Origin of the sequence: Agrobacterium sp. OT33, from assembly GCF_017313365.1 — a bacterium.
Lineage (GTDB): Bacteria > Pseudomonadota > Alphaproteobacteria > Rhizobiales > Rhizobiaceae > Agrobacterium > Agrobacterium rhizogenes_A.
Genome location: NZ_JAFLMZ010000003.1, coordinates 450,691 through 631,434, shown reverse-complemented (window position 1 = coordinate 631,434; position 180,744 = coordinate 450,691). Strand labels below are relative to the sequence as shown.

Here is a 180,744-nt window from a genome sequence, read left to right as displayed (position 1 = left end):
AACCAAAGTTTACCGGAATATCAAGACTTTGTCGGCCTCCCAACGGGAGGCCGAAGTCGTTTCTACCCCTAGCACAACGCTTGCACAGAATCCGGTGTCAAAATGATGTGCCTGGACGATGACGGCCTGAAACCTCGTGTCGAATTTGTCATTCAATCGCATTGCTATCTCATCAGATTGGGAGATAGCAATGGCCGCAAACGCACTTGTCCAAACATGTGTTGATGCCGAGATTCGGGATCGTGCCTATGAAGCCCATTGAGCATAATTCCGGACGGCCAGTGATTGCAGTACGAAGACTCTCGGTCTGTCCGACATTCGAAAACACAGGGTGTGCCCGCCTACCGGAAGAAAACTTTATCGCAGGGTCATGGCGCCAGCCGCACGATGATCGTGGCCTCAGAAGACGACAATTGCCGCTCGACCATTTCGGCTTGCGATGAATCAAGGCCATTGATGGTGACGTTGCCACCCGTAATTGGCTCTCTCACCACCGGCTCGAAGATGACGTCTCCATTGACCAGCAACTGGGTCTTTTTCCCGAGAGCTGCGCGTGTGAAATCCTCGAAGGCCTTGGCGCTTTCCGGTGTCAATGCAATTTCCACCGCAGGTCCGGTAGCGGCATCGACCGAGGTTTTTACCTTTGCGACCCTGAGCGAAATCGGTGGGATGTCCCCGCCGCCGTCGGCAGCGGTTTTGCCGCCATCATTCTGGTTGGGGGAGGACGCGGTATCGGCTTTGCTCTTCGGGCGGTACTGGTCCAGATCGATCGAAGCCTGCGTATTGTTTTCGGGTAACGGCTCGACGCGTTGGCCAGACAGGGTCTCGGCGGTCCATGCATGCGGCGCAGGCAGGACCGGTTGCTGATCCTCCCGCCAGATATGCACAGCCATGGTGACCTTCATGCCGCCGACACTTGCGACCGTGTTTTCCAGCACCTCGATTGTCGAGCCGTCGCGTGTTGAGTTCACATAGGTCACAGTCCGCGATTTGCCGGCGCTTCTGGCCTGCGCCAGCTGGGCGTCGGCCAGTTGTTTCGCCCGGTCCGCGAAGCTTGCGATCATGCCATCGATAGAGGATTGCTGGGATTGCAGCAGGGCAGCCGGATCGTAGGTTACCTTCGCGCTGAAGGTGGCTGTTTGCCTGATCTTGTCGGCGGCTTCGAGTTTCCAGACGGTGCTTGTCGGAACGAGTACCCCTTTCAGCTCTTCGTTCCCCGCAACCGTCCATTCCCGCCCGATATCTGTCGTGAAAGCTTCAGAGGACTGCCCAAGCGCAAGGATCATGCTTTCCGGCGCAAGCACGTCTATGACCACAAGGGGATTGCCTTTAACGGTCTGGAGCATGCGGGAGGCCGTATTATCGGGCGCGGAGGTGGACAGAAGCATTTCCATATTGGCAACGATCTGATCGGCGCCGAGAAGCGTCATCGGAGCACCGCTCGGATCTGCGTCGAATTGCAGCTCCTTAACACCATAAGCGGCGAGCGAATTGCGAAACATGGCATTCATCGCATAGGAATCCGCAGCGCCTGCCGCATCCGGGGGAATGTCGGCGGACAGCCTCCATTTCACCCGCATTCCCTCGTCGTTTCGCGACAGGACCGTTGCTGACTGACGGAAATCGCCCCGCATGACAGCGGACGATGCTTCCGGCCTGTCGAACCAAAGCGACATGTCGGTCTCGGTCGTCTTTTGAACGCGATAATGAAGCTCAGCTCCTACCGCAGGCTCATATGGTGGAACGGTCACGCTCTCCGTTGCGTGCGCCGGACCGACTGCCATGGTTGCCTGGAATATCAGCCCGGCAGCGAGAAAGAGGGGAGAGACCAGACGGATATTACGGCGCGTTATGTTCGTGCGAATTTGCATGCTCCTCCGATTACGGCTTTCCAACACCTGACACGTCGATTTCATACTGTCTATCCCGCGTTCAATGCCGCGAGGCTCCTATAAGCCGCGACCTTTAATCTCCATGAGGAACCCGATGTAATTTCGGATGGTGACAATATGCCGGGAGGTGGCGTGTCGGAGCGACGCTTCTTCAGATCCGGTTTGCGATGGCGTGTCATGGCGAGCGGTCCGCTAGTTGAGGCGTTGATTGGTTCCGGCATCGAACAGGTGGATCGATGCCAGATCCGGCTGAATCTGGATGGTCGCGCCCGGCTGCGCCTGTACACGCTCGCGGAAAACACCGATGACCTGGTGATTGCCGAGCATCATCGTAACCTGCGTTTCCGATCCCATTGGCTCCACCAGCAAAACCGTTGCGGTGAGGCCTTGGTTGACCAGTTCGAAATGTTCCGGGCGGATGCCGTATATCGCTTCGCCTGTGGCAGAACCGGGCGGGAGGGGCAAAATGACGCCGTCAGCCTCGAAGCCATTGGCCGTAAGTTGCCCCTTGATGAAATTCATCGCCGGCGAACCGATGAAGCCGGCGACGAAGGGATTGGCGGGCCGGTCATAAAGCTCGAGCGGCGCCCCGCATTGCTCGACCCGTCCGGCATTCATCACCACGATCTTGTCGGCCATGGTCATGGCTTCCACCTGGTCATGCGTGACATAAACGGTGGTGACCCCCAGACGCTGGTGCAGCCCCTTGATTTCACCGCGCATCACCACGCGCAACTTGGCATCGAGATTGCTGAGCGGTTCGTCGAACAGAAAAACCTGAGGATTGCGGATGATTGCGCGGCCCATGGCGACACGCTGCCGTTGGCCGCCGGAAAGCTGGCGGGGGAACCGTTCGAGCAATGGCGTCAGCCCCAGTATGTCAGCTGCCCAGCTCACCCGCTCGGCGATCTCGGTCTTGCTGCCGCCGCGATGCTCGAGCGAGAAGGCCATGTTCCTAGCGACGCTCATATGCGGATAAAGCGCGTAATTCTGAAAGACCATGGCGATGTCGCGGTCTTTCGGTTCGATCTCGTTGACGACACGGCTGCTGATCGAGATATCGCCGCTAGTGACTGTTTCGAGGCCTGCGATCATCCGCAGCAGGGTGGATTTGCCGCAGCCCGAAGGGCCGACGAGGACAACGAATTCGCCATCGGCAATATCGATGTCGACACCATGGATGGTGGCGAGTGCGCCATAGCTTTTCTTGACGGATCTAAGGGTAACGGGTGCCATGGGTCAGCCTTTCGATTAGCCTTTAAGCCCGGTATGGGCGAGGCCTTCGACGAATTGTTTCTGCGCAACGATGAAGACGATGAGTACGGGGATGGCGGTCATCGTTGCGGCGGCAAGCTGGATGTTCCACATCGGTCCGCCATAGGCGTCGGTAAATTGTGTCAGTGCCTGGGGCAGGGTGAACTTGTCGGGGCTGGAGAGAAAGACGATGGGTTCGAGATAGAGGTTCCAGCTGCCGAGAAATGTGAAGATCGCAACGGCAGCCAGGGCCGGACGGGCAAGCGGCAGGGCGATGGTCCAGAATATCTTGAACCGGCCGAGACCATCGACCCGGGCTGCTTCCTCCAGTTCCACGGGTAAGGAGATGAAGAACTGGCGCATGATGAAGGTGGCGAAGACCGCCGGCGCGCCGAAGATCGGCACCAGGATCAGCGGCCAGTGTGTGTTGATCATGCCCCATTTGAGAAACATCCGGAACAGCGGAACCAGCGTCACTTCTGACGGGATGAGCAACCCCACCAGCACCACCATGAAGATGGCGTTGGCGAAGGGGAACCTGATGCGTGCAAAGGCATATCCGGCCATCGACGCCACTGCCATGGTGCCGATGGTGACGATTGCGGCGATATAGGCGGAGTTCCAGTATTGCAGCGCGAAGGGCTGTATTCTGAAAACGTCGGAATAGGAGGAAAAATCAAAGGCGCGCGGCCAGATATCCGGCGGAAAGGCAAATATCTGGCTGACGGGTTTGACCGACGACGTGACCATCCACCAGGTCGGAAAAACGAAGGGGATAAGCAGCACGCAGAGTATGAAATAGATCAGCGTCTGCGCGCGTGGGCTGAGTTCAGTTTTCATAGAATACGAACTTTCTGCGCAGGTGCCATTGGATGAAGGTGAGCGCGCCGACAATGACCAGCAGGATGATGGAGAGCGTCGAGCCATAACCGAAGAGGTAGAACTGGAAGGCCTGCTGGTAGAGGTAATAAACGAGAACCGTCGTGGAAAAGCCCGGCCCGCCCTGCGTGAGGATCATGATCTGCGCAAAGACCTGCAACGCGCCGACGATGGTGACGATGGAGGCGAGCAGGATCGTCGGGCTGATCATCGGCAGGGTGATGCGATAAAATTGCTTGAAGCGCGGCACACCGTCGACGCGAGCGGCTTCAAAAAGTTCCCGCGGCACGCCCTGTAGTGCGGCAAGAAACAGGATCATGTTGAGACCAAGGTTCTTGAGCGCCTGCACCACGATGACCGAGATCATCGCCGTCGTGGGGTGGCGCAGCCAGTTGGGCCCCTCGACGCCGATCATTTGCAGGAGGCCGTTGATACCGCCATTGTTCTGCAGCAGGAAGCTCCACACAATCGTCCAGGCGACCAGCGACACCACCACAGGCGAAAAGAACAGCGTGCGGAACACGGTCATGAAGGCCAACTTCTGGTTCAGGAGCAACGCAAGCCCCAGCGCCAGGCTCATATTGAGCAGGGCAAGCCCGGCCGAGAACACGGCGGTCACGGCCAGTACTTCGCCTATGGCCGGGTCGCTGAGCAGCTTCTGGTAATTGGCGACACCGGTGAACCGGAACGATCCCGCCAGCACGTTCCACTCATGCAGTGAATACCAGAAGACCAGCACCAGCGGCACGAGCACGAAGACAACGATACCGATGAGTTGCGGCGCTATGAACAGATAACCGGTGGCGGCGTCACGGCGCGCCATGGTCCAGAAACCGCGCCGGGCCTGTGTCTGCGCTGTCTGGAGGGCAAGCGTCATGGCTTTTCTTCCTTCTGCTTTTCGCATCCACGGAAAATCGGATGACTACCAGCGTCAATTGGCCGCCAGCAACGGATCGAGACGGCCGCAAAGCGCTTGCAGGACAGCCGCGACATCGGCGTCGGGACGCCAGAGACCGTCAAGGCCAGCGCGAACGGTCTGTTGCAGCCGGGCAAAATTGCGGACCTGCTGCGTTGATTGACCGGTGGCGACGCCACGAATGACCACGGCCTCTATCTGTTTACGCGACAGCAATGGGTTGGCGGTCGCGAGGACATCGGCGGTGAGCAGGCTCTGCCGTGCCGGCGGGAAAAACCGCGCGAGCTTGGCCACATTAGGCTTGGAGGAGAAAAACGCCAGGAATTCCGCCGCAAGCTTCGGGTTTTTGCCGCTGGCCATGACGCCAATGCCTGCCCGACCTGTTACGGCATAGTCACCTGCGGGTCCTTTAGGCAACGGCACGAGATCCCAGTCGAAGCCCTTGTCGCCTTTCGGCAGCAGCGCTGCGCGGCTGATCTGGGTGGTCGTCATCGCCGCATCCCCGGCAAAAAAATCGGCCGAAACACCGGGGCCGGGCATGGCTTTTTTCACGAAGATCGCATCGTGGATGAAGCGCATGGCATCAACCATCTCCGGGCTGGCAAAAGCGCAGGACTTGGTGTCTTTCGACCAGGGATAGGCATTCCAGCCGGTATAGACTTCGGCAAGGTTCTCCCAGGCCTTGTATTCGAAATCACGAATGATCAATCCCTGTTTGCCGGTGGCCGCAACTTTCGCGGCTGTCGCAATGGCATTGTCCCAGTTCCATTCGCCGGCAGCGATCATCTCGGCGGGTGTCTTTGCGCCTGCCGCCCGGATCATGTCGTTGTTGACGAAAACGCCGAAGGGCGATGTCGAGAAGGGATAGAGATATTGTACCCCTTCATACGACCAGGCGGTGAGTGTTGCCGGAGGGAAGTCGTCCATGTCGTAACCTTCGGTATTGGCAAAGGTTTCGGTAAGGGGATAAAGCGCCCCGGCCGCCATGAAGTCAGGCGCAGTGGTGTCGAACAGCCAGGCCAGATCGGGGGGATTGCCGCCGGCGATCTGGGTGGTCAGGGTGGTGGCATAGCCTTCGTAGGCAAGCGAATCGTAGGTGATCTTGACGCCGGGATGGCTGGCCTCGAACTCCTCGGCGATCTCGTTGAAGAGGGCGAGATGGGCTTCGTTGGCGCTCCAGATGGCCATTCGCAATTCCTGCGACAAAGCCGGCGAAACCAGCCCGGATGTGACCAGAAAACCGGTCAAAGCAATTTTGACTAAACTCCTGCGCATGAATAATCCTCCCAGATTATACGTTTTGGCTAGTAGCCGCGAATATCAGGCCAGTGGCGCTCCACCCCTTGGCGTTCGATGTGGGTGTGGAACTGCGCCAGCCGCTTTTCGTCGGTATGCACGCCATGCGGGGTCTCGCCCCTGTCAAGGCAATAGGCGGCCAGCATGCCGGCCACTTCGCCGATGTTCCATTCGACCGGATGCAGCCTGTAACAACCATTGGTGATATGCGTCGTGCCGATATTCTTGGATGCCGCCAGCAGGTTCGTTTTGTGGCGGGGAATAAGGGCACCCAGCGGGATTTCGAAAGGGCAGGCGCCGACATCGATATAATTATCGCCGCCCGTCGAGGGGTGCAGGTCGATGCGGTACATGCCGATACCGATACTATCAGGGTAATGCACCGCGCCGCGATCGCCGCGCACGGCAAGCGACAGATCCTGTTCCACCACCGTGGTCAGGGCACGAATGCGACGGCTTTCACGGATATAGGGCGCCATGGCCAGGCCATGCTCCGTGCCGGTAATGTCGCCGCGCAGGCGCAGGCCCGGGAAACCCTGACCACCATCCGGGCGGGGCGCCTCGGTCTGCATCCAATAGAACATGGAATAGGACAGGCTTGCCGCATCGGCCAGCCGCTCGGCATATTGTTCGGGAGTGACGTCGATGATCGGTGCCTCGAAATAATCGATCATCGGCCAGTTCACGAGGCAGATATCGCTGGCATAGGCGCCGGGCCGAAATGTATGGCGGGCGGCAATGCGGCGGAATATCCACAGGCTCATATCGCCGGCGCTGTGGCGCTGGTCGGCAACGTCACGTGTTGCGTTGTCAACCGGGTTGGGATCGAAGAACCGGCGGCTGCGCTCCAGTGTCCGCGGATTGGGCGAGTCCCAGCTCAATAGCGGGCCGCCCCAGAATTCGGGGGCAACCTGACGCCAATGGTCATACCGGGCGGGTTTGTCGATGACATGATTGCCGTCAACCTGATCGACGGCGAAGCAGATCGAGACGGCCTGCTGATTATGCGGTTGCGCTTCCGCCGGGGCACTCGGCTCGCCGGTTTCGGATTGGGCTTCGAAACCAGTGACATAGTCGGTTGCGGTCAGCGGCAGCAGATCGCCCAGTTCGGTGGCGTCGATGATATAGCGGGCCGAACAGGAAATGAGATCACCGGTATTGCAATGGCGCAGCGTCACGGCCTGCACGGTATCGCCACCGACTTCCGCTGATATCGGGTCATAGGGCTTGAGGATGGTCAGCTTGCCGCCCGCCGCGTAAGGGGCGAGCATTGCTTCCATCACCGCCAGCGAAACGCGTGGTTCATGGCACAGGCGAGATACGTTGCCGTCTCCGGGGTTGAGCGTCAGATCCGCGCGGGCGGTGTCGGTGAGCGGATAGTGGTCGCGGTAATATTGCCGCACACCCGTGCGCAGGGCGCGATAGCTGGCGGTGATCCCGAACTGTTCGACCCAGCTGTGCTCGTCGGGCGGTACGGCCTGGCTGGTCAGCTGGCCGCCAATCCACTCGAATGCTTCGGTCAGGATAACGCTGCGGCCGTTGCGCAGGGCCCCGAGCGCCGCCGCCACGCCGCCAAGTCCGCCGCCAACCACAAGAATATCTGCATTGTATTCTCTCACGTCAGGTTCTCTTTCCTTGAGTTGGGCCTTGAGTTGGGGAGGCAAGCGTTTCGCCCGCCACGATATCGCAGCCCAGCAATATCTGCTTTACGGGGCCGGGGGGGCTGGTGAGGGTCTCGACCAGCATGGAAGTCGCCTGCCTGCCCATTTCTTCGCGGGGGATGGCGTAGGAGGTGAAGATGCGTTGCAAGCGGAGCGTATGCGTGCGCGTGCCGCTGCCCAGCACCACGATGGAAAGATCGCCGGGGACGCTCACCCCTTCCGCACGGGCATGATTGTCGAAGATCACCGCCTCGGCCGCCTCGGCAAAAAAAACGACGCTTGCTCCGCTGGCGCGAACAGCGGCCAGCTGCTCGGCCGGATCGCCATTTTCACTTTCGTGGGAATAGACCAGCTCCGCCGCGCCCTCGATTGCGGCGAGAAAACCACGCCAGCGGTCGCTGATGGATTCCGCCGGACCCGTCGCGCCGATAAAGGCGAAACGGCGATGGCCGGCGGCAAGTGCTTCGCGGACAAGAGCATGCGTGGCAGTCACATAATCCGCGCCAACATAACGCACCGGTCCGCCGGCATCGTCACGGCGACCGACTGCGACATAGGGGTAGTCACCGGCAACCAGTCGGGCCAGCTCATCGCGGTCGAACTGGCTGCCCAGAATGAGGCATCCGTCGGCTAGTCGAAGCCGACCCGTTTCCCCGAAGATACGCTTGCGGCCGTTATCGTCGCGCGTCGCCGCCGTCATCAGCAGGAGGTCGTAGCCCAGCTTCTCCGCTTCCTCCTCTATCCCCATCAGAAATGGCGTGTAGAAATCCGCCTGCGCGATCGGGAAAGCCGGCTGATAGGTGAATACGCCCAGAATCCGGTTGGCGCCCTTGACCATGCTGCGTGCGACGGGATCCGCCACATAACCGGTGTCGCGAATGGCCTTCAGCACGCGCTCTCGCGTTTCAGGCGGGATACGACCCTCAGCGGATTTCGCCTCGTTGAGCACGAGCGAAACCGTTGCCTGGCTGACTCCCGCGAAGATCGCAATGTCACGTTGCGTCAAGCGCCTAACCATCGAAACCCCATTTCCCGCATCTGCTAATTCGTATTAGCTGCTTATGCGTATAAACAAGGTTTGCGAGAGGATGTCAAGAGTGAGACGGTCCACGCTGATGTGTCAGAGCGGACCGTTCCATTTGCGGGGTCTATCAGACATTACCCAGCCATAGACTTGGCGCCGCCAGCAGCACCGTGTTGTTTTGAAAGCGTTTTCTTTTGATGGATTCGAGTTCGAATCTCATCAAGACCACAGAAGGAGTGTGAAGAGCTTTGAGAAATCTTCGGCATCCACCAGGCCGCCGCCAGCAGTCATTTCGTGAGTAATGCCACTCCGCTATTGGTTGCCAGGCAGATCAGACCGGAGCCGATAGTGGTGTATTCTTTATCACCGTGGGGCCAGCCTGCTCCAACCTCTTCCATCATCTTTTTCCAATAGGCCTGGTATGCGGACCACATGGCGGGGTCTGCAGGATCGGCCTCAAATGACTTCATGATAAGAAAGCGATCGAAGTCGCGCATGTTTCCGATGGAAAATCCACCACCAAGAAGAGGATCAAGGACATCGCGGGCGATCCGGGTATGAGGCGGCCTTCACGATCAACCAACGCGTCAGTCAGAATAGGAGCAACCTTAGCTGGCAACCCGTCGTTTTTGCCTGCCCCACGATGAAGCATCCCGCGATGCACTGTCGGCCACTGAGGCGCGCCAGTATTTCAGAACGGATGGATTGGCTTTCATGTGTTGCCTCAAGAAGGTGCATATTGTTCACGCCGGAGCCCGGCCGTCTAGTGCGCACCTTTGCAATTTATGCGTTAACGCTTTGTGTCGCGCTCGCGGAAAACTAGTTGTCCAGGCTGGCAATGTGCCGCCGACGGTTCCTATTTCACCGGGAATTTTGCGCTCAATGTTGCCGAACTCTCAAGGGAATATTCTGTCCGCGGTGATGTTTGGGCCGCTCAGTGCCCGTCATCCGGCTGTAAGGAGTCAACCAGCCGAGCCTCAATAAAGACCATTTAGTGGATAGGGCACAGCGGCATGTTCGCGCCTTCTTTGCGGTCGTTGGCACTTCGTTTGCTTAGCGGCACAGGGTCGCATTCACCGCTTGGCGCGGCGGCAACCGGAATTGGCGTCATCGATGCGCGATATCAGAAGCCCATCTCAAACGGCGTTCGGGGAGATACCTGACTGAGTAAGGTGCCGTGATACTTCGCGCCACCCGATGCTAGGCATCAAAAGGGATCACGACCCGAAGGTGTTCCAGCACTTCGGCGCACATATGGCTGGTTTCCGAAAGCTTCAAAACCTCAATCGCATCCGTGATTGGAAATAGTTTCCGTTCCCGCATCCCTTGCTCAGGGTATTGGTCAACGATCCGGTCTTGCACAAGAACGTGAACCGCCAGTCGGTACCGATCGACGTTACCGTGTTTTGTATAATCGAAGTGTCCGACGGGTGACGATTCCGCGACACCGATGACTCCGGCCTCTTCAAAAGCCTCACGTTCCGCGGCCTTCCGGCTTGGTTCTCCCGGCTCTATCTCGCCCTTCGGAAGCCCCCACTGACCTGTCCGCCTGCTACGCACAAGCATCACCTGAGGGTCATTGCCCTCGCGGATGGCCAAGCAAATGGCAGCCGCTTGGGGAACTACTCTACTGGTGATCAACAATTGATCCTCGGCACGGCGCCTTTGGTGCAACATGTCGGTTGTTCCTGTTGGGACGTAGAACCGCGCACTTCGAGGGGCGTTATGTCACAAAACTGTCATAAAGAGAAGGGCCTCAAGTGGCGCCCCGATAGCCTGGTTCAGTACCAGCCCAGCAAGATATGCAATGCTGCGGCGCCTGGATTGCAGAGGAAAAATCCACATACTAACCTGTATTCATTGGATATTTCAGTGATTGCGATGGTGAGGTGCGGTTCTCTTTTTCGGCGTTCCCGGGTACGGTGCCGCAGTTTCCGCTCTAAAAATAGCTGCCGGCCGAGTTGTGTGAGAGTGCAATCAATGGAACGAAAAGGATCTTCGGAAAAGCGGGCGGAACTGAAATCACCCATTGAAACGGTGCGCGATACTTCCGGAAAATGGACAGATATAATGCACATAAGGAATTTCAGGGCGATGATTATGGGGAGAATATATCGAAGCAGATTGATGGCGGCCGTTGGCGCATTGCTACTCTCTGCCCTGGTTTTTTCTGATGCGGCCATCGCCCGGAACTATTCGGCGGAGCGAGTTTTTGCGACCATTAACGAGGTCTCGGGCAATTTTTCCCGAAAGAGGGTCAAGCTTGGAAATACGGGTTTCAGCTTCTCGACCATCCTGCAGAACGGCATGAATATCTGGGCAGAGGCCAATCCCGACGGAAAGGAAGGCGTAATCGCTCGCATTTACGAGCCTGAAAACCGCGACAAGCTGATGATTGAGGTTCATCATATCCGCTTCCCGTCATTTGCGGAGGCGCCGACAGCGGGACACGGGTTCCTTGCTCTCAACAACTACAATCGGATCATCACGGATCGCCAGAAATCAAATAGCGTTTTTGGTTTTCTTGCTGGTGGCGAGTTCCAGGACGGGAGGGGTTACGGCCGGATGGCGCGCATCGCCGCTATCAGTCACGGGCGTGACGTTCTCATTATCCACGCGGCGTTCGATTACGATGATTACCCCAAATACGAGAATGCTCTTGCACGTTTCTTCGGCGGGCTGGAGATGGAGAATGAGAGCGACGCGCTTAAAAGCTTGAACGAAGAAACAGCAAAAGGGGGCGAAGTCTTCCTCTATCCGCAGGGTTGGGAAGTAAAGGAGGCGGACACGGGCGACAAGCCGCGAGGGACGTCCGACTACAATCTGTCCTTGGAAGGTGAGGAATATCCCAATCTTGTTGTCCATATCCGCCCGGTCGATCTCGCCAAGGGACGGGAAGTGGCCGCTGGTATGATATCTGCTTTCACCAAGCAGATCAGCGAGAGCCCCAAGGCGTCTTTCCCCGGTGAGGCCGAAATGGAAACGGTCAGGAGTTCGTCAGGCGAGAATTTGGCATATTCCTATGCGCGCGGCTGGGATACGATGCAGGGCGGTCGTTTTGTTACCGAGATTTATGTCCAAAAAAACGCGGCATTATCATCAATTTCCATTCTCGGGTTGAACACCTACGATGTCCGGAGAAATATCGGCTCCTTCGACAAGGATGCCCAGCACATCGTCTTCAAAGGCTGGGTGACTGGCGTATCTGCTTATTTGCTGGCTCAGAACTCGCTGGCGCAGGACAGGAATGACGTAGTGCGGAATTTCGATTTGAAAGAGATTGCCCGCTGATCCTTACCGGTTCAGATTGCTGGACGGGAAGCAGGCAGCGTTCGCAGGTCTCGTGGGAAGCGGCAAATGTGACCGGAGGATTGCTCGGTACACGCGATGGGAAATCGGAGAATCGTCTAATGCGGTCGGGTCCGATGCGACCTTTCCCGAAAAGATATTTCCGTTGCGGAGTGTAGCATGTCCGACCATGTGAAAGAGATATTGAGACAACCTTCCGAAGCTCTTCCGCTCTACCTCAGTTCTTTCCGTCTTGAGATTGTCTATAATGACGGTGCAGCCCCCGATGCGGAGCGCCGTCAGGTGCTGGAGGCCGCTTTTGCTGAGCTGAAGGATGCTTTGCGCCTCGGTTTTTTCTGTGGTGAACGGTTTTCTGCGCGTGCGACGACCGACATCGGCATCAGCTGGAGCGACCGGGGCGATATGTCAGTCACCGTGTCCGCCGATGGCATTCATTACAACGCACTTGTCGCAGCCGTTCGGATCGCCGTCCGGCTGCATCATACGAGTCGTGAAGGATATGAGGCGATGAGAGCGATCCTGGGGGATGACGCCGATGTTCTTTCTCCGCCGGTGAGTTTAAGGGAGAATATAGCCAATCTTGCCATCGTTGATGTAATGGGCACTGGACGGGATGGGGTCGCCACGACGGATGTCCTGAATTATACCTCCGAGGGCATGGGGCTGCCAGCCTACACTCCGCTTCAGGGTGATATCGCAGAGAATTATGAGGGAGGCAGACTGGTCATCACGTCGCGTGCCAGCGGCGCCTTTCGGGCAGGTGATCTTGACGACATCGAGGATTGTTTCCTGCGTCTGTTTGGCAGCGGTGTTTTTACGTCCCTCGATGATCTCGATTGTGAGGTGTCTGACGATGAAGCGGAAATCTTCACACGCGGTAGCGATGGCCGCGTCGAGCTTCTATTTGGCAATTATCGCGACCAGAAATACGGAATGATTGAATTCCTCAACGTCGTTTCTGCCGGGAACATGATGAGCCTCACAATCCGTCGCGAATAGCGGTCTCGAATGTCCCTTGTACGATACAAGCCGTTTTCCTCATCTTTCATCTGGACGTCTGGTCGGTTTTGGAGCGCGGTCGGATGGTGGGTTTCCCTGCCAAACGGTTCCCATCGTGTCGACGTGCAGGCAATCGTCAGATCGCGCCCCGGCGCCATGGTGGTTGAAACATTCAGGACATTGGTCATGAAGGTGATCCGGACAGCGCAGTAAAAAAGCCGACAGCATTCGAAGAAGAACGTTTCGCCGTTTGGCCGCGCGGCCATGGGATGATCGCGCGGGTTCGCTGGCGGATGTCGTCCGGTGATTATGCAAGCTTGAGGATCAGCACATCGCGGGCCGGAACGACGACGCTCGTGCCGCTGTCTTGAACATGGCCGATGGGCCAGATCGCCGGTCCCGCCGCAAGTCCGCCAAGTCCCTCGGCAATCGACACCTCGATGGTCTGTGGTGTGCGTGAAGGGTTGACTAGCCACAGGAAGCAGCCGCTTTCACCCTTGTGTACGCGGGCGAACACCGCCCTGTTCGAGAGGGTTACATGCGGCGTGGCCCCGCTCCATTTCAGGAGTTCGGCAAAGAACCTGCCATTCGCCTTGCCATCGGTCTGGTGATAGGCAACGGAGGGGTTGGTGCCTATCAGGAGGGTGCGGCCCCTGCCGAAGCTGTTTTCTACCACGGCCAGACGTCCGTCCGAAAAGTCGCCGCGGCCGTTGCCGCCATTCAGGGCATAGGATTGCAGATAGCCGCCACCATCCACCGCCATGTCGCCGAACCTGAATTTGATGCGATCGCCGATATCGGGCATGAATTCGACATCGGCCTGACGAACGCCGAAAAGCGTATCCAGCCCCATATTCGGCTGCACCTGTCCAACATGGCCGCGGTCGCCAAAATAACCGGGGCAGGCCTCGGCAATGAGTGTGCCGCCTTTTTCCACCCAGGCCTTGATGCGTGCCGCCTGCTCGGCGGTGAACATGATTGGATAAGGGAAGTACAGGATGTCATAGGCATCTATGTCATCAATATGCACCCAGTCCGGCTGGACACTGTTGTCGAGGAAGCCACGGAAGGCTCCCCACATCGCGTCGCGATAAGGTTTCTCGTCGCGATCGAAATTAAGAAGATAGTCCCAGTCCTGTGTTTCGGGGATGAGCAGGATGCCGATCTCTCCGCGTATTGGCCTGGCGGCCCATAGATCGGCCTGGGCCGGATCGTTCGCCCATTTGGCCATCAGGCTCTGCATCTCGGAACGGGGCGTGCGCGAGCCGTCCATGTCATAGGCACCGAAGGCGCCGAAAAGCGGGCCATCGAGCAGCGGTCTCCAGCGCAGATTGAGAATACCGCGTGCGCCGCCGGCAAACGATGTCATGCTCCAGATGCGGATATCCTCCGGCTCTGCGACGCGGCCATCCTCCTTGTCGCGGCCGATTACCTGTGGCTGCAACCATAACGGTCCGCCTTGGCGTTCGGCGTGCCAGAAGGGCTTGCCGCGCGCAGCACCGCGATTGATATCCACTCCGTACCAGGTCTTCCAGGGTTCCGTCCCTTTGCGTGCCTGAATCCAGGTGAAGCCGTAAAGCTCGACCTTTGATGCTGCCAGCCAGTCATCGCAGCCATGCTTGGCCATATATGGAATCGAGCCGGAAATGCCGTGCGCGGCAATGAGATTGGTCTTGTCCACGGCGCGGATCGTGTCGATGCGCCACTGCATCTGTTCGTAAAAATTATCACGCTTGAAGCGCAACCAGTCGAGGCATTCCGGGTAGGCGGCCATCTGCACTGGCGGCTGGATATCGTCCCATTCTGCGTAGCTGTAGCGGTACCATGCCTTGGCCAAAGCCTTCAGACTTCCATACTTGTCTTTCAGCCAGTTGCGGAAAGCGGCCTTGGAATAGTCGCTGTAATCCACGTCCTCGGCATAATTGCATTCGTTCCAGATATCGTAGCCGTAAATGGCTGGATGATCCCTGTAGCGTTCGGCGAGTGCCGTCAGGAAGTTACCGGCGGCCTCGCGCACCTCAGGGCAATTCAGCGTCAGCGTGCCGCCGCCATTCTTGCCGAAGCCGCCCGTGGCCGTGGACACACCCATGTTGAGCGTCATCTTGCGACCTTCCGCGGTTAATTGCACGGCCTGCGGATATTTGCGCAGCGCCCAGTCGGGCATTGATTGCACCATCTCGGCGATAATCGTCTTTATGCCGTTTTTGGCGGCAAGGTCGAGCTGGCGGTCATATTCCTCCCAGTCATAGACGCCGGGTGCCACCTCGATCGCGCTCCACATGAACCAGTGGCGGAAGATATTCATGCCGTCTTCGCGGGCGACGCCATAGTCCCGCTCCCAGTGCTCCTGCGGTGGATTGGATTTTCTGAAGTAAACGGCTCCGGTTGGGAACTGAATATCGTTTCTGGGCATGATGTTGTCCTTCGGTTTTTGGACACGGCTTCGCCGGTCCGGATCGTGTTCCGGTTGGAAAATTAACTGTCGGGATGATGGTGGGCTTGGCGGACTTACATTCGTCCGCCCCCTGCAATCCGTTCAAGCGTGCGGATCAGGGCGGAATGGTCCTGGTCCCCATCGCCGCCGGCAATCGCGGCGTTCATCAACTGCTGTACTATCGCCGTATTCGGCAGTGCCAGATCAAGCGCCCTTGCGGCGTCAACGGCAAGCGTCATGTCCTTTCGATGCAGCCTCATGCGGAAGCCCGGATCGAAGGTTTCCCTGACCATGCGCTCGCCATGCACCTCAAGAACCCGCGACGCGGCGAAACCGCCCATCAGTGCTGACCGCACTTTGGCCGGGTCTGCTCCGGCGCGTTTGGCAAAGAGCAGGGCTTCGGAGACGGCCTCTATGGTCAGTCCGACAATGATCTGATTGGCGACCTTGGCGGTCTGCCCGTCGCCCACGCCGCCGACGAGCGTAATGTTCTTGCCCATCGCCTCAAACAGGGGCCTGGCACGATCGAAGGCGGCCTGTCTGCCGCCGATCATGATCGTCAGCGAGGCCGATCTAGCGCCGACCTCACCGCCTGAAACGGGCGCATCGAGATAGTCGCATCCGAGCGCCTCGATACGGGCAGCGAAATCCTTGGTGGCAACCGGTGAGATCGAGCTCATGTCGATAACCAGCTTGCCTTTCGACAGGCCTTCGGCAACGCCATCCTTGCCAAACAGCACCGCTTCGACATCCGGCGTGTCGGGTAGCATGAGGATGACGATGTCGGCGGACTGCGCCACCGCCCGCGGGGTGTCCGCGGCCTTGCCACCCTTGTCCAGGAGATGCTGTGAGAGCGGTTTGATGCGGTTGAGAACGAGCGCGTGTCCGGCATCGATGAGGTTTTCCGCCATCGGGCGTCCCATGACGCCAAGCCCGATAAATCCGATATTCATGATGCTTCACCTCACTTCTGCAATGATTTCATCCAGCCAAGGCCTTCGCTGGTGCCGGCCCTTGGCCTGTATTCGCAACCCACCCAGCCGTCGTAACCAAGGCGATCGAGTTCAGAGAAAATGAAGCCGTAAGCGATCTCGCCGGTGCCCGGTTCGTTTCTGCCGGGATTGTCAGCGATCTGGACATGGGCGATCTTCTCCCGAAGCCGCAGGAAGGTTGGTATCAGGTCGCCCTGCATGATTTGCATGTGGTAGAAATCATACTGGATAAAGAGATTGTCTGAGCCGACCTTGCCGAGGATGCGCTCGGCGTGATCCGTGGTGGACAGGAAGAAGCCGGGCATATCGCGCAGGTTGATCGGTTCGATCAGCAGCCTGACGCCGGCTTCGGCGCAACGCGCTGCGGCATACTTCAGATTGTCCACCAAAACGGCTTCCAGCGTCCCCGTATCGACGCCCGCAGGCACGAGGCCAGCAATGACATTGACCTGAGGGCATTGCAGCGCGGCGGCGTAGTCGAGAGCGAGGCCGACACCTTCGCGAAACTCGTCTATCCGGTCTGGAAGGCAGGCGATCCCGCGTTCACCTCCAGCCCAGTCGCCGGACGGCACATTGAACAAGGCCTGCTGTAATCCGCTTTCGGAAAGTGCGGCCGATACCCTTTCCTTCGGGTCGGAATAAGGGCCCAGATATTCGACGGCGCTGAAGCCATCCCTGGCAGCGGCGGCAAAGCGCTCCAGGAATGGCAGGTCCTGATAGAGAAAGGACAGGTTGGCTGAAAATCTTGGCATCATATCTTCCTTGCTATTCGTTGACGGGTGCGACGAAGCGATGCCGGAGCAGCAGGCGCTTGTCGCGCGGGTCGGGATTGGGAACGGCTGAAATCAGGCTCTTGGTGTAGGCCTCGCGCGGGGCGGTGCAGATCTGCTCGGCCTCGCCAAGTTCGACGATCTTGCCGCGATGCATGACGGCAACGCGATCGCAGAAATATCGCACCACTGAAATATCGTGGGAGATGAAGATGAAACTGAGATTGAGCCGCTGGCGAATGTCGAGCAGGAGATCGAGAATCTGGCTGCGGATCGACACGTCAAGCGCTGCAGTCGCCTCGTCAGCGATGATGATCTTCGGGTCGAGTGCCAGGGCCCGCGCGATACAGATACGTTGCCGCTGGCCACCCGAAAAGGCATGCGGATAACGCTCCATGCTCATCGGGTCGAGACCGACTAGCCGCATGAGTTCAGCGACACGCTCGTCAAGCGACCGACCTTTGGCCAGCCCGTTGACGATCAGCGGGTCGCCAATCACCTCCTTGACCGTCATGCGCGGATTGAGCGAGGAGAAGGGGTCCTGGAAGACGAGCCGGACATCGCGATGGAAGCCGCGCAATTGCTTCTTGTCGAGACGCGCGACATCGGTTTCGCCGCCGCGGCCATCGCGGTAAATGACGGACCCATTGCTCGGTTCGATGATCCTGAGGATCAGCCGGCCGAGCGTCGTCTTGCCGGAACCGCTCTCGCCGACAATGCCGAGATTTTCGCCCGGATACAGATCGAAGCTGGCATCATCGACCGCGCGCAGCGCCGCCGGGTTCGACGGCGTACCGAAGATCTTGCTGAGATTGCGCACGGAAAGGACCGGGGCAGGGGCATCGGCGGAAAAGGTCTGCGCCGCGCGCGCCTTCGCATGCCGGGTGAGCTTCACCGTCGATGCAAGCAACTGGCGGGTATAGGCATGCTCAGCGTGATGGAAGATCTTGTCCACGGTGCCGCTTTCGACGATGCGGCCGTAGCGCATGACTGCGACGTCATCGGCGACTTCGGCAACGACGCCCATGTCATGGGTGATTAGCAACATGGACATGCCACGCTCCACTTGCAGTCGCTTGATCAGGTCGAGGATTTCCGCCTGCGTCGTCACGTCCAGAGCCGTGGTCGGTTCGTCGGCGATCAGGATGTCGGGATTGCCGGCAAGCGCCATGGCGATCATGGCGCGCTGGCGCATGCCGCCGGAAAACTCGAACGTGTAGCGGTCGCCCATTGTCTCAGGATTGGGAATTTCGACCTGCCGCAACAGTTCGATCATGCGGGCGCGGGCAGCCTTCTTGTCGAGGTCGCTATGCAGACGGATCGCTTCGACGATCTGCGAACCGATCGTATGGACGGGTGACAACGAACTCATCGGCTCCTGGAAAATCAGGCCGATACGCCGGCCGCGGATGGCCCGCATCTCGCGGCTGCCGGGTGCGAGTGCGGTGATGTCGACGGTCTGGCTGCCGGCATTCAAGAGGATGCTGCCGCCGACGATACGGCCGGGACGGTCAACGATTTGCAAGAGCGATCGCGCCGTGACGCTCTTGCCGGAACCACTTTCACCGACGAGGCAGAGCGTCTTGCCCCGCTCCAGCTCGAAACTCACCTTCTCCACGGCATGCAGGATATGCGTTCTGAGCGGGAAGTCGATTGACAGGTTCTGCACCGAAAGAACGGTTTTCTCGGACATGGTCAGCTCCTCAGTTCTCGTAGGGATCGGCAGCATCGCGCAAGCCATCACCGAAAAAGTTGAAGGACAGAACGGCGAGCACCACCGCCAGCGAGGGCCATATCAACAGCCACGGTGCGGTTGCCACGGTGCGGATATTCTGGGCGTCCTGGAGCAGCACGCCCCAGCTGACAACGGGGGGCTTCAAACCGATGCCGAGGAAGGAGAGCGAGGTCTCCGCGACGATCATTGTCGGCACTGCGAGCGTCACCACCGCCAGGATGTGGCTGGTGAGCGACGGCAGGATATGGCGGAAGATCAGCCGCATTTCGCTGGAGCCGTCAAGCTTGGCGGCCGTGACGAAATCTTCCCCCCGCAGGGACAGGAACCTGCCTCGAACCTCGCGGGCGAGACTGGTCCAGCCAAGCAGCGAAACGATCACGGTAATCACCAGATAGACGTTGACCGGCGACCAGGTGAGCGGGACCGCGGCCGCCAACCCGAGCCAGAGCGGGATTGTCGGCATAGCGCTGATAACCTCGATGATGCGCTGAATGAAGGTATCGACGCGGCCGCCGTAAAAGCCGGAAATCGAACCGATGACCACACCGAGCACCAGCGAAATGGCGACGCCGATCAGGCCGATCGACATCGATACGCGCGTGCCATAAACGAGACGCGAGAACACATCGCGACCGAGGCGATCGGCACCAAGCAGATACATCGGGTCGTTCGGATTGATCGGGCCGATCAGGTGGCGCTCCATCGGGATGATACCCCAGAGCTTGTAGGCCGGGCCTTTGACGAAGAGACCGATCGGTACGGTCTTGGTGTCATCCACGACGAAGGTGCGGCGTAACGCTACCTTGTCGATCTCCACCTTGTAGCCTTTGACATGCAGCTGGAATTTCGAGCCCCCGTCGGGCGTCGGTGCGAAGAGGCTGATGCCCTGAGGCGGTGCATAAGTATATTGCGACTTGGCGGTCATTGGCAGGGCAGGCGCCAGAAATTCGGCGAACAGGCCGACGAGATAAAGGAATATGATAACGCCGCCAGCGGTCATCGCCACTTTCTGGCGGACCAGCTTGCCGAAGATCAGCCGCCACGGACCGACCGCAGCGTTTGAAACAGCCTTGCCCTGTTTGAGCGGGCTGATCGACGGACCATCGGCCAATGCCGACGTCGTTCCGGTGAGGTTCTTGTTTACGGTCATGGGCTTCTCCTCAGTTGAACCGGATGCGCGGGTCGAGCAGCGCAAGCAGCAGGTCGGAGAGCAGGACGCCTATAAGCGTCAATGCGGAAAGCAGCAGAATGAAACTGCCGGCGAGATACATGTCCTGCGAGACCAGAGCCCGAAAGAGCAACGGCCCGGCCGTTGGCAGGTTGAGCACGATGGCGATAATCGTGACACCGGAAACGAGATGCGGCAGAACCCAGCCGATTGCCGATACGAACGGATTGAGTGCGATGCGTACCGGATATTTGAGGATGACCTTGTATTCCGGCAGGCCCTTTGCGCGCGCCGTGATCACATAGGGCTTGTGCAATTCGTCGGTGAGGTTTGCGCGCAGGATGCGGATCAGTGCGGCGGTGCCGGAGGCGCCGATGATGATGACGGGAATCCAGACATGCTTCAGGAAATCCCAGACCTTGGCAGTGCTCCATGGCGCTTCTGCGAAGGCCTGCGAGTTAAGGCCACCGACACTCTGCCCGAGATAGCGGTAAGCGACATACATCAGAGTCAGCGCCAGAATGAAGTTTGGCACGGCGAGACCGATGAAACCGAGAAAGGTGAAAACGTGGTCGCCGACGGAATGGCGGCGCACAGCCGAATAAATACCGATCGGAAGAGCCACGATCCAGACGAACAGCAGGCTGAGCAGCGAGATTACCAGCGTTGAACCCATGCGCGCCCAGATCAGCCCGGATACGGGTTGGTTCCACTCGAAAGACCAGCCGAAATCGCCGCGGCTGAGGATTCCCCACATCCACTTCATATACTGAATGTAGAACGGGTCATCGAAGCCATAGATTTCCTTCAGGCGCTCGATCTGGGCCGGATCGACCGGCTGGCCGTTTTCGCTCATTGTCGCGATCATCGAGGTCAGGTAGTCGCCGGGCGGCAGCTGGATGATCAGGAATGCAATCAGCGACATGCCGAGCAGGGTCGGGACCATGTAGAGTACGCGCTTGCAGATATAGCCAAGCATCGGTTGTTTTCCTCCCATTCCGATGCGCCGGAGCGCAAGGCCAATATGCGATCCGCTACGGTCTCCTCCAGCCGCAGCGGATGCTTCATGTCAAACTAGCTCCAGTTCAGATGGAGCACCTCCAGCCGCTCGATTTCGGGAACCGTGATGATCGCCCGCCCATTCTCGATCGACAATTCCGCAGCGCGATCGGCCACCACCAGCCATGCCCGATGCAACGTCTTGCCGTTCGGAATTTCGACGGCGACCTTTTGTTTCGACAGCGGAATATTGTCCCTGACCGGTCCTTTCATCATCATCGGATTGGTAAGGTTGAGCAGGCTGATCGCAAGTCCGTCTTCACTTTCGCGCACGGCTATATCAACCACGCCCGGCCCTTCGACCTCGACGCGCTGCGCCTTGCCGAGCGCCCAGCGCACCGCATTTGAAACCAGTCGGCCATGATCGGCCGCCAGCACTTCCCAGAAAATCTCCCCGATATTCCATGGAATATAAACGGTGCGTCCGCCTTTGCCAGTCTCGCGGGCGATGACGGCAGCGCCATCCGCCTGCTTGCGGGGATAGACCTCCTCCATCGGAAGATCGGGGAAATCCGGAACGTAGAGGAACGGTGTGGAGGTCCCGGCCGCTGGCTTGACATCAATGAGACGTGTACCGCCCATGATCCGCTCGGCGCCGTCATAGCCGTCATTGATCGGGTGATCGCCGGAGATTTCCACATAGGTGTTCTTGACGATGCCGCGCGGGCCGGAGACGAGATTGACGCCCAGCACGTCGGCAAGGCCGAAGTCGGATCGGAGTATGCCGTTCTCGTCCCTGAGTGAGGTTTCATAGGCGGCAACGACGCTGCCGCCTCGATCGGCATAGGCGCGTATCGCCACGATCTGTTCGTCCGACAGGCAGCAGGCGTTGGCGAGCACGATCACCTTGAAGCGATCCAGATGATCCGCCGTCAGCACCTGGTCGGAGACCAGTTCGAAGGGGATGCGTGCTTCCACCAGCGCATGATAGAGGCCAAGATCATGGCGCTCCGCCATGCTGCGTTCTTCCGGTGCCCAGTGGCGCAGCGTGGTGGAGGGATCGACGACGGCAACTTCCGCGGTTGGCGTCATGGTGTTGATCACGGGTTCCACCGCCGCCTGTAGCAGGAAGGAATCGACCACCGGCTCGACCCAGCGCTTGTCGGGTACGACACCGTTGAATTTGGTGAACCACGCATAGAGGCCGTGCGCCGTGCCGTTATTCATCCAGAGCTGCATTTCCTCCGGCGTCGTCACGGCATCTTTCCAGCGATATTCCTCTTCAGGACCGATCGAGGTGATCAGCACGACGGGACGATCCGGGAAAGTCGCTCGAATGCGCTTGCCGTTGCGCCCGGCGGACCAGCCGATCTCCACCCCGCGCCGTCCCTGGTGGTCGACGACCAGGAACGGGCAATGCTTGCGGATGACTGACAGATCGAATTCCATGAGAGAGGAACCGGACATGTTGGGGATGAAGCTTGCATGCGGACGGATCGCCTTCACCGCGTCATCCCACTGGACAATGATATCGGTCAGCACATGGCGGCGCCATTGCAGCCAGGCGCGCCAGGCAGGATCTTCCGCATCGGGTTTCAGGGGCAGATCATAGCCGGACATGTCCTTGAAACGCCGGGCACTATCCTCGCTGTAATCGACACCATGGCCCTGCCATCGGTTGGCGAAGACCGCATCGATATCGTAATCGCGGACGATTTCCTTCACTACTTCCGGCATGAATTCGGTGTTGTAGGAGCCATAGGCATTGGTGATCCAGATGCCGGGGTAGGCCCAATGTTCGCGGGGCGTGCCGTCGGCATTGATCATCACCCATTCCGGATGGGCCTTGGCGGCATCGTCATGGATGGCATGGGGGTCGACACGCGCCATGACATGCATGTCCAGCCTGCGCGCTGCATCGACAAGAGCGCCGAAGATGTCGCGATCACCCAGCACGTTGCTGACATAATGATAGGGAATCCTGCTCGGATAAAAGGCGATGTAGCCGCCGGCGCTGAGGCAGACCGCGTTCGACCTGGTGCGCTTGAAGACATCGATCCAGAAGGCCGGATCGTATTTCTCCGGGTCGTTTTCCACGAAGGTCAGCTGGGTCCAGCGTGTCGCGGACCTGAACCATTCGGGCGTGCGGAGAGTGTCGATATTCTGTTGTCTCGCGTCGAGCATTCTTCGGTCCTATCTTCAGACAATGAGGGAGCGTTCGGTGCCGGCACGTGGCCGGCACCGCAGACATTCGTATGAGGCGCGTGGGCTCAGACCTTGTAGAACTGTTCCGGCATGGTTGGGGCAGGGGTTGGCCAGCCGAAGGAGTTCGGCATCGTCTTCAGGATGTTACGCATGTTGTTCTTGACGATGCCGTAGCCATCGGACGGCAGCGAGATGCCGAAGACGTAGAAATTATCGGCGGCCCCCTGCAGGATCTGCTTCATCACGTCCTGCTGGCTGGCCGCGTCGGGTTTGGCCTTGAGGTCATCATAAAGAGCAAGCTGCCGTTTGGTTTCTTCTGGCGGCTCTTCGGCACTCGGATTGTTCGGGTCGACATACCAGAGAGACCATGCGGGGCCATAAACGGCATTGTTGTCCGTCGGCGCATAATAACGCGGATCAAGCATTGCCGCGACGCCGCCATTGGCGCCGAACTGATGCGCGGTGGCATCGAAACTGCGGCCACGGCGTACGCGCGTTTCCCACAGCGAGCGATCCATGGTGCGCAGCTGTGCGTCGATGCCGACCGCCTGGAACATGGGTATCGCAAGCTGAAAGAAATCCAGGAAGATCGGACGAGCCTGATCGATCTCGAAGATGATCGAGACGCGCCGGCCGGCCTCGTCCAGTCGAAAGTTCTGATCATCGCGTTTGGGGATGATGACGTCGAGCAGAGCATTGGCCTTGTCGATGTCATACTCGGTAAACTGACCAGCGAGCTGTTCGTTGTAAAGCGGATCATCCGGCTTGATCGAAGGCTGGGCCGGAGCCCCCTGACTGACCAGCACGGCGTCGATCAATGTCTGCCTGTCGAGAGACATGGAAAGCGCGGCACGAAAATCCCTGTTGCGGAAGAGTTTGCGCTTCGTCTCGTCACTATGGTTGAGGTTGAGGATGAAATTCATCACATTGGCCTCCGTCGAGGTCAGCGTGTAGAAATCATAGTCGCCCTGCGCGCGGGCGTCATAAAGCACCGCCTTGTTGGTCGGTGTCCCGATATACTGGTCCATCATGTCGATTTCGCCCTGCATGGCCTTCAGCAGAAGAACCTGCGGGTCGGCGACCATCTGATAGACGATGCGCTCCATGTAGGGGAGCTGGTTGCCCTCGGTATCGACTTTCCAATAGTACGGATTGCGTTCCGCGACTGCGCGTTCGGTGTTTTCGCCCGGTGCAATCGTAAACATCCAGGCATTCAGGCAAGGCTTCTTCGATGAATTGAGGAAGAAGGAATTGTCGTCCTGAAAGCCGGCGATTGCCTGGAAAGCGGCGATCCAGCCTTCAAAACCTCTCTGCTTGGCAGCCTCGTCCGCTTTCGGATTATAGTCGATGTGGAACTGCTGGAGATAATGTTTCGGGCAGCGCGTGGTCTGGTCCAGATTCGACCATGCGACCTGCAATGGAAAGAGACCGTTAGGCTCGGCGAAGATAACCCGGAAGGTCTGCTCGTCGACCACTTCAAGCCTGGCGGGTTCGCCGTTGCTTCGCCAGTGGCCTTGCCCGGCAAACGCGACACGATCGTCTGTCAGAACCGTATCATACCAGAATTTGATATCGGCGGTGGTATAGGGATGCCCATCCGACCATTTCATGCCCTTGCGCAGCCGTATCGTATACTGCGTTGCGTCTTCGTTGGCATCGAAGGCTTCCGCGACATTCAGCGTTACGCCGGACCAGTCGGGTGAATAGCGCACAAGCGGCTCGTAGGCCTGGAACCGAAAGATATGTGAGAGAGAGCCGCCGCCAACCAGCGCCAGATTCCATGTGCCGCCATAAGTGCCGACACTTTCATGAGGCTTGATCACCAGCGGCTTTTCCGGCAGCCGTTGATCCAGTGCGGGCAATTCGCCAGCGTCCACCTTCGCCTTGAGGCTTTCTGCCTCCCGGAACTTTGCTGCGACGACCGGCAATGCCGGCAGGATTAGGGCGGCCGAGGTCCCGGCCAGAAACGCTCGGCGTTTCAGCTCAAACATGGGTTTTTCCTCCTCAAAAATCCGATCTGCTTTTCTCTTTTCGGATAACAAAAGAGATTCCATGTGAATTTTGTTAGGTAAAGCGTTATGTTACTGATTGCTAATTTTATTGCGACGCAATATGTATTGTTAGGTAATTGCGAGGGATAAGATGAGAGCAAAAAACCGGGTTACGCTACAGGCGATCGCGGATGAGGTCGGACTTTCAAAATATGCCGTCTCCCGGTCACTGGCAGGAAAGTCAGGCGTGAGCGAGGAGACGCGCCAGCTTATTCTCGGCGCTGCCGAACGCCTCGGATATACCAAGCAGGCAAGTCGTCATGACACGCTGGAGCTCGGTTTGGTGTTCCATGACGTCGATCTGGTCAACAGCGAGCTCAATCAAGAAGTTCAGGCGGGTGCGCAGCGCGAAGCCGAGCGGCTTGGTGTCAATCTTCGCGTTCGATGGGCGCATGGCGACGACATTCTTGCGCAGCACGCGAAGTCATTTTCCGGCCTTATCCTGGCTGGGCCTCACTCGCGCGATGCGATAGCCAGAGCAGAAGCAGTCGGACGGCCGATCATTCGCATGGGCTGGACGGAGCCCCTTGAGCAGGTTGACTATGTTGGCGGGACGGACCATGAGGGTGGGCAGGCAGTCGTCAAGTTTTTGCTTGGACTGGGCCACAAGACAATCGCCTATGTTTATGGATCGACGGTCTATCGGGGGCGGAACGAACGCTATTACGGCGCGCGCGAGGTCATTGAGCAGGCAGGTGATGCGGAACTTCACCTCATGAAGTTTGATGAGACCCTGGGCTTTGCCGGCGCTCTTGGGAAACTTGAGTCGAACGGGATTTACCCGACGGCATATTTTTGCGCCCACGATGGTCTGGCGCTCACCGTTGTATCCGAATTGCTCGGTCGGGGCTATCGGATACCGGATGACGTATCAGTCGTTGGATTTGGCGATTATTCTGCGGCCACCCAGATTTCACCACCGCTAACGACAGTTCGCGTGTTTGGTCGCGAAGCTGGAGCCGCCGCGCTTGCCTTGCTGCTAGAGCGGATTGACCGGCCGCGAAACCAGGATCAGCCGCCCCGTAGCATAAGGATCGTGTCGCGCCTGATCGAGCGGAAGTCCACTGCGCAGGCGAAGCTCTTGCACACGTAGTCGTACAAATCGCTGAAGCAAGGAGCCATGAATACTTCCTGATGGCTCTACTGAGTAAACCGCCGGAGCGGGAAAACAGCTTCCGGGGCGGCTACGTTGCGCATCAGATCGGCAACTCCATGGGTACGGCGCCCTCATCGCCATAGCCGCGATCGGTTCGCTTGACGAAAATGCCAGCAGCTTCTTCGATCATCGTGATCCGGCAATGGTGCAGTGACCTTACACGCGCAAGTTCTGATTTAAGACTGCCGGGTATGGTGCCTCGCCGGATTCCAGGTGTTGAACCAGTGCCTTCGCGTTTCGCTCGACTTCGACGATGACCTGTTGCAGCCGTTGTCGACAGTGCCGGACCTGACGCCGGCAGCCATCGGGATAATCGCGGACGATGATCTTCTGACGGGCGAACCACTTTGCAATAGCACCGTGCGCACGTCCTGCGGCGCACGGCTTCATCGCGGTATGGGAACGGTGAATGTCGTTCGGATTGCCCGGTTATTTGCAAGGCCGTGAATTCAAATCCGCAATCAACTCAGGTGTATAGGCGTTGGCTTCGATCGTAAGCCGCTGTCACCTGTGCGAGGATTGAACCTGGGAAAGAGGATATCTATCCTGAAGCTACCGACGATATGATCTTTCTTCATGGAACGGCGGGGTTTGATGGGAGCATTCATTGCTCTTGCTCTCTTCGAGAATGGTTCAGGCGGGACTGTACCCGCCCGATTGTTGAGGCTCAAAGCGCTGGATAGTCAGTGTAGCCTTTCTCGGCACCGCCGAAGAACGTCATGCGGTCGGCTTCGTTGAAGGCGGCGCCCGTCTTCATGCGCTGGACGAAATCCGGGTTTGCCAGAATCATCGCACCATAGGCTTCCATGTCGGCGAGACCCGACGCGACATCGGCACCGATCTGGTCACGAGGTCGCCCCGGCCGATTGACGATCAGTGTACCGGTACGCAGCTTGCGGATGTCGGTCAGCAATTCCTCATTGCCCTGGTGCATGATGTGGACATAAGCAGGGTTCAGCTTGTCGAGTACACCGACCAGATGGCGATAAAGCTCGGGGCCTTCCGGACCCTCGTCGATGCCCCACATCGCCGTACCGGGCGAAAGACGGATCGCGGTCTTGTCGGCGCCGATTTCCTCGGTGACCGCTCTGGCAACTTCAATTGCAAAACGGGCCCGGTTCTGGATTGATCCACCGTATTCATCCGTGCGCACATTGGCGCTCGGCGCCAGGAACTGTTGGATCAGATAGGCATTCGCACCGTGGATCTCAACGCCGTCAGCACCCGCCTCGATCGCGCGCTTGGCCGCATAGGCAAAGTCCCTTACCGTCTGGCGCACTTCCTCGGTGGTCAGCGCGCGTGGGGTCGGAATATCCTGCATGCCGGTCGCCGTGAACATGCCGGCACCCGGTGCGATCGCCGACGGTGCCACGCCCTGACGATGATGCGGCGTGTTGTCGGGATGTGACATGCGGCCGGCATGCATGAGCTGAATATAGATATGGCCGCCTTTTGCATGCACCGCATCGGTAACCTTCTTCCAGCCGGCGACATGGGCGTCGGTGTAGATGCCCGGCGTGGTAAGATACCCCTGTCCATCGTCGGAAGGCTGAGTTCCTTCGCTGACGATCAGGCCGACGCTGGCGCGTTGCGCATAATATTCAGCGGCGAGGGGGCCAGGCGTGCCATCAGGGTTGGCGCGTGAGCGGGTCATCGGGGCCATGACGAAACGGTTGGGAAACTCGGTGTTGCCGAGCGTGATAGGCTGCCAGATGTCGGTCATTGTCAAATATCTCCGGTTCGCACTGATACTGCGGATGCTGTGTTTGTCTCGGGAAATCCGTCGAGACAGGATGCCAACCTAGATATGGGATAAGCTTAATCCGGGATAAATCCGGTAAACAGGAAATCATTGATCCATAAATGGAGCAATAATTGTGGTGTACGATCCGGCTCATGCTTGCTTCAGATGCTCGCGCAGGAATTCGATGAAACGCTGGGTTTTTGCCGGCAACAACCGTGTCTCGGTAAGCGCATAGACCGGCAAGGGCGTCCCCTGCCACTCGGGAAGGATACGACGCAGCCGACCATCGGGGAGATACTCTGCGACAACCTCCGGCGGGATGAGGGTGATGCCGAGATCAAGTGTTGCAAGGCGGCAGATCATGCCTCGGCTATTGAGGTGGAACCGGCTGCCGACTGGAATTTCGACAGAATGACTTCCATTGTTCAACTTCCAGTGTGCCGCCTTCGGAAAGTCGAGGCATTCGTGCCGTGAGAGATCCGAAGGCTGGGTCGGTTCACCGAACCGTTCAAGGTATTTGGGCGAAGCATAAAGGTAAGGCGTTAGCTTGGCCAAGGGGCGCGCTATAAGAGCGGAATCCGATTGCGATCCCATACGGATCGCAACGTCGAACGGTTCCGCGACCAGATCTACGTTTCGCGGCGTAAGATCGAATTCGAAGCTGATGCCCGGATAGCAAACAGAGAACTTGGCGATCAGCGGTGCAAGATATGTCGTTGCAAAGTCGACCGGCAGTGAAGCGCGCAAGATGCCGCTCGGTTGCTCCAGCATCTCGCCAAGTTGCTCATGCGCAAGCCGCGCCTCATCGACAATGCGCTTGCAGCGTTCGAAATAAATCTGCCCCGCCTCAGTCAGTTCGATCTTCCGGGTGGTCCGATGAAGGAGCCTCAAACCGATGCTCTTCTCCAGCCCGCTAATCCGGCGAGACAGCGTGGAGTTTGGCATACTGAGGCTATCGGCCGCCCGGCGGAAGCTCTTCATTTTTACGACCTCAACGAACAGGGCCATGTCGTCGAGATGCATCATTTCTATTGCTCCGCAGATGGATCAGTTTTTCAAGGCTAGCCTATTTATCCCAAAATCTGAGCGGGTAACAATGCGCTTGCCCGGTCTGTGGGGCCTCGGGGTGAAGCATGCTTGAGGCTGCAATAATGCCCTGTCCCAGAATATGTACCCCCTGGGCACCTTCGGCAAACGTCGCTCACCGCTCCAGCCGTTGTCAGTGGTTATGCTGCTCGATATCTCTTTGCAGGCACATACCTTGCTGAGAGTGCCTTTGGCATATCGGTTTTTGATGCGGTGGAAATTGGCGGCCAGGTTTTTGACCGGGAATACCTGACGCTCCCATCTTTTCCGGCACAAAAAATACATGCCATTGTCCTGAAGGCCAAGAAAGTGTCTGGCAGGTTGACGCCGCCATTTCGCAAGCTGGGTAGTCGAACTCTCCGATGAAGAATCGCTATTGGTTCAGGAATAAATTATAGCGAAACCGCCAACGCTGTTTTTGAGGATCGATAGTTGCCAAACAACACGCCCCGCATCCAGCATTTGAACTGGAACCTGCTGCGGACTTTTCTGGTCATCGTTGAGGAAGGCAGCATCACACGGGCGGCCAACCGGCTTTTCGTGCGCCAGCCTTCCGTAACTGCGGCCCTGCAAAAGCTGGAGGAAACGCTGGGGTGCCAGTTGATTCAGCGCGACAGCCGCCGTTTCGTGCTGACGGTCCAGGGTGAAATGCTTCGCCAAGAATGTGCCGAAATTTTCCTGCGTGTCGAGCGTATCGGCGAAAAACTGTCGACCGAGGCGGATGATCTGACGGGTCAGGTGCGTGTCCTCATTGTCACCAATCTCGTGCTTCCACAGCTCGATCAGGCTCTTCGTCAATTGCGGCGGCGCCATCCATCCGTCACCATCCGCATCGATGTCGCCAATACGCAGGATATCGTTCGTGCCATCGGCCAAAAACAGGCTACCTTCGGGATTTGCCTGCTGCCGAAACCGCTCGCCGGAATGGACTGCAAATTTCTGCTCAGGGAAACATTCGGGATTTATTGCGGTGCTTCCCATCCCTTTTACGGCCGTGGCGACATCACCATGGAGGAATTGCGGCAGGAAGCCTTCGTGGCCTTCGCCTGCAGCCAGGAAGGCGGCGCGCTGGAGCCGATGATCGCCCTCCGCGACGGCGTGGGGCTCGGCAAATGGACCGTCGGCTCCAGCCCGCATATGGAAGAAGTCCGGCGAATGATCATCGCCGGCATCGGCGTGGGCATTCTGCCACTGGATGCGGCGCGCGGTTTTGAGGAAGACGAGCTTTGGCAGATCCCGCTGCTTCAGGATTCGCTGGGAGCCGACGCCTATTTCCTCCGCAACCCCGATATGGAACTCGGCGGCGCCGAGCAGGCGTTCCTGACGATTTTCGAAAACGAGCTTTTCGATGCCCAGGCTGCGGCCGCCCTTGTGGAACCGGGTGGAGAATAGGAAAACGGCGAAAAGTGATCACACCGTTCGCCGTTCCATTCAAAGTATTTTCCAGCGAAACCGGACCCGGCATTGCCGGTCGGGAATACGCTAAAACAGGGTATTGGAGCCCTTTCGCGCTTCATAGAAAAGCGAAAGCGCTCCAGCTCAGTCCGCCCGGTTTGCGCGTTCCAGCACGGCCTGAACGAGAACGTTCACACCGGGTTCGATGTCAGCAACCGTGACATTTTCCGCCTCGTTGTGGGAAAGACCGCCCTCGCACGGTGTGAAGATCATCGCTGTCGGCAGATATTCGGCGACATGCATGGCGTCATGCCCTGCCTCGGTGAGAAGGTCCATCGAGGAATAACCGAAAGCACCCGTGGCATTGCGGATGAGTTCGATGCAGCCGGCGTCAAAATGCATGCCGCCATAGGCCCAGCCTTCCTTGACGACGATCCTGCAACGGGACCGCTCTTCCAGCTCGGGAAGTCTCGCCTTGAAGGCATCAAACATGGTGCTGACCACCGCATCATCGGGGTGGCGCATGTCGCAGGTCATTTCCACGAAATTCGGCAGCGCGCCAAGGAGATTGGGTTCCGCCCTGATGCGCATCGTCGTGGACTTGCCGCCGGTCTCGTGATTAGCCCAGCCGATCTCGTTGATTGCCAGCGTCACCTCAGCCGCGCCCACCAGCGCGTTCTTGCGCGCCGGCATCGGCGTTGGGCCGACATGGCCGGTTTCGCCGTGTACTTCCACCACGAAACCACGCACGCCGAAGGCGCCGGTGACGATACCGAGTTGCTTGCTCGCTGCCTCCAGACGCGGCCCCTGTTCGATATGCAGCTCGAACAGACTGTCGAAAGCCTCCGCCGAAATCGCGTCTTTACCCTTGAAACCGATGCGCTCCAACTCGCCGCCAAGCGTAAAGCCATCGCGATCCTTGCGGGAATAGGCGAATTCCGCCGCCTTGGCGCCGGTAAAAACCGCCGAACCGATCATCGGCGGCTCGAAACGCGCGCCTTCCTCGTTGGTCCAGTTCACAAGGGTGATCGGCCGGCGTGTGGCAATGGCATGGTCATTCAGTGTGCGCACGAGTTCCAGCCCGGCCAGCACGCCAAGAATACCGTCGAAGCGGCCGCCATGAACCTGCGTGTCGAGGTGGCTGCCGACCAGTACGGGCTTGGCATCCGCATCGGCTCCTGCCCGTTCGGCGAAGATATTGCCGACGGCGTCGATCCTGACCGTCAGGCCCGCCTCCTCGCACCAGTGAATGAACTGGTGACGCATCGCCGCATCCTCGTCGGAAAGCGCCAGCCGCTTCAGGCCGCCCTTTTCGGTCGCGCCGATTTCGGCGGAACGCATCAGCGTTGCCCAAAGGCGTGACATGTCTGGCCGGATATTGCTCAATCTCTTCATTTCGGTCCCCTGTTATGGTCTCGCTGCTGCAATGCCCCGGCGTAACCGGCAGCCCGCAGGCGACCTCTTTTCAGTCCATGGAGTGACAAAGGGGATAAGACCAAACCGGAAAATTCAAAAATAGATAGATTCGATACTTAGAATAAGAGTGGCGTTTTTTCCGGTCGAAAAAGAAATTTCAGCCGGTCAAAAGACAGGCAGGGGCTGCGCAGCCGAGCGGCAAAGAAAAACAGTGCCTACGATATTTCTCTGATTTTATTATCTATTTCAAAATTTATATTCGGCGCCGAGATGCCCGAAAATGCTCAGGATTTGGTCTATAGCGCCGCCCTATGGAAGAAATCTGCATTATCTATTTGTCGGGAGCCTCCCGCTTTCCCATCATTGCGCAAAACAGGGGAACATCGCAGCATGTCGGACTGACGGAGAGAACCGAAAAACGGTTGCTCCGCCGGAAATGGCTATCGGCATCTCATGCCTTCGGCATGCGGCCGCTCCGCTTCGTCGTTTCCCCGTTTTCCTTCACGGCAACATAAAGGGGAATGTTCATGCAAGGGGAAACCGCACTCGTGGGCTCCGTCGAAAAACAGCCGGTCGGCGTTCGGCGGATCGCCGTCGCAAGCGTCATCGGCACCACCGTCGAATGGTACGATCTTTTCGTCTTCGCCACCGCTTCGGCACTGGTCTTCAACAAGGTCTTCTTTCCAAGCTTCGACGCAATCGTCGGCACGCTTCTGGCTTTCGGCACCTTCGCCTCGGCCTACCTCGCCCGCATCGTCGGGGCAGCGCTTTTCGGCCATTTCGGTGACAGGATCGGCCGCAAGTCGATGCTGCTTGTTTCCCTGATCATGATGGGTGTTGCGACCTTCGCCATCGGCCTTCTGCCGAACTACGAACAGATCGGCGTCTGGGCGCCCATCCTGCTTCTGGCGCTGCGCGTCGTGCAGGGTCTTGCGCTCGGCGGCGAATGGGGCGGGGCGGTGCTGATGGCGGTCGAGCACGCGCCGCAGAACCGGCGCGGCCTTTATGGCTCCTGGGTGCAGATCGGTGTTCCGGCCGGCACATTGATCGCCAACCTCGCTTTCCTTGCCATTGGTTTCACGATGGCGCCCGAGGACCTGATTTCCTGGGGCTGGCGCATTCCGTTCCTCGTCAGCATTCTTCTGGTCGCTGTCGGTGCCTATGTTCGGCTCAACACCGCCGAAACGCCGTCCTTCGCCAAGGTGAAGACCGAAGAGGCGACCGTGCGCGTGCCCTTCTTCGAACTGCTTTCCAAATCCTGGAAGACGGTTCTTCTTGGCGGCATTGCCACCATGTCCACCGGATCGTCCTTCAACCTTATCGTCGCCTTCGGTCTGAGCTATGGTACGCAGGCGCTCAACATCTCCCGCAACGAAATGCTGGTGATCGTGCTGATTTCCTGCATGGCGTGTATTTTCCTGCTGCCGCTCTTCGGCCTGCTTTCCGACAAGATCGGCCGCCGGCCGGTCATTCTCGGCGGCATTCTGGCCGAAGCGCTCGTCGCTTTCCCGATGTTCTGGCTGATGGATACCGCCACCTTTGCCGGCGCACTTGCGGGCTACCTGCTGATGATGACGGCCTTTGCCGCCAATTACGGCCCGATCGCCACCTTCCTCGCCGAACTTTTCGGCACCAAGGTTCGCTATTCGGGCCTGTCCATCGCTTATATGCTCTCGGGGGTTCTGGGCAGCGCGCTTACTCCCGTCATCACCACCTGGCTGCTTTCCGCAACCGGTAGCGGCGCATCCGTTGCGTGGTACATGATCGGCTCCGCGCTGCTCTCTGCCGTCGCCCTGCTGGCGCTGACCGAGACCGTGAAACGCGATCTGGCCAAGACCAACTGATCCATATTGCCATATCACGGACGCCGGCCCCACGCCGGCGTCTTTCTTTTGGAGAAGTCAATGGAAAGTCCCGACACAATCAATGAGGCGCTCGAACTGCTCCGGAGCGTCGAGACGGCGACGATCGGTCATTTCAGATCGGATGGATTTATGGATCCGGCGATGCAATGCGTCATCGATGGCGTTCGCATCGCCGGTCGCGCGCTGACCGTCAGCCTGCCGGGAGATGACGGAACGGCGCTTCCGCATGCCCTTTCCCGCGCCATGCCCGGCGATATCCTCGTTATCGAGCGACTGAGCGACGATCGGCACGCCTGTTGGGGCGCGGTCATGACCGCCGCAGCGCTCGCGCGTGGTGTCACCGCCATCATCCTCGATGGTTATGTCACGGATATTGGTTCGATCCGCAGCGCCGGCTTGCCGGTCTGGTGCCGGGGGCGCTCGCCCATCACCACCAAGCTCAGAGGTCGGGGAAATGTCGCGGGGCCGGTTGTCTGCGGCGGGGTCAAGGTTCAGAACGGCGATATCGTGCTGGCCGATGAAAACGGCGTGTGCATTTTGCCACCCGAGGAAGCATTGGCAACGGCACGGCATGCTCTCGCCATTCAGGAAAAGGAGCCCGGCATCGTTGCAAGGCTCGAAAAGGGGGAAGATATCGTGGCGGTTTATGGACTTTCACCGCTGGAGCAGTCCACGTAAAGCCGACCTGCAATCTTGCGCCCCGGGAAATGCTTGTGGGCGCGTCAGCCGATCCGGCCGACGCACCCTTTTTTCATGCCCACCTGACCTCAGAGGACAGCGAGGCACTCGATTTCGATATCGAAGGGCAAGGACCAGGGTTTGATGGTTGCCGAGGTGCGCGCCGGGAACCCGGCTGCGAAATATTCGCGGTATATGTCGTTCACTGTGCCCATTAATGCTGCATCGGTGACATAGATGGTGGTCTTGATCACATCTTCGAAGGTGGCGCCCGCTGCAGCCAGTGTCACCCGCAGGGCTTCCAGCGAGGCCCGGGTCTGGGCGGCGATATCGCCCCTGACGATGTCGCCCGTTTCAAGATCGACGGGCGGCATGCCGCAGGTGGCGATGATGTTGCCGGAGCGGACAAGCGCCGAGGTCGGCGCTCCCAGCCGGCGGATCGCCTCTGAAACCACCGGCACTTCAAGGATTTCGCGTTTGGCCATGTCTGTCATCCTTTTCCGTTCAGCGTCGCGGCCTCATAGACCATGGTGGCCGCCGCAAGATCGGCAAGTGCGGTTCCGACAGCCTTATAGAGCGTGATCTCATCATCACCACTGCGCGCAAACCGGTCTGCCCTGCAAAGTCCGGCAAGTGTGGATCTGACGCTCTCCTCAGAAAACAGGCCCGCTTCGATCGGTTGAACGAGATCGCCCGCTTCGTGCAGCGCTTCCTCCGTATCGATAAAGACCGAGGCACGGCTTATGGCCTCGTCATCCGCCTCGCGCATGCCGGGCGTGAAGCCACCGATGAGATCGACATGCGTGCCGGGGCGCAGCCACGCGCCCCGGATGAGCGGCGTGGTGGCGAGCGTCGCGGCGCTGACGATATCGGCCTCGGCAACCGCCCTCTCCAGATCATCGACCACCGTGGCCGCAAGCCCCGACGCTTCGATGGTTTGCGCCAGCCGTTCGGCATTGCCACGATCGATATCCCAGACGGCCACCTGCTCAAGTGGTCTGATGGCCCGGTAGGCGTCGGGAATGAGGCTCGCGATGCGGCCGGCGCCCAGCACCAAAAGCCGGCTGGCATTCTTGCGCGCCAGATAATCCGCTGCAAGCGCCGACGCCGCAACAGTCCGGCGGCCGGTAATGACATTGCCGTCCAGCGTGGCCAGTTGGATGCCGGTCTGTGCGTCGTAAAGCATATAGGTCGATGTCAGTCCCGGCAGGTTTCTGTTAGCATTTCCAGGAAAAACGGTGACGATCTTGATCCCCAGATAACGAGAGGACCGCTGGGAGCCATGCCAGGCGGGCATCAACAGCAGTGTCGCGGCGGCCTCATCTGGCACATCGATCGTGTGATGGTGCCGGACTGGCATCTCGCAACCTTCCGCGAAGGCGGAAGCAAGCGCTTTGATGAGCCCGTCAAACGGCAAAAGACCGGCTGTTTCCTGTGAATTGATCATGAGCATGTGCGCCTCCCTTCAGCTTTCTGGCGGAGGTCAAAATGGCGCAAGTCAGTGCGTTTTATAACGTCGAATCTCGCTATTCTATTTATAGCCTATATGAAGGCAACATAAACGCATGCCGCAAAGGCGGAATGTCACGTTCCCCGGGTTTGAACGATGCCTGGGAGATTGCGGATGGGATCGATGGCGATGAGCGAGCGCGATTTGCGGCGGATCGAAATTTTATCAAAAGTGATCACCGGTCGGATGACCATGGTGTCAGCGACACACGTGCTTGACCTGAACACGCTCCAGGTGCGTTGGGTGCTGGAGCGGATACGAATTGGCGGCGCGGCGTCGATCCGGCGCAAGGCGATCGGCCGGCCATCGAACAATCTGATCAGCGACGGGGTTCGGGATTATGCGATGACGCTGGTTTGCGAACGTTATGCGGATTTCGGGCCGACCTTGGCGACGGAGAAGTTGACTGCGCGAGACGGTGCGCGGCCGGATGTCAGAGGCCGGACCATGGCTGTCACGCAGGCAGCGCCGGAGATTTTATCAGCCGCGGTTGTGACGCGAAGCCTATGGCGCGCTGGTGCAGATCGACGGGTTGGAGCATCGCTGGTTTGAGGATCGCGGATCATACTCAAAACAAGCCTGTCGCCTGCTCCACCGCCCGATAACCGTGTAGGCAGCAAGCGGCCGTTGCCCGAGCGAAGCGCAAGTTGCCAAAATGGAGTCGGAAACAGTTGGCAAGGGCACAGCATGCCTAGCGACAGCTTATCGATGCCTGACCTCCGAAATCAGACTGTCTGGAGATGGCCCCGCATCGGATACCATTCCACATGGAGCGCCTGGTTTCTTTCAGTGCGAGTCGGAGGAGAAAATGATTTCTGCCAATGCCGGACCTATCGAGCTGCATTTACAAGTCTCCGTGCAGTCAGGCTCCTGCAACCAGATCAAGAAACAAGACAGACAAGAAAGCCGTCCAACATCGCCGCCTCCGGATACCTCACATAGCTCCCGCAGCGCCGGGCCAGTAATGGGACGCAGAAAGCAGCCGTCGGCCGAAAACTGCCTGGCCAACCCGGATGATCGTCGCTCCCTCTTCAATCGCCCATTCAAAATCTCCCGACATCCCCATCGACAGTTCCGTCAGCGCAGGTCCTTGCGGTGCATCGCAAAGTGCACGGTCGCGGATGTCGCGTAGAACACGGAAGCAACGGCGTACCTCCGTTTCTTCCGGCGTGAAGGTTGCCAGCGTCATGAAGCCCCTTGGGCGCAATGCGTCAAATGCGGTGAGCTCCTTGAGGAAAGGGGCCACGGCATCGGGCGTCAGGCCGAACTTGCTGGCTTCGCCGGATGTATTGACCTGCACCAGCACGTCCAGACCGCGCCCCAGAAACTGCAGGCGCTTTTCAAGCGCTGTCGCCAATGACAGGCGGTCGAGCGACTGTACTTCAGAGGCGAAGCGCAGGACATCCTTGACCTTGTTGGACTGAAGATGGCCGATCATCGACCATTGCGCCGGTTCGCCGGAAAGCGCTTCGGCCTTGCTGCGCCCTTCCTGCACCTTGTTTTCACCGAGATCGCCTGCGCCGAGCCGGATGGCCTCGCGGACGCGCTCGGCCTCGATCGTTTTCGTGACCAGCACGAAGCGGACCGTTTCGGCTGGCCGGCCGGCGCGCGACGCGGCGGCGGCGATCCGCGCCGTGACGCTGGAAAGGTTGGTGGCAAGAGTGTTCGTCTTTTCGGGAGTGCAGGTCATGTGTGAGCCAGCCTGTGCGTGTTGTAGTGGCCCATTTCGTTTTCAAGATCGAGGTCCTGCAGCCATTCGGCGAACATCCTGCGGGCGGCTTCGCGCAGCGCTGGTCCGTGACGCAGGGCATCCCTGCGCATGGTGCGCGGATCGATCCCCGCATTCGCCAGTTCAGCGGCATGGCCGACGAGCCATTTTTCAAGGCCGGAACCCGCATCAACCTCGGGGTGGAACTGAAGCGCCAGGACGTTGCGATCAATCGCGAAGCCCTGCGTTGCGCAAAGAGGCGTTGTTGCCAGATTGGTCGCTTCCCTCGGGGTTTCGAAGGTATCGCCATGCCAATGCAGCATGGCGACGCCCTCAAGATGCCGCAGCGGCCCCAGCCGTCCCGCATCGGTCAGCGTCAGTTCCGAAAAGCCGATTTCCTGGTAGCCCATCGGCTCGACATTGGCGCCGAGTGTAGCAGCGATCTGTTGCGCGCCGAGGCAGATGCCGAGGATCGGCCGCCCCGTGTAAAGTCGATGGCGGATCAAGGCCCGTTCCTCGACAAGAAAGGGATAGGCCTCGGTTTCGTAAACGCCGACCGGACCGCCCAGTATGATGAGCAGATCCGGTTCCGTCGGCTTGAAGGTTGCAAGATCCACCTCACCCAGATCGCAATAACGCAGGTCGTAACCGGCTTCGAAAAGCACGCTTTCGAAACTGCCCAGATCTTCGAAATGAACGTGGCGAATGGCTGTTGCAGTCTTCGGCATCATCCTGCTCCCGGCATCAGCGAAGGGCTGCAAGATCGGCGCCGTGGTTTATATGATAGACGGTGCCTTCGATAACGAAAGCCGGCACGGACTTGACGCCCGCCCGCTCGGCTTCCGCGAGGCGAAGCTTGTTTTCTCCCAGATGAACGATCTCGACGTCGAATTTGCTTTTGTCGAGGGCGGCTGCGAAGCGCTGCTCCGCATCGACGCAGACCGGGCATCCGGCATGATAGAATATTGCTTTCTCGGCCATCGTATTTTCCTTTCGGCTTCATCGGAGCGACGGGGTTGTCGCGCCGGTATCTGCCATGCAATAAATCCTATCCGGCCTAGTGTGATGAGCCGGATTTGAGAAAATGGATATGCCGGATGGGCAAGGGCGCGACACTTGTGATCGAATGGCGGCAGAAGGAGGGGGAGCCTGTCTTTCTTGCCATAGCGCAGGCGATCATTGCGGAGATCGAACGCGGGCGGCTGAAACCCGGTGATCCCCTGCCGGGTACCCGCGCACTTTCGAAAAACCTCGGTGTGAACAGGAATACGGTGGATGCGGCCTATCATGAGCTGCTGATGCAGGGTTGGCTGGTGGCCGAGGCATCGCGGGGCACATTCGTTGCAGGAGACTTGCCGGACTTTGCACAACACCGGCCCATACAGGAGCCCGACGGTGCGAGGAAGGCCAGTGCCGCATCTGGCTTGCAGCCGGTGCTGAACCTCTCCGATGGCGCGCCTGATTCTCGCTTGGCGCCGACCGTGCCGCTGGCGCAGGCATTTCGCCGTGCACTGAATTCGCCCGTATTCAGCGCCGATCATGGTTATGGCGATCCACGCGGCAGCGCCCATCTGCGAAGTACGCTGTCTGACTACCTCAAGGACGAGCGTGGGCTTGCGGCGGATGCCGGCGATATCATGGTGACACGCGGCAGCCAGATGGCGCTTTTCCTCGCCGCCGCAACCTGTGTCGAGCCTGGCTCGGCCATCGCGGTTGAAAATCCGGGTTATCCGCTGGCCTGGGCGGCATTCCGCGCGGCAGGAGCCCGGACTGTCGGGGTGCCGGTGGATGCCGGCGGGATCGATATTGATGCGCTGGAACAGCTCGCGGCACGGGACGCAACGCTCAGAGCCATTTATGTCACGCCGCACCATCAATATCCCACCACTGCCACCCTCAGCGTCTCCCGGCGATTGCGTTTGCTCGATCTGGCGCGCCGTCACCGTCTGACGATCATCGAGGACGATTATGATCATGAATATCGCTTCGATGGGCGTCCGGTCCTGCCGCTTGCTGCCAGAGCGGAGGCGGAAACGCCTGTTATTTATATCGGGTCGCTTTCCAAGCTCATCGCACCGGGGATCCGTATCGGCTACGCGGTTGCACCGCCGATCCTGCTGCGCCGGATGGCCGATCTGCGCGAAGCGGTTGACCGGCAGGGTGACCTGCCACTGGAACATGCCCTTGGTGAGTTGATCCTCGATGGCACGCTCAAGCGTCATGCACGCAAGGCACGGCGGATCTATCATGCGCGCCGGGGTCATGCCGCCGCCCTGCTTGCCGAGCATTTTTCCGAAGTGGCGGATTTCACGCTGCCCGCCGGTGGGCTGGCCATCTGGCTGCGCATACGTCCGGGGGTGAGTGCTGAAAGCTGGGCGCTGAACGCTGGCCGGCTTGGCCTTGGCATTCTTCCCGGGCTTCGCTTCGCGCTTGATCCCGCGCATCCGCCGGAAGCTTTCAGGTTCGGCTTTGCCAGCCTCAGGGAAGCGGAGCTTGAGCGGGCGGTGAGAATATTGAAACAGGCGGGACCGTAATGGCAGGCCTGCGATCCGCGGGAATGTGCTTTGCGAAGACAGGAAACGCCGGGCTTTTGGCCCGGCGCCGTCCAACAAGGGGGCAAACCCTTCTTATATGGTCTCGATGCAGGTTCAGCGTGTTCGCCTGCTGCCGCGACGGTTTATTTTCTGGATGTCAGCGTGCTGTAGCTGGTCATCAGGTTGCGGTAGTCGGGAATGTGGTTCGCGAAAAGCGCGCCCAGCCCTTCAATATCGTTACGCCAGTCCCGATGCAGTTCGCAGGCAACGCCGAACCAGCTCATCAGCTGCACGCCGGCCGCACTCATGCGGTCCCATGCCGAATGGCGGGTGACCTCGTTGAAGGTGCCTGATGCGTCGGTGACGACAAATACGTCGAAACCGGCCTCGATGGCTGACAATGCGGGGAAGGCCACGCAGACTTCGGTCACGACGCCAGCGATCAGCAGCTGCTTCTTGCCGGTCGCCTTCACCGCCTTGACGAAGTCCTCGTTGTCCCAGGCATTGATCTGGCCGGGGCGGGCGATGTAAGGCGCGTCAGGGAACAGTTCCTTCAGTTCCGGCACCAGCGGCCCGTTCGGCCCGTCTTCGAAGCTGGTGGTGAGAACGGTCGGAAGTTTGAAATATTTTGCAAGATCGCCCAGTGCAAGAACGTTGTTCTTGAACTTGTCCGGATCGAAATCCCGTACCAGCGACAGCAGGCCGGTCTGATGGTCGACGAGAAGAACGGCAACATCGTCCTTGTTGAGACGTACATATGGCTTGGTCATTGACGTGTCCTTTCATGAGCCGAGGTTGGATCGCCGCCCGTATGATTGGTCTTGCGGTCGGCGTCTGTGGAATGAATTAAAGCTATATCAGCAACAAAATCGGGAAAAGGTTGTCATAATCGACGCTGCGTTCTATCAGTGAGACGATGGATGATTTGAATGATCTTTATTATTTCGTGCAGGTGGTGGACCACGGCGGTTTTGCCGCGGCCGGCCGCGCCATCGGCCTGCAGAAATCCAAGCTCAGCCGCCGTATCATGCTGCTGGAGGCACGGCTGGGCGTTCGCCTGATCCAGCGTTCCTCACGCCGTTTCTCCGTTACCGATATCGGGCAGGAATATTATCGTCGCTGCCTGGCTGTTCTGGTCGAGGCGGAGGCCGCGAATGCGTTGATTGCGCAGCATCACGACGAACCCCGGGGCCTTTTGCGGGTAAGCTGCCCCACTGCGCTGATCTCATTCCAGTTTGGCGCCCTGTTCGCCAAATTTCTCACCGCCTATCCCAAGGTTGACCTGCATCTGGAGAGCACCAATCGCCGGGTGGATGTGATCGGTGAACGGTTCGACGTTTCCATTCGCGTGCGTTTTCCGCCGCTGGAACAGGCCGATCTGATGATGCGGAAACTGGACGACAGTTCGCAATATCTCGTCGCGCGACCGGGGCTCCTTAAAACACCCGTCACGACGCCCGCCGATCTGGCCGGGTTGCCGAGCCTTGCATGGACATCCGCTTCGCAAAATTACGAATGGCGGCTGGAAAGCGAGAATGGTGAACGGGTGGTCATCCCGCATCGCCCCCGTCTCCTCACGGATGACATGGCCGCCCTGCGCGATGCGGCGCTTGACGGTGCCGGGATCGTGCAGTTGCCGACGATGATGATCTGGCAGGACCTTTCCGCCGGCACATTGGTTCCTGTCCTGTCAGGATGGCGCCCTGCATCGGGCATCGTGCACGCCGTTTTTCCTTCACGGCGCGGTCTGCTGCCATCGGTGCGCACGCTGATCGATTTTCTGGCGCGGGAATGTGCCGCGCAACGACAGGCAATCGATGAGAGTCTTTTCCTGCGGAAAACGGGCGCGATGTAACAGAGGCCGCGTGGGCAGGTTCCGGCTGATGCGCCGCAGCGGTCATTTATTGGTAACGGCCGCTGTTTTCTCCTCGGCCGAAATCATCGCATATTCATCCGCCAGAAAATCCAGCAGCGCACGCACGGATGGCAGCAGGCCGCGGCGGGACGGGAAGGCGGCATGGATAATGCCGCTTCGTGGCGCCCAGTCCGGCAGGAGGTCGATCAGCCGCCCCGCCGCCACATCCTCCCTGACGACCATGGTGGGAAACTGGCAGACGCCAATGCCCTGGAGCGTTGCAAGCCGCAGGGCCACCATGTCATCGGTGATCAGCAGCGGCTGATAGGGAATGGCCGCCGAGGCTCCGTTGGGACCAAGCAGGTTCCACTCGAAACTGCTGTGGGATGAACCCCAGGCGAGGCCGGGCATATTGACGAGATCGGCCGGAACAGTGATGCCTGATTTGACGATTTTCGGACTTGCGACCAGCCGCTGCTCACTTTCCGCCAGCTTGCGGATGACGAGATCGCTGTCTTCGAGCGGTGGAAACCGCACCCGGATGGCAAGGTCGAAACCTTCGCGAATGACGTCCACCCGGCGGTTGGTGCTTTCCAGATGGACTTTCACCTTGGGATATCTGGCCATGAAGCGGGCGATCATTTCTCCAACCTGAAAATAGATCACCGATGCGGGGCAGCTGACCCGCACCGTGCCCTGCGGTTCTGCCCGCATGCGATCGATCACTTCCAGCGCGGCGTCGGCCTCCACCACCATCGCCAGACAATGGCGGTAGAACTCCTGGCCGATCTCGGTAATGGCAAACTGCCGGGTCGTGCGCTGCACCAGCCTCACGCCAAGATCCTCCTCCAGCAGGCCGATGCGGCGGCTCAGCCGTGAGCGGGGTACGTCCAGTTTCCTGGCGGCGGCCGAAAACCCGCCTTGTTCCACAACGTCGACGAAGAGGCGCAGATCGTTCAGATCGGTCATGATGGTGGCCTTTCATTGTCCTGTTTTCAGGACGGTATATCCTGATCTTCGATCTACCGGCCAGTTTGTTCCAGAACTATTTTGCTCTCACACGATCACCAGTGACCCTTCGCAAGAAAGAAGGGCATCCAGGAGACTATGATGAGACAGGTTCTTGGTATTTACAGCAGCACATCGCCGCATTGGGTGGGGGACGGATTTCCGGTTCGTTCCATGCTTTCGTACATGACCCAGGGCGAACATATCAGCCCCTTCCTGCATCTTGACTATGCCGGGCCGGAACGGTTTGCGCCGGGCAAGACGCCACGGGGCGTCGGCGCTCACCCGCATCGCGGGTTCGAAACGGTGACCATCGTCTATCAGGGCGAGGTGGAGCATCGCGACTCGACCGGCAGTGGCGGTCTGATCGGTCCGGGCGATGTTCAATGGATGACGGCCGCTGCCGGCATCCTGCATGAGGAACGCCATTCGCAGGCCTTTACGAAACAGGGCGGTACGCTGGAAATGGTGCAGCTCTGGGTGAACCTGCCGGCCAGGGACAAGTCCGCGCCGCCCGCCTATCAGACCGTGCTCGACGGCGATATTCCCGCCGTGGCGCTGCCGGACAATGCCGGAACCGTGCGTGTCATCGCCGGCGACTATGCCGGGCACAAGGGGCCGGCGCGCACCTTCACGCCGATCAATGTGTGGGATTTGCGCCTGACGCAGGGAGGGCGCACGATATTCGATCTGCCGGAAGGGCATAGCGCCGGTCTTGCCGTTCTCCGCGGAACCATCACGGTCAACGGGACGCGATCGGCACGGGACGTCCAGTTCGTCATGCTTGATCGCGAGGGAGGCAGTTTCGAGATCACCGCCGACAGCGACGCAACGGTGCTTCTGCTGAGCGGTGCGCCGCTTGGCGAGCCGGTTGCCATGCAGGGGCCGTTCGTCATGAACACGCCTGAAGAATTGCAGGAAGCCTTCATGGATTTCCGAGCCGGAAAATTCGGCGGCATTCCTGCCTGAGCCATTCCCGTGGCTTTGCAAGGAGCCACGGGCCTCACCGGGCGGAAGTGATTTCGGCCCACAAGTCCATGCCTACCAACCAAGGAGACTTACAATGAGTACACCTGCCAATTTTAACGGCCAGCGGCCTGTCATCGATCCCGATGATGCGGTGATGCTTTTGATCGACCACCAGAGTGGTCTGTTCCAGACGGTGGCGGACATGCCGATGCCTGTTCTGCGCAACCACGCCACAGCGCTTGCCAGAATGGCAACGCTGACAAAGATGCCCGTTATCACCACGGCATCGGTACCGCAGGGGCCCAATGGTCCGCTGATCCCGGAAATCCATGAAAATGCACCGCATGCGCAATATGTGGCGCGTCGTGGCGAGATCAATGCCTGGGACAATCCGGAGTTCGTCGCCGCCGTCAAGGCGACTGGCCGCAAGACGCTGATCATTGCCGGCACCATTACCAGCGTATGCATGGCCTTCCCGGCGATTGCAGCGGTTCAGGATGGCTACCGGGTGTTTGCGGTTGTTGATGCTTCCGGCACCTATTCCAAGATGGCGCAGGAAATCACCCTCGCACGGGTGGTTCAGGCCGGCGTGGTGCCGATGGACACGGCTGCGGTTGCCTCGGAACTGCAGAAGACATGGCATCGCGACGATGCCCAGGAATGGGCGGCAGTCTACACCAAGATCTTCCCTCCCTACCAGCTTCTGATCGAAAGCTACATGAAGGCGCAGGCGGTCGAGAAGAACCACGAACAGCTCGATTCACAGCGCGGCTGATCGCAAGAGGCAAAAGGGCGGCGCAGCTTGCGCCGCCCCTGTGGTTTATTTTCAGGAGGTTTCGGGACCATGAGGCAAGCTTTAGGTAAAACGGCTTTTCTGGCGGCGGGCTGGTTTCTTTTGGCCGGTACGGCCCTTGCCGGAAGCCCGGATTTGATCCTCTATAACGGTGCCATCGTAACGATGGATGACAGCAGACCGCGCGCCAGCGCACTGGCGATTGCTGGTGACCGCATTTCCGCCATTGGTGATGACGAGACGGTCAGGGCGTTGAAAACGGACGCCACGCGACTGGTGGATCTTGAAGGAAGAACCGTCATTCCGGGTCTGGTGGATACCCACATCCATGCCATTCGGGGTGGCCAGACCTACAAGTTCGAGACCTACTGGTATGACATGTCTTCGCTTGCAGAAGCGCTGGACCGTCTTGCGCAGGCGGCAAGAGCACGGCCAAGAGACGCATGGGTTGCCGTTGGCGGCTCATGGATTCCCGAGCAGTTCGATGAAAAGCGGCCGCCCGCCGTCGAGGAACTGGATCGTGCGGTGCCCGATCATCCCGCATATGTGCAATATCTCTACGACTATGCCCTGCTGAACACCAAAGGTATGGAAAGACTGAAGCTCGACAGTCCCGAACCCGCCGTTCCCCCTGGTATCAGGATCGAACGTGATGAAAAAGGCGTCGCCACCGGCAAGCTCTACGGCCATATCGGTGCGTTCAACGCCCTGTTCGCCGCAATCGACCGGACCGGCGAAGAGGCGAAGACAGCCAGTCTGGTGGCCTTTTTCGAGCGGCTGAACCAGGTGGGCGTGACCGGCCTCGTTGACCCATCCGCCGGTCCGGCGGAGGCCTATGAACCGGTCTTCGCGTTGCAGCGGCAAGGCAAACTGACGCTGCGCGTGGGTTATCGCATACCCGCGCTGCAACCGGGCAATGAAGCCGCCTGGTTCACCGATGTCATGGCCTTCCGGCCCGCGGTGCAACCGGAGGGAATGGTCAATTTCCTTGGCATGGGTGAAAATCTGGTGTTCGGCATGAATGACGGTGTGCTTATGGGGTCCGGGTTCAATCCGCCTCAAGCCTCCCGTCTTGAACTCGCGCGGGTCGCCACTTTTGCGGCAAAACGGAAAATTCCGCTGGAGATCCATGCCTATACCGACGATGCGGCGAGCGCGATCCTGGACGTGTTCGAAGTGGTCGATCAGACCTATCCGCTCAAAGGCCTTCGCTGGGCAATGGCGCATCTGAATACCGGTTCCCTGCGGACGCTCGATCGGATGAAGCGGCTCGATATTGCGTTCAGCGTGCAGATGGGTCCCTATTTCGAAGGCCCGTCCATTCTGCGGGCGAATTCGCGCAAGATCGTCGAGATGTCGCCGCCGACGCGGCAGGCGCTGGACCGGGGCATAATGGTTGCGGGCGGGACGGATTCGACCCGGATCGGTGTTTTCGGTGTTTGGCAGGCCATAGAATATCACGTGACGGGACGTTCGCTCGGCAATGCCATCCGGAAGCCGGAGGATCAGCTGCTGACCCGCGAGGAAGCATTGCGGCTTTATACCAAAAACGCCGCGTGGATCAGTTTTGCCGAAGAAAGCCGCGGCACGCTGACAGAAGGCAAGCTCGCCGATCTGGCGGTCCTCGATAGATCCTATCTCACCATTCCCGCCGAAGAGATCGACCGAATCCGTTCGGTTCTCACCATCGTCAATGGCAATGTCGTGCACGACCAGATGGCCGTGTCCGGGGTGTCGCGTTAAGGGCGGATAAACGCTGTCACGCTCAACTAGGACCGAAGCGCCTGATCCGTGACGCCCCTCTCAAGGGCGCATTCCTGTGCGAGAAAGTCGAGCAGCGCGCGAACCGATGGCAGCAGCCCACGCCGCGAGGCGAATACGGCGTGTACGATGGCGGATCGTGGTCGCCAGTTCGGCAGCAGGTGGATCAGACGTCCGGCCTTGACGTCCTGCCAGACGAGGGATGTCGGAAGTTGAACGACGCCCAGCCCATCCATCGCCGCCAGATGCAGGGTCGTCAGGTCGTCGGTGACGATACGGGGATTGTGGGACACTCTGACGGTTTGCCCTTCATGGTTTTCCAGTTCCCATTGGTAGGCCGGCCGCGACTGGCCCTGTTCGAGGCTCGGAAGGCTGTGAAGATCGGCGGGTGTGTTGACTTCGCCGGAGATGAGGCGAGGGCTGGCGACGAGGCACTGGTGGCTGTCATCGAGCTTGCGCATGACGAGACCGGTATCGTTGAGCGGCGGAAAGCTTGCGCGGATTGCCAGATCGAAACCCTCGGCGATAACGTCGACCGGCCGGTTGAAGCTCTTGAGATGCACCTCGACGGCGGGATGCGCCCGGGCAAAACGGGCGACTATCGCCCCGAACTGGAATTGCAGCAGGCCAACCGGACAAGCCATGCGGACGACGCCGCGCGGCTCGGCATGAAATTCGGCAACGGCCTGTTCGGCGGCATCGGCCTGGGTGAGCATGGCGACGCAATGGCGGTAATATTCCTGGCCGACTTCAGTGACCGAGAAGCGGCGTGACGAGCGGTTGAGCAAGCGGACGCCCAGCCGATCCTCGAGAACGCAGAGCCGTCTGCTCAATTTGGACTTCTGCAATCCAACCGCGCGTGCGGCCGGCGCAAAGCCTCCGTGGTCGACGATCTGAACGAAGTAATAAAGGTCATTCAAATTTCGCATCGTTTCCCAGTTAGAACGATGCGTCCGAAAAAGCAACCTATCGAGCTGAAATTGGAACACTCATACTCTTTCAATGGCTGCTCCCAAAAGCCTCCGGCCTTGCTGTCCGGTATTCGTATGAGCCTGAATTAAAAAGGCTTTTTATCGAAAATGCCACCAGTCGGTGGCGTGCCCTCCAAATGAAAAGGAAGATCCGCGAATAAAACAGCCAATTTTGAAGGTCTGCGTCCTGTTATCGATCCCGATGACGCGGTGACGTATCGAGTGGCTACCAGACATGCACACGACAAGTTGTTCAGGTCGTTACTGTCGCTCTCCCAATCGTCAATTTCAGAGGTGCGCGGCGATGATAGATTTGCCGAAAGCACCGAAGCAAGATTCACCAGGAACCTCCCATGACTGCAAAGATAAACGATGCGATAATCCTTCTGGCGCGCCTTTCCATCAGCGCCCTCTTCCTGCAGGCCGGTGTCGGCAAGCTTTTCGAAATTTCCGGTTTTGCCGGGTCTCTGGCTGCAAAGGGCGTGCCTTTTGCCGGCCTTGTCGTATACCTCGTGATCTTGGTGGAAATCCTCGGCGCCGCTGCCTTGATATTCGGAGTAAGGGCCAGAGAGACAAGTGTGATACTGCTGGCTTTCACCTGTGTCGCGACCTTGCTCAGCCATGCGTTCTGGTCGTTTCCGGAAGAGGCGCGTTCTGCCCAGCAGGGGCAGTTCTTCAAGAACCTGGCCATCGTCGGGGGCCTGTTCTTGTATTTTGTCACCGGACCCGGCAGGTACCGCCTGGGGCAGGATGCGAAGTAACGCAGGCCGCTGCGGCACAAGGGCAATCCGGTGGTGTCGATACGTTACCGGATTTTCCTGCCGCTGCCGTGAAACGAGGCGCGATAGTCGCGCGGTGTCATGCCGCGCAGACGCAGGAACTGGCGATTGAAATTAGCCAGCGAGGCATAACCGACATCGGCAGCGATATGCCGGATCGGCTGGGTGGTGCCTGAAAGCCGGGCGCAGGCTTCGCCGACCCGGAGGCCGATCAGATAATCGGACATGCTGACCTGCGTATGTTTCCTGAACATGCGGTGCAGGCCGGATTCGCTGAGAGCGGCTATTGCGGCAATCTGCTCCATGCGGAGCGGCTCATGGTAGTGGCGGTGCAGATGGATCAGGACACGGTCAATCCGCGAGCGATCCCCTTCCACCTGCTGCGGCACGACGGTTGACAGGGGCGCGCCATTGTCCTCTGCCGCCAGCCGCGCCAGAATATCCAGAAGTCCGGTCAGCTGCCCGACTGGCGGACGGGAAAATATCGCTTCAAAATCATCCGCCAGAGCCCGGCCAAGCGCGGGATCGAACGCCAGTCCAGTTGCGGCGTTCTGGATGAGACGCCTGACGGGCGCCAGTTCCACCGATCCGCCGGCCAGTCCTTCGATCCATTCTTTCCTGAACCAGAAGACGAGGGCGACATGGGGTTCAGCCGGATCGAGTTTGTCACGCGACGCCCAGGTGTGCGGCAGGTTCGGGCCGATGAGCACGAGGTCGCCGTGATCGTAATCGGCAACATGATTACCCACGAACCGCTGCCCGCGGGAATTCAGCGTCAATGTCAGCTCGAACTCGGGATGGTGGTGCCATTCGAACGGAATGGCGTCGTCAAGCCGCCGGTTGAGCCTGCTCCAGGATGACTCTGGCGATGTCGGCAGATGTTCGAGATGTGGTCTCATTCCGCGCCTTTTGGGATTTATACGCTGGAATAGTATCAATATTGTCCATCTGCGGACAACACGTCCGCCCGGAAAGCCGTAGCTTTCCTTTCATCGCCTGATGGTCAGGGAGATGATGATGGGAGAACGACATGCAATCCACCGCAGCAATCAAACGCGACAGCCATCCGACGACGGCCGCCACGACCCAGCTCAAGGATATCAACAAGACCTTGCCGCTGCGCGTCCTGTCGGAAGCGGACTGGCAGCACTGGACGACGAGGGGATATATCATTGTCCGTCAGGCGGTGCCTGCGGCGAATGTGGAACGCCTTGTCGATCTGCTCTGGAAATTCGATGAGAAGGATCCCGCCGACGCTTCGACCTGGTATGCGCCGCAAAGGCGCGAACACAAGATGAAGGAATTGAACAATACCGGCATGCTGGAGATCTATAATCACCAGTATCTCTGGGACAATCGCGTGGAGCAGCGGGTCTACGACGTCTTCGTCGACATATGGGACCGGGAGGATCTGTGGGTCACCATCGATCGCGCCAATCTCAATCCGCCGAAAAAGGTGAAGGGCAATCCCAACGGCTTCATCCACTGGGATGTGGATACGTCCATCCGCCCGCTGCCGATCGGCGTACAGGGCGTGCTGAGCCTGCAGAAGCAGGACGGCGATGTCGGCGGTTTTCAGTGCGTGCCCTATCTTTTTGAGCATTTTGACGAGTGGGTGAAGACGCAGCCGGAAGATCGTGATCCGATGCATCCGGATATGGCTGGCCTCTCCGTCGTCAATATCGATATGGAACCGGGTGACCTGATGATTTTCAACTCGCTGCTTGCCCATGGCGTGCGTCCCAATCATTCCGATGGCCGCGTGCGCATGGCGCAATACATCTCCATGCACCCGGCAGAATTCGACAATGAGGCAGAACGGCAGGAGCGGATCCGGCTCTGGAAGGAGCTCGATCATCCGCAGCGCGACGCCTTTCCCGGTGATCCGCGTGAATGGGAGAAACGCCATGCCGAAACCGCCAGGCTCAACCCGCTCGGTGAAAAGCTGCTTGGCTTGACCCGCTGGTGAACTGCATCGAACACATAGAGAAAATGACCGCTCCAGGGGGCGGTCATTTATCTCGTCGATGATCCGCAATAACGCCGATCCGGACGAATTGCCATGCGGGTGGTGGCCTTAAGACTGGCTTAAGGTGGGGACCGGCTATGTGTCGCCGAATAGGAGACACAGCCCAGAATGCACGATATCCCGATTTTCACCACCCGCAGAAACCTTCTTGCCCTTGGGCTTGCGGGCCTGCTGGCGGGTTGCGCCACGTCCGGTCAGCCACCAAAGCCGGCGACGCTGTCGAGGAACGACGACCCCTTGCCCGAGACGCCTGCGCCGGCCACGCCGGCAATGTATGCGGCGCTTCCCGATGAGACATTCCCGATCCCGGCGGTGAACATCAAGCAGGTGGACCCCCGCTACTGGCGGCAGGTCGTCGATTATCCGACCGACGAAAAGCCCGGCACACTGATCGTCGATACGCCGAACAAGTTTCTCTATCACATTCTGCCGGGTGGCAAGGCGACCCGTTACGGGATTGGCGTCGGCCGGGACGGCTTCTCCTGGGCCGGCCGGGCGATTGTCGCCTACAAGCGGGCATGGCCGAAATGGACCCCGCCGGACGAGATGGTGGCGCGGCAGCCCAGCCTCCAGCCCTACAGCATCGCCAATGGCGGAATGCCACCCGGCCTCAAGAACCCGCTCGGCGCGCGGGCGCTCTACATTCATCAGGGCGGCAGGGACACGCTTTACCGCCTGCACGGAACACCGGAGGCCTTTTCTATCGGCAAGGCGGTTTCCTCCGGCTGCATCCGGCTGCTGAACCAGGATGTCATCGACCTCTTCAACAATGTGAGGGACGGCAGCACCATCGTGGTTATTCCCGACCCCTCGAAACGCCAGCAACTTGCCGCCTGACGACCGATACGGAAAAGAAAGAAGGCCCATCACCATGGCACATGATGTTCGAAACCGCGCGGATGTTTCAGCCCTTGCCGGGCTCAGACGCCGTGCCTTTCTCCTCGGCTCGATTTCGGTGGTCTCGGCCGTCGCATCGCCGGCTGCGGCTTCACCCAACGGTCTGAAGCTTGAGATGATCCTGCGCGATCCGGCAGCACCCGTCTCCGGTAATCCTGCCGGCAAGCTCACCATGGTCGCCTTTCTCGACTATAATTGCCCCTGGTGCAAAAAGACGGCCGTTCCCATGAGCAATGCGGTCTCGGCAGACGGGGATGTCAGGATGGTCTACAAGGACTGGCCGATCATAACGCCCGACTCCGTCGAGGGAGCGCGACTGGCGCTGGCGGCGAAATATCAGGACGCCTACCATATCGTTCATGATGCGCTGATGGCGATCAAGACGCCGAAGGTGAAGGCCGACGAGATGCGCGACACCGTGCGTGCGACAAGTATCGACTTTGCCCGTCTCGAGCGCGACATGAAATCGAAAGCGGCGGAGATTGATGATCTGCTTGCGCGCAATCATGAACAGGCGATGTCGCTGCAATTGACGGGAACGCCTGCTTTCATCATCGGCAAGTTCCTCGTCCCCGGTGCGGTACAGAGCGCGGAAGCCTTTACCGATCTTTTCAAAAGAGCGCGTGAACAGGCGTAGCCTTCGGAGAATGATGGTTTCAGGTCCGGTCGGACTGAAACCATCGTTCCAACATTCCGGCCGGGCATCGCAGTGCCGATGCCCTTTGCCGTCTCGTCCTATCCTCGTGCCTTGGCGATTGCTTCCTTCAGGCCCTTGCGATCGAGGACGCCGGCAAAGCTCGTCGTTCCCACCACAAATGATGGCGTGCCGACGAATTTAAAGGCGGCGGCCTGTACCCAGTTCCGGTCCAGCAGGCCGGAAATCCACGCCTGATGCTCGACAACGGCCTTGCCGACACCGTCGAAGGTCAGGCCCGCTTTCTTAAGGGCCTTTTCGACATCGGCCTGCTGCAGCTTGTTCGGCGTGTGAAACATGGCGTCGAGCGTTTTTTCATATTTGCCGAGCCTGGCGCTGGCGAGCACCGCCTGCGCGGCGATGACCGATGCGCCGCCGAAGACCGGCCAGTCCTTCAGCACAAGTCTGACCTTGCCATCCTGTTCGACCACGTCGCGCACCATGCCGTAGGATGATTTGCAATAGGGGCACTGGTAGTCGAAATATTCCACCACCGTCACATCGCCTTTCGGATTGCCGAGGACCGGGGCATCCGGATCGTGCAGCACCATCTCCCGGCTTGTCGGGTCTGTCTCAGCAAAAACAAGCGAGGGGGGAGCAATGGCGGCAAGGCCGGCCATTGCGACAAGCTGTCGGCGTGTAAGGGTCATTGGCGGGCTCCTGCGGTGTTGTCGATTGCCGGTTTTGCAAGCGCCTGCTGCGTTTGCGCCGCCGCATCGATGAGTGAACGGGCCGAAATCTCGCCCACCATGCGGATGGAGGGGAGTTCGGTTCCTTTTTTGTCGAAGAACAGCATGGTCGGCGGGCCGATGACATTGCTGTCCTTCATCAATTGCTGCTTGTCTGACGTCATGTCCGATAGATCGATGGAGACGAGGTTCGTATCCCTAAGGCTTTCCGCGACCTGTGGATTGCTCAGAACGGAGCGCTCGATGACGCGGCAGGAAACGCACCAGTCCGCGGTGAAGTAGACGAGGCTTGGCTTTCCTGCTTCAGCGACCGCGGTTTTCAATTCCCGATTGGAACTAACGGTTGCAAAACTCGCCTTTGTCAGGCCGGGCAGGGAGCGGCTGGCGACCGGGCTGCCGGAGAATTGCAGCGGCTGGAGCATGCTGGTGCTGCCGCTTGCCGCGCCAAAAGCGAGAAACGCTCCGTAGAGCATGGAAAGAAGGCTGGCCGATTTCATCAGCCGGCGGCCAATGCCGGCCTGTTGCGGCAGCGCGTCGAGAGCACCGAAAAAAACACCGATGGTAACGAGCAGCGCTGCGGAAAGCGCGAGCGTTGCGGATGGAGGAATGAGCCGGTCGAGATACCAGATCGCGGTGGCAAGGAAGATGAAGCCGAACAGCCAACGTATCTGCGCCATCCATGCGCCGGCCCGCGGCAGCAACGCCGCGCCGGATGTGCCGATGAGGATGAGCGGAATGCCCTTGCCGATGCCGAGCGCAAAGAGCGCTGCTGCACCGAGCAGCAGGTTGCCGCTCTTGGCGATATAGAGAAGTGCGCCTGCAAGCGGCGCCGTCACGCAGGGGCCGATCAGCAGCGCCGAGCTGAAACCGAGAATGGCAGTCGAGCCGAACGATCCGCCGAGCGAACGCTGCGATCGCGCCAGCCGGTCGCGAAGGCCGGCCGGAAGCTGGACCTCGACCATGCCGAAACTGGCGATCGCCAGAATGATAAAGACGGCGGCGGTGATGAGAATGGCCGGTGGTGACTGGAGGGCAATCTGGAAGCTCTGGCCGAGCCATGCGGCCAGTATGCCGAACAGGCTGAAGGCGGCGGCAAGCGCGACGACATAGGTTGAGGACAGGAGAAAGCTGCGGCCGGGTGACAGTGAAGCGCCCTGCCGGCCAAGCGTGGCCGCGAGGATGGGGTACATGGGAAATACGCAGGGCGTGAATGCGAGGAGTACGCCAAGACCCATGAAGGAAGCGAGAAGCAGCGCCGTGCCGCCCCGGGCAAGAAAACCTTCCACCATGCCCGGCTCGGCCGGGGGTGCTGGTACAGGTACTGACTGCTCAGCCTTTTCCGGTTGCGCGGACGGCGCGATCAGGGCGAAGGACTGAAATGCGGGTGGATCCTGCGGCCTTATGCCGAACGGCGCTTCCGCTTCGATCCGCAACCCGTCGATGGCGACCGTTCTGAACGGATAGCAGATGCCGCCGTCCTGGCAGCCCTGAAATGTCAGCTTCATCGTCTGCGGCGCGTCGGCGAGCGTGGCGGCGGCTTGCCCGAAATAGACTTCGGTATTGCCGAAACCGGGATCATCCTTCATCTCGCCGGCCGGCGTCCTGAGATCGAGCTTCGTTCCGTCCTCAGTGGTGGCCTGCAGGCTCTCCCGATAGAGATAATATCCCTCGGCGACTTGCCAGCGGAAGGTGGCCGCCGTTCCCGTGCGGTCTATCGAAAGCTTGAACGCATCCGCCATGTCCATCGGCGGACCGAGCGCGAGCGCCGGTCCGCAAATGGACATGAGAACGAGGAGCACGAACGAAAAATTGAAACGCATTCTCTTTCCTTATGGGGTAGGCCTTGTGGGATAAGCCATGGATGGCGCAGGCTTCCGGCTGGAAGCTTAAGCCAGCCTTAAGGTTCGTTTCTCAGGTTCCCGCGCATCAAAATACCCGTTTGCCGGAATGATGGAGTGCTCAATGCGTCTGTTGGTGGTCGAGGACGATGATGTCCTGCTTGATGGTCTGCGTGTCGGGCTGCAGCTTGCCGGCTTCACCGTCGATGCCGTCATGACGCTTGGCGACGCAAAAATCGCCCTCGAGAATTGCCGTTTCGACGCCGTTGTCCTTGATGTGATGTTGCCTGACGGGTCAGGTCTCGATCTTCTGCGCCACACCCGTAATGAACGCAACCGGGTACCGATCCTCCTGCTCACCGCCAAGGATGCGACCACGGACAAGATTTGCGGCCTCGATGCCGGCGCGGATGATTATCTGGGCAAGCCTTTCGATCTTGATGAGGTTGCCGCCCGGCTGCGGGCGATCATCCGCCGTGGCGAGGGGCGTTCCGAGGGCACGCTGTCGGCGCTGGGCGTAACGCTCGATCCGGCGAAGATGGTGGCGAAGAAGGATGACAGTGTCATTGCGCTGTCGCGCCGCGAATTTGCGATCATCCATGCCCTCATGCAGAATCCCGGCATGATTTTTTCAAAGCCGATTCTGGAAGAAAAGCTCTATGGCTGGCAGGAGGATGTGGAAAGCAACACCATCGAGGTCCACATCCACAAGCTTCGTTCCAAGCTGGGCGCCGGTTTCATCGAGACGGTGCGCGGTGTCGGTTACCGCGTCGGGAGGGTTGCGTGATGTCGATCCGGGCAAGATTGTTTACCGTGCTTCTGTTGATGACGGGCCTCGTATGGCTGTCGGCCTGCGTGTGGATCTATACCAGCACGAAGGCGCGGCTGGAGCATGTTCTCGATGCACGGCTGGTGGAATCGGCAAGAATGGTCGGATCCCTCGTTGGCGACCGCCCTGTCGATATCCGCCTGATAGACGGCCATTCACCGACGCATGATGAGGAGGTGAACGCTGATGCGGCGGCGATACCCTCCTACGAACGCCAGCTTGCCTGCCAGATCTGGTCCATCAGCGGCCGTCTGCTCAGCAAATCGGACAGTGCCCCGGATGCTTCCCTTTCGGATCATGCCTCGGGCTTCCAGAATACGGTCATCAACGGCATCGAATGGCGTGTTTATGCGGTCGTGAAACCCGACCTCGGTGTCCGGGTTCTGGTGGGCGACAGTGTCGAAGTTCGCGACCGGCTGGTTGACGATGTCATCAAGGGACTTCTTTATCCGGCGCTTTTCATCATGCCGCTGATGGCTGGCCTTATCTGGCTGTGTGTTTCCCGGGGGCTTGCGCCCCTGCAAAAGCTCGCAAACGGCATGAAAGCGCGCGACGCGACTGAGCTCCACGGCTTTGCCGACAAGGGAACGCCATCGGAGCTTCGGCCGATGATCCATGCGCTGAACAGCCTTCTGGCGCGTGTTCAGGCGACGCGGGAGAGGGAACGCGAGTTTACGACCTATGCAGCACATGAATTGAAGACGCCGCTTGCCGGCCTGAAGACGCAGGCGCAGGTGGCCATGCGTTCCACTGATCCCGAGGTGCAGCAACAGGCGCTGCGGCGCATCGAGCAAAGCGTCGACCGGACAAGCCGGATGGCGAAACAGCTAATCGACCTGGCTGCCGTCGATGCCACCGAAGCGCAGGCCGCGAAAGCCGGCGTCGACATTCCCCGTCTGATCCTTGATGTCATACAGGAGCTGGAGCCGCTCAGGCGAGCGCGCGAGGTTGAAATTACCTGCCGGCTTTCGGAAGAGGCGGATACGATCCTCATCGAGGCGGATCGGTCCCTGCTTCGTCTTGCGATCCGCAACGTGATGGAAAACGCCGTGCAGCACTCGCCGAAGGGGTCGACGGTGGAATGCCGGGCGGAACTGGCAAACGGCAAGGTGAACGTCGTGGTTATCGACGAAGGGGCGGGGATCGCGGTGGAGGAACAGGAACGGGTGCTGCAGCGCTTCTACCGTTCGCCGCGATCGGAACCGGGTGGAAGCGGCCTTGGGCTTGCCATCGTCAAGATGGCAATCGACCGGTTGGGCGGGCGGCTGCAGTTTTCGCAATTCGGTCAGCGGTTCGCGGTATCGCTTGAGTTATGAAGGAGGCCGCCACGGGGCAGCTCTCTCAGAGGTCCTTTGCGAGGCGCAGCGCGTCATAGATTGCCGCATGGGTGTTGCGCGCTGCGACTGCATCACCAATCCGGAACAGCCGGTAGGAGCCGGCAGGATTGCGCTCGACGGTCTGGGCCGCGCCCGCAATCAGCGCGTCATAGGATATTTCGCCGAGGTTCTTTGAGCCGGGCTTGAGCTCGAAATAAAGCTCGTCCAGCGGGATTGTGCCGTGATTGACGACGATCTGGTCGACAACGCGCTGTTTCGAAACTCCGCCATAATCGCTGCCGACATGGGCGATGATCTGGTTGCCGCTTCTTTCCGCCGCCTCCAGCCGGTAGGTGACGGTGAATGTCGTGTCGTGTTTCTGCAGCGAGCGCATATAGGGTACGAGATTCATGGCCATGACTTCCGGGGCGAAAGAGCGATCCGGCGTCATGATCTCGACCTTGCCGCCCGCCTTGGCGATGAGTTCGGCGGCCTGAAGCCCGGTGTGGTCGCCGGCATCATCATAGACGAGAACATTGGTGCCCGGCTTGACGTCGCCGGAAATGATATCCCATGCGGAGACGACCAGCTCGTTGCCCTTCGAAAGCACCTCGGTATGCGGCAGTCCGCCGGTGGCGATAATCACCACGTCGGGTTTTTCGGCGACAACCGTATCCGCCTCCGCCCAGCTGTTAAAATGGAAGATGACGCCGAGCTTCTCGCACTGGTTCATGCGCCAGTCGACGATGCCGATCATTTCGCGGCGGCGTTCGCTCTGTGCGGTCAGGCGGATCTGGCCGCCGGCGTCGCTGGCGGCTTCGAAGACCACGACCGCGTGGCCGCGCTCGGCGCAGACCCTTGCGGCTTCAAGGCCTGCCGGGCCAGCGCCGACAATCACCACCTTCAGGCTTTTCTCAGCCCGGGTGATTTCATGCGGCATGGTTTCCTCGCGGCCGGTTGCCGCATTGTGAATGCAGAAGGCGAGGCCGCCCTGATAGATGCGATCAAGACAATAATTGGCGCCGACGCAGGGGCGGATGTCCTCCTCCCGCTTTTCCATGATCTTGCGGACGATATGCGGATCGGTCATGTGGGCGCGGGTCATGCCGACCATGTCGACCTTGCCGGCGGCAATCGCATGCCGGGCGGTGGCGACATCCTGGATCTTGGCGGCATGGAAGATGGGGAAGCTGGTCGCTGCGCGGATTTCGCCTGCGAAATCAAGATGCGGCGCGCTGGCCATGCCCTGAATGGGGATGACGTCGGTCAGGCCGGGATCGGTGTCGATATGCCCCCTGATGACGTTGAGATAGTCGATCAGGCCGCTCTCCTTCAGCCGTCTGGAGATTTCGATGCCTTCCTCTTTGCTGGTGCCGTTCTCAAGACATTCATCGGCGGTGTAACGAACCCCGAGGATGAAATCGTCGCCGACGCGTTGGCGTATCGCCCTGAAGACGTCGAGACAGAAGCGCATGCGGTTTTCAAGCGAGCCGCCATAGGGGCCTTCAAGCTCGTTGGTCAGGGGTGAGACGAACTGGTCGATGAGGTGGCCATAGGCTTCCAGTTCCACGCCATCCATGCCGCCCGCCTTCATCCGTTCGGCAGCGTCGGCGAAATCCTTGATGATACGCTCGATATCCCAGTCCTCGATCTTCTTCGGAAAGGCGCGGTGCGCCGCTTCCCGCTGATGCGATGGCGCGAGGACCGGCAGCCAGTCGCCCTTGTCCCAGCGGGTGCGGCGGCCAAGATGCGTCAGCTGGATCATGATCGCCGAACCGGCCTCATGCACGGCGTCGGTCATTTCCCGGATCCACGGAACGATTTCATCCTTGTAGGCCAAGAGATTGTTGAAAACGGGCGGGCTGTCTTTCGACACGGCGGCAGAGCCCGCCGTCATCGTCAGCGCCACGCCGCCTCTGGCCCGCTCGACGGTGTAGGCGCGGTAGCGTCCTTTCGGCATGCCGTCTTCGGGGTAGGCGGGTTCGTGGGAGGTGACGATGATGCGGTTGCGCAGCGTCAGATGCTTGAGCTGATAGGGCTGAAGAAGGGGATCGTTCGACATGTGCCTGCTCCAAAACGGTTGTGGAACAAGGCTAAGAGAAAATGTACATATGTGTCAATTAAGAAAACACCGGTGTTTGTGAGTTCGACAAGAGTGTACGCTTTGCCTTGTCGCGCAGGGACTGATTTGCTACGCAATTGTCATGGAAGCGACATTGAACGAAACCGGTTGGCGTGGATCGCAGGAGGGTTGGCTTGAGGCCGCCTACGAGGCGCTGCTGGAATCCGGGGTGGATTCCGTCAAGATCCTGCCTCTGGCGAAAAAGCTCAATCTCTCGCGCACCAGCTTCTACTGGTTCTTCAAGGACCGGGAGGAATTGCTGGCGGCGCTGTTGTCCCGCTGGCGCGAGAAGAACACGGGAAGCATCCTCAGGCAATCGGAGGCCTATGCGGAAACCCTGGCCGAGGCGATGCTGAATGTTTTCGATTGCTGGCTGGATTCCTCGCTTTTCGACAGCAAGTTCGAATTCGCGGTGCGCAGCTGGGCGCTGCAGTCCAATGATATTCTTGGCGAAGTTCGCAAGGCGGATGCGGTGAGAATGGAGGCGCTTTCTCGCATGTTCATGCGTTTCGGCCACCCTGAAAATACGGCGGATGTGCGCGCCCGCACCACTTATCTCGTGCAGATCGGTTATATTTCCATGCAGGTCGAGGAAGATGTGGCGGTGCGGATGAGAAGGATTGCGGACTATATCGCGATCTATACCGGCGAGGTGCCGCAGCAGCGCGAGCTTGACCGCTTTTATGCCAGACACGGATACAGGCCCGCCCCCGAGGTCTGACGCCCGATCGCTGATCACGGCATGTCTGGACGATACAAGGACAGCAATTTGGTGTCGCCAAAACACCTGCAATGCCAGTCGGATTATGTTGGTTGCGGTGCTACAAGAAGAAGGCCGGCCCGCCTGCAATCTACCTGCAACCTTCACCGAACAGTGGTGAGGATGGCAAGAGTTCGTCTTTGGGGGAAAGTCATTGCGAATCCTGCTTCTTGAGGATGAACCCGAAATGGCGCGTGCGCTGCTCGAGGCCCTGCGCCGGCGTGATGTGCTTGCCGATCATGTCAGCACCATCAGCGATGCCGATGCGCTTGCGCGGGATGGCTCCTACGATGTGCTGGTTCTGGATCGTCGCCTGCCGGATGGCGAGGGGCTGAGCCTCGTATCCTCGCTTCGCCGCCGGAAACATTCCGTACCGATATTGGTTCTGACGGCGCTTGGAAGCGTCGATCACCGGGTCGATGGGCTGGATGCGGGGGCGGATGATTATCTCGCCAAGCCTTTCGCAATCGAGGAATTGCTTGCCCGCCTAAGGGCCCTTCACAGGCGCGGCCCTTCGATTTCCGACAAATATACCAGCTTCGGAAATCTCAGTATCGATCCGAAAAGCAATGAAGTCAGCGTTGCGGGTTCCGTCCTCGAGTTGCGGCGTCGGGAATATCTGGCCCTTGAAGCGCTGATGCGGCGTCCGAACCGCATCGTGACACGGTCGAGCCTGATCGAAGCGGTTTATACGCTTGACGATGAGATCGAGTCCAATGCGCTCGATGCGCATATCTCGCGCATCCGGAAGAAGCTGGCGCAGGCCGAAGCGACGGTGGAGATAAGAGCCGTGCGCAATATCGGTTATCTCATCCGGGCAAAGACATGAGACCGGAGCGCAACCGATCCCTGCGATGGGGGCTGATGAAGCGCCTTTTCGCCTTGCAGGCATTTTTTCTCGTTCTTTTCGTCATTCTTCTCGTCGGCTGGATCTGGATCATCGATCCGCGGCTGGAAGGCGCCAATGAAGAGGCCGCGCGCATCATTGCGGAAAGTGTGACTAAGGATGGGCAGGGCCGGCCACAGGTGTCGGCGACGCCCGATCTGGAGGCGTTGAAGCAGCGCTACCCCAATCTCTGGTTTGTCGTGCGGGACGCCGAGGAAATCGTCCTGCAATATGGGGATGTCCCGGCACCTGCTCTGGAAGCGGTGTTTCCCCGGGGCATCGAAAGGGCGCGTCTGGAGGCCGGGGAAACAGTCCGGGCCACCATGGAAAACCGCGATACGCCGGCCGGGCGGCTGCAGTTCATTGCCGGCACGGAAAAAGGCTTCCCGAATGACGGCATCAGTCTGTGGATCAATGTGCAACTGGATCTCGAAAAGGATGCCGATGGTGCCATCCGCTGGCTGACCGTGCTGCCCGGTGTCGGTTTCATCATCCTTGTCGCCGTTGTGCCCATGCTGCTCTTGACGGGTATTGCGACATTGCTGGTGACGCCCCGTGCGGTTGGCCGTTCGCTGAGCGGCCTCATGGAAACGGTCGCCCAGGCACAATCGATCAATTTCGAGAACCGTTCCGCCCGGATCGATCGTTCGAAGGTGCCGAGTGAAATCATTCCGCTGGTGGACGCCTTCAATGTTGCGCTCTCGAAACTGGACGAGGGCTATAATCGCCGCAACCGCTTTTTGGCCGATGCCGCCCATGAACTGAGGACGCCGATTGCGATTGCGCGCGTCCGGGCCGATCTTCTTCCCGATGACGAGTTGAGCCGGCAGCTGCGGGCGGATATCGACCGCCTCACCCGCGTCGCGCATCAGCTTCTTGAAATGCAGGCGGTGGGCGCGGTGGAACTGCCTGCCGAAGAGCAGGATCTGAACGTTCTCGTCGAACGCATCGCGACCGATCTTGCGCCGATTGCGATGGATGCCGGTTATGAGTTCGATTTCGAACCGAGCGAAGGAAAGGCTCTCTTCACGGTTCAGACCTCGATTATCGAGATGGCTGTCGTCAACCTCATCCGCAATGCCATCGATCATGGCGGCGGCAGGGGCGCAATTGTCGTTCGGGTTGGGGCAACCGGAACCATAGATGTCTGTGATGAAGGCCCGGGCATACCCGTTGCGGAACGCGAGCAGGTATTCGAGCCGTTCCACCGCATCAACACCAATTCCTCCGGTGCCGGCCTTGGCCTCAATCTCGTGCAGAAGGCGGCCGAGCTTCATCGGGGCAGGGTGCTGTTCCTCGACCTCGATCCCGGCTTCTGTGTTCGGCTGGAGATCCGCTCCGTCGCACCACGGAGCGGTGCTGGGCCATGAATCATTTCCGGCGCAATCCGGATCGCGGCGATTCTTAAAATTAAGTTAAAGAAATGAGCGTAAGTGCATTAAAAATATCAATTATTTTTAGATAAAATATCTGCGTGCAATCCAGACGTAATTCTCGTGGGGAAAATGCCCGTATCTGCTGCGCTCATCCGCACAGGAGACCACGGGAGCCGGTTTCCGGTTCTTCAACACGAACGGAAACCCTGCCGCGTCAGAATGTGACGCACCTGGTTTCGTCTGGAGTCATTCATGTCGCTCATCGCAAAATCGCTTGTTACCATCACGGCCGCCGTCATGGCAGCAACCAGTGCCTATTCCGCCGATCTTGCCAACTACAATGCCCAGCAATTCGATTATGCCAACCCGCCGGCCTTTTCCTGGGGCGGGGCTTATATCGGCGCTCATGGCGGCGTCGCCTCCCCGAGATTCAATCCTCTGGCCGGTGGCCGTGGTCTGACGGGTGGTGTACAGGCCGGTTACAATTTCCAGTTCGGCTCCGGTGTCGTCGGGGCGGAACTCGAAGGCTCCTATCTCGGCAACGATGCGCGCGTGCCGAATGGCCGCCTGAGAGAGCGTTTCCGTGGCGCCGCCAAGCTGAAGGCCGGTGTGGCGCTCGACCGTACCCTTCTCTACGGCACCGCAGGCCTGACCACGACGAAGTTCAAGGATGGAAACGGCGTTACAGGGCCGGATGACTGGAAGCGGGGTTATCTGGTGGGAGCGGGCGTCGAACAGAGTTTCGGCGGCGGTCTGTCGGCCAAGTTTGAATATAACTATGTGAACACGGGAAATGTGTCGACGACGACCTCCAGCGGCAGATCGAAGACAGATGTCAGCGATCACGTCATCAAGGCCGGCCTGAACTATCGTTTCTGATCCGGCCGCCCTGACAGATACCGGAAAAGAAAATCCAAACAAAGCCGCCGCTTTCAGGACCAGGGCGGCGGCAAACGGGGAATGGCATGGAACGGGCGGCGGGACGGTAAGAGGATCATTCGCATTCGAGCGAGGGTTGCCGGAAGCTCGTCACATACCAGTCGTTACCGGAGCTGCGGGTGTAGAAAGTATAATAGCAATCGATGCGCTCGACAAAGCCCGGCGTTTCGGACACTTCGTAACGTTCGCCGTGCCGTGTCGAGCGTACTTCACCGCTTGATGATCCGGCCACAACCTGCGTCTTGTTCTTGCGCCATTGATAGGCCTGCTGGCCGGGGCCCAGGCTGTAGACATTGTCCGGCGGCCCATAGTCCAGCATCACGCTGGTGATGGGCGCGCCGATATAGCTTTTCATGACGGTCGATGCGCAGGCTGTGAGCACAATCGATGCGGCGGCGATGAGGATGATCGCTGCCGGGACTGCAAGTGATGACCTGTCGGACATGGGAATTCCTTTCAGCTGCGGTGAATTTCCGCAGGGATAGGAACAGGTCATTGCAAGTACATTGCACCGGAAAACTGTGCGGCGAGCTGCGGATAGCTGCGCGTTCGATCTCCTTTGCCGCTGTCAGAGACCGGCAATGTTGCGGCCGATATGGCGCAGGATGCTTTTGAACAGTTTCACTTCGGCGGGATCGAGGCCTTCGATCGCGGTTTTTTCAAACATTGCCGCGATGGGCATCAGTTCGTCGGCCAGTTCCTCGCCCTTTGCGGTCAGCGTGATACGCACGATGCGGGCATTGTCGGCCGGTCGCTCGCGGCTGACGAGGTTGCGCCGGACCATCAGCCCCACCAGGCGGGACAGCGTGGAAATCTCCACCGACACCATGTCCGAAAGTTCGGTCAGCGTCTTGCTTTCCTGCTGTCTCAGTGTCGCCAGCACGCGGTACATCGGCAGGGTGATGTCATAGGATACCAGTCTCAGCGAGAAACGCTCGCCAAGCCGAACGCCCACCCAGTTGAGCAGGTAGGGTACCGAGTCGGTGAACTGATAAGACACGAGCAAATCCCCGTTTGAGAACCATCTGCGCAGATGCTGATGTGCGCCTATCGGCTGTACCGGCACAATCCATCCGTTTCAATAGCTTCGCTCCAGAAGGCCGGGGAGTGGCAGGTTTCCCCGTTGGATAAAATGACAAAAAACATTTGCATTGACAAACATTGCAAATGCAAATAAATAGAAATGCAGGATTTGGGAGGATCTCATGACATCAGCATTGTTCGCCCCGAACAACCTTGCGCCGGAAGGCGTCGGCCAGACTTTCCGCACGACGATGCGCCGTTTTCCGGCCACCGTGACGGTTATCACTGCCTGCGCTTCCGGTGATCAGCGCGATCACGGCATGACCGTCACCGCCGTTACCTCGGTTTCCATGGAACCGCCATCGCTTCTGGTCTGCCTGAACAACCGCACGCTGCTGCATGAACTGCTGCTGTGCCGGCCCGATTTCATCGTCAACGTGCTGACGCAGGATCAGGCCGCGCTCTCGGATGCTTTCAGCGGCAAGGTGTCGCCGGAAGAGCGTTTCCGCGACGGTGACTGGCAACGTCACGAAAACGGCGTCCTCTATCTGCCCGCGGCCCACGCGGCCATCGCCTGCCGTCGGGTGGCGGCGATGCCCTATGGAACGCATACCGTGTTCATCGGGCAGGTGGTTTCGGCCGATGTCCGCGAGACGACGCGGCCGCTGCTTTACGAAAACGCCCAATATTGCGCCGCAAGTCCGGCTGGCTTGCCGGCCTGATATTTCCGGCCAGATAATTCCCGGCCAAGTCATTTCCGGAAGGAGACAATCATGAACGATATGAGCCATGCGCCGCAGCCGGCGCAAACGACCCCGCGTGTCCGCCTCACCGGCCGTGTTGCCGACATAGCCGATCTTTTCCGGGCGAGCGCCCGCCAGACGGAAGAGGCGCGACGCGTGCCCGCCAGCCATATCGAGGCGCTGCGCGGCATCGGTTATTTCGATATCGTCAAGCCCCGCGCCTTTGGCGGAAAGGGCGGTGAATTCGCTGAACTGGTCGAGGCCAATATCGAGCTTTCGGCGGCCTGCGCATCGACGGGCTGGGTGGCCGGCCTGCTTTCCGCCCATCAATGGTTGCTGGCGATGTTTCCGGAAGAGGCGCAGGCCGATGTCTGGGGTGAAAACCCTGACGCGCTGCTGTGCGGTTCCTACGCACCGGTGAAAATGGCTGACGTCGCCGAGGGCGGTTATCGCCTCAGCGGCAAATGGGCCTTCGCCTCGGGTTGCGAAAATGCGCAATGGTCTCTCTGCGCCGCCATTCTGCCGCCGCAGGGTGAGGGCAGGCCGGTTCCCGCCTTCCTTCTCGTTCCCGCCAGCCACTATGTCATTGAAGATACCTGGCATGTGGTGGGGCTGGCCGGCACGGGCTCCAAGACGCTGGTTCTCGATGATGTCTTAGTTCCCAAACATCGGATTCTCACCTTCCCGGACGCCACCAGCGGCAAGACTCCCGGTGGGCAATATTATGCCGAGGAAGGCCTGTTCAACATGCCGCTTCTGACCGGCATTCCCTCCTGTCTTGCGGCGGCTGGCGTTGGCGCGGCCAAGGGCGCGCTCGTCGCTTATGTCGACCATGTCGGCGGCCGGGTGACGCGCGGCGCGGTGGCCGGTGGTAATAACCGCATGGCCGAATTCCCGACCATTCAGCTGCGCGTTGCCGAAGCGGCCGCGAGCGTCGATGCGGCCTGCGAAATCCTGCTGCGCGATGTGGCCCGCGCACAGGTGCTGGCGCAGGACCGGATTGAAGGTCGGGCGGAATTCACGGTGGATGACCGCCTTTTGAGCCGTCGTGGCCAGGCCTTCGCGGTGTCGCTGGCGCTGCGCGCCGTGCAGGCGCTGAACGATTCCACCGGCGGCGTCGGGCTCGATCTTGCCAATCCCGTGCAGCGGGCCTGGCGCGATGCCAATGCGGTTGGCCGCCACATCAGCATGAACTGGGATACCGTGGGCACCATGATCGGCCAGAGCATGCTCGGGCTGGAACCCAAGGGCCAATATTGACCGCGCATCAGGCGGCACGTGAACAGCAATTTCGGAGGAAATACTATGCAAGGCAAGGTCGCTCTCGAGGAGCATTTCGCAATCCCGGAAACACTTCAGGATTCGGCCGGTTTCGTACCCGGCGACTACTGGAAGGAGCTGCAGCATCGCCTGCTCGACATTCAGGATACGCGCCTGAAGCTGATGGATGCGCATGGCATCGAGACCATGATCCTGTCGCTGAATGCGCCGGCGGTGCAGGCCATTCCGGATAAGAAGAAGGCAATCGAGATCGCGCGGCGCGCCAATGACGTGCTTGCCGAAGAATGCGCCAAGCGGCCGGATCGTTTCCTTGGCTTTGCCGCCCTGCCGTTGCAGGACCCGGATGCGGCGACGGAGGAACTTCAGCGCTGCGTCAACGATCTCGGTTTCGTCGGTGCGCTCGTCAACGGTTTCAGCCAGGAGGGCGACGGCCAGACGCCGCTTTATTACGACCTGCCGCAATATCGCCCCTTCTGGGGAGAGGTCGAGAAGCTCGACGTGCCGTTTTACCTGCATCCGCGCAACCCGCTGCCGCAGGATTCGCGCATCTATGACGGCCATCCCTGGCTGCTTGGTCCCACCTGGGCCTTTGCGCAGGAAACGGCTGTTCACGCGCTGCGCCTCATGGCGTCGGGCCTGTTCGACGAGCATCCGCGCCTCAACATCATTCTCGGCCATATGGGCGAGGGGCTGCCCTACATGATGTGGCGTATCGACCACCGCAATGCCTGGGTGAAGCTGCCGCCACGTTATCCGGCCAAGCGCCGTTTCGTGGATTACTTCAACGAGAATTTCCACATCACGACGTCGGGCAATTTCCGCACCCAGACGCTGATCGACGCCATTCTGGAAATCGGTGCCGACCGCATCCTGTTTTCCACCGACTGGCCCTTCGAGAATATCGATCACGCTTCCGACTGGTTCAACGCGACGAGTATCGCGGAAGCCGACCGGGTGAAGATCGGCCGCACCAATGCGCGCCGCCTGTTCAAGCTCGACGGGGCCTGAGCCATGCAGCCCTTCGTCTACATGGCAGCTCCAGCCCGCATCGTCTTCGGAGCGGGCAGCTCGGCGGGCGTGGCGGAGGAAATCCGCCGCCTTGGCCTGTCGCGGGCGCTGGTGCTCTCCACACCACAGCAGAAGGGCGATGCGGAAGCGCTCGCCGCTCGGCTCGGCCAGCTTGCCGTGGGTGTCTTCTCCGAGGCTGCCATGCACACGCCGGTCGAGGTGACGAAGAGGGCGGTCGAAGACTATCGCGCCGCCAATGCGGATTGTGTGGTTGCGCTCGGCGGTGGTTCGACCACCGGTCTCGGCAAGGCGATTGCACTGCGCACCGATGCGGCGCAGATCGTCATTCCCACCACCTATGCCGGCTCCGAGGTGACGCCCATTCTCGGCCAGACGGAAAACGGGGTGAAGACCACCATGCGGGGCCCGGAAATCCTGCCTGAGGTCGTGATTTACGATGCGGAGCTGACACTCGGTTTGCCTGTGGCCATCAGCATGACCAGTGGGCTGAACGCCATGGCCCATGCGGCCGAGGCGCTCTATGCTCGGGATCGCAATCCCATCGCCAGCCTGATGGCGGTGGAGGGATTGCGGGCAATGGTCGAGGCGCTTCCTGGCGTGAAGGCCGAGCCGCAGGATATTACGGCGCGCGAGACGACACTTTATGGCGCGTGGCTGTGCGGCACTGTGCTCGGTGCTGTCGGCATGTCCCTGCATCACAAGCTTTGCCACACGCTGGGCGGCAGTCTCGATCTGCCACATGCCGAAACCCATGCGGTGCTCTTGCCGCACACCGTTGCCTATGTGGAGCAGGCGGTGCCCGATCTGCTCGCGCCGCTTGCCGCACGTGTCGGCGGCAGGGCCGGGGCCGGGCTTTTCGATTTTGCCGCCCGGCTCGGCGCGCCAGCGAGCCTCGCAGCGCTTGGTGTGCAGCAGGGTGATCTCGACCCCATGGCCGAGCTTGCGACGGCCAATCCCTATTGGTGCCCGCGGCCAATCGAAAAAACCGCGATCCGCGACCTGTTGCAGCGCGCCTTTGACGGCGCGCGGCCGGAGTGATGGGAGGAAGACATGACGGATACGAAGATGACCAGCGATGATGGCTATTTCATCGAGGAGCGTTCGGCGGAGACGGTGATTGCCCGCATGCGCGACTGTGACGATCCGCGCCTGAAGGAGATCATGGCCGTCGTCACCCGCAAGCTGCATGAGGCGGTGAAGGAAATCGAACCGACCGAGGAGGAGTGGATGAAGGCTATCCATTTTCTCACCGAGGTCGGCCAGATTTGCAATGAATGGCGGCAGGAGTGGATCCTGTTTTCCGATATTCTCGGTGTTTCCATGCTGGTTGACGCCATAAATCACCGTAAGCCGAGCGGCGCATCGGAATCCACCGTTCTCGGCCCTTTCCATGTCGCGGATGCGCCGGAAATGCCGATGGGCGCCAATATCTGCCTTGATGGCAAGGGCGAGGATATGGTGGTGACCGGCCGTATTCTCGATACCGAAGGTGCACCGGTTGCCGGCGCGCGCATCGATGTCTGGCAGGCCAATGATGAAGGTTTCTACGACGTGCAGCAGAAGGGCATTCAGCCCGATTTCAACCTGCGCGGCGTTTTCATCACCGGCGAGGACGGGCGTTACTGGTTCCGGGCGGCGAAACCGAAATATTATCCGATCCCGGATGACGGCCCGGTCGGGCAATTGCTGCGTGCCATGGGGCGCCATCCTTACCGGCCGGCGCATCTGCATTACATCGTCTCTGCAGAAGGTTATGGCACGCTCGTCACGCATATTTTCGATCCCGACGATCCCTACATCCGTTCGGATGCGGTCTTTGGTGTGAAGGAGAGTCTGCTGGCCGATTTCCAGCGGGTGGAGGATGCGCAAAAGGCGCATGATCTGGGTTTCCTCGGCGGCTGGTTCTGGTCGGTGAACCACGACTTCGTGCTGGCGCGATGAGCAGTGGTGGCCAGATGGAACTCTATGTGCGTTTTGCCGAAAGCGACCCGGCCGCTATCGAGCAACGCACGGCGCAGATGGAAGCTCACAAGGCCCATTTGCGCGATGAAAAGGCCGTGCCCGAGGGTTTCAGGATTCTGGCCTCCGGTCCCATGCAGGTGGAAAGCGGTAAGACCACCGCCGCGCTCATCATCGCCGAGGCCCGTTGCATCGAGGATATGACCGCTTTCAGCGATGCCGATCCTTTTGTCATTCACGGTGTCTACAGGCAGGTTCGTATCCTGCGCTGGGCACCGACATTGTCGAGGATTTCCGGGCTGAAGCCTGACTGACATTTCGGCCAGGTCTCGCATCTGGCAATCGTCAATATTGCATTTGCAAAAATTGCATTTGCAATATTTAATCGAAGACGGGTGATATCGGCGGCATGTGTCTTGACAGGAGCAAGACACATAGCAGGGTGGAGCAAGCCGGGCACTCGCGGAGCTATCGCATGAACGGGAGACGTCAATCCATACCGGATGGCGCGTTCACGCGTGAAAGGGAGGAACATGTCCACGAATTATATGAGCGCCGCTTCGGCGCGGACGAAGAACCCGGCTGGCGTCATCGCGACATGCGGTCTTATGATCATGTTCGACGGTTACGATCTGGTCGTTTATGGCGCGGTTGCGCCGGCATTGCTGAAAGAGGGGGCGTGGGCGCTCAATCCCGCCATGGTTGGGCGGGCCGCCGCGCTGACGCTGGTGGGCATGCTGCTCGGCGCGCTTTTCGCCGGCACGATGGCTGATCGTATCGGCCGCCGCAAGGTTGTCCTCATCAGCCTTGCCGGATTTTCGGCGATGATGATCGCCTCTGCCATGACACCGAATTTTCTTGCCTTTGAAACCACCCGCTTCTTCGCCGGTCTCGGGCTCGGCGCGCTGTTGCCGACGGTGACGGCGCTGGTGCTGGAATTTTCACCGCCCAAGCGCAGGGCGCAGGCCAATTCCCTGTCCTTCCTCGGTTATCTGATCGGCGGCATCATCTCCGGCGTCATGGGTATCCTTCTGCTGGAGACCTATGGCTGGCGGCCGTTGATGCTGATCGGCGGACTGCCGCTCGTGCTTTTGCCGATCTTCATGCGGTTTCTGCCAGAATCGCCGGAATGGCTGGCAAGCAAGGGCCGGCAGGCGGAGGCTGACGGCATCTGCGACAGCTACGGCCTGCAACGCATCGTGCCGCATGCGAAAATCCAGAAGGGTGGCGTCGGCGCGCTGTTTTCGGAAGGCCGGCTGATTTCGACGCTGAATGCCTGGGGCATTCACTTCTGCTCGCTGCTTCTCACCTTCGGCATGGTCAACTGGCTGCCCACCATCATGAACAAGATGGGTTATGATATCAGTTCGGCGCTCAGCTTTTCCGTCATGCTCAATGTCGGCGCGGCAATCGGCATCCTCGTGGGCGGACGTTTTGCCGACAGGGGCAACGTCAAGGTGGTCGTTGCGGTTCTGTTCGCCATCGGTGCGGCCTCTATCTGGGCTCTGACGGTGAATAAGGGACCGTTGCTCTATGCTTTTGTCGCGCTCGCCGGTGCCGGAACCATCGGAACCCAGATCCTTGCCAATGTTCTGGTCGGCCGGCTCTATCCCGTCCATATTCGCGGTACGGGTCTCGGTTTCTCGCTCGCGGTCGGTCGTTTGGGCGGTATTGCCGGCCCGATGATTGGCGGCCTCGTCCTGCAGCGGGGGCTGGCCCCGGAGTGGAATTTCTACATTTTCGGTTCGGTCGCACTGGCGGGTCTGTTGCTGACCGTGTTGACCCTGCTTTACCGCACATCCGGTGACGAGCGGGTTTGATGAATGAAGTCGCGAGCCGTGGGGCTGAAAACCCGCGGCTCGCCCGTCACGCCTTGCGGGAAACCGGCGTGACCGTTGCCATTTGCTGCAATGTCCGCTCGTTGGTGCGCCTGGCGCGGGCCAGCGCATCGTCGCGATCTTCGGGCAGCGTGTAGGTCATGTAGGACAGCGAGGTTTCGAGGTCGTTGTTATTGTGCCCCAGAATGGCGGCGAAGTAGCTGTTCTTGGTGACGTGGGGTGGCGCGAAATTGTGATAGGCGACCTCGGCATAAAGGTGCCGCAGGCCATAGGGCTTGGGAAGCTCTTCCTTCGGCCAGAAATCCTCGAACAGGTTAAAAACCGTGTCCCGGAGCAGCAGGCGGGTTTCCGACGAAAAATCGTCGATCGACATGCCGTGCCACAGTTTTCCCTGCCCGCTTTCGCGCAGGAGCCTGTAGGCGGAGAGGATGGCTTCGGACCGGGCAAGGACCGGAATTTCGTAGGTCACGCCAAATTTCGTTCCTTCGCCCTGCTTCGTCTTGGCCTGGCCGTTGAACAGGATGCTCCATTTGGAAACGCCCCTGCCATAGGGGGCGGGTGAAAACTCGGCCTGGGTGAAAACCTCGTATGGGCGCCGTCCCGTCATGCCGATCAGGCCGATGCCGATCATCAGCGGATCGGCGGACTGGAGGCAATCGGCGCAAATCTTCAGAACCTGCCGGTAATTCTCGAATGTGATCAGGGCGCCGTGCTTGTTGGCGATCTTTTCCATCTTGACCCGGCGGGCGTCGTCATACATCGCCGCATCGCCCGTCGCGATCTTCAGCATCGGGTGGTCGTCGCCGAAGGCTTCGCGGATCGCATTGCGATATCTGGTGATGTAGGAGATGATCGTCGTCTGCGCCCTGTCCTTCATGGTGCCGAGTTCGGCGTTCCACAGGGCCTGCATTTCCTCTTTCGTGGCCACGCCGTTCATCGCCGCAATGAAATCCGCTATGCGCAGAAGAACTGTCGGCTTGCGGCCGGCGGTGTTGAATTCAGCCCGCTCGATTTTTTCGACGATGGATGTGGCGACGCCGGTTTTCGGATAGTCGGCCCGCTCGATATAGGTCTTCAGCCGCTCGCGCAGTTTCTTCATGTTGCAGATGGCGAGCGGGGTGCTCTTGACGCCGAATTCGGCCTTCAGAGCGTAACGGTATTTCATGATATAGAGTTCGAGTGTCTTTTCCGTGCGGCCGTTGTCGAAATGATAGCGGACCTCGGCGTCCCACAGGTCGCGGATCTTTCTGTTGCGCACCGCATCGTCGCTCTTCATCGCCTCCCTGACGCGGGCGACAAACTGGTCGATACGTTCCACGAGGACGGGTGTTTTTGTCTTTCGCTTTGAGGCGGGCATGCGGCGGCTCCCTGAACCGGTCCGAAAATATAAAATCCATGGTTGGCAATCAACTGAAGCACGGTTGAGGAAATGCCATGATCATTCGCCGCCGGCTGGTTTCTTTTGAATAATAGTTTAATTGATTCCGCAAGCACGGCGGTGATGCGGGAAACCGTGAGAGAGGGTTTCCGGCGCGCGTCGCCCGCTTGGAAGCCGTCAAATACTGCCGGCTTCCATGGTTCACGCGGACGAGGCCCGGCGGGATTGTTTGCGCGGCTTCGAAATGTCTGCGAAGCCTGTCGGGACAGGGAGGCTTATTTCGGCAGCCGGGTCTTCAGTGCCGCCACGATCTTGTTGGCCAGTGCCTCGTAATCCTCATCGAAATGATGGCCGCCCTCGATACCGAGCGTTTCCACGCCTTTCGCCTTCAGGCCGGGGCAGGGGTCTTCATCTTCCTCTTCCGTGCCGTAGATGCATTGCACCAGTTTCGGATCGATCTTGGCGATATCATCCACGGTCTTGCCGCCCTTGCCTTCTCCGGCAACGCCGAGCCAGCCCTGCACGGAGATTTCGAAATCCACCTCCGTGGACAATCCCATGAGGGTGAGCTGCACGACATGTGATTTCGCGCGGTCGGGCAGGAGGTTGTAGGTTGCAGGAATGATATCGGCACCGAAGGAATAGCCGATCAATACGACGTTTCGAACCTTCCATTGCTTGCGATAGGTGTCGATGATGCGGGCAAGGTCGCCCGCCACTTCCTGCGGCTGCTTTTCCTTCCAGAAATAACGCAGGGCATCGACGCCGATTACGGGAATGCCCTGCTTCTGCAGCGCGCCGCCCACTTCTTCGTCAAGATCGCGCCAGCCGCCGTCGCCGGAATAGATCACCGCCATGGTGTCCATGACAGGGCTCGTTTCCAGAACCTTGATCGGCAGGCCAAGCGGGCTGTCGGTGTCACCCGCGGCATCGATCTGGTCGGAAAGGGTCTGGGTCAGAACCTCGTCCGCCTTGTCCTCCACGTCCGTCACGTCGATGTCAGGATGCAGCTTGACGAGCGCGCTGACGTGGTCGCGACCCTTCTGATCCGCGCCGGGCGTGAACAGCACGCTGACGGGCGCGGGCAGCGGGCCGTCGGTGAGGCCATAGACCGTTTCGCCGTCCACCTTGTCCTTGGTGGCGGGGGTGCAGAGTATCTTCTCAAGCGGCAGGCCTGCCTTGGGGTCGACGGCGATGGCTTCCCGCACGGTGGAGACCGGGCTCTGCGCGATCATCGCCAGCGCCAGCGTTCCGCCCTTGCCGATGCCGGTAAGGATCGGCTGGCGATAGCTGCTGGTACCGGCGGTGCGCTGGATCTGCTGCGACAGCGACTCGATATCCGAGATCATGTAGATGCACTCGTCGTCATCGGCCTCGAGCGCCTTCAGATATTCCTTGAAGTCGATGCCGACCACGGCGGCGCCCTTTTCCACCAGCGCCTTGGCGCGGGTCTCGTCGGCGGCTGTCCAGCCGTCGGCGTCGGAAATCAGGAAGACGCTGGCGAGAATATCGCCGTCCGGCACCATGATGTGCTCGGCAGGGATCATGCCGGTCTCATAGGCGGGCTTGTCCTGCGCAAAAACAGGGGTGGAAGCGAACAGGGCGGAGGCGGCAAGGGCTGCCCTCAGCATGGTGGATTTTCTCATTTTCCGATCACTCCTCTGACACCGCCACTGATCAGAACCGTCGCATCCATCAGCGCCAGAGCGGCGTCCGCGCCGTTCTGAACTGCGAGATAACGCGGTTCCCATTTCGGGTGGAACTTTGCCTTGAAAGCGCGAAGTCCCTTGAAGTTGTAGAAACGTTCGCCGTGTTCGAACAGCGTGCTGCCGATGCGGTCCCAGACGGGAGCCGCGTCGCGCCTCGACATGCCGGACATGGGCGCCATGCCGAGATTGAAGCTCTCATAACCCGCCTCCCGCAAATATTGCATGATGCTGACGAAGAGGAAATCCATCGCGCCGCGCGGCGCATCCGGAGAAAAGCGCATGAGATCGACGGTTGCTTCCTTTTTCGTGTCCGTCACCATCAGATTGGCGAAGGCGGTGATCTTTCCATCCTTGCGCAGCACGGCGACGGGCTGCGACAGGATGTAGTCCGGCTCGAAAGCGCCGAGCGAGAAGCGTTTTTCCCGCGTGTTATGGTGCGCGAGCCAACCGTCGGAGACCTGTTTCAGGTCGTCCAGAATATCCGCCACATGCGCTTTTTCGACCACTTCAAAGGTAAGCCCGTCGCGTGCGCCACGGCTCAGCGACTGGCGAAGGGTTGCGAGCTTGCCGCCCTTCAGTTCGAAGGCGGTAAGATCCACCAGCGCCAATTCACCGAGTTTGAAGGCGCGAAGGCCCGCATCGGCGCAATGGGACAGAAGATAAGGCGAAATCTGGTAGAAGGCGGCGCGTGCGCCCGCCGAACGGGCGGCTTCCACGAATTGCCAGACGAGATCGGGGAAATCGTCCTCATCGCCGACCGGATCGGCGAAGGCGATCCAGGAGCGGCCCTGAATGCCGTACATGATGAAGGCATTGCCGCTTTCGGAAAACATCACGTGCTTGTCGCCCATGCGCACCAGATTGGCGTCGGCCGCATCCTGTGTCATGACGATGCCGGTTGCGCTGGCGACGTCATCGGCCTTGATGGCATCCGGCCGGTAGGCCACCGGCCGCATCAGGCTGAAGATGGCGATGGTGGACGACGCAAGCACGAGGCCGAGAAGCGCGCGCAGGCCGCGCGGGGCTTCCTCGGAGAATTCGAACTGCCACCACAGCGTATGGCTGTAATCCGTATCGCGATAGACGAAGAGCAGGATCGTGGCCGCGCCGGCGATGATGACGGCCATGGCGGCGAGCCAGCTTGGCCCCAGCGCCTGTTTCACCAGCGAGGCATGGCGGTTGAAGCTGCGCATATTGGCGGCGAGGGCGGCGATGAAGACACCGAGGATGGCGGCTTCGAAGACCGCGATCGCCTTGAGTATGGAGAGAACCAGTGCCACGGAGGCGGCGACGAGGGCGATCCACCAGGCGCCGTCCAGCCGCTGCCCGAGACCGCGCGAGGCGACGACCAGCACCAGGCCGAGAATGCTGGTGAGAAAATGCGCGGCTTCGATGATCGGCAGCGGCACGAAATTCGACAGGAAATCCAGATTGCCGTCCGGGGTGGGCGTCACGCTGGAAAAGATCAGCATGGTGCCGAGGATCATCGCGAAGGTTGACAGCAGCGGTGGGGCGAGCCGCACGGCAAGCTGGCTGATATCGGAGACCACGGGTTTTGCTGCGAACTGCTTCATTTCGGAAACGAGCATCACCAGAATGGCAACAAGCAGCGGCAGGACGTGGTAGATCACGCGGTAGAGAACGAGGCTTCCGAGCAGCTGGTCGACGCTGATCGCATTGCCGAGACCCGCGACCATCACCGTTTCAAAGACACCGAGACCGGCCGGCACATGGCTGAGAACGCCAAGGCCGACGGCGGTGGCATAGATGGCGAAGAATGTCGGCCAGCCGAGATGCGTCTCGGGCAGCAGCACATAAAGCACGGAGGCGGAGGCGGCGATATCGAAGGCGGAAACGAGGAACTGCCGCGACGATGTCCGGCTGTCCGGCAGGCGAAGCCGCCATGCGCCAAGCCGGATGGCGTGGCCGTTGCGCCCGACATAGGCCGCCACGACGAGGACCGCGATGACGGCCAGTGCCGCCCCGCGCAGGATCAGGGCGTCGACACCGATGATGGCGGCGATGCGCGGCGCGACGATGAAGGTGGAAATGGCGCTGACCGAAAGCAGCCCAAGCCCGAAGGACAGGGTGACGAAGGCGATGACGCGGGCGATCTCGCCGGGCGACAGCCCGAGCCGCGAATAGGCGCGAAAACGGATCGCGCCGCCGCTCAAGGGGCCGAAACCGGCGGTATTGCCGATGGCATAGGCGGCAAAGGCGGTTGCCGCCATGGGCGGAAAGGGCAGCTTGCGGCCAATATATTCGATGGCATTGGCGTCATAGAATATCAGCGCCAGAAAGCTGAGCGCCGTGAAGAGGATGGCAAGCAGGACGGCGGAAGCCGAGGTCTGCGTCAGCGCGTCGATGACGTCATCGTAGCGGACTTCGGACGTCAGGTGATAGATGGCAAATGTCATCATCACGAAGACGAGCGTGATGGCGATCGCAGTCAGATAGGGGCGGTTTCTGGCAAAAAAGCTCTCAACCGCGGATTCCGTGACATCGATTTGTGTGGTTTCGCTCTTGTCTGCCATTTGCCTTGTCCAGCGCCCGTTCCCAAGCTTGGCGAACCACAGGAATGTGTCGCTAATTCGTTTCGGTTGAGGAAATGTGATTAGCAGAAAAGCATGAAGTGTCGATGTGAACTTTGCCTCCGGTTATTCGGGAATTAGGCGCAGTTTAACGGCGAAAATGCAACTAAAGAATGCATGATTTTGGGGATTGTTCCCAAAGGGACAAAATTGACCGCTGCGGTTGCCTGGTGGTGGCGTTTGATGCCATTACACGCTCCTTTTGATTGAAGGAGATGCAGATGAACACGCCTACAAGAATAGCGCTTTCGCTCGTCGTCGCCCTCGTGGCGGGCGGCGGATACATGGCGGTGGACAAGATGCGCGGTGCCGAATGGGTCGTTTCGCCGCAGCAGATTGCGGAGGCCAAGGCAAAGGGGCAGATGGGGTATGAATCCCGCCCGGGCACCGTGACCGTGCTGCCGATCCGCAGCGAGACGGCGGATGTGCTGCCGATGAAATGGGCGATGATCGGTGTCGTCGCCGGGCTTCTGGCCTTCCGGGCGAGCGGCAGGAAAAAAGCGGCAAAGGCTTAAGGGCCTGCCGCTTCGTGTCTCCGGCGCCCTGCGCCGGAGATGAAATGCAATTTATGCCTCACGCACCCCAGGTTTTTTCGAGTACGCGGACCCAGTTGCCGTGGCAAATCCTGGCAAGCGCCTCGTCGTCATAACCGCCCTTGCGCAGGGCTTCGACCAGCAATTGCAAATCGGCCGCGTCCTTCATGGCGGCGGGAATGGTGGTGCCGTCGAAATCCGAACCGAGCGCGACATGCTCGATACCGATGCGGTTGACGATGTAATCCACATGGCGGACGAGTTCGCTCAGGTCGGTATCCGGGTTCTTCACGCCGTCCTGGCGCAGGAAAAGTACGCCGAAATTGATGCCGGCAAGGCCGCCCGTATCGCGGATGGCGTCCAGCTGCCGGTCCGTCAGGTTACGGCTGTGGTTGCACACGGCATAGGCGTTGGAATGCGAGGCGACGAGCGGCGCGTCTGAAATCCTGGCGATGTCCCAGAAACCCTGCTCATTCATGTGCGACAGGTCGACCATGATCTTCAGTTCGTTGCAGGTCTTTATCAGCCGCTTGCCGGCATCGGTGAGGCCGGGGCCGATATCCGGCGTCGAGGGGAAACGGAAGGGAACGCCATAAGCGAAAATGTTCGGGCGGCTCCAGACCGGTCCGAGCGTGCGAAGGCCCGCCTCGTAGAGCACGTGCAGCGCATCGAGATCAGCGCCGATCGCTTCCGCGCCCTCGATATGGAAGACCGAGGCGAAAGCGCCCTCTGCCATGGCGCTGCGGATATCGGCGGCGGTGCGGCAAACCTTCAGTGCGCCGGCGGATTGTTTCTCGGCGCGGAACAGCAGGCCGGCCATGGCGAGCGTGGCCTTCAGGGCGTCGGCTTCAGCCGGTGTCGAAAAATCGCCGTTGGCGTCCTTCTCCATGCTTGGTGACGGTACGTAGATGGCGCAGAGGCCGCCGGCCAGCCCACCCTTCCTGGCGCGTGGCAGGTCGATGTGGCCAACCGTGTCACCTTCGATGAGCAGGGTTTCGGGAGAGGCATTGCCCGACCGCCATAACCGCAGAAGCACGTCGTTGTGGCCGTCGAAGACGGGTACGGTTTTTTCATCGGTCATGGTCATTCACCTTCGGATAGGGGGAGGGCGCGGATGCGCGCCTATTCAGACTTTTGGGAATTGGTAGAGGAAAGGTCAAGGCGGGAGCAAATGCAATCCGTGCATAGGCTCTGCCAAATTTGGAATTGGTCGGGCCTCGTTTGCTCGTGTTAATCGCGGGAAAACATAAAAAAAATGACTGGATTGGGGCAAACCCACCGTTTTCCGAAAAATAAGGTCCGAAAGGGGATTTTCGATGATTTCAAGACGCAACCTGCTGATTGCCGGCGCTGCCGTTCCGTTCCTGTCCTATGCGCGCATTCCGGCATTTGCCGCGACACCGAAGGATATTCTGGTCGTTGCGCAGCAGCTGGACAATATGACGAGCCTTGACCCGCATGAAGGTTTCGAAGCCGTCGGCGGTGAAATCATCTCGAACATGTATCAGAAGCTGGTGCGCGCCAACCGCGAGGATTCCACCAAGGTTGATCCGGTTATCGCGAAATCCTGGGAAGCCGATGCGGACAGCAAGGTCTTCACCTTCGTCATCGGTGACGAAGCGACCTTCGCGAGCGGTGCGAAAGTGACCGCGGAAGACGTCGCCTTCTCGCTGCAGCGCGCCATCAAGATGAACAAGAGCCCGGCCTTCATCATCAGCCAGTTCGGCTTCACGCCCGACAATGCCGAGACGACCATCGTTGCCGCCGACGACAAGACGGTGAAGCTGACGACGGCAAAGCCGACCGCCATCTCCTTCCTGCTTTATTGCCTCTCCGCCAATATCGGCGCGATCGTTGAAAAGAAGGCGGTTCTCGCCAATGCTTCGGGTGAAGACCTCGGCAATGGCTGGCTGCAGAAGAACAGCGCCGGTTCCGGCGATTTCATGCTGCAGGCCTGGAAGCCGAGCGAAAGCGTCGCACTCACCGTCAACCCGAACGGTCCTTACAAGGGCAATATCAAGCGTATCGTGCTGCGCCACGTCACCGATCCGTCCTCCCAGCTGCTGATGCTGCAGAAGGGCGATATCGATATTGCCCGCGATCTGACCTCCGAGCAGCTGCGTACCGTCAAGGATGACGCCAATATCGAGTTGGAGCGCAAGTCCATCGCCTCGCTGGTGCTGATCTCGCTCAACCAGGGCAATGAGAACCTTGCCAAGCCGCAGGTCTGGCAGGCGATCAAGTGGGCGCTGGATTATAAGGGCATGCAGGAAAACATCGTGCCGCTGACGCACGAGATCCACCAGAGCTTCGAGCCGAAGGGCTTCCCCGGCGCCGTTAACGACATTCCGTTCCAGCGCGATGTCGAAAAGGCGAAGGCGCTGATGGCCGAAGCCGGCCTTGCCGACGGTTTCGAGATCAGCATGGACCACTATTCCGCCCAGCCTTACCCGGATCTGGCGCAGGCCATTCAGGCCAACCTTGCCGATATCGGCATCAAGGTGCGTCTGCAATCGGCTGAAAACCGTCAGGTTCTGACCAAGATGCGCGCCCGCGAACACCAGATGGCGCTGTCCGCATGGGGCACGGATTATTTCGATCCGCATTCCAACGCCGATGTCTTCAACATCAACAAGGACAATGGCGACGACGCCAAGTCGAAGCCCTTCCTGTGGCGTTCGCGCTTCAAGAACGACGACTTCGCCGCCAAGGCGGAAGCCGCCCGTGACGAGAAGGACCCGGCAAAGCGCGTGGAGCTTTATGAAGCCCTGCAGCGCGAGCACATGGAAAACAGCCCGTTCGTGTTCATGTTCCAGACCACGAAGACGGCAGCCTTCCGCAAGGGTGTTTCCGGTTTCGAACTCGGCGTTCTCTCCGAGGGCAATTCCTACCACGATGCGAAGAAAGCGTGACATTGAACAAGCGCGTTAAAAGCATATCGTCGATACTGAGCAGCGTCCTCCTGACGCTGTTCGGTTTGATGGTCATCACCTTCATGATCGGGCGCGTCATGCCCGTCGATCCCGTCATCGCGGCGGTCGGCGACAACGCGCCCGAAGACGTCATCGTGCGGGTGCGGGCCGAAATGGGTCTCGACCAGCCGCTGGTCGTGCAGTTCTTCCACTATGTCACGCAGGTCCTGCATGGCGATTTCGGCAATTCGATCCTGACCCGCAATCCGGTCTGGATCGATATCAAGCGCGTTTTCCCCGCCACGTTCGAACTTGCCACCGCGGCTCTCATTCTGGCCGCGCTGATAGGCATTCCGCTCGGCGTCTGGGCCGCCGTGAAGCAGGGCAAGCTGACGGATCAGGTGATCCGCGTCGTCTGTCTTGCCGGTCACTCCGTGCCTGTTTTCATGCTGGCGCTGATTTCGCTGCTCGTCTTTTACGCCACGCTTGGCGTCGCACCGGGACCGGGCCGTCAGGACATCATCTATGACGGCATGATCACGCAGGTCACCGGCCTGATGACGGTCGACACGCTGCTTGCCGGTGACTGGGACGCCTTTTACGACGCCATCGCCCATATGGTGCAGCCCGTCTGCATCCTCGCCTATTTCAGCATGGCCTATATCACCCGCATGACGCGCGCCTTCATGATCGACGCGCTGAAGGGTGAATATGTCATCACCGCCCGCGCCAAGGGGCTGTCCGCCATGACCGTGATCTGGGGCCACGCCTTCCCGACGGTCGCCGTGCAGCTCGTCACGGTTCTGGCGCTCACCTATGCCGGCCTTCTCGAAGGTGCGGTGGTGACGGAAACCGTCTTCAGCTGGCCGGGCCTTGGTCAATACCTCACCGTCTCGCTCATGAACGCGGACATGAACCCGGTCGTCGGAGCAACCCTGTTGATCGGCTTCATCTATGTCGCCCTCAACCTGCTCGCAGACGTGCTTTACAGAGTTATGGATCCTCGCGTTCGATGATGTTAGCTAATTTCAGAAACTGGGCTCTGGATGAGACGCCGCATTCCCGCACACAGGCTGCCTGGGGAAACCGGTATCGCATCTGGCTCAACCTCAAGTCCAATCCGCTGGCGGTGATCGGTCTGACCATCATCGTCCTGTTCATCGCGCTGTCGCTTCTGGCACCGCTGCTTGCGCCCTATGATCCGGCGACGCAGAATCTCGGCAATCGCCTGGCATTCCCCAGCGCCGAACACTGGTTCGGCACGGATGAGCTGGGCCGCGACATTCTCTCGCGTATTCTCTATGGCGGTCGCGTCACGCTCGGCATGGTCATTGCCGTCGTCGTTCTCGTGGCGCCCATCGGCCTCGCCATCGGCTGCATCGCCGGTTATTTCGGCGGCATTGTCGATACGGTGCTGATGCGGGTGACGGATGTGTTTCTGGCCTTCCCGCGCCTCATTCTGGCGCTCGCCTTCGTCGCGGCGCTGAAGCCCGGCGTTGAAAGCGCCATTCTCGCCATCGCGCTCACCGCATGGCCGCCCTATGCGCGTCTTGCCCGCGCCGAAACCATGACGGTGCGCGGCAGCGACTTCGTCGCGGCTTATAGGCTGACCGGCGCTTCCGCCTGGCGCATCATTGCGCGGCATATCGCGCCGCTCTGCGTGCCGAGCCTTATCGTGCGCATCACGCTCGACATGAGCTCGATCATCATCACCGCCGCCAGCCTCGGCTTCCTCGGCATGGGCGCACAGCCGCCTTCGCCGGAATGGGGTGCGATGATTGCGACGGCCAAGCGCTTCATCTTCGAACAATGGTGGGTCGCCACCATTCCCGGCATCGCCATCTTCCTCGTTTCGCTCGCCTTCAATTTCCTTGGCGATGGCCTGCGCGACGTTCTCGACCCGAAGGGACATTGAGCCATGCTGGTCGAAATCGAAAATCTGAAGATCGCTTTCCAGACCCGCACCAGCCGTTTCGAGGCGGTGCGCGGTGTGTCCATGAAGCTCGGCACTGAAAAGCTCGGTATTGTCGGCGAATCCGGTTCCGGCAAGAGCCTGACGGCGCGGGCGCTGATGAAGCTTCTGCCCTCCAATGCGGATATCCGCGCTGACAAGCTTGCCTTCGACGGCATCGACGTGCTGTCCGCAAGCGAAAGGCAGATGCGCCAGATCCGCGGCAAGCGGGCGGGTTTCATTCTGCAGGACCCGAAATATTCGCTGAACCCGGTGAAGACCATGGGTGCGCAGATCGCCGAAGCGTGGCGCGCCCATAAGGGCGGCAGCAAGCGTGCCGCCATGGAAGCGGCCATCGGCCTGCTTGATCAGGTGAAGATCCGCAATCCGCGTCAGGTCGCCTCGTCCTATGCGCATGAGGTTTCCGGCGGCATGGGCCAGCGCGTGATGATCGCCATGATGCTGGCGCCCGATCCGGAACTTCTGATCGCCGACGAGCCGACCAGCGCGCTCGACGCCACGGTGCAGGCGGAAATCCTGCGGCTGATCGAGGAACTGGTGTCGGAACGCGGCATGGGCCTCATCCTCATCAGCCACGACCTGCCGCTCGTTTCGCATTTCTGCGACCGCGTCGCCGTCATGTATTCCGGCCGGGTGATGGAGGAGCTGAAGGCGTCCGAACTCCTGAAAGCCGAACATCCCTATACAAAGGGACTTCTGAACTGCATTCCCTCGCTGACGCATCCGCGCGAGCGTCTTCCCGTTCTCAACCGTGATGCAGCGTGGTCCAGCCAATGATCGACGTCGATAATCTCCGTATCAAGTTCGGCGACCGCGAAGTGGTGAAGGGCGTGTCCTTTTCGGTGGAAAAGGGCGGCAGCTTTGGCATCGTCGGCGAAAGCGGCTCGGGCAAGTCCACCATCCTGCGCGCCATGGCGGGCCTCAACGAAAGCTGGGAAGGCCGCATCGCCTTTGCCGGCAAGGACGCACCGCTGAAGCGCACGCCGGAGTTCTTCCGGCAGGTGCAGATGGTGTTTCAGGACCCCTATGGCTCGCTGCATCCGCGCCAGACCATCGACCGCATTCTCAGCGAATTGCCGCTGGTACACGGCATGGACAATATCGAAAAACGCATCCAGCAGGCCTTGTCCGACGTGGCGTTGCCGCAGGCGGTGCGGTTCCGTTTCCCGCACCAGCTCTCCGGCGGCCAGCGCCAGCGCGTGGCGATTGCCCGCGCGCTGATTGCCGATCCGCAGGTGCTGCTGCTCGATGAACCGACTTCGGCGCTCGATGTGTCGGTGCAGGCGGAAATCCTGAACCTGTTGCAGGACCTGCGCGCGGCGCGCAACCTCACCTATATTCTCGTCAGCCACAATCTTGCGGTCATTGCGCATTTGTGCCCGCAGGTTGGCGTGATGCTGAATGGGGACATGGTGGAGCAGCTGAGTGCCGGCGATCTGCGAGATGGCCGGACCAAGCATCCGCATACGGAAGAGTTGCGTAGCCTGAGTATCCGGCTGGAAGAGCCGGCTTGAGTCTACGTTGCCAATAAATCGAGCGGGTGCCACGAGTTTCTTCTCCCCGAGGGGGAGAAGTCCGCGGCAGCGGGATGAGGGGGCAAGCTTCCCGTAAATCTCTACCGTCGCCCCCTCATCCGACCCTTCGGGCCACCTTCTCCCCCCGGGGAGAAGAAACAAGCGGCTATGCCGAGGCTTTCTGTAGAGACGACAAGACACGAGACCGAGCCATGCCAAAAGAATTCGACTGGAACGCCGCTTCAACTCTTTCGCAAAGCTTCGTCTCGCAATGGGCGGACAATGAGCCGGGCGGGGCGGTCATTGGTTTCGATCTCGATGGTATCCGTTTCGCCCATGCCGGCGGTGTCGAGAGCCTCTCGACCTTCGCACCCTTCACGCCGCAGAGCGTGGTGCGGTATGCCTCGGTCACCAAACATGCCTTCTGTGCCATGGTGCTTGCGCATTCCGATCTGATCGGCCTTGACGATCCACTCGGCAAACATCTGCCGGAATTGCAGCCACCGCTCCGCGACGTCACGGTGGGGCAGGCGCTGGATATGAGCGGTGGCCTGCCGGATACGCGTGAATGCCTTTCGCTGCTTGGCCTTTCCGTCTATACGGAAACGAAGGCCGGACCGCTTCTCGACTATCTGTCGCGGCTCAACCGGCTGAATTTCCCGGCCGGCAGCGAGGTGTCCTATTCCAATACCGGTTACCGGCTGGTGGAAGTGGCGCTGGAGCGTCGCGGTTTCCGTTTCGATGATTTCGTGCAGGAACAGATTGCCGATCCCTTTGGCGTGTTCCTCAAGGCGCCGGATGTCTGGAACGATCCTGTCGACGGGCTGGTGCCGGGTTACTGGAAGGCTGAAGACAACTGGCAGCTTTCGGCCGCCGGCCTGCATATCTCCGCTTCGGGTAGCCTTGCGGGCAGCGCCGAAGCACTTACCCGTTGGTTGCAGGGTCTGATGCGCGGCGAGGGAAGCTTCGCGGGTGTCCTTGACGCGCTTTCGGCTGAGCGGCCGCTCGCCGATGGACGGATGAGTGAATATGGTCTCGGCCTGCGCTGGTCGCATCTTGGCGACAGGCGTTTCGTCGGTCACGGCGGTTCGCATCCGGGCTACAAGACTTACTTTCTGCTCGATCCGGAAAATGGCACTGGCTTCGTCGTGGTGTCGAACCGCGAGGATACCAATGGCTTCAAGATCGCGCTGGAAGGCATGGCGGCTTTGATCGGCCTGCCTTTGCCCAAACCCGCCGCCAGTCTGCCGGAAGGTCTCTATGTCACCGAAAGCGGGCCGTGGTGGCTGGAGGTCAAAGGCAGCACATCCACCTTCATCGATGGTGACGACACGCTTTATGAAGATGTCGATGGCTGGGTCTCCTCCCGTTCCGCATCCTCTCCGATGCGTCTGAGGCTGGATGGTGCCGCCGTTGTCGGTGAGGCCGGCCACGCCGCCCGCCGCTTCCTGCCGGTCGGCCAGCATGCCGTGCCGGACGATCTTTCGGGCTTGTGGCGCTCGGATGAGGGCGCGGAATTTATCATCAACGGTTCGTCGCTGACGATGGGCATCGGCCCCACACGCCGCAGCATGCCGCTTACGGCGCTCGGCAATGGCCGCTTTCTGTTCACGCTCATCGATGGGCCGTGGACGAAGCGCGTTTGCCTCAACCGGCTGGGTGACGACCGGATCGAGCTGGTGTCCAGCCGGGCGCGGATGATCGAATATTCAAGGAGCCGCTAACGAGTGAGGCCGATCCCGGTGCGCCCCACAAACTCGATGTCATCCTCGGGCTTGACCCGAGGATCCATTGTCGCACTTGGTTGTGGATCCTCGGGTCAAGCCCGAGGATGACGCAAGCGGGCTCTAGTTGGTTTGCTAAACGACCCGAAGCTTTCTAAAGGGTTTCAATCGGCTTCCATTGCTCCTAATAAAGACCCGTGTTCCCGGCAGGCCGGGACAACATCTTTGTGGGAGAACAGGCCCTTGGAAGTCAAATGGCTCGAGGATTTCCTGGCGCTGGCCGGAACGCTCAATTTCTCGAAGGCGGCGGATGAGCGGCATGTGACGCAATCCGCCTTCAGCCGGCGCATCAAGCAGCTGGAAGCCTGGGTGGGTGCGACGCTGGTCGACCGTGCTTCCTATCCGTCCCGGCTGACAGAGGCGGGAGTGAAGTTCGTGCCGGTGGCGCAGGAGACGCTGAAGCAGCTTTACCATGCACGGCGCACGCTTCTTCAGGAAGAGGGAGCCGATGCCAGAACCGTTCGGCTGACGGCGCTGCATACCCTGTCCTTCACCTTCTTTCCCGACTGGCTGAAACGGGTGAACGAGACGGCCGGACCGCTGTTTTCGGTTCTGCGGCCGGATTCCGGCAGCATGGAGGAAAACCTCAATTCGCTGGTGGACGGGCAGAGTGATTTCCTTCTCACCTATGCCCATCCCGAAGTGCCGATGCTGCTCGATGCGCAGACCTTCGAATTCCGCGTGCTGGGTGCGGAAAACATCATTCCCGTTTCCGCGCCGGCGAAAGATGGTTCACCGTTGCATGCGCTGGTGGAAAATGCGCGGAAACCCTTTGCCTATCTCGACTATGAAAAGGCCTCGTTTTTCGGGCCGCTGCTGCGCGATCTCCTGAGCGCGCGCTTGCCGCAATTCGAGCGGGTGCATGAGGGCAGCATGTCGGTGGGGCTGAAAGCCATGGCGATGGCCGGCTGGGGTGTCGCCTGGGTGCCGGAAAGCCTGATGCGGCACGAGCTGGATAGCGGCGCTCTGGTGCGCGCCGCCGATTCAAGTTTCGATATTGCCGTCGATATCAGGCTTTATCGCTCGAAGGAGAACCGCCGGCCCGTGGTTGAGCGCATCTGGGCGGTTCTCGAAGGTTAGAGCATTTCCGGGAAAAGTGGCCCCCGGTTTTCCATCCGGAAATGCGACAAACAAAACGCTTTCGATCAGATGGCCGTGCGGCGGGCGTTTTCGAGGTAGAGCGCGCGCAGGCGGCTCACCATCGGGCCGGGCTTGCCGTTACCCACCGGCTTGCCGTCGATCTTCGTGACCGAAACCACGAAGTTGGAGGCGCTGGTCAGGCAGGCCTCGTCGGCATTCAGCGCCTCTTCCAGCGTGAAGGGGCGTTCTTCCAGCGTAAAGCCGGCTTCCTTGGCCAGTTGCAGGGCGGCAAGACGGGTGCAGCCGGGCAGGGTCTTGTTGCTGTTGCCGCGGGTGATGATCTTCTTGTCGGCGGTGACGATATAGGCGGTCGAGGACGCGCCTTCGGTGACGAAACCGTCCTCGATCATCCACGCCTCGTCGCAGCCTTCAGCCTTGGCGATGCGTTTGGCCATGACCTGCGGCAAAAGGCAAACGGTCTTGATATCGCGACGTTCCCAACGCTGGTCGGGAACCGATTTGACGGCGATGCCGGCTTCTTCGACCGGGGTGCCGATCAGCTTCTTGGCCTGGGTGAACATGACAAGCGTCGGCTTCAGATCGGCGGAGAACAGGAAATTGCGGTCTTCGGCGCCACGCGTCAGCTGCAGGTAGATCATGCCTTCGACGAGGTTGTTGTCGGCAATCAGGCGGCGTTCTGCCTCGACGATCTCTTTCGTGGTGACCGGCAGCGGCACGTCGATTTCGCGGGCGCTGCGCTCCAGCCGGGCCATGTGCAGGTCGCTGTCGATCAGCTTGCCTTCCAGAACGGAGGTAACTTCATAAATGCCGTCGCCAAACAGGAAACCGCGGTCGAAGATGGAGAGGCGGGCGTCCGCTTCGGGCAGGAATTCGCCGTTGACGTAAACGATGCGACCGGATGGGCTAGTCATGAAAACTCCGTCTGGAAAAGTCAGGCTGAAAGAAGGGTTTTAAGGGCGTCGATGGAAATGGCCTCGACCGTGGAGACCTTGCCGGTGCCGGCATTGAAGCCCTTGGTCGTGGTTGCTGCGCAGAGCGAATTGAGGATCGCCTCCTCCGTCGCCTCTATCGCGGCTTCGAAGAGCGGCGAAATCGCATCGTTGGAAAGTTCTGGATAGTCTGCGACGGCCTTGCGGCGCGCAGGCGTGCGGCGCAGCCGCTCATCGGTGGAAAAGGCCAGCGCATAGTCACCGGAGCCATTGCTGAGTGCTGCACCCGTGCGCGCCAGCCCGCCGAAGCTTCTAGCCGCCAAACGCTTTAGATTGCGGGAGGAGAGCGGCGCGTCGGTGGCGATAATGATGACGATCGAGCCGTCCTTGTCCTTATGGTCAGGGCTGGCATAGGGCGTGCCGCAGACCAGCAGATGGCCGCCGTAATTGGACTGCACGAGAATGCCCAGCGTATAGGTCGTTCCGGCGATGGTGACGATGCGGGATGCGGTGCCGATGCCACCTTTCATGCCGAAAGCGACCGTACCGGTTCCGGCACCCACGCCGCCCTCGGTCACCGGGCCTATGGCCGCGTTTTTGAGCGCGGTTGATATCTCATCGACCGTCGGGCGGCCGGCACGGATGTCGTTCAGGCGGGAATCGTTGGTTTCGCCGACGACGGCGTTGATCGAGACGACTTTCTCATTGCCCGGCCGTGCCAGCGTATGGTGGTTGATCGCCTCGATGGCCCGGCCTGTCGCCAGCGTATTGGTGAGGATAACAGGTGTTTCGAGCTCGCCGAGTTCCTCGATCTGGGTGGAGCCGGCAAATTTGCCGAAGCCGTTATAGACGGCGAAGGCGGCGGGCACCTTGTCCTGAAAGAGATTGCCGCCATGCGGCAGGATCGCGGTTGCGCCGGTGCGGATCGTGTCGCCTTCGATGACGGTCGAATGGCCGATGGTCACGCCTTCGACATCGGTGATGGCGTTGAGCGGGCCGGTCTCGAAATGGCCGGGCCGGAAACCGATATCGCGCAGTCTCGGGCGGGTCGTCTGATGCATCGGGCGATCACTTTTGCGGAATGCAGGCTCAAGGTGGAACAGGCGCGGCTTCATGAAAAGCTTTGCTCTGACTTGACGTTAGACTACTTCGCCGGGAAACGGCATCGCAAAAATGGAATAGTTTTATGCGGGCAATGGATGCGCTCAGGAGGCGCGCAGCGCGGCTTCGCCTTCACGCTCCAGCCATTGCCGCATCGTGTCTTCCGTCTCTTCGTGCGTCGGTGCGCCGATGCGGCCGCCGAAGACGGTGCATTTGAGCGCGGCGGCAACGGAGGAGAGGCGGATGGCCGCGCGGCTTTGCATACCTTCAGCCATCGCCAACGCAAAGGTGCCGTGGAAGATATCGCCCGCCGCCAGCGTGTCCACTGCCTTGACCTGCATCGTTGATTGGAAATGTACCGTGGGATCATCGGCCTCCGTCCACCAGCAGCCTTGCGGGCCGGCGGTGACGGCGATGAAGGTCTGCGGGTAGCGGGAATGCAGCACCGGCAGCATGTCCTTCACCGTTTCAAGTCCGGTCAGCCGGGCGGCGGCGGGTTCGGAAAAGACGATATGGGTCGCGGCGGGCGCAAGCTTCTCCAGCGTTTCCACCGGCGCCACATCGCCATCCAGAATGGCCGGTTTGCCAAGCGCGCGCGCCACGGTGAGCACATCGAGTGCCAGTTCCGGCCAGCGCACATCCACCAGAACGGCATCGAACGGGGCAATATCTGCCGGCGTGCAGGAGCGTTTTTTCTCATGCAGGCGATGGTCGTAAAAAGGCACGATCAGCCGTTCTCCCCGGTCATCGATGATGATCGTCGACAGGGCCGAGCGCGCGCCGGCGGCGATGGTCATGCCGGTAACATCGATGCCGCTTTCGGCGAGATCGCGCAGGATGCGGGCGCCGGTTTCGTCGTCGCCCACCGCACCCCAGAGGCTGGCGCGGCCGCCCATGCGACGCACGGCATAGGCAGCGCTCGAGGCCATGCCTTCGGCAATCTGCAACATCTCATAGGGCAGGACCTTGCCTTCGCCCTTCGGCATGTCATGCACACGGAACAGGGTGTCGAGCACGGCGGCACCCACGCAGAGCACATGCTTGCCGCCCGCTTCCTTTACCATTCTCTTCGCTCCTGCCGTGTTCAGATGCGCTTGCCGCTGTCCTTGTCGAACAGATGCACGGTTGCCGGATCGATGGCAATGTGGATCGTATCGCCGAAGCGGACATTGAGGCGCTCGCGGAACAGGCAGGCGATCTCGTCGCCCTTGCAGTTCAGCTTGGCGTAGATTTCCGAACCGGTGCCTTCGACCAGTTCTACCCGGCCTTCGATGCCGGTCTCGGCGGCGCGGATATGTTCCGGCCGCACGCCGTAGACGAGGTCGCGGCCGCCCAGTTTGCCGATATCGGCATTGGCGGGCAGCGGCAGGCTGAGACCCTTTGCGGTGCGGAAGACGCCTTCCTCCACCCGGCCGCGAATGAAGTTCATGGCCGGCGAGCCGATGAAACCGGCAACGAAGAGGTTGGCGGGATTGTCGTAAAGCTCGAGCGGCGCGCCGATCTGCTCGATCACGCCATCATGCAGCACCACGATCTTGTCGGCCATGGTCATGGCTTCCACCTGATCGTGGGTGACATAGATGGTGGTGGTGCCGATGCGCTGGTGCATGGCCTTGATCTCACCGCGCATCTGCACGCGCAGCTTGGCGTCGAGGTTGGAAAGCGGCTCGTCGAACAGGAAGACCTGCGGATCGCGCACCAGCGCGCGGCCCATGGCGACACGCTGGCGCTGGCCGCCGGAAAGCTGGCGCGGATAACGGTCCAGCAGCTTTTCCAGTCCCAGAATGGCGGCGGCCCTGTCGACCTTGGCCCTGGTTTCCTCGGCGCTGACCTTCTTCAGCTTCAGCGCGAAGCCCATATTGTCCTTGACTGTCATATGCGGATAAAGCGCGTAGTTCTGGAAGACCATGGCGATATCGCGGTCACGGGCGGGCAGGTGGCTGACCTCGCGCGCGCCAATGTGGATTTCGCCATCGCTCAGCTCTTCCAGTCCGGCGATCATGCGCAGCAGGGTGGACTTGCCGCAGCCGGAAGGGCCGACGAGGACGACGAATTCTCCGTCCTTGATATCGATATCGATACCGTGGATGACGTTGACCGAGCCGAAGCGCTTCTGGACATTTTGAATATTGACCGGTGCCATGTTTTTGGTTCCCGTTATGAGCAATTCCAGCAAAAGTGTGTCGCGGTTTTGCGTCCGGAATTGCGTTTAAAAAGCAAGGGCATGGAATGCCCTTTGTTGGTTCAGCCGCCCTTGACGGCACCGGCGGTGAGACCCGCCACGATCTGTTTCTGTGCGAACATGGTGAGCAGCAGCACCGGCAGCGTGACGATGAGCGCGGCTGCGGCCAGCGGTCCCCAGCTGACCTGTTCGAAGGACAGCATGTTGTAGACCGCGACCGGCAGGGTGCGCGTTTCACGGCTGGCCAGCACGATGCCGAAGACGAAGTTGTTCCACGAGAAGATGACCGCGAGGATGAAGGAGACGACGATGCCGGGCTTGGCAATCGGCAGCGCCACCAGCCGGAACACCTGCCAGGAGGATGCGCCATCGATGCTTGCCGCCTCTTCCAGTTCCTTCGGTGTGGTCTCGAAATAACCGATCATGATCCAGACGACGATCGGCACCGTCACCACAAGATGGATGATGATCTGCGGCCACAGCGTGCCCAAGAGGTTCAGCCATTGGAACAGCAGGAACAGCGGAATGAGGAATGAGAGGCCCGGCGTCATGCGGGCGATCATGATGACGACGGCGGATTTTTCCGCCTTCAGCCGCGCAATGCCGTAACCGGCGGGAACGCCGATGACGAGCGCCAGAATGGTGGCCGCTCCGGTGACGAGGACCGAGTTCCAGAAATAGAGGAAGAAATTGTTCTCCTCGAACACCTTCACATAGTTCGACCAGGCGAAACGTTCGGGAATGAGGATCGGCGGATAGGCGCCGTTGTCGATCTCATATTTCAGCGATAGCGAGATCATCCAGATGAAGAACAGGATGACCGGCGAGATCATCACCAGTGCCACGAAGAAAAGGCCGATGCGATCGAGTGTCTTGCGTTTCAGGATTTTTCCAGACATCAGCGATCCTCCATCTCGTTCCACTGCGAGCGCTGGCGCACCATCAAAAGCACGAAGGACAGCGCCACGATGATGATGAAAAAGACGACGGCCATGGCCGAGCCGTAACCGATGTCGTAATAGGAAAACGCCGTATTATAGAGATAGATGTTGATGGTTTCAGACGCCGTGCCGGGCCCGCCTTGAGTCATCGCATAGATGATGTCGAAGCTTTTGACGGCATCGATGGAGCGGATGATGACGGCGATCATCAGAAACGGCGCAATCATCGGCATGGTCAGGTAACGGAATTTTTGCCAGGCATTGGCACCGTCGATTTCAGCACTTTCATAGGGTTCGCGCGGCACTGCGGCCAGCCCGCCGAGCACGATCAGCATGACCAGAGGCGTCCACTGCCAGGTTTCCACCATCACCAGCGAGGGAATGACGGTCGACTGGTTGTAGATCCATTCCAGCGGCCCGATGCCGATGAGCGACAGCAGATAGTTCAGGACGCCGAGCTGCGGGTGGAACATCATGGTCCAGACGAGCGCGATGGCGACCGGGGTCGCCATCATCGGCATGACGAAGACGCCGCGCAGAAAACCGCGCAGCGGAAACTGCGCATCGAAAACCAGTGCCGCTAATGTTCCGAGGAACAGCGGGGCGACCACCGACAGCACGGTATAAATGAGCGTATGCCAGAGCGATTCCCAGAACCTGATATCACCGGCGAGCCGGATATAGTTCTCGAAACCGATAAAGCTCTGCTCCTGTCCGAGCGTCCAGCGGTGCACGCTCATCCACAGGGTAAACACCCATGGAAAAACGATGACAGCCAGAATGACGATAAGTGCCGGTATGACGAAGGGCCAGTAGTTGGGAGCAAGCCTTGCCGGCCTGCTCCCTTCTCTACGACTGATGCCTGTCTTGGTGTTTTCGATGCTCACGGAGGCCATTATCCCTCGCTACGTGCCAGAACGGGTGCGAACTGTTCCGTCGCCTTTTTCAGTTCGGCTGCCGGGTCCGCGCCGCCGATCATGTTGGTGAGGCCGACGCCGTAGATGTCGCGGAACTCCGTCACCGGAATGATGACGGGAAGCGCAAGCTGCGAGACCTTGCCGGAACCGACAACGGCATCCAGCCAGGCGGCCGGCATCTTCACGCCTTCGCGGACCTTCTGGTCTTCGAGGATGGACTGGCGGAATGGAACGCCCGCACCGGCCTGCAGGAGACGCGCACCCATTTCATGCGAGATCGCCCATTGGCAGAAGAGGTAAGCGGCCTCCTTCTTGCTGCTGGCTTCGACGACGCCGAGGCCATCGCCAAACGTGCCGGCGGCCTGAACTGCCGGGCCTTTCGGCATGACGCCGTAACCGACCTTGCCGACGACGCGGGATTTTTCCGGGTTCTCGATCGGCGGAGCAAAACCGACGCCATCGAACCACATGCCGATCTTGCCCTGCAGGAAGGCCGATTGCGCTTCCGCCCAGTTGAAGCCGGAGACGCCGGGAGGTGCTGCCTTGGTCATCAGGCGTTGGTAAAGCGCTGCCGCTTCCACCGCTTCCTTTGACTCGGTATCGATCTTTCCGTCCGCACCGATCGGCTTTGCGCCATAACCCAACATCAGCGAGGTCCAGACCGGGGTATTGGCGTTCTTCAGGCCACGGGCGACGAAACCATAGGTGTTGGTTGCGGGATCGGTGATCTTTTCCGCCGCCGTTACCAGTTCCTCGAAGGTTTCAGGGTATTTCAGGCCCTTGGCCTCGAAGAGTTCCTTGTTCCAGTAAACGATCCAGTAATCCACCGAGAAGGGCAGCGAGCGCAGAACGCCATCGCTATCCTTGGCAAACAACATGCCGGCTTCAGCGAAATCCTTTTCGACGAGCGACGGATCGGTAAGCGACGGATCCTTCAGGAAGCCGCTGATATCGGCCAGCCACTTGCCCTTTTCGAACTGGCGCTTCTGAACGTGATAGCTCAGATGCACGACGTCGAAGCTCGGCTTGCCGGAGGAAAGCTCGATGACGACTTTCTGGCGCTGCTGCTGTTCCGGGGTTGCCTCGGCATTGACCTTGATGCCGGTCAGTTCTTCGAATTCGCCGAGATATTTGATCAGCGTTTCGCTGCGCGGGCTTTTGACGAGATTGACCTCAAGCGTGGTGCCGGCGTGTTTTTTCCAGTTCACCGCCGCCGATGCCGGGCGAATGCCGAGCATCGCGCTGCCGCCAATCGCGGCCGTGCCTGCCAGAAAGGCGCGACGCGTGGGGTTGAGCAATGAATGCGTCATGTCAGTTCTCCTCCAGATTAGCCGGAAATTCTCCTCACCCCGGCTTGTTGCTTATTTTCCTGCAATCCCGGCGCAGGACCGTTTTCGACCCTGCCGGAACTGCCTTACACCGCCAGCGCCCTGTCCCTTGCGTTGCGGATATGGGCGGTCAGCCGCTCAACGGCGTCTTCCACGGATCGCCTCTCGATGGCTTCGAGAATGGCGAGATGTTCCTTCATTACCGACTTCACATGGCCGGCGATGCGAAACCGCTCCTGGTTGATGAGGCGCATCTTGATGGAATTGACGCGGTAGGCATTCGAGATGATCGAATTGCCGAGACTATCGATGAAGGCATCGTGCATGCCCCAGTCCACCTGCTGGGCATGCTGATCGAGCTCCGGCGATTCTCCGCTGTTTTCAGCCGCTTCTGCAATATCGCGATGCTGTTTCAAAAGCTTGGCGATGGCCTCATCGGAAGCCGAGCGGGTGAACAGCGCCACGGCCTCTTTTTCGAGGAAGATGCGGAACTGGAATGCTTCACGGATAAGGTTGATGTCGATATGGGCGACCTGCAAGCCCCGCTGCGGCACGGTCTTGATCAGCCCTTCCGCCTCCAGCCGCGGAATTGCCTCCCGGATCGCCCCCAGCGGCAGACCTGTCAATTCCACGAGGCGGCGTTGCGAGATGAATTGCCCCGGGCGAACATCACGCGAGAGAAGGTGATGCGTAAAGCTTTCATACGCCCGTTCCCGCAATGTCTGTTCGCCGGTATCGTCCATGCTCAACCTTTCAAGGTCTGTTCAAGCGGCCTGTTTGCGAAACAGCGCGTCGAAAGCGCCTTCGATCTGCCGCCGGTCCTCTGGCGAAATGGCGACGAGCGGTGCGCGCACGTCCGGCCAGATGTTCTCCCCTGTCGTATGTGATACCAGCACCTTGACGGCTGGCGTAACCGGGAATTTCAGAAGTTCCACAACAAGATCTTCAACGCGCTTGTCGTCCTTGCCGTCAACGGCCATGGCGCGGACTTCCTGTGTGAGGAAATTGGCAACGCCCGAGATGGCGCCCTGGCCGCCGAGGCGAACGCCCCTCGCCAGATCGCGCTCATCGCCGATCAGGATGACGAGGTCGCCATGCTCTTTCAGCAGGCGTTCGGTATGGCTCCAGTTGCCGGAGGAATCCTTGACGCCGGTGACGATGCCGGGGAATGCCTTTTTCAGCCTTCCCACCAGCTCGACCGACAGTGTCACCATGGTCACGGAAGGAATGTTATAGACGAGGATGTCGCGGGCGCCCTTGCCGATCTTTGCGAAAACCGCCGAAAACCAGGCGAACAGGCCGTCATCGCTGACATTCTTGAAATAGGAGGGCGGGGCGAGAAGAATATTGCGGGCGCCGGCTTCCAGGGCCTCGGCCGACTGGTCCGCCGCATCCTCGATGGAATCCACGAGAACGCCGGTGACAAGGCGGGACGGCGCAATACCGGCTTCGATGAAACGGGAGAGGATAACCTGCCGTTCGCGGCTACCGACGGAGCATCCCTCACCGGTGGTACCGAACAGTGTCACACTGTCACAACCGTTTTGAAGGCAGCGGCGGGCATGAGCGATCATGGCGTCGATATCGACGGTTCCGTCCGTCTTGAACGGGGTTGTCAGGGCTGCCGAAAGGCCAAATTTCTGGGTCAATTAAGATGCTCCTCCAAGGTGACCACGGATTGATAGCGTACTGACATGTTAGTTGTAAATATCTAATTGCAGGATGACTGTTTGAGGTATCGGGCGGAGCGGGATTCGGATTTCGGATCGCGTGGCGCATTGTCTGCCTGCCGTGAGGCATGGAGCCATCGCAGGGAATTGAAGCGGATGCCCTTTCGTGCCGCTTCTCTCAGGGCACATTCCTTGTCAGGGCTTGCGAAAAAATGCGAAAATAAAATTTGACTGTTCGAGTAAAGATTTTTATCAGGCAGTCTGAATATAGGGATAAAGGGACCATCACCATGACTATTGCGGAGCCTTCAGCGCCTGTTGCCGAGATCGAACAGAGCCGCGTCAAGAGACTGAAAGCAGCGACGCGCGAGGCGCATGGTGAACTCGATGCCTTCATCATGGCTTCGAAGCCGTTCGAGAGCCGGGAGAACTTCGGCAAATTCGTTGAAACGCAATATCTTTTCCATCGCGACCTCGACGTTTTCTTTTCCAATGCCACGCTTGATGGCCTGCTTCCCGATCTTAAAGGCCGCCGCCGTCTTGCCATGATCGAGCAGGACCTTGCCGATCTCGGTCTTGCTATTCCGGAAGCCAGGGCTGCGCGTTTCACCGGCGAAACGCCCTTCGATCTGCCAGAGGCGATGGGCTGGCTTTATGTGGTCGAAGGTTCCAATCTCGGTGCGGCTTTCCTGCTGAAAGATGCGGCAAAGCTCGGTCTTGGCGAAGAATTCGGCGCGCGCCATCTGGCCGGCGCACCGGAAGGACGCGGCCTGCACTGGCGCACATTCACCGCAGCACTCGATGAAATTGCGCTGACGGTTGAAGAGGAAGAGCGGGTTGTCGCGGGTGCCGAGGCTGCGTTCCGGGCCGTCCATGCCTATGCGCAGCAGCGGCTGGGTTGAGGTTTTGGCATAGCTGCGCGGTTGTTGTCCTCATCGCGCAGAAGTGCCCCGTCGCGCGTGCGAGTTCGATTGAGTCTTAGCACCCCAGCGCCGTTACCCCGGACTTGATCCGCGGTCCAGTGCGATCAAGTCCTTGATCGCGAAAGACTCTATTCACGGCGCAGACGCGCCGTGGCTGGATGCCGGATCGGGTCCGGCATGACGGAGGAGAGCCTTCGGATTTCCTACATCGGTCTGTGAGTGTGGTGAGGGCCGCTCACCTTTGACGTATCGCTCTCCATATTTGCCAAATAAACAGGCAAATATTTTGACCAAATGATAAATTTTTTGCCTTTTGGTCAAAGCTCCACCCGCCCCGAAATTTTATCCATTTGATAAAATTATTTTATTTGGTCTGGCACGGAACCTGCTACTCTTTTGTCAAGTCAGGAGACACCTGACGTAAAAAGGGAACAGCAAAATGGAAGTTGGTGTTTTTATCCCGATCGGGAACAATGGGTGGCTTCTTTCTGAAAACGCGCCGCAATACAAGCCGAGCTTCGACTTGAACAAGGCGATCACACTGAAGGCGGAGAAATACGGTTTCGACTTCGCGCTTTCGATGATCAAGCTGCGCGGCTTTGGCGGCAAGACAGAGTTCTGGGATTACAATCTGGAATCCTTCACGCTGATGGCAGGCCTTGCTGCCGTCACCTCCAAGATCAAGCTTTTCGGCACAGCCGCCACGCTGGTCATGCCGCCGGCCATTGTTGCGCGCATGGCAACGACGATCGATTCGATTTCCGGCGGCCGTTTCGGCATCAACCTGATTACCGGCTGGCAGCGGCCTGAATACAGCCAGATGGGGCTGTGGCCGGGCGATGATTATTTCGGTGATCGCTACGAATATCTCGGCGAATACACCACCGTTCTGAAAGAGTTGCTGACGGACGGGCAATCGGATTTCAACGGCAAGTTCTTCAAGATGGAGGATTGCCGCATGAAGCCGGTGCCGCAGGGTGATGTGAAGCTCATCTGCGCTGGCTCCTCCAATTCCGGCATGGCGTTTTCGGCCAAGTTTGCCGATTACAGCTTTTGCTTCGGTGTCGGCGTCAATACGCCGAAGGCTTTCGCGCCGACCAATGAGCGGCTGCTGGCGGCGACGGAAAAAACCGGCCGCGAGGTGAAATCCGTCGTGCTGACGATGGTGCTTGCCGAGGAAAAATCCGAAGACGCCTGGGCGAAGTGGGAGCATTACAAGGCGGGTGCGGATGAGGACGCGATCAAGTGGCTCGGTCTGCAAAGCGCCGTCGACACCAAATCCGGCTCCGACACCAATGTGCGGCACATGTCCAATCCCGTCTCGGCGGTCAACATCAACATGGGAACGCTGATCGGTTCCTATGAGGAAGTGGCGGCCATGCTGGATGAGATGAGCGAAGTGCCGGGAACCGGCGGCGTGATGCTGACTTTCGACGACTTCCTCGAGGGCGTCGAAAAATTCGGCAAATATGTGCAGCCGCTGATGAAGAGCCGGGCGCATGTTCAGGCCGGACTGGAGGCTGCGGAATGAGCGAAGCCGTCGTGGCGGGTTACAAGGGGCCGGAAAGTCGTTCGGAAAGCGTCACGCTTCCCGCAAGGCCGGAGCCGATTACCCTAAAACCCAGCGAGACCGCCGTTGTCGTGGTCGATATGCAGAATGCCTATTCGACCGAAGGCGGTTATGTCGATCTCGCCGGGTTCGATATATCAGGGGCCAAGGGCACCATCGCCAACATCAAGAAGACGCTGGATGCGGCACGCGCGGCGGGCGTGCAGGTCATCTATTTCCAGAATGGCTGGGACAAGGATTATGTCGAGGCAGGCGGGCCGGGTTCGCCCAACTGGCATAAATCCAACGCGCTGAAGACCATGCGCAAACGCCCGGAATTGCAGGGCCAGCTGCTGGCCAAGGGCACATGGGATTATGCCATCGTCGACGAGTTGCAGCCGCAACCCGGCGATATTCTGGTGCCGAAGACGCGTTACAGCGGTTTCTTCAACACCAATATGGACAGCGTTCTGCGCGCTCGCGGCATCCGCAATCTGGTGTTCGTCGGCATCGCCACCAATGTCTGCGTCGAAAGCTCGCTGCGCGATGCCTTCCATCTCGAATATTTCGGGGTGATGCTGGAGGATGCCACGCATCATCTGGGCCCGGACTTTATCCAGCAGGCGACGGTCTACAATGTCGAGAAGTTTTTCGGCTGGGTCGCCACCGTCAATGATTTCTGCGGTGTCATCTCGCAGGCCGCACCCGTCAGCGCTTGATATTCAACACAAGAGGAGAACGAAATGCCGAAAAAGATTATCGTGCCTGCCGGTACCAGCAAACCCATCGCTCCCTTTTCGCCGGGAACCCTTGCCGATGGCGTGGTTTACGTTTCGGGCACGCTGCCCTTCGACAAGGACAATAACGTCGTGCATGTGGGTGATGCCAGCGCCCAGACCCGCCATGTTCTGGAAACTATCAAATCCGTCATCGAAACCGCCGGCGGCACGATGGAGGACGTGACGATGAACCACATCTTCATCACCGACTGGGCGAATTATCAGGCCGTCAACACGGTCTATGCAGAATATTTCCCCGGCGACAAGCCGGCGCGATATTGCATTCAGTGCGGTCTGGTAAAGCCCGACGCGCTGGTGGAAATCGCCACCGTCGCCCATATCGGCAAATAGGGCCAACGGCAGATGATGCATTTCGAGGTTCATGGCCGGACCGATCCTGAGGCGGCCACTATCCTGCTATCTTCGGGGCTGGGTGGATCGGGCACTTACTGGACGCCGCAGATCGATGCCCTTTCCGACCAATTCCGCATCGTCACCTATGACCATCGCGGAACCGGCAAGACCGGCGGCGATGTGCCGGAAGAGGGCGGCATATCGGCGATGGCGGATGACGTGCTGGAGATTGTCTCGGCGCTGAACCTCGAAACATTCCACTTCATGGGCCATGCGCTCGGCGGCCTGATCGGTCTCGATATCGCGCTGCGCCAGCCCCGCCTTATCGACCGGCTGGTGCTCATCAATGCCTGGAGCAAGGCCGATCCGCATTCGGGGCGCTGCTTCGATGTGCGGATCGAGCTTCTGGAAAAATCCGGCGTCGAGGCATTCGTGAAAGCCCAGCCGCTGTTTCTCTATCCGGCCGCATGGATGTCGGAACATCAGGAGCGTCTGGCGCGGGACGATGCCCATGGCGTCGCGCATTTTCAGGGCAAGGCAAATGTGCTGCGGCGTATTGCGGCGCTTCGGGCTTTCGATATCGATAGCCGGCTTGGCGAGATCGACAATCCGGTGCTGGTGGTGGCGACGAAGGACGATCTTTTGGTGCCCTATACGCGTTCGCAGCGGCTGGCGGAGGGCCTGCGGCAGAGCGAACTTTGCCTTCTCGATTTCGGCGCGCATGCGGTGAATATCACCGAAACAGACCTTTTCAACACAAGGCTTCTGCAGTTCCTGCTGCCGGCCACCCGAACATTCTGACAGGATTTTAGAGCAAGATGACGAAAGCACTCGATGACGCGGCACTGGCAACGCTTTTCACCGAAGCACGCACCCATAATGGCTGGGCGGACAAGCCGGTCAGCGATGAAACGCTGAAGGCGCTGTACGACCTGACGAAGATGGGACCGACCTCGGCCAATTGCTCGCCGGCGCGTTTCGTCTTCGTGCGCAGCCCGGAAGCCAAGGAGAAGCTGAAGCCCGCGCTGTCTTCCGGCAATCTGGAAAAGACCATGGCCGCGCCGGTGACTGTTATTGCCGCCATCGACGCTGAATTTTACGAAAAGCTGCCGGAACTGTTTCCCCATGCCGATGCGCGTTCATGGTTCACCTCCAGCCCGGCTGTGGCCGAAGAAACCGCCTTCCGCAATGCCACGCTTCAGGCGGGGTATCTCATCCTTGCGGCCCGGGCTTTGGGGCTGGATACCGGGGCCATGTCGGGTTTCGACAAGGGCAAGGTGGATGCGGCATTTTTTGCCGGCACGACGTGGAAATCCAATTTCCTGATCAATCTCGGTCATGGCGATCCGTCCAAGCTTTTCGGCCGCCTGCCGCGGCTTGCCTTCGAAGACGCCTGTGTGCTGGCTTGATGGCCTGTTAAGGAAGGATGGGTTAGATGCAGATGAAGTCTCTTGAAAAGGAAGCGGAAATGGAGACGAAGACTGCACAGGAGCGCAGCCTCGAATACAGAAACGCCATGGCGCGGCTCGGTGCGGCGGTCAATATCGTCACCACCAACGGTGCGGCAGGCCGCGCGGGCTTTGCCGCGACGGCCGTTTGCAGCGTTTCCGACAATCCGCCCACGCTTCTCGTCTGCCTCAACCGCAATGCTTCCGCCTACAGGGTGGTGAAGGCCAATGGCGTCATCTGCGTCAATACGCTTGCCGCACATCACGAGGTGCTGAGCACGCTTTTCGGTGGCAAGACGCCCGCCGATGAACGCTTTGCCGCCGGAAGCTGGGGCGTGCTCGAAACCGGTGCCCCGGTTCTCGAAGATGCGCTCGTTTCCTTCGATTGCCGTATCCGCGAAGCGCATGACGGTGGCACGCATGACATCCTCATCTGCGATGTCGTCGATATGAGGATCAATGAGGGCGAAGAAGCGCTGATGTATTTCAACCGGCGTTACCGGGTGCTTTGAAGGCGGTCTATCGACAACATCCCGCGGAACGGTTCTGTTTGGCGCGGCCATAGCATCCGCACACCGTCACCCCGGACTAGATCCGGGGTCCAGCGCGATCAAGTCCTTGATCGCGTAAGACCTATTTCTACGTCGCAGACGCGCCGTGGCTGGATGCCGGATCAAGTCCGGCATGACGGACGAAACGTATCGTCGTTTCTCGGAAATTCGAAGGGCGTTTCCGGTTTCCCGGAAACGCCCTTTTCGTTACTTGATCAGCGGCAGGAGGTCGTTGATCGACTTTTTGGCGTCACCGTAGAACATGCGGGTATTGTCCTTGTAGAACAGCGGGTTCTCGATACCGGAATAACCCGTGCCCTGGCCGCGCTTGGAAACGATGACGAGCTTCGACTTCCACACTTCCAGTACCGGCATGCCGGCAATCGGCGAATTCGGATCGTCCTGGGCTGCCGGGTTGACGATGTCGTTGGAGCCGATGACGATGACGACGTCGGTATTGGGGAAGTCGTCGTTGATCTCGTCCATTTCCAGCACGATGTCGTAGGGCACCTTGGCTTCGGCCAAGAGCACGTTCATGTGGCCGGGAAGACGGCCGGCGACGGGGTGGATGGCGAAGCGCACGGTCTTGCCGTCGGCGCGCAGCTTGCGGGTCAGTTCGGAGACTGCGCCTTGAGCCTGTGCCACCGCCATGCCGTAACCCGGTACGATGATGATGCTGTCAGCGTCATTCAGAGCCGCCGCCACGCCTTCGGCGTCGATTGCCACCTGCTCGCCTTCGATTTCCATCGCCGGACCCGTGGTGCCGCCGAAGCCGCCGAGGATGACGGAGACGAAGGAGCGGTTCATGGCCTTGCACATGATGTAGGACAGGATCGCACCCGAGGAGCCGACCAGCGCGCCGGTGACGATCAGGAGATCGTTGCCGAGCGTGAAGCCGATGGCCGCCGCCGCCCAGCCGGAATAGCTGTTCAGCATCGAGACCACCACCGGCATATCGGCGCCGCCGATGCCCATGATCAGGTGGTAACCGATGAAGAATGCGGCAAGCGTCATCAGCACCAGCGTCCAGGCGCCGGCACCGTTGCAATACATGATGAGCAGCACGAGCGAGAGGATCGCGGCGCCGGCATTGAGGATGTGTCCGCCCGGCAGTTTCTTCGCCTTGCCGTCCACCTTGCCGGCAAGCTTGCCGAAGGCGACAACCGAGCCGGTGAAGGTGACCGCGCCGATGAAGACGCCGAGGAAGACCTCGACCTTCATGATCGCCAGTTCCACCGGCGTTTTATGGGCGAGGATGGCGGAAAAGCCTGTCAGCAGCGAGCGCGCCGCCTCATCGAGCGAGGCGACATGCGCTTCCTCGATATGGGCGTTGAAGCCGATGAAGACGGCGGCGAGGCCGACGAAGGAGTGAAGGGCGGCCACAAGCTGCGGCATTTCGGTCATCTGTACGCGGTTTGCGACGTAATAACCGAGGACGGAGCCACCCGCGATCATCAACAGGACGATGAAGCCTATGCCGACATCAGGCCCGAAGACCGTTGCGACAACGGCAAGACCCATGCCCGTTATGCCGTACCAGACGGCGCGTTTGGCACTTTCCTGTCCGGAAAGACCGCCAAGAGAAAGGATGAAGAGAACGGCTGCGGCAACATAGGCCGCGGAAACGATACCAATGGTCATGAAATGTCCCCCACCCGGCTCAGGACTTCTGGAACATGGCGAGCATGCGCCGTGTCACGAGGAAACCGCCGACGATGTTGATCGTCGCGATCAGGACGGAAAGCGAGGCGAGGATCACCACCAGCCAGTTACCGGAACCGATCTGCAGCAGCGCACCGAGGATGACGATGCCGGAAATCGCATTGGTCACCGCCATCAGCGGCGTGTGCAGCGAATGGCTGACACTCCAGATGACCTGGAAACCGACGAAGCAGGCCAGTACGAAGACGATGAAGTGGCTCATGAAGCTTGCCGGCGCATAAAGACCGACGAGAAGCAGGATGGCCGTGCCAGCGACGAGCAGGCCGACCTGGTTCTTGGTCTGCGCCTTGAATTCGGCCCGTTCCTTGGCGTGCTTTTCCTCGGGTGTCAGCTCCCTGGCCTTTTCCTTCGGCTTCTGCGCGGCGATCGCCTGGATTTTCGGCGGTGGCGGCGGGAAGGTTATCTCACCCTGATAGGCAACGGTCGCACCGCGGATGACGTCGTCTTCCATGTTGTGAACGACCTTGCCGTCCTTAGCCGGCGTCAGGTCGGTCATCATGTGGCGGATATTGGTGGAATAGAGCGTCGAAGCCTGCGCCGCCATGCGGCTCGGGAAATCCGTGTAGCCGATGACGATGACGCCATTGTCGGAAACGACACGCTGGTCGGGAACCGTGAGATCGCAATTGCCGCCGCGTTCGGCGGCGAGGTCGATGATGACAGAACCCGGCTTCATCATCGCCACCATGTCGGCGAGCCACAGTTTCGGGGCGTCGCGGCCCGGAATGAGCGCCGTGGTGATGACGATATCGATCTGCGGTGCGAGTTCGCGGAACTTCTCAAGCTGCTTCTCGCGGAATTCCGGCGAGGAGGGGGCGGCGTAACCGCCGGTGGCGGCGCCGTCCTGCTGCTGGTCGGCGAAATCGAGATAGACGAACTCAGCGCCCATGGATTCGATCTGCTCGGCCACTTCCGGGCGAACGTCGAAGGCATAGGTGATGGCGCCGAGCGAGGTGGCCGTGCCAATGGCGGCAAGACCGGCGACGCCTGCGCCGATCACCAGCACCTTGGCGGGCGGTACCTTGCCGGCGGCGGTGACCTGGCCGGTGAAGAAGCGGCCGAAATTATTGCCGGCCTCGATCACCGCGCGATAACCGGCGATATTGGCCATGGAGGACAGCGCGTCCATCTTCTGGGCGCGGGAAATGCGCGGCACCATGTCCATGGCGATGACGTTGGCGCCCTTTTCCTTGGCCTGCTCCAGAAGGTCCTTGTTCTGGGCGGGATAGAAGAACGAGATCAGCGTCTTGTCCGAAGACAGGCGATCAATCTCCGACGTTTCCGGCGGACGAACCTTGGCGACGATGTCTGATCCGGCGTAAAGCGCATCCGCGCTATCGACGACGGTGACGCCGGCTGCGCGATAGGCGTCGTCGGAAAATCCGGCCGCCTTGCCCGCACCGGCCTCAACGATGCAATCATATCCGAGTTTCTGCAATGCCTGGGCGCTGTCGGGCGTCATGCCGACGCGCGCCTCGCCCTCATATAATTCCTTAGGCGTCCCGATTCTCAAAATGGCTCTCCCTCTGCCTGATAATATAGGGGGGTCATATCCTATTCAGGGGGGCTTTGTCTCCATATTGATTTTGTCTTGCCTGCGACGGAATGACAGCCCGCTGCGACAGGCTCTTTCGACATTCCGGCGCGCCGCGCAATAAAAAAACCCGGCGCCTGCGCGCCGGGTTTCGAAAATGTCGATTGGTATATGGCTCAATCCATGGCGTGGATATCGCGGTCCTTGGTTTCCGGCAGGAACAGCAGGCCAACGACCAGCGTGATGCCCGCGAAGATGATCGGGTACCAGAGGCCATAATAGATGTCGCCCTTCGCCGCGCTCATCGCGAAGGCGGTGGCGGGCAGAAGGCCGCCGAACCAGCCATTGCCGATGTGGTAGGGCAGCGACATGCCGGAGTAGCGGATACGGGTCGGGAACAGTTCGACCAGCAGGGCCGCGATCGGGCCATAGACCATCGTCACATAGATCACGAGGACGGTCAGGACCGCGATGATGACGATCCAGTTCACGGCTGCCGGGTCGGCCACCATGGAGAAGGCACCGCCGCCGGCAATGGTGTAGACGGCCATTTCCGCCGCACCACCGGTCTCGGACGAGGTCAGCAGCTTGTCCGCCACCAGCTTGTCGGTCGCAACCATCTTCTTGTCGGTGGCGCGAACCGCCTCGGCGTTCAGGCCGAGTTCCGGGTTGGCGGCAATGAAGGCGTCCAGTTTCGCATCCGGCACCTGTGCCGCACCACGCACCAGCGGATAACCGCCGTCATGCAGGGCGATGTTGACCTGCTTCTGGAAGGCCTTGTCCTGTGCCGCCGCATCCGCGCCGGCGGCGATCGCATCGTAGCTGGCGATGGTTGCATCGCCGATCTTGACGCTGGCCGGCTGGCCGGCCGTTCCGGCAACCACGTCATAGGGCACGGAGTTGCGGGTCAGGAACGAGGTGGCGATATCGCAGGATGTGGTGAATTTCGCAGTCCCCGTCGGGTTGAACTGGAACTTGCAGTCGCCGGGTGCCGCGGTCACGGTGGCGCGGACGGTGGCCTGGGCTTGCGCCAGCGCCGGGTTGCCTGCCCATGTCAGTGCCTTGAACAGCGGGAAGTAGGTCAGCATGGCAAGGACGAGGCCGGCCATGATGATCGGCTTGCGGCCGATCTTGTCGGAAAGCCAGCCGAAGATCACGAAGAAGCTGGTGCCGAGGATGAGCGCTGCCGCGACCATGATGTTGGCCGACTGCCCGTCCACCTTCAGGATGCTCTGCAGGAAGAACAGCGCGTAGAACTGGCCGGTGTACCAGACGACGGCCTGACCGATGACGGCGCCGATAAGGGCGAGCAGGGCGATCTTGGCGTTTTTCCACTGGCCGAAAGCTTCGCTGAGCGGAGCCTTGGAGGTCTTGCCCTCTTCCTTCATCTTCTTGAAGGCGGGGGATTCGTTCATTTTCAGACGAATCCAGACCGATACGCCAAGCAGTAGAACCGAAACGAGGAAGGGAATGCGCCAGCCCCAGGCCGCGAAGGCTTCCTTGCCGAGTGCGAACTGCACGCCGAGGATGACAACCAGCGAAAGGAACAGGCCAAGCGTCGCGGTCGTCTGGATCCACGAGGTGTAATAACCCCTGCGGCCGTTCGGCGCGTGTTCGGCGACGTAAGTTGCCGCACCGCCATATTCACCGCCAAGCGCCAGACCCTGCAGCATGCGCAGCGCGATCAGGATGATCGGGGCGGCAATGCCGATCTGCGATGCGCTCGGCAGGACGCCGACGAGGAAGGTCGAAACGCCCATGATCAGGATCGTGACGAGGAAGGTATATTTGCGGCCGACAATGTCGCCGAGGCGGCCGAACACCAGCGCGCCGAAGGGGCGCACGAGGAAGCCGGCGGCAAAGGCCAGAAGCGCGAAGATGTTGCGTGTCGTTTCCGGATATTGGCTGAAGAAATTCGCGCCGATATAGATCGCAAGCGAGCCGTACAGATAAAAATCATACCATTCGAAGACTGTTCCGAGAGAAGAGGCGAAAATCACCTTCTTCTCCTCACCCGTCATGGGACGGGCGGCGCCGCTTGCGGCTGCAACATTTGCCATTTTCTGTCCTCCACAGATGTCCAATCGACGCATTGCAGAGCCCATCTCTCTCCTCCGGGCTCGCCTTGCGGCTGCAATGCGCAGAGTGTCAGAGTGACAGAAAATTAACCCCAATAAGAGCGATGCTTTCGGATTATGACTTTAGTCTAATGTATAATGTGCAAAAATGTCGCAGGGCCGTTCTGGTCCGTCCGCATCGACGGGCAGCAGGCTCGCCTTTTTTCTTGACACAAACAAGAAACCTTCTAATAGCTTCTCGCGAAGAAGGAGCATCACCTTGCGCATGCATGTTGCAGACATGTTCGTCATGGAAGGACCGGCACAATTGGCCGGCGATGATCCGCGCCTTTCTCATTCTACCCGAATTACGGCCAAAACGACGATTAAAACCGTCTAACGTCTCTGGCCACCGCTCTCTCCCCGGTTTGGCTGGGGATCGAGGAAGCCGCGATCTGATGCGGGTTCCCACCTCACCGAAAAGAGGAGAGACAGAAAGAGAGCTTGATCATGGGTTTCAAAGTTGCAATTGCAGGCGCTACCGGCAACGTCGGTCGCGAAATGCTCAATATCCTGGCCGAACGCGGTTTCCCCGCCGATGAAGTCGTGCCGCTCGCTTCCGCCCGCTCCCAGGGCACGGAAGTCTCCTACGGCGATCGCACGCTGAAGGTCTCGAACCTCGAGAACTACGATTTTTCCGACACGGATATTTGCCTGATGTCGGCCGGCGGCGATGTTTCCAAGAAGTGGTCGCCGAAGATCGGCCAGCAGGGCTGCGTTGTCATCGATAACTCTTCCGCATGGCGCTACGATCAGGACGTTCCGCTGATCGTTCCGGAAGTCAATGCCGATGCGGTTGCGGGCTTCACCAAGAAGAACATCATCGCCAACCCGAATTGCTCCACGGCACAGCTCGTTGTCGCGCTGAAGCCGCTGCATGACTTCGCCAAGATCAAGCGCGTCGTCGTCTCCACCTACCAGTCGGTTTCCGGCGCCGGCAAGGAAGGCATGGACGAACTGTTCCAGCAGACCCGCGCCGTCTTCGTGGCCGATCCGGTCGAGGCCAAGAAGTTCACCAAGCGCATCGCCTTCAACGTCATTCCGCATATCGACGTCTTCATGGAAGACGGCTACACCAAGGAAGAGTGGAAGGTTCTGGCCGAAACCAAGAAGATGCTCGATCCGAAGATCAAGGTCACCTGCACGGCCGTTCGCGTTCCTGTCTTCATCGGCCATTCGGAATCGGTCAATATCGAGTTCGAAAACGAGATCACCGCCGATCAGGCCCGTGACATCCTGCGCGAAGCGCCGGGTTGCCTCGTCATCGACAAGCGCGAAAACGGCGGCTACATCACCCCGGTTGAATCCGCCGGTGAGGACGCGACCTATATTTCGCGTATCCGCGAAGATGCGACGGTCGAAAACGGCCTCAACCTGTGGGTTGTTTCCGACAATCTGCGCAAGGGTGCGGCTCTCAACGCCGTCCAGATCGCCGAACTCCTGATCAATCGTGGTTTCATCAAGCCCCGCAAGGCGGCTGCCTGATACGATTTTTTAAGGTTCGTTAAGTATAACCCGTCTGTTCTGTGTGGGGCAGGCGGGTTTTTCGATTGGCGATGATCACAGCCAGTTTATTTGCAGGCCTTGCTGCCGAAAGGCAATTTAGGCCGCCAAAAGGCAATTTGGCACCTGAATCATACAGCAGCGATGGTTTGGTTCTCGGGATGAATTCCCCAAAGGATATCGAAGGCAGATTTTGATGCGGGCAATGAAGGCAATTCTGGCTGGTGTGGCCATGGTCTCGGTTCTGGCAGCGACGCCGGTTATGGCTGCGCAATGCGGCAACACTTCGGCAGGTTTCGATGCCTGGGTCGGCGCTTTCAAGAAGGAAGCGGCGGGCCGCGGTGTCAGCGCTTCGGTGCTCGACCGTGCTTTCTCCGGGGTCTCCTACAACCAGGCGACGATCCGCGCCGATCGCGGCCAGCACAGTTTCAAGCTGTCCTTCGAACAGTTCATGCAGAAGCGCGGCGGTCAGACGATCATCTCGCGCGGCAAGACCATGAAGAAGAACAATGCCGCTCTCTTCGCTTCGATCGAGAGAGCTTACGGCGTTCCGGCCGGCCCGCTGCTCGCCATCTGGGGCATGGAAACCGGCTTCGGCGGCTTCATGGGCAACCAGCATACGCTTTCCGCCGTTGCGACGCTCTCCTTCGACTGCCGCCGGTCGGATTATTTCACCGAGCAGCTTTATGCGGCGCTGAAGCTCGTCGGCAGCGGTTCGCTCAATGTCAACGCCAAGGGTGCGGCCCATGGTGAAATCGGCCAGACGCAGTTCCTGCCGCTCAATGTCGTGCGTTATGGCGTGGATTTCGACCGCGATGGCCGCATCGATCTCGTCGGCTCGCGCGCCGATGCGCTAGCCTCCACGGCGAACTTCCTTGTCGGCCATGGCTGGCAGCGCGGTGCGGGTTACCAGCAGGGACAGGCAAATTACGCCGCCATTCAGGGCTGGAACGCCGCAAGCGTTTACCAGCAGGCCATTGCCTTCATCGGCAAGGCGATCGACGGCCAATGAGGTCGCTTTCCAAGGACTAAAGGCCCACTTTCGTCATGCCGGACTGGATCCGGCATCCAGCCATGGCGCGTCTGCGCCGTGAAAGAGTCCTACGCGATCAAGGACTTGATCGCACTGGACCCCGGATCAAGTCCGGGGTGACGAAGCTGAATGTCATTGGCGGCGACTACGCGTCTCAATCACAGATCCGGGCGGCGGAAGTCGCCCGTTTTGCCGTCCATCACCCACAATTCGCCGGTCGAGATATCGAACCAGGCGCCGTGCAGCTTCACCTTGCCGGCGGTTTCCTGTGCCTTGACGAAGGGGAAGCCGCGCAGGTTGGCGATGGAGGTGCGGATGGAGACGCGTTCCAGCGCCGTCTGCCGTTCGGAAGCGGTCATCACGTCATTGCTCTGGATCTGTTCGGCCGCCGACTTGACCATGTTCATCCACTTGCCGATGAAATCGCCGGGAGACAGCGGCTCGAGATTGGGATCGAGCGCCGCCTGAATGCCGCCGCAGCGGCCGTGGCCCATGACGACGATGTCCTTCACCTTCAAGACCTGCACGGCATATTCGATGGCTGCCGAGGTGGCGTGGTACTGGCCGTCAGGCTCGAAGGGCGGCACCATGTTGGCGACGTTGCGGACAACGAAAAGCTCTCCCGGTCCGCAGTCGAAAATGGTTTCCGGCGCCGAACGGGAGTCACAACAGGCAATGAACAGGGTCTGCGGTTTCTGTCCGGTGTCGGCCAGAACGCGATATCTTTCGCGTTCGTCGACATAGCGGCCGCTCATGAAGTTCTTGTAGCCGTTGAGAAGGGTTTCCGGAAAATCTTTCATCTATCGCAGTACCGTTATGCTTGGACCAAGATCACGGGGCGAACCTGGCGCGTTGAAGACCAATCCTTTAGAGCATTTTCGCTTTCCTTCGAACCGCGAAACCGCTCCAACTTCCTGTTGCCGCATTTCCGGACGGAAAGCCGAGGGCCACTTTTCCTGGAAATGCTTTAGCCGCTATTTGCGCTTGCTGCGTGAAGGATGCAAGAGATGACGCATCTGCACCATGGCCATGGGTGTGGAGAGGCTTGAAGAGTCGGTCTCCAGCGTCAGTTCGTTCATGTCGCGTTTTTTCGTGCGCGCCAGAATTTCGAAAACGCTGGCGGTTGCCAGTTGCAGTGCCTTTTCGTCGTCCATGCCTTCCAGCAGGCGGGCGAGGAACAGCGCCGACATCAGGTCGCCAAGGCCGTTCGGCGCATTCTCGATGGCACGGTGTTCGGCAAGCAGTGCGTGGCGGCCGCTGAGGTAGAGATTGCCGGTGCCGCCCGTCATCATCGGCACGGCCGAGGTGACCAGCATTTTCGGCGGGCCGAGTGCGAGCGCCGCATCCATGATGGCGTTGTTGGTTTCAAGCTCGGCGCCGCTCATCCAGGCCAGTTCATAACGGTTCGGTGTCGCGACGGTCGCAAGCGGGATGAGGTGGTCGCGGATGGCTTCGGCGGTCTCAAGGGGAATGTAAAGCCCGCCCAGATCGCCCATGACCGGGTCACAGGCATAAATCAGCCCCGGGTTCTTTTCCCTGAGGTTGCGGATCAGCCTTGCGACGGAGCGAACCTGCGCCGCGCTTCCGAAATAACCGGTCAGAACAGCCTTGACCTCGCCGACCCATTTGGCGTTTTCAAGGTCGGTCATGGCCTTGTCGAAGTCGTCGTCCTGAAAGCGCATCCGCGTGGACGGGCCATGGCCGGGATGCCAGGGCATGACGATGGTGGGTACCGCCCAGACGGGATAACCGAGTGTCTCCAGCGCAAAGACTGCCGCCCGGTTACCGACCGAACCACGCATGACGTGGCTGGAAATGACGATGACAGCGCCCTGTGTATTTTCCTGCATCACGGCCTTCTTGCTTTCAAATGTCGCAGAAGCGCGCAAGCGCCCCTGCCTAGAGATCAAGATGCGCTCTCATGACATATCGCAAGGCCGGTTTCCACCGTTAATCCCGCAAGGGTCTGTCCCGCAAAAGGATGGGCGGGGCTGGGCGTTCCTGCCTGCCGGGTTGCCTTCCTGTCCTTGCGCGATGGGCGAGGTGCCTTTTATTGGCGCACTGGGTTCTCGCAAAAGCGCGTTACACTTTTCGGTCCGATGCCCTATAGTTGTAATATGCTCGATCTCGTCATCGCCTATTGGCCTCATATCCTTGCCGTTCTTTCCATTTTGATGGGAACCGTGGCGGCCGTACATGCCACGATGACGAAGGAGGAGGTCCGCTCCGCACTCGGCTGGGTCGGCGTCATCGTGCTGTCGCCGATCGTCGGCGCGGTCATCTATGCCATTGCCGGCATCAACCGCATTCGCCGGTCGAATATCACGCAGCAGCGGTCTTTCATGCAGGACGAGATCATGGACCGCGTGGCGCGTTTCGATGCGGACGGGGAACTGGTCGCCACCCGGTTCGGCCGTCGTTTCGAGGCAATGAAGACGCTGGGTGACCGGGTGACGCGCCACGCGCTGACAACAGGCAACACCATCGAGCCGCTGGTGACGGGTGATGTCGCTTATGCCGCCATGCTGGAGGCGATCGGCGAAGCGAAGCGGTCGATCATTCTCGAAACATATATTTTCGACAATGACAGGATCGGCGCCCGCTTCGTCGACGCGCTCGCGCGGGCAAAATTGCGAGGTGTGGAAGTCAGGGTGCTCATCGATGCCGTGGGTGCGCGTTATTCCGTGCCGAGCATCCTACCGACGCTCAGGGAAAAGGGCATCATCGCCGATGTCTTCAACGGCAATGTCATCATGGGGTTGCGGCTGCCCTATGCCAATCTGCGCACCCACCGCAAGATCCTCGTGGTGGACGGGCGCATCGCGTTTAGCGGCGGCATGAATATCCGCGAGGGCTTCACCGTGGAATTCGGCGGCGAGAAGCAGTCGCACGACACGCATTTCAGGATCACCGGGCCGGTGGTGTCGGATTTTTTCTCCATCGCGGCGGAGGACTGGCGCTTCACCACGAAAGAGCTTCTGGATGCCCCGGTCTGGGATATCGCCATTCCCGACGGCGTGCCGGGTTCGCAGATCGTCGCACGCGTCTCCTCCTCAGGGCCGGACAAGAGCATCGAGACCAGTCACAAGATGCTGATGGGCGCCTTTTCGGTGGCGCGCTCCTCCATTCTTATCATGTCGCCCTATTTTCTCCCCGATCGGGAGCTTATTTCGGCGCTGATTACCGCAGCGAGGCGGGGTGTTGTGGTGGATATCATCGTGCCGCAAAGCAACAATCTGGTGCTTGTGGACAGGGCGATGACGGCGCAGTTCGACCAGATGCTGAAGAATTATTGCCGCATCTGGCGGGCGACGGGGGCTTTCAATCATTCCAAGCTTCTGGTGATCGACGAGCGCTGGACCTATATCGGTTCTTCCAATCTCGATCCACGCTCGCTGCGACTGAACTTCGAGATCGATCTCGAAGTTATGGATGAGGTGTTTGCCGGGGTGATCGGGGAGCGCATCCGGGATGCGCGTGCAACCGCTTTGCCGGTGCGGCTCAGCGAACTGAATGCGCGCCCATTCGTTGTTCGTTTCGTGGAGCGTGTCCTGTGGCTCGCTTCGCCCTATCTTTAGAGCCTTGGATGTGCGGAGACATTGACGCGTGAAGAAAAACGGTTTGCTGAACAGCGAAAAAACGGCCCTGGCGGCAAATAGCAGTTTGCCCGCCTTTGTCATGCAGTCGCTGCGCGACCGCCGCCAGCGGCAGAGCGCGATGCCGGCGGCGAAAGACCATTCCTTCCCCGTCATCGCTTCTTACAATGTGCATAAATGTGTCGGCCGCGACCGTAAGTTCGACCCTGATCGCACCAGCCGCGTCATTCAGGAAATCGGCGCTGATATCATTGCCCTTCAGGAGGCGGACAGCCGTTTTGGCGAGCGAACCGGCCTGCTCGATCTTGCCCGGCTGGAGCGGGAAAGCGGCCTCATTCCCGTTCCGGTGCAGGCAGGGGTGAAGGCGCATGGCTGGCATGGCAATGTCGTGCTGTTCAGGGAAGGCGCCGTCAGGGACGTGCATACGCTGAAACTGCCGGGGCTGGAGCCGCGCGGTGCGCTTGTCGTGGAGCTGGATCTGAAAAGCGGTGGCACGCTGCGGGTCATCGCCGCCCATTTCGGCCTGCTGCGGCATTCCCGCGCCCAGCAGGCGAAGGCGCTGATCGGGCTGCTGGAAGCGCGCAACGAATGCGCGACCGTCCTCATGGGAGACCTGAACGAATGGCGCCTCGGCAACGGTTCGTCGCTCAACACGTTTCGGGACGCTTTCGGCGCATTGCCGCCGGCGGTGCCGAGTTTTCCCTCCAACCTGCCGGTGCTGGCGCTCGACAGGATCATCGCCAATCGGGAAGGTCTGGTCGAGCAGGTGGAGGCGCATGACAGCGCGCTGGCGCGCGTCGCTTCCGATCACCTGCCGCTGAAAGCCGCGGTCCGGACCGACCTGCTTCAGGCCTGATTTCGCCGGGGTCTGGTGTGCGGCAAGCGCCAGCACTGGCGGGGCCGGATTAAAGCCGTTGCGCCGCCGTCAGGTGGCTGCGTGAGCGGGCCTCGAGCAAAGACGTGCGAATGGCTTCCATCAGCCGCTCTCGATTGTTTCTGGTCTTGCCCCTGTCCAGATTCTGCGCGGAAAGCGCGAGATCAAGACCCTCATGCATCACTATCGAATAGGCAACGGTGGTTGCCCAGCTTTCGTCGTCCTGCTCCATCATGTCGCCCCTGAACTAAATCATTTAGTCCGAATCACCCTGTTCTTTAAAATTACCACAAAATACAAAGCATAAAATAGCATTGTTTCTTTTCTGCCTTGTCTGCTGAGATGGATATATTTCTTTTTGGTAGATTGTACGTACAGCAATATAGGCATGTTTGCCGCCTAAGCATTTGAAACTGATTCCATTTCAGGAGGCTCGCATGGATGTTTCCGCCCATGAAAAACGCCGCGCATCTGATGATGCGCGGCGGCCTTGCGTCGAAGGTTGCGGTGGATGGGAGTAGGGCTTCAGCCGGCCTTTTCGAGCTTGTAGTCCGAATTGGCCGGTTCTTCCTGCTTGTGCTGGATGAGCGGGCGGTTGCCCGCCAGCTTGCGCACCAGCACGTAGAAGACCGGTGTCATGAAGATGCCGAAGAAGGTCACGCCGATCATGCCGGAGAACACCGCCACACCCATGGCGGCGCGCATTTCAGCACCCGCACCGGTGGAGATGACCAGCGGCACCACGCCCATGATGAAGGCGAGCGAGGTCATCAGGATCGGGCGAAGGCGAAGCCGGCTTGCCTCGATGGCCGCCTGAAGCGGCGTTCGTCCTTCAAATTCCAGTTCCCGGGCGAATTCCACGATCAGGATCGCGTTCTTCGCCGAGAGGCCGACAAGGACGACAAGGCCGATCTGCGTAAAGATGTTGTTGTCCCCTCCTGTCAGCCAGACGCCGGTGAGGGCCGCGAGCACACCGAGCGGGACGATCAGGATGATTGCGATCGGCAAGGTGAGGCTTTCATATTGCGCGGCGAGCACGAGATAGACGAGCAGCAGCGCCAGGGGGAAGACCACGATGCTGGAATTGCCGGCCAGGATCTGCTGGTAGGTCAGGTCCGTCCATTCGTAGTCGATGCCCGCGGGCAGGGTTTCAGCGAGGATTTTTTCAATCGCCGCCTGTGCCTGTCCCGAGGAGAAGCCCGGTGCCGGTCCGCCGTTGATATCGGCCGCAAGGAAGCCGTTATAACGGTTGGTGCGTTCCGGTCCCGTCGTCGCATTCACCTTCAGCAGTGTCGAAAGCGGGATCATCTGACCCGTTGCCGAACGAACCTTCAGGCGGCCGATGTCTTCCGCATGGGCGCGGAATTGCGCATCGGCCTGAACGCGCACGCTGTATGTGCGTCCGAAGGCGTTGAAGTCGTTGACATACAGCGAGCCGAGATAGATCTGCAGCGTCTGGAAGACGTCGCTGACGGAGACGCCAAGCTGTTCGGCCTTGGCGCGGTCGAGATCGGCGAAGAGCTGCGGCACGTTAATCTGGTAGCTGGAGAAGATACCCGCCAGCTCCGGCGTCTGATAGGCCTTGGCGATCACGGCTTTCGCCGCCTCGTCGAGCGTCTGGTAACCGTAGCCGGCGCGATCCTCGATCTGCAGCTTGAAGCCGCCCGTCTGGCCGAGACCGTTGACCGGCGGCGGCGGGAACATAGCGATGAAGGCATCCTGAATGCCGGCATATTTCTGGTTCAGCTGCATGGCGATGGCGCCGCCGGACAGTTCCGGTGTCTTGCGCTTTTCGAAGTCGTCGAGAACCGCAAAGACGATGCCGGAATTGGAGCCGATGGTGAAGCCGTTGATCGACAGGCCGGGGAAGGCGATGGCGTGGCTGACGCCCGGCTGTTCCATGGCGATATCGCTCATCCGCTTGATGACGCTTTCCGTGCGGTCAAGCGTTGCACCATCCGGCAGCTGGGCAAAACCGATCAGGTACTGCTTGTCCTGCGCCGGCACGAAGCCGCTCGGCACTGTCGTGAACATGCTGTAGGTGGCGGCGACCAGCGCCATATAGACCAGCATCACCAGGCTCTTGCGTGTCACCAGCCCGCCCACGGTCTTGCCGTAGCCGTTGGAGGCGGCGCCGAAGGCGCGGTTAAAGCCGCGGAAGAACCAGCCGAATGCCCGGTCCATGAAACGGGTCAGCCAGTCTTTCGGCGCACCGTGTTCCTTCAGCAGCAGGGCCGAAAGCGCGGGAGACAGCGTTAGCGAGTTGATTGCCGAAATGACGGTGGAGATGGCGATGGTCAGCGCGAACTGCCGGTAGAATTGACCGGACAGGCCCGAGATGAAGGCGAGGGGCACGAAGACCGCGACCAGAACCAGCGCAATCGCGATGATCGGCCCGGACACTTCGCGCATCGCCTTGTAGGTGGCGTCACGCGGCGAGAGCCCGTTTTCGATGTTTCGCTCGACGTTTTCGACGACCACGATCGCGTCATCCACCACGATGCCGATGGCGAGCACGAGCCCGAACAGCGTCAACGCGTTGATGGAGAATCCGAAGGCATACATGACGGCGAAGGTGCCGATGATCGAGACCGGAACGGCGATCAGCGGAATGATCGAGGCGCGCCAAGTCTGGAGAAAGAGAATGACGACAAGCACCACGAGGCCAACGGCCTCGAGGAGTGTATCAACGACCTTTTCGATGGAGGAGCGCACGAATTTCGTCGTATCGTAGACGATCTCGTATTTCACACCATCAGGCATTGCCAGCTGCAGATTGTCCATCGTGGCGCGGACATTGTCGGCGATTTCGATGGCGTTGGAGCCGGGGGCCTGAAGCACGGCGACAGCCACGGCGGGTTCGCCGTCGAGCAGCGAACGCAGCGTGTAGTCGGCCGCACCCAGTTCAATGCGGGCGACATCACGCAGGCGGGTGATTTCACCATTCGCGCCGCTCTTGACGATGATGTTGCCGAATTCCTCCGGCGTCGTCAGACGGCCCTGCGCATTGACGTTGAGCTGCAGGTCAACACCATTAGGGCTTGGTGAAGCGCCGATGACGCCGGCTGCGGCCTGCACGTTCTGCTGGCGGATGGCGTCGGAAACGTCGCTTGCGGCCAGATCATGCTCGGCCACCTTCTGCGGATCGAGCCAGACGCGCATGGAATAGTCACCGGCGCCGAAGACCTGCACCTGGCCAACACCTTCGATGCGGGCAAGGCGATCCTTGACGTTCAGCGTCGCGTAGTTACGCAGATAGGTGATGTCATAGGCGTCGGTCTTCGAGACGAGGTTGACGACCATGATGAAGTCGGGCGAGCTTTTGACTGTCGTGATGCCGAGCGCGCGGACTTCCGCCGGCAGGCGTGGTTCGGCCTGCGACACGCGGTTCTGCACCAGCTGCTGCGCCTTATCAGGGTCGGTGCCGAGCTTGAAGGTGACGGTCAGCGTCAGTACGCCGTCAGACGTCGCCTGGCTGCCCATGTAGAGCATGTCCTCGACGCCGTTGATCTGTTCTTCCAGCGGTGTCGCGACGGTTTCAGCGATAACGGTCGGGTTCGCACCGGGATAGGTGGCGCGCACGACGACGGATGGCGGAACGACTTCGGGATATTCCGAAATCGGCAGGGCGCGCATGCCGAGAAGGCCTGCCACCACAATCAGGACCGAAAGCACGGCAGCGAATACCGGCCGGTCGACAAAAAATCTGGAAATATTCATATCCAGTCCCTCTCCGGGTCTTTGGGAATGCGAAGGCCGTTCCGGCGGCAATCCTGCCGCCGGTGAAGGCCGGTTCTGTCTGAAGGGGCGTCTCGCGGGAGGCGGGACGCTTACTGATCAAAGAGGCGGGTTACTGCGAGGCAACCTTGTCTTCCGCCTGCGGTGCGATGGTGGCGCCGGGGCGAATGCGCTGCAGGCCGTTGACGACGATCGTATCACCGGCGGCAAGGCCGCTTTCGATGATGCGCTGGCCATCAGCCGGTGCACCGGGCTTGACCTGGCGGTAGCTTACCTTGTTTTCGGCATCGACCACGAAGACGAAGCGCTTGTCCTGATCCGTGCCGATGGCGCGGTCGCTGATGACGATGCGGTTTTCCGGCTTCGGTTCGCCCATGCGCACCCGCACGAACTGACCGGGAATGAGCCTGCCATCCGGATTTTCGAAGACGGCGCGGACACCGATGGTGCCGCTTGCCGAATCCACCTGGTTGTCGATCAGGTGCAGCGTGCCCTTGATCGGTGTGCCTTCATCCGAAAGCGTGCCGATTTCCACCGGGATCTGTTCGAGAGCCGGCAGGGCGCCGTCCGTCTGCGGCAGTTCGGCAAGGGCCTTGGCCACCACGCCTTCGCTGGCATTGAAGCTGGCATAGATCGGGTTGACCGATACCAGTGTCGTCAGCGCCGGCGATGTGGAGCCGGCGGCGACGAGGTTGCCGGCGGTGATTTCGATGCGGCCGACACGACCGGAAACCGGGGCGAGGATTTCGGTGTAACCAAGATCGAGCTGGGCCGTGGTCAGTGCGGCGCGGGCGGCGCGAAGCTGGGCTTCGGCATCCGCAAACGAGCTTTGACGCTGGTCGAGATCGCTCTGGGAGATGGTGCGATTGTCGGAAAGCCGGCGGCCACGGTCGAGTTCCGTTTTGGCAAGGCTGACCTTGGCTTCAGCGGAAGCGACCTGGCCTTCAGCGCCGGCAACGGCGGCCTGATAGGGGGCGGGGTCGATGGTGAAGAGGGGGTCGCCTTCCTTCACCAGCGCGCCTTCGCGGAAATGCACGGCCTTGATCTGGCCGGCGACGCGGGAGCGGATCTGCACCCGGTCAACGGCTTCGAGACGGCCGGAAAATTCTTCCCAGCGCATGACGTCGCGGCTTTCCACCTTGGCGACGGTGACCGGGATTGCGGGCGTTTCGGCGGGCGTGGAAGCCGCCGTCGCGTCACGGCTGGTGGGCAGGTTGAAAAACAGTGCTGCGGCTGCAACGGACATAGCAAGCCCGATACCGGCGCCCGTCAGGGCCCGGCGCTTTGTGTTCAGCGTCATGGGTATCTCCTTGGCTCGGATCACGAGCCGGTCAGTTTCTCTATCTCTTTGTTTCGTCGCATGACCGGTGCGTAAAACCGCTACGCACTTTTACTGGACATGCTCAAACTCTTTAGTTCTGCCGCATTTCCGGACGGAAAACCGGTGGCCACTTTTCCTGGAAATGCTCTCGATGCGGTATTCAGTGTTTCAACTGGTCAACGAAGGTCCTGAACTCCGAACAGACGGATGAGACCCATCCGCCGCCCTCTCCTTGATAAAGCCCCGTCCAGCCGGCGCCGGCGGGGAAAACATGCTGCCGGACGCTGACACCGGAGGCGATGAGCCTGTCGGCATAACCGACCGTTTCGTCGCGCAGAGGGTCGTCCTCGGCGGTAAAGATCAGCGCCGGCGCCACCCGGTTCAGCCGCGTACACTGGCAGGGCGCGGCATAGGGGTGGAAGAACCCACAGGCCTTGGCGAGATAATGGCTCCAGCCATCCGCCCAGCGCTCACGCATGCCGATCCTGTCCGCGTCGCGAAAGGATTCCGTCGTCATCATCGGATCGATCATGGGCGACAGAAGAATCTGGCCTGCGAGCTTGCCCGGCATGCGGTCACGGGCCTTTAACGCAAGCCCCGCCGCCACATTGCCGCCAGCCTCTTCGCCGGCCACGAACAGCAGCGATTTCGCGCTGCCGTAATGCTTGAGGTCCCTGCTCAGGTGATCGAGCGCTTCGAAAGCACAGTCGATCACCATCGGGAATTCGTTGCCGGACGGCCTGCTGTAATCGGCCTCGACGACGATGGCACCGCTTTCCGCCAGCGCCCGCGCCACCGGTAGTTCGGGGCAATTGCCGCCCGGTTCGACGCCGGGTTCCAGAAACGAGCCGCCGCGCAGATAAAGCACGACCGGCGGATGGCTGCACGGGCACGGCCCCTCATAACGGCGCACGGATAGCTTCGGCGCGGACGCCTCGCTGCTGCCCATGTTTTCCCAATGCGCCTTCATGAATCCAGATCCTTTGCGCCGCCACCAATAGGCGGATCATATTGCAAAATCTGAAATGCATATTATTGTTCGGATCGAAACGATCAAGTACGTCAAATTGAATACACTATTCCGAAATCAGGGATAATCATTCCTCCTGAGGCAACCAATGGATCAGCTTTCCGCCATGCGGGTTTTCACGCGCGTCGTCGAGACCGGCAATTTCAGCCGCGCCGCCACCGCGCTGAACATGCCCAAAACTACTGTTACCAATATGGTGCAGGCGCTGGAGGCGCATCTGCAGACCACGCTTCTCAACCGCACCACGCGGCGGGTGATGCTGACGACAGACGGCGCTCTCTATTACGAGCGGGCCTCACAGATTTTGTCGGAAATCGAAGAACTTGATGGCAGTATGTCCAGCGCGCAGGTGCAGCCATCCGGTCGATTGCGTGTGGAAATGGCGGGTGTCTTTGCGGATCTGGTGGTTATCCCACATCTTTGCGAATTTTACCAGCGTTATCCGCAAATCCGTCTCGATCTCGGCGTCGGCGACCGGCTGGTCGACTATATTGCCGAGAATGTCGACTGTGCGCTCCGGGTTGGCGTGCTGCGCGATCAGTCGCTGATTGCCCGTAAAGTGGGCGAACTCCGGTTCGAGACATTCGCCTCGCCATCCTACATCGAAAACTTCGGCATGCCGCGCGTGCCGGAGGATCTGGAGACGGATCATTATTCGGTGGGTTATCTCAATGCCACCACCGGCCAGATCATGCCGGCTTCCTTCGACAATGGCGTGCGCAGCGTCGAACTGACCCCGAATTATGTCGTCTCGGTCAATGACAGCCGCACCTATCTCAATGCCGCGCTGGCCGGCATGGGCATCGTGCAGCTTCCCGTCTTCATGGTGAAGGACGCGCTTTCGCGAGGTGAACTGGTGCCGGTGCTTTCCGAATGGCGGCGCGAAGCGATGCCGATCTATGTGGTTTATCCGCAGACCCGGCATGTGACCAACAAGGTGCGCGTTTTTGTCGACTGGCTGGCCAAGCTGGTGCACGGTCTGGTCTGAGGCGGCCAGTCACCGCCCGACCCTTGCCGCGACAAAGTCGATAAAGGCGCGCACACGCGCAGCCAGGTGTTCATGGCCGGCATAAACCGCGTGGATCACTTCCATCTCCTCGGCATTATAGTCTTCCAGCACCGGCACCAGCAGGCCGGCCTCGATATCCGGCTCGATATGAAACTCGCCGACCCTTCCGAGCCCTAACCCCGTAAGGCAGAGCCTTCGCATGGCCATGCCGCTGTTGACCGCGACATTGCCGGTGACGGGAAGGCGATAGACTTCCGCCGAGCCGGGGTCGCGAAACGGCCATTCATTGAGGCTGCGGCTGAAATTGAAGCTGAAGCAATTGTGCTGCGCCAGATCCTGCGGTGTTTCCGGCATGCCGTGCTGTTCGATATAGGCGGGGGAGGCGACGATGATCCGGCGCACCTCCTTCAGCTTTCTCGCCTTCAAGGACGAATCTCCCATTGCGCCGGAGCGGATGGCGATATCGGTGCGTTCCTCGATCAGGCTGATGACGCCGTCGGTCAGCGAGATATCCAGCTCTATTTCGGGATAAAGCGACAGGAATTCCGGTGCGAGCGGCAGGAGGTAACGTTCGCCGAAGCCCAGAGTGGCGTTGACGCGCAGCAGGCCGCGCGGCACCACCTTGCCGCCGCTTGCCACGATCTGTTCTGTTTCGGCGATGTCGGCCAGAATGCGTCTTGCGCGGGAAAGGTAGACTTCCCCCTCCGGCGTCAGCGTCACCACACGCGTGGAGCGGGCAAGAAGACGGGTGCCGAGGCGGTCTTCTATCCGCGTCACCAGCTTGCTCACAGCCGAGGGTGAAAGCTTGAGCCTGCGCCCGGCAGCCGAAAAACTGCCGAGTTCAGCCGCTGCCACGAAGACTTCCATTTCTCCGGCCCGATTGTCCATCGCCGTACCACCTGTGAAATTAATTCAAAGGTATTTATCCATCTTTGCCGATTATCATGCAAGTCCCCTTCGCCCATATTGCGGTCCATAGATTTGATCCAACCGGACAGCACCGCTGTCCAAACGATCCAACCAGACAGCACCGCTGTCCAGAACGCCCGCGATCCCGCTACGGGCGAAGAGGTATTCGTCATGCCATTGGCCATATTTGCCCTGACGATCGCGGCCTATGCGATCGGCACCACGGAGTTCGTTATTGTCGGCCTTCTGCCGACGGTGGCGACCGATCTCAACATTACCCTGCCGCTCGCCGGCCTTATCGTCAGCGTCTACGCGCTGGGCGTCACCTTCGGTGCACCGATCCTGACGGCGCTGACCGGCAGGATCGAAAGAAAGCCGCTGCTGCTCGGCCTCATGGCCCTGTTCATCATCGGCAACAGCGCCGCGGCGCTGTCACCCAGCTATGAGATGCTGCTTGTCGCCCGCGTCATCGCCGCTTTCGCCCACGGCGTCTTCTTCTCGGTCGGCGCGACCATCGCCGCCGATCTCGTGCCGGAAAACCGCCGCGCCTCTGCCATTGCCATGATGTTCATGGGGCTGACGGTCGCCATCGTCACCGGCGTTCCGCTCGGCACCTATATCGGCCAGGTCTTCGGCTGGCGTGCGACCTTCTGGGCCGTTGCCGCGCTTGGCGTCATCGCCTTCTTCGGCATTGCCGCCCTTCTGCCAAACACGCTCAAGAAGGCGCCGCCTGCCAGCCTGCTCGATCAGGTCCGCGTTCTTGGTTCCGGCCGCCTGCTCATCGTCTTTGCCATGACCGCGCTTGGTTACGGCGGCACCTTTGTCGCCTTCACCTTCCTTGCGCCGATCCTGCAGGATGTGACCGGCTTTTCGGAAAAGAGCGTCAGCCTGATCCTCGTGCTCTATGGCATCGCCATCGCGGCCGGCAATATTGGCGGCGGCAAGATCGCCAACCATAACCCTGTCAAGGCGCTGATCGGCCTCTTCCTGGCGCAGGCCATCGTGCTGCTCGTCTTTTCCTTCACGGCTGTCTCGCCGGTGCTGACGCTCATCACGCTTGCCGCGCTCGGTTTCCTGTCCTTCGCCAATGTTCCCGGCCTGCAGCTTTATGTGGTGCAGCTTGCCAAGGAACATCGCCCCGGTGCCGTTGATGTCGCCTCGGCGCTCAACATCGCCGCCTTCAATCTCGGCATCGCCATTGGCGCATGGCTTGGCGGTCTGGTGGTGGAATCGCCGATGGGTCTTGCCGCAACCCCGTGGGTCGGCGCCATCCTCGTCGCCGTGGCCCTGCTCTTGACCCTCTGGAGCAGCGCGCTCGACCGCCGCGCCGCGCTGACGCTGAAAACCGCCTGAACTTTTCATGAAATTCCCGGCCGCTCCCGAGTCGGCCGGGCCATCTCAAAGGAGAAAACATATGTTTGATGTTACCGCAAATGGCGCTTCCATTCCTGCCCTCGGCTTCGGCACCTTCCGCATTCCCGGCCCGGATGTCCTGCGCATCGTTCCCCATGCGCTGAAAGCCGGTTTTCGCCATATCGACACGGCCCAGATTTACGGCAATGAGGCCGAGGTCGGAGAGGCCATCGCCGCCTCCGGCATTGCGCGGGGCGATATCTTCCTCACCACCAAGGTCTGGGTCGAGAACTACAAACATGATGCTTTCCTCGCTTCCGTCGATGAGAGCCTGAAAAAGCTGAAGACCGATTATGTCGATCTGCTGCTGCTGCACTGGCCGAACGAGGCGGTTTCGCTTGCCGAGCAGATCGGTGCGCTGAATGCGGTGAAGGAAGCGGGCAAGGTCCGCCATATCGGCGTCTCCAACTTCAATACGGCGCTGATGGCCGAGGCGGTGAAGCTCTCCAAAGCTCCGATCGTCACGAACCAGATCGAATACCACCCCTATATCGATCAGGACGTGGTGATGGCGGCCGCCAGAGAAGCGGGCATGTCGGTGACGGGTTATTACGGCATGGCTGACGGAAAGGTGTTCGGCGATCCGGTTCTGAAGGAGATTGCCGCAGGCCGTGGCAAGTCGGTGGCGCAAGTGGTTCTGCGCTGGCTGGTACAGCAGCAGGGTGTTGTTGCCCTTTCGAAAACGGTCAGCGAAGCCCGTGTCGATGAAAATCTCGCCATCTTCGATTTCGAGCTTTCCGCCGATGAAATGGCGGCGATCCGTGCGCTCGCCGGACCGGATGGCCGCATCGTTTCGCCGGATGGGCTGGCGCCCGTCTGGGATCAGGCTGCCTGATGATGACGACCGGGGAGGGAACGCTCTTCCCGGTTTCCTCTTGTGTGGGAAACTCCGCACATTCGGCACGACGACACATTTCTACAGCCGCAAAAAACGACGCGTCTCACATCCGGGACGGTGAAAATCTATCTGTCTGATCTGGAAGACTGGAGCGGGCGAAGGGATTTGAACCCTCGACCCCAACCTTGGCAAGGTTGTGCTCTACCCCTGAGCTACACCCGCTCAAAAACCGCTGGTCCGGGGTAGTTCGCTGGACTGCGGACCGCCGAAGTTCGGCGACGGGTGCTATATCGCTCAATCGATTTTGGAATGCAACAGTTTCTTTTGCGGTTTCGGTGGAAATCCTTCTGTCTGGGGCTTTATTCGAAACGGGTGGCCCGCTGCGGCCTCAGGAAGCCCCATGGTGGCGGAAGGCATTGTTTCGGCAGACCTTTATTGTGGCGACGAAAGGCGAATCGCCTGCCAAAGGGCCAGAAAATTACCTGTTTACATTTGGTTAAAATCTGATTCGACAAGTGATTCGTTCGGGTGTACAAATTTCATGTCCACGAAAAGAAGAAACGATACTTGGCATATCATCAGGAGGATGAGCCTTGTCGTATGCAGCTTTTGAACGGGTTGGCGCACAGTTGTCGCCGGAGCAGATCACCGATCTGCAGAATATTTTCGATGGCGTATGTTTCGAGTGCCTTCAAGATCGCAGCAGCCACGTTGCCAACGAGTGCGCAGCGGTTCTGATCCGCAGCGCCCAGCGCGGCATTCTCGATCATGAGATGCTGCGGGACATCGGGCTGGCCGTTCTGCGGCGCCACTGACGCTTGAATACGAAAAAAAAGCGCCCGGATGATCCGGGCGCTTTGCTGTTTGGCGGGCGGATTTCCGCTCAGCTCTTTTCCTGCACATGCGCTTCGAGGAACCACAGCGCCTTGTCGAGATCGCGCGAGGCGGCGGTGAAGATGTCGGCCGTTGTCGGATCGCCGGCCTCGTCGGAATCGTCGATCGCCTTGCGGATCATGTTCGCCACCTCGCCATAACGCTCGATCAATTCGTCGAGGTGGTCGTGGATTTTATAGATATCGGTTGGGTAGGCCTTGAGCTTCGTCGTCGAGGAGACGGCCTGCAGGCTGCCGAGTGCGGTGCCGCCAAGCTGCACGACGCGTTCGGCAATCGTGTCGCCGTGATTGTCGAGCTGGGCGCGAAACGTGTCGAGAAGTTCGTGGACGGCGATGAATTGCGGGCCCTTCAGGTTCCAGTGCGCCTGCTTGGTGACGAGCGCGAGATCGATAACCGAGGCCAGAGATTCGTTCAAAATGCCGATCACGGTCGATTTCGCGTTGGAAGGCAGGTCGTTCTTCGTCTTGTGCGTCTTCATCGATGTCTCCTGAAGTTGCGGACGGAATGCCGCGTTGGAAAAGTCCGTCGTTTAACGTCCGGGGCCGTAGCCCTGTTCCATGTTAGGCAATGCGACAGTGAAAATCCTGCACAATCATCATGTCATTCGTAAAACAGGCAGATGCGCCGGCCGTCTATGTCCTCGACGCGGATGGGCATGTCGTAGATGTCCCCGAGGATATCCGGGCGAATGATCTCCTGCGCCGGTCCCTGATGGCAGATGCGGCCCTCGCGCATGGCGATGATGGTGTCGGAATACCAGGAGGCGAAGTTGATGTCGTGCAACACCAGAACCACGGTCTTCTTCAGTTCGTCGGCTGCCTTGCGCATGATCTTCATCATGCTGGAGGCATGTTTCATGTCGAGATTGTTGAGCGGCTCGTCGAGCAGCACATAATCCGTGTCCTGACACAGAACCATGGCCACGAAGGCGCGCTGGCGCTGGCCGCCGGAAAGCTCGTCCAGAAAGCGGCCGGCCAGCGGTTCGAGATTGAGATATTCCAGCGCCCGGTCGATATGGACCTTGTCTTCCATGGTGGGGCGGCCCTTTGAATAGGGGTAACGGCCGAAACCGACGAGATCGCGCACCGTCAGGCGCGAGGAGATGTGGTTGTCTTGCCTGAGGATCGAGAGGCGTTTTGCCAGCGTATCGGAAGCGGTCTTGCTCACATCCAGACCATCGACCGTCACGGTTCCTGCATCCATGGACATCAGCCGCGCGACGATGGAGAGCAGCGTCGATTTTCCCGCCCCGTTCGGGCCGATGATCGAGGTGACGCCGCCTGCCGGAATGGAGACGGAGACGCCGTCGACAACGAGCGTATCGCCATAGGATTTGCTGATCTGACTGGCGATGATCATCGCGCACCCCGCTTCAAAATAAGACCGATAAAGACGATGCCGCCCAGAAATTCGATGATGATGGAAAGCGCCGTATCGAAGGCGAAGACCCGCTCCAGCACCACCTGGCCACCGACGAGGCAGATCACGGCGATCAGGATCGCCGCCGGCAGCACATAGGCGTGTTTGCTGTTGCCGGTGAGATAATGCGCAAGGGCGGCGACCAGCAGGCCGAAGAACATGACCGGGCCGACGAGTGCGGTTGAGACGGCGACGAGCACGGAGACCAGCACGAGGATGATCGTGACCGTGCGTTTGTAGTCGACGCCGAGGCTGATGGCCGTCGCGCGGCCAAGCGAGAGGACGTCGAGCGTGTGCATGAGGCGCAGCCCGATGATGGTCACGACACCGATGATGATCGCCGAGATCGTCAGAAGCGTGGGATCGATGGAGTTGAAGCTGGCGAAGAGCACGTCCTGCAGCACCGTATATTCGTTCGGGTCGAGCACGCGCTGCATGAAGCCCGAGAGGCTGCGGAAAAAGACGCCGAAGACGATGCCGACCAGTACGAGAAGATGCAGGCTGCGCTCCGCGCCAACGAAAAGCCAGCGGTAGAGCAGGGCGGAAAAGGTGACGAGCAGCGCGGTTTCAACGATGAACTTCAGCTGCGGATCGATCATGACAACGGTTGCCGAGCCGAAGACGAAGATCAGCCCGGTCTGCATCAGCACGTAAAGCGAATCGAAACCCATCACCGAAGGGGTGAGGATGCGATTGTTGGTGACCGTCTGGAACAGCACCGTGGAGACGGCGATGGCATAGGCCACCAGCAAGAGCGACAGAAGCTTGATGCCGCGAAAGGGCAGCACGAAACTCCAGCTGCCTTTTGCGCCGAGCGTCATGAAGGCGGCCATGGAGATTAATGCCAATGCCGCAAGCACGAGCAGAACGGTTTTTGCACGCCGGTCGGGATGTCTCTCACGCATGGTGGCGTTTCCGCAGCAGGAGATAGAGGAACAGCGCGCTGCCGATGACGCCGACCACGGTGCCGATCGGTATTTCGTAAGGCGCGCGCACCGTTCGGCCGATGATGTCGCAGGAAAGCACGAAGACCGCGCCAAGCGTTGCCACCCAGGGCACGGAGCGGCGCATATTGTCGCCGATCATCAGGCTGACGACATTCGGCACGATCAGGCCGAGAAACGGGATCATGCCGACGGTGACGACGACGACGGCGCTGACCAGCGAAACGATGGTGAGGCCGAGCGCCATCACCCGGCGGTAGTTGAGGCCGAGATTGGTGGTGAAGTCGCGGCCCATGCCGGCCACGGTGAAGCGGTCGGCGGCGAGATAGGCGGCAATGGCGAAGATGAAACCGACCCACAGCAACTCATAACGGCCGCGCAGCACGCCGGAAAAATCCCCGGTCATCCATGCGCCGAGCGATTGCAGCAGGTCGAAACGATAGGCGAAGAATGTGGTGACGGCGGAAATGACGCCGCCGAGCATGATGCCGATCAACGGCACCAGCAGCACATCGCGCAGCGGCACCTGTCTCAGGATACGCAGGAAAAGCGCCGTGCCGGCGAGCGCGAAAACGGCTGCCACCAGCATCTTGCCGAAGATCGGCGTTTCGGGTGCAAGCAGGGTGACGACGAGAAGGCCGAGACCGGCGGATTCGGTCGTGCCGGCCGTCGAAGGTTCCACGAAGCGGTTGCGCACCAGCATCTGCATGATGAGACCGGCAATCGCCATCGAGCTGCCGGCCAAGATGAGCGCCAGCGTGCGCGGAATGCGGCTGACGAGCAGCACGCGCAGCGCATCCGCGCTCGTATCAGGCGCGAAGAGCGTTGTGAGCGAAACGTTGCTCACGCCGACGAACAGGCTGACGATGGCGAGCGTCAAGGCCAGAAGAAGGGCTGATATCAGTGAAAGGGACTTCACGTTGGCAGTTTCCGGAAAAGGCGAAAGCTCCCGGCGGCCTCAAGCCATCGGGAGCCCTGATGATATTGGCAGGGGTTACTTCTTCTCGGAGACGGCCTTGTAGACCTGATCGAGCAGGGTGGAGAGCGCCGTATAACCGCTGCTGACGATATAGGCCGCCTGCGGATCGAGATAGACGATCTGCTTTTTCTTCCAGGCATTGGTCTGGTGGATCAGTTCGTTGTCCAGCACCTGCGCGGCGGCCTTGCCGGGGTCGGTGGCGCGGCCGATGCCGGCGTCACGGTCGATCACGAACAGCCATTCGGGATTGACCTCGGCCAGATATTCGAAGGATACGACGTCGCCGCGGTCGAAGCGGTCATCAATGTCGGCGGCGACCGGCTTGAAGCCGATTTCGGTGTGCAGCCAGCCGGTGCGCGAGCTCGGGCCATACACGCCGACCTTGCCGGCATTGGTCAGGAGGATCATCGCCGTGCCGGAATTCGGGGCGATCTCTTTCAGCCTGGCGACTTTTTCGTCGAGGGCGGCGTCGAGCTTCCTTGCCTCTTCCTGCTTGCCGAAGATATCGCCGAGCTTGGTGATGTTGCCTTTGACGCTGTTGATGAATTCCTTGGAATCGATCGACATGTCGATGGCGGGCGTGATCTTCGAAACGTCAGGATATTTCGCCCGCGAACGGCCGCCGACGATGACGAGATCGGCTTCAGCCGCATTGATCGCCTCGTAATCGGGCTCAAACAGCGTGCCGATCTTCAGATATTTGTCGTCGGCATATTTCTGCAGATAGGCCGGCAGGTTGGAGCCGACGACGCCTGTCGGCTCGACGCCCAGCGCATCGAGATTGTCGAGCGAGGGAATATCCAGAACCAGAACCTTCTTCGGTGCCGCTTTCAGCACGGTTTCGCCCTGCGCGTGCTTGATCGTCATTTCCTGCGCGCCCGCGGTCATCGCGCCAAGGCTGAAGGCCGCTGCCGCCAGCAGCCGAACGGGGAAGGTGAAGTTGATGGCCACGAATATGTCCCTTGCAATATGGTTCTGGACCGGCGGAAAGCTTTCCGTCGGGTTAACTTGATGTTCGTTATCAGCTTTATTGACAAGGTCGGCGGAAATCAAAAATATGTTTTAGAACGGTTCTGAATTGCGGTGAGCGGGAAATGTGGAGACGGTGGAGCATGGTTTGCAATCTCTCCGGACGTCATCCTCGGAACAAGCCCGAGCATGACGGAAGCACCGTTTTCACTCGCGTCGCAAACCCGGTCTTTGGCCGCACGCCTCACTCGGGCGGCCAGTCGCCGACGATCTCGCGTCTCTCCAGCTTCAGGGAGCGGTCCGGCTGTATCCGGTAGGTCTCGATCGCCAGCCGCCCGTCACCCATGACAAATTCATTGCTGAGCGTGCTGCCGATGGGGGATTTGGTCAGTTTGGTGCGGGGCTGGCCACCATAGGTGATGCTGCCGGGAATGGGCTCCACGTCGGGAGCGGCGGTGGCGCAGCCGGCAAGGGCCAGAACCATCATGATCGCGATCTTGCGCATGGTTTTCTCCTGGGGTTGGACCGGAATTATATCATGGTCACCTCTGCGCCAGATATCCCGTTGATGTGAATAAAAAAGCCCCGCATCCGGCAGGATGCGGGGCCAGTTGCCTTGGGAGGTTCCTGGTTTCTCAGTCCTCGTTGGCGGCAAGCTGCGTCAGCACCTCGCCACGGCCACGGATGCGCATGATCAGCGGGATGATGAAGGCGGCTGCCGCGACGATGAACAGGCCAACGGCAATCGGTGAGGTGAACAGCACCGTCGGGTCGCCCTGACCGATGGCAAGTGCGCGGCGCAGCTGCTGTTCGGCGAGCGGGCCGAGGATGAGGCCAACGACCGCAGGCGCAATCGGATAACCGAAGATGCGCATGATGTAGCCGAGGATACCGAAGGCGAGCAGCATGCCGAGTTCGAACACCGACGGGTTGGCGCCGATGGTGCCGAGCGTCGCAAACAGCAGGATGCCGGCATAGAGCCAGGGCTTCGGAATGGTCAGCAGCTTCACCCACAGGCCAACGAGTGGCAGGTTGAGCACCAGCAGCATCAGGTTGGCGATGAACAGGCTGGCGATCAGGCCCCAGACGAGCTGCGGATTGGTGGCGAACAGCAGCGGGCCGGGCTGCAGGCCATATTGCTGGAAGCCGGCGAGCATGATGGCGGCGGTTGCCGTGGTCGGCAGGCCGAGTGTGAGCAGCGGCACCAGCGTGCCGGCGGCGGACGCATTGTTGGCGGCTTCCGGACCGGCGACGCCTTCGATGGCGCCATGACCGAACTCTTCCGGATATTTGGTCAGCTTCTTTTCGGTGGCATAGGACAGGAAGGTGCCGATTTCAGCACCGCCCGCCGGCATGGCGCCGATGGGGAAGCCGATCAGCGTACCACGCAACCAGGCTTTCCAGGAGCGTGCCCAGTCCTGCGCGCTCATCCAGACCGAGCCCTTGACGGCTTCGACCTTGTCGGGGCCGGTGCTGCCCTGGGCGACGATGAACAGCGTTTCGCCGATGGCGAACATGGCAACCGCAAGCGTCGTCACTTCCACACCGTCGAGCAGATCGGGAACGCCGAAGCTCATGCGGGTCTGGCCGGTCAGCTGGTCGATGCCGACGATGGCAAGCGCAAAACCGATGAACAGCGAGGTAAGGCCGCGCAGTGCCGAATCCCCGAAAGCGGAGGAAACGGTGACGAAGGCGAGCACCATCAGCGCGAAATATTCACGCGGGCCGAAGACCAGCGCCAGCTTGACGATATAGGGCGCGATGAAGGCGAGCGCGATGGTGGCGATGAGGCCTGCGACGAAGGAGCCGATGGCGGCGGTGGCAAGCGCCGGGCCGCCTCTGCCCTTGCGGGCCATCTTGTTGCCTTCGAGCGCTGTGACGATCGAGGCGCTTTCGCCCGGCGTGTTGAGCAGGATCGAGGTGGTCGATCCGCCATACATGCCGCCATAATAGATGCCCGCGAACATGATGAGCGAGCCGGCGGGATCGAGCCGGTAGGTGACAGGCAGAAGCAGCGCGACCGTCAGCGCCGGGCCGATACCGGGCAGAACGCCGACGGCGGTGCCGAGCGTGACGCCGATCAGCGCATAGAGCAGGTTCATGGGTTGGGCAGCAACCTCAAGACCGTGCAGCAGGAATTCAAACGTACTCATGGACAGATGTCCCCCAAAGTGGACCCGATGGGCGGGCGGAACGGCTGGCGTGCGTCATCGCGCGCCTGCGGTTTCCTGTGATCTCGAATTTGGCTGGAATGGCTGTTAGAAGAACAGCCGTTCCAGAGGTCCGGCGGGCAGCGAAAGCTGCAGCAGGCGCGCAAAAATGAACCAGATGGCAAAGCTCAGGACGACGCCGATGGGGATCGAATACCAGAGCTTGCGTTTGCCGAAGGCGCGCGCCGTGAAGGCAAACAGCAGACCCGTGGCAATGGAGAAACCCGCTACGTTCAACAGCAGCATCTGCGCGGCAAGGCCGGCGACGACCCAGACGACCGGGGCGATTTCCTGCCTGTCGCGTTCGGGAAAATCGCCGCGCCAGGCCTCAACGGCCGTCCACAGCGCCAGGCCGACAAGACAGAAGCCGATGGCATAAGGCACCGTTGCCGGGCCAACCGGCGAATAGCCGGTGACGCTGGCGAGACGGGCGCTGTCCCAGAAGATCACGCAGGCGATGGCGACGAGGGCGATGGCAATCACCAGCGCCGCCCAGTCAGGGCGGCGCTTTTGATGTTGTGAAGGGTTGGAACCCTGGCTCATTTTACCAGTCCGATGTCTTTGAGGATCGTTTCGGTGGCGGCAGTGTCCTTGGCAAGCTGTTCCTTGAACTCGTCACCGGCGAGATAGGTGTCCATCCAGCTCTTGGTCTTCAGGGTTTCCTGCCACTTGGCGGACTTCGCCAGCTTTTCGACGTCGGCATTGACGGCCTTTTCCTGTTCCGGCGTCAGGCCGGGAGGAGCGGCGACCATGCGCCAGTTCTGCACGACGACATCAAGGCCGCTTTCCTTCAGCGTCGGTGCGTCGACGCCTTCCAGCTTCTCTTCGCTGGAAACAGCAAGCAGACGCAGCGTGCCGGCCTTTACCTGGCTTTCGAATTCACCATAGCTCGAAATGCCGGCCGTAACCTGCGAGCCGAGGATCGAGGCAAGTGCTTCGCCACCGCCGGAGTAAGCGATGTAGTTGATCTTGGTCGGATCGACGCCGGCTGCCTTGGCGATCAGGCCAACCGCGATATGGTCGGTGCCGCCGGCGGAGCCGCCGCCCCAGGACACGCTGCCGGGGTCTTTCTTGAGCTGGTCAACGAGGTCGCCGATGGTCTTTAGCGGCGAGGATGCCGGAACGACGATCGCTTCATATTCGCCGGTGAGGCGGGCAATCGGCGTCACGTCCTTGAGGGTGACCGGTGCATTGTTGGTGAGGATTGCGCCGACCATCACGTAGCCGCCGACGATGAGGGCGTTCGGATTGCCCTTCTGCTGGCTGGCGAACTGCGCAAGGCCGATGGTGCCGCCGGCACCCGGTACGTTCTGCACCTGAACGCTCTTGGAAATGCCTTCTTCCTGCAGCACGGTCTGCAGGGAACGCGCGGTCTGGTCCCAGCCGCCGCCGGGATTTGCCGGGGCAATGATGGTGTAATCAGCTGCAACCGCCGGAAGAGCGATCACGCCCGCCAGAAATGTGCCGATAAGAAAATGTTTCACTTGGAAAACCCTCCTCAGGATGCCCTTTTGGGCGTCGTTTTTCGTTTATGCGGAAGGGGGCTTCAGGGCGCATCTGTGCCGGCGCTGAGAACTCAGCGCAGGGCCTTGGCAATCCTCAAGATTTCCTCCCGCATCTTCTTCCGCCTCCACGGAATGAAGAAGGATTGCAGAGCACCACAAAAAGCTGTCATCTAACTGACGCTACGCAAGTCCTTGCGCATTTACTCTCTATTAATTTTTACCGGACGTCCACAGTGGTGTGCCGGGTCAGCGCTTTCGAAGCTTGCTGCTGCCTCATCCCTGTGACAGGCACAGGAATGAGGGATGGTGAGGCGCTCAAACCTATTGCGAGCGCAACGCCTCGTTCCAGCGCTCGATCAGCCGGCTGCGCTTGACCTGGTCCAGATAGACCATCAGGCCGGGGCTGACGGGGACGGGGCGCAATTGTGCGCCGTGGATGGCCTGCATGGTGTTGGCGGTGTTTTCGCCCGCCACTTCCGGGCTGACGGCCGGGATCTGCAATTGCCGGGCCATGATCGTCTGGCCTTCCTTGGACATGAAGAATTCGAGGTAACGGCGGCCGAGTTCGGGATTGGCGGCGGCTTCCGGCACCAGCCCGATGCGCGACATGACCACGGTATAATCCTTGGGCAAGACGATGCCGACATCGGGGTGGCGTGAGGCCCAGTCCGCCGCATAGGAGCCGAGAATATTGTAGCCCAGCACGAAGCGGCCGTCGGAAACGCGCTCCAGAATGGCCGAGGAGGTGGAATAGACCTTCACGCCTGCGGCCCCCATGGCCTTGATGACGCTCCATATATCGCCGAACTGCTCCTGGTCCCGCGACATGAACAGGAAGCCGACACCGGAGCGCTCAATATCGTAGGTGGCGATGCGGCCATGTACCTCCTTGGCGTGGTGTTCGAGGTAATTGACGAATTCGGCACGGGTGGCGGGCGGCTTTTCGGTGGTGAAGCTCGGCTTGTGATACACGAAGACCGCCGGCTCGAAGGTCAGCGCATAGGCGGTGTTGCGCCAGTTGGCCCAGGCGGGCCAGCGGGCGCTCATGGCGAGATCCGAGCGCTGGGCGTAACCGTCATTGCTCAATTTTACCTGCAGATCCATGGCGGAAGAGAAGGCGAAATCGGCCGTCTGTTTGCCGGCATCGGTTTCCTTGACGATGCGGTCATAGATTTCGCCGGTCAGCATATCCTCGTAATGGACGGCGATATCGGGATTGGCCTTCTGGAAACCTTCGATCATCGGCGTTGCCAAAGGTTCATCCAGAGAGGAATAGACCACCAGCGTTTGCGCATCCGCCTTGCCTGAGGGGGCCGGAAAAACGGCAACCTGCGCAAGCGCGGGTGAGGCCATGCAGAGACAGAGGCAAAGAAGAAGACAGATACGCATGGAAAAGATCATGCCGCAGGCGCTTGCCATTCACAAGCGGTAAGGGCTTGGTTAAACTCGGGAATGCTGCAGGAGGAAGATTTGCGTATTTTGCTGGTCGAGGACAATCAGGTGCTGTCGGAGGGTCTTTCGGCGCTGCTGCGCGGCAGCGGCTATGCGGTGGACGTGGTTTCCGACGGCGCTTCCGCCGATGCGGCGATTGCGGCTGAAAGTTTTGATCTGGTCATTCTCGATCTCAACCTGCCTGAGATGGACGGTATCGAGGTGCTGCGCTCCATGCGTTCGCGCCAGGACAAGGCGGCGGTGCTGATCCTGACGGCGCGTGGCACGCCGGAGGAAAAGGTCAAGGGGCTCGATCTCGGCGCCGACGACTACATGATCAAGCCGTTCGATATCACCGAATTCGAGGCAAGGGTGCGGGTGCTGCTGCGCCGCAATGCTGGCCTGCGCTCCTCGGCGCTCAGTTTCGGCAAGGTGCTGTTCGATCTGACATCGCGCACCTTTTCGGCCGATGGGCGTCCGCTCGATATTCCGGCGCGCGAGGTGGCGCTGCTGGAAGTGCTGTTCATGCGGGCCGGCAAGGTCGTCGCCAAGGAGGCGATCGTGCAGTCGCTGACCGGCTTCGATGACGATATTTCCGCCAATGCCATCGAGCAATATGTCAGCCGCCTGCGCAAGCGGCTCGCTCCCCACGGGCTGACGGTGAAGACGGCGCGCGGCATCGGTTATTATCTGGAAAAGCTGCCGGAGATGGCTGAATGAGACAGGCCGCCTATTCGCTCAGGCGGCGACTTTTAGGCTGGCTTCTCATTTCCACCGCTATCATCGGCTGCATTGCGCTGACCGATACCTGGCGCGAGGCGGTCAACACCGCCAATGTCGTCTCCGACCGGGTGCTTTCCGGTTCTGCACTTGCCATTGCCGAGCGGGTGGTGGTGGCCGAGGATGGCTCGCTGGAAGTCGACATTCCCTATGTCGCGCTGGAAATGCTGACATCTGCGGCGCAGGACCGGGTGTTTTACCGTGTCGACGGGCCGAACGGGCAATTCCTCACCGGTTACCAGAACCTGCCGACGGTGGAGAACACGAATGGCGATACGCCCGCCTATCGTGATGCGGTGTTTCGCGACGAGCCGATCCGTATTGCCGCTATCAGGCGTTTCGCTTCCACCGGCATCAATTCCGTGCCGTTTTCCGTAACGGTCGCCGAAACCACCATTGCCCGCAGCCAGCTGGCGCAGGCCATCATTCTGCGTTCCGCGCTGCGGCTGCTTTTGATGATTGTGGGGGCGGCGATCATCGTCTGGATCGCGGTGACGATTTCGCTCAGGCCGCTTTACCGGCTCAGCGAAGCCATTGCCGAGCGCAGCCCGAACGACCTGCACCCCATCCGTCAATCCGTGCCGGTGGAGGTGGAAAATCTGGTGGAGACCGTCAATTCCTTCATGGTGCGGCTGCAATCGGCGCTGGACGCGCTCCGGCATTTCACCGGCAATGCCAGCCACCAGCTGCGCACACCGCTTGCCATCATCAGCACCCAGCTCGCCCTTTCCGCCCGTGCCGGAAGTTTAGAGGAAGCGCAGGCGGCGGCGCTGAAGGGCGGCGCGTCAGTGGCGCATGCCGAACATATTCTCGCCCAGCTTCTGCGCATGGCCAATATCGACGCCGCCGGCTCCAGCGAAAAACACGATTTTTCCGCGATAGATCTCGTGGCCGTTGCCCAGAACGTGACCGCCGATTTCGTGCCGCGCGCGGCCGACGCCGGCATTGACCTCGGTTTCGAAGGCGAGGGCGAGGCGACCATTCTCGCTGAGCCGCTCCTGATCGGCGAACTGATCGGTAATCTCGTTTCCAACGCCATCAACTATGCCGGGCGCGGCGCGGAAGTCACCGTGCGCGTCGGCGGGGAGACGGGCACGGTCTGGCTGGAAGTGGAAGATAACGGCCCCGGCATCCCACCGGAAAAACGCGCCATGGTGCGCCAGCGCTTCGCCCGAGGCGAAGCCAACGCCGCCCCCGGCGCCGGCCTCGGCCTTGCGATCATCGAGGAGATCGCCGGGCTGTTCGGCGGGCGGCTGACGCTGGAGGATGGTGCGGGCGGGCGCGGGTTGAGGGCGCGGGTGGTGTTTGGTGGGGTGAGGTGAGGGGCTTTGTGCCTTCCTGTTTGGCGGGTGCTGCGGCGTTTCAATCCTCGCTCCGGGGGCGACATATTCAGGCGGCCCATCAATTGACCTATGCCCTGTTTTAGCCCAGCCCTCCGCAAGAGAGGCCAGCGTCTGGATGACGTTGTTGACGACGCCCAGGCGGTTTCAATTCACGCCCCTGCGAATAAGGCGACCATATGCCGAAAAGATCATCGTGGTGCAGTTCAAGTTTCAATCCACGCCTCCGCGAAGGAGGCGACGTCTGACGCTTGTGGCCGCTCTCGATTTGGCCGCTGTTTCAATCCACGCCTCCGCGAAGGAGGCGACAGCCTCATCATTGGCAAGACGGAACACACCGCCAGGTTTCAATCCACGCCTCCGCGAAGGAGGCGACTCGCCGTGCTGGTGATGGTGCCGGCGGCAAAACGGGTTTCAATCCACGCCTCCGCGAAGGAGGCGACTGCCGGAGTCTGAAGCCCCGGAATTGACTGCGGAAAAAACGCGGATTGCGCGAACGGCGATGCGCGAGGGAAGAGCCTGCGGGGCTGGCAGGTCCTGATTATAAAAAAATCGCTGCGATTTCAAAGAGCGGCCGGTGCGAACCGGCCGGGGAACCATAACACGCTTGTGGTTCGCGCCAAATCCCTGATCACGGGCTCTCTGGCTGGTCTCGGGGCTTATCCCATCCGTTCCGAAGCATAACTTCCAGGGCTTGGCGGGAAGACCACGGTGCGGTTACCGTTGATGAAGGTGCGGTGGTGGATGTGGGCGTGGATGGCGCGGGCCAGCACCTGGCTTTCCACGTCGCGGCCAAGCGAGACATAGTCTTCGGCCGATTGCGCGTGGGTGATGCGCACCGTGTCCTGTTCGATGATCGGGCCTTCGTCGAGATCGGCGGTGACATAGTGCGCCGTTGCGCCGATCAACTTCACGCCGCGCTCATAGGCCTGCTTGTAGGGGTTGGCACCCTTGAAGGAGGGGAGGAAGGAGTGGTGGATGTTGATGATTTTGCCCGACATCTTGCGGCACAGGTCATCGGAGAGAACCTGCATGTAACGGGCGAGCACGACGAGTTCCGTGCCGCTGGTCTCTACCAGGTCCATCAGCTGGGCTTCGGCCTTCGGCTTGTTCTCCTTCGTCACCTTGATGTGGTGGAAGGGGATGTCGTGGTTGACCACCACTTTCTGATAATCGAAATGGTTGGAGACGACACCGACGATGTCGATCGGCAGCGCGCCGATCTTCCAGCGATAGAGCAGGTCGTTGAGGCAATGGCCGAAACGCGACACCATCAGCATCGTTTTCATGCGCTGGCCATCCGGGTAGATATCAGCCTCCATGCCGAATTTTTTCGCCACCGGCTGAAAACCTTCGGTAATGGCCTCAAGTGAAGCGCCTTCTTCCGAAATAAAGGAGACGCGCATGAAGAACTTGCCGGTTTCCAGATCGTCGAACTGCGAACTGTCGACGATGTTGCAGCCTTTTTCCGCCAGATAACCGGAAATCGCGGCGACGATGCCGCGGGTCGATTTGCAGGCTACTGTCAGAACATAGGATGTCATGCGTTTTCCCTCAGAGGCTTCGCGCCGGGATGAACCGGCGCAGTTCGGCGCGTTCCATAGCGCAGCTTGGCGGCAGAGCAAAGCGCCAAGACGAACGCAGCCAAAGTCATAAAACGGGAAAGGCACCCGCGCCGTGCCGGAAGCGACATGGAATGTTCCACGGCCAGCACGGCGGCGGCAGGCGTTGCAGCGGGGTCGCTACCGGCCTCAGGCGCGGCGCAGGCGCATGGCCGTGCGGCCACGGCCATCGATCAGTTCCAGCGTGCCTCGGCGCGGTTCCAGCCTGAAGGAGCGCGCGCCCTCCAGCGCATCGATGAACTGCCGTTCCTGGCGCATGATATCGGGAGCGCAGGCCATCTGGGTGGAAATCATCCGGCCGAAATCGACGCGGTTGCGGCTGATTTTCACTTCGCCGCCGATGCCGTTGCAGCCGGCATTGGCTGACACGCGGCCCTCGCGGGAAATTTCAAGCGTTGCCTGGCGGCGGCCGCGAACCCGCTCGCCTCTGATGTCCTGCACCAGCCAGCGCCCGTCAATGCCGGCTTCCGGTTCCGGCCTGCCGGGGCCGGCACCTACACGCTCCAGCATGAGGTCGGTATTATCTCGGCCGCCTGTCAGTACCGAGTAGCGCTGCGTGGTGGTGAAAAGCAGCCGGTCGCGGTCACGGATTTCGGCACTCAGCGCATAGGAGCGGCGGCCCCTGATGTCGCGGTCGTCATAACGCAGCACGAAGGGCACAGGCACCTGGCCGCGCGGGCGAATTGTGGTTTCGGCAATGGTCTGCGACGGCGCATCCGCCCGCGAGACATCGATCAAGCGCACTGTCACAGTTGCGCCCGGCGGCAGGGCGATGCGTTCACGATAGGAGACGCTGCCGCGCAGGCTTGCCGGTGCGGCCGCCGCGCCGCCTGCCGCAAAAAGCGGGGCGAGCGCAACAAGCCCGGCGAAACTGCGGCGCGAAAGAAGAGGCTGGCGATCATTCATGGTGCTTGCTCCGTGCGGTTTCCGTTCGAATTTCAACGGATGATAGAAAACGGCACTGAACGGGCGATGAACCGATGATGTTCCCCTGAATGCTCGAGGAGAGGTTCGGGGTGGGTGATGGCGTGTGCGATTGCGAGAGCCGAGACATCTCCACCCTCATTCCTGTGCTTGTCACAGGAATCCAGCCCCCGCGTGTCCACGCGGCAGAGGAGTCTTTTCAGCCCAAGGACTTGGGCTGACTAGATTCCTGTGACAAGCACAGGAATGAGGGCTAGGAGAGGTCGCCGCAGCCACGGAAAGCAATTCCTCGGAGTGCAGCCTCCGGCTCACCTCAGCCGCGGAAACCGTCCCGCAATGCTTCGAACTTCGCCAGTTGCTCGGCGCGCAATTCCTTGTTTTCGTCGCGGCGGACGAAAATCTTGAACATGGCGCCGCCGGCGGCATTCATGAACCAGACGGAACAGGAGCGGCGGCCATGAAAACCGCGGTCGACGAAGGTGATGCCGGCGCAATTATCCTTCTTGATGTGACCGCCGATCGGGCTGTCGCCATGGATGTTGAACCAGCCGTGGCTTTCCGTGCCTTCCGGCAGGTGGCCGGGCACTTCCAGCACGATATCGCCGGTCTGCACGATCATGAGGACTTCGCCCCAGCCGCGCATCTCGTTCCAGATCGCGTCGAAGCGGTCGGCGGCAGCGGAAACGGCGGCGCCTTGCGGCAGGATCGCCAGAATTTCGGCCGGCGTCACCTCGGCCTTGGCGGCGATGGCTTCGACGATACCGTCGGGCTTTTCGGCAAGGGCGGCAGCGGCGCGGGCCTGCCGGTCATCGGTCTTTTGGGCTGCGATGCTCATCGGTGGCCTCAGGCGGCAATCGAACGGCGTTCGCCATTCTTGTCTTCATGGATGATGACGTCGAAGCCTTCGAAATGCGGGCCGGAGAGATATTCGACCTTGCCGCGGTTATCACCGGCCCTGGCGTGGGCGGCGCGGAACTGTTCGGATTTCGTCCAGGCAAGGAAATCATCCTTGGTGGCCCATACGGTGTGCGAGGCATAAAGCGTGTGGTCGTCCGCCTTCGGGCCTTTCAGCATGTGGAATTCGATGTAGCCCGGCAATTCGCTGAGGTGCGACTTGCGCTCGCGCCAGATGGATTCGAAGGTTTCCTCGTAACCCGGCACGACACGAAAGCGGTTCATTGCGATAAACATGAAAGTCTCCCTTTAAGTTTCCTGTTTCAGTCAGGATATCTAGCTCGGTCCGGGTTGGGAAGAGGCTCACGATAAAGCGAACAAATTTACTCCACTTATCGATTGCGCGGCTCATAAACATGTGCAAAGAACTCAAGTTAAATGGCGCGGGCAAACCCGCGCCCGCCCGTGTGCCTTTGTGTTTCAGGATCGCGCCATGTTGAATTTTCGCCTTCGTTCGCTCGTTTTCGCCGCCCTCGTGCCTGCCGCAATCGCCTTTGCGGCGCTGGCTGCCATGGCTTCGGACAAGGGCAATCCGGAAGCGAAACGTATTGTCGCGGTGGGTGGAACGGTGACGGAAATCCTTTATGCGCTGGGTGCGCAGGACCGTGTCGTGGCGCGTGACAGCACCAGCAGCTATCCGGCCGACGCACTGGCCAAGCCGGATATCGGCTATATGCGGGCGCTGTCGTCGGAGGGCATCCTGTCGCAGAAGCCCGATCTCATCCTCTCCGAAGACGGTTCCGGCCCGGCCGATGTCATCGCCATCCTGAAGGCGAGCGCCGTGCCTTTCGTCACCGTCGATACGCCGCCGCGCGGTGACGCCATACCGAAGAAGATCGAGGATATCGGCGCGGCCGTTGGTCTTTCCGACAAGGCGAAGGCGCTGGCCGCGGACACAAGGGCCGGGCTCGATGCGCTGGCGAAAGATGTTTCGGCCGTGCCGGAAAAGGGCCGGAAGCGTATTCTCTTCGTGCTCTCCAGCGCCGGTGGCCGCATCATGGCGGCGGGCAAGGATACGGAAGCTGCGGCGATCATCGAAATGGCCGGCGGCATCAACGCGGCTGAGGAGATCAGCGGTTACAAGCCGCTGACGGATGAGGCCGTCATCGCCGCAGCACCCGATGTGGTGCTGACCATGGCGCGCGGCGACCATGCCGCCAAGGCCGCCGAGCTTTTTGCGCTTCCTGCCTTCCAGTCCACACCGGCCGCCGCTGAAAAGGCACTGATCAGCATGGACGGGCTTTATCTCATCGGCTTTGGTCCACGCACGCCGGCCGCCGGTCGCGAGCTGGCAAACAAGCTGTACCCTGACGTGGTGAAGCCGTGAGCCTTGCCGCCTTGAGTTCCGCCGAAGGCGCCGTTCCGGGCGACAGGTCGCGGCAGGCGGTCATCACGCTTGTCGTGCTCGTCGGCATCCTGCTGTTTGCCTGTGGCGTGTCGCTTGTCAGCGGCCCCACGGGCGTCGGCATTTCCGAACTCTTCGCTTATCTTACCGGTGGCGCGGCCGGGCTCGATGCCCGTGACAGGATCATTCTCGAAGCCGTGCGCCTGCCACGCACCGCGCTTGGCATGCTGATCGGTGCGGCGCTTGGCGTCTCCGGCGCGATGATGCAGGGCCTGTTCCGCAATCCGCTTGCCGACCCCGGCATTGTTGGTGTCACCTCGGGTGCCGCCCTGTTCGCGGTTGCGGCCATTTCCCTCGGGGAAGGCGCGCTTGCCACGGTTGCGGTGTTCTTCGGCCCGCATTTCCTGCCGCTGATGGCGTTTTTTGGCGGGCTCCTGAATACCTGGGTGCTTTATCTGATCGCCACGAAGGATGGCGCCACCTCCACCACCACGCTCATTCTGGCGGGTATCGCGGTTGCGGCAATCAGCGGCGCGCTGACCGGCCTGATGATCTTCGTGGCCGATGACCGGGCATTGCGCGACATCACCTTCTGGTCGCTCGGTTCGCTGGGCGGGGCAACACCCGCCAAGGTGCTGGCCACCTTGCCCTTCATCATCGTCGTGCTGGCCATCATTCCCTTCGTCGCACGCGGGCTGGATGCGCTGATCCTTGGCGATGCGGCGGCTTTCCACATGGGCATTCCGGTGCAGCGGCTGAAGCGGGCCGTCATCCTGGCCGTTGCCGCCGCCTGCGGGGCAAGTGTCGCGGCGGCCGGTTCCATCGGTTTTGTCGGCATCGTGGTGCCGCATCTCCTGCGTCTCGCCATCGGCCCGTCGCATCGCTTCCTGCTGCCGGCCTCGGCGCTGGGCGGCGCCGCGCTTCTGCTTCTGGCCGACAGTTTCGCCCGCACGGTGGCGGCTCCGGCGGAACTGCCGATCGGCGTGGTGACGGCACTCATCGGCGCGCCGGTCTTCCTGTTCCTGCTGCTGGGCCGCGGCGGCTTTTCCATGCGGAATGCGTCATGATCCGGGCCGAAAACCTCACCCTCATCCGTTCCGGCCGCCGCCTGCTGGACGAGGTCAGCGTCGATCTGAAGCCGGGCAGGGTCAATGTCATCATCGGCCCGAACGGTGCCGGCAAATCCACGCTGATGAAGGTTCTGTCGGGCGAGATGCGCGCCGAGGGCGGCTCAGTGACCTATAATGATGCGGCCCTGGCGCAGTTCACGCCGGTGCAGCTTGCCCGTCTGCGCGCCGTGCTGCCGCAGAGCACCCAGCTTGCGTTTCCCTTTACCGCGCTTGAAATCGTGCGCATGGGGGCGGTGGCGCAGGGGGCACGCGCGCCGGAAGAACAGGCCCGCCGGGCGCTTGCCAAGGCCGGCCTGCGCGGTTTCGAGCAGCGGTCCTACAACATGCTGTCGGGCGGCGAGCAGCAGCGGGTGCAGTTTGCCCGGGCGCTGGCGCAGGTGCCCTTTCCGGTGGAAAACGGCCAGGCACGGGCGCTCTTTCTCGACGAGCCGACGGCCAGCCTCGATATCGGCCACCAGATCTCCGTGCTTGAAACGGCGCGCGATTTTGCGAGCGGCGGCGGGCTGGTGCTTGCCATCCTGCACGATCTCAACCTTGCGGCGGAATTTGCCGATCAACTGATCGTCATGCATGGCGGCCGGGTGACGGCGAGCGGGCCATCGCTGGAAACGATCAGCGACGAGACGATCGCGCGGGTCTATGGCATTGGCGGCGTCGTTGGCCGGTTGCCGGCGCGGCACATTCCTTATGTGTTGCCGCAGTCGCGGCATCGTTAGGAGCGCGTTCAGCTTTCCGGGCGGGTGGCGATGAAGAGCGCGGAACAGAGCATGACGGCACCGACGATGGCCGCGCGCAGAAGCGGCGGGTCGCTCAGGAACCAGAAAGCGGCGTAACTCACCATCATGGCCGACAAGGCCGCGATCTTGGCCTTGCGGGCGATTGCGCCGCGTTCGCGCCATTGCCGAAGCGACGGGCCGAACCTGGGATGGGCCAGAAGCCATGCCTCGAGCTTCGGCGAAGAGCGGGAGAAACACCAGAGCGCCAGAAGCAGAAAGGGCGTGGTGGGCAAAACGGGAAGAAACGCGCCGACAATGCCGGTCGCGACCATAAGCCAGCCAAGACAGAGGTAAACAAGGCGCATGGATATGCCGGTATCATGACTTATCCACTCAGGATAGAGCGGGGCCGTGAAAACCGTGCCCCTTGTTGCCGCAGGCCCTTGCCGCACCGACAAAACCGGAGGGCTTCGCCATCACATTTGGCGTGATCGGAGCGTTACGTTTCGTCGCAAGGCGCCTTTAGGGTTGAAAGCGCGGCGCACTGTCTTTATCCCCTTGGGCCGCGATGTCCGGAGCATAACCGGACCGTCAACAGGAAGAAGAAGGAAAACACCATGGCCAAGCTGATCCACTCGATGGTCCGGGTGCTGGACGAAAAGCGTTCGGTGGAATTTTACACGCAGGCTTTCGGGCTTGAGGTTGCGGAACGCGCCGAGTTCGAGAATTTCACGCTGATCTATCTCAGCAGTGCCGAGGGCGATTTCGAGCTGGAACTGACCGTCAACAAGGGTCGTGAAGTGCCCTATGCGCTGGGGGACGGTTATGGTCATCTTGCCGTCAGCGTTGCCGATGTGGACGGCGAACACCAGCGCTTCACCGAGATCGGTCTTTCTCCCGGCAAGATCATTGAAGCCGATTACAAGGGCCAGCCTTTCGCAAAATACTTTTTCATCTGCGATCCCGATGGTTACAAGATCGAAGTGCTGCAGCGCGGCAACCGGTTCAAATAAGCACCATTATGGGAGAGACGGGCATGGCAGAGGCAGGCGTCAAACTCGAAGACAGCTGGAAACGCGTTCTTTCCAGCGAATTCGCCAGTCCCTACATGCAGAAGCTCAAGGATTTCCTGCTTGCCGAGAAAACCGCCGGCAAGCGCATCTTTCCCAGGGGACCTGAATATTTCCGGGCGCTGGATCTGACGCCGCTGGATGAGGTCAAGGTCGTCATTCTGGGGCAGGACCCCTATCATGGGCTTGGCCAGGCGCATGGGCTGTGCTTTTCGGTGCGGCCCGGCGTGCGCATTCCGCCGTCACTCGTCAATATCTACAAGGAACTGCAGGCTGATCTGGGCATTCGTCCGGTTAATCATGGTTTTCTGGAAAGCTGGGCGAAACAGGGCGTGCTGCTTCTCAACAGCGTGCTGACGGTGGAAGAATCGCGCGCCGCCTCACATCAGGGGCAGGGCTGGGAAAGGTTCACCGACGCCGTCATCCGCGCCGTCAATGACGAATGCGATCATGTGGTGTTCCTGCTCTGGGGTTCCTATGCCCAGAAGAAGGCGGCCTTCGTGGATCAGAAGAAACATCTGGTGCTGCGCTCGCCGCATCCTTCGCCGCTGTCTGCCCATAACGGCTTTTTCGGCAATGGCCATTTTTCCAAGGCAAATGCCTTTCTTGTCTCCCACGGGCGCCCGCCAATCGACTGGCAATTGCCTGATGTGGCGGAAAGCGATAAAAACCTTCTCTAGATACTCATAAATACCTTTACGCTTTGCCGGTCTCGGGATTAAAGATAACCGGACTATAAAGTGAAGGATTATGCCCGTGTCTCTCCTGTCTGCAGAAACCTCCGTTCCGCTGCCCGATCCGCTGTCGATCGTCGATGCCTTCGAGGATCATTTTTCCGAGCATATGGAGATGGAGCGGGAAGGCCCGACGGTGCGCTTCAAGACGGAATACGGCCACGGCAGCTTCAGCGCCGAAGGCGGCCGGTTCGCAGCCCGGGTCAGCTGCATTTCCGAACATATATTGATGTCGGTCAAGGCCATGGTGGCCGAGCATATTGTCGAGTTTTCCGGTGAGACCGGGCTGGATTTCCGCTGGAGCGGCCATGGGGCCTACCAGCGCGAATTGCCCAATCTCTTCGTCGGCAAGGTTGCCCGCGCCTATAACCTCACGCCGCATATGCGCCGGCTTGTGGTGTCGGTCGAAAGCGGCATCGAAAGGCTGGTAACGGGCGGCATGCATGTGCGCCTGCTGCTGGTGCCGGATCAGGCCCGCGCGCCGGTCTGGCCCTATCTCGCGCCCACCGGGGCCATCGTCTGGCCGACGGGTGACGATCTTCTGATGCGGCGTGTCTATACCATCCGTTCCGGCGATATCGGTCGCGGCGAGGTGGATATCGACTTCGTCATGCATGAGGGTGACGATATGCCGGGCGCCACCTTCGGCGCGACCGCGAAGCCGGGCGATGTTCTCGGCATCATCGGCCCGAGCGGCACCTGCCCGGAGGCGGATCGCTACGTCTTTGCCGGTGACGAAACCGCGCTGCCGGTGATGCTGCGCATGGCGGCCGAAATGCCGGCTGGCAAGAAGCTCCACGTCTATGCCGAGATCGACAACGAGGCCGAGCGGCAGGAGATCGTCTGCGCGGCCGATGTCGAGTGGACATGGCTTTATCGCCGCGGTAAGCCCGCCGGGACCTCCGGCCTCCTTGAAAAGGCGCTGCGCGATCACGCCTGGAGTGCGGATCATGACGGCCTGCATGTCTTTGTCGCCTGCGAGAAATCCGAGGCACGGGCGGCAAAATCCTTCCTGACCGATGAGATCGCTTTGCCGAAGGCGGCGCTGCGCGCTGTCGGTTACTGGACGATGGGCGCTGCGGACGATCATTGATGCCGCCTTGCGCGGCTGATTGAACAGTCGATTTTATTGTTCACCGATCGGGAACAATCCGTTCCCGTTGCCCACTCTATGCCGGAGGCGGCTCTTACCCCATCTTTACGCCATGAACAGGGCAGGCCCGATTGCGAGGCCTGCCAGGCGAAAAGGGGTTTAATCATGCTCAACCAGATCAAGGGCCTGCACCACGTCACCTCGATGGCGGCCAGCGCGCGCCAGAACAACGGATTTTTCACCGACACGCTCGGCCTGCGCCGGGTGAAGAAGACCGTCAATTTCGACGCGCCCGACGTCTATCATCTCTATTATGGCGATGAGGTCGGCACGCCCGGCTCCGTCATGACCTATTTCCCATTCCCGCATATCGCCCGTGGCCGTCCCGGCACCGGCGAGGTGGGCGCGACGCTGTTTTCCGTTCCGGAAGGATCGCTCGGCTACTGGCAGGAGCGTCTTTCGAAAGCCGGCCTGGACGGCCTGAAGGCCGATGAGGCCTTCGGCAACAAGCGCCTGCATTTTGCCGGACCTGACGGAGACGGTTTTGCGCTGGTCGAGGTCAGGGACGACAACCGCGCGCAGTGGACCGGCAACGGCGTCGGCGAGGATCAGGCTATCCGTGGCTTTCAGGGCGCGTCGCTGCGACTTCGCGATGAAGGTGCCACCGCCGAGCTTTTGAAATTCATGGGCTATGAGGAAGTGGATCGTCAGGACGGCGTGCTGCGCCTCGGTATTCCCGGCGGCAACGGTGCCGACTTCATCGACATCGAAACCATGCCGAATATCTCCGGCGCCCGGCTGGGTGCAGGCTCCGTGCACCACATCGCCTTTGCGGTCGACAACCGCGAAAAGCAGCTTGAGGTGCGCAAGGCGCTGATGGATACCGGTTATCAGGTGACGCCGGTGATCGACCGCGATTATTTCTGGGCGATCTATTTCCGCACGCCGGGCGGCGTGCTGTTCGAAGTGGCCACCAACGAGCCCGGTTTCGACCGTGACGAGGACACCGCCCATCTCGGCGAGGCACTGAAACTGCCGAGCCAGCATGCGCATCTGCGCCCCATGCTGGAAAAGCAGCTGGAGCCGCTGGGAGACGAGAAGGCGGTTTAACCTCTCGATAGCGTTTGGCAGGACATTGCCTCGTATTTCTTCTCCCCGTTCGGGGAGAAGAAACCAGCGGAAGCCCCTCGCTCCACGTGAGATTTTCGCGCTTGGCTGAGAGGCCGCGCGGATGCCGTTGAACTTCTTCCTTCCAGAAAGGATTCTCCCATGACCAGCGACAGCTATTTCCACAAATCCCGCGCCGGTGCTGCCGGTGCTCCGCTTTTCGTTTTGCTGCACGGCACGGGCGGTGATGAGAACCAGTTTTTCGATTTCGGTTCCCGCCTGCTGCCTGAGGCCACCATTCTCTCACCCGTCGGCGATGTTTCCGAACACGGTGCGGCGCGGTTTTTCCGGCGCACGGGAGAGGGCGTCTACGACATGGCCGACCTTCAACGGGCGACCGGCAAGATGGCCGATTTCGTCAAGGCGAACCGGGAGCATTATCAAGCCGGTCCGGTCATCGGCCTCGGCTTTTCCAATGGTGCGAATATTCTCGCCAATGTGCTGATCGAAGAACCCGGGCTTTTCGATGCGGCGGTGCTGATGCATCCGCTCATCCCGTTCGAACCGAAGATTTCCCCCGCCAAGGCCTCGCGCCGGGTGCTGATCACGGCTGGCGAGCGCGATCCGATCTGCCCGGTGCCGCTGACGAAGGCGCTGGGAGAGAGCCTCAAGGCGCAGGGCGGCACGGTGGAAACCGTGTGGCATCCGGGCGGGCATGAAATCCGCTCCGGCGAGATCGATGCGGTCAGGGGTTTTCTGGCGGCTTATAACGCTTAGCTGGATGTCTGCGCTATGCCGGCTTTTAAGCCGGCATTCGCCTGTGCTTCCGCCTCAGCGATATCCGCATTGCTGCAGCTGCGCCTCGTAACGCAGCGCCATGTTGGCGGAGCGGCGGGCGGCCTTCTGGACGGCGGAATTGTTGCGCCAGCTGCCCTTGGCATAACCGGCATGGCCGGAATAATAAGCGAGGTAGAGATTATAGGGGTCGTTCAGCGAAATGCCGTTTTCGCGCCGGCTCTTGGCATGATACCAGCCGACGAAGTGGATGGCATCGGTGAAGTCGGTGCGGCTTGCCGACCAGCGGCCGGTTTCACGCTGGTAAACGCTCCATGTGCCGTCCAGCGCCTGCGCATAACCATACGCGCTCGACTGGCGTGTCCAGGGAATGAAGCCGAGAAGCTTGGTGCGCGGCGGGCGCGCATAGGGGCGGAAGGCGGATTCGGTGTAGATCGTCGCCATCATGACGGGCACGGGCACGCCGAATTCGCGCTCGGCCGCGCGGGCATCGCGCCGCCAGTTGTTGAAGATGCCGTTCCGCTGCTCGAAAATCGCACAGGCATTGGTCACCTGCGACGGTGCGGTGGCGCAGCCGGCCAGAACGAGCATCAGAAAAACTACGGCAAATACGCCACGCATAACGGAACCCTTTCGTTCCGCCATTTTTAAATTGCTAACCATTAACGCCGGGTTTTAAGACAAGGTTAATTCAAATGCCGCCGATCAGGGGTTTGTTAACCCGCTGAAAAGTCCTGTGTTCAGGATGGGGCGAAACCGTGTGTCCCGCTCTTCCCCGTGCCCTTTTCGAGAGGCGGACGTCCCCGCGCATCCCCGGTCCGGCCGGACCGCCTATACTTGGCCCATTCCGGTCATCGAGCGTGCGCGCGGCGCAAGGTGAGCGGGGCAGGCGGCCAAGACCGGGGAGTTTCCCGATGTCACGGTTGAGGCGGCCGGCATATGTCCATCCTCCAAACAGGAACCGGTTTGGCGGGCGGATCATATGGTGAAACCGGGGCCGCATCGTCTGCAAAACCCTGCACTACCCTTCAATACCCCCGCAGCGATGCGGCCCATTTATCGCTTCTCAACGCCGCTCCGGAATTCGGGGCGGTGATATCGGCGCATATTCGAAAAAAAGCGCCCGCTGTACAAAAATGAAAACCGATAAAATTGTAGCAATCGGCTTAAAGCGGCTGAAAACAGTCCTGTGCCATTGTGGGATCACAGACGGAGAGCGGCCCTTCAAAAGAGACGCTTCCAGAAAACAGAAATCGAGACCGGCACAAGCCGGCGGATCGCCAAACGGGGTATGAAATGCTGAAGAAGATTATTGCTGCCGCCATCTGCGGAATTGCCGTCGCTTCCATGTCCACCCACGCCGATGCGGCTGGCGCCGCCGGTTTTGCCCGCGCATTTGCCGCCGTCGAGAAGTCTGCGGTGACGCAGATCGGTGTTTCGGCACCGGGCGGTTTCGATGGCTGCGTTCTTTCCGCCGGCCAGTGCGTCTCCACCATCGCCGCGCCGTTGACCGGTGAGCGCCGTGAGGAACTGCTGCGCGTCAACCGCGACGTGAACGCCACCATGGGCGCGCTCGATGATTATTTTTCCGGTTTTGCAACCGATGTTCCGGCAACACCTTCGGCAAGCCTTGGCGATTGCGGTGACTGCGCCGCCATCAAGCGCACGGCGCTGGCCGGTGCCGGCTGGTCGTCCTCGGCACTGCGCCTTGCCTTCTCGCTGAACAATGACGGATCGCTCGAAAAAGTGCTTGTTGTCACCACCGACAAGGGCGACATCGTTCTCGGCAATGCCGTCTTTTCTCCGGCCGAGCGCGAAACCGCGCTTTAAGCCCATCTTTTCATGCCTGCCAGACTGCGCCGGTTTTCCTGACCCTGTTGGTTCAGGAAGCCGGCGATTTTTTTCGTTCGGCCACGGCAATGCCGGCCAGCGCCATGACGAGTGCCATGATCTGGTAGGTGTGCAGGGTTTCGCTGAGGACGACAACGGACAGCAAGGTGCCGAAGACCGGCACGAGGTTGATGAAGAGGCCGGCGCGGTTGGCACCGATCTGCTCCACGCCCTTGATGTACAGGATCTGTGCGATGAGCGACGCAAAAATGGCCGCATAGACCACCAGCACCCAGCCCTTCTGATCCGGCCAGACGACGCTGTTTCGCGACATTTCCCAGAAGACCAGCGGCACCGAGGTGAGGAGGGCGAAGAAGGCGGGGATGGCCATCAGCGTGCGCCAGTCGACGGCCGGTTTCCAGCGCAGGATGACGGTGTAGATGGCATAGACCAGAACCGCGAGCAGCATGACGGCGTCGCCGACATTCATTTCCAGTTGCAGCAGCGAGACCGGATCGCCATGCGAGGCGAGCAGCGCCACGCCTGATATGGTGAGGCAGAAGCCGGCGATCTGGCCGAAGAGTACACGGGTGCGGAACAGGATGAAGTTCAGCACGAAGATGACCATGGGAATGCCGGCCTGGATGACGGCGGCATTGATGGCCGAGGTGTGCTGCAGGGCCGTGTAGAGAAACACGTTGAAGGCGGTGTAACCGACGCTGCCGAGCACGAGGAAATAGGGCAGGCGTTTTTTTACCACCGGCCAGTCCCTGATGAGCTGCGGCACGGAAATGGCGAAGATGATGGCGACGGCGAAGACCCAGCGCAGGAAGGTGAAGGCCATGGGGCTGATGTGGCCGACGGCCAGCTTGCCGGCAACGGTGTTGCCGCCCCAGCAGAGCGTGGCGATGATGAGGGCGATATAGGCTTTCGAAGGCACGCTGATGTTTCGCTTCTTCACGGGGCGGGAAAACGGAGAGGGGTGAGCGGCGGCCTTGCGCCCGCGCCTGGCCCCCACGGGGCGAGATAATGCGGGAAATCCGCGCCTTGTCACGGAAAAAGCAAAATTCTCCATAAGAAACAGGGTCGCTTTCCGTAAAACAACACAGTATACATTCGCGGGTTTGGGTTTCCCATCGGGTTATCGGGCGCGCAAGCGCCATGAGCAGGAAAGCAAGAAATGACGAATGTTGTGGTGGTCGGCTCGCAATGGGGCGACGAAGGCAAAGGCAAGATTGTCGACTGGCTGTCCGAGCGGGCAGATGTCGTCGTGCGGTATCAGGGCGGCCATAATGCCGGCCATACGCTTGTCATCGATGGCATCAGCTACAAGCTTTCGCTTCTGCCGTCCGGCGTCGTGCGTCCCGGCAAGCTCGCCGTCATCGGCAATGGCGTCGTGGTCGATCCGCATGCGCTGATCGCTGAAATCGGTCGTCTGGAAGCGCAGGGCGTCAAGGTCACGCCGGAAAACCTGCGTATCGCCGACAATGCCACCCTCATTCTTTCGCTGCACCGTGAACTGGACGGCATGCGCGAAGACGCCGCTTCCAACAGCGGCACCAAGATCGGCACCACCCGTCGCGGCATCGGCCCGGCTTACGAAGACAAGGTTGGCCGCCGCGCCATCCGCGTCATGGATCTCGCCGACATGGAGGCGCTTTCCGCCAAGGTCGACCGTATCCTGACGCATCATAATGCGCTTCGCCGTGGTTTCGGCGCCGCCGAAGTTTCGCATGAGACGATCATGGAAGAGCTGGGCTCGATTGCCGAGCGCATCCTGCCCTTCAGCGAAACCGTCTGGCTGCTGCTCGACAAGAAGCGCCGCGCCGGTGCGCGCATCCTGTTCGAAGGCGCTCAGGGCTCGCTGCTCGATATCGACCACGGCACATATCCCTATGTGACCTCTTCCAACACGGTTGCCGGTCAGGCCGCCGCCGGTTCCGGCATGGGTCCGGGTTCGCTGGGCTACATTCTCGGTATCACCAAGGCTTACACCACCCGCGTCGGCGAAGGTCCGTTCCCGACCGAGCTGAATGACGAGATCGGCCAGTTCCTGGGCGAAAAGGGTCATGAATTCGGCACCGTCACCGGCCGCAAGCGCCGCTGCGGCTGGTTCGATGCCGCACTGGTGCGCCAGTCGGTCGCCACCAACGGCATTACCGGCATCGCGCTCACCAAGCTCGACGTGCTTGACGGTCTCGACGAGCTGAAAATCTGCGTCGGCTACAAGCTTGACGGGCAGGAAATCGACCATCTTCCGGCCAGCCAGGGCGCGCAGGCGCGTGTCGAGCCGATCTACATCACGCTGGAAGGCTGGAAGGAATCTACCGTCGGTGCCCGAAAATGGGCGGATTTGCCTGCTCAGGCAATCAAATATGTCCGTCAGGTCGAGGAATTGATCGGGGCGCCTGTCGCGCTTCTGTCGACAAGTCCGGAGCGTGACGACACCATACTTGTGACTGATCCGTTTGAGGATTAATGTCCTCGGCGATCTAGATTCATAAACCATATCGGGCCGGTACGTCGCCGGTCACGACGAGAAAGTGCTTATGGCGGATTTTGTAGCAGTCATTCGCAAGGCCGTGGATGGCTTGGCGAACAATACTCCCGAAAACCGGGCGAAGGTTTACGACAAGGCGCGCAGTGCGGTTGTGCGCCAACTCGAGAATATGAAGCCACGTCCGCCGGAAGAATTGTTGCGCCGGCAGATCGCCAAGCTGGACGCCGCCATTGCCGAGGTGGACAGCGAATATGCCGAGGCGCTTCCGGCACTGGAGGAGGATGAGGAATTCTCCTCCGCTGCCGAAGAGGCTGCGGCACCTTACCCTCAGCACGAGATCGACGAGGACCGAGCGGACCACGCCGCCGAGCCGGTGGACGAGGAGCCTGCGCGGGCCGAGGCTGAAGAGCCCGAGCCGGTTCATGAGGAACCCGCCGCCGAAGAACCGCGCCACGAGACGCCCGTTTCCACTGTTCCGGAGCAGGACGAAGAGGTTCACGAGGAGCAGCGCGACGAACGGCATTACGAAGAGCGCGAGCCGGAAGAGCTTTATGAGGCGCCTGCGGCTCCGGTCGCTCCTGCCGTTGCCGACGAAACGCACGGAACCTATTTCACCCGTGCGGAGGAAGAGCCGGCCTATCGTTCGGCGGATGAGCACGACCGCGAATTCGAGACCGCGCCGTCCGAAGAGGATGCTTCCGTTCCCGCCCATTGGGCAAAGCCCGTGGAAGAGGACGACTGGCGCAAGCTTGAAGAAACGCAGGCCGACGATGTGCGCCCCGCCGACGACTATGCCGACGTGCGTGCCGAGACGGACGAGCGCCCGCTGGTTGCCGGTTATGCCGCGCAGCATTATCAGGAACCGGCGGTGAATTTCGAGCCGGAGAAGCGCGAGACGGATGACCGCTTCGGCCATGCGGCTGCGGTGGAGCACGATCCGGTCTTCGGCGCTCAGGATGATTTTTCCGAGCCGCGCCAGACGGACGATGCGAGCCAGAAAAAGCCGGCCGTCGTCGAGGATTTCTCGTCCTATTTCCAGGATACGGATATCGCCATTCCTGCAAAGGATGCGCCGGCGCTGCCGCGCGCCGACAATGATCCCTTCGGGGATCAGGCATCGGCCAAGGACAACAAGGAACGCACGCCCTGGGACGATCTGGACGAGCTGATCGGTTACGACGGCGCGTCGTCGGCCAGCCGGGCCGGTGCGGACGAAACGCCGGCGGTTGGCGCCGGTGCTGCGACGCCCGCCTATATGGTCAAGAAGAAGCCGCGCCGTAACTATGCGTCGCTGGTGCTTGCCCTTGTCGGCGCCGGGCTTCTGGCGGGCGGCGGTTATGCGCTGTGGATGAACCGCGACGCCTTGAACGACATGGTCGGCGGACTGGTGCAATCGGCGCAGAATGGCGGCGAGACGCAGACGCCTCCGGCCAATACTCCTGGGGGTGAGGCGCAGACATCGACGCCGCCGGCAACCCAGCAGCCGCCAGCCAACGGGCAGCAGCAGCCGGTCAATCCGGCCAACCACCAGACGCCGACGCATAGTGACGACGGTTCCGTCACCGGCACGAAGTTCACGCAGCGGCTGCTGGCTGACGGCACCGAGCGTGACGAAGGACCAGCGCCGGGCGCAAACGGCCAGCCCGTCACCGCCGAAGGCCAGTCGGTCTATGAACAGAACGTCGCGCCGCCGCCTGCGGGTGAGGCTCCGGCCAATAATGCCGCTACTCCGGCCGGCACACCGCCGGCGCAGCAGCCTGCCGCCGCCGCGACTGGCGACCGCATGTTCCTTTACGAGGAAGTGCTGGGCCAGACGGTTCCGACCGCCATCCAGGGCAGCGTTTCCTGGTCGCTGCAGCAGGAAAATGACGCGGAAGGCAAGCCGTCTCCGACCGTTCAGGGCCAGATCACCGTTCCCGGCCGCGGCCTCAGCGCGCTGATCACCTTCAAGCGCAACACCGATCCGTCGCTGCCGGCAAGCCACCTGATCGAGATCGTCTTCTCGGTTTCGCCCGGCTTCGAAGGCGGCGCTATCGACAGCGTCCAGCGTATCGCGATGAAGAGCACCGAGCAGGATCGCGGCAACGCGCTGATCGCGGTTCCGGCCAAGATCACCGACGATTTCCACATGATCGCGCTCAACGACTTCCCGGATGCGATGAAGACCAATCTGGAGCTTCTGAAGAGCCGCAACTGGATCGATATTCCGGTGTCATACCGCAACGGCCGCCGTGCGCTTCTGACCCTGCAAAAGGGCAATGACGGCATTGCCGCCTTCGACAAGGCGCTCAGCGAATGGGCGGCGGCGGCGCCTGCTGCCGGCGGTCAATAAGGATTGAAAGGGCGGCTCGGGTCGCCCTTTTCGTTATATGGCTACGGCGGTGTCTTTGCGTTTGTCGGGTGATGGGTGGGTTAGTTGGTGCTGGTGGGTGTGGCTCACCCCCCTCTGCCCTGCCGGGCATCTCCCCCACAAGGGGGAGATCGATCTGCGGCAAGGTCTCGCCTCTCTCAACGTTTGCGCGTGAAGCGGCGGTAGAGCGTCTTGCCGATCTCCCCCCTTGAGGGGGAGATGCCCGGCAGGGCAGAGGGGGTAAGCGGCATCCCCCGAAGCATGGATATTTTTCCTGCCGGTTTTCCTCCAGCGCAATCGCCGGTCTCGGATGGCAGGCCATTTCCAGTCGTCAGCCTTTTACCAACAAAAAATCCCCGGCCGAGGGCCGAGGATGATCCATGGCACGGACGCAAAACCGCTCCGCACTTTTGCTGGATATGCTTTACGCATCCACCACGCGCAACGCGCGCGCAGCTTCAAGCGCTTCCTTCTGCACGGCTTCCTGCACCTTCTCGAAGGCGCGCACCTCGATCTGGCGCACGCGTTCGCGGCTGATGTCGAACTCGGAGGAGAGTTCTTCCAGCGTCACCGGATCTTCGGCAAGCCGGCGGGCCTCGAAGATGCGGCGTTCGCGATCGTTCAGCACGCCCATGGCCTTGGCCAGCATGCGGCGGCGGGTTTCCAGCTCGTCCTGCTCGATCAGCACGTCTTCCTGGCTGTCATGGTCATCCACCAGCCAGTCCTGCCATTGGCCGGATTCGCCTTCGGAGGCCTTGATCGGTGCATTCAGCGAGGCGTCGCCATGCAGGCGGCGGTTCATCGAGACGACTTCTTCTTCCGAGACCTGCAGCTTCGTCGCGATTTCCTTGACGTGCTCCGGCTTCAGATCGCCGTCATCGATCGCCTGGATACGGCCTTTCAGCCGGCGCAGGTTAAAGAACAGACGCTTCTGGTTGGCGGTCGTGCCCATCTTTACCAGCGACCACGAGCGCAGGATATATTCCTGGATCGAGGCCTTGATCCACCACATGGCATAGGTGGCCAGACGGAAACCGCGTTCCGGATCGAATTTCTTGACCGCCTGCATCAGGCCGACATTGCCTTCCGACACGACTTCGCCGATCGGCAGGCCATAACCACGGTAACCCATGGCGATCTTGGCGACGAGACGCAGATGGCTGGTGACGAGCTTATGGGCGGCGTCGCGGTCGCCATGCTCGGCGTAACGCTTGCCAAGCATGTATTCTTCCTGCGGCTCCAGCATCGGAAATTTGCGGATGTCGTCGAGATATCTATTGAGACCGGCTTCGCCGGCGGTAATCGTAGGCAAACTATTGCGGGCCATAAAGCACCCCCTTATCTATGGTCTGGAACGGCACCCTCTTTGGATTGGCGATCACCCGCCGGAGGCACACCGTAAGCTGCGGGTCGTTACCGACCCCGCACGAACCCATGTGACAGATATGTACGCACCCGCCGCGTTTCAAGCGAACGCTGCGTTCACACATGCGTTATGTTCCGGTCACACCTTCTCTGACCTGTTTAACTTTCGAACGGTAGATTCGTTCCGAAAAACCGCCGAGGCCGGAGCGCACCATCAGCTCATACATGACCCTTCGGCGCATGGGATTGTGCAGGCGCACCACCTTTGAGCCGAGGAACTGCGTCTCGACATGGGAAAGCGCCTGCAAATCAGGATCTTCGGCAATCGCACCGGCATAGGTGGCGTGAAATTCCCGGCGGCAGACATAGGTCTTGTATTTGGTCATGCCGAAGCAGACGAGGCTGTGGCCATGGGTGCGCAGAAAATCGGCGACGCCCACCGTCACCTCCGGCCAGGCCGGGTTGAAGGTGTCGTCGAAGACGATGATGCCGTGCGGGGCGATCACCTCCATCGCCAGTTTCGCATCGGCCAGCACGTGATGCAGATGGTGGCCGCCATCGATGCTGAAGAAGCGCGTCGGGCCGATGCGTGAGGTGATGTCGGCGGGTGCCAGCCGGGTGCTGTCGCCCCTGATGATCAGCTCTTCATCCATGGCGAAACCCATCCGGCGACCGTTTTCCATCAGACGTTCATATTGGTCGAGGCTGCCATCTTCGGGTGGATCGAGATCGAAGAGATCGACGCCCAGCACCTTTTCCTGCCTCCCGGCGAATTTGCGCAGCAGGAAATAGGAGCGACCGTAATAAACGCCGATTTCCGCCATGCCGCCCTGGAGGCCGCTTTTTGTCTGGGCCTGCAACAGCGCCTTGAAGACGAGCGCATCGGGCGGGTCGATATAGCCTTCGACGCTGCGCAACTCCTGAAAGATAAACCGGCGGTCTTCGATATTCATGCGATAGATCCCGTCATCATGCCGGTTCCGTTCGGGGGCGGATCGAACGAATGGCGTCCCTGCGGCTTTTACTTGGCAGGCTTGAAATCGACGCGGTTTAATGGCGGCGATTTCAGGCTTTGCGGGGCCGAGGAGGTGTGACGATTGAAGCGAAATTGGGGCGGTCTACAAAAAGGACCGACTGCGGAATATCGCTATCCGCTAATCTTTTTTTATTATCGGGGGCTTCGGGTAAAATGCATGGCGCAGTTTTTTTGACTGCGCCATACAGGTTTTCAGCCGCGCAGGGCGGCGGTCAGTGTCTGCATGTCATCCGGCAGGTCGGTTTCGAACTCCATCACCTCGCCGGTGCGGGGGTGTTCGAAGGCGAGCAGATAGGCATGCAGCGCCTGACGCGGAAAGCCGCGGACGGTGCTTTTGGCCGGTTCTTCGAGAAGGTTCGCCTTGGTGCGGAAGGCCGCGCCATATTCGGGATCGCCGATCAGCGGATGGCCGATATGGGCCATGTGCACGCGGATCTGGTGGGTCCGGCCGGTTTCCAGCCGGCATTCCACCATCGAGGCGAGGCAGGTGGCATCCGGTCGCTCATGGTAACGCTCCATCACCTCGTAATGGGTGATCGCCTCGCGGGCATCGTCCGAATCCTCATGCTTGACGGCGCGTTTGGTGCGGTCGGCGCTGCGGCCAAGTGCGGCGTCGATGGTGCCGCGCAGGGTGCGCGGGCGACCCCAGACGACGGCCTTGTAGGCGCGCTCCAGCGGCCCGGTGCGGCCATGGTCGGCAAATTGCGCGGCGAGATGGCGGTGGGCATTGTCGTTCTTCGCCACGACCATGACGCCGGAGGTTTCCTTGTCCAGCCGGTGCACGATGCCCGGCCGCCTGACGCCGCCAATGCCGGAGAGGCTGTCGCCGCAATGGTGGATGAGGGCGTTGACCAGCGTGCCGGTCCAGTTGCCGGCACCCGGATGCACGACGAGACCGGCGGGCTTGACCAGCACGATCAGGTCTTCATCCTCATATTCCACGTCGAGCGGAATGTCCTCGCCCTTGGGCTCCGGGTCTTCCGGCTCGGGCATGGTGATTTCGATGCGGTCCTTCGGATGCACCTTCTTTTTCGGCTCCGTCACCGGCTGGCCGTTGATGGAAACAGCGCCCTGTTCGATCAGCGCCTTCAGCCGGCTGCGGGAGAAGTCGCCGCCCACTTCGCCCACCAGCCAGGAATCGAGGCGGCCTTCGGCGTCTTCGCCGGCAATCAGGACTTTCCTTGCGTCTCCGCCTTGTTTAAAGGGGTCGTTCATTCTTATTTTTCCGATCCATCAGCATTTCAGGGAACCCGATGACGCAGATCGAGCAAGACGAACAGGAAGACAAGCCGCTTGATCCGGCCATGGAAAAAGTTCGCCGCAAGATGATCCGTTTGCAGATCGTGTCGGGCTCCGTGATGTTTATCAGCCTTATGGCCGTCTTCGGTGCGGTTGTCTACAAGGCGATGGGGCCGTCGAAGGCCGTTCAGACGCAGAGCGAAGCGCCGAACCTTGCCGTTCCCACGGGTAACGGGCCGCTTGCCGTCACCGCCAGCCTGCCGCAGGGTTTTGTGATCGACAATGTCAGCTATTCCGGTGGCGACATGCTGTTTTACGGGCGGCTCGCCAACGGTACCCGCAAGGCGCTGGTTTTCAACGTCGCGGCCGGCCGGTTCCTCGCCGATGTGACGGTCGATGGCCAGTGACGCCAATAAACTGCTGGACGGGCGGGCGCTGATCCCGGTCGAGGACCCGGCCGATCCGCGCATCGCCGCCTTTCGCGATATTCGCGAGCGCGACCTGACCGGGCGGCAGGGCCGCTTCATTGCCGAAGGAACGGTGGTGCTGCGCATGCTGGCCGCCGCCCATAAAGCGGGCGGTGCCTTTGTGGCCGAGAGCATCCTCATCCTCAGAAACCGGCTTTCCGGTGTCGCGGATATCCTTGCCGATTTCCCTGATGATGTTCCCGTTTATGTGGCCGAAGCGCCGGTGCTGGATGGTATTGTCGGTTTTCACCTGCATCGCGGCATCCTGGCGCTCGGGCGACGGGTTCACGATCGCGGGCTGGAGGAGATGACGGCGGCACTTCCGGCCTCGTCGCTGGTGCTTGTCGGCTGCGGCATTTCCAATCACGATAATCTCGGGGCGATGTTCCGCAATGCGGCGGCTTTTTATGCCGATGCGGTGCTGCTGGACGAGACCTCGTGCGATCCGCTCTATCGCAAGGCGCTGCGCGTTTCCGTCGGCTCTGTCCTGTCGGTTCCCTGGCATCGCGGCGGCGGGGCGGTGGAGATGCTGGAGCGGCTTTCCGAGGCCGGTTTTGCGATCTGGAGCCTTTCGCCTGGTGGCGAAACCGAGATCCGCGATATTCCCCGATCCGAGCGCATGGCGCTTGTCATCGGCACGGAAGGCGAGGGGCTGCCGCAATCGGTGCTGTCGCGTTTTCATACCGCACGGATTGCGCAGTCGCCGCAGCTCGACAGCTTGAATGCGGGCACGGCTTCGGGGCTGGCGCTTTATCAGATGGCGGGGGCGATCGGGCGGGTATGATGCCGCGGCGTATGCGGCTTACCCCCCTCTGCCCTGCCGGGCATCTCCCCCTCAAGGGGGGAGATCGACAAGCGGCTGCGTCTCGCCTCTTTCGACGTTTGCGAATGGAGCGGTGGTAGGGCCTCCTGCCGATCTCCCCCCTTGAGGGGGAGATGCCCGGCAGGGCAGAGGGGGGTAAGCGGCACTCTCAGTGCTTCCGCTTCTCCATCACCACCTTCGCCCGCTTCGCAAGGCTCTCCCGCCCCGATGAGCCGGAGGCCTTGGCGAGCAGCCCCGGAATGGGCGATTTCTCGCCCTCCCGTGCGGCGGTGAGCGCGATCATCTCGGCGGCGATCCTTGCGATTTCGCGGCGGATCGGCTCGTCATTGCCGGTGCCGCGCACGTTCAGCAGGCGTTCGGTAAGCGCCGTGCCCTGATTGCGGATATCCTCGATTTCCTGCTCCAGACCTTGCGACGCCGCTGGCTCCGTCACGACCGGGGGGGCTGGCTCCTCTGCGGCCATCGCCGGTGCCGCCTCTTCTTCGGCGGCGGGTGCGGTTTCAAGCGCGGCGGCTGGGGCAGGGGTCGTCGGTTGCGATGGGCTAACCGCTTTCTCGACCGGCACGGCCGGGTTCGGCAGGCGGATGATCATGTCGTTCTCGCGGCCGCCGGCCGCGGCAAGCTGTTCCCTGAGGCGGGCGGCTTCCTGATTGCGCAGCGTCAGCATGGTGTCGAGATCGGCATTTTTCGCCATGAGGGTGGCGACCTGTTCTTCCAGCCGGGCGACCTTGCGGCTTTCGCGCGCAACGGCGCTCATCGCCTCCTTGTTGCGGGCCGCCACATCCTGCAATTCGCGGCTGGCGGTCTCGCCTTCCTTGCGGAAGCGCGTGGCGCTCTGTTTCGCCTGCTCGGCCTCCAGATCGCGCGTGGCGGCGAGGATTTTCGAATCGTCCAGTTCGCGGGTGAGATTGGTCAGGCGGGCGGTAAGGTCGGCCATCTGGCTGGCGCGCTCGTTTGCGGCCTGTTCCTGCTGCGTAAGGCTTGCCGCAATTGTGCCGGCGCGTTCCTCGCTGGCATCGAGGCCGGTGCGCAACTCGCCGATTTCCAGCGTCATTTCCTCGATCTTCAGCGACAGGCTGCGGTTCTGTTCGCCGAGACGATAGGCATCGCTGGAAGCGGCTTCGTTGGCGAGGCGCAGCGATGTGTTCTTTTCCCGTTCCGTTTCCAGTTCCTGCCGGACCTTGGCGTTTTCGGCGGCGTAAAGCGCGCGCGCCATGTCCTTCTGGGCGCGGACTTCCTGCGGGCTGATGGGCATCGTCGCGCGCAGGCGGTTTTCCGTATAGGCGACGATGCGGCGGTGGATCGCGGGTGCGATCAACAGGGCCAGCAGGGTTGCGGTGAGAAAACCCAATCCGAAAAGAATGGCATATTCGATCACGCGGGACAGTCTCCGAAACTCAGATACGCGCGCATTCGGAAAGAGGAGCGCGAAAGCACGTTACGCTATTCTTGCAACCGTGGGGAGGGGTCTCCCGGCAATTGCACAGGCGGTGTCAGTGTCGCCTGTTTCTTCTCCCCGAGGGGGAGAAGTCCGCGGCAGCGGGATGAGGGGGCAACGGTCGAGATATACAGAGAGCTAGCCCCTCATCCGACCCTTCGGGCCGCCTTCTCCCCGGCGGCGAGAAGAAACCTGCCGCAATCTCTCGTCCTATATGCCACCGCTGGCTCCGCTGCACCTTGACTTCAGCGAATCAGAAGGGGTTCCAGGTCGGCTGCTGGGTGAGCTTCAGATAACCGACATTGATGCCGAGGCGCGCGCCGATGCCGGTGCGGATGGGAGCGAGCGTCACATCGCTGCTTTTCAGATAGGTCATGCCGACACCGGCGACGATGAAGGCGGAGCCGCTGACGCCGCCATAACGGCGGTAAAGCGCATCGACGGAAGGCAGGTTGTAAACGAGCATCATGGCGCGGGTGCCCTGGCCGCCATAATCCAGCCCGAGCGACGGGCCCTGCCAGAAGACGGGGTGCTGGCCGGCATTCTTGGTGTAAAGTGTGCCTTCGCCATAGGTGAGGCCGGCGACGAAGGCGCCGGAGCCTTCCTGGCCTAGAATATAACCGTTCGGAAGACCGTATTGCTGGAAGGCGCGCTCCACCACCTTGGCGAGGCCGCCGGTGGTTTCACCGAAGAATCCGTGGCCTGCATCCACGACTTCCTGGAAAGAATATTGATCGCTGTTCTGGGCCGCGGCCGGTGCGACCCACATCAGGAGGCTCGCAAGGAGCGCGAAAATCTTTCCCAGTCCGAGGCGTGCAATGGTGCGGGTTTTCGTAAGGCGCATCGTCATGTCCGTCCGTCTGTTTCGTTAGCGCATCGGTTCGAAAATCCGAATCGATTTCCGACTCGATGCGAAGATTCAAAAATGCTGGAACATCCTTGTGGCGTCAGAATGGACGCGAAGGCTTCCAGTGTGGCCTGTTAAGGCATTTGGCATTTTGAAACCATCCTATTAACAATCGGTTTACCAAATATGGTGTCATTATGGCTTAACAATTTCCACACCGTCCGCGCCCCCCTTGCGCAGGAGAGAATTTTATGACGAGCAAACTCAATATCACGCTGTCCGGTCCCGATCTGGCGGCTCTTCTGTGCAGCCGTGTGTGCCATGACGTTATTTCTCCTGTCGGCGCCATCAATAACGGTCTCGAACTTCTCGATGAGGGCGGCACCGATGACGATGCGCTGGATCTCATCCGCACGTCAGCCCTTAACGCATCCGTGCGGCTTAAGTTCGCCCGTCTTGCTTTCGGTGCTTCCGGCTCCGCCGGCGCGTCCATCGACACCGGCGAGGCCGAAAAGGCCGCCAAGGATTTTGCCGAAGCCGAAAAGAAGGCGGAAGTCAGCTGGAACGGTCCGCGCGCCATCGTTGCGAAGAACCGCGTCAAGCTCCTGCTCAACCTCTTTCTCGTCGCTTATGGCGCGATCCCGCGCGGCGGCAATGTGGATGTGCTGCTGGAAAGCCCGGATGGTGACGCGAAGTTCGAAATCACCGTCAAGGGCCGGATGATGCGCGTTCCGGCCAAGTTCGTGGAGATTTACGAAGGACGGCTGGAAGAGGCGGTCGACGCCCATTCCGTGCAGCCCTATTACACACTGCTTCTGGCGGAAGAGGCCAATATGGCGGTGGAATACAAGGTGCACGAGGACCGTATCGTGTTTACCGCAAAGACGGTTGCGGAATGACCGCTCGAATGCGGATGTGACGTGATGAAAGGGCCGGAGTCGCGTCTGCAGACGTGCCGGCCCTTTTTTCGTTTCGGGAGCGTGTTCATGACCTTTCTGACGACCGATCGCCTTGTTCTGCGGCCGCACGCCATTGCGGATGAAATGCATTATTGCGCGTTCTGGGGCGCTGATGCCCCGCCGATAAAAGGCGTCCGGTCAATCGCGCCGCTCGATCCCGAACTCGCCTTTGCCCGTCTTTTGCGTTTTATCGGCCACTGGTCGGTTTTCGGCTTCGGCCCCTTCGCGGTGGAAGAGCGCGCCACGGGGCGCATCGTCGGCGAGGTGGGCTTCGCCCATATGCGGCGAGGCAACGGGGCCGATTTCGATGCCGCGCCCGAGGCCATGTGGAAAATTGACGCCGGGTTGAACGGCAAGGGCGTTGCGACCGAAGCGGTGGAGGCGGCGATCCGATGGTTCGATGGCCGCGGAATTTCGCAGCGAACCGTCTGCATGATCGATCCGCTGAACAGCCCTTCGCTGGCGATCGCCGCCCGATTCGGCTTTCGGCCATTCCGCGAAACGACGTTTCGCGAACACCCGATCCGGCTTTTCGAACGTGTGGCCGGGATTTACACGATTGCGTGAAGGTGCTGCCTTGATCGTGTTTCAGTCCGTCCTGAAACCCGTTTGAGGTCTCGGGCGGCGGCGGTTTGAGCCAAGGGGTTGGTGCATATCAACTCCTGGAGCATCTCATGCGCAATTTCCTTCTGGCGACAATTGTCATCTTCTCCCTTGCTCCCGCCGCGATGGCGGAAAGCACCATCGGTTTCAGGCAGATCAAATTGCCGGATGATGCCGGTGCAAGAGCGCTCAATGTCTCATTATGGTATCCGGCCATTCCATCGGGAACAACGGAGGTGGTGGGTGAAAACGCTGCCTTTTACGGCCTTGAGGTTCAACCGGGCGCTTCCATTCCGCCCGCTTCCCGCCCTCTCGTTCTGCTCTCGCACGGGTTTGGCGGAAGCTGGCGCAATCTGAACTGGCTTGCCGGAGAACTTGCGCAGGATGGTTATGTCGTGGCCGCGCCGGATCATCAGGGCGAATCATTTACCGAAGAAAATGCAGCCGAGGTCATCCCTTTATGGGAGCGACCGCGCGATATCGGCAGAACGCTGACGGCACTTCTTGATGATGGTCGGCTGGCCGGCGAGATCGACAGGACGCGCATCGCCGTCATCGGCCATTCGCTTGGCGGCTGGACCGCGATGGAGCTGGTGGGAGGCCGCTATAGCGCCGAGCTTGCCTTGAAAGATTGCAATGCGGGGAAAGCGCCACCGCAATGCAGGGCGCCGCGGCTGCTGGCCAAGGTCGGCATCATCGGCGGTGGCAAGGCCGATCCGCGCCTTTCGATGGATTTGCGGGATATCCGCATCCGTGCGGCCGTTGCGCTCGATCTCGGCCCGGCCGCCGGGTTTCTGCCGGAAACGCTTGAGGGGGTGGATGTGCCGGTTCTGGTTCTGGCTGCCGGTGTGGAGATGCCACAGATCGCCGCGATCAGGGCCGATTCTGATTATATCGCCCGGCATCTGCCAAAAACCACGACGGTCTATCGGGAGATACCGGATGCCAGTCACTTCAGCTTCATGCAGCTGTGCAAGCCCAATGGCGAAAAAATCGTCGAAGAGATGTCACCGGGCGAAGGTTTCGTCTGCCGGGATGGCGGGGGCAGGGGCCGGGCTGAAATCCACGCGCAAATCGTGGAGACAATCGGCGGCTTTCTCAAGGAGAAACTGCATTAGGAGGGCTGTCCGCCCGATAGTTGAGGGGGGCGAGACGCATCGCTGAAACCTTTCGGCTCTGCGCAGCGTCCCGATCCTTCAAGCGGCGTTGAGCGGGTAATATCGAAAAACGAGATCTTCCGGGTCGCTGCGTGGCGCGGATGGGTCGGGAGAACCACCGATTCGCCTGGCGACGGCTGCGGATTTGCTGTTTTGCGGGGATACGTAGCTCACCAGTGTCGGCAGCCTCAGGGTTTCGAAGGCCCAGCCGCGCAGCTTTATGGCGGCTTCGGCGGCATAGCCTTTGCCCTCGTGCCCGTCATAGAGCAGCCAGCCCAGTTCCTTTTCGGGAAATAGCGGGCCGTGATTGATGCCGACCTGGCCGATGCACTCCCCCGTTTCATCAAGCTCGATCATCAGCGCGCCATGGCCGAAGAAGTGCCAGTTGGCCAGATCGTGACAGAACACACCCCATGTCGACGGCAGGTCGTAGGGGCCGCCGACGCCGAGTGAGCGTGGTGACGCCATGAAGGCCAGATAAGCGGGGAAATCCGCCATGGTCTGCGGGCGCAATGTCAGGCGTTGGGTTTTAAGGGTCGGGATAGGGTGGTTCATGGCATTGGTCCTTTTTGGGAGTGCCAATATGCGCTTTCTGTTGCGTCTGAATGAAGCGGCATGTTTCGGCTGTGACGCACAACAAAAAACCCGCTGTCGCCAGCGGGTCTTTTAAAACTGCCCTGTTCTTATAAGAGATCAGGCGGTTTCGAGGAATTCCGTGCTGCCATCCGGCTCGCGCAGAACATAGCCGCGGCCCCAGACGGTTTCGATGTAATTTGCGCCGCCTGCGGCATTTGCGAGCTTCTTGCGCAGCTTGCAGATGAAGACGTCTATGATCTTCAGTTCCGGCTCGTCCATGCCGCCGTAAAGGTGGTTCAGGAACATTTCCTTGGTCAGCGTCGTGCCCTTGCGCAGCGAAAGCAGCTCGAGCATCTGATATTCCTTGCCGGTCAGGTGAACGCGCTGGCCACCCACTTCAACCGTCTTGGCATCGAGATTGACGATTAGCTCGCCGGTCGAGATGACCGACTGCGCATGACCCTTGGAACGGCGGACGATCGCGTGAATGCGGGCAACAAGCTCGTCCTTGTGGAACGGCTTCGTCATGTAATCGTCGGCGCCGAAGCCGAGGCCGCGCACCTTGTCCTCGATGCCGGCCATGCCGGAGAGGATGAGGATCGGCGTCTTGACCTTGGAAAGGCGCAATGTTCTCAAGACTTCGTAACCCGACATGTCAGGCAGGTTGAGGTCGAGAAGAATAATGTCGTAATCGTAGAGCTTGCCAAGGTCCACGCCTTCCTCGCCGAGGTCGGTCGTGTAGACGTTAAAGCTTTCCGACTTGAGCATCAGTTCAATGCTCTGCGCTGTCGCGCTGTCGTCTTCAATAAGTAGAACCCGCATAATTATCCCCTTTGCCGCCCGCGAACCGGTAAATCATTGCCTCGCGCGATGCGGATCCAGACGTTGCCTGATTTGCAGGCTGCCACCAAATGGTTAACAAATTCTAATTGCCTTTGGCAAGGTGTATCGAATTTATTAAGCAAAGTTGGCATTTCGCTGTTTTTGCACGTGAATCCACCATCGCCAAAATTGAAGCTTAACGTGAGGATTTCCCGCTAAGTGATTCAATCGACTCTTACATCGTCGGGTCCGTTTTTTTGGACCTGGCATTTACCGACCCTTAAATGATCGTGGTTATCATTAACGATGCCCGTAAACGAAAGGTTAACGGCGGTGGTTTTTTATTAACGCCGAGTAACTTTTGGGAATCATTCCGGCACAACGGGTTAGCCCGGTCGGTTGAACGGGCGGGTTAAACGGGCCGGTCAGGGGGGCATAGTGCCTTTTTGATCCGGGTCTCGCTATCCATGGAGTATTGCGTATGAAGTCGCGTGACAGCCTGGTTCGCCTGAAGGAATTTCAGGTCAATGAAAAACGTCGGCAACTTAACCAGTTGCAGCAGATGATGTCCGAGTTCGAGCGGATGGCCAAGGAACTGGTGCATCAGATCTCGCTGGAAGAGAGCAAGTCGGGCATTACCGATCCGACGCATTTCGCCTATCCGACCTTCGCAAAGGCCGCGCGCCAGCGGGCGGATAATCTTCAGGTCTCCATCCGGGAACTGAAGGCCCAGCAGGAAGCCGCCGAGGCTTCGCTGGAAGAGGTGCAGGCCGAATATGAAAAGGCCGCTGCCCTCGAAAACCGCGACGGAGCAATCCGCGCCCGCGCCTGACATCAGGCGTATAATCGGACGAATGATCGTCCTCATTGACGGCTGCCGGTGGATCAGGAGGCGGCTTTCAATGACGGGATGACATGCATTTTTTTAAAAGGCCGCCCTTTGAGGGCGGCCTTTTGTTTTGGCGGGGTACCCCGTGTCTTCCCGCGGGACGGCGTCGCTGGATTTTTATTGTCCGGGTATGGGGAAAGGCGTAATTTAAGGGGGTTCCGACCGTGAGCCGGAGGCTTTGCGTGCGCGCCTCAAGCGGGCGCGGACGGCTATGGCAGGGAGGGAAAAATGGCCCGCCAATATATTGATTGCCGCGAATTCCCCAGTGACAGCAAATGCACGATCGCCATCTCCGCCGATTCTCCGGAGGAGTTGATGGAGGCAGCGGTGCACCATGCCGTGGCGGTGCATGGGGCCAAGGATACGCCTGAATTCCGCGAGGAAGTCCGCCACAGCATGCATGCGGGAACGCCGCCGCTGAAGGTGGCGTGACCCGCATTTATGAATGACGCGATATTTGGAACGGCTGTGAGGGATCGGGCGTAAGCCGCGTGTTTCGTCTCCCCGCCGGGGAGAAGTCTGCGGCAGCGGGATAAGGGGGCAAGCTCTCGGTTTATCGCTAGCGTTGCCCCCTCATCCGACCCTTCGGGCCACCTTCTCCCCGGCGGGGAGAAGAAAGACGTGGCGACGTTTGTGACTATCCTGCTGGTTTACCCCTGGATAACATCCGCCCATTCTTTATGGCGCAGCGTCTGGGCCTTGAAGAAGGGGCAGAGCGGAATGATTTTCCAGCCACCCTTGCGGGCCTCATCAATGGCATGGGCGGCGAGCGCCTGGCCCACACCCCTGCCGCGCAATGCATCGGGCACGCCGGTGTGATCGATGATGATAAGAGTGGGAGAGGTGCGCGAATAGGTCATCTCGGCCTTGTGGCCGTCGATGGTTGCCGAATATTCGCCGCGCGATCCGGTTTCGGTTGTCTTGATGTCCATGATGGGCGCCTCCGTTTATGTTCGTTTGCGCCACTGTAACGGCTTGCGCCTGAATTGAAACAGCGGCAAAGCGAACGCAGCGGACACAAACCGGAGACAATCATCTCACCGGCGACGGACATGCTTGCAAGGGAAGTTGGAAATCAAACCGAAAGCCCCGTCGATGATCCGGCGGGGCGTTTTGAAAATTCGGCTTTAGCGCGTTGCCGCGCGGGCGCAGTATCAGTGACGATATTGCTGAATGCGCGTGGTGCGCAGGCCGGCAAGGCCATGATCGGCGATCGAGGACTGCCAGGACAGGAACTCTTCAACGGTAAGCGTATAACGCTCGCAGGCTTCCTCGAGGCTCAACAGTCCTCCGCGTACCGCTGCAACCACCTCCGCCTTTCTGCGAATGACCCAGCGACGGGTATTCGACGGCGGAAGATCCGCGATCGTCAGAGGGCTGCCATCGGGGCCGATGACATATTTAACTCGTGGGCGTATCATTTCGGTCATTGGACACTCTATACAAACTCAAGACCATATGACGGGAACTCTAGCCCCGTACCTTTAAAAATTGCCTAAGCAGCTCGTGACAATTTATTAAGAATTTGAACGGTTTCGCCTGATTTGTTCGTGTCGCCTTATTTTGTCGGGAAAAAATTTTTCCAAAAAACGCAAATTTTCTCGCTCATCGGTTGTTTCCTTCACAGCGCCGCAAGCGAAAGACATGTTTTCCCGCTGCCCTGGGTAAACTCCGCCACTCCCTCATGCTGGAGCCGCAGGCGGTCGCCCGTTTCAAGGGCAAGAAGGGAGGTGGCCGACTGCGAGCAGCCGGCGGTGGACGCATTGCCGGCAATGCCGAAACCGGCCGCCGCGCCGTTGACGAAAAGCGTCACCCTGTGGCCGGACGAGGAAACGACGGCAAGTGACAGGGTCACCAGATATATCCCCCTTGCCGGTACGACGAGTTCACGTCCGCCGCCGCCGACCGCGTCACCGAGCGCAAAACCGCCCTCGGCGATGAAGAGCAGGGAAAAGCCCGCGGCTGAATCGTTTGCGGGTTTTGTCGTGCCCGCCGGCAGGCCGGCGATGGCAAGCGGGCGGTTCGGCATCGATACCCGGCCATCGCCGCTGCACAGGAGCGCGGTGTGCCAGGAGGTGCCGTCCGCACTGGTCTTGATCGAAAAACCGTCATGGCCGGCAAGCCCCATTTCCGCCCGGCCGCTCCAGCCGGACTGGAACAGCAGCGAGGCGGTATCGGTCTTGTCCGCCTTGTTGACCGTCAGGCGGTGGCTGCCATCGTCCGGCGTATGGGTGAAAAGGCTGGCGGGGGAGGCGAGCGCCAGGCGGTTGGCGGCATCGGCCTCCGTGCCGATGCCCAGCCCTTCCAGCCGGCCCGTGGCGGGCAGCGGCATGTCGCGCCATGCCCCGTCGCGCAGCAGACGATACCTGCCTTCCGTTGCAAACCACGCCGTCCAGCCGGGCTGCGGGGTGATGAGCAACCATGCGCCGTCCTGCCGGAAGGCGAGCCTTCCGCCTTTGCCGGTCCACTCGCCGGTGGCATCCGTGGCGATGAGGAAGCATTCCCCTTCCGCCGCAGTCCCGGGCGGTGCGGCGACGACGGCCTTGACGGTGAGCTGCACGATCGCATCCAGCCTTTGCAGGGCTTCGTTGTGGGTCACGTGTTTCTGTGCCTGCGAGGGCAGGATATAGGGAAGGTGAAGTCTCGCCGTCTGTTCCGTCATGGTGTTTCTTTCGCGCTCGGGTGCCGTTTGCGAGAGAGTTTGATGCGGTTGGGCGGGGTGGGGATGCGCGGGGATGAGATTATTTTTGCTGGCGTTGGTGGGAATGTTTTTCGGGCTTTGGAGTATGCGGCTTTACCCCCTCTGCCCTGCCGGGCATCTCCCCCTCAAGGGGGAGATCGATCTGCGGCGAGGTTTCGCCCATCTCAACGTTTGAGAATGACATGGTGGTAGCGCCTCCTGCCGATCTCCCCCCTTGAGGGGGAGATGCCCGGCAGGGCAGAGGGGGGTAAGCCGCACACGCCGAAGCTCACCAATGCCACACGCTGCAAGAGCCGCAGGAGACGGCAAGCGCATATTACCCGGCGATTTCCACCGCCATCGCGCCCTCGGCAATAAAGTCCGGATTGGCCAGCGCATCCTCGCCATCACCCCTGACCTCATAAGCAAGAGGCCGGCCTTCGCAATCGAGCGTTCGCCCGCCTGCGGCACGCAGCACGGCGTCGCCGGCGGCCGTATCCCACATCATGGTGCGGCTGAAGCGGGGATAGATATCGGCGGCCCCTTCCGCCAGCATGCAGAATTTCAGCGAGGAGCCGACGGAAATGCAGTCCTTCAGGCCGTGTTCGGCCACGAAGGCTTCCGTCTTTGCCGTGCAATGCGAGCGGCTGATCAGCGCCACGGGCGAGGCGCCGCGCTGGCGTGCCCGGATGGGGTGGCGCGACAAGATCGCTCCTTCGCCGGAAATGGCGAGCTTTTCGGCCTTGTCGCCTTCGCCCGTCCAGGCCTGCCCGCGACAGGGGGCATAAACCACGCCGGCAACCGGAGCGCCGTTGCGGATGAGCGCGATATTGACGGTGAAATCGTCCTTGCCGGAAATGAATTCCTTGGTCCCATCCAGCGGGTCGACCAGAAAGAACTCCGCGCCGGTTTCCGGCAGGATGCCGCTTGAAACGGCCTCTTCGGCGATGACGGGGATATCGGGAAAATGGGCGGCCAGCGCGGCGAGAATGATCGCCTCGGCCCGCTGATCGGCTTCGGTCACCGGCGAGCAGTCATCCTTGTAGGAGACATGCGGGCCGGCGCGGTGGACCGCCATGATGGCCTGCCCGGCGTCCAGCGCCGCTTTCGTCAATATGTCGATCATCTCTTTGCCGTTGCCATCCCGTGCCGGGATATTCCGATCCTCAACGTCGCTACTCCTTTGCCCGTCGCCCGTCAAACAATGGCATCAGACAAGACTAAAATAAGCGTTCAGCCGTCATTTTTTCAGCACTTCCTGCCAAAATCATGGCTCTTTTGATCGGGAAAGCGGCAGTCCATGTGGAAATTCCAAATTTTGTGCAGGATCGCCCGTTTTTGACTTCACATTTTTAACGAACACGATATGCATTTTGGGAGTGGGGCTGCCCGCAGGGGCTCCCCCCATAATTAACATAACGAGGTGTGGCCCATTCGAGGTCGTGCCCGGGGGAAAGACATGGAGTATTTTATCCAGCAGCTCATCAACGGGCTGACTCTTGGATCGATCTACGGCCTCATCGCTATCGGCTATACGATGGTTTATGGCATTATCGGCATGATCAACTTCGCCCATGGCGATATTTTCATGCTTGGCGGCTTCGCCGCACTGATCGTTTTTCTGATTGTGACATCCTTTGTCGCCGGCATTCCGGTGGCGCTGCTTCTGCTTCTGATGATGGTCGTCGCCATGCTGATGACCGGTCTGTGGAACTGGGTGATCGAGCGTGTGGCTTACCGCCCGCTCAGAGGTTCCTTCCGTCTCGCACCGCTGATCACCGCCATCGGCATGTCGATCGCGCTGTCCAACTTCATCCAGGTCACCCAGGGTCCGCGCAACAAGCCGATCCCGTCAATGGTGACGGAAAGCTATCATTTCGGCGCCATTACCGTGTCGCTGAAGCAGCTGATTATCATGGTGGTCACTTCGGTTCTGCTTTTCGCCTTCTGGTATATCGTCAACAAGACCCCGCTCGGCCGGGCGCAGCGCGCCACCGAACAGGATCGCAAGATGGCGGCTCTCCTCGGTGTTGATGTCGACAAGACGATTTCCATCACCTTCATCATGGGTGCGGCGCTGGCTGCGGTCGCGGGCACCATGTATCTGATGTATTACGGTGTTGCCTCCTTCAGCGACGGCTTCATTCCCGGCGTCAAGGCGTTTACCGCGGCCGTTCTCGGCGGCATCGGCTCGCTTCCGGGCGCTGTTCTCGGCGGCCTCCTGATCGGTCTCATCGAATCGCTGTGGTCGGCCTATTTCTCCATTGCCTACAAGGATGTCGCGGCTTTCGGCATTCTGGCTTTCGTGCTGATCTTCAAGCCGACCGGCATTCTCGGTCGTCCGGAAGTCGAGAAGGTGTGAACCCATGACCAACATCGCTTCCGAAAATGCCGCTTCCAGCCCGAGCATCATGGCGACGGCTGTGAAGGAGGGCCTGATTGCGGGTGTCATCTCGTTCGGCATGTTCATTCTTTATGTCGGCATCGTCACCTATCAGGACATCAACAACCAGCTGATCTGGGGCACCCGTTGGGGGCTTCTGGCGATCTTCGTCGCTGTGGCCGCCGTCGGCCGTTTCCTTGTGGTCGGCTTCATCAAGCCGTCGCTGGACCGGCGCAGGCTTGCCAAGGCAAAAACCGGCATTCTGGAAATCTCCGAGAACAAGGGCTTTTTCCATAAGCACTTCCTCAAGCTGGCGCTGGTTCTGCTGCTGCTTTACCCCGTTATCGCCGTGCAATTGTTCGGTTTTCAGGGTTCGCTGAAATTCGTGGACAATTTCGGCATCCAGATCCTTATCTATGTGATGCTGGCCTGGGGCCTCAACATCGTCGTTGGATTGGCCGGTCTGCTCGATCTCGGTTACGTGGCCTTTTATGCGGTCGGCGCCTATTCCTATGCGCTGCTGTCCAGCCAGTTCGGCCTGTCCTTCTGGGTGCTTCTGCCGCTTGCCGGCATTCTTGCCGGCTTCTGGGGCATCATCCTCGGTTTCCCGGTTCTGAGACTTCGCGGTGACTATCTGGCGATCGTCACGCTCGCCTTTGGTGAAATCATCCGCCTCGTGCTCCTGAACTGGACGGATGTGACCAGGGGCACCTTCGGTATTTCCGGTATCGCCAAGGCCTCGGTCTTCGGCATCTGGTCCTTCGATGTCGGCGCGCCGAACAACTTCGCCAAGGCGTTTGGCCTGTCGATGTCCTCGGCCTATTACAAGATCTTCCTGTTCTACGTGATCCTGCTTCTGTGCATGCTGACGGCCTACGTCACGATCAAGCTGCGCCGCATGCCGATCGGCCGTGCCTGGGAAGCACTGCGCGAGGACGAGATCGCCTGCCGTTCGCTCGGCATCGATACCGTCATCACCAAGCTCACCGCCTTTGCGACGGGCGCGATGTTCGGCGGTTTCGCCGGTTCGTTCTTCGCCGCGCGTCAGGGTTTCGTGTCGCCGGAAAGCTTCGTCTTCCTCGAATCGGCCGTCATCCTCGCCATTGTCGTTCTCGGCGGCATGGGCTCGCTGACCGGTATCGCCATTGCAGCCCTCGTCATGGTCGGCGGCACCGAGCTTCTGCGCGAAATGGAGTTCCTGAAGCATGTCTTCGGGCCTGATTTCACGCCGGAACTCTACCGTATGCTGCTCTTCGGCCTCGCCATGGTCATCGTCATGCTGTTCAAGCCGCGCGGCTTCGTCGGCTCGCGTGAACCCACGGCCTTCCTCAAGGAACGCAAGGCCGTGTCCGGCAGCTTTACCAAGGAAGGTCACGGTTGATGGCTTCCGGAATGGCTAACATGACACCCAATACGACTGGCGATACGATCCTCAAGGTCGAACATCTCTCGATGCGCTTCGGCGGCCTGATGGCCATCAACGACTTCTCCTTCGAGGCGAAGCGCGGCGAGATCACGGCGCTGATCGGCCCCAATGGTGCGGGCAAGACCACGGTCTTCAACTGCATCACCGGCTTCTACAAGCCGACGATGGGCATGATCACCATGCGCCAGCAAAGCGGCGAGGCGCATCTTCTCGAGCGCCTGCCGGATTTCGAAATCACCAAGAAGGCGAAGGTGGCGCGCACCTTCCAGAACATCCGCCTGTTTTCGGGCCTCACGGTTCTGGAAAACCTGCTCGTCGCCCAGCACAATGCGCTGATGAAGGCCTCGGGTTACACGATCCTCGGCCTTCTCGGCCTGCCCGCTTACCGGCGGGCGGTGGATGCCTCCATCGAAAAAGCCAAATACTGGCTGGAAAAGGCCGATCTGATCGATCGCGCCGACGATCCGGCCGGTGATCTGCCCTATGGCGCGCAGCGCCGTCTGGAAATCGCCCGCGCCATGTGCACGGGGCCGGAGCTCCTGTGCCTCGACGAGCCGGCCGCGGGTCTCAACCCGAAGGAATCGCTGGCGCTCAATACGCTGCTGCGCGGCATCCGCGACGAGGGCACGTCGCTGCTCCTCATCGAGCACGACATGTCCGTGGTGATGCAGATTTCCGACCATGTGGTGGTTCTGGAATATGGCCAGAAGATTTCCGACGGCACGCCGGACCATGTGAAGAACGACCCGAAGGTCATCGCCGCCTATCTGGGTGTCGAGGATGATGAAGTGGAAGACGTGATTGCGGAAGAACTCGACGGAGGAGCGGCCTGATGTCCGGTGAACCGCTTCTGAAAGTCCAGGGTGTCGAAACCTATTATGGCAATATCCGCGCGCTCGCCGGGGTCGATGTCGAAGTCAACAAGGGTGAAATCGTCAGCCTGATCGGCGCCAACGGCGCTGGCAAGTCGACGCTGATGATGACCATCTGCGGCAGCCCGCAGGCCCGCGCCGGTCAGGTGATCTTCGACGGCGAGGACATTACCCAGCTGCCGACGCATCTCATCGCCCGCAAGCGCATTGCCCAGTCGCCCGAAGGGCGGCGGATTTTCCCGCGCATGACGGTGCTGGAAAACCTGCAGATGGGCGCCAATCTCGACAACCTGAAATATTTCAAGGAAGACGTCGAGAAGATCTTCGTGATGTTCCCGCGCCTGAAGGAACGCCAGAGCCAGCGCGGCGGCACGCTTTCCGGCGGCGAGCAGCAGATGCTCTCCATCGGCCGCGCGCTGATGGCACGGCCGAAGCTTTTGCTGCTCGACGAACCGTCGCTGGGTCTCGCGCCGCTGATCGTCAAGGGCATCTTCGAGGCGATCAAGAAACTCAACCAGGAGGAAGGGCTGACCGTCTTCCTGGTGGAGCAGAACGCCTTTGCCGCGCTGAAGCTTTCCGACCGCGCTTACGTGATGGTCAACGGCAAGGTGACGATGAGCGGTTCGGGCAAGGAACTGCTGGCCGATCCGCAGGTGCGCGCCGCCTATCTGGAAGGTGGACGGCACTGAAAGATTTTACTTGCGCCGGAAGTTTTGCGGCGCAAGATTGCAGACACTGTCCCGCCGGCGTTTCAGGCAAGGCGGGATGCAAACAATAAAATGCCCGGCGGCAAACGTCGGGACGACAGACAAGGCAGGGCAGGGGCGTTTGCGTCCGGCACTGATGGGGAAAGAGATGCAGGGCCTTTTTTTCGAAACCGATAACGGCGTGCGTTATGTTCTGCGCGCGCTGGTTGTTCTTCTGGGCTTCTGGACGGCGTGGCGCACGGGCAGATCCGTGGCTGATGGCTGGGGCGATTATACGCGGGTGGTGATCTACACGCTGGCATTGGGGCTGGTGATGCGCTTCCTGCATCACGCGCTCTTCAACGGGCCGTTCATCAACGGCTTTTATTACGTGTTTGACGTCGTTCTTCTTCTGGTCTTTTCCAGCATCGGTTTCCGCATGCGCCGGACAAGCCAGATGGTCAATAACTACTATTGGCTTTACGATCGCACGTCGGCATTTTCCTACAAGAAGAAAGATTGACAGGCGGATTTTTCCGGCTGCACAATGCTCGTCAGAGTGGAACGGTTTCTGTTCGGTTAAGGTGGGTACCGAACAGGTCCTTGCAATCAACCCATCCAAAGGAACTGGGAGTAAAGTAATGAAGAAGTCTCTTCTTTCCGCTGTCGCGCTGACCGCCATGGTCGCCTTCGGCGGTTCGGCCTGGGCCGATGTCGTGATCGCTGTCGGCGCACCGCTGACCGGCCCGAACGCTGCTTTCGGCGCTCAGATCCAGAAGGGTGCCGAACAGGCGGCGAAAGACATCAATGCCGCCGGCGGCATCAATGGCGAGCAGATCAAGATCGTGCTGGGCGATGACGTATCCGACCCCAAGCAGGGTATTTCGGTCGCCAATAAATTCGTTGCCGACGGCGTGAAATTCGTCATCGGTCACTTCAACTCCGGCGTTTCCATTCCGGCTTCCGAAGTTTATGCCGAAAACGGCATTCTCGAAGTGACGCCGGCTGCAACCAACCCGGTCTTTACCGAGCGCGGCCTGTGGAACACCTTCCGCACCTGCGGCCGTGACGACCAGCAGGGCGGCATTGCCGGCAAGTATCTGGCCGACCACTTCAAGGACGCCAAGATCGCCATCATTCACGACAAGACCCCTTACGGTCAGGGCCTTGCCGATGAAACCAAGAAGGCTGCCAATGCCGCCGGCGTGACCGAGGTCATGTATGAAGGCGTCAATGTCGGCGACAAGGACTTCTCGGCGCTGATCTCGAAGATGAAGGAAGCCGGCGTTTCCATCATCTATTGGGGCGGTCTGCACACCGAAGCCGGTCTGATCATCCGCCAGGCGGCCGATCAGGGCCTGAAGGCGAAGCTGATCTCGGGTGACGGCATCGTCTCGAACGAACTGGCTTCCATCGCCGGTGACGCCGTCGAAGGCACGCTCAACACCTTCGGCCCCGATCCGACGCTGCGCCCGGAAAACAAGGAACTGGTAGAGAAGTTCAAGGCCGCCGGCTTCAACCCGGAAGCCTACACGCTCTACTCCTATGCAGCCCTGCAGTCGATCGCAGGCGCGGCAAAGGCCGCCGGTTCCGTGGAGCCGGAAAAGGTTGCCGAGGCACTGAAGTCCGGCACCTTCCCGACTGCACTGGGTGACATCTCCTTCGACGAGAAGGGCGACCCGAAGCTTCCCGGCTACGTCATGTACGAGTGGAAGAAGGGCGCGGACGGCAAGTTCACCTACGTCCAGCAGGGCAGCTAAGCCTTTCTGCGATACACGATCGAAGCCCGGCAGCGATGCCGGGCTTTTTTGTTTGCGCCGATGTCTTATCGACATGGCCCGCCACACTGGAGACAACAAGGCGCGAAACAAACATCTCGCGAAACTGCGATGAGGGGCAGCAATGACGATGAAGCGGGCCTTGTTTCTGTTCCTTGGTCTGGCTGCGCTGGCGGCGGTGCTCTTCAGCCTGCATCTCTTCAGCAAAGCGCGGACGATGCAATCATTCGGAACAATCATCGCGCGGGTCGAAACAGCAAAGCCCTTGGTGGCGCTGACATTCGATGACGGACCTTCTGCGGGCTTCACGCAGGGTGTTCTGGCGATCCTCCGGGAGCGCGGAGTGAAGGCGACTTTTTTTCTGACGGGCAGGGAGACCGAAGAAAACCTGCCGCAGGCGCGTATGATCGTGGACGAGGGACACCAGGTCGGCAACCACAGCTTCACGCATTCCAACATGACGTTGATGGGGACGGCGCGGATAGGTGAGGAAATCGAGCGCACCGATACGGCCATTCGGGCTGCGGGTTATGAAGGCGAGATCATGTTTCGCCCGCCCTATGGCAAGAAGCTGCTGACTTTGCCGTGGTATCTTTCCCGGCATGAGCGGAAAACCATCATGTGGGATGTCGAGCCGGAATCGTTTCCTGATGTCGCCGGAGACACGGCTGCCTTTGCAAAACATGTCATCGAGCAAACGAAAAACGGTTCGATCATCATCATGCATGTCATGTATCGAAGCCGTGAAATATCCCGGCAGGCCTTGCCCCTGATCATCGACGGTCTGCGCCAACGCGGGTTTGAGTTCGTTACCGTTTCGCAATTGCTGGACAGTCGCTGAGGCCAGTGTTGCTGCGTGCAGGTGCCGTTCAGCTGATCCGCGTCAGGATAAAATCTGCACGTTCTGCGATGCCCGATTTCGGGAGCACGACGGTGTCGTAGCCAAGCGCGTCATAGTCGCGGAGCAGACGCTCGTATTCCTCGACCGCCGCATCGAAATCGTGCCGGCGCTCGTCATCGCCCCGGTAGATTTCCGGCCAGGGCGGGGTGAGAAAAACCAGCCTGTTGTAGCGGTGCGTATGGCGCAATGTATCGATGAAGGCATCGCCGCGGACATGGCGTAGCGCAGAGGCCGCGTCGATCAGGCCACGGTCGAAGAAGACGAGGCCGTCCGGCGGCACCGTTTGCCGGTCTTCGACTGCCATGGCGATGGCGCGGCTGGCGAAAGCTTGCATGTCTATCCACGGCAGGGCGGTGCCGCCATTGCGGGTTTCCTCGATGACGATGCGGCGACCCGGCTCTTCCACGGTGGCGAAACCGCGCCGGGATAGTTCGGCGAGAAGGGTGGATTTGCCGCCGCCGGAGCAGCCGGAAAGGATGATGAAACGGTCCATGGGTGTTTGTTCCTGTGTTGGGGAGCAGGGTGAAGCAGGGGAATTTGGGAGAGAATAGGTCGCCGCTTGTTTCTTCTCCCCGGCGGGGAGAAGAAACAAGCGGCGACCGCTCGGCCAATGCGCAGATGCTGCGCATTCAAGCGGAAAATATATGTTGGCCGAACTTTACCACACTCAGTGCAGCAGTCACCCCTGATGCAGAACATGCGCCGCTTTGACGGCCGCCGACGCGCGGTTTTCGACGCCGAGCTTCACATAGATCTGTTCCAGATGTTTGTTCACCGTTCTCGCGGAAAGGCCGAGAATATCGCCGATATCGCGGTTGGATTTGCCCTTGGCGATCCACAGCAGCACTTCCGATTCCCGCGCGGTGAGGGAGAAATGCTCGCGCAGCAGGTGGTCGCCGGATTTCTCGCTGGCGGCGGTGAGGCGGAAGAGGAATTCGTCCGGCCCCATGGCGCCGAGGAAAGACAGCTGCAGGGCAGGCCGCCCGGCCTCGGTGATCGTCAGCGGCATGTCGCGACCGGTTTCCGCTGCCGCCCGTTCTGCGAGCCAGCGGCCGATATGGGTGACGACGGTTTCCATGCCGTCGTCACGGCCGGTGGCGGCGTTGACGAGCCGGGTCGCCTGCGGTGTGGACCAGTGGATGGCGCCGCTGGCGCGCACGGCAAGCAGGTGGCGGCCGGCGGCATCGAGCGCCACGCGGGCGCTCTGGGCCGAGCGGGCATTGGAAAGGTGCACGCGGATGCGGGCGCGCAACTCGTCAATATTGATCGGCTTGGTCAGATAATCGACACCGCCGGATTCGAGCGCCCGCACCACATGTTCGGTCTCGGTCAGCCCGGTCATGAAGATGACAGGCACCTGCGCCACCGCCGCATTGGCCTTCAGGCGGCGGCAGGTCTCGAAACCGTCCATGGTGGGCATGACGGCGTCGAGCAGTATGATATCGGGCGTGATGCGTTCGGCAATGTTGAGCGCGGCCTGTCCCGAGGTGGCGATCAGCGCCGAGAAGCCGGACTGTTCCAGCGCATCGGTGAGGAAACCGAGCGCTTCCGGGCTGTCATCCACCAGCAGGACGATGTCTCTCGGGGCCGCTGTTGCCTGAGCGCTCATGCCTTGCCGTCTCCCGTGTCTTTATCCGCAAACCGTTTGAGAAAATGCGCGTACCCGGCCAGATCGAAAGCCTGCACATAGGTGCCAAGCTCCTGCGTGAAGGGCACGTTTTCCGTGTTGCGGGCGAGATCGGCGAGTTTCGCCTCAATGCCGCGTATGTAGCCGATTTCGCCGAGCTGCTGCAAATCCCTGATATGGATGGCGCCCGGATGGATGATCCGTGCAACCGGCTGCGGAGCGGGTTCCGGGGGCAGGTCCGTATCGTAAATCCATTTCAGGCCGAGATGCACGGCAAGCCTGTCGCAAAGGTGGCGGATATCGACCGGCTTGGCGATGGCGTCGTTATGGTTGTCTTCGCCCGCGCCCGCCACGGTGCCATCGCCGATATTGGCTGACAGCATGATGAGCGGGGCGGTCTGGCCGGCCTCACGCAGCTTCGTCACAAGCTGCCAGCCGCTCATGCCGGGCATGGAAATATCGATGAGGAAAAGATCAGGCTTTACGCCTTCGATGAGCGTCAGGCATTCCGGCCCACTCTGGGCGGTCAGCACCACAAAATCGAGCGGTGAAAGCACCTGCCGCATCAGCTCGCGATGATCCTCATTGTCGTCGACCACAACGATGGTGCGGCGCGGGCCGGAATAGGAGCGGATGGTCTTTTCCGGCGCAGGCGCCGTGCTTGGCCGGTGCACGGCCGACAGCATCAGGCGCACGCGGAAGGTGGAGCCCTCATCCTTTTCACTGGAAACGGAAATCTCGCCGCCGAGTGTGTTGGTCAGGAGCCGTGTGATGGTGAGGCCAAGGCCGAGACCCGGCATGGGCCGCACGCTCTCTGCCTCGCCGCGCTGGAAGGGTTCGTAGATGCGGGCGAGGTCTTTTTCGGCAATGCCACGGCCGGTGTCGGACACCGTGAAGCTTGCCACCTGGCTGCGATAGGCGACATCGAAGGTGACGGCGCCCTCATCGGTGAATTTGATGGCGTTGGAGATGAGGTTGACGAGGATCTGGCGCAGCCGCTTTTCATCGGTGCGGACATATTGCGGCAGGGCCCGCGACCGGTCATGGCGGAACTCCAGCCCCTTGGCCTGCGCCTGCGGGCGGAACATGTCGACGATCTGGTCGAGGAAATCCTGGATATTGATCTCGTTGGAATAGACCTGCAGGCGGCCGGCCTCGATCTTGGAAATATCCAGCAGCCCGTCGATCAGGCCCGACAGGTGATCGGCCGAGCGGCGAATGACCTTGATCGCCGATTGCCGGGGCGGGGGAATGGTATCGTCGCGCTCGAGGATCTGGGCATAACCCAGAACGGCATTGAGCGGTGTGCGCAATTCATGGCTGAGGCCCACCACATAACGGCTCTTGGCGCGGTTGGCGGCCTCGGCGGTTTCCTTGGCGTCCTGAAGGGCGGCGTCGGTCTTCTTGTGGGCGGCGATTTCCTTCAGCAGCAGCGTGTTCTGGCGGGAAGATTCCTCTTCCGCCACAACGCGGCTGTCATGGGCAAGTACGAGGAACCAGCAGACGATGCCGGCAATGACGGCGAAGACAAAAAACACGATGAGGATGGTGCGGTTCACCACATCTGCCGTTGCCGGCGAGGCGGTGCCGACCTGATGGGCGATCATCGCCAATATGCCGCCGATGGCGGTGACGGCAATGGCCGCCGCCATGCCGTAGCGCCCCA

Annotated in this window: 166 protein-coding genes, 1 tRNA gene, 1 pseudogene and 1 CRISPR repeat array (1 of these 169 only partly in view); of the genes and pseudogenes, 79 read left to right on the top strand and 89 right to left on the bottom strand. The window is 60.3% G+C overall.

What is annotated here, in order from left to right; genetic code table 11:
• Positions 1-368: 368 nt before the first annotated feature.
• The 9 genes from JZX88_RS10555 to JZX88_RS10515 form a co-directional block, all read right to left on the bottom strand.
• Positions 369-1,676, bottom strand: a complete 1,308-nt coding sequence (locus JZX88_RS10555; RefSeq protein ID WP_206913512.1) for a hypothetical protein — start codon at positions 1,674-1,676, stop codon at positions 369-371.
• Positions 1,677-2,084: 408 nt separating this feature from the next.
• Positions 2,085-3,128: an ABC transporter ATP-binding protein gene (locus JZX88_RS10550; RefSeq protein WP_206913509.1), complete on the bottom strand. Its 1,044-nt coding sequence runs from the start codon at positions 3,126-3,128 to the stop codon at positions 2,085-2,087.
• Positions 3,129-3,143: 15 nt separating this feature from the next.
• Complete coding sequence (locus JZX88_RS10545) at positions 3,144-3,986, bottom strand: carbohydrate ABC transporter permease (protein WP_142857498.1); 843 nt, start codon at positions 3,984-3,986, stop codon at positions 3,144-3,146.
• On the bottom strand, positions 3,976-4,902 hold the full coding sequence (locus JZX88_RS10540; protein ID WP_078052173.1) for a carbohydrate ABC transporter permease: 927 nt from the start codon (positions 4,900-4,902) through the stop codon (positions 3,976-3,978). The genes JZX88_RS10545 and JZX88_RS10540 overlap by 11 nt, the downstream gene beginning before the upstream one ends.
• A gap of 54 nt (positions 4,903-4,956) precedes the next feature.
• The gene (locus tag JZX88_RS10535; RefSeq protein ID WP_206913507.1) at positions 4,957-6,216 is read right to left on the bottom strand and encodes an ABC transporter substrate-binding protein; all 1,260 of its coding nucleotides are present in this window, start codon (positions 6,214-6,216) and stop codon (positions 4,957-4,959) included.
• A 29-nt stretch (positions 6,217-6,245) separates the two neighbouring features.
• Positions 6,246-7,856, bottom strand: coding sequence for an FAD-dependent oxidoreductase (locus JZX88_RS10530; protein ID WP_206913505.1), 1,611 nt, complete (start codon positions 7,854-7,856; stop codon positions 6,246-6,248).
• Between the two features lies 1 nt (position 7,857).
• On the bottom strand, positions 7,858-8,916 hold the full coding sequence (locus tag JZX88_RS10525; protein ID WP_206913504.1) for a LacI family DNA-binding transcriptional regulator: 1,059 nt from the start codon (positions 8,914-8,916) through the stop codon (positions 7,858-7,860).
• Positions 8,917-9,209: 293 nt separating this feature from the next.
• Positions 9,210-9,419: a hypothetical protein gene (locus tag JZX88_RS10520; RefSeq protein WP_206913502.1), complete on the bottom strand. Its 210-nt coding sequence runs from the start codon at positions 9,417-9,419 to the stop codon at positions 9,210-9,212.
• Between the two features lie 703 nt (positions 9,420-10,122).
• Positions 10,123-10,599 carry an NUDIX domain-containing protein gene (locus JZX88_RS10515; RefSeq protein ID WP_206913500.1) on the bottom strand — a complete coding sequence of 159 codons (477 nt, stop codon included), beginning with the start codon at positions 10,597-10,599 and terminating at the stop codon, positions 10,123-10,125.
• A gap of 303 nt (positions 10,600-10,902) precedes the next feature.
• Here JZX88_RS10515 and JZX88_RS10510 point away from each other — a divergent pair, with 303 nt between their 5' ends.
• Both JZX88_RS10510 and JZX88_RS10505 read left to right on the top strand, forming a co-directional pair.
• A complete protein-coding gene (locus JZX88_RS10510) occupies positions 10,903-12,213 on the top strand; it encodes a hypothetical protein (RefSeq protein WP_206913499.1) in 1,311 nt (436 codons plus the stop codon).
• 177 nt (positions 12,214-12,390) lie between these two features.
• Positions 12,391-13,230 (top strand): hypothetical protein, encoded by an 840-nt coding sequence (locus JZX88_RS10505; RefSeq protein WP_206913497.1) that lies wholly within the window; start codon positions 12,391-12,393, stop codon positions 13,228-13,230.
• A 307-nt stretch (positions 13,231-13,537) separates the two neighbouring features.
• Here JZX88_RS10505 and JZX88_RS10500 read toward each other — a convergent pair whose 3' ends face one another.
• From JZX88_RS10500 to JZX88_RS10465, 8 genes are all read right to left on the bottom strand, one after another.
• Complete coding sequence (locus JZX88_RS10500) at positions 13,538-15,643, bottom strand: beta-galactosidase (protein WP_206913496.1); 2,106 nt, start codon at positions 15,641-15,643, stop codon at positions 13,538-13,540.
• Between the two features lie 95 nt (positions 15,644-15,738).
• Positions 15,739-16,617: a 2-hydroxy-3-oxopropionate reductase gene (locus JZX88_RS10495; protein ID WP_206913495.1), complete on the bottom strand. Its 879-nt coding sequence runs from the start codon at positions 16,615-16,617 to the stop codon at positions 15,739-15,741.
• Positions 16,618-16,628: 11 nt separating this feature from the next.
• A complete protein-coding gene (gene otnI, locus JZX88_RS10490; RefSeq protein WP_065116057.1) occupies positions 16,629-17,408 on the bottom strand; it encodes a 2-oxo-tetronate isomerase in 780 nt (259 codons plus the stop codon).
• 13 nt (positions 17,409-17,421) lie between these two features.
• A complete protein-coding gene (locus JZX88_RS10485) occupies positions 17,422-19,119 on the bottom strand; it encodes an ABC transporter ATP-binding protein (protein ID WP_206913494.1) in 1,698 nt (565 codons plus the stop codon).
• Between the two features lie 10 nt (positions 19,120-19,129).
• The gene (locus JZX88_RS10480) at positions 19,130-20,311 is read right to left on the bottom strand and encodes an ABC transporter permease (protein ID WP_110756421.1); all 1,182 of its coding nucleotides are present in this window, start codon (positions 20,309-20,311) and stop codon (positions 19,130-19,132) included.
• Between the two features lie 10 nt (positions 20,312-20,321).
• Positions 20,322-21,308 carry an ABC transporter permease gene (locus JZX88_RS10475; protein ID WP_065114179.1) on the bottom strand — a complete coding sequence of 329 codons (987 nt, stop codon included), beginning with the start codon at positions 21,306-21,308 and terminating at the stop codon, positions 20,322-20,324.
• Positions 21,309-21,403: 95 nt separating this feature from the next.
• The gene (locus JZX88_RS10470; RefSeq protein ID WP_206913493.1) at positions 21,404-23,512 is read right to left on the bottom strand and encodes a family 10 glycosylhydrolase; all 2,109 of its coding nucleotides are present in this window, start codon (positions 23,510-23,512) and stop codon (positions 21,404-21,406) included.
• A gap of 86 nt (positions 23,513-23,598) precedes the next feature.
• On the bottom strand, positions 23,599-25,524 hold the full coding sequence (locus JZX88_RS10465) for an ABC transporter substrate-binding protein (RefSeq protein ID WP_206913492.1): 1,926 nt from the start codon (positions 25,522-25,524) through the stop codon (positions 23,599-23,601).
• Positions 25,525-25,675: 151 nt separating this feature from the next.
• Between JZX88_RS10465 and JZX88_RS10460 the strand changes: the two genes are divergently transcribed.
• A complete protein-coding gene (locus JZX88_RS10460; protein WP_065114176.1) occupies positions 25,676-26,677 on the top strand; it encodes a LacI family DNA-binding transcriptional regulator in 1,002 nt (333 codons plus the stop codon).
• Between the two features lie 730 nt (positions 26,678-27,407).
• Here JZX88_RS10460 and JZX88_RS10455 read toward each other — a convergent pair.
• A complete protein-coding gene (locus JZX88_RS10455; RefSeq protein ID WP_206913490.1) occupies positions 27,408-28,463 on the bottom strand; it encodes an alkene reductase in 1,056 nt (351 codons plus the stop codon).
• 171 nt (positions 28,464-28,634) lie between these two features.
• Positions 28,635-29,510 (bottom strand): LysR family transcriptional regulator, encoded by an 876-nt coding sequence (locus tag JZX88_RS10450; protein ID WP_206913488.1) that lies wholly within the window; start codon positions 29,508-29,510, stop codon positions 28,635-28,637.
• 492 nt (positions 29,511-30,002) lie between these two features.
• Here JZX88_RS10450 and JZX88_RS10445 point away from each other — a divergent pair, with 492 nt between their 5' ends.
• Positions 30,003-30,962: a LysR family transcriptional regulator gene (locus JZX88_RS10445; RefSeq protein ID WP_065114173.1), complete on the top strand. Its 960-nt coding sequence runs from the start codon at positions 30,003-30,005 to the stop codon at positions 30,960-30,962.
• Between the two features lie 147 nt (positions 30,963-31,109).
• Here JZX88_RS10445 and JZX88_RS10440 read toward each other — a convergent pair whose 3' ends face one another.
• A complete protein-coding gene (locus tag JZX88_RS10440; protein ID WP_206913487.1) occupies positions 31,110-32,360 on the bottom strand; it encodes a Zn-dependent hydrolase in 1,251 nt (416 codons plus the stop codon).
• Positions 32,361-32,908: 548 nt separating this feature from the next.
• Here JZX88_RS10440 and JZX88_RS10435 point away from each other — a divergent pair.
• The gene (locus JZX88_RS10435; protein WP_246753462.1) at positions 32,909-34,225 is read left to right on the top strand and encodes an MFS transporter; all 1,317 of its coding nucleotides are present in this window, start codon (positions 32,909-32,911) and stop codon (positions 34,223-34,225) included.
• A 60-nt stretch (positions 34,226-34,285) separates the two neighbouring features.
• Positions 34,286-34,924, top strand: a complete 639-nt coding sequence (locus JZX88_RS10430) for an RraA family protein (RefSeq protein WP_065114169.1) — start codon at positions 34,286-34,288, stop codon at positions 34,922-34,924.
• 89 nt (positions 34,925-35,013) lie between these two features.
• On the opposite strand, the gene JZX88_RS10425 is transcribed toward JZX88_RS10430, so the two are convergent.
• Together JZX88_RS10425 and JZX88_RS10420 are read right to left on the bottom strand one after the other, a co-directional pair.
• Entirely contained in the window at positions 35,014-35,418 is a 405-nt protein-coding gene (locus JZX88_RS10425; RefSeq protein WP_206913486.1) for a RidA family protein, read from the bottom strand.
• Positions 35,415-36,377 (bottom strand): ornithine cyclodeaminase family protein, encoded by a 963-nt coding sequence (locus JZX88_RS10420; protein WP_206913485.1) that lies wholly within the window; start codon positions 36,375-36,377, stop codon positions 35,415-35,417. The genes JZX88_RS10425 and JZX88_RS10420 overlap by 4 nt, the downstream gene beginning before the upstream one ends.
• A 171-nt stretch (positions 36,378-36,548) precedes the next feature.
• On the opposite strand from JZX88_RS10420, the pseudogene JZX88_RS10415 reads away from it, so the two are divergent.
• A pseudogene (locus tag JZX88_RS10415) lies at positions 36,549-36,996 on the top strand (ISNCY family transposase); the annotation flags it as partial.
• Positions 36,997-37,368: 372 nt separating this feature from the next.
• On the opposite strand, the gene JZX88_RS10410 reads toward JZX88_RS10415, so the two are convergent.
• The 3 genes from JZX88_RS10410 to JZX88_RS10400 are packed head-to-tail and all read right to left on the bottom strand — an operon-like array spanning position 37,369 to position 39,123.
• Entirely contained in the window at positions 37,369-38,124 is a 756-nt protein-coding gene (locus JZX88_RS10410) for a YggS family pyridoxal phosphate-dependent enzyme (RefSeq protein ID WP_206913484.1), read from the bottom strand.
• The gene (locus JZX88_RS10405) at positions 38,121-38,870 is read right to left on the bottom strand and encodes a glutamine amidotransferase (RefSeq protein WP_110756498.1); all 750 of its coding nucleotides are present in this window, start codon (positions 38,868-38,870) and stop codon (positions 38,121-38,123) included. Before JZX88_RS10405 ends, JZX88_RS10410 begins: the two co-directional genes overlap by 4 nt.
• A gap of 16 nt (positions 38,871-38,886) precedes the next feature.
• Entirely contained in the window at positions 38,887-39,123 is a 237-nt protein-coding gene (locus JZX88_RS10400) for a thioredoxin family protein (protein ID WP_142857474.1), read from the bottom strand.
• Positions 39,124-39,239: 116 nt separating this feature from the next.
• Between JZX88_RS10400 and JZX88_RS10395 the strand changes: the two genes are divergently transcribed.
• A complete protein-coding gene (locus JZX88_RS10395) occupies positions 39,240-40,676 on the top strand; it encodes a PLP-dependent aminotransferase family protein (RefSeq protein ID WP_206913483.1) in 1,437 nt (478 codons plus the stop codon).
• 143 nt (positions 40,677-40,819) lie between these two features.
• Here the strand turns inward: JZX88_RS10395 and ycaC are convergent, their stop codons facing one another.
• Positions 40,820-41,446, bottom strand: coding sequence for an isochorismate family cysteine hydrolase YcaC (ycaC, locus tag JZX88_RS10390; protein WP_174030414.1), 627 nt, complete (start codon positions 41,444-41,446; stop codon positions 40,820-40,822).
• A gap of 146 nt (positions 41,447-41,592) precedes the next feature.
• Here ycaC and JZX88_RS10385 point away from each other — a divergent pair, with 146 nt between their 5' ends.
• The gene (locus JZX88_RS10385; RefSeq protein ID WP_206913482.1) at positions 41,593-42,531 is read left to right on the top strand and encodes a LysR substrate-binding domain-containing protein; all 939 of its coding nucleotides are present in this window, start codon (positions 41,593-41,595) and stop codon (positions 42,529-42,531) included.
• Between the two features lie 42 nt (positions 42,532-42,573).
• On the opposite strand, the gene JZX88_RS10380 is transcribed toward JZX88_RS10385, so the two are convergent.
• Complete coding sequence (locus JZX88_RS10380) at positions 42,574-43,500, bottom strand: LysR family transcriptional regulator (RefSeq protein WP_206913480.1); 927 nt, start codon at positions 43,498-43,500, stop codon at positions 42,574-42,576.
• A gap of 141 nt (positions 43,501-43,641) precedes the next feature.
• On the opposite strand from JZX88_RS10380, the gene JZX88_RS10375 reads away from it, so the two are divergent.
• The 3 genes from JZX88_RS10375 (at position 43,642) to JZX88_RS10365 (ending at position 47,044) form a co-directional block, all read left to right on the top strand.
• Entirely contained in the window at positions 43,642-44,508 is an 867-nt protein-coding gene (locus JZX88_RS10375) for a pirin family protein (protein WP_142857465.1), read from the top strand.
• A 94-nt stretch (positions 44,509-44,602) separates the two neighbouring features.
• A complete protein-coding gene (locus tag JZX88_RS10370) occupies positions 44,603-45,283 on the top strand; it encodes a hydrolase (protein WP_006311664.1) in 681 nt (226 codons plus the stop codon).
• Between the two features lie 69 nt (positions 45,284-45,352).
• The gene (locus tag JZX88_RS10365; RefSeq protein WP_206913479.1) at positions 45,353-47,044 is read left to right on the top strand and encodes an amidohydrolase; all 1,692 of its coding nucleotides are present in this window, start codon (positions 45,353-45,355) and stop codon (positions 47,042-47,044) included.
• Positions 47,045-47,070: 26 nt separating this feature from the next.
• Here JZX88_RS10365 and JZX88_RS10360 read toward each other — a convergent pair whose 3' ends face one another.
• Entirely contained in the window at positions 47,071-47,991 is a 921-nt protein-coding gene (locus tag JZX88_RS10360) for a LysR substrate-binding domain-containing protein (protein WP_206913478.1), read from the bottom strand.
• A 395-nt stretch (positions 47,992-48,386) separates the two neighbouring features.
• Here JZX88_RS10360 and JZX88_RS10355 point away from each other — a divergent pair, with 395 nt between their 5' ends.
• A complete protein-coding gene (locus tag JZX88_RS10355; RefSeq protein ID WP_206913477.1) occupies positions 48,387-48,794 on the top strand; it encodes a DoxX family protein in 408 nt (135 codons plus the stop codon).
• Between the two features lie 44 nt (positions 48,795-48,838).
• Here JZX88_RS10355 and JZX88_RS10350 read toward each other — a convergent pair whose 3' ends face one another.
• A complete protein-coding gene (locus tag JZX88_RS10350) occupies positions 48,839-49,711 on the bottom strand; it encodes an AraC family transcriptional regulator (RefSeq protein ID WP_206913476.1) in 873 nt (290 codons plus the stop codon).
• A gap of 131 nt (positions 49,712-49,842) precedes the next feature.
• Here JZX88_RS10350 and JZX88_RS10345 point away from each other — a divergent pair, with 131 nt between their 5' ends.
• The 3 genes from JZX88_RS10345 to JZX88_RS10335 all read left to right on the top strand — a co-directional run bounded on the left by JZX88_RS10345 (position 49,843) and on the right by JZX88_RS10335 (position 52,375).
• Positions 49,843-50,781: a phytanoyl-CoA dioxygenase family protein gene (locus tag JZX88_RS10345; RefSeq protein WP_206913475.1), complete on the top strand. Its 939-nt coding sequence runs from the start codon at positions 49,843-49,845 to the stop codon at positions 50,779-50,781.
• A gap of 168 nt (positions 50,782-50,949) precedes the next feature.
• Complete coding sequence (locus tag JZX88_RS10340) at positions 50,950-51,678, top strand: L,D-transpeptidase (RefSeq protein WP_206913474.1); 729 nt, start codon at positions 50,950-50,952, stop codon at positions 51,676-51,678.
• Positions 51,679-51,712: 34 nt separating this feature from the next.
• A complete protein-coding gene (locus tag JZX88_RS10335; RefSeq protein WP_142857455.1) occupies positions 51,713-52,375 on the top strand; it encodes a DsbA family protein in 663 nt (220 codons plus the stop codon).
• Positions 52,376-52,473: 98 nt separating this feature from the next.
• On the opposite strand, the gene JZX88_RS10330 is transcribed toward JZX88_RS10335, so the two are convergent.
• On the bottom strand, positions 52,474-53,082 hold the full coding sequence (locus JZX88_RS10330) for a DsbA family protein (protein WP_206913473.1): 609 nt from the start codon (positions 53,080-53,082) through the stop codon (positions 52,474-52,476).
• On the bottom strand, positions 53,079-54,941 hold the full coding sequence (dsbD, locus tag JZX88_RS10325; protein ID WP_206913471.1) for a protein-disulfide reductase DsbD: 1,863 nt from the start codon (positions 54,939-54,941) through the stop codon (positions 53,079-53,081). Before dsbD ends, JZX88_RS10330 begins: the two co-directional genes overlap by 4 nt.
• A 142-nt stretch (positions 54,942-55,083) precedes the next feature.
• Between dsbD and JZX88_RS10320 the strand changes: the two genes are divergently transcribed.
• Entirely contained in the window at positions 55,084-55,746 is a 663-nt protein-coding gene (locus JZX88_RS10320; RefSeq protein ID WP_206913470.1) for a response regulator transcription factor, read from the top strand.
• Entirely contained in the window at positions 55,746-57,104 is a 1,359-nt protein-coding gene (locus tag JZX88_RS10315) for an ATP-binding protein (protein WP_210347434.1), read from the top strand. Before JZX88_RS10320 ends, JZX88_RS10315 begins: the two co-directional genes overlap by 1 nt.
• A 25-nt stretch (positions 57,105-57,129) precedes the next feature.
• Here the strand turns inward: JZX88_RS10315 and JZX88_RS10310 are convergent, their stop codons facing one another.
• Positions 57,130-59,166: an NADH:flavin oxidoreductase gene (locus JZX88_RS10310; RefSeq protein WP_206913468.1), complete on the bottom strand. Its 2,037-nt coding sequence runs from the start codon at positions 59,164-59,166 to the stop codon at positions 57,130-57,132.
• 142 nt (positions 59,167-59,308) lie between these two features.
• Between JZX88_RS10310 and JZX88_RS10305 the strand changes: the two genes are divergently transcribed.
• The 4 genes from JZX88_RS10305 (at position 59,309) to JZX88_RS10290 (ending at position 63,127) form a co-directional block, all read left to right on the top strand.
• A complete protein-coding gene (locus tag JZX88_RS10305) occupies positions 59,309-59,947 on the top strand; it encodes a TetR/AcrR family transcriptional regulator (RefSeq protein WP_206913467.1) in 639 nt (212 codons plus the stop codon).
• Positions 59,948-60,140: 193 nt separating this feature from the next.
• Positions 60,141-60,815 (top strand): response regulator transcription factor, encoded by a 675-nt coding sequence (locus JZX88_RS10300; protein ID WP_110756374.1) that lies wholly within the window; start codon positions 60,141-60,143, stop codon positions 60,813-60,815.
• Between the two features lie 35 nt (positions 60,816-60,850).
• Positions 60,851-62,242 carry a HAMP domain-containing sensor histidine kinase gene (locus tag JZX88_RS10295; protein ID WP_246753461.1) on the top strand — a complete coding sequence of 464 codons (1,392 nt, stop codon included), beginning with the start codon at positions 60,851-60,853 and terminating at the stop codon, positions 62,240-62,242.
• Between the two features lie 258 nt (positions 62,243-62,500).
• On the top strand, positions 62,501-63,127 hold the full coding sequence (locus tag JZX88_RS10290) for an outer membrane protein (RefSeq protein WP_065114146.1): 627 nt from the start codon (positions 62,501-62,503) through the stop codon (positions 63,125-63,127).
• A gap of 115 nt (positions 63,128-63,242) precedes the next feature.
• Here the strand turns inward: JZX88_RS10290 and JZX88_RS10285 are convergent, their stop codons facing one another.
• Together JZX88_RS10285 and JZX88_RS10280 are read right to left on the bottom strand one after the other, a co-directional pair.
• On the bottom strand, positions 63,243-63,632 hold the full coding sequence (locus tag JZX88_RS10285; RefSeq protein ID WP_206913465.1) for a hypothetical protein: 390 nt from the start codon (positions 63,630-63,632) through the stop codon (positions 63,243-63,245).
• Positions 63,633-63,755: 123 nt separating this feature from the next.
• A complete protein-coding gene (locus JZX88_RS10280) occupies positions 63,756-64,187 on the bottom strand; it encodes a MarR family winged helix-turn-helix transcriptional regulator (protein WP_065116053.1) in 432 nt (143 codons plus the stop codon).
• A 205-nt stretch (positions 64,188-64,392) separates the two neighbouring features.
• Here JZX88_RS10280 and graD point away from each other — a divergent pair, with 205 nt between their 5' ends.
• The 7 genes from graD to JZX88_RS10245 all read left to right on the top strand — a co-directional run bounded on the left by graD (position 64,393) and on the right by JZX88_RS10245 (position 71,042).
• Complete coding sequence (gene graD / locus JZX88_RS10275) at positions 64,393-64,932, top strand: FADH(2)-dependent resorcinol hydroxylase reductase component (protein WP_206913464.1); 540 nt, start codon at positions 64,393-64,395, stop codon at positions 64,930-64,932.
• Positions 64,933-64,983: 51 nt separating this feature from the next.
• A complete protein-coding gene (graA, locus tag JZX88_RS10270; protein WP_206913461.1) occupies positions 64,984-66,213 on the top strand; it encodes an FADH(2)-dependent resorcinol hydroxylase oxygenase component in 1,230 nt (409 codons plus the stop codon).
• A gap of 45 nt (positions 66,214-66,258) precedes the next feature.
• Positions 66,259-67,242: a gamma-resorcylate decarboxylase gene (tsdA, locus tag JZX88_RS10265; protein ID WP_206913460.1), complete on the top strand. Its 984-nt coding sequence runs from the start codon at positions 66,259-66,261 to the stop codon at positions 67,240-67,242.
• A 3-nt stretch (positions 67,243-67,245) separates the two neighbouring features.
• Complete coding sequence (gene graC / locus JZX88_RS10260; protein ID WP_206913458.1) at positions 67,246-68,301, top strand: maleylacetate reductase; 1,056 nt, start codon at positions 67,246-67,248, stop codon at positions 68,299-68,301.
• A 12-nt stretch (positions 68,302-68,313) separates the two neighbouring features.
• Positions 68,314-69,204: a hydroxyquinol 1,2-dioxygenase gene (graB, locus tag JZX88_RS10255; RefSeq protein ID WP_206913457.1), complete on the top strand. Its 891-nt coding sequence runs from the start codon at positions 68,314-68,316 to the stop codon at positions 69,202-69,204.
• A gap of 14 nt (positions 69,205-69,218) precedes the next feature.
• Positions 69,219-69,536 (top strand): YciI family protein, encoded by a 318-nt coding sequence (locus tag JZX88_RS10250; protein ID WP_246753460.1) that lies wholly within the window; start codon positions 69,219-69,221, stop codon positions 69,534-69,536.
• Between the two features lie 219 nt (positions 69,537-69,755).
• Complete coding sequence (locus tag JZX88_RS10245; protein ID WP_206913455.1) at positions 69,756-71,042, top strand: aromatic acid/H+ symport family MFS transporter; 1,287 nt, start codon at positions 69,756-69,758, stop codon at positions 71,040-71,042.
• A 46-nt stretch (positions 71,043-71,088) separates the two neighbouring features.
• Here the strand turns inward: JZX88_RS10245 and JZX88_RS10240 are convergent, their stop codons facing one another.
• The 3 genes from JZX88_RS10240 to mprF form a co-directional block, all read right to left on the bottom strand.
• Complete coding sequence (locus tag JZX88_RS10240) at positions 71,089-72,417, bottom strand: telomere resolvase (protein ID WP_206913454.1); 1,329 nt, start codon at positions 72,415-72,417, stop codon at positions 71,089-71,091.
• A 296-nt stretch (positions 72,418-72,713) separates the two neighbouring features.
• On the bottom strand, positions 72,714-74,084 hold the full coding sequence (locus tag JZX88_RS10235; RefSeq protein ID WP_206913453.1) for a virulence factor: 1,371 nt from the start codon (positions 74,082-74,084) through the stop codon (positions 72,714-72,716).
• Positions 74,081-76,681 (bottom strand): bifunctional lysylphosphatidylglycerol flippase/synthetase MprF, encoded by a 2,601-nt coding sequence (gene mprF, locus JZX88_RS10230; RefSeq protein ID WP_206913452.1) that lies wholly within the window; start codon positions 76,679-76,681, stop codon positions 74,081-74,083. Before mprF ends, JZX88_RS10235 begins: the two co-directional genes overlap by 4 nt.
• Before the next feature lie 278 nt (positions 76,682-76,959).
• Between mprF and JZX88_RS10225 the strand changes: the two genes are divergently transcribed.
• Positions 76,960-77,253 carry a hypothetical protein gene (locus JZX88_RS10225; protein ID WP_065114134.1) on the top strand — a complete coding sequence of 98 codons (294 nt, stop codon included), beginning with the start codon at positions 76,960-76,962 and terminating at the stop codon, positions 77,251-77,253.
• 58 nt (positions 77,254-77,311) lie between these two features.
• Here the strand turns inward: JZX88_RS10225 and JZX88_RS10220 are convergent, their stop codons facing one another.
• On the bottom strand, positions 77,312-78,352 hold the full coding sequence (locus JZX88_RS10220) for a dipeptidase (protein ID WP_142857431.1): 1,041 nt from the start codon (positions 78,350-78,352) through the stop codon (positions 77,312-77,314).
• Positions 78,353-78,587: 235 nt separating this feature from the next.
• On the opposite strand from JZX88_RS10220, the gene JZX88_RS10215 reads away from it, so the two are divergent.
• The 7 genes from JZX88_RS10215 (at position 78,588) to JZX88_RS10185 (ending at position 86,533) form a co-directional block, all read left to right on the top strand.
• The gene (locus JZX88_RS10215; protein ID WP_142857429.1) at positions 78,588-80,183 is read left to right on the top strand and encodes an ABC transporter substrate-binding protein; all 1,596 of its coding nucleotides are present in this window, start codon (positions 78,588-78,590) and stop codon (positions 80,181-80,183) included.
• 2 nt (positions 80,184-80,185) lie between these two features.
• A complete protein-coding gene (locus JZX88_RS10210; protein WP_065114132.1) occupies positions 80,186-81,199 on the top strand; it encodes an ABC transporter permease in 1,014 nt (337 codons plus the stop codon).
• Entirely contained in the window at positions 81,196-82,098 is a 903-nt protein-coding gene (gene nikC, locus JZX88_RS10205; protein ID WP_004433196.1) for a nickel transporter permease, read from the top strand. The genes JZX88_RS10210 and nikC overlap by 4 nt, the downstream gene beginning before the upstream one ends.
• A gap of 3 nt (positions 82,099-82,101) precedes the next feature.
• On the top strand, positions 82,102-82,932 hold the full coding sequence (locus JZX88_RS10200) for an ABC transporter ATP-binding protein (protein WP_004433197.1): 831 nt from the start codon (positions 82,102-82,104) through the stop codon (positions 82,930-82,932).
• Positions 82,929-83,669 carry an ABC transporter ATP-binding protein gene (locus JZX88_RS10195; RefSeq protein ID WP_065114131.1) on the top strand — a complete coding sequence of 247 codons (741 nt, stop codon included), beginning with the start codon at positions 82,929-82,931 and terminating at the stop codon, positions 83,667-83,669. The genes JZX88_RS10200 and JZX88_RS10195 overlap by 4 nt, the downstream gene beginning before the upstream one ends.
• A gap of 212 nt (positions 83,670-83,881) precedes the next feature.
• Positions 83,882-85,393 carry a serine hydrolase gene (locus tag JZX88_RS10190; protein WP_206913451.1) on the top strand — a complete coding sequence of 504 codons (1,512 nt, stop codon included), beginning with the start codon at positions 83,882-83,884 and terminating at the stop codon, positions 85,391-85,393.
• Between the two features lie 243 nt (positions 85,394-85,636).
• Positions 85,637-86,533, top strand: a complete 897-nt coding sequence (locus JZX88_RS10185; protein ID WP_065114129.1) for a LysR substrate-binding domain-containing protein — start codon at positions 85,637-85,639, stop codon at positions 86,531-86,533.
• 65 nt (positions 86,534-86,598) lie between these two features.
• On the opposite strand, the gene JZX88_RS10180 is transcribed toward JZX88_RS10185, so the two are convergent.
• The 9 genes from JZX88_RS10180 to JZX88_RS10140 all read right to left on the bottom strand — a co-directional run bounded on the left by JZX88_RS10180 (position 86,599) and on the right by JZX88_RS10140 (position 95,601).
• Positions 86,599-87,465 carry a D-amino-acid transaminase gene (locus JZX88_RS10180; RefSeq protein WP_065114128.1) on the bottom strand — a complete coding sequence of 289 codons (867 nt, stop codon included), beginning with the start codon at positions 87,463-87,465 and terminating at the stop codon, positions 86,599-86,601.
• A gap of 20 nt (positions 87,466-87,485) precedes the next feature.
• A complete protein-coding gene (locus tag JZX88_RS10175) occupies positions 87,486-88,544 on the bottom strand; it encodes a P1 family peptidase (RefSeq protein ID WP_206913450.1) in 1,059 nt (352 codons plus the stop codon).
• A 144-nt stretch (positions 88,545-88,688) separates the two neighbouring features.
• On the bottom strand, positions 88,689-89,648 hold the full coding sequence (locus JZX88_RS10170; RefSeq protein ID WP_206913448.1) for a sugar kinase: 960 nt from the start codon (positions 89,646-89,648) through the stop codon (positions 88,689-88,691).
• A gap of 20 nt (positions 89,649-89,668) precedes the next feature.
• Positions 89,669-90,727: an ABC transporter ATP-binding protein gene (locus JZX88_RS10165; RefSeq protein WP_065114126.1), complete on the bottom strand. Its 1,059-nt coding sequence runs from the start codon at positions 90,725-90,727 to the stop codon at positions 89,669-89,671.
• 101 nt (positions 90,728-90,828) lie between these two features.
• Positions 90,829-91,650 carry a carbohydrate ABC transporter permease gene (locus JZX88_RS10160; protein WP_031233854.1) on the bottom strand — a complete coding sequence of 274 codons (822 nt, stop codon included), beginning with the start codon at positions 91,648-91,650 and terminating at the stop codon, positions 90,829-90,831.
• Positions 91,651-91,664: 14 nt separating this feature from the next.
• Complete coding sequence (locus tag JZX88_RS10155; RefSeq protein WP_206913446.1) at positions 91,665-92,603, bottom strand: carbohydrate ABC transporter permease; 939 nt, start codon at positions 92,601-92,603, stop codon at positions 91,665-91,667.
• The gene (locus JZX88_RS10150) at positions 92,603-93,934 is read right to left on the bottom strand and encodes an ABC transporter substrate-binding protein (RefSeq protein ID WP_065114123.1); all 1,332 of its coding nucleotides are present in this window, start codon (positions 93,932-93,934) and stop codon (positions 92,603-92,605) included. Before JZX88_RS10150 ends, JZX88_RS10155 begins: the two co-directional genes overlap by 1 nt.
• A gap of 104 nt (positions 93,935-94,038) precedes the next feature.
• Entirely contained in the window at positions 94,039-94,695 is a 657-nt protein-coding gene (locus JZX88_RS10145; RefSeq protein ID WP_206913444.1) for a GntR family transcriptional regulator, read from the bottom strand.
• A gap of 21 nt (positions 94,696-94,716) precedes the next feature.
• Complete coding sequence (locus JZX88_RS10140; RefSeq protein ID WP_206913443.1) at positions 94,717-95,601, bottom strand: dihydrodipicolinate synthase family protein; 885 nt, start codon at positions 95,599-95,601, stop codon at positions 94,717-94,719.
• Between the two features lie 311 nt (positions 95,602-95,912).
• On the opposite strand from JZX88_RS10140, the gene JZX88_RS10135 reads away from it, so the two are divergent.
• From JZX88_RS10135 to rutF, 7 genes are all read left to right on the top strand, one after another.
• Positions 95,913-96,524 carry a biliverdin-producing heme oxygenase gene (locus JZX88_RS10135; protein ID WP_142857417.1) on the top strand — a complete coding sequence of 204 codons (612 nt, stop codon included), beginning with the start codon at positions 95,913-95,915 and terminating at the stop codon, positions 96,522-96,524.
• Between the two features lie 460 nt (positions 96,525-96,984).
• Positions 96,985-98,076, top strand: a complete 1,092-nt coding sequence (rutA, locus tag JZX88_RS10130; RefSeq protein ID WP_206913442.1) for a pyrimidine utilization protein A — start codon at positions 96,985-96,987, stop codon at positions 98,074-98,076.
• Positions 98,073-98,813 carry a pyrimidine utilization protein B gene (gene rutB, locus JZX88_RS10125; protein ID WP_006312121.1) on the top strand — a complete coding sequence of 247 codons (741 nt, stop codon included), beginning with the start codon at positions 98,073-98,075 and terminating at the stop codon, positions 98,811-98,813. The genes rutA and rutB overlap by 4 nt, the downstream gene beginning before the upstream one ends.
• Positions 98,814-98,837: 24 nt before the next feature.
• Positions 98,838-99,224, top strand: coding sequence for a pyrimidine utilization protein C (gene rutC, locus JZX88_RS10120; protein WP_045023399.1), 387 nt, complete (start codon positions 98,838-98,840; stop codon positions 99,222-99,224).
• A 12-nt stretch (positions 99,225-99,236) separates the two neighbouring features.
• Positions 99,237-100,028 carry a pyrimidine utilization protein D gene (rutD, locus tag JZX88_RS10115; protein WP_206913441.1) on the top strand — a complete coding sequence of 264 codons (792 nt, stop codon included), beginning with the start codon at positions 99,237-99,239 and terminating at the stop codon, positions 100,026-100,028.
• Positions 100,029-100,045: 17 nt separating this feature from the next.
• Positions 100,046-100,636, top strand: a complete 591-nt coding sequence (locus tag JZX88_RS10110) for a malonic semialdehyde reductase (RefSeq protein ID WP_206913440.1) — start codon at positions 100,046-100,048, stop codon at positions 100,634-100,636.
• Between the two features lie 26 nt (positions 100,637-100,662).
• A complete protein-coding gene (gene rutF / locus JZX88_RS10105) occupies positions 100,663-101,187 on the top strand; it encodes an NADH-dependent FMN reductase RutF (RefSeq protein WP_065114115.1) in 525 nt (174 codons plus the stop codon).
• A gap of 246 nt (positions 101,188-101,433) precedes the next feature.
• On the opposite strand, the gene JZX88_RS10100 is transcribed toward rutF, so the two are convergent.
• The 3 genes from JZX88_RS10100 to JZX88_RS10090 all read right to left on the bottom strand — a co-directional run bounded on the left by JZX88_RS10100 (position 101,434) and on the right by JZX88_RS10090 (position 106,542).
• Positions 101,434-102,867: an NAD(P)(+) transhydrogenase (Re/Si-specific) subunit beta gene (locus JZX88_RS10100; protein ID WP_065114114.1), complete on the bottom strand. Its 1,434-nt coding sequence runs from the start codon at positions 102,865-102,867 to the stop codon at positions 101,434-101,436.
• Positions 102,868-102,886: 19 nt separating this feature from the next.
• Positions 102,887-104,461, bottom strand: a complete 1,575-nt coding sequence (locus JZX88_RS10095) for a Re/Si-specific NAD(P)(+) transhydrogenase subunit alpha (protein ID WP_206913439.1) — start codon at positions 104,459-104,461, stop codon at positions 102,887-102,889.
• Between the two features lie 197 nt (positions 104,462-104,658).
• Positions 104,659-106,542, bottom strand: a complete 1,884-nt coding sequence (locus JZX88_RS10090; protein WP_174030344.1) for an MFS transporter — start codon at positions 106,540-106,542, stop codon at positions 104,659-104,661.
• Between the two features lie 507 nt (positions 106,543-107,049).
• Here JZX88_RS10090 and JZX88_RS10085 point away from each other — a divergent pair.
• Positions 107,050-108,084 carry an aspartate-semialdehyde dehydrogenase gene (locus JZX88_RS10085; RefSeq protein WP_003522626.1) on the top strand — a complete coding sequence of 345 codons (1,035 nt, stop codon included), beginning with the start codon at positions 107,050-107,052 and terminating at the stop codon, positions 108,082-108,084.
• 214 nt (positions 108,085-108,298) lie between these two features.
• Positions 108,299-109,114 (top strand): lytic transglycosylase domain-containing protein, encoded by an 816-nt coding sequence (locus tag JZX88_RS10080; RefSeq protein ID WP_065114111.1) that lies wholly within the window; start codon positions 108,299-108,301, stop codon positions 109,112-109,114.
• Between the two features lie 179 nt (positions 109,115-109,293).
• On the opposite strand, the gene JZX88_RS10075 is transcribed toward JZX88_RS10080, so the two are convergent.
• Both JZX88_RS10075 and pdxY read right to left on the bottom strand, forming a co-directional pair.
• Positions 109,294-109,935: a carbonic anhydrase gene (locus tag JZX88_RS10075; RefSeq protein ID WP_003522624.1), complete on the bottom strand. Its 642-nt coding sequence runs from the start codon at positions 109,933-109,935 to the stop codon at positions 109,294-109,296.
• Positions 109,936-110,109: 174 nt separating this feature from the next.
• On the bottom strand, positions 110,110-110,985 hold the full coding sequence (gene pdxY, locus JZX88_RS10070) for a pyridoxal kinase PdxY (RefSeq protein WP_065116050.1): 876 nt from the start codon (positions 110,983-110,985) through the stop codon (positions 110,110-110,112).
• Between the two features lie 267 nt (positions 110,986-111,252).
• On the opposite strand from pdxY, the gene JZX88_RS10065 reads away from it, so the two are divergent.
• Entirely contained in the window at positions 111,253-112,713 is a 1,461-nt protein-coding gene (locus tag JZX88_RS10065) for a phosphatidylserine/phosphatidylglycerophosphate/cardiolipin synthase family protein (RefSeq protein WP_206913438.1), read from the top strand.
• A 28-nt stretch (positions 112,714-112,741) separates the two neighbouring features.
• Positions 112,742-113,587, top strand: a complete 846-nt coding sequence (locus JZX88_RS10060) for an endonuclease/exonuclease/phosphatase family protein (RefSeq protein ID WP_174034200.1) — start codon at positions 112,742-112,744, stop codon at positions 113,585-113,587.
• Between the two features lie 49 nt (positions 113,588-113,636).
• On the opposite strand, the gene JZX88_RS10055 is transcribed toward JZX88_RS10060, so the two are convergent.
• From JZX88_RS10055 to JZX88_RS10040, 4 genes are all read right to left on the bottom strand, one after another.
• Positions 113,637-113,840 carry a hypothetical protein gene (locus tag JZX88_RS10055; protein WP_065114108.1) on the bottom strand — a complete coding sequence of 68 codons (204 nt, stop codon included), beginning with the start codon at positions 113,838-113,840 and terminating at the stop codon, positions 113,637-113,639.
• A gap of 290 nt (positions 113,841-114,130) precedes the next feature.
• A complete protein-coding gene (locus tag JZX88_RS10050) occupies positions 114,131-117,325 on the bottom strand; it encodes an efflux RND transporter permease subunit (protein WP_065114107.1) in 3,195 nt (1,064 codons plus the stop codon).
• 130 nt (positions 117,326-117,455) lie between these two features.
• A complete protein-coding gene (locus JZX88_RS10045; RefSeq protein ID WP_206913437.1) occupies positions 117,456-118,643 on the bottom strand; it encodes an efflux RND transporter periplasmic adaptor subunit in 1,188 nt (395 codons plus the stop codon).
• Positions 118,644-118,824: 181 nt separating this feature from the next.
• Positions 118,825-119,634 (bottom strand): alpha/beta hydrolase fold domain-containing protein, encoded by an 810-nt coding sequence (locus JZX88_RS10040; RefSeq protein WP_065114105.1) that lies wholly within the window; start codon positions 119,632-119,634, stop codon positions 118,825-118,827.
• Positions 119,635-119,782: 148 nt separating this feature from the next.
• On the opposite strand from JZX88_RS10040, the gene JZX88_RS10035 reads away from it, so the two are divergent.
• The gene (locus tag JZX88_RS10035; RefSeq protein WP_065114104.1) at positions 119,783-120,682 is read left to right on the top strand and encodes a LysR family transcriptional regulator; all 900 of its coding nucleotides are present in this window, start codon (positions 119,783-119,785) and stop codon (positions 120,680-120,682) included.
• Positions 120,683-120,691: 9 nt separating this feature from the next.
• Here JZX88_RS10035 and JZX88_RS10030 read toward each other — a convergent pair whose 3' ends face one another.
• Entirely contained in the window at positions 120,692-121,591 is a 900-nt protein-coding gene (locus JZX88_RS10030) for a LysR family transcriptional regulator (RefSeq protein ID WP_110756331.1), read from the bottom strand.
• A gap of 192 nt (positions 121,592-121,783) precedes the next feature.
• Here JZX88_RS10030 and JZX88_RS10025 point away from each other — a divergent pair, with 192 nt between their 5' ends.
• Together JZX88_RS10025 and JZX88_RS10020 are read left to right on the top strand one after the other, a co-directional pair.
• A complete protein-coding gene (locus tag JZX88_RS10025) occupies positions 121,784-122,965 on the top strand; it encodes an MFS transporter (RefSeq protein WP_206913435.1) in 1,182 nt (393 codons plus the stop codon).
• 61 nt (positions 122,966-123,026) lie between these two features.
• Positions 123,027-123,860 carry an aldo/keto reductase gene (locus JZX88_RS10020; RefSeq protein ID WP_206913434.1) on the top strand — a complete coding sequence of 278 codons (834 nt, stop codon included), beginning with the start codon at positions 123,027-123,029 and terminating at the stop codon, positions 123,858-123,860.
• A 150-nt stretch (positions 123,861-124,010) separates the two neighbouring features.
• Here JZX88_RS10020 and JZX88_RS10015 read toward each other — a convergent pair.
• A tRNA-Gly gene (locus JZX88_RS10015) sits at positions 124,011-124,085 on the bottom strand.
• Between the two features lie 371 nt (positions 124,086-124,456).
• Between JZX88_RS10015 and JZX88_RS10010 the strand changes: the two genes are divergently transcribed.
• Positions 124,457-124,678 (top strand): hypothetical protein, encoded by a 222-nt coding sequence (locus JZX88_RS10010; RefSeq protein ID WP_004443464.1) that lies wholly within the window; start codon positions 124,457-124,459, stop codon positions 124,676-124,678.
• Between the two features lie 68 nt (positions 124,679-124,746).
• Here the strand turns inward: JZX88_RS10010 and dps are convergent, their stop codons facing one another.
• The 10 genes from dps to JZX88_RS09960 form a co-directional block, all read right to left on the bottom strand.
• Positions 124,747-125,235, bottom strand: coding sequence for a DNA starvation/stationary phase protection protein Dps (gene dps, locus JZX88_RS10005; protein WP_065114100.1), 489 nt, complete (start codon positions 125,233-125,235; stop codon positions 124,747-124,749).
• Between the two features lie 122 nt (positions 125,236-125,357).
• Positions 125,358-126,116 (bottom strand): ABC transporter ATP-binding protein, encoded by a 759-nt coding sequence (locus JZX88_RS10000; protein ID WP_206913433.1) that lies wholly within the window; start codon positions 126,114-126,116, stop codon positions 125,358-125,360.
• Complete coding sequence (locus JZX88_RS09995) at positions 126,113-127,081, bottom strand: iron chelate uptake ABC transporter family permease subunit (protein ID WP_206913432.1); 969 nt, start codon at positions 127,079-127,081, stop codon at positions 126,113-126,115. The genes JZX88_RS10000 and JZX88_RS09995 overlap by 4 nt, the downstream gene beginning before the upstream one ends.
• Positions 127,074-128,039: an ABC transporter permease gene (locus tag JZX88_RS09990; RefSeq protein ID WP_206913431.1), complete on the bottom strand. Its 966-nt coding sequence runs from the start codon at positions 128,037-128,039 to the stop codon at positions 127,074-127,076. Before JZX88_RS09990 ends, JZX88_RS09995 begins: the two co-directional genes overlap by 8 nt.
• Positions 128,040-128,114: 75 nt before the next feature.
• A complete protein-coding gene (locus tag JZX88_RS09985) occupies positions 128,115-129,050 on the bottom strand; it encodes an ABC transporter substrate-binding protein (protein ID WP_206913430.1) in 936 nt (311 codons plus the stop codon).
• A 262-nt stretch (positions 129,051-129,312) separates the two neighbouring features.
• Positions 129,313-129,573: a hypothetical protein gene (locus JZX88_RS09980; RefSeq protein WP_065114096.1), complete on the bottom strand. Its 261-nt coding sequence runs from the start codon at positions 129,571-129,573 to the stop codon at positions 129,313-129,315.
• Positions 129,574-129,703: 130 nt separating this feature from the next.
• Positions 129,704-131,221 (bottom strand): tripartite tricarboxylate transporter permease, encoded by a 1,518-nt coding sequence (locus tag JZX88_RS09975; RefSeq protein WP_065114095.1) that lies wholly within the window; start codon positions 131,219-131,221, stop codon positions 129,704-129,706.
• 105 nt (positions 131,222-131,326) lie between these two features.
• On the bottom strand, positions 131,327-131,821 hold the full coding sequence (locus JZX88_RS09970) for a tripartite tricarboxylate transporter TctB family protein (protein ID WP_065114094.1): 495 nt from the start codon (positions 131,819-131,821) through the stop codon (positions 131,327-131,329).
• Complete coding sequence (locus JZX88_RS09965; RefSeq protein ID WP_065114093.1) at positions 131,818-132,762, bottom strand: tripartite tricarboxylate transporter substrate binding protein; 945 nt, start codon at positions 132,760-132,762, stop codon at positions 131,818-131,820. Before JZX88_RS09965 ends, JZX88_RS09970 begins: the two co-directional genes overlap by 4 nt.
• Positions 132,763-133,104: 342 nt before the next feature.
• Positions 133,105-134,172 (bottom strand): ABC transporter substrate-binding protein, encoded by a 1,068-nt coding sequence (locus JZX88_RS09960; RefSeq protein ID WP_246753459.1) that lies wholly within the window; start codon positions 134,170-134,172, stop codon positions 133,105-133,107.
• Between the two features lie 81 nt (positions 134,173-134,253).
• Here JZX88_RS09960 and JZX88_RS09955 point away from each other — a divergent pair, with 81 nt between their 5' ends.
• On the top strand, positions 134,254-134,934 hold the full coding sequence (locus tag JZX88_RS09955) for a response regulator transcription factor (RefSeq protein WP_010972345.1): 681 nt from the start codon (positions 134,254-134,256) through the stop codon (positions 134,932-134,934).
• Positions 134,931-136,316: a sensor histidine kinase gene (locus JZX88_RS09950; protein WP_206913428.1), complete on the top strand. Its 1,386-nt coding sequence runs from the start codon at positions 134,931-134,933 to the stop codon at positions 136,314-136,316. The genes JZX88_RS09955 and JZX88_RS09950 overlap by 4 nt, the downstream gene beginning before the upstream one ends.
• Positions 136,317-136,478: 162 nt before the next feature.
• A CRISPR array of direct repeats spans positions 136,479-136,777; the repeat unit is 32 nt; unit sequence GTTTCAATCCACGCCTCCGCGAAGGAGGCGAC.
• Positions 136,778-136,993: 216 nt separating this feature from the next.
• On the opposite strand, the gene purU is transcribed toward JZX88_RS09950, so the two are convergent.
• From purU to JZX88_RS09930, 4 genes are all read right to left on the bottom strand, one after another.
• Complete coding sequence (gene purU / locus JZX88_RS09945) at positions 136,994-137,878, bottom strand: formyltetrahydrofolate deformylase (RefSeq protein ID WP_206913426.1); 885 nt, start codon at positions 137,876-137,878, stop codon at positions 136,994-136,996.
• A gap of 207 nt (positions 137,879-138,085) precedes the next feature.
• The gene (locus tag JZX88_RS09940) at positions 138,086-138,862 is read right to left on the bottom strand and encodes a YbaY family lipoprotein (protein WP_206913424.1); all 777 of its coding nucleotides are present in this window, start codon (positions 138,860-138,862) and stop codon (positions 138,086-138,088) included.
• 331 nt (positions 138,863-139,193) lie between these two features.
• Positions 139,194-139,715: a heme utilization cystosolic carrier protein HutX gene (hutX, locus tag JZX88_RS09935; RefSeq protein WP_174034209.1), complete on the bottom strand. Its 522-nt coding sequence runs from the start codon at positions 139,713-139,715 to the stop codon at positions 139,194-139,196.
• An 8-nt stretch (positions 139,716-139,723) separates the two neighbouring features.
• Positions 139,724-140,071 carry an antibiotic biosynthesis monooxygenase gene (locus JZX88_RS09930; RefSeq protein WP_206913422.1) on the bottom strand — a complete coding sequence of 116 codons (348 nt, stop codon included), beginning with the start codon at positions 140,069-140,071 and terminating at the stop codon, positions 139,724-139,726.
• A 196-nt stretch (positions 140,072-140,267) separates the two neighbouring features.
• On the opposite strand from JZX88_RS09930, the gene JZX88_RS09925 reads away from it, so the two are divergent.
• From JZX88_RS09925 to JZX88_RS09915, 3 genes are read left to right on the top strand one after another with little or no spacing between them, the layout of a single operon-like run.
• Positions 140,268-141,161 (top strand): hemin ABC transporter substrate-binding protein, encoded by an 894-nt coding sequence (locus JZX88_RS09925; protein ID WP_206913421.1) that lies wholly within the window; start codon positions 140,268-140,270, stop codon positions 141,159-141,161.
• Complete coding sequence (locus tag JZX88_RS09920; RefSeq protein WP_206913420.1) at positions 141,158-142,246, top strand: iron chelate uptake ABC transporter family permease subunit; 1,089 nt, start codon at positions 141,158-141,160, stop codon at positions 142,244-142,246. Before JZX88_RS09925 ends, JZX88_RS09920 begins: the two co-directional genes overlap by 4 nt.
• Entirely contained in the window at positions 142,243-143,025 is a 783-nt protein-coding gene (locus JZX88_RS09915; protein ID WP_065114085.1) for a heme ABC transporter ATP-binding protein, read from the top strand. Before JZX88_RS09920 ends, JZX88_RS09915 begins: the two co-directional genes overlap by 4 nt.
• A gap of 8 nt (positions 143,026-143,033) precedes the next feature.
• Here JZX88_RS09915 and JZX88_RS09910 read toward each other — a convergent pair whose 3' ends face one another.
• Positions 143,034-143,390, bottom strand: a complete 357-nt coding sequence (locus JZX88_RS09910; protein ID WP_065114084.1) for a YbaN family protein — start codon at positions 143,388-143,390, stop codon at positions 143,034-143,036.
• A gap of 252 nt (positions 143,391-143,642) precedes the next feature.
• On the opposite strand from JZX88_RS09910, the gene JZX88_RS09905 reads away from it, so the two are divergent.
• The 5 genes from JZX88_RS09905 to JZX88_RS09885 all read left to right on the top strand — a co-directional run bounded on the left by JZX88_RS09905 (position 143,643) and on the right by JZX88_RS09885 (position 147,806).
• Positions 143,643-144,038: a VOC family protein gene (locus JZX88_RS09905; RefSeq protein WP_065114083.1), complete on the top strand. Its 396-nt coding sequence runs from the start codon at positions 143,643-143,645 to the stop codon at positions 144,036-144,038.
• 23 nt (positions 144,039-144,061) lie between these two features.
• On the top strand, positions 144,062-144,775 hold the full coding sequence (gene ung / locus JZX88_RS09900) for a uracil-DNA glycosylase (protein ID WP_065114082.1): 714 nt from the start codon (positions 144,062-144,064) through the stop codon (positions 144,773-144,775).
• Positions 144,776-144,845: 70 nt separating this feature from the next.
• On the top strand, positions 144,846-145,922 hold the full coding sequence (locus tag JZX88_RS09895; RefSeq protein ID WP_206913419.1) for a DUF2218 domain-containing protein: 1,077 nt from the start codon (positions 144,846-144,848) through the stop codon (positions 145,920-145,922).
• Positions 145,923-146,087: 165 nt separating this feature from the next.
• Positions 146,088-147,032 carry a VOC family protein gene (locus JZX88_RS09890; protein ID WP_206913418.1) on the top strand — a complete coding sequence of 315 codons (945 nt, stop codon included), beginning with the start codon at positions 146,088-146,090 and terminating at the stop codon, positions 147,030-147,032.
• Positions 147,033-147,191: 159 nt separating this feature from the next.
• Complete coding sequence (locus JZX88_RS09885; RefSeq protein WP_065114079.1) at positions 147,192-147,806, top strand: alpha/beta hydrolase; 615 nt, start codon at positions 147,192-147,194, stop codon at positions 147,804-147,806.
• Between the two features lie 54 nt (positions 147,807-147,860).
• On the opposite strand, the gene JZX88_RS09880 is transcribed toward JZX88_RS09885, so the two are convergent.
• Positions 147,861-148,445, bottom strand: a complete 585-nt coding sequence (locus JZX88_RS09880) for a transglycosylase SLT domain-containing protein (RefSeq protein WP_065114078.1) — start codon at positions 148,443-148,445, stop codon at positions 147,861-147,863.
• A gap of 675 nt (positions 148,446-149,120) precedes the next feature.
• Here JZX88_RS09880 and JZX88_RS09875 point away from each other — a divergent pair.
• Entirely contained in the window at positions 149,121-149,654 is a 534-nt protein-coding gene (locus JZX88_RS09875) for a transglutaminase-like cysteine peptidase (protein WP_206913417.1), read from the top strand.
• Between the two features lie 52 nt (positions 149,655-149,706).
• Here JZX88_RS09875 and JZX88_RS09870 read toward each other — a convergent pair whose 3' ends face one another.
• Positions 149,707-150,594, bottom strand: coding sequence for a DMT family transporter (locus JZX88_RS09870; RefSeq protein WP_065116046.1), 888 nt, complete (start codon positions 150,592-150,594; stop codon positions 149,707-149,709).
• A 240-nt stretch (positions 150,595-150,834) separates the two neighbouring features.
• On the opposite strand from JZX88_RS09870, the gene JZX88_RS09865 reads away from it, so the two are divergent.
• A complete protein-coding gene (locus tag JZX88_RS09865; protein WP_065114076.1) occupies positions 150,835-152,133 on the top strand; it encodes an adenylosuccinate synthase in 1,299 nt (432 codons plus the stop codon).
• Between the two features lie 70 nt (positions 152,134-152,203).
• Positions 152,204-154,486 (top strand): hypothetical protein, encoded by a 2,283-nt coding sequence (locus JZX88_RS09860; RefSeq protein WP_206913416.1) that lies wholly within the window; start codon positions 152,204-152,206, stop codon positions 154,484-154,486.
• 442 nt (positions 154,487-154,928) lie between these two features.
• Here the strand turns inward: JZX88_RS09860 and rpoH are convergent, their stop codons facing one another.
• The 3 genes from rpoH to JZX88_RS09845 all read right to left on the bottom strand — a co-directional run bounded on the left by rpoH (position 154,929) and on the right by JZX88_RS09845 (position 158,120).
• Positions 154,929-155,831: an RNA polymerase sigma factor RpoH gene (gene rpoH, locus JZX88_RS09855; protein WP_065114074.1), complete on the bottom strand. Its 903-nt coding sequence runs from the start codon at positions 155,829-155,831 to the stop codon at positions 154,929-154,931.
• A 166-nt stretch (positions 155,832-155,997) separates the two neighbouring features.
• Positions 155,998-156,822: a class I SAM-dependent methyltransferase gene (locus tag JZX88_RS09850; protein WP_206913415.1), complete on the bottom strand. Its 825-nt coding sequence runs from the start codon at positions 156,820-156,822 to the stop codon at positions 155,998-156,000.
• A 275-nt stretch (positions 156,823-157,097) separates the two neighbouring features.
• Complete coding sequence (locus JZX88_RS09845; protein WP_065114072.1) at positions 157,098-158,120, bottom strand: RluA family pseudouridine synthase; 1,023 nt, start codon at positions 158,118-158,120, stop codon at positions 157,098-157,100.
• Between the two features lie 38 nt (positions 158,121-158,158).
• Between JZX88_RS09845 and JZX88_RS09840 the strand changes: the two genes are divergently transcribed.
• Positions 158,159-158,551: a hypothetical protein gene (locus JZX88_RS09840; RefSeq protein WP_059754555.1), complete on the top strand. Its 393-nt coding sequence runs from the start codon at positions 158,159-158,161 to the stop codon at positions 158,549-158,551.
• On the top strand, positions 158,541-159,395 hold the full coding sequence (locus tag JZX88_RS09835; protein WP_206913413.1) for an RNA methyltransferase: 855 nt from the start codon (positions 158,541-158,543) through the stop codon (positions 159,393-159,395). The genes JZX88_RS09840 and JZX88_RS09835 overlap by 11 nt, the downstream gene beginning before the upstream one ends.
• Positions 159,396-159,582: 187 nt before the next feature.
• Here JZX88_RS09835 and JZX88_RS09830 read toward each other — a convergent pair whose 3' ends face one another.
• Together JZX88_RS09830 and JZX88_RS09825 are read right to left on the bottom strand one after the other, a co-directional pair.
• The gene (locus JZX88_RS09830; RefSeq protein ID WP_206913411.1) at positions 159,583-160,812 is read right to left on the bottom strand and encodes a hypothetical protein; all 1,230 of its coding nucleotides are present in this window, start codon (positions 160,810-160,812) and stop codon (positions 159,583-159,585) included.
• Positions 160,813-161,125: 313 nt separating this feature from the next.
• Positions 161,126-161,722: a DUF1134 domain-containing protein gene (locus JZX88_RS09825; RefSeq protein ID WP_065114069.1), complete on the bottom strand. Its 597-nt coding sequence runs from the start codon at positions 161,720-161,722 to the stop codon at positions 161,126-161,128.
• A gap of 248 nt (positions 161,723-161,970) precedes the next feature.
• On the opposite strand from JZX88_RS09825, the gene chpT reads away from it, so the two are divergent.
• From chpT to JZX88_RS09810, 3 genes are all read left to right on the top strand, one after another.
• Positions 161,971-162,618 carry a histidine phosphotransferase ChpT gene (chpT, locus tag JZX88_RS09820; protein WP_110756291.1) on the top strand — a complete coding sequence of 216 codons (648 nt, stop codon included), beginning with the start codon at positions 161,971-161,973 and terminating at the stop codon, positions 162,616-162,618.
• A gap of 87 nt (positions 162,619-162,705) precedes the next feature.
• Positions 162,706-163,245, top strand: a complete 540-nt coding sequence (locus tag JZX88_RS09815) for a GNAT family N-acetyltransferase (protein ID WP_110756289.1) — start codon at positions 162,706-162,708, stop codon at positions 163,243-163,245.
• 107 nt (positions 163,246-163,352) lie between these two features.
• Positions 163,353-164,399, top strand: a complete 1,047-nt coding sequence (locus JZX88_RS09810; protein WP_206913409.1) for an alpha/beta fold hydrolase — start codon at positions 163,353-163,355, stop codon at positions 164,397-164,399.
• A gap of 78 nt (positions 164,400-164,477) precedes the next feature.
• Here the strand turns inward: JZX88_RS09810 and JZX88_RS09805 are convergent, their stop codons facing one another.
• Positions 164,478-164,993, bottom strand: a complete 516-nt coding sequence (locus JZX88_RS09805) for a GNAT family N-acetyltransferase (RefSeq protein WP_065114066.1) — start codon at positions 164,991-164,993, stop codon at positions 164,478-164,480.
• A 138-nt stretch (positions 164,994-165,131) separates the two neighbouring features.
• The gene (gene ctrA / locus JZX88_RS09800) at positions 165,132-165,836 is read right to left on the bottom strand and encodes a response regulator transcription factor CtrA (protein WP_065114065.1); all 705 of its coding nucleotides are present in this window, start codon (positions 165,834-165,836) and stop codon (positions 165,132-165,134) included.
• A gap of 481 nt (positions 165,837-166,317) precedes the next feature.
• On the opposite strand from ctrA, the gene JZX88_RS09795 reads away from it, so the two are divergent.
• Together JZX88_RS09795 and JZX88_RS09790 are read left to right on the top strand one after the other, a co-directional pair.
• Complete coding sequence (locus JZX88_RS09795) at positions 166,318-166,668, top strand: flagellar export protein FliJ (protein WP_003491821.1); 351 nt, start codon at positions 166,318-166,320, stop codon at positions 166,666-166,668.
• A 285-nt stretch (positions 166,669-166,953) separates the two neighbouring features.
• A complete protein-coding gene (locus tag JZX88_RS09790; RefSeq protein ID WP_142840532.1) occupies positions 166,954-167,157 on the top strand; it encodes a DUF1059 domain-containing protein in 204 nt (67 codons plus the stop codon).
• Between the two features lie 218 nt (positions 167,158-167,375).
• Here the strand turns inward: JZX88_RS09790 and JZX88_RS09785 are convergent, their stop codons facing one another.
• From JZX88_RS09785 to cysQ, 4 genes are all read right to left on the bottom strand, one after another.
• Entirely contained in the window at positions 167,376-167,657 is a 282-nt protein-coding gene (locus tag JZX88_RS09785; protein WP_065114063.1) for a GNAT family N-acetyltransferase, read from the bottom strand.
• 222 nt (positions 167,658-167,879) lie between these two features.
• Positions 167,880-168,155 carry a DUF1153 domain-containing protein gene (locus JZX88_RS09780; RefSeq protein ID WP_003513963.1) on the bottom strand — a complete coding sequence of 92 codons (276 nt, stop codon included), beginning with the start codon at positions 168,153-168,155 and terminating at the stop codon, positions 167,880-167,882.
• Between the two features lie 191 nt (positions 168,156-168,346).
• Positions 168,347-169,387 (bottom strand): DUF2793 domain-containing protein, encoded by a 1,041-nt coding sequence (locus JZX88_RS09775; RefSeq protein ID WP_206913408.1) that lies wholly within the window; start codon positions 169,385-169,387, stop codon positions 168,347-168,349.
• Between the two features lie 355 nt (positions 169,388-169,742).
• On the bottom strand, positions 169,743-170,531 hold the full coding sequence (gene cysQ / locus JZX88_RS09770; RefSeq protein WP_110756283.1) for a 3'(2'),5'-bisphosphate nucleotidase CysQ: 789 nt from the start codon (positions 170,529-170,531) through the stop codon (positions 169,743-169,745).
• 333 nt (positions 170,532-170,864) lie between these two features.
• Here cysQ and JZX88_RS09765 point away from each other — a divergent pair, with 333 nt between their 5' ends.
• From JZX88_RS09765 to JZX88_RS09735, 7 genes are all read left to right on the top strand, one after another.
• Positions 170,865-171,767 (top strand): branched-chain amino acid ABC transporter permease, encoded by a 903-nt coding sequence (locus JZX88_RS09765; protein WP_004430050.1) that lies wholly within the window; start codon positions 170,865-170,867, stop codon positions 171,765-171,767.
• A gap of 4 nt (positions 171,768-171,771) precedes the next feature.
• Complete coding sequence (gene livM / locus JZX88_RS09760) at positions 171,772-173,169, top strand: high-affinity branched-chain amino acid ABC transporter permease LivM (RefSeq protein WP_065114060.1); 1,398 nt, start codon at positions 171,772-171,774, stop codon at positions 173,167-173,169.
• Positions 173,169-174,047, top strand: a complete 879-nt coding sequence (locus JZX88_RS09755) for an ABC transporter ATP-binding protein (RefSeq protein ID WP_065114059.1) — start codon at positions 173,169-173,171, stop codon at positions 174,045-174,047. Before livM ends, JZX88_RS09755 begins: the two co-directional genes overlap by 1 nt.
• The gene (locus JZX88_RS09750; protein WP_046797799.1) at positions 174,047-174,775 is read left to right on the top strand and encodes an ABC transporter ATP-binding protein; all 729 of its coding nucleotides are present in this window, start codon (positions 174,047-174,049) and stop codon (positions 174,773-174,775) included. Before JZX88_RS09755 ends, JZX88_RS09750 begins: the two co-directional genes overlap by 1 nt.
• A 166-nt stretch (positions 174,776-174,941) precedes the next feature.
• On the top strand, positions 174,942-175,295 hold the full coding sequence (locus JZX88_RS09745; RefSeq protein WP_065114058.1) for a DUF6867 family protein: 354 nt from the start codon (positions 174,942-174,944) through the stop codon (positions 175,293-175,295).
• A 118-nt stretch (positions 175,296-175,413) separates the two neighbouring features.
• Positions 175,414-176,532 (top strand): branched-chain amino acid ABC transporter substrate-binding protein, encoded by a 1,119-nt coding sequence (locus tag JZX88_RS09740; protein ID WP_065114057.1) that lies wholly within the window; start codon positions 175,414-175,416, stop codon positions 176,530-176,532.
• Between the two features lie 142 nt (positions 176,533-176,674).
• Positions 176,675-177,391 carry a polysaccharide deacetylase family protein gene (locus JZX88_RS09735; RefSeq protein WP_206913407.1) on the top strand — a complete coding sequence of 239 codons (717 nt, stop codon included), beginning with the start codon at positions 176,675-176,677 and terminating at the stop codon, positions 177,389-177,391.
• Positions 177,392-177,419: 28 nt separating this feature from the next.
• On the opposite strand, the gene JZX88_RS09730 is transcribed toward JZX88_RS09735, so the two are convergent.
• From JZX88_RS09730 to JZX88_RS09720, 3 genes are all read right to left on the bottom strand, one after another.
• Positions 177,420-177,944, bottom strand: a complete 525-nt coding sequence (locus tag JZX88_RS09730) for an AAA family ATPase (protein WP_206913406.1) — start codon at positions 177,942-177,944, stop codon at positions 177,420-177,422.
• Between the two features lie 186 nt (positions 177,945-178,130).
• Entirely contained in the window at positions 178,131-179,060 is a 930-nt protein-coding gene (locus JZX88_RS09725; RefSeq protein WP_206913405.1) for a response regulator, read from the bottom strand.
• Positions 179,057-180,744: the final stretch of an ATP-binding protein gene (locus JZX88_RS09720; RefSeq protein ID WP_206913404.1), read on the bottom strand. Its footprint extends 1,708 nt past the window's final position; 1,688 of the gene's 3,396 nt are visible here — the last part of the coding sequence; its start codon lies off the right edge, out of view; the stop codon is at positions 179,057-179,059. Before JZX88_RS09720 ends, JZX88_RS09725 begins: the two co-directional genes overlap by 4 nt.

What these genes read in the sequence shown, in the direction of transcription:
- JZX88_RS10510 (WP_206913499.1), top strand. Translation starts at nt 10,903, where the DNA reads ATGGAACGAAAAGGATCTTCGGAAAAGCGGGCGGAACTGAAATCACCC.
- JZX88_RS10045 (WP_206913437.1), bottom strand. Translation starts at nt 118,643, where the DNA reads ATGACGCTGAACACAAAGCGCCGGGCCCTGACGGGCGCCGGTATCGGG.
- JZX88_RS10350 (WP_206913476.1), bottom strand. Translation starts at nt 49,711, where the DNA reads ATGAGACCACATCTCGAACATCTGCCGACATCGCCAGAGTCATCCTGG.
- JZX88_RS10215 (WP_142857429.1), top strand. Translation starts at nt 78,588, where the DNA reads ATGATTTCAAGACGCAACCTGCTGATTGCCGGCGCTGCCGTTCCGTTC.
- JZX88_RS10330 (WP_206913473.1), bottom strand. Translation starts at nt 53,082, where the DNA reads ATGACCCTTACACGCCGACAGCTTGTCGCAATGGCCGGCCTTGCCGCC.
- JZX88_RS10110 (WP_206913440.1), top strand. Translation starts at nt 100,046, where the DNA reads ATGACGAAAGCACTCGATGACGCGGCACTGGCAACGCTTTTCACCGAA.
- JZX88_RS10305 (WP_206913467.1), top strand. Translation starts at nt 59,309, where the DNA reads ATGGAAGCGACATTGAACGAAACCGGTTGGCGTGGATCGCAGGAGGGT.
- JZX88_RS10155 (WP_206913446.1), bottom strand. Translation starts at nt 92,603, where the DNA reads ATGGCCTCCGTGAGCATCGAAAACACCAAGACAGGCATCAGTCGTAGA.
- JZX88_RS10150 (WP_065114123.1), bottom strand. Translation starts at nt 93,934, where the DNA reads ATGACGCATTCATTGCTCAACCCCACGCGTCGCGCCTTTCTGGCAGGC.
- JZX88_RS10360 (WP_206913478.1), bottom strand. Translation starts at nt 47,991, where the DNA reads ATGCGAAATTTGAATGACCTTTATTACTTCGTTCAGATCGTCGACCAC.
- JZX88_RS10470 (WP_206913493.1), bottom strand. Translation starts at nt 23,512, where the DNA reads ATGCTCGACGCGAGACAACAGAATATCGACACTCTCCGCACGCCCGAA.
- JZX88_RS09845 (WP_065114072.1), bottom strand. Translation starts at nt 158,120, where the DNA reads ATGAACGACCCCTTTAAACAAGGCGGAGACGCAAGGAAAGTCCTGATT.
- graD (WP_206913464.1), top strand. Translation starts at nt 64,393, where the DNA reads ATGACATCAGCATTGTTCGCCCCGAACAACCTTGCGCCGGAAGGCGTC.
- JZX88_RS09745 (WP_065114058.1), top strand. Translation starts at nt 174,942, where the DNA reads ATGCAGGGCCTTTTTTTCGAAACCGATAACGGCGTGCGTTATGTTCTG.
- JZX88_RS10355 (WP_206913477.1), top strand. Translation starts at nt 48,387, where the DNA reads ATGACTGCAAAGATAAACGATGCGATAATCCTTCTGGCGCGCCTTTCC.
- JZX88_RS10250 (WP_246753460.1), top strand. Translation starts at nt 69,219, where the DNA reads ATGGAACTCTATGTGCGTTTTGCCGAAAGCGACCCGGCCGCTATCGAG.
- JZX88_RS09880 (WP_065114078.1), bottom strand. Translation starts at nt 148,445, where the DNA reads ATGCGTGGCGTATTTGCCGTAGTTTTTCTGATGCTCGTTCTGGCCGGC.
- JZX88_RS10385 (WP_206913482.1), top strand. Translation starts at nt 41,593, where the DNA reads ATGGATGATTTGAATGATCTTTATTATTTCGTGCAGGTGGTGGACCAC.
- JZX88_RS10195 (WP_065114131.1), top strand. Translation starts at nt 82,929, where the DNA reads ATGATCGACGTCGATAATCTCCGTATCAAGTTCGGCGACCGCGAAGTG.
- hutX (WP_174034209.1), bottom strand. Translation starts at nt 139,715, where the DNA reads ATGAGCATCGCAGCCCAAAAGACCGATGACCGGCAGGCCCGCGCCGCT.
- JZX88_RS10345 (WP_206913475.1), top strand. Translation starts at nt 49,843, where the DNA reads ATGCAATCCACCGCAGCAATCAAACGCGACAGCCATCCGACGACGGCC.
- JZX88_RS10075 (WP_003522624.1), bottom strand. Translation starts at nt 109,935, where the DNA reads ATGAAAGATTTTCCGGAAACCCTTCTCAACGGCTACAAGAACTTCATG.
- JZX88_RS10555 (WP_206913512.1), bottom strand. Translation starts at nt 1,676, where the DNA reads ATGTCGCTTTGGTTCGACAGGCCGGAAGCATCGTCCGCTGTCATGCGG.
- cysQ (WP_110756283.1), bottom strand. Translation starts at nt 170,531, where the DNA reads ATGATCGACATATTGACGAAAGCGGCGCTGGACGCCGGGCAGGCCATC.
- rutD (WP_206913441.1), top strand. Translation starts at nt 99,237, where the DNA reads ATGATGCATTTCGAGGTTCATGGCCGGACCGATCCTGAGGCGGCCACT.
- JZX88_RS10290 (WP_065114146.1), top strand. Translation starts at nt 62,501, where the DNA reads ATGTCGCTCATCGCAAAATCGCTTGTTACCATCACGGCCGCCGTCATG.
- JZX88_RS10370 (WP_006311664.1), top strand. Translation starts at nt 44,603, where the DNA reads ATGAGTACACCTGCCAATTTTAACGGCCAGCGGCCTGTCATCGATCCC.
- JZX88_RS09785 (WP_065114063.1), bottom strand. Translation starts at nt 167,657, where the DNA reads ATGGACATCAAGACAACCGAAACCGGATCGCGCGGCGAATATTCGGCA.
- JZX88_RS09885 (WP_065114079.1), top strand. Translation starts at nt 147,192, where the DNA reads ATGACCAGCGACAGCTATTTCCACAAATCCCGCGCCGGTGCTGCCGGT.
- ctrA (WP_065114065.1), bottom strand. Translation starts at nt 165,836, where the DNA reads ATGCGGGTTCTACTTATTGAAGACGACAGCGCGACAGCGCAGAGCATT.
- JZX88_RS10515 (WP_206913500.1), bottom strand. Translation starts at nt 10,599, where the DNA reads ATGTTGCACCAAAGGCGCCGTGCCGAGGATCAATTGTTGATCACCAGT.
- purU (WP_206913426.1), bottom strand. Translation starts at nt 137,878, where the DNA reads ATGACATCCTATGTTCTGACAGTAGCCTGCAAATCGACCCGCGGCATC.
- JZX88_RS10240 (WP_206913454.1), bottom strand. Translation starts at nt 72,417, where the DNA reads ATGCCCGCCTCAAAGCGAAAGACAAAAACACCCGTCCTCGTGGAACGT.
- JZX88_RS10475 (WP_065114179.1), bottom strand. Translation starts at nt 21,308, where the DNA reads ATGCTTGGCTATATCTGCAAGCGCGTACTCTACATGGTCCCGACCCTG.
- JZX88_RS10180 (WP_065114128.1), bottom strand. Translation starts at nt 87,465, where the DNA reads ATGACTAGCCCATCCGGTCGCATCGTTTACGTCAACGGCGAATTCCTG.
- JZX88_RS09805 (WP_065114066.1), bottom strand. Translation starts at nt 164,993, where the DNA reads ATGAACCACCCTATCCCGACCCTTAAAACCCAACGCCTGACATTGCGC.
- JZX88_RS10050 (WP_065114107.1), bottom strand. Translation starts at nt 117,325, where the DNA reads ATGAATATTTCCAGATTTTTTGTCGACCGGCCGGTATTCGCTGCCGTG.
- JZX88_RS10225 (WP_065114134.1), top strand. Translation starts at nt 76,960, where the DNA reads ATGAACACGCCTACAAGAATAGCGCTTTCGCTCGTCGTCGCCCTCGTG.
- JZX88_RS09735 (WP_206913407.1), top strand. Translation starts at nt 176,675, where the DNA reads ATGACGATGAAGCGGGCCTTGTTTCTGTTCCTTGGTCTGGCTGCGCTG.
- JZX88_RS09795 (WP_003491821.1), top strand. Translation starts at nt 166,318, where the DNA reads ATGAAGTCGCGTGACAGCCTGGTTCGCCTGAAGGAATTTCAGGTCAAT.
- ung (WP_065114082.1), top strand. Translation starts at nt 144,062, where the DNA reads ATGGCAGAGGCAGGCGTCAAACTCGAAGACAGCTGGAAACGCGTTCTT.
- rutA (WP_206913442.1), top strand. Translation starts at nt 96,985, where the DNA reads ATGGAAGTTGGTGTTTTTATCCCGATCGGGAACAATGGGTGGCTTCTT.
- JZX88_RS10200 (WP_004433197.1), top strand. Translation starts at nt 82,102, where the DNA reads ATGCTGGTCGAAATCGAAAATCTGAAGATCGCTTTCCAGACCCGCACC.
- dps (WP_065114100.1), bottom strand. Translation starts at nt 125,235, where the DNA reads ATGAAGACGCACAAGACGAAGAACGACCTGCCTTCCAACGCGAAATCG.
- JZX88_RS10190 (WP_206913451.1), top strand. Translation starts at nt 83,882, where the DNA reads ATGCCAAAAGAATTCGACTGGAACGCCGCTTCAACTCTTTCGCAAAGC.
- JZX88_RS10135 (WP_142857417.1), top strand. Translation starts at nt 95,913, where the DNA reads ATGACTATTGCGGAGCCTTCAGCGCCTGTTGCCGAGATCGAACAGAGC.
- graB (WP_206913457.1), top strand. Translation starts at nt 68,314, where the DNA reads ATGACGGATACGAAGATGACCAGCGATGATGGCTATTTCATCGAGGAG.
- JZX88_RS09750 (WP_046797799.1), top strand. Translation starts at nt 174,047, where the DNA reads ATGTCCGGTGAACCGCTTCTGAAAGTCCAGGGTGTCGAAACCTATTAT.
- chpT (WP_110756291.1), top strand. Translation starts at nt 161,971, where the DNA reads ATGACGAGCAAACTCAATATCACGCTGTCCGGTCCCGATCTGGCGGCT.
- JZX88_RS10170 (WP_206913448.1), bottom strand. Translation starts at nt 89,648, where the DNA reads ATGGTAAAGGAAGCGGGCGGCAAGCATGTGCTCTGCGTGGGTGCCGCC.
- JZX88_RS09790 (WP_142840532.1), top strand. Translation starts at nt 166,954, where the DNA reads ATGGCCCGCCAATATATTGATTGCCGCGAATTCCCCAGTGACAGCAAA.
- graC (WP_206913458.1), top strand. Translation starts at nt 67,246, where the DNA reads ATGCAGCCCTTCGTCTACATGGCAGCTCCAGCCCGCATCGTCTTCGGA.
- JZX88_RS10430 (WP_065114169.1), top strand. Translation starts at nt 34,286, where the DNA reads ATGGAAAGTCCCGACACAATCAATGAGGCGCTCGAACTGCTCCGGAGC.
- JZX88_RS10525 (WP_206913504.1), bottom strand. Translation starts at nt 8,916, where the DNA reads ATGGTTAGGCGCTTGACGCAACGTGACATTGCGATCTTCGCGGGAGTC.
- JZX88_RS10380 (WP_206913480.1), bottom strand. Translation starts at nt 43,500, where the DNA reads ATGACCGATCTGAACGATCTGCGCCTCTTCGTCGACGTTGTGGAACAA.
- JZX88_RS09840 (WP_059754555.1), top strand. Translation starts at nt 158,159, where the DNA reads ATGACGCAGATCGAGCAAGACGAACAGGAAGACAAGCCGCTTGATCCG.
- JZX88_RS10310 (WP_206913468.1), bottom strand. Translation starts at nt 59,166, where the DNA reads ATGTCGAACGATCCCCTTCTTCAGCCCTATCAGCTCAAGCATCTGACG.
- JZX88_RS10090 (WP_174030344.1), bottom strand. Translation starts at nt 106,542, where the DNA reads ATGGCAAATGTTGCAGCCGCAAGCGGCGCCGCCCGTCCCATGACGGGT.
- JZX88_RS10100 (WP_065114114.1), bottom strand. Translation starts at nt 102,867, where the DNA reads ATGACCATTGGTATCGTTTCCGCGGCCTATGTTGCCGCAGCCGTTCTC.
- otnI (WP_065116057.1), bottom strand. Translation starts at nt 17,408, where the DNA reads ATGCCAAGATTTTCAGCCAACCTGTCCTTTCTCTATCAGGACCTGCCA.
- rutC (WP_045023399.1), top strand. Translation starts at nt 98,838, where the DNA reads ATGCCGAAAAAGATTATCGTGCCTGCCGGTACCAGCAAACCCATCGCT.
- JZX88_RS09850 (WP_206913415.1), bottom strand. Translation starts at nt 156,822, where the DNA reads ATGAATATCGAAGACCGCCGGTTTATCTTTCAGGAGTTGCGCAGCGTC.
- JZX88_RS10500 (WP_206913496.1), bottom strand. Translation starts at nt 15,643, where the DNA reads ATGCCCAGAAACGATATTCAGTTCCCAACCGGAGCCGTTTACTTCAGA.
- livM (WP_065114060.1), top strand. Translation starts at nt 171,772, where the DNA reads ATGACCAACATCGCTTCCGAAAATGCCGCTTCCAGCCCGAGCATCATG.
- JZX88_RS10080 (WP_065114111.1), top strand. Translation starts at nt 108,299, where the DNA reads ATGCGGGCAATGAAGGCAATTCTGGCTGGTGTGGCCATGGTCTCGGTT.
- JZX88_RS09950 (WP_206913428.1), top strand. Translation starts at nt 134,931, where the DNA reads ATGAGACAGGCCGCCTATTCGCTCAGGCGGCGACTTTTAGGCTGGCTT.
- JZX88_RS10545 (WP_142857498.1), bottom strand. Translation starts at nt 3,986, where the DNA reads ATGAAAACTGAACTCAGCCCACGCGCGCAGACGCTGATCTATTTCATA.
- JZX88_RS10520 (WP_206913502.1), bottom strand. Translation starts at nt 9,419, where the DNA reads ATGCGCGACTTCGATCGCTTTCTTATCATGAAGTCATTTGAGGCCGAT.
- JZX88_RS10400 (WP_142857474.1), bottom strand. Translation starts at nt 39,123, where the DNA reads ATGGCCGAGAAAGCAATATTCTATCATGCCGGATGCCCGGTCTGCGTC.
- JZX88_RS09815 (WP_110756289.1), top strand. Translation starts at nt 162,706, where the DNA reads ATGACCTTTCTGACGACCGATCGCCTTGTTCTGCGGCCGCACGCCATT.
- JZX88_RS09860 (WP_206913416.1), top strand. Translation starts at nt 152,204, where the DNA reads ATGGCGGATTTTGTAGCAGTCATTCGCAAGGCCGTGGATGGCTTGGCG.
- JZX88_RS10425 (WP_206913486.1), bottom strand. Translation starts at nt 35,418, where the DNA reads ATGACAGACATGGCCAAACGCGAAATCCTTGAAGTGCCGGTGGTTTCA.
- JZX88_RS09825 (WP_065114069.1), bottom strand. Translation starts at nt 161,722, where the DNA reads ATGACGATGCGCCTTACGAAAACCCGCACCATTGCACGCCTCGGACTG.
- JZX88_RS10320 (WP_206913470.1), top strand. Translation starts at nt 55,084, where the DNA reads ATGCGTCTGTTGGTGGTCGAGGACGATGATGTCCTGCTTGATGGTCTG.
- JZX88_RS10295 (WP_246753461.1), top strand. Translation starts at nt 60,851, where the DNA reads ATGAAGCGCCTTTTCGCCTTGCAGGCATTTTTTCTCGTTCTTTTCGTC.
- JZX88_RS10375 (WP_142857465.1), top strand. Translation starts at nt 43,642, where the DNA reads ATGAGACAGGTTCTTGGTATTTACAGCAGCACATCGCCGCATTGGGTG.
- JZX88_RS10085 (WP_003522626.1), top strand. Translation starts at nt 107,050, where the DNA reads ATGGGTTTCAAAGTTGCAATTGCAGGCGCTACCGGCAACGTCGGTCGC.
- JZX88_RS10065 (WP_206913438.1), top strand. Translation starts at nt 111,253, where the DNA reads ATGCTCGATCTCGTCATCGCCTATTGGCCTCATATCCTTGCCGTTCTT.
- JZX88_RS09775 (WP_206913408.1), bottom strand. Translation starts at nt 169,387, where the DNA reads ATGACGGAACAGACGGCGAGACTTCACCTTCCCTATATCCTGCCCTCG.
- JZX88_RS10055 (WP_065114108.1), bottom strand. Translation starts at nt 113,840, where the DNA reads ATGATGGAGCAGGACGACGAAAGCTGGGCAACCACCGTTGCCTATTCG.
- JZX88_RS09875 (WP_206913417.1), top strand. Translation starts at nt 149,121, where the DNA reads ATGCTGAAGAAGATTATTGCTGCCGCCATCTGCGGAATTGCCGTCGCT.
- JZX88_RS10485 (WP_206913494.1), bottom strand. Translation starts at nt 19,119, where the DNA reads ATGTCCGAGAAAACCGTTCTTTCGGTGCAGAACCTGTCAATCGACTTC.
- JZX88_RS10395 (WP_206913483.1), top strand. Translation starts at nt 39,240, where the DNA reads ATGGGCAAGGGCGCGACACTTGTGATCGAATGGCGGCAGAAGGAGGGG.
- JZX88_RS10245 (WP_206913455.1), top strand. Translation starts at nt 69,756, where the DNA reads ATGTCCACGAATTATATGAGCGCCGCTTCGGCGCGGACGAAGAACCCG.
- JZX88_RS10450 (WP_206913488.1), bottom strand. Translation starts at nt 29,510, where the DNA reads ATGATGCATCTCGACGACATGGCCCTGTTCGTTGAGGTCGTAAAAATG.
- JZX88_RS09910 (WP_065114084.1), bottom strand. Translation starts at nt 143,390, where the DNA reads ATGCGCCTTGTTTACCTCTGTCTTGGCTGGCTTATGGTCGCGACCGGC.
- JZX88_RS09960 (WP_246753459.1), bottom strand. Translation starts at nt 134,172, where the DNA reads ATGCGTATCTGTCTTCTTCTTTGCCTCTGTCTCTGCATGGCCTCACCC.
- JZX88_RS10495 (WP_206913495.1), bottom strand. Translation starts at nt 16,617, where the DNA reads ATGAATATCGGATTTATCGGGCTTGGCGTCATGGGACGCCCGATGGCG.
- JZX88_RS09915 (WP_065114085.1), top strand. Translation starts at nt 142,243, where the DNA reads ATGATCCGGGCCGAAAACCTCACCCTCATCCGTTCCGGCCGCCGCCTG.
- JZX88_RS10480 (WP_110756421.1), bottom strand. Translation starts at nt 20,311, where the DNA reads ATGACCGTAAACAAGAACCTCACCGGAACGACGTCGGCATTGGCCGAT.
- JZX88_RS10235 (WP_206913453.1), bottom strand. Translation starts at nt 74,084, where the DNA reads ATGAGAAAATCCACCATGCTGAGGGCAGCCCTTGCCGCCTCCGCCCTG.
- JZX88_RS10145 (WP_206913444.1), bottom strand. Translation starts at nt 94,695, where the DNA reads ATGGACGATACCGGCGAACAGACATTGCGGGAACGGGCGTATGAAAGC.
- JZX88_RS10465 (WP_206913492.1), bottom strand. Translation starts at nt 25,524, where the DNA reads ATGTTTGAGCTGAAACGCCGAGCGTTTCTGGCCGGGACCTCGGCCGCC.
- JZX88_RS09725 (WP_206913405.1), bottom strand. Translation starts at nt 179,060, where the DNA reads ATGAGCGCTCAGGCAACAGCGGCCCCGAGAGACATCGTCCTGCTGGTG.
- JZX88_RS09940 (WP_206913424.1), bottom strand. Translation starts at nt 138,862, where the DNA reads ATGAATGATCGCCAGCCTCTTCTTTCGCGCCGCAGTTTCGCCGGGCTT.
- JZX88_RS10175 (WP_206913450.1), bottom strand. Translation starts at nt 88,544, where the DNA reads ATGCATCAGACGACCCGCCCGAGACTGCGCGATATCGGTTTCCGGCCC.
- JZX88_RS09890 (WP_206913418.1), top strand. Translation starts at nt 146,088, where the DNA reads ATGCTCAACCAGATCAAGGGCCTGCACCACGTCACCTCGATGGCGGCC.
- rutB (WP_006312121.1), top strand. Translation starts at nt 98,073, where the DNA reads ATGAGCGAAGCCGTCGTGGCGGGTTACAAGGGGCCGGAAAGTCGTTCG.
- JZX88_RS10550 (WP_206913509.1), bottom strand. Translation starts at nt 3,128, where the DNA reads ATGGCACCCGTTACCCTTAGATCCGTCAAGAAAAGCTATGGCGCACTC.
- JZX88_RS09905 (WP_065114083.1), top strand. Translation starts at nt 143,643, where the DNA reads ATGGCCAAGCTGATCCACTCGATGGTCCGGGTGCTGGACGAAAAGCGT.
- JZX88_RS09980 (WP_065114096.1), bottom strand. Translation starts at nt 129,573, where the DNA reads ATGCGCAAGATCGCGATCATGATGGTTCTGGCCCTTGCCGGCTGCGCC.
- JZX88_RS10340 (WP_206913474.1), top strand. Translation starts at nt 50,950, where the DNA reads ATGCACGATATCCCGATTTTCACCACCCGCAGAAACCTTCTTGCCCTT.
- JZX88_RS10035 (WP_065114104.1), top strand. Translation starts at nt 119,783, where the DNA reads ATGGATCAGCTTTCCGCCATGCGGGTTTTCACGCGCGTCGTCGAGACC.
- JZX88_RS10420 (WP_206913485.1), bottom strand. Translation starts at nt 36,377, where the DNA reads ATGCTCATGATCAATTCACAGGAAACAGCCGGTCTTTTGCCGTTTGAC.
- JZX88_RS09765 (WP_004430050.1), top strand. Translation starts at nt 170,865, where the DNA reads ATGGAGTATTTTATCCAGCAGCTCATCAACGGGCTGACTCTTGGATCG.
- JZX88_RS10435 (WP_246753462.1), top strand. Translation starts at nt 32,909, where the DNA reads ATGCAAGGGGAAACCGCACTCGTGGGCTCCGTCGAAAAACAGCCGGTC.
- JZX88_RS09740 (WP_065114057.1), top strand. Translation starts at nt 175,414, where the DNA reads ATGAAGAAGTCTCTTCTTTCCGCTGTCGCGCTGACCGCCATGGTCGCC.
- JZX88_RS10000 (WP_206913433.1), bottom strand. Translation starts at nt 126,116, where the DNA reads ATGATCATCGCCAGTCAGATCAGCAAATCCTATGGCGATACGCTCGTT.
- JZX88_RS09835 (WP_206913413.1), top strand. Translation starts at nt 158,541, where the DNA reads ATGGCCAGTGACGCCAATAAACTGCTGGACGGGCGGGCGCTGATCCCG.
- JZX88_RS09895 (WP_206913419.1), top strand. Translation starts at nt 144,846, where the DNA reads ATGCCCGTGTCTCTCCTGTCTGCAGAAACCTCCGTTCCGCTGCCCGAT.
- JZX88_RS09810 (WP_206913409.1), top strand. Translation starts at nt 163,353, where the DNA reads ATGCGCAATTTCCTTCTGGCGACAATTGTCATCTTCTCCCTTGCTCCC.
- JZX88_RS10040 (WP_065114105.1), bottom strand. Translation starts at nt 119,634, where the DNA reads ATGAAGGCGCATTGGGAAAACATGGGCAGCAGCGAGGCGTCCGCGCCG.
- dsbD (WP_206913471.1), bottom strand. Translation starts at nt 54,941, where the DNA reads ATGCGTTTCAATTTTTCGTTCGTGCTCCTCGTTCTCATGTCCATTTGC.
- JZX88_RS10285 (WP_206913465.1), bottom strand. Translation starts at nt 63,632, where the DNA reads ATGTCCGACAGGTCATCACTTGCAGTCCCGGCAGCGATCATCCTCATC.
- JZX88_RS10460 (WP_065114176.1), top strand. Translation starts at nt 25,676, where the DNA reads ATGAGAGCAAAAAACCGGGTTACGCTACAGGCGATCGCGGATGAGGTC.
- JZX88_RS09780 (WP_003513963.1), bottom strand. Translation starts at nt 168,155, where the DNA reads ATGACCGAAATGATACGCCCACGAGTTAAATATGTCATCGGCCCCGAT.
- JZX88_RS09970 (WP_065114094.1), bottom strand. Translation starts at nt 131,821, where the DNA reads ATGAGCCAGGGTTCCAACCCTTCACAACATCAAAAGCGCCGCCCTGAC.
- rpoH (WP_065114074.1), bottom strand. Translation starts at nt 155,831, where the DNA reads ATGGCCCGCAATAGTTTGCCTACGATTACCGCCGGCGAAGCCGGTCTC.
- JZX88_RS10165 (WP_065114126.1), bottom strand. Translation starts at nt 90,727, where the DNA reads ATGGCACCGGTCAATATTCAAAATGTCCAGAAGCGCTTCGGCTCGGTC.
- JZX88_RS09755 (WP_065114059.1), top strand. Translation starts at nt 173,169, where the DNA reads ATGGCTTCCGGAATGGCTAACATGACACCCAATACGACTGGCGATACG.
- rutF (WP_065114115.1), top strand. Translation starts at nt 100,663, where the DNA reads ATGCAGATGAAGTCTCTTGAAAAGGAAGCGGAAATGGAGACGAAGACT.
- JZX88_RS10405 (WP_110756498.1), bottom strand. Translation starts at nt 38,870, where the DNA reads ATGCCGAAGACTGCAACAGCCATTCGCCACGTTCATTTCGAAGATCTG.
- JZX88_RS09995 (WP_206913432.1), bottom strand. Translation starts at nt 127,081, where the DNA reads ATGCGTGAGAGACATCCCGACCGGCGTGCAAAAACCGTTCTGCTCGTG.
- mprF (WP_206913452.1), bottom strand. Translation starts at nt 76,681, where the DNA reads ATGGCAGACAAGAGCGAAACCACACAAATCGATGTCACGGAATCCGCG.
- JZX88_RS10540 (WP_078052173.1), bottom strand. Translation starts at nt 4,902, where the DNA reads ATGACGCTTGCCCTCCAGACAGCGCAGACACAGGCCCGGCGCGGTTTC.
- JZX88_RS10030 (WP_110756331.1), bottom strand. Translation starts at nt 121,591, where the DNA reads ATGGACAATCGGGCCGGAGAAATGGAAGTCTTCGTGGCAGCGGCTGAA.
- JZX88_RS09930 (WP_206913422.1), bottom strand. Translation starts at nt 140,071, where the DNA reads ATGTTTATCGCAATGAACCGCTTTCGTGTCGTGCCGGGTTACGAGGAA.
- JZX88_RS10335 (WP_142857455.1), top strand. Translation starts at nt 51,713, where the DNA reads ATGGCACATGATGTTCGAAACCGCGCGGATGTTTCAGCCCTTGCCGGG.
- JZX88_RS09730 (WP_206913406.1), bottom strand. Translation starts at nt 177,944, where the DNA reads ATGGACCGTTTCATCATCCTTTCCGGCTGCTCCGGCGGCGGCAAATCC.
- pdxY (WP_065116050.1), bottom strand. Translation starts at nt 110,985, where the DNA reads ATGCAGGAAAATACACAGGGCGCTGTCATCGTCATTTCCAGCCACGTC.
- JZX88_RS09865 (WP_065114076.1), top strand. Translation starts at nt 150,835, where the DNA reads ATGACGAATGTTGTGGTGGTCGGCTCGCAATGGGGCGACGAAGGCAAA.
- JZX88_RS09925 (WP_206913421.1), top strand. Translation starts at nt 140,268, where the DNA reads ATGTTGAATTTTCGCCTTCGTTCGCTCGTTTTCGCCGCCCTCGTGCCT.
- JZX88_RS10315 (WP_210347434.1), top strand. Translation starts at nt 55,746, where the DNA reads ATGTCGATCCGGGCAAGATTGTTTACCGTGCTTCTGTTGATGACGGGC.
- JZX88_RS10440 (WP_206913487.1), bottom strand. Translation starts at nt 32,360, where the DNA reads ATGAAGAGATTGAGCAATATCCGGCCAGACATGTCACGCCTTTGGGCA.
- JZX88_RS09975 (WP_065114095.1), bottom strand. Translation starts at nt 131,221, where the DNA reads ATGAGTACGTTTGAATTCCTGCTGCACGGTCTTGAGGTTGCTGCCCAA.
- ycaC (WP_174030414.1), bottom strand. Translation starts at nt 41,446, where the DNA reads ATGACCAAGCCATATGTACGTCTCAACAAGGACGATGTTGCCGTTCTT.
- JZX88_RS10220 (WP_142857431.1), bottom strand. Translation starts at nt 78,352, where the DNA reads ATGACCGATGAAAAAACCGTACCCGTCTTCGACGGCCACAACGACGTG.
- graA (WP_206913461.1), top strand. Translation starts at nt 64,984, where the DNA reads ATGAACGATATGAGCCATGCGCCGCAGCCGGCGCAAACGACCCCGCGT.
- JZX88_RS10020 (WP_206913434.1), top strand. Translation starts at nt 123,027, where the DNA reads ATGTTTGATGTTACCGCAAATGGCGCTTCCATTCCTGCCCTCGGCTTC.
- JZX88_RS10505 (WP_206913497.1), top strand. Translation starts at nt 12,391, where the DNA reads ATGTCCGACCATGTGAAAGAGATATTGAGACAACCTTCCGAAGCTCTT.
- JZX88_RS10025 (WP_206913435.1), top strand. Translation starts at nt 121,784, where the DNA reads ATGCCATTGGCCATATTTGCCCTGACGATCGCGGCCTATGCGATCGGC.
- JZX88_RS10410 (WP_206913484.1), bottom strand. Translation starts at nt 38,124, where the DNA reads ATGACCTGCACTCCCGAAAAGACGAACACTCTTGCCACCAACCTTTCC.
- JZX88_RS10365 (WP_206913479.1), top strand. Translation starts at nt 45,353, where the DNA reads ATGAGGCAAGCTTTAGGTAAAACGGCTTTTCTGGCGGCGGGCTGGTTT.
- nikC (WP_004433196.1), top strand. Translation starts at nt 81,196, where the DNA reads ATGATGTTAGCTAATTTCAGAAACTGGGCTCTGGATGAGACGCCGCAT.
- JZX88_RS10535 (WP_206913507.1), bottom strand. Translation starts at nt 6,216, where the DNA reads ATGCGCAGGAGTTTAGTCAAAATTGCTTTGACCGGTTTTCTGGTCACA.
- JZX88_RS10455 (WP_206913490.1), bottom strand. Translation starts at nt 28,463, where the DNA reads ATGACCGACATCTGGCAGCCTATCACGCTCGGCAACACCGAGTTTCCC.
- tsdA (WP_206913460.1), top strand. Translation starts at nt 66,259, where the DNA reads ATGCAAGGCAAGGTCGCTCTCGAGGAGCATTTCGCAATCCCGGAAACA.